Below are 164,503 nucleotides of genomic sequence, written 5' to 3' on the forward strand. Positions count from 1 at the left end.
GAACTTAATAATAAAACTAATTCATTAAATAAACCTGTACATACTAACAATCTAAATGTAAATGAATTGCAGTTGGTATCTATGCGTGAAGAAAATGATTCTGTAATTCTCTTGTTACGAAATGGATTTACAAAAGACGAAGAAGAAAAAAAGACTATTTTCTTTGTGGCCTGTGAATTCAACTTTTCTAGAGGTACTCTAATAATAAAAATGAGAGAGTACTTTAGGAAAAACAGTAAAATATCCCGAAGAGAAATCTTACAACAAGTCATCGCTTTTATAAAAAATTTGGAACGTGAAATTGAAATAGAAGTTAAATCCGAAAAATACATAAAATCAAAACTATATGATATATTTACACAAGAATCAGATTCAGCAGAAGCAATTATTTCGAAACATTTGCCAATGAAAGTCCTCGACCTAGAGGCAAAGATAAATGAGTTTATTGAAAATGAACTTAAGCTTGCTGATCCACTTTTTTTAGATGCCAATTTTAAAACTATTAAATACTTATACTATCAGAATATCGCTAGAACTATCGATCCAAAATTATTTAAACACAGATACATTTTTGCATTTTCTTTTTATGACGGTACAACAACAAAATCGATTACAAGAGATGCCAAAAGAAATCATATTTATGGAAAGGATCTATACTGGGGTCTTAAATCAATTGTTCATAAAGAGACAAAAGTCGATGAATTATCAATATACTACAAAATTAATAGCCAAAATTTAAAACTGCCTCCCGTCGGAACAAATTTTTTGGGTCTAGAAGTAACTCTAAGAGAATGTACTGGGAGTTTTTTAGTTGATTTTTATAATCCTAATCGCCGTGATTCAGAAAGGAGAAAAAAAAGTGAATTTATTATACTCGAGCTTGAAAAGTATTTATGAAGATAATACTCAATTTAATTATTTCTATCCTATTGACCCATTTTACAATTTATTAAGAGATTTTCTATTAGAAAATATTAAATCTGCTAATTTCACAATCGATTCACAAAATTTATCTTATAAATATCATTTAGACTCAATGAAAGTTCTTGAAATATTTTTAGCTCTTTCTGAATACGGAATATTAAATAAAGAATACTTTTTTACATGTGATGAATGTGAAACATCCATAATTGAAGAAGATTTAGATAATATTTTCGAGTGTGTTGTATGCAAATCAAAAGTATTTAACTTGTCAAGACCAAATGGTTTTGAAATATTCAATAACATTAGATATGTATTTTCCATTACCGAAGATATTATTTGTGAGTTGAATAAAGATTTAAAAACGCTACCCTCCTCTTCATCTAAGGTTTGCGAAGAGGAGGATATAAAACCAACTAACTTAAATTCTGTATTARATAATACTGATAAAAGTTTAGTAAATATCAATAATGAAAAAGAGATTATAGAAGAATTGAAGAAAGGTATGCTTATTTCATGAAAAATAAAGATAATAAGATATTTTTTTCTTTAATACTAATATTATTAATTATATTTATTAAATTTACTCATAGTTTTGTAAATTATTTAGTTTCAATAAATCCAGACGCTTCACAAACTGAAGTATTGAGTAAATTTATTCCACCTTTATTAGGTGCATTTTTTTCGGGAATTGTTGCCATAATTATATTTTATCTAACAAAGCTAAAAGAAGAATATAAACAAAAAGCACATTCAAAAATGCTAGTAGAGATAATTGAAGAAGATATTAATTCAAATTTAGAATCAATATCTTCTTTAGTTCAAATTATTAAGAACAAATCAGCCGAAGATATTGTTAACTTACAAGAGAACTCCACAGAAGCAGAGAAATTTTTAGTTATTACCTCAAATTTATCTAGCGAAATTATTGATAAAATATTAGGTCAACTCAATAAAGAAGACTATTTAATAATTGCAACAAAAATAAAGAAGTTTAAATCATTGATAAAATCCTTCGAAATGTTAAATGTAGAAATAAAAGATAAAGAAAATAAAAAAATTGTTATAGAACGATTAAAAATATTAAATGAATATTTCGAAACTAATAAATTTATTGATCGTTCGAAACCAAAATTTTTGATTTTAAACAAGAACTTTTTTTATGAGGGTGTCATTATTGTAGTCCTTTATTCAATATTAAACCTTATCCTTTTTAACCTCTTCATTTAATTTCATATTACTTAGTTGAACTTATCGTCTTCGAAATACATAAAATAAAACCACGAAATTCCTGCTTCCATTAAGCAGGAATTTCTTTTATACTTAAAACGAACAAATGTTCCCATAAAGGAGTGATAAACTGATGGGCCATTATAGTCTTTTGGAAGATTATATACGTGAACTATACTGGAAATTTGGAATCTATCACCCTCACCAGCTTAACATTGAGACGCTATCTACAAAAATGGGACTTGTAGTTTACTACATCCCTCATAAACCGATGTATATTGCCGGAAATTTGTTTTTAGATAATCGTAATCCCGAGCAAGAACAATGGCAGTCGTTTGGCCATGAACTTTGCCACGCTCTTTGGCATATCGGGAATCAAAACCTGTTCCCTAAACTTTATCGGGATTATCAAGAATTTAAAGCAAATAACTTTGCTCAGCATGCTTGTATTCCTACTTTCATGCTCGACCGAATGGATACCGCGGCATGAAAAGAAAGCCATCTGGGTGCTACAGGAGGCGTTTCACGTTGAATATAAGTTCGCCAAGAAGAGACTGCGGCATTTCAACCTGAATCAGTTAAAAATGGAGGTACGAAAATGAAGTAGAAAGTGGTTGTCATGCAGAATTGCCCCACTGGACTTTTGCAATTAGTCACATCTGAAGTGTACTCCAATAGTGATTGGTCCATCAATTGATTTTGTTCGTGCTATGTTGATAGTAAGGAGTGATAGTCATGCATTGTAAAGAGCTGGTGAAGGGAAAAAAGTGGGTTTGTGTTGCGGATGGTCCTCGTAATCCGAGGACCGGTAAGCGAAAACAAATACCAAGGCGAGGCAAAACAAAAGCAGAAGCAATGAAAAAAGTTATCCAAGCGATTGAAGAAATTAATCATTCTATGGATTATCATGAAAAAGTTACTTTCAAGGATTTTTCCAAAGATTGGTATAATATATACCGTAACCGTGGACATAAAGAAAATACTAATGTCACCCGTGAATTTTCAATAAAAAAAATGAATTTATATTTTGGCTCAGTCCAATTAAAAAAAATCACTACTAAGATGTATCAAGCTTGCTTGATGATTTATTCAATGCAGGAAAATCTGATAGTACAATTAAGATAATCAATTCAACCGCTAATATGATATTTGATTACGCAAAGAAGAATAACCTCATAAAGGATTCCCCTACCGAGGCTTCGCAAATTCCCAAAAAGAAAATAACAGTTGAAGAAATTGAAAATATAACAGTTATAGATAAATTTCTAGAAACTGAAGAACTAAGAGAATTCTTAATGGCGACGGACAACTATGGTAATTTCGTATATACAGTTATTATTTACTTAATTACCTTCACAGGAATGCGTCCTGGAGAAGCTGTCGCTTTACATGAGAAAGATTTGTTATTCGCTGATAATACTATAAGAGTCACGAAAACTATGTATCGAAAAAACCGTAGAAAGAACGAGTATTTTTTGACTCCTCCTAAGACCTCCACCAGTATTAGGTTAATCAATGTCGATAATAAAATTATGGAAATGATCCAACAACTATTAGAATTCAAAAAAAAGAGTGGTTATGCACCTAGTGAATATATTTTCACAACAAGTGATGGCATACCATTAACCGTTGATTATCTTAGACAGGCAGTAAGAAGGATTGGAGAGAAGACAACAATCTCTAAAAGACTCTACACATATATTTTGCGTCATACACATATCAGCATGTTGGCAGAGGTTGGGGTAAGCTTACCAGAAATTATGAAAAGAGTTGGCCATAAAAACGCTGAAACCACGACACAAATTTATATGCACATTACGAAGAATATGCGAGTGCAACTGAATACGAAAATCAATGAAAAATATGGTGAATTAATGAGGAATGAGAGAAAATAAAAAGAAATGTTAGCAAAATGTGATGTTTTTCACTTTTGCTAACATTTTTTCTTTTAAAACCATTGATATATCAATGTTTCTAGTGATTATGAATGCATATACTCATCGTATGCATTCATATATTTCGCCTCTTTCGGTTTCAATTGCTTTATTTGGCGTAATCTTTTTCATTCTTTATCATAACGTGTATTTCGAATGATTTCACTTATTCTAGATGTTTTAATAGAAATGGTAATGCGAATTGCAAAAATGTTAGCAAATGTGAAACGAATCACTTATGCTAACATTTATATAATAAATTTCACTTAAAAACTACTGATTTCTCGCTTCCGTCATTTGTTTCCAAACAGAGCCTTTTGCTTCTTCGCCTTGCTCGATGCGGGCGATGGCCATATTTACTTGGAGCTTCACTTCAAATTCAGTATCTTCTTTCGCCTGATGAAGGGCAGGTAATGAATTTTCAGTTCCTGTCTCATATAAGAACATTGCCGCGCGCCAGCGTACGAGTTTATTTTTATCAGCTAAAGCATGTTGCATCGCTTTTTCAAATTGTTGGAACCCAAGATCGCTCATGCAATCTCCTGCTGTCCGTCTAACTGATGGACTTTTATCCTGTAACGCCTTTTCCATATAGGGAATGACTTCTTCGTTATCAATCATACCTAGATAAACGGTAGCCACTCGGCGAATTGACATTTGTTCATCTTCCAATGCTTTGGCCAGTAGTGGCAAGTCGTCGACTGATGGGTCTGCCATTTGATCAAGCAATTGGAATCGTTCTTCCCATGCATCTACTTTGAATTCTTCGAGACTTACTTTGCGACCACGAACAATCGTTTCATTTTTCGGGCTTTTCGCTGCTTCAACCAACATTCTCAGACGAGAATCTGGATAGGTAGCTTCGATTTCTTCTTTGATCTGTTCGGCAATTTCTTTTATCTCTCCGTAACGGACTCCGAAATCTGCCCATTTGCGCTGCAATATATAGTTTTCATCCTGATCTTGCATGCTTGCATTCATGGCTTCAACAAACCGAGGAGATAGTCCGATACGTTCTTCAGATGTTTGATCAAATACTTTCACTTGAAGAGGAATTCCTTTGATTTGTTGTACATGTACATAAACTTCCCCGAAGTGTTCGTCCACTTGTACTCCACTTGCAATGGCTTGGTCACTTTCGCCAAATACGTTTCGTACTTCAGCTAATATTTGTTCCCAGTCATTTTTAGCCAACCGTTCAATCGCTAAAAAATCCGCTACATGATAAATCCCTTTAACGCCAGGTATATTTAAAATGGAGACGATTTCCTGAGGTGCGTCTGACGTTTCATCTTTTTTATAATTAAAACTTTTTCCAAAAGGAAGTTCATGGTCCACAATTACTTTCATGGTATTCGGACTTGGTGTCGGTTCAATTGTAAGTATTTTCATGCAAAACGCCCCCTACTTGGATATTATCATGACCCAATAATTTCTTGCAGATAACCCCATCGCTCAATTAAGTGGTTATATTGCTCATTTAAAGCCTCGAGTTGACTCGTTGCTTTTTGCAATTTTTCGAAGTCTGCACCCGCAGATTCCACTTCTTTTTCGGCAACGATAATCGCCGCTTCTATTTTTTCGATATCTGATTCAATGGTTTCCCATTCTTTTTGTTCCTTGAATGACAATTTTTTCTTTTGTTCTTTCGGCTTTATAGGTTCGGTTTTTTCGATAACAACCGTATCTTCCACAATCACTTCAGGAGATTGAAGTAAAAAGTCAGAATAAATTTCCTGTACTTCTCGAGTATTCCCTTTGCCATCTAGTACCCATAATTTTTTCGCAATACGATCCAAGAAGAAACGATCATGCGAAATTGTGATGACAACACCTGGGAATTGTTCGATAAAATCTTCCAACACTGACAATGTTTGAATGTCCAGGTCATTTGTTGGCTCATCCAATAGCAAGACATTTGGTTGTTCCATAAGAAGTTTTAGCAAATGAAGTCTTTTGCGTTCTCCGCCAGACAATTTCCCAATTGGCGTTCCATGTACTTTTAGTGGGAACAAGAATCGTTCAAGCATTTGAGCAGCTGAATGTCTTACTCCATCCGATCCTTCAATATCATTTGAAGACTCTCGAACATATTCAATCATACGAGTGTTCGGATTCATTGGTGGGATGGTTTGCTCGAAATGAGCGATTTTGACCGTTTGCCCGATACTCAATTCACCACTGTCCGGCTCTATTTTTTCTGCCAGCATATTGATTAATGTACTTTTCCCGGCACCATTTGGTCCAACAATACCGATTCGATCTCCTGGCTGCAGTAAAAACGAAAAATCTTTGATGATTTGTTTTCCTGCATATGCTTTTGATAAATCAATGCCTTCAAGCACTTTTTTACCTAATCGCGTCGTTGCCAGTTTCATGTCTAGAGATGTATTGTCATTGTTACGGTCCATTTGGTCGTCCAATTGCTCAAAGCGCTGAATACGCGCTTTTTGTTTAGTTGTTCTCGCTTTGGCACCGCGTCGGATCCATTTCAGTTCGGAACGGAATCGGTTCTGCAATTTCAATTGAGAAGATGCTGCCATTTCTTCACGAATGGCCTTCGCTTCCAAATAATCTCCATAATTTCCACGGTGAGTGTACATGGTTTGGTCAGCAATTTCATAGATATGAGTAGATACGCCATCAAGGAAATATCTATCATGGGTTACGAATATAATAGCACTGGACAAACGTGCCAAGCTTTCCTGTAACCATTCTGATGATTGAACATCCAAATGGTTGGTAGGCTCGTCCAATAATATTAAATCTGCAGGTTCAATTAATACTTTAGCTAACGCTACACGTTTCAATTGTCCACCCGAAAGTTCATTTACTTTTCGGTCGAACATATCAATTCCAAGTTTCGATAATGCTGTTTTAGCGATTGCATTGATATCCCAAGCATTATATTGGTCCATGTCCTGCTGTATTTTCATGTAGGCGTCCTGATTTTCGACAGATGACGAATCTTCATTCAATTTTTCAAGAGCATCTTCGTACTTTCTATTAATCTGTAATACAGGTGCATCTCCACTGAACACCGCTTGTAAAACCGTTAAATCCTCTGCGAATTGAGGGTCCTGTTCTAAAAACGATATACGGTATTGGTTCGGATGGTCCATTGAGAGTTGATCTGCTTCTATCTGATTGGCAAGAATGGAAAGAAACGTTGATTTACCAGTTCCATTAACACCAATCAGTCCAGCACGTTCACCAGCGTATATTGTAAAATCGATGTTTTCAAATAACGTTTTTTCTCCAACCGTTTTTGTTAAGTTTGATACGATTAAATGGCTCATTTTTCTTCACTCGTTTCTATTTTCAGTTGGTCGATAAATGCCAACATAAATTCATGACGCTGCAACGCTAATTTTTTTCCTGTTTCGGTTACCATTAAATCTTTCAGTAAAAGCAATTTCTCGTAAAAATGTGTGACGGATGCTGTTTCTTTATTGCGGTATTCCGATTCGGACATGTTCATTCTTGCCGTTTCAGACCAATCGTACAACTTTCTATCCTTAGCTCCGCCATATGCAAACGTTCTGGCGATTCCCACCGCACCGATTGCATCCAGACGATCTGCATCACGGACAATCTTGGCTTCAATTGTTTTGGCTTCTTTTTCGTGTCCACCACTGAAGGAAACAGATTCAATAATCTCAACTATTTGTTGTCGATCACTCAATGGCAAGTCTAGTTCGTCCAAAATGGCATTTTCTTTCGCCTTGCCTTCTATGCCACTATATTTAACATCACTAACATCATGAAGAAGTACAGCTAGTTCTATTAAATCTGTACGAACGGTCCCTTCTTCCTGACTGATGATTCGGGCGTTTTTTCTCACACGTTCAATATGTTGAAAATCATGACTTGCGTCAAATTGATTGTATATATCTTTTACTAGTCGTTCACATTTTTCAATCGCATTCAATTTGATCTTCCTTCCTTAACAGACAATACTTCACTATTAGTATCATTGCATAAATCAAGCTCAAACCGCAACACACTGAATCGACAGAAAATTGACTAGTTTCGACAATTCATGTATAGTATATCCATCCATTCACGGAATATTTTGTAACCTGTGGTTGTGGAAATTGACATTTCACTCGAATAGTATGAGGAGGAACGTTCATGCACCAAGGCAAGGTAAAATGGTTCAACAATGAAAAAGGTTACGGATTTATTGAATACAATGATGGTGAAGATGTGTTCGTCCATTTTACTGGAATCCAAGGTGATGGGTTCCGAACGTTAGATGAAGGTCAAGTTGTCTCCTTCGAAATTATCGATGGCAACCGAGGTCCACAAGCCGCAAACGTCTTTTTGATTACATAATAAAGTCGACCCACCAATCAGATGATTGGTGGGTTTTATATGGTAGACTATTTGGTTTTTACTTTATTGAGTTCTTGCCCTAGAAACTGCAATTGGTCACCAACGGTACAGCTATTTATACAAAAACGGTGAGCCAATGTTTTTCCACCGTTTATCTTGAGTTCTCTTTTAATGAAGCAACCATCGCAATAAGTCTCAAGCAAATCGTCAATTTCACTGATTACTGTTAGTTTGTTCAAAATTGCTTCATCCTTTCATAGAAGTCACACACTTCTTAATTTTACACTCTATTCACTAAGAAAGTGCTACTTTATCTTACACCCTCATTGCTTTTGCTTGCAACTGACATTATAATAGTCAAGTTGGAAATCAACATGCTTTTTCGCGGTTCGTAACCTTCTCGCGTTATCAAAACTTCAGGAGGATATCTATGTTTAATGAAGTACTTGGATTAGGATTTGCAATAGTCAATATGATATTCGTGTTAATCATGTATAAATTTTTTGGAAGAACGGGATTATTTGTCTGGGTTGGATTCGCCACTGTTTTGGCAAACATACAAGTAACAAAGCTTATTGAAATTTTTGGCTTAACCGCAACTCTCGGCAATGCCGTTTATGGAAGCATTTTTTTAGTCACTGACATTTTGAATGAAAAATACGGCAAGAAAGAAGCCAAAAAAGCAGTATGGTTAGGTTTCACTTCTTTATTAATGATGACTGCCATTATGCAATTCGTGATCCAGTTCCAGCCAGCCCCTGATGATATTGCACAGGAATCCCTATCGACTATTTTCGGATTGATTCCGCGTATTGCACTTGGAAGTATGATTGCCTATCTTGTCAGTCAATACACCGATGTTCTGATTTTCAGTTTCATACGCAAACTGTTTCCATCTGACGGTGCATTCTGGATTCGCAATAATGGATCGACTATGCTCAGTCAATTACTGGATACACTAATTTTTACATCTATTGCTTTTTTGGGTGTTTACTCAGCAGAAGTTTGGTTAAGTGTATTTATTTCAACTTATGTCTTGAAGTTCTTAGTGTCTATACTCGGAACGCCATTTGGTTACATGGCCAAACGAATGACACCGCTGGATGAAAAATAAGGAGTTGTTTTCATGCTTGAAGTGTATATTGATGGAGCAAGTGCAGGAAACCCAGGTCCGAGCGGTATTGGTATTTTCATCAAAGGCGAAGGACATCAACTTCGCTTTTCAGAATATATAGGGATTTATGATAATCATACGACAGAATTCATTGCCTTATTACGAGGTCTTGAAGAAGCACAGAAGCTGTCAAAAGAATTGATATCCGTCAGATCAGATTCACAGATTGTTGTTGCTGCCGTTGAAAAACGATACGCTAAAAACCCAGTGTATAAGGAATTGCTCGATAAGGCCCTTGAAATTGCCGATACTTTTGATTTCTTCTTTATTAAATGGGTGCCGGACAGCTCCAATCTAACTGCGGATCAATTAGCACGAAAAGCCATTATCAAACAAAAGGACTCATAAGCGTATTACACTTTTGAGTCCTTTTGTCTTTTTCTATTTATGTTATGTGTTTTACGTGAGCAGTACAGTAAAAGCTTCCTAAATATTATCCCTTCAGCCAAATTGCAGTGCATCTAATCATTAATTTTGCACAAAAAAACAGATTCTCCGAAGAGAATCTGTTTATAGGTTATTCTTAAAATTAAGCTTTGTTTACGTTAGTAGCTTGTAGGCCACGTTGTCCTTGCTCGATTTCAAAAGTAACTTCTTGACCTTCGTCAAGAGATTTGAAACCTTCGCTTTGGATAGCGCTGAAATGTACGAATACATCGTCTCCGCCGTCACGTTCGATGAATCCAAAACCTTTTTCTGAGTTAAACCATTTTACTTTACCTTGTTCCATGTGTGTTTCCTCCTCGTGTACTAAGTACACATTGTGTTACTATCCTTGCTCAAATCGTGGAGATAAAATCTCTTACAAGTCTTACTCTTATCCGAACAAAAATAATCCTCTATAAATGTAACATGAAACCCGGGTTAATGCAAATGAAAAGTTCATGTATTTTCCTAAAAATCAGTTTTTTATTAAGAATTATTTTCCATCAAATTTGCTCAATAGAGCTCCGATAGCCCCGCTGTATCCATTGTCACTCAAAAACACTGGTGTCCTGTTTTTCCGTCTTGTATAGCTACCAATAACCTTTTGAAGAGGGTCATTTTCTGCCAGAGTTGATCCAATATATACAATATGTTCCACATTTTCAGCATCAGCACATTGAATACTTAAAGTTGAAATGACTTCACCAACCAGGCCTTGAACTGTCGCTAGAATATCTTCTCTTGAACGTTCAAGGAGCGGCCTTAATCCTGCATCACCAAAATTGCTTGCAGTCAAACCTCCATCAATAGGCGTTTTATTGCCATAATAGATATCACTTACCAACATGTCGACTTCAGCACGACTTCCAGTGGCTGATAGCTCAACAATTTGTTTGAACTCATTAACGCCAGTCATTAATGCTGACATTCCAAGTAATGTTCCCCCACCAATTCCAGTCCCGGCAATTCGTACATGAGCATCTCCTTTAAGAGAATGAATGGATGTACCCGTTCCGATATTGGTGACGACAGCTTCTTCGAAATTTTGACCGTCCTTTTTCAACTGATATTTGACACCAGCAACTGTTGCATCAAATTCCACTAGATAATGTAGATTTTCGTGGGATTTCAAAAAAGTCTTTAATTGTTCAGCACGGCCACCTGTAAGCCCGATTTGAATATCATCTTTAAAAGTAGTAATCCAATTACTTACCTTTTGCAAATCTGCGGAAGGAAAGTGCATCAAATTCAACTGTTGGTCTTCTTCAAAGTAAGCGATTTTGGTTAAAGTACCACCGACATCTATTCCAATTGCTTGTACCATATCTATTCTCCTTTAAACACACGAAAAAGCGTCGCTTTCGGGCGACGCTCAAAGTTGTTATGTGCGATTGCTCTCTGCCACTTGTTTTACACGTTCTACGAATTCGACAATCACTTTGTCATTGCCAAATAACAAGAATAGTTTAATGAACCATTTTAACGGATTATTTGTAGTTGAATAAACAAATTTCGTTTTAGAATCAGGTAATGCTTCGACTTCATATTTCGCAGTAATCTCAAATAATTCCGCAAGCGTAAATGCTACTTTCATATGTTTGTGAGTTGGAGTGTTTTCGTATTCGGTAACGTGCACATCATAGGCTTCTACACGATTGCCTTCACGGTATTCTTGGCGATAAACACTGCCCACGACTTCTTTCGTTTCAGTGACGGGCGTATTGCTGACTACTTTCGGCATGATTTGTTGCATCTTTTCCAAGTCGCCGTCCAAATACTTCCACACATCTTCAATTGGTGCATCAATAACAATTGATTTCGTCCATCGTTTCAAGTGGACACTTCCTCTCAAACTTCATACATATAGTTTAGAGAAAACTCCACATTTAGACAACCTCTTATTTTCGATACACATGTATTTTGTACGCACTCCATTGTTCTTCCAACTCTCTCATGTGAACGGTTTTCCATGGGTTGAAAAATACTTGTCCATTTTTATTGAAGAAGTAGTTTTGATCGATATGGAAACTTGCATGAATGATTTGATTTTTGTCATCTTTCCACACGAGGATATCATGTTGGAAAATGGCATCCATGGACAAAGGCACTTCTTTATAACCAAGTTGTGTCAGGCCATTAATAAATGTGGTCGGGTGAACCCATTCCTTAATAATCCAGTCTAACGTACAACCCTCCTGAATCGATGCCGCAGCAAATAAAGTGGATGACAAACAATTGGCTCCATGTTCGTTTGGATACGTGTTGACATATGTACTTGTGACACTTTCCGTAGGTACATACGGATCAAATATTCCTGGAGTATCGTAATCAAAGGCAATGCGATTCAGTAAATCCGATTTTAACGATTTCGGCAATTGGTTCCATACTTCTTTCTGAATAGCTGTGTATTGTCGATCATTCGAAACAAATTCGTATGGTGCCAACAGCGATTTGGCAGGCTCTCTCAAAATCCCTTCGAAATAACGGGCTTCAAATACCAGTCCTCTTCCAACCTGTTGCTGAATTTTCAATATCGCTGTCTTTACCTTTTGGTCCAAAGAAGGAAAGACACGATGTGGCAAGACAACTACAGTAGTAATGTCTTTCGACAATGTCCAATACGTGTAGCAGCTGGCATATGAAACCGCAGTATATGTCGGATGCTTCATAAATTCTTCTTTTGAAAAAAGTAAACAATTCTTGCCAAACTCTTTCAATAAATGTTGATCTTGCTCTCTGAGAAAGAACACATCTTTTTCTGGGACGAATGCCTCTTCCCATTTTTCCAATTTCCCTTGACTCAAATTAATACGCTTACTCAAAAAAACCACCAACCTCTATAGATTCCTACTTATACTAACAATACTTCATGACGTTCCTGTAACATTCACTTTACAATCAAGTCCTTCGGAACCGCCTTACTGTCTTTTACAAGCAAACCTTTGTCCAAAATCATTTGAATCGCCAGTTCTTTTTGAGTTTCCCCAAATTGCAGGATGATTCGATCACTTTTTAGTTGAACGATATGACCTTCCCCAAATTTCTTATGGACAATCTTAAGACCAACTGTCATTTCTCGTATTTCACGAATGGTATTCGGATTCTCGGGGTCTACCTGTTTCGTCACAGCTTCGCTTTGTTTCGCATTTTTCAGCAGGATGCTTCTCACTTCACTAATAAATCGCGATTCAACCTTTTCTTTCCCATCCTTCTCTGCATACGTCAACAATTCCAGATGTTGACGTGCTCTCGTCATCCCCACGTAAAATAAGCGTCTCGCTTCCTCAAGCTTTTCGGTGTCCCGTTGGTCTTCGTCAGATGGAATCGTTCCATTATGACAATCAATCATGTACACATGATCGAATTCCAACCCTTTTGCACTGTGAAAAGTGGATAACGTGACGGCATTTGGATCTTTGATCTTTTTTGCTTTTTGCGTAAGCTCATCCAATTCTTTTAATCGCTTGGCAAATGCCTCCATCGTCGTGAATGGCTCAGCGATTTGTTCGAGTGTACGGATCATGTCGAGCAGCACTTCAATACGAAATCCAAATTTCTCTGCACGGTTTTGTAAAACTTGTTCATAACCGAGTTTTTCTCTTATTAAACGAATGACGCTTTTCGGACGCGATTCTTTCATTTGCTCATAGATCGTTGCATAACTCTGCAATGATTTAATTTGATAATCCTTTAACGGGACGTGTCTAGAAAGAAGCTGAAAGACATTTCCTGCTTCTTCAATGCGCTCAAATTTACGAATTTGGTCGTTTGATAAATACAGATTGAATTTCCGTGCAATTTTCAAGAAAATATCTTTTCGTTCTAAATTAAAACTTAATCGCATGAAATTCAATATATCGTCAACTACCCAATGAGAAAAAAATCGTTGATCGACATCTTTCATATAAAACGGAATGCCTCTTCGTTCCAACTCGCTTATATAAAGAATGGCACTTGCATTATTCCGGAAAAGAATGGCTGCACTGCCCGTTTCTTTTAAATCAAGCAGTCCATATATGACATATCTCATTTGAGCTTGATCGTCATGCAGTCGTTTCAATTCAATATCTAAAACAGGGCTGTTTTTTGTAAACATTTCTTTCTTGTACCTGATAGTGTTTCTTTTGATGAATTGATTGGCAACCGTGACGATATTGGCAGATGAACGGTAGTTTTGTTCCATCTTCAATATTTTGGCGTCCGGATACGTCTCTTTAAAGTTAAGTAAGTAAGAAGGGTCTGCAGCTCGCCACGAATAAATCGTTTGATCATCATCTGCCACGACACATAAATTCCGATGCCCTTCAACAAGCTTTTCAACAATTGCATGTTGAACTCTCGAAGTATCTTGGCTTTCATCCGTTAACACGTAATCATACAATTTCGAGAAACTTTCCATGATGTGTCTGTCTGTAGACAAAGCTTCGTAAGCAATTACGAGCAAATCATCAAAATCCAGCCAAAGATGAGAAGGATTTTGTGTTTTAATCGCTTCATATTGAATCGCAATTTTCACGGCTTCCGGATTTGGAAGTGCTTCGTCTTTCCAGCGTGCTTCTGGAATCATTTTGTTTTTGATGAAACTGATAAACTGAATCATCTCTTGCAACTGATCGTCAGTACAATCTTCTTTTAGCGCTTGTTTATATAAATCCTTCAGAATTTGTGATTTCATCGGTGCATTATTGGTAGGAGTTCCTTCTATTAATGTAAAAGAAATCCCTTGGCTCTTTAAAAAGCGTGATGTAATCGAAAAAGCCAAGCTATGAATGGTTGAAAAAGCGACTTGATTTAATGAAGGAAAAAACTGTTCAAAGCGTGATTTCATATCTTGGGCAGAAGCTCGACTGAATGTTATGGCTTTAATACGTCGGGGTTCTACACCATTCTCTTCAATTAAATATCCTATGCGCATTATCAACGTCGTTGTCTTACCGGAACCTGGACATGCCAATAACAGAAGTGGTCCCTCTGTTTGGCAAACTGCTTTTTGTTGTACTTTATTTAAATGAACATTATGACTGATCGCTTGTCTTTCAAAAAACGTAGGCATACGTAGACTCCTTTACAAGAAAAAAATCGCTATCTTTTTATAGATAACGATTTTACATATTTTCGAGTATAACAGAACGTTTATTCTATGGCGAACGTTCATCACGCCAATTTAAACAGGTAATAAAAGGATTTACGCTTGAATCGCTTCAAGTGTTTCTCCTGTTTCCAGATAACTTTTCAAATTGCTTATTATTGCCGGCCATCCGTTGTTAGCCCCCAAAAAAGTATCTGATGCCTCGACTATATCACTTTCCGCTAAATTCGAGTGAATGAGCGTAAGTTTCACTGTATCATACATCTCTTTTAGTGAAAATGTAACGACTGAGGTCTCATTACGTAAAGTAGGATCTTCAGGAGCTGACCACGTATACGACAGCTTTTCATAGGGGATGACTTCCACAAGTTCACCTGTTACATCCAGTTTTTCTGCTCTAAAAAAAGAAACATTCTCTCCCGATTTCCAAGATGATTGGAGTTTACTACCAAAGAAATAGCGCTCGGTATCTTCACTGTTTGTTAGTGCTTGCCAAAGTCTTTCCGGGTTGGTTCGGATATACGTGGTATAAACAAAAGTTTGGTTTGACAATTCTTTCACTCCCATTAAGTATGCTATAGTAATTTCAAATGATTTTATCAATATTATACTTCAAGAGAAGGTGAAAAGATGTCCCGTTTCAATCATGGCGTTCTGTTATTTAATGGGCAAGCTGGACAGAACTCTGAAGAAGAAGCTTTATCACTTGTCGTTCCGGTTATTGCGACCCATTGTCACAAACTGACCATTGTACAGACATTATCTCCTGAAGAGTTTAAACAAGCATGCATGGACGCATCGTATGCGGATGTTTTATTTTTAATGGGTGGAGATGGAACGCTGCATACAGCTGTTCAAGTATTAGAAAAGATTGAAAATCTCCCTATCATCGGTTTACTTCCTGGTGGTACTTGCAATGATTTTGCACGTACATTAGACATCCCGCCTTTTCTTAAAGAAGCAGCTGAAGCAATTGTTACCGGAGCCATTCAAGATGTAGATTTAGCACAAATAAATGATGGCTTATTTATGAATTTCGCTGGAATTGGATTAATTGCCGACGCTTCCGAGAACATTAATCCCGATCTCAAAGAAAAGTACGGTAAGCTAAGCTATTTCATGAGTGCTTTACAAACGTTTAGTCAAAGTGAACCGTTTTCTATTCATTTGGAGATTGATGGCACTACGTATAATGAAGAAGCTGTCATGTTACTCGTTATGAATGGAAAATCCATCGGAACCCATCGCTTCCCTCTCGACATCATTAATCCCAGTGATGGACAATTGGATGTGGTGCTCATACAATCGTCAACTATGGCAGCCATACGTGAATGGTTTTCGTTAAATCAACCAGATATAATGCCGGATGATTTGAAGAATGTGACCCATTATACCGGTAAACATATTGTGATTCGTACCGATGAACCGAAAAAAGTGGATACAGACGGAGAGATTTATTTAGAAACGCCTGTTGAAATAACAGTAAAGCCAAAATCCGTTCGATTTTTGGTGCCGAATAAGAACAATTAAAAAAGCAGCTGCCTTTTGGCAACTGCTTTTCGTTTTTGTTTTTTAGTTTACATAATATTATTATCTTATTATTTGTTGGCGATGTGAACTTTTAACAGTTTTCCTTTGATTGTCGTGTTTCTCATTTGCTTCAATACGAGCGGTCCCTTACCATTCAATATTTCCACATAAGAAACATTATCCTGAATGGTAATGATACCGATATCTTGTGCAGTCATTCCATCAAGTTTTGCAATGGTCCCAACAAAGTCCACAGCACGAATTTTCTTTTTCTTCCCGCCGTTAAAATACAATTTCGTAATATCTTCATTTAATTGTTCTTTCTTATCCACTTTGATCTCAGGTTGTTCATTCATTTTTTGTTTAAATGCAGCTTTCGCTCTAACTACTTGTTCTTTTGAAGGAGCATCTTTCATCGGGATGTCAAAACCAATATACTTTTCAACCGATGCAAGGAATCGATCTTCGTAAGGTGTAACAAGTGTAATTGCTTTTCCGACTTCGCCTGCTCTACCTGTTCGACCAGTACGATGAACGTAGCTTTCATTTTCCAAAGGCATATCGTAATTGATGACATGCGTAATACGGTCAATATCAATTCCTCGAGCAGCAACATCAGTAGCGATTAAATAGCGGAAATCTCCACGTTTGAAGTCATTCATTACTTCGAAACGCTCATTTTGTTCCATCCCGCCATGAATTTTATCGACTGTATAGCCTTCATCATCCAGTAAGTCCACCAACTGATCGACGTTATCTTTCGTACGGCAAAAAATGATACAGCTATCTGGATTTTCAACCATCGTTATATCTTTCAGCAACGCAAATTTCTCTGCTTCTTTTACGATATATACAGAGTGCTCTATTTGTTGGTTTACACTTTCTGTTTTTTCAATTTCGATGTCCACCGGATTGTCCATATATTTATGGCATAGTTTTTCCACGTCTTTTGGAAGTGTTGCCGAGAACAACATCGTTAATCGTTTTTTTGGCAAGTGACTGATTATGGACTCGACCAATTCAATAAAGCCCATGCTCAACATTTCGTCCGCTTCGTCAATGACAAGAATTTCAACTTTGCTTAGATCCAGTGTATGGCGCTCAATGTGATCCATAACTCGACCTGGGGTTCCCACAACAACATGCGATTTTTGTTTTAACTCAGTGCGTTGAAAAGCGAATGGCTGTTTCCCATAAATCGCTGTAGCTTTAATACGCTTAAAACGACCAAAACTCATGATATCTTGCGAAACTTGCATAGCTAATTCGCGTGTAGGGGTTAATACTAAAGCTTGTGGTTTGTTTTCATCCCAGTCCACCATCTCACAAATCGGAATACCGAACGCAGCTGTTTTACCACTTCCTGTTTGAGATTTAACTGAAACATCCCGCTTTGATAGTGCTGTAGGTATCACTTTTGATTGCACTTCTGTTGGAGATGTAAATCCCAGTCCTTCGAGTGCGCGAATTATGTCGTCTGAAATACCAAAATCTTTAAATTGTGTGTTTGTCATTAAAATCTCCCTTTATTTAAGAGTTGTCCACTCTTCTTTGTATCTTAAGTATACCAATGAATCGGGTGTGATAGATTAAAACAGAAAACTATGTTATAATAGATACATAATAACTTCATAATACGACAAATTTTCATAAGAATCTTTCGACTTGTTTCGAGTAGTTTGTATTCGACATGACATCAGTGTTATAGAAATGGGGAATTCAGATGACGTTCCAAAAACATGAAAAAGAAGTATCCGAATTTGTACAAGCACGAAGAATTCGTGAAAAAATCACATTCGTTCGTCGTGATGTAGAGGTTGAAGGAGCTATTTTCAAAATCCTTGAAAATTCTTGCATCGTTGAAATTTCTCAAGAAGACGCAAAAAAAATTGGTGCCGCATCAACTTTAACCGTAGTATCACATAAAAATTATAAAGTATTCTCATAAAACAAAAAACGAAGAGCAAATTGCTCTTCGTTTTTTTGTTGATTATTTTTATTTTAGCTAAGTCAATTTATTGTCTACTGGATAAGCCGAAATCCAGTCACTATAACTGCCTACATATAATTTCACTTTTGGATATCCCGCTTCTTTAAGCATTGCATATAGAGGAGCTGCAGTTACTCCACTCCCGCAATACACAGTGATTTCTTCATCTTGCTTAACAACCGCTTCTACTTCAGATAAAACATCGACTGCTTCTTTAAAACGACCATCTTCTTTCAACAGTTCCCAGTCCAAATTTCTCGCAGTCGGAATATGACCTGCTACTGAATCAATCGGCTCATGAATGCCTGCATATCTTTCTGCTGATCGGGCATCCAGAAGAACACCATTTGAAGTTTCCGATACTACTTTTACTTGCTCGCGAGTCGAAAGAATGTCTTCATTCCACTGAAGGATTAATGTCGAAGCCGGGTATGACGATGTTTCAGTTGACACTTCTAAACCCAGTTCAACCAATTCTTCATAGCCTTCCTTCACCAATGTTACTTGTGGGAAACCTGCGAAACAAAACATCCAGTAAGCTCGAGGTGCAAATGGCATTCCGCCTTGGTCATAAATCACGACATGGTCTGTATACTGTAAACCAATGGATTCAAATAGATGTTTCAACTTTTCTTTGTCAGGCAGTGGATGACGTCCATTTGTCTTATTCATATCTGATAAATCTTTTTCTAGATCGAGATAGATGGCACCAGCTATATGACCCTTATCATATAGCTTTTTGCCAGCATTAGGATCTTGTAGTGAAAAGCGAGTATCAATCCACCTCACATTAGATTCTTTCAGTTCTTTTGCAGACTTCCAAACTTTACCCATCAGCTCATTCCCCTTCAGATAAATTCTTGTACACAGCTTTCCACTCTTCAAGGCGGCTACCTTCTTGCATTGCCGCTCTTTCAGAGTCAAGTTGTTGCAGTGACTCACGGAGTAAATGTTGTCTTAATCCTTCTGCTTCCAAATCAATTACACCTCTAGCCCAATCTCTCATGCGGACATTTTGAGTATTTAAATATTTCTCAGCTTCCGGTTTTGTTGCATCCTGCAATGCATCTCTTAGCTTTTCTTTTTCATTTTTCTCGAAGAACGATTTATTGTTTTTATAATGTGACTTCACATGTGAATAATTAGTTGAATCTTCGAAAGGTCCTTCAAAATCAAGCAGTTTTGCTTCCGCTATTTCATACGGCATAAACGAAAAACTGTTGTTGCTTTCTTTCAGTTCATGCATTTCATCTTTTTGTCGTTGTTGCAGTGCTCTGCCGATCCATTGATTTAAACGGAAATTCGTCACACGCATTTCCTGCTCAAAATCAAAACTTAACATGGCAAGTGTTTCTTTTAGGGCAAAATCAAGTGCTTCTGCTGATGATTTGTTCGAAAAAACAGACGGGTTATACGATTCTTTAAAGAAGTCAGGGTATCTGTAATAGACTCTTTGCAATACATAGTAAAGCAGTTCGTCCAGTTCCTGATAGGAATTTTTTGTGATTACTCCTGCAGCTGAACTCGTAAAACGTTGACGGATTTTTTGTTCCAACAGACGTAGTTCCTGCAACCGTTCTTCTTTTCTGGATAGATTGACTTCAGTTTGTTCAATCAAGGAAGCCAATCGGGCAACTGTTTTCTCCGTTTCTTCAGCGAGTGCTTGAACAGCCATCGCTTTTAAATCTTCGGACAAAAATTGTTGGAAAGATTGTTCGAAAACTTCCATTCCTGAATTCAATTGAACCGACTCTTCTTTTTCTGTTAGCGCTTGAAGGCTCGAAACTCCATATACTCGTGGGTAGCGTATACCGAATCGTTGCAATTCATTCGTCACATAATTTTTGACATCATTTGCTTCTTCTTCGTTTGCAGCCAGGTCAATGGCGTTCACGATAAAGAACATTTTATCCAATTCAAATGCATCTTTCACACGACCAAGCTGAATCAAAAATTCTCTATCAGCTCGGGCAAATGCGTGATTATAATACGTAATGAAAAGAATAGCGTCTGCATTACGGATGTATTCAAATGCCACGCCTGTGTGTCGTGCATTAATAGAGTCTGCTCCTGGCGTATCCACCAGAGTGACCCCCATTCTCGTTAACTGACAATCATAGTAGAAATCAATGGTATCGACAAAACAGCTCTTGTTTTCCTGGGCAACAAACGCTTCGAATTCATCTCTATTTACGCGCAAAGTTTCACCAAGTTGTTCTTTGAACGTAGAATACCCTTCTTTAAAAGCACGAATGAATGCTTTGTGTACTTGCAAGCCTTCGTTTTCTAAAGTCATATTTTCTATATCGTTCGCCTTTTTGTACGCTTCATCTAAAGAAACGACATTGATTCCGATGGCATGGAATGAAGAAGCAACATCTTCAAAAAATTGATCTTTCGTTTTCAGCTTTACATCAGCCGTTTCGTGCGGATGATGTTCAGTGACGGGACGAATCTTATTTATTGCGGCAGTTGTTGGATTTGGGGAAACTGGCAACACATTTGCCCCCATTAAAGCATTTGAGAACGACGATTTGCCAGCACTGAAAGCCCCAAATAAGGCAATGGTAAAGTCCTGTTTCTCAAGACGCTGAGATTTAGTTTGCAAATACTGTGCAACTTCAGAGAAGCCTTGGATATGTTCAATCTGTTTGGCAATGTATTTCGCACGTGACAGTGTATCATTCACTGCAATACCTGCAGTTTCCGGTCTGTCAGACGTATGTTCCATATCATTATCTTCCGTGTCTTTTTCGACAATCATGGAAGAATCGAAAGGTACCATTTGTTGTTCAGCCAACTCATGATTTTTCACCCATTTTTTCACCAACTCAGCAGAGTTACTATTCGTATTTCTTGAAGGGTTGTCCCATTCTTTTGTGAAACCTTCATGCTGTTTATGCAATTGTTCCAGCGTTTCAATCGCCAATAATTTTTCTTGATAGGCACGAGATTTAGAATCAGCTTGACCAAAATCATCTTCCGGTAAGTCCTCTATAACTTTTGCGTGCACGTTTTTCCAGCCATCAGTTTGTTGGATGAACCATTTTTTCGTCGCATCTGTGACTCGGTTAGCAAAATTCAATACAGAATCAGCGGTAACCAGAGACCCTTTTTGAATTTGTTCATCAATAATTTGTATAGGTGGATGGAATTCCATCTGATCAATTGCCAGTGATTGTTCATCACTCAGTAACCCCACATCTTTTAAAGACTGTTTCATTAATGAACGCATATGTCCGGCAATTTGAGATTGTATGACCGTATCGAATTCTTTTTCGACAAGCTGTCCACGAGTGTTTCTCTCTTCTTCCGTTTTCTTCCCACTAAAGAATAGGCCAACCTTAAAGTTTTCTTGTTTTGCTTCCAAATACGACTTTAATTTGTCTCGTAACTCGTATGGCATCATGGTGGCATTATCCAGTAAATTTTTTCGATTGGCTTCAAAGTTATCTGACCACGCTTTAGAACTAAGTAATTTTGCTTGGTTTTGATAGTGTGCGGCCGTCTTTCTGATTTCTTCTTTATCTTCCCATTCATCCTCAGATAGTACGTTGGCGAAAGTTGACTGGCACTCTTCAATTTCATCCGTTAAATATTCAAGATGTTCATCGTGTAATTTGATTAATGTATTGGTCGACGACTTCACTAATTGGTCTTGCCAATTATTCATGCTGTACATCACGATTTCCCGAACTTCGTTAAAGTCGTTATAAGGATGATTGGCATCTTTTAAAGAAGTGAAAAAGATATCTTTTGGTACTACGCCCCATGCCTTGAAGGAGTCGTGTACAGACTCTTTAAATTGCGTAAACGTCAACTCATTTTCACGGTGTTTATCAATCTGGTTTACAATCAAATAGAGATTGTCGTTATATTTCATAAGTTGTTTTGTAAACCCAAAGTTCAACTCTGATTGGACGTGGTTATAGTCCATCATATAGAAAACGATATCTGCCAAGTGTAACGATGATTCTGTCGACATACGGTGTGCATCGTCAGTAGAATCAACTCCTGGTGTATCCATGACCGTTATTCCTTCAGGTAGGACCGAAGATTCATGTCCAATTTCAATTTGCGAAACTGCATGTCCATCCTTACAAAATTCTTTTACCGTCTCAAAATCATAATCTCCCGTAAATTTAACTGGTTGTTGATCTTGCATGTACACAATGGCAAAATCGTTTGTTGCTTTATGTATTTTAACGATATTCGCGCTTGTTGGTATGGGACTGGATGGAAGGAGTTGTTCTCCCGTCAAGGCGTTGATCATACTCGACTTGCCCGCAGAAAAGTGACCTGCAAAACCAATCGTAAATTCCCGGTTCATTAATTTTTGTGAGAACAGATTCGTTTTGTTCATTCGTTCCACATCGTCTACTTCTTTAAATAATGTATAGGCTCTAGCCGTTTCTTGTAATAGGTGATTAATTTGATCTTCAAATGAATGCATTCTTGGTTGTACTCCTTTATCAAAAACTATGTCTATCATATCATGTTTAAAACTGTCGCATCTTGTAGAAATGTAAGTTGTTGCGAATTTATGGAGAAGACTTCTATGATACATGAAAGTCCAGGAACACGAAAAGACCGGTAACGGAATATCCGCACCGGTCTTTCTTCTGTTCATTTACTCTTTCACTGTTATTACTGGAAACTTCACGTTCATTAAAACATTGATAGCAAACAGGATGACGCTGATTACGACTAGCGTAGCGCCTATTGAAATAAATGTTACTGCCTGCTCTGCTCCGCTGAGTAAGAGCGTAGACAGTCCAACCATCATTAATAGCAGGCCGATGTTAGATGCCCAAAAATGAACTTTGGCAAGCGTATGATTTCCCGCTTTTGGAAATAAATAATAAATGAGTCCCGCTAGTGCAAATGAAGCCCAACCTAATAAGTCGAGGTGAACATGGACGCCTTTGAGCGTATAATCATGCCCCATGGACATATACATGCCCAGTATTACGCCAATGGTAAAATAAACGACCGAAACCTTGATAAATTTAATTCCCACGCCTCATTCTCTCCTTTCAAAGTTAAAACATTAAAACTCCTTTATATAATGTATTTTTGAAAGTATAAGAGTATTCATTAACGAACTATTAATCACATTTACAGGTTCTGATCAATAAGATATAAATCGATAATAATCTAAGAATTCTTACATTCTATAATCTTAATCAAAAGGTTGCTCTAATTCATACTTCAATGGTATGTTTTTAAGCGGATTACATTTTAAGGAGGCTTTTTATGAAGATTTTTATGAACAAAAAAAGATTATCACTATATATCGGGTTGGCTTCGATGGTATTTTTGACTGCATGTGGAAACGATGAGGCAAAAGAATCATCCAAATCAACTACAGCTTGGGATACAATCCAAGAAGAAGGTTCAATAACTGTTGCAACTTCCGGTACACTTTTCCCAACTTCTTACCGGGACGAACAATCGGATGAATTGACTGGGTTTGAAGTGGAAGTAGTACGTGAACTCGCAAAACGCTTGGAGCTGGATATAGAGTTCAAAGAACTTGGATTTGATGAAATGCTTACAAGTGTCAAAACTGGGCAAGTTGATTTAGCTGCCAATGACATTGAAATCAGTGAAGACAGACTTGAAAATTTCATCTTCTCCACTCCGATTAAATATTCATATGGCACAGCAGTAGTTCGCAAGGATGATTTATCAGGCATTAAATCTCTGGAAGATTTAAAAGGTAAAAAAGCGGCTGGGGCATCTACATCAGTTTATATGGAAATGGCCCGTCAATATGGTGCTGAAGAAGTTACGTATGATAATGTACCGAACGAAGTTTACTTACGTGACGTATCCATTGGGCGAACAGACGTTATTTTAAATGATTATTATCTTCAAACACTTGCTGTAGCTGCATTTCCTGAATTGAACATCACCATTCATCCGGATATCAAATACAGTCCATCCAAGATTGGTCTTGTCATCAACAAAGAAAATTCAGAGCTCGAAGACAACGTCAATCGAGTGTTGAAAGAAATGCTTGAAGATGGAACCATCAGTGAAATTTCAGCAAAATTCTTTAATGGTGCAGATGTTTCCAAAGAAGTTAATATTGATTAATTGAGCCAGGGGGATTAACGGATGAATGAAATTGAATGGGGACTTTTATTTGATCCTCAGTTAGCTCTTGATTCTTTCCCCTACGTTCTTAGTGGCATTTGGCTTACGCTTCTCATCGCAATTGTCAGTATGGTAGTCGGACTGATTATCGGATTTTTCATTGCTCTGGCAAGAACATCAAATCTCCTGTTCTTACAATGGCCAGCGAGATTGTACATTTCATTTATGAGAGGCGTTCCAATCCTGGTCATACTGTTCTTGTTATACTTTGGGTTTCCAGTCATCGGAGTTGAATTTACGGCGATGCAGGCTGCGCTGATTGGCTTCAGTTTGAATAGCGCGGCATACATGGCTGAAATTCTTAGATCTTCACTATCTTCCGTTGATATTGGACAATGGGAATCTTCCAAAGCTCTTGGACTTACTTATTGGCAGTCCATGAGAAGAATTATTCTCCCACAATCCGTAAGAATCGCCGTACCTCCACTATCCAATGTATTAATGGATTTAATCAAAGCCTCTTCATTAGCAGCAATGATTACGGTGCCAGAAATGTTTCAAAAAGCACGAACTATTGGGGCAAGGGAATATGATTTATTAACCCTACTCATCCTTGTAGCTCTTATGTACTGGGCAATTTGTTCAGTCATGACTGTTCTACAGAACTATTTGGAAAAACGTTATGCGAAATATCTTTGAATTCGATATACCGTTCTTGAATCCAAAGTAATGAATAAGTATTTTCAAACGAATAAGGAGCGAAAACATAAACTGTTTTGGCTCCTTTTCAATTGAGACAACTATCAGGGATTTACGTTCTTTCCTCTAGGTTTCTATTTCTAAGACAACGCAACGTTTTCTGAATATTATTGAAATTAATTTCTCGAGATGCAATGAAAAAACCTTCCCAACGTCATCAGGAAGGCTTTTTAGACAATTTTTATGGCTTTTATTTCTCCAAAACTTGGTTAATGATTATATGTGGTTTGCTGTTATTCAAGTTTTTATATATACAGCTGTTCGGTTTTTCACTTAAGGTTTCTGCGAACGCAATCGCCAATTCCGTTTCACCAATAACATGGACTTCTTTCCAGCCTCGTTCTTTCTTCAATTTTTTAACATTTGCTGCCATCCCTTTATAAAATCTGTGCAAATTTTCTTTTAGTCGGGACTCGATAAAATCAACTTTACTGCCCCCAATTTTATGAGGTCCAGTTGGATCCATATCTTTATCCTGACCCCAATATTCAAGTTTCGGGTCGAAAATATATACCATATCTTCTTTAACAAATCCCATCGAAGTATCCAAAACACGGACTTCACCAAAACTCGGCAAAATTATTCCTGCTTCTGGATAAGCTTTGTACATATATTCAAATTGTTCAACCACAGGACGATCTTCCCAATGGAAACCTGATTTTACTGGCACTTGAACATAATGTACGGACCACAATGGTGGATTTTCCGAGGCAAATATAACAGCCCCTTTGTGCAAATCATCTTTGTTTTGTTCAATTTCATCCATCACTTTTTTCTTGGTTTCCTTAAAGTACTTAAGTTCAGTATCTTTTTCAGAAGCATTTAGACTCTTATCAATGTCTTTTAAGCCATTTTTCAAATGTATTTTCCATGCTCCATTTAATTGGTCAGGATCACCTGGATTTGTATTCAAATAAACACTCAATACATTACGATCACCGCTACGATGGTCCTTTAAAGTCTGGATTTCTTTACTCAATCCCATAAATGATTATACCTCCTTGATATTCTCTACGCTTGTAGGATGCCCCGAGAGCCCTGAAATTAATAGTACTTCCTGCTATTCATTTTTCTTACCGCTTTTTACATGATTCATTAAATAAGCTACAAACGTGTCATCTCTTACTAACCATGCCGAATGATTTCTTTTTAAGTGATTTTCTACTTCATCAAAGCTTGTAAATTTCTGGTCTAATATATGGTTATTATGATCAATTTTCCATTCTTGATCACTGATTGCATGAATAAAGAATGTTTCTTCCATAATATTTTTATAAAGAGATCCGAATGATGATTTTTTCAGGTTATATCGATTTCGCTGTGCATCTTCACGAATTGGTTCCAACTGAAACGTATCTGTCACAAACAGCTTGAATGCTGAATCAGTTAATGAACTACCGGATGCTTTGGCGTGTCCACCACCACCATATCTTCCCGCTACTTCTGATACATCTACATGGTCATGCACTGTTCGAAACCCCAATCTCTTTCCACCCATATTTAAAATCACGATATAATCGAGATGTGGATATACTTTGCCCAAGTCATTTCCGAGTTCTGAATGATATGATTCTGCGTATACAATACCAACCAAATGCTCTCCAACCTGCGCTTGTACTATTTCTTTTTTCTTGCGTCTTATATAGCGTTCGATCTTATTTTCTTCCATGTCCAGTAGTTTCTTTTCAAAATCGTCAAAATCGAAATGATCGATAATTCTAAGCCGTTCAATCATCTTTTCTTCGAATTCTTCTATTGAAATTAAATAAAAGAGCGCATTCAATCGTTGCGCTTCAAAGTTTTCATTTTTCTCCCATTCCCATGTATCATACTGTCTGACAAGCTCAACAAACTCTGAAATTGCTTCCCTGCTCTCTAATAATTGTTGAGACACAAGGTAATGATGAAATAAAGAAGTTGCAGAAGTTAATTTTCCTTGTTCATCTTCAACCAGAACATGTCCCCACTCATAATCATTGAAGTGAAGTGATGTTTTATGATGATCGATAAGTTGGACATTTCCAGTAGTTTGATAAAAATCATTCAGCAATTTTTCATTTTCTTTATTTACAGCCAGGTCAGTTATGAATAATAGCGTGTTTTTGTCATCATTCTCCAAAAACCAACCTACTTCTCGATCCAGACTTGAAACCGAATTATATCTGACCTTCACCTGCTTGCCAAAAGCAAGTTTCGCGAGAATCCCACACCCAACTCCATCTAAATCGTTGTGCGACAAAAGTTTATACAATTGATTCACCTCAACAGATAGTATGGATAAAAATGTTGAAAATTATTGATAACTTTTTTGTTCATATTAACAAACATGACTAATTAATAGGTAGGATGATTAAGACGTGATGACTTATCGTTTTATTCTTGGTGTGCATTTAATTCAAAATTGATACCCAAAATCAATTAAGGCAAAAAAATACCAAAGAGAAGGTAATCTTCTCTTTGGTATCTTTCTCATAGAACTCTACTTATTACTGTTACCTTTAACGTTCAGATATAGTTTACCTTTTGCCGTCTGGCGTGTTTCGTTATTGAAGCTATCGACTGCTTTTACTTCGATAACCGCACCATTAGCTACTGTACCTTTTGGAACCGTATAATAGCCAACATAATGGCCGTTCGCTTGCTCTGTCATTGGCAATTCTGTAGCGTTTTGAAGTTGTCCGCCCATATTTGTTAGTGGCATATGGATTACAAAAGTTGATCTTAATCCAGGTTCACTATCAAATTCGATTTTGACAGTCTTGCCAGTTTTAAGATTGAGATCTTGGTCTGGTTTTAAGTTTGTAATGACAGGAGAAGCATATTTTGCATGTACTGTCACTGTTTTCGACATGCTGTTGTTTGCTTTATCTCTTGCTACAACAGTAATTTCATTTGCACCAGTATCCAAAAGTATACGTTTTGAATATTTTCCGTTTACGACTGCTGCAATTTGACCGTTTACTTTCACCCAATCAAGGTTGGCATCTTCGACACTACCTTCTACTGTAACCGATTCACGATTTGTTTTATCTCCGTTTTTCGGGCTGTCGATTGTTAGATTTGGTTTCACTGTGTCCAAGATAACAGATACCGGAGCAGATTCGCCCGTTACTTTACCATCAAGAGATGAAGTCGCTGTAAATACATTCAATCCTTCTGTCAATTCAGTTTGAATGGCAAATTTACCATCATTTCCTACTACTACAGAACCTGCAACTCCACCATTATTTTTCAGTTGAATTGTTGTTGTAGGTGATGCACTACCTTCAATAGTAATAGCTGACTTATTCGTTGCTAAATCAGAAGTTGGCGAAGTAATGACTGGTGCACTTACTTCATAACTTACACGAGCACGGATCATATAGTTTCCTTCCTCTGCTGGGGAAGCTGTCCATGTACCTGAAACAGATTGGTAACTTCTTTCCGCGTTTGTTCCATCTTCATCAGCAGCAAGTCCTGGTGTGTTTGGATTCGCAACTGTTTGTCTGTAAACCATGTAGAAATCACCATTTACAACGATGTTATGTTCAGATAAGTCTACTATCGTCCATTGACCGTTGCGTAATGCTGTTGCATTAATTGATTCTGTGAGTTTTTTACCTGGTGATCCATCAGGACCAGTAGCATCCCAAACTTCCACTGCAAATGCTGTTCCACCTGGTACTGGCCACTCAGTGTCCCAGAAACGGAATACGCCATCAGTAACAATGCCATTTTCTTTCCCTTCAGGAAGAGACATTTTCACTGCCCAAGCATTACCCGCTGCATTGAATGCGTGTGCATTTTCAGCTGTTCCATCATCATAACCAATTTCACCACCTGGATATGTGTAGAACGGTTCAAGTGCAAGACTTAAATCAAGTGCGTTTGCACCGATTGTTACGGATGCTTCTTTACTATGGTAGCCGCGTGCAATTACCTTAAGTGTATAATTTCCTTCGTAAGCTGTGATGCTGTAGTTTCCTGATGCATCTGTTTCAACAGGAGTGATATTGGCATCTTCAACAAGTAGAAGTGTTGCGCCTTCGATTCCTTCTCCTGTCGATTCGTCAGTAATTGTTCCGCTTACAGTGTTTTGTGCAATTTCATCCAAAGTGAAATCCGCTTGCGCTGTTGCGTCAGCTTCGATTGTCACCGTCTGTTGATTTGTGTGGTATCCATAAGCTTCCGCTTTCATTGTGAATGTACCAGGAACATGCGTCATTGAATATGTGCCATCTGCAGGATTTGTATATACTGAACGTCCTGATTCAAGCACACTGACTTGTGCACCAATAGGCAATAAAGTCGGATGAATCGGTGCCTCCGATACTGGCAATTCTTCTTTTACAGGCATTGAAGGTCTGATTTTTGTTGGATCAATCGCTTCTTTCATTGCTTCTTTATCTTCAACTTTGATTAAGTCTAGACCAATGTTGCCTTTATTTTCTTTTGAAACATTCTCAGTTTGGGCAATATCGGTTAATGCAACATCATCGATATACCAACCGTCTCTCACAACACTGCTATCAGAGAACGCGTGGAATGCCAAGTAAACACGTTGACCACTATACGCTGACAAGTCTACTTCCCCATCTAACCATGCTCCTGATTCTCCTTGGAACATTTTTAATTGTGTCCACTCTTGTCTATCTGTTGAAACAAACACATGACCGTAATCCCATGCTCTTCCAGATGAACCTTGTTCAAAACTATGCCAGTGTTTGAACTGCAGATACGAATTACCTTCTGGCAGATCAACTGGAGGGAGAACAAGTGTTGCGTTCATGTTACTGTCATACTTACCTTCTAAATTTGTTGCATATACTTTTTCACCAGACGCGGCATTTCCAGGTCCAGACGTTGGAACTCCCCACTCCCAGCTGTTCATTTCACCGAATGAACTCCAGCCAATTGCAGCAGTTTCAAAATCTTGGAAGTAACCAACAGTAATACCCGGTTTCACTTCAACCAAATATTCTTCACTATTGACAACGTTGTTTCCGAAATCATTGATGATCCATTTATAAGTGAATGATCCCCCTGTTACTGAAGTTCCAGGAATCGTAACAGCGTATTCACCAGCTTTGTAGTCACCAGAAATTCGTGAAGTCGCCATAGTTTGCCATTCATTGTTTCCATCCAAATAACTTAATTCAACTGATGAAACGCTGATGTTATCTGTTACTGTAACAGCCAAATCCAGATCCATACCTTCATACGTTTCTATAGGAGAACTATGTTCAAAGACTGGTGCTTCATCATCTTCACCTTGTTTCGTAACTTGTCCACCAATTTTTCCAATACCGTTCATGATTGAAGACACTGCTTCATACGCATCAACTAAACCATATCCATACCCGTGATTCGGTGTTTGTGGATATTGTGAGTCAGTTAATGGGATTGCTGTTTCAAGTAAAATTTGTTCCATTTCTTCAACGGTTAAGTTAGCGTTTACTTGGCGCAACATTGCCGCGACCCCGGATATAGCTGGTCCAGCCATTGATGTTCCATTCCAGCCCCCTTGGTACCCCCCACCTGGTACAGAAGATCGGATATTTACTCCTGGAGCCGAGATATCTGGTTTGATTTCAGCATAAGGAGAAGGTCCTCGCAAAGAGAAATTACCTACTATGTTGTTAATATCAGTTGCACCTGTTGCAAATGATTCAGGATAGTTTGCAGGTGATGCAACAGAACCCGGACCACCTGGATTTGTTGGCGTTGTGTTTCCTGCTGAAAATTCAGGGAAAATTTCTGCTGCACGCCAGTTGTTGACTACATCACGATACCATTCGTCAAGACCTGGACCACCACCCCAAGAGTTGTTTACAACATCTGGAGCCATATCAACACGGGCATTTCCTTCAGAATCTGTTGGTGCTAAAATCCATTGTGCAGCTTCTAATAAATCCGCATCTGTACCACCATTTGCAGTAAAAGCTTTTACAGAAATGAATTTAGCACCAGGAGCTACTCCAACCTGGTTGGAACCGTTTGTTTCACTACCTACCATTGTTCCAGTCACGTGAGTACCATGACCATGATCATCATAAGGTGTAGCTCGTCCAGCTGTAGCGTCAAACCAGTTAAAGTCATGATCTGTTTGACCTGTTGAAGAATTATAACCACGGTATTTTTCTTTTAATGCTGGATGATCCCACTGAACACCTGTATCGATGCTCGCTACTACAGTACCTGCTCCATCAATACCCATCGCCCAAACGTCGGGAGCTTTAACTCTCGCAACATTCCATTCAACATTGGCAATTTCAGATTTAGGTGACACAGCATTTTTTGTTTTTGTTGTGAAAAGTTGACGCGTTTCATTTGGAAGCACTTTTTCAACTTCTGCAAATGATGCTACCTTTTCTGCAACTTCTTTCGTTGCTGTTACAGCCATCCCATTTACAATATAATACGAATGGATATCTTCAACATTGCCTTTAGCAGCTTCTTGTTCAAGATAATGTTTTACATTTTGCTGCTCTTGAAGGGAAGTCCCTTTTAGCTCAGACACTAATGCAGAACGCTGGACCATTAATGATTTTTTAGAAGATAATTTCGCTTTTTGAGAACTTTTCCTAGCCTCTTCCACCACTTTTTTCGTATCCGCTTTTTCTTTGAATTTTATTAAGAAGGTAACTTTCTCATCTTCTTTAAAATCCGACAGCAAACGTTTACTCACTTTTTCGATTGTATTCACGTTCGAATTATTAAGTGACTGGTGCAGTTTACTAGTTGTTTCGGCACTCGCGACTCCAGGTGCGATTAGAGACAAGGTCATGAGTATAGAAACAGCAATGTTGAAAGACTTTTTAGAACTATTTTTCTTCGTCATCTTCTTTCCTCCCTTTTAATCTTCCTTTCTTGCCTTTCGTAAAGCGGATTGCATTTTACATTCCCTCAAAAATGACCAAATAAAAACACCCATGGCCCCCTTTCCCTAATCATTTAGGCAAACAGTATCAGTGGTGTCGATCGTGAAGCTCTAGTTGTTAATCAAACTATAAAAGAAAGAAAGCCGTTTTTTTGTCATAATTTGTCGCTAAAATTCATCGTTTTCAGAATTGATATTTAGTACCTATTTAAAATTAGGTATAATGATACAAAACATGATTTAATACGAGATCAATAAAATTCTATTTCCCCATGCTAGGATTGAGTTTTGATGTATAGATATTATTTCCCAATCTCGACTCTATGTATAAAAAACCTATAAAATAAGTAATATAGACTAATTGCTTGCATAATTGGGAAATTTGTATGTTCTTATGAGTTTTCATTACACGAGACTTTTGCGCTATATAAAACCCTTTGAATTTCCATTTTACAGTTAAATAAATGGCTAAATTTTCAAGTTTATCCTACTGCTTTAACAAATTTTTGAATTTCTTATTAAAGGTAAACTACTCCCCCTTCAAAACTATATTTTTATAAAACTTTCATTTTCATCTATGTCAAAATAACCATATTAACAATAATTGGAAATTTATTTATTTTAAAAATTATGCTAGCATACTCGTCTAAAACAAAAAAAGTAATATAAATAGTCACCTTGTCAAACTCTCATCTCATATTAACTAGTAACGATATTGGTGGAAAGTCGGGGTTGGTTGCAACTGATTATCCCACTTTTATCTCTATAATTCCCTTATCAAAGCCAACAAAAAAAGAAGCTCATGTTGCCTGAGCTTCTTTCTTTTGTTGACCTCTATATATGCAATCCAAAATCTCTGCTTCATAAACATCTATGTTCGGCATCCCGAGATCTTTTGCTTTTTGTAATACCGCTTGCTTATCATATGGTACCCGTACAAGTTGAACACTGACACTTTTTCCAACATGCTCGATAATTCCGTATGAAGCTTCAGGAATCTCCAAAGGGTTTCCTACACTACCTACGTTGACCAAGATTCCTTTTCCGTCGATTGGTTTAATACACGCGTAATGAATATCCCCGTAAATATAATAATCCGGCGTTCGTTCTCCGCATATATTCATCGTGACTTCACTATTTTCAAACAATGTTTCTTGCTTCTCCAACGGTTGAAACGGCGAAATTCGTTCGTGTACGGATCGGGGTGAAGCATGGACACATCGAATGAACTTTTTCCCAAGCATGATTTCATAACTGAACGGTAATTGTTTTAAAAAGTTTTTATTGTCTTCACTCAAATAGCTTTGCTGCCACTGTATGGATTGGCTATCTGATTCATTCAAAATAAATTCATCCCAATTCCCGCGAATGACCACATCACAATGTTCTTTAACAAATTCAATTGCTTCTGCTGGTTCTGGACCTTTACCGACAAGATCGCCAATGCAGACAATTTCATCAATATTGCGGAGTTGGATATCCTCAAAAACCGCTTCCAGGGCAGGCATATTTCCATGAATATCTGAAATAATTGCGATTCTCATCATGTGCGTCCCCCCAATAACAATCCTCCGATATTATGAATTCAATTTATATAAACGAGAATACTTTTCTTCCAAATACTCAGCAAGATATGTTGCGTTCAACCCTTCACCTGTAGCTTCTGTTAGAATTTCCAAGGGCTTTTTCATACTGCCGTGATGGTGTACTTTATCTGTCAGCCAGTTTTTCACTGGTTCCAAATCACCATTAGCACATAATTCATCGAAGTTAGGCAAATCTTTCAACATCGCTGCTTTTAATTGAGATGCATACATATAGCCGAGTGCGTAAGACGGGAAATAACCGAAGGCCCCTCCGGCCCAGTGCACATCCTGCAAAATTCCTTCTCCATCATTGGAAGGTTTAACCCCCAAATACTCTTCATATTTATCGTTCCAGATTTGAGGCAGATCTTCTACTTTCATGTCTCCATTGAAGAGACCTTTTTCAATTTCATAGCGAATCATGATATGCAATGGATATGTTAACTCATCCGCTTCAATTCGAATAAGCGAAGATTTTGATTCATTGATTGCTGCCAGGAAATCTTCAACTGCAATATGACCAAACTGTTCCGGAGCGTAGGACTGAAGTGTTTCATAATTATGCTCCCAGAACTTTTCATTACGCCCGACAAAATTCTCGTAAAACAAGGATTGGGATTCATGAATACCCATAGATGTGCCACTTGCTAATGGGAGACCTTCGAGTTCCTCTGAGAAATTTTGTTCATATAGTGCATGGCCACATTCATGAATCGTTCCAAATACCGCTGAACGGAAATCATTCTCATCATATTTTGTTGTAATGCGGACATCTCCACGGTTCAAACCAGTAGCAAAAGGATGGACCGTTTCATCCAAGCGTCCCGCTTCGAAATCATAACCTAGCTGCTTTAAAATATCCAAGCTGAATTGTTTTTGTTTATCTTTCGGGAACGTCTTGAATAAGAAATCAGTTTTTGGTTGATTTTGAGAATCTGCAATCTTTTTCGCCAATGGCACGATTCGGTTTCTTAATTCGCCAAATACTTCATCCAATATGTCAGTTGTCATTCCTGGTTCATATTCATCAAGGAGCGTATTGTAAGGATTGTTATCCTTTACACCCCAATAAGTAACGAATCTTTTTGTAGTTTCTACGATTTCTTTTAAATACGGATAGAACATCTTAAAGTCCGATTTGTCTTTTGCTTCTTCCCATGCGGATTCAGATTTCGAGGTCAAAATTACAAATGCTTTGTATTCATCAGCAGGAATTTTTTTGTTCATATCATATTCTTTTTTTACTTTTTTGTACGTTTGTTTTGTAATTGGATCCAGTGATTCTAAATTATTTTCAAGTTCTTCAAGCATACCAGCCAGTTCATCAGATGTTTGCATTGCAAATAATTCTGAAGACAATGTCCCTATCACTTCGGAACGTTGATTGACTCCTTTTTTCGGAGCACCAGTACGTAAATCCCAATACATCAGACCAATTGCTTCGTTGTAGGCCTGCATTTTTTTAACATAGTCTATAAATCTCTCTGTCGTTTCCATATATATCCCCCTTAACAATTCAAACACCTCTCTCATTTTACCATAATGACTGAAAAGTTCTTCAATTCTATACAAAAAACAAGACCATTTATCAGGGATAAGTGGTCTTGTTTTTTAAAGTATTATTTCAGAACTCGAATCTTCAACTAAAGCACCCGTTAGTTGAAGATGGATTCTATTATCCTACCTTTTATCTAGATGTTTTAGTTTTCTCTCTACTCTAATAACCATAATCATGATTAAGCCATGCTGCCACCTGCGCCATGGCGTCCAGGTGGAATTTGGGTCGTATGGGTTCACCTTATTGACCATCCAGAGGGTACCATCGTTCTTGCTGATAAGTACAGCTGGAGTAGGGCCGTAGTCGGAAGCCCTATACGAAGCCATGAAAAAATAACAAATGCCAAGACGTTGCCTTGGCATTTGTTTGCTTCTGTTATTTTATCGGTTCAAGACCGATTGAGCGTAAGTAGTCTTCTAATCCTTTATTGCCGTGTTTTTCTTTTGGTTTTTTATTTTTTGGAGCATCAGGTCCTACTCGTAAGAAGTTCTTTTCAATGAAGCGAACATCTTTTTCGTCAACAATACCGTCTTGATTTAAGTCTTCTTTCTTATGATCCTTTCCGTAAAAAGCAACCACTTGGATGACATCAGAAATATCAATCATTTTATCGCCATTCACATCTCCCGCAGCAGCTGTAGGCTGCTTACCCGCAGCGAATAAATACTGTCCAATATCCTCGCCCCAAGTCGTTTTTGTACCTAAATTCACTTTTTGAATGCTCTTTAAATGTCCAGGAGCATCTACAACGATATCGTATGGTTCTTTTGATAACGGAATATTTTTCACACTAAAATATCCTTGTGCTTGGTCAACTGTTCCTGGATATTTCACTCCGTTAGAATCCTGCGCGTATACTTTTGCTCCAACCTTAGTTAAATCTTTAGTCCATTGACCGCTGAATCCTTCAAGGCGCAAATATGAATCTACATAGGAATGCTTCGGTATAATTTTATAGCTGTCAATTTGGTTGAACAGAGTCATTTTTGTTGGTTCAGACTCTCCAAACTTCGTGTAGCTGAAGTCTTTCGTATTTTCTTCTCCGTCCATTGTATCTGCAAGAATATAGAAATGATCGTCTACTAGCTTAAACGTTACATCAAGGAACGGGCTGTCCCCGCTAAATCCTTGGAATCCATTTCCGTTTATATGAGCTCCTACGTTAACGCTCTTTTTAGACCAGGTATAAACTGGGTGCTCCTTTACGACTGGTTGGTCTATGGTTACAGTTAAGCCTTTATCTTGAGCATATTGTTGGAACTCTTTATTCACTTTTACATCTAAAAATTCAAAATTCTTATAAAAACCAAGATCGTACGTACCTGACATAAGTTTCTCAACATTGTTCAAACTTAAAGTCATTGTTAACGTATCGTTTTTATACACTTTTTCTTTATCGTAAGTTGGCACTACATAAGGCGTACCGTCCTTTACAAAGGCATAAGGATAGAAATCATTTAATAAATGGGCGTTTGTAGCCTTATCCATTGGGAATAAAACAACGGTTGCCGGCCCATTCTCAATGTCTTCTTTCTCAATACCAAATTTCACGTCTCCGTTTGCTTCAACAGGAAAATCTCCATCCGGTAAGAATTTCTGATTAAAATAATACCAAAGGGTGTTCGAAGACTGTGTCATGCCAAGTGGTGCTAATAGATTTGTACCTTCATCATATAGATTTGCATGAACCCAAAATGCGTTATGAGCTTCACCGTTAAGTGTTTCTTGTGTAAAATCTGAATCTTTTAACTCGTACACCTTACCTGGAGCTTTATCTTTAAAGGTAAGCTTAGGTAATGTATTGTCAATAACAAATATTTGCTCTTTCTCGTAAGTTTTACCGTCTGCATCTACTGCTCTAAACTTCAGTGTATATTGACCTTCTGCTAATACTGATTGTGGTAGGTTACTATCCGTTATCTCATCTTTCGGATCTCCAATAAACGGATAGTAAGAAGCGCCATATTGTATAAATAAATCTTGGTCTATCGGTGCTGTTTCAGCATCGATAGGTGTTCGACTTGTGCTTCCTAGTGCACGACCGTCTTTGTCATAGATAATCGCTCGAACATTTTTCATCGGGCTATTTACTTTGAATTTCAAAAATCTCATAGGACCCGCCATAAATGGATGTGCAGGAGTCCATAACACGTTGCTGAGGGCTGGACTATCCGTTTCAATACTTTCAATACCTTTATCAACTGCACGAACAGCGAACGGAACACGATAGCTTTCTTGTGGATTTGCATGATTGACAATATTCACATAACCTTCGTATCTGCCCGTTTTTGCTGTTCCTGGTACACGAATCGTCGCTGTTAAATCAGCCGATTGTCCCGGTTCAACAGTAATCGACTGAGCAGATGTTGTCATTTCTACCTTATTGGACACTGCGTCAAGAACCCCACTTTTAGCCTTCGAATATTCATAACTGATATCAAAAGCTTTTTGCCCGGTTCCGTTATTTTTAATAACAATTTTTCGACTGTCTTCATTCGTATCGTTTTCTTTTTTATAAATCGTACCATAAGCAATTGAACCTGTTTCTTCGTCAATCGTGACAAGGCTGCCGTTTTCATCTTTATTTTGAGTCTTGTCCATAACTTTAACAGATACGTCTGCATGAACGGCTTCTTTTACATCGACTAATCCTGCTCCTATTTCATATACAGAATAATCGCTAGATAATTTATCTGATGTATTCATTAACGCCGCTTTCACATCAAACGGAGTGTAGTCTGGATGTTCTTGTAAAATAAGAGCAGCCATACCAGCTACATGAGGCGATGCCATCGATGTTCCAGAAATACGTGCGTATGCTGACGAATAATCGATTCCGTCTTCTGGACTATGAACGTATTCCGGATAAGTGGAATAGACAGATACACCAGGTGCTACTACATCAGGTTTGATGTCATAGTTCTTCGTAGCAGGTCCTCTTGAGCTGAAGCCCGCTAGATGATTTCCTTCTGTCACAACTGAACCAATATTACTAAAAGTGATGGAAGAAGATCCTGCTGCTGCTTTTAAACGCTCTCCATCCGCCTTCGTTAAACGAAAAGCAGGGATGAAATTGGTATCATTAGCCAGATACTGGTCGATTTCGCCATCGACATTGTTATACACAATCACAGCGACTGCTCCTGCTTTTTTAGCATTGACTACCTTATCGACAAATGTGTACGAACCACGCTGAATTAATGCAACTTTTCCTGTTAAGTCAATTGGTTGACCATTTGCATCTTTAAAATCGTTCTCCCCACCTAAACCAACATGGACGATCGGATATGATTGGTTTACTAACGTTTCTAACTTATCATGAAAACCTTTACCTAACAGCTTCATGTTGTTGAACGTTTCATTGCCAACAGTTGCCGATGCTGTAGGAATGCCCACTGGGAAGTCGCTTGCTCCAACTGTAATAGCAAACGCGGCTGTTCCTGGAGAACCAAGCGTTTTCTCACCCGGCCCTGAGTTACCTGCTGCTACCGTACATGTCACACCAGCAAGTGTAGCATTATTAATAGCAATGGATTCTGGCATTAACGGATCGTTTACGGGAGCACCCAATGACAAGTTAATAACGTCCATTCCATCTTGTACAGCTTTATCGATACCTGCAATAATATCGGTAGACCATCCGCTACCCCATGGACCTAACACGCGGTAACTATATAAATCAACATCAGGCGCTACACCTAAAGACGGAAAATCAACACTATTTTCCCCTTGACCTGCAATCGTACCTGATACGTGAGTACCGTGTGACGTATAATATGAACCATTAGGATCAGTCGGCTTTCCTGCATTTACCCAATCTTGATACGTCGTTTCGGTTGGATCAGCATCATTATCGACAAAATCCCATCCCTTTACAGTTGCCGGATCAATAGTCGTTGAATCTTCTCCATCTTTTTTACGATATCCTTTATATGCGTCCGCTAAATCTGGATGCTTATAATCAATACCTGTATCAATGACGCCAACTTTAATTCCTGCACCCTTAACGTCTTCTCCATGCAAATCTTCAATACCTGGAAGAGGAATATAATTCTCTTTCAACGTATTGGTAGAAGTATTTTGCGCAGACACACTGAGCTTCTCTGATAACGATGTCGTTGTGGTCGATTTTCCATTACTAGCTGTCAAATCATTCGTATTGGAAACTTCTGGTCCGACTGGATCAATTTTCACAACGCGATCTGCAAAAATTTGGCTTACTAAGCCAGACTCTAATAGTTTTTCCACATCTGTTCCTGGGAGTGTCATCGCTACTCCGTTAAACGCGTGCTGGTATTCTCTAGTAATCTTAATTTCTGGTTGTGAAGCAGGAGTAGACGGAGTGATGTCACTACTTTCTGCTTTTTGTTCCACCAATCTTTGAACAGAATCTTTAAACTTTTTATGAGAATCTTTAACCTTTTTAGCAGCGTCTGTCAACGAAATCTCGTTTCCAGCTATTTGCTGCTGAATGACTGCTACTTTTGCTGGAGCTTGTTTAAATTGTACAATAACGCGAACTTGCTCAGAGCTGTTGACGTTGATTTGTGGTGAAATTCCCACTTCACTCTCGGTGCTAATTTTGTTCATTGTTTCTAGCTGCTCAGGGGTTAAATGATATGTCCCTGATTGAGCTTTACTTGGATTGATTCCTTGAATAGTGCTTTGGCTTTGGCTCGGGCTAAAACCTAAAACATTATAAGGAACGACAGAAGTCATTAATAATGTAGCCATGGTTGTCTTTGCAAGAATATTTGAAAACCTATTTTTCTCCAATTTTCTTCTCCCCCTTATTAGTAACGTAACGTTTAAAAATTTCTAATATTTAAACATTAAAATAATTCTACTAGATTTGATTAGTTTTATGTATTGGGGGAATTCCGCATTTTTTATTCCATTATTAACGACATAAAACGACAAACTTACTTATTTTCATGTGAGAAGTATATCAATAATGTAAGAAAATGTAAGGAATTTGCAGAAAAATAATGGAAAAATAAATGTAGACTATCATATTATTAAGTCGAACGGTTAATAATAAAAATAGCTCAATGAAGCAGCAGCTCAATTATTTAATGGAAGTTACCATCTATATGAAAATGAGAATGGTGAACCTTTATTCTCAACTATCGATAGCATTTTCACCTCTTTAGATAGTGATAACACTGGAATCGTAATCACAGTTTTATCTATGAAGTCTTTAGAATAGTTTATTGGAGGTAAAGGTCAGGACATTGGTAATCGCTCACGTATGAAAAGATAAGATTATAATAATGGCCGATAGTAGTTTATCTAACACAAATGAACACGGAGTATTTAACTTTGATGACATTACTAATAAAATTACGCTTTTTAAAAAATCTTTTGTACTTGGACACTCAGGAGCAAGAGGGTACGATGATCCTAAAGGTTATGTCGACTTTCAACAGTTTACAGATTACTATTTGAAAATTAATAATGAAGTTCTACAAAACTGTAGTGGAGAGTTGATATTAAAAGGATTGGGAGATTCGTGGCTCAATAGTTTTAAGAATCTTGGTACTGAGGCTTAAGAACACCTATTTTGTTTCCTGTTATGTAAGTTGGAGGAAGACCAACCTGGTTTAATGTTCCCGAAGATTTATTCCTACGACTCTAAAACAAAAGAAATTTCATTTTCAAACAAAACTTCGGTAATTGGAGATACACCGGCCCTTAATATTATTAAGCCCTATTTGCTAAATAAGGATATTAATAATATGGAGTTTGATAAATTAGTTGATTACTTAAAGAAAGGATTTAATGATGTAGCTATGAATGTAAATACCGTTGGAGGACCAATTGATGTTTATATTTTAAGTGCTAATTCCTATGAATCTCATTGGAAGAATCTCAAACTAAAAATTAATCAATAGTTGTTCTCCGCTGTGGTATAGGGTACCCCCTTGGAACAAAGCACTTCCCCTGCATCGCTAGTTTAAGTGTAACATTTCACAATGGATGGCCGAAATCTACTTGATGGACGTAAAAATAGACCATCTAAATGATGGTCTTGTTTAACTAAACACCCGTTAGTTGAAGAAGAGTAAATTCTTTGTTGACCTAAACCCACCCAATATTAACAGTATCATCATGAAAGAATTCAATTACATATTTCTGAGTTGGGCAATAAATATATAAATCACTTCCTAACCAGACTATCTCCTCAACATTCCTTAATAATCCTTTAGTTAAATTAGTTTTTACACATGGATGACTATCGTATCCCCAAAAGATATATATGGGAGTTGAAGTATCAAATCCTTTAGAAATTAAAAGTGAAGGAACGATTTTAATTTCTTGGTCATTTATTTCAACTCGGTTAACACTACCATTTCCCCAGTCAATTCTGTTCCAAAAAGCAATTGGAAAATTCCCACAGAAATCTTCTACAATTAAATTACTTTTATTAGAATCTAGAATTTCAAATACTTCCGTTTCGCCGAACACTTCTAGAAGCAGAACCTTTACTTCATTCTCTTTTCGAATTCCTTCTTGGATAATTTCTTTTTGTTTCCTTGCCTCTAGAATCTCATTTAATCTCTTCTGTCTTTCTTCTTTGTTCACTCTAATGTTCAACTCCTTCACTATTTATTTTTATTGAACTAACCTGCTGCGTTAGTTCAATAAGAAAGAGCTGCATAAGTAGCCCGAGGATCTTTAACTAAAGCAACCGTTAGTTGAAGAAGGTTATTTAATATTATCAATATTAAAGTGGAACCAACTTTATCCTACTATTTTAGGCGATGAGCATAACCCTTCAAACACTACATTGTTTTCTTCGTATGTCAAAGGACCAACTACATTGATTTCATTTCCAAGATGCGCTGCTAACTGAAGTACATAAAATACTGCCTTTCCAGGTCTGGTTGGCAATCTTTTCATGTTTTAGGCTATGGTTTACTGTAGACGTTGAATCAACCAATAAAATGCTATAACAAAAATAAGGCAAGACGCTGAGATCATCATTTTACGATACCATGGGAACCTGCGCAGCCAAATCAAGAGAGGCAGTAATAGACACAATACCATGAACTGCCCCGTTTCCACGCCTAAATTAAATGAAAGGAGTGTGCCAATCAAATTGCTCTTTGGAAGTCCCGTTTCGGCCAAAGCCCCGGCGAAGCCCATGCCGTGAATCAGGCCAAATAAGGCTGTCAAAAGCCACCGCCATTTTGCCTTTTGAACAAACATATTTTCCACTGCCACATAACAGATCGTCAGGGCAATCAAGGCTTCGACCCAATGCGAACTGACCTGAATACGGTCGGTGGCCACCAAAAATAGTGTTATGCTGTGGCCGATAGTAAAAGCAGTAACAATTTTCAACGCATCCTTAAAGCGAGATGCGATTAATACTAAGGATAACAAAAACAGCAAATGATCGAACCCGGTCAAAATGTGTTCGATTCCAAGGACAAAGTATTTCCATAGGACGGATTCACTTTCAGGCTGAGCAATGGTGATCTGAACATCTTTTTTTTTGGTATCAAGAATATTCTGATAGAAATATTCCCCTGAATGGACCAAAAGTACATTCGTATGTAGAGGCGTATCTTCAAACATCAGATTGTAATGAAGATTAAATTGTTCGATCGCTTCATCGGCGGTTAACCTTAATTTAAAAATTACGCCGATAGTGGAAGCCTTTTCTGCCAACTCCATCGAAAGCATTTCCATCGTTAAGGGCTTCGAATCCACATCTATACGAAGATCTTTATGTAATACCGATTCGATTCTTTCTTTCTGCGAGGATAGTTCCTCGTTCTCCAGATGTTTATCCTTGTTGGTATCAAATTGTTCCAGCATGTCTATTTGATCAAGAAAAAGTTCATATTCAATCGTTTTCCCTTTAATGTTTAAAATCGAGTAACCCCTACTTTTGTCGGTATGGGCAAATGAAGTGCTGGGATTCGCACAAAACATTAAGGTGACTATGAACAAGGACAGGAATGCACGTATTTTCAAAGCGAGACCTCTTTTCATCAAAGTTTAAATCTAATCCCTTGGAGCGAATCGTAATTGTGTCAATAAATATTGAGCATCTAAATATAGAGCGTCCCGCAGCAAATATTTTGCCGCGGGACCTCTTTTCATCAAAGTTTGAATCTAATCCCTTGTGCGAATCGTAATTGTGTCAATGAATATTGAGCGTCCCGCTGCACATGCTGCTGTGATTTCCTCCCATACAAAATTCACTGCCCCTGTTGTTCCGTCATTGTATATGGCCTCAACCTTTGCAGGTAGTGCGGGTATTTCGCCTATGTTCGTATCCACGGTAACCGGTTTGAAGTCTACGATGTCTTCGGTATTACAGTTCCTGTTTCAAGGACGCTAATCTCCGCAGCCGGAAGCACCGGCGCTAAAATTTTCATTTCCGACAAACCGACATTTGGTCCGCTTCCACCGGATACCTGGAATTTGACCCATGTCACCGTCTTGTCAGGGAAAGTTACAGAATAAGCGCTCCCGTCATTCGGGATTCCTGAAACCGTCACAGTGCTTCCGTCGCTAAAGGTAAGCGTTCCGCCGGGCGCCCAGTCAGCTAAATAGGGCCGATCATAGAAGGTAATCTTGCTGATCGTTTGATTCGTCGTCCAATTCACCTGGATCCATGGATTCTGTTCTCCCTTGGACGCCCATTCGCCCGATTGCCCTATGATGCCATCGAACACTTTGTCGGGAGAACGAGCGGCATCGTAATACGATGAAGCGGTAACTGCGGCGGTCCACGCTGGGATCTTATTAACAGTTACTCTAATGCTTGTTGTTAAAGGCACGTTATTGGGATTTGCCACCCCATTTGGCAAAGTTACAGTTCCATTTACAGTGAGGGTCTGCGCCGTCGTGGCAGTGGGATCATAGTTTGAAGCATCTACATTCCATGTCACATTGGCATTATCCACCCTGCCTGCATCGGTATCCAAGGATACTTTCTTTGGCAATCCAAGGGCGTCCGCTGTCTTCGCCGTTCCGATTGCCACCTCTGTTATGTCAGCAGGTACTGTGATGCTGTTCAATTTTTTTTCTTGAATCTCTATCAATTCAAACCAGCGAAAAACCCAAAAACCTGCATTTACATTCAGCCTTATTTTATGTGAGCCTTCACTCAGTCTGACCGTTTCGGATTTGATGACATAGTTGGTCGGACCCCCAGTTGAGATTGAGGTTCTCGTTTGAGGTACTCCATCTACCAGGAATTCAACCTCTCCCGTATACCCCGCGTTTGATGCCACCTTGTAATTTAATTGATAGAATCCCGATTTTGCCACATCTACGTTATATTCCATCCAGTCGCCTATTTCCATAGCACCCACTCGCCATGCGGGTCCGCCATCATTAATCCGTTGATTTCTAAGTACAGCACCCTGTTTCGAATTGTAGTTTGCACTTTCTATCCTTCCTGGCACCAATGCTGAACCAGGCAATACATCTAAAATATTTACATTAAAGCTGGCTGTCTTTCCACCTAGAGTCACAGCCAGTTGCACTTTTCCTATACGAAAGGACTTAAAGCCGGTAATATTATCAACCGTTACGTTTTCCACTTTTGTTGTTCCATCGCTGTAAGTGCCATTCACAACCAGCCCGTCTATATTAAGCCCATCTCCCCGCAGGTAATTCAACTTTGTTGGCAGTTTAGTTATTTCGATGCTTTGCAACTTAACGTTAGAAGTCTCGTTGGCAATTGCCATGATCTGATCTGTAGACAATGCTTGATTGTAAACCCTTACTGCATCAATACGTCCATTAAAGCTATGTTGGCCTCTACTGTCTGCACCGATATACGTTCCCGTTGTTGGCGTAGAAGGAGCTGTTGTATTATTGGTTACCTGTGTGCTCTTGCCATTGATATAAAGCTCCCAGGTGCCGTTTCTTCTTGCCGCCGTGATATTGGTCCATTGGCCCGCCGTCAAAGCAGTCTGCGATCCAAGGATCGTCTGCCCGTTGATCGCAATGGACACCTTATCGCCTTGGTCATGATCCAGCACGATGGAATATCCATTGGTAAGGCCATCTCCATTGGACAATATTTGTTGAGATCCTGAGGTTGCACCATTCCACTTCACCCAGGCTGTTAGCGTTAGATTGTTCTTTTTATTGGATACAAGATCTGTACTTGCATAATTACCGTCTGCACCGTTAAGGCTGAGTGAAGCGGAACCTTCCATTTTATCCGTCTTATCATAGGCAGCACTTCCATGCAAAGTTGCATTAAACCCATTCTTGATACTGTCGTTGCCATTGTCGTTAAATCCCCACATCCTTTTGGGATCGTTAGTATCCATAATTTGGAGTTTATCTATGTTCACACCCGCTGCGTTGCTATCGCTTTTTATGACGATCTTGTTATTTGGACCCGTATTCAACTCAACAGGTACCACCAATTCGTTATACGAACTCATGCTTCCGGTAGTCGGAAAGCTGAGCGTCTGTACTTTGGCTCCATTTACATATATTCCCTTGGTAACATTGGCAGCATCGGTAGCATACCTGATTTTCAATATTTTGTTGCCGCCAGAAGCTCCTCCGTCAACCTTGAGCGACTCGATATATGCTTTTCCATCGTTCATTTTCACGTACTTGCCGCCGGACGGATTTATGTCGTCGCCAGCGGTTGCATACGCGAATACACTATCCTCGGCTTCATACATGCCGGTTGTATTCGGGTGCAGACTCACAGTACCTTCCCATATGGTTTTTTGTGCATTTACATCCCTTCCCTTTATATGTAACTTGTCTTTATATACATCAACAATCATAGCTTGATTATTTAAAACGGCACCGTCTCTTACTGCAGTGAATCCATTGGTGTACATGTTGCCTTCTATCTTAGTATCGTCGTGAAGATGTCCTGTTGTTAAAATAACCTGTGGATATTTTTCAAGGATATCTCTGAACTTCTGTTCCTGTACCAAATTTTCATTATAATTATCCGAAGAATATGACTTGGATACAGTCTGGTGAATAGGATTATGCGTGAACACAAAAATCGGCTTGTCCGGAACAGCATTTTCAGCAAGCTTGCTTTCAAACCAGGCTAACTGTTCGTCGGACATATACGCGTAATTGGTCGGTTTCTTATCAAACCCTAAAAATATGAAGTCATAGTCTTGTATTTCCCGGTGGTAATACACCTTCTCTTCTGGTATTCCTGCCTTTTGTATAAATCTGTTCTTCGCTACATTAAAATCCGGCTGCCAATCGTATTCATGATTTCCCATTGCATAATATACCGGCGGATGATCTTTTACAGAATCGATAGCATTTCTTATGGCGTCATATTCACCGCTATCCCCGAGATTGGTTATATCCCCGGCTAAAACTATTGCACTTACATTATTATTTTTAGCATCCGTTACAGCTTTAGCCGTTTTACCCGTATCGCTATGCGTGTCCGACATTGACATGAAGCTGAAGATAGGATCTTCCGTAGTGTTTTCTGCCCCTGCTGCAGAGCCTTCTGCCGCAGTACTGCCTACTACACCCATCAGGGCCACATTCACCAGCATGAGTGATAGAATTGGCTTTTTTAGCCTTTTAAGAAATAGCATAATTAAACCTCCTGTTATTCTTTGTAATACTCAATATGAAATGGCCGTTTGTCGTCTTGCTTAGCCCGTTAAGGGGTCCCTTAGTGGGGTTGAAAATCAGGATTTTATATTACTTGATCACTTAGCTGGAAAAATTCGCGTTTTGAAGGCGGCGTCGAATCTTGTTGTCCCTCCCTCGTCGTAAAGTTTTTGAGCTAACTTCGCAAGCATTGATCCTATACAACTCTTGCTACAAGATTTCCACTCCCTCCAGAATCAAATTTGCTTAACTGCTTAATAGTAAGTGATAAATTTTAATAGAGTGTATATCCAACGTAAAGGTTTTGTAATGTTCCGCCAACGACAACGGACAATGCGCCAAGCGGCTGGGTCAATCAAGATGTCACTGTAACCTTAAGCGCGAGTGATAACGAATCGGGTGTAGCCAATACCTACTACACGGTAGACGATAGCACTGAGCAAACGGGAACGACCGTCGTATTGTCAGAAGAAGGAGTTCACAAGCTTGTATATTGGAGCGTAGACAAAGCAGGCAACGTAGAACAAGCGCATACGGTATCCGTTAGTATTGATAAGAAAGCTCCGTCGATCGCGGTGACCGTACCTCACCCTGCAACGGGATACCGGCTCATATTTCATATGTAATGTGAGAGTTAAAGGATTTTAGTACGAAACAATATTTGAAAGGAAATCGCGCTACTCCCCTTCAATGCTAACTTCCAAAAAATTAAATAAAAAAACTGTAGACAAACTCAAAAAATGCGAGTTTGTCTACAGTCTGAGCTTATTTATCAGGATGGACTTTACTTTATACCCATGATATTTCTACTGGGAGTATATGTGTAAAATCTGTACTCAATTGCTTTTCATCATCATTCAATAACAAGTGGATGGATCCATGATCGGCAGATGTCCGTATCAAACGGCCAATTCCTTGTTGAAGGCGTAACAACATAAACGGCAATTCGACTTCTGCAAAAGGATCATTAGAAAATTTTCGTTTCGCATCGAACAAAGGATCATGCGGAGGGAAAGGTAAATCAAATATAATCACACGTGTTAAAGCTTCTGCAGGCAAATCAAGCCCTTCCCATAAATGGTATGAACATAATGTAGAGATATGTCCTGCTTGGAAATCACGCACAATGGATGATAATTCACGTTCTCCTTCAAAAACCATACCAACTCTTTCTTCCACTGAAAGGGAATTTTCAAAATTCACCATATCACTCTTCGACTTGAACAATAATAAAGTGGGCTCTTTAGATTGTAAGAGTAGTTCTCGTGCTTTCTTTGCTTTCGTTTCACTATCGACAGAATGACCAAATATCTGCATTACTTGGTCGTAATCAAATGGAGATGGAACACTAAACGAATGGTACTGATCGATACCTAAAGCATCTGAAATATAGGTGAAGTCTTTATTAACCGATAAAGTGGCTGAAGAGAAAACAACAGGCAATTTATTTGTGAATAATTTTTCATTTAAAATATCTGTTACGAGACGTGGCATGATGACTAATGTCTCAATACCATCTTTTTCTTCCAACCAATCGACCGCATCTCCATTTTGAACAAATAATTGGAGTGAAAACACATATTGTTCTAAGTATTCCTCAACCATACGAAGATCATATTCATCAATCGTATAAAGCTCTGATTCAAATACAAATTCTTCTAAAATTTGTTCTACTAATTTCACAAGCTGTTGGCCAAGCTGAAGAACGCGATCTGTTTTATCTATATGGAGACGTTCTCCTTCTTCACCATGTGCATGAGTCAGCAATTCTTTGAAGAAATCATCATGTAAGTCCTGCAATCTTTCTAGCAATTGCAATGTCTTTTCACGTACGCCATCCTGTGCGACACGGTCAATCAATGACACAAGCGTTTGGCTCTGTACTTCATAAGTCAATGCACGTTGAGCAGCGAATTCCAATAAATGACCTTCATCCAGTACAATCATCGAAACGTCAGGAAGTAAAGGCATCTGTCCTTCACGTACACGCGATTCTTTTGTCCAAATGTGTTCCATTAAAAAATCATGCGAACAAATGATCAAATCTCCAGCTTCACGGTAATTTTGTCGATGAATCGTTTGACCGCAACGGTTGCGGATATCACAAACGGCACATTGCTGAATCGGATGATAATTTACTTTTTGCCAATCCTCGTCACTGACATCCGGAAAAGCACTGCGCTCTCCGTATGGGTAAACCGATTGGAGCGACTGATGACCGTACACAAAATCAGGAATTCCATCTTCAATTTGTTCCAGGAATTCTTCATCATTCGTTTTTTGTTCGTGCTCAAGTCTCTTTAAACATAAATATTGGTCACGTGACTTTGCTAGACGGACATCAATGTTCCATCCTAGTGAATCTTGTAATTTTTGAATATCTCCTTCTTTTTTAACGAGCTGATCAATTAACGTCTCATCAGCACACGAAATCAAAGCAGGTTTTCCTGTGTATCGCGCATAGGAAATTGCCGGAAGTAAATAAGCAATCGTCTTCCCTGTTCCTACGCCAGCTTCGGCAAACAAAACATTTTTATTTTTCAAAGATTTTTCAATCTGATAGGCCATATAAATCTGCTCATCACGACATTCGAATCCTTTTTCAGGCAGTTCATCATAAAGAACGTCACCCATCCAATCACCTAGTGATTCAAAAAAAGAGCGGTCTTTCGTTAGTGCAAATGGTAATGTTTGTTTCATAGTGATCCCCTTTCAAACGATAAGAAAACGGATAGGTTGACCTATCCGTTTTGGGTGCTATTCACGAGGTGATTTTTTACCCCAATATTGATAATAGTTTGTTTCGATAAATCCATTAAATAATTTGCGTTTCTTAGTCGCTTTACGCCCGTATAACGTTTCGAAGTCTGCCATTGATGACAACATATAAACAGACCATGTAGGGTAACTATCCATTATACGCCCCATATCATGAATCATGTCTTCAATCGTTTCTTTTTCCCCGATACGCTCACCATAAGGTGGATTTCCAATCATAACACCGTCCAAAGACGAAGTTGTGAAATCTCTTAATTGACGCTGTTTAAAATGAATTAAATCGGCAAAGCCAGCTTCAATTGCATTGTTTTTTGCAACATCAATCATTCGCGCATCTATATCAGAACCTGTGATATCTAATGGCTGATCATAGTTCGCTAACTCTTCAGCTTCCAAGCGAACATCTTCCCATATTTTTTTTGACATCCATGGCCAGTCTTCACTAATAAAGCTACGGTTATACCCTGGAGCTAAGTTTTGACCAATCATCGCTGCCTCAATAGGAATTGTCCCAGACCCACAGAATGGATCAACAAACGGGCGATTAGGATTCCATTTTGAAACATAGACCAGTGCAGCAGCCAATGTTTCTTTTAATGGAGCTTCCCCTTGATCTAAGCGATACCCTCGTTTATGTAAACCGACACCACTTGTATCAATGCTTAATTTTACTTGGTCTTTAAGTATACTAACTTCAATCTTAAATGTTGCACCGGACTCATCCAAAAAACCAATTCGTTTATGAGCCAATTTTAAACGTTCCACAATTGCCTTCTTAACAATTGCCTGACAATCGGGCACACTGAATAATTTCGATTTAACAGATTTCCCTTGAACAGGAAAGGCTGCATCTACCGGTAAATATTTTTCCCAAGGAATCGCTTTTGTTTGTTCAAATAATTGATCAAATGTGGTGGCTCTAAAGTCACCAGCTATTATTTTGACACGGTCCGCTACTCGTAGCCACATGTTGGCACGGGCAATGGCATGCTCGTCCCCTTCAAAATATATTTTTCCGTTTTCAGTCTGGGTTTCATACCCCAATTTTTTTACTTCATCTGCCACAATGGATTCTAACCCCATTGCTGATGTTGCTACTAATCGATGAGTCGTCATCATCTCATCCTTTCTTTTAACGATCATTGTTTCATTTATTTGCTTATTTATTAATAAAAGCTCTCCGAATTAGTGGAGAGCTTGTGTAGTCAAGTATACCCATTAGAAAACCCAATAAGCCATGTTTTGTTATCACGTACTCAAGCGGCTGATGCCTCGTACAAGTGAGTAGTAATCATCTATCTACAGACATCGTCTGTCCCTCAATTCGTTCAATTCCTGCATGAGAGTGCCCCTACCATAATTTGGGTTTCTCGCTCGTGGGGTTTACCTCGTTCCACCTGAAACGTTTCCGAATCAGCTCCGTCACTGTGGCACTTTCAGAGAACATAAACCATATCCGAAGACTTAGGTGTTGTTCCCGCCGTCAGCTGTAACACTGCCTTAGCTTATTTTTTGGCTAAGCACGAACACTACGGTCATCTCAGAACCGTGCGAGCATGGACTTTCCTCTACAACGTCAAGCGTTGCAGCGATTACCTGGATTATCTAAATGGTTTCTTCATTATACTTGATTTTCATTTAATAAACAATCCATCCTTGGAATGTTGAATTATTCGTACAACTTACTGCCGAATACATGTTTTTCTAGATTCGAAAGTCTCTTTAAAATATCAAAGTTGGTTGTTCCTGTTGAAGGTGCAGCAACTTGACGTCTCGGAGCTTCATCCAATTCGTCTCTCAATCGTCTATTTTCAGCTTTTAGTGTTTCAATTGTTTGCATAAAAGTATTGTAATCTTGAATGACTTCGTCCAAGAACTGATCTACTTCATCTTGGTGATAGCCGCGTAATCCAGTTTTAAATTCTTTTTCCAAAATGACTTCTGACGTCAATTTCATATCCATAATACATCGTCCTTCCATTGTTCATGCATGGATTTATTATAGCATAAAGAACGTTTTGTCGTTCATTTCCTCGCTCATTTTCTGTCGAAACCTGCGCTTGCCCGGGAAATAGTTTGTTTCCTTTTTATTCGTTCCAAACGCTTTTTACATTCATGTGTTCTTCTCTCTTTTTGTTGTTCTTTTAAAATCGGAGTTTTTTGTATGAGAATCAATGCTTCTTCAACATGAAGTTTGGCAAGATCAAAATCTTTTTTCACGTGTTCCGCTATTTTCGCCAGCTCTTCATACGTTTTTATTTTCCAACCATCTTGTACGTATCCGAGTGCTTTTTCAAATACTTCGTAAGCAAGGTCGTATTGCTTCGTGCGTTTATATTCATAGCCTAAATAGTAAAACGCCATAGCAGCTTCATCAGTACTATATTGGGTTGTAATTTGCTCAAAAACACTTTGCCCTTTTTCAAAGTCTTTCAGATCCGAAAACCATTTTCCAATGTTCGTTGATGAGATACTAGAATCGATGTATTGCTCTTGCAAAATCAATTTTGTCGTGTGAATAAACAATGTAAGTAGAGAAAGAATATCCCATTCATTATGATGCAACACTTTTAACAGTGTTTGTGGATTCCCGCTTTTTACAGCATCCATATAAATAATCGGAGCCAGATGTCCTGGAATATCCCCAACTCGTTTAAATCCAAGTTTATCTTCTTCAATTTTTGTTAGTTTGAATTGATCCAGTTCATTCCGCCAAACTCTTCTAGACCCATGAAGTAAATCGATATGGGTAGGATCTGACAGTTTAGGTAGATGCTCTCGGTTCATTGTCCATCGTGTTTGCAATTGGGGCCAATCAAAACTTTTGCCATTATACGTTATGACGGTCTGGCCAGCTTTCCACAAGCCTGATTCGTACAACATTGCCGCTTCATGGCTCGGATCCGCTAAAACATGTTGCGTCATCTCAAAATGATCTTTATTCCATATTAACTGCCCGATTAAGAATATGTAGGTACCTGTTCCTTTTAGACCTGTTGTTTCCGTATCAAAAAAAACAACATGCTGTCCATCTGTTGATATGGGGTGAACACCTTGAAAAGAATTCCACAATGCGAAAGCATCGAAAACTTCTTTTAATTGAAAATCACCGTGACAATATGTCCGTTCATAAACTATCTTTTTTTCAAAAACGATACCAAAATCATTTTCGATGATTTTCAGACCTGCCCCTTCCCACTCTTCCGTATACTTCGGTTTTTCTGGAATGACGAAAGGAGCCAGCGATTGAGATTTCGCTGGCTTTTTCTTAATCAGTTTCTTCATTTGTAAGAGATTTTTTTCAAATGACATACGGATCACCAGTTGATTCTAATTGTAAATAAGCTAGAAGTTTCAACACTTCATCTTTCATTCCAACACTTGCTTCCTGGGGTCCGATGCATGCGGGACACCCTTGATCACACGGGCACGCCTCGACATGCTGTTCGACGTGTCCGAGTAATTCGGGCCAAACATCAAATACGCGTTCACTGATGCCAATCCCTCCTGGGTAGCTATCATAAACGAAAAATGTAGGGAGTTCAGCATGAATCGATTTCACTTGTGGTACAACATGAATATCGCGACGATCACAATGGACGAACAACGGGATGAACGATGCGATGGAAGTCGCTGCACCTGTCATGGCATCTGTGAGCATTGCATCCGTCCAGCCCGATGGTCGATTGAAACTTAACCAACTCGATGAGGTATGCAATTCTTCCGGAGGAAGCTGGATTGGACCTGACCCGATATTGTCATGTGTATCAAACCGAATTTTTTTGAATATGGTCGCCATCGCTAAAATCGATACATCCCCATAAAACACAGAGCCCTGTTTAAACGTTTTTTCTTTGTCTTCACTCATCACTTTTAATTCAACTGCAAGATTTGCATCTGTAAAGTAGTCTACATCCACTTCTCTTACAAAGGCTTTCTTTTCTTCCCAGTCCAGCTTTTCCACTTGGAACTGAATGCCCTGATGCAAATAAATCGCTTCTTCATGCAATAATGTCATCGCACTGTAACGATCCATTTCACCAATAACTTTAGTTGCAGCAGGGATGGTTTGGTCAATAATGACGACATTTTCCTGAGACGCAGAACGTAAACTGATTTCATGTGCAGGAAAACGATCACTCATCCAATGCCATTTGTCAGAGGTTCGAACCAATATTCCTTCTTCTTCCAAATAGGCAAGTAACTCTTGTATTTCAAATTCCCCGTACTGTTCAGTCGTTTTGAAAGGCAATTCAAAAGAAGCACACTTTAAATGATCCATCAATATAACTAAATTGTCTGGATGAATGCGGGCTTCTTCTGGAGATTGACCGAGTAAGAATGAAGGGTGATTCACAATATATTGATCAAGTGCAGTTGATTGCGCAACATATATTATCAAGGCCTCATCCTGTCTACGTCCTGCACGGCCAGCCTGTTGCCAAGCACTTGCAATATTCCCAGGGTAACCGGTCATAATGCAGGCTTGCAGTTGACCAATATCCACACCCAGTTCCAATGCGTTTGTACTGACTACAGTCTGGATTGTTCCATCTCGCAAACCTTTTTCAATTTGTCGCCGTTCAGAAGGTAAATACCCTCCTCGGTAGCCACGAATGGATTCATCATTTATTTTTTTCTTGGATAATTCTTTTAAGTACGTGACAAGCATCTCAACACGTACCCTGCTTTTCGCAAATACGATGGTTTGAATCCCTTCCCTGTATAGGCGTTTAGCTAGATCTCGAACTTCGAGAATAGCGCTGCGTCTGACACCAAAGGTTGGGTGAACGATTGGCGGATTATAAAAAATGAAATTTTTCTTACCCGACGGTGCACCGTTTTCATCGATCAGTGTATGAGTTTCGTTAGTTAATGATTCGGCCAGTTCTTTCGGGTTTGCAATTGTTGCCGAAGTACAAATAAAAACCGGATTACTTCCATAATATTGACAGATGCGTTTTAATCGACGCAAAACATGTGCCACGTGACTTCCAAACACGCCTTTGTATGTATGCAGCTCATCGACCACTATATACTTCAAATTTTCGAACAATGAAACCCATTTCGTATGATGAGGTAATATACCCGAATGGAGCATATCAGGATTGGTCAAAACAATATGACCAGCCTTTCTTACTTTTGTGCGAATTGCCGGTGAAGTGTCGCCATCATAGGTGTAACTCAAAATATCTTGATTCATTTGTTCAATCAATAAATTCAAGTCGGATTTTTGGTCTTGAGCGAGCGCTTTCGTGGGAAATAAATAAAGTGCCCTTGAAGAACTGTCTTCGACGATTGATTGAAGGACAGGCAAATGATAGCAAAGGGATTTCCCCGACGCAGTGGGTGTGATGGCTGTAAAGGATTGACCCATACGCGCTATATCATATGCAATTCTCTGATGGCTATAGAGTTGTGTTATGCCCCGTTCTTTCAGTGCCTGCTGGATGGACGGATGTAAATCTTCGGGGAAATCAGACAAGAATGCCTCTCTTTTCTCAATCGTATGCCAATGAACAATTCGTTCTCGCATGACCGGGTCTTGCTTCCATTCACTTAATATGTCATTAATTGATTGTTTCCTGATCAAGCTTTTCACCTTCTTGCTCTATGGCATGTATAAAAGTTTGCAACGTGTAACAAGTTGATTGTATAGACTGCGCAAACCTCTTTTTTCCAGTCTCTTTATAAAATGATTGAACGACATATTGATTGAAAGCTTCAATTGCCGCATCTATTTGTTGGATACGCATATACTTCGGACGGTGATGGTTAATCCAAGAGTTGGCATTTGCTCTCCATTCAATTAGGAAAGCATGCCAATAATCGGCATGGGGCTTCACTTGTGAAAAAAAATCAGGAGATGCCTCCCTATCACGCATCTCTTGATGACGTATTAAACAGTGTTGACTTTCTTCCAAAATTAATTTAGTCTGTTCGTTTAACTTCATGTTCTCAGCCCCTTTGTTACTGTTTATAGTAACAAAAAAAAGTGGTTTTAACCACTTTTTTGCGAACAGATATTCCATTCTATCATTTGTTCCGTTTCTTTTAATGCTTTTCCCACTTGATGCCCTTTATCGATGACAGTTTGCGTTTGTGTAGATCTTTCCTGTATAAATCGTGCTTCCAAGATATGTTCAAGTAATGACAATTGTTCAATCAATTCTTCTATACGTTTCATGCTGCATCCCTCCAGTTGTTAGTGAAGTTCTCCATAACATAATGAAATCCTTTGCCAACGACAAAACTAGAAGGAAAAAGCTAATACTTACAACAATTCGACACACAAACTATGAAACCTTAAAGCGCGAATCACGTCTAGTAGGGTGTGGTTATGATAAACTGATATGCGAGGTGACGAGCATGGCATTTAACTACCCGAATGGTAAGATTTATACGCCAACAAAAAATAATTCGGAAAAACGTGCAAAGAAGGATTATACCTTCAGTAACCGGGGAAAAACCTTAGAGGATGAGATTAATGAAACAAATGACTTTTATATGCAAAAAGGTACGGCAGTCATTCATAAAAAACCTGTACCTATCCAAGTAGTAAAAGTAGAATATCCTTCCCGAAGTGCAGCTGTCATAAGAGAAGCCTATTACCGGACTGCTTCGACAACAGACTTTAATGGCGTATGGCAAGGCATTCATGTGGATTTTGAAGCGAAAGAAACGAAAAATAAAACTTCCTTCCCTTTAAAGAATATCCATGCTCATCAGATTGACCACATGCGACTGGTAACGGAACAGAAAGGTCTTACCTTTTTAATTGTTCGTTTTTCATCCATCAATCGATATTTCGTTTTACCTTATCGTCCCCTTCAAGATGCATGGGATGAAATGTGTAAAGGTGGTCGCAAATCAATTCCGTTCGAATTTTTCGAACAACATGCCTTTGAAATAGTCCCAGGAGCTTATCCTCCAATTGACTATTTGCGGGGAGTAACAAAGATGCTTTCAGAGGAATCTGTGAAGCCGTGAAAGTGAGGAGACGTTCGTGAGCGAAAAAGCTAACTCTCGTGGACAACGAAGAAAAGAATTAGAAAAACAAAAGAAATCGAAAAAAAGAAGTACAAAAGGTTGGTTTAAACGTATTATTATGGCCTGTCTCATTATTGGATTGGCAGGACTGTTATTCGGTGGAGGACTCTTTGTTTATTACGCAAGCTCTGCACCAGAATTAGATGAAGAATCATTAAAGGACCCAATTTCATCTGAGTTTTATGATGTAAATGGCGATGTCTTTGCAACAATTGGATCCGAAAACCGAGATTATGTGAATTACGAAGATATCCCGAAAGAAATGGAAGCAGCCATATTGGCTACTGAAGACGCTCGTTTCTATAAACATAACGGAATTGATTTTTACCGCCTTGGTGGCGCAATTCTTGCTAACATTACAAGTGGCTTTGGTTCTCAAGGTGCTAGTACTTTAACACAACAAGTGATAAAAAATTCATTTTTACAAAATGAAAAAACGTTAAAACGTAAAGCTCAAGAAGCTTATCTTGCTTATCAACTTGAAAGAAAGTATGAAAAAGAAGAAATTTTTGAGATGTACTTCAACAAAGTCTTAATGTCAGGAAATATTTATGGATTTGGGACTGCAGCTGAAAGCTTTTTCGGAAAAGAATTAAAAGACTTGGAGCTTCACGAAATGGCGATGTTGGCCGGAATGCCTCAAAGTCCGAACAACTACAATCCTTTCAAACATCCCGAAGCCGCAGAAAAACGTCGAAATATCGTTTTGCGCCTGATGGAACAGCATGGGAAAATTACAAAAGCTGAAATGGAAGAAGCACAAGCAATTCCAATTACTGAAGGTTTACTAGCTGAAGAAAATCGCAAACCTTCGAATTCTACCAAGTATCTTGCATTTTTGGATATTGTATTAAATGAACTGGCAGCTAAAAGCCCAGATGATTCTTTGGCTGATGGATTGAAAGTCTATACGACGCTTGATCCACAAGCTCAAGGTTCAGTAGAAGCGGCTTTTTCAGGAGATAACTTCCCGACTCAAGAAATGCAGGCAGGAATGACCGTATTGGATACGAAAACAGGTGCCATTGTTGCAGTAGGTGGCGGTCGTGATTATGGCCCAAGCTTCGAATTTAACTACGCACAAGATGTTTCAAAACGTGGTATTGGTTCAACCGTTAAACCGATCCTGGATTATGGTCCTGCCATCGAATATTTGAATTGGTCTACTGGTCACACCCTGGTTGATGAAAAAATGAATTATTCAAATTCAGATCAACAAATTTACAATTTCGATAATGAATATCTGGGAGCTATGACAGCGCGTGAAGCATTGTATCGTTCTCGAAATATACCAGCTGTTAAAGCCTTCAAAGAAGTCGAAAGTGCTGACCGCAAAGAATTTGCCAATAATTTAGGCATTACTGGTGACTATCTCGATTATGAATCTGCTGCGATTGGAGCAACTACCGGAATCAACACGATTAAGTTGGCAGCGTCATATGCAGCTTTCGGGAATGACGGCATGTACTCAGACCCTTACTCTATTAGTGAAATTGTTTATCGTGATGGAGAAACGAAGAAAACATTTAAACCTAAATCAAAACCAGCCATGAAAGATTCAACTGCTTTTATGGTGACCGATATGCTTCGAGATGTAGTTAGTGAGCGCAGAGGCGCATCTGGTAAAGCAGCAATCATTCCAGGCTTGGATGTTGCAGGTAAAACTGGAACCACCAACTATACATCCAAAGAATTTAATGATTATAATTTGCCTGAAGGCTCAGCTCCGGATATTTGGTTTGCTGGTTATACGACAAATTATTCAATCGCCGTTTGGACTGGTTATAAAGAACGTAAACAAGCAATCAATACAGCCGATTCAACTGAACGCACTTTCGCCCAAAGATTATTTAAAGATGTTATGACAAATATATCTGCAGACAAAGATACACCACGCTTTAAACGACCAAATTCAGTTGTAGAAGCAACTGTTGAAGTGGGTACTTCCCCTCTTCGTCTTGCAAGTGAATTTACACCGGACAACTTGAAACGAACAGAATTATTTGTTCGTGGAACTGAACCAACTAAAGTTTCCGAGGAATATGAACAAATTGAAGTGGATGCACCATCAAATTTCAAAGCTGAATACAGTGAAGGCGATCAATCAGCTACGTTATCCTGGAAGCACAAAGCACCAAAACGTGATAAAGACAAAGTGGATGTAGCATTTGAAGTTTCGTTTGCAGTGGATGGAGGCACTCCTTCCGTTCTACAAACCACTAGCCAGGAAGGCTTGATTGTCACTGGCATTACTCCAGGCAGTACCTATACATTTACTGTAGTGGCAATAGCAGAAGGAGTACGAAGCGAACCAGCTAGTACAACACTTGAAATTGATGCCGTTGAAGTACCTGAACCGGAAATTCCTGGTGAAGGTGAAGGGAATGGCAATGGTAACGGTAACGGGAACGGAAACGGAAATGGTAACGGCGGGTCAGATGGCGATGGTACGACACCTCCACCTGATGACGGGACGACACCACCTGTCGATGGGACAACGCCTCCTCCTGAAGGTGAAACTCCCCCACCGCCAGAAGATGGTGGCGGTGATGGATCAACTGAAGGTGCCGCAAACAGTACAGAAAATAAGACTGATGCGAGAACCGCCTCAATATCGAATTCTGATTCCTATATACGTCCATAATATAAAAAAAGAAGCAGATCCTTTTTAAGGATCTGCTTCTTTTTAGTTGGATTTTATGCGCAATCGAGCAATTTTCTTGATTGTTTCATCGAATAACTCATTTAACTGAATAGAAGCTACATAGCGATTCGAATTCGTAATGATAAATATATATCGTTCTTTCCCGTTTAGAGGAAAGATTTCGTAGTCTTGAATCTCATCAGGCTTAAAACTTGTTGATTCTGATACTTGAACCAGTAAATCTTCATATAGCTTAATGCCTAAAAGCATCTGCTCATGAACACCCTTATTTTTCAGTTTAAAAGCATCTTGTATCATTTCTTTTAAAGTCGACCATTGACTTAGAATGCCGCTAAGATGTTCTTTTTGTGCATGTTTGGCATCAAATCGAATCAAATTTCTACCAATCCTTTGTTTAGCCGTTTTTTCCCTTCACGACACAAGGACAACAGTGGACAAACTGGACATTGGGGATTTTGTGCTTTGCAATGATAACGACCGAAGAAAATAAGTTGGTGATGTGTTCTTGACCACTTGTCCATAGGCGTCTTTTTCATGATTGTTTCTTCAACTTGCAGAACTGAATCTTTCCAGCGACAGAGACCCAGACGTTTTGTCACTCGCTCCACATGTGTATCCACTGCCAATGCAGGGATATCAAACGCAACTGAAACGACAACATTTGCTGTTTTACGACCCACTCCAGGAAGTGTGGTTAACAAATCACGATTTGCAGGAACTTCACCATCAAATTGTTCAAGCAGCATTCGACACAAAGCTTGTATGTTTTTTGCTTTGTTACGAAACAATCCAATTGAACGTATATCATCCTGTAGTTCTTCCAGTGGCACACTTAAATAATCTTCCGGGGTTTGATACTTTGCGAATAAAGCCGGGGTCACTTTATTTACGAGTACATCCGTACATTGTGCAGAAAGCAATGTGGCGATTGTCAGCTCAAATGGATTGGCGTGAACGAGCTCACAATGAGCATCAGGGAACATTCTATCCATTTCTGATAAACAATACTCCCATTGACCTTTTGTCAGCATATTTTCACTTCCCTACTCTCGCTCTTCTAACCAATTATAGAATGGTACTTTATTTGATTTTTGCGGTTGCGTTGGTGGCGATGTTCTTTCCGGAACTGTGCGGAATTGACTTGCTTGTTTTTCAACATCCTGCATAGTTTTGACATTTTTCTTTTTCCACTCAAACAAAATGCGATCGATGTAGCGTAAGCTCATTTTTTGTGCAAGTACAGCTTCTTTCAAAGCTGCTCGAATCAATTCGGGTGATTGCTGATCTTGATCCATCCACATTGCAATAGTTTCACTTTCCATAGGGGAAAGGAAACGCCCGAATTCTTGTTCGAACAATCGAAAAATCTCGCCTTCTTGTTCTTTTTGAGTCATTACTTTCTGTGACGTTCTTTCTTCCAGAACTGTGTCAATCAACCGATTCCATAATGAGTGAAACGAAAAGGCTTCAATCAATACTCCTTTATCATCATATCTTTGTTGTATCGATAAATACCCTTTTTGGAACAATCTTTGCATATGTCGACTTACTTGTTCCGATGTAAAATGGGAACGTTCCACTAAATCATCTGGCGTGGGAAAATGATTTCCCTTATCGATAAACGCCACCATATGAAGAATTAAAAAGGCTTCATCATCCTGGATATCACACTTTTTGTAATGTTGAAAAAAGAGCTGGGAAATGGTTACATTTCCCTGCTCTGTCCACATACGGAGCCGATCTGGCTGTTGCTGTTGCATACCCGAACTCTCCTTTGTACTTATATTATTGAGTAAAAAACTCATGTTACGAATTTTAGCTGTTTTCTTTACTTTCCATCATGTCTAGTTCCGAAGCCCAGCTCGCACCTCCGCTTCAGGTACTCATTCGAAAACAGGTTTTCGATTCGTACCTTCCACCGTCGGAGTCGAGCTTGCGTGGGCTTCTGCACTTTTCTTGTTTATGGATATAAACGGTTTAATAAGCGTGGGAACGGAATAGCTTCACGAACGTGTTCTGCTCCACTGATCCATGCTACTGTTCGTTCTAATCCTAGTCCGAATCCTGAATGTGGCACGGAGCCTTGTTTACGCAGTTCTAAGTACCATGCATATGCTTTTTCATCCAGTTCGTGTTCTGCAAGACGTTGTTTCAATAAATCGTAATCGTGAATACGTTCTGAACCACCGATGATTTCGCCATAGCCTTCAGGTGCAATTAAGTCCGCACATAAAACGACATCATCACGTTCTGGGTGTGGCTGCATATAGAATGGTTTAATACCAATCGGATAATGCGTGATGAATACAGGCTTGTCATAATGTTCAGCAATTGCAGTTTCATGTGGTGCGCCAAAATCATCACCCCATTGAATATCATCAAACCCTTTTTCATGTAAGAATGTGATGGCATCGTCATAAGAAATACGTGGGAAAGGAGCTTGAATATGTTCAAGTTTCGTTACGTCACGATCAAGACGCTCCAACTCCAACTTACAGTTTTTCAGGACTGATTGAACAACGTAAGAAACATATTGCTCTTGCACCACAAGATTTTCTTCAAATTCCGTGAAAGCCATTTCCGGCTCAATCATCCAGAATTCAATCAGATGGCGACGTGTTTTTGATTTTTCAGCGCGGAAAGTCGGACCGAATGAGAACACTTTTCCAAGTGCCATAGCAGCCGCTTCCATATAAAGTTGACCTGATTGAGAAAGATAAGCATCTTCATCAAAATATTTGGTCTGGAACAATTCAGAAGTTCCTTCAGGAGCAGATCCAGTTAAAATCGGCGGATCTACTTTTGCAAATCCATTTTCATTGAAAAATTCATAAGTTGCACGGATGACTTCATTACGGATTTTCATAATGGCATGTTGTTTACGTGAACGCAACCATAAATGACGGTTATCCATCAAAAATTCAGTTCCATGTTCTTTTGGTGTAATTGGGAAATCAACTGCTTCGTGAATGACTTCGATATCTTTCACTTGAAGTTCAAAGCCAAACGAAGAACGCTCATCTTTAATAACTTCTCCGACAATGTACATTGACGTTTCCTGTGTTAAAGATTTTGCTTTGATAAATAATTCTTCTGCTACATCTGCCTTAACAACAACGCCTTGTACGAAGCCAGAACCATCGCGTAGTTGCAAGAATGCAATTTTTCCACTTGAACGTTTATTGGCTAACCAAGCACCTAATTTTACTGTTTCGCCTAAGTGTTTTGGCATTTCGTGAATCATAATTTTTTTCATAAATTCCTCCAGAAATTACAGCAAACCTTCTTGCCATTTTGATCGTACAAATGTATCTATACGTGACACTGCTTCTTCAAGTAAGTCGAGTGAAGTTGCGTAGGATAATCGAATATTTGATGGGGCTCCAAAACCAGAACCCGGAATGACCGCTACATTTGCCTCAGTCAGTAGTGCTTCTACAAATGCGTCAACTGAATCATAACCTGTTTTTGATGCTGCTTCAGAAACATCTGGAAATAAATAGAATGCTCCTTGTGGTTTTAATACTTTGAAACCTGGAATAGCTACAAGTTGCGGGAATATAATTTCCAGACGTGATTCAAACGCAGAACGCATTTCTTCTACTGTGTCCTGAGGACCATTATACGCTTCGATTGCAGCGTATTGAGAAGTAGTGACAGGGTTTGATGTGGAATGGCTCGCTAAGTCTGTCATTGCTGTGATGATTTCCTTGTTGCCCGCTGCATAGCCTATACGCCATCCTGTCATGGAATGTGATTTAGACACACCATTGATAATAATCGTACGCTCTTTTGCATCGTCTGAAAGTTGAGCAATGGAAATATGTTTGGCATCTCCATAAACCAATTTTTCATAAATTTCGTCAGATATTATCCAGATGTTCGCTTCTTTACAAACTTCTGCAATTTCCTGCAATTCAGTTTTTGAGTAAAGCATCCCGGTTGGGTTACTTGGAGAATTCAAGATAACGGCACGAGTCTTGTCAGTGATTGCTTGTTTAATTTGTTGGGCAGTAATTTTGTATTGTTGTTCAGCTGTACCTTCAATATAAATAGGTACGCCTCCTGCAAGTTTCACTTGTTCTGGATAACTTACCCAATAAGGGATGGGAATGATTACTTCGTCATTTTCATTCAATAGTACTTGGAACAATGTATATAAAACATGTTTCGCACCAATACCGATCAAAATTTCAGACGGTTGATATGTGATTTGTTGATCACGCTGTAACTTGTTGATAATTGCTTTTTTTAATGCTGGCAAACCGCCTGCTGGTGTATATTTTGTATAACCATCATTCATCGACTTGAATGCCGCATCCAAAATGTTTTGAGGAGTATTATAATCGGGCTCGCCTGCGCCAAGACCAATCACATCAATACCTTGTTCTTTTAATTCCTTTGCTTTTGCTGTAATGGCAAGTGTTGTTGACGGTGTCAATGTTTGAACACGGTTAGCTAATATAGGTTTCATCATCGATTGTCCCCTTTTACATATTCAATATGCGTTTCCACCATTTTCCATTTTCAAATAATAAATAAACGTAATTAAGCTTGTCGTTTTCATTTAAAAATGTAATTTCCCATACTGCATGATTTTGTTCCCAGCCAAGTTTAGTATGTAGCACCTCTTTGACTTCAAATTCATCTTGTACGGTTTTAATGGCTTGTTTTTTCGAAATGCCATCTTTCATAAGCACTTCTTCAATTTTTAATTTTTGATTGGAGGAAGGAATAAAAACAGCTTTTTCTTCTCCGTTTTCATCGATTCCAAGTACAGTAATATATGTATTTGTACTACTGTACACCTGTGAATCCGTCACTTCTTTTAACATTTCCTCACTAATAGCCACTTGTTCAGCATCCTGTTTTGCGCTTCTGAAAGGTTGTCCTGCTTTCCAGATGACAAACAAGCTGATACAAAGACTTAATGAAAGAATAAATACACTGATAAAAATAAACCATTTTTTCATTTCTGCACCTTACGTTTTATAAATTGTGAAAACGGCTTTCTCATGATTATCTTTTTCAAGTGCCAGGCCAAACATTAAATTTCTTTGTTTCAAAGTGCGATTCAAGGCGTCCACAATTTTATACAAGTCTGATTGATAGTCAACCGTAACTGTTGATATTACTTCAATTCTGCTTTCCATTTTGTAACCCCTACTTTCTTCGCTCATACTTTCTCATTATACCAATTTTCAAGGTCCAAGACCATATCTTCTAGGGATACTTTCTTAACTGGGATATCTGGCAAAGCACGAATAAACTCTTTTCCATATGATTTCGACTCAATTCTGCGATCGAGGACAATAAATACGCCACGATCGGTTGATGAACGAATCAGACGGCCAAAGCCTTGACGGAATCTAAGAATCGCTTCAGGCAATGCCAGTGATGAAAAAGAATTGATTCCTTGTTTGGTCAGACGGTCAGCTTGTGTTTTGAATACAGGCTCATCCGGTGAAGAAAACGGCAACCGTACCAAGATGACTGCAGATAATGCATCTCCCGGTACATCGACACCTTCCCAAAAACTATTCGTACCAAACAATACGGACTTTCGGAACCTCTGGAATGATTTCAATAATTTCATGCGGCTACCCGATGTCATGCCTTGGGCGAATAACATATAATCTTCAAGCAATCCTGTATCTTGAATCAAATCGACTGTTTTTCGCAACATGTCCTGTGATGTGAAGAGCACAAAACATCGGCCTTCCGTAATCAGAACCGTTTGAATGACTGCATCGGCTACTGCTTCGATAAAATCAGATTGTGAGACATGCTGAATATCCGGCATATCATCGACAATGAATAAATTGGCTCCTTGGTAGAAATCTTTTGGCGCAGAGTAATTTTTTATGGACACCGTCTCTGGAAGCCCCAGTTGATTGACGATGAAACGATTATTTCCTGGGACAGATAACGTACCTGACGTCCAGACGATGCCAGCACTGCCTCTCCAATCATTAAATATTTCATTGACCGCCTGAGTACTGTCAATCGGTTTTTTATACACATGCAGGCTACCTGGAATGCTTCTGCGATCCATCTCCACCCATACTGAATGTTCTGCAGGAGAAGATAGGAAAATATTGACCCATTCACCTGTCTTGATTTTCATTTCGTTCAACCAATATTGCCATTCAGCAGCAACTAGTTTATCGGCATGTGTTGATTCAAGCTGACTTTTAGACATTCTCTCGAGTAAGTGTTGGGCAATTGTCACCCATCTTTGAAGGTATTGGTAAACTTCATCGAGCAATTCATAATCCAGATCTAAATCTTCGAACAAAATCGTTTGTTTCGAATGAGATTTTGTCGCAGTCTTACGGCGGACACTCTGAATAATGGATTGAATCGCTTCATCAAACTTGTCACTACACCTCATATAAATCCGATCAAGTTCATCGAACGAATAAATCACATCCACCCCATGTTTCTCCAAAACATTGGAGAAAGAAAAGGTTAATTGTTCCTGATCGCGGGTTCCAAGTTGACCAAATACATATTTCCACTGCGTGTATGAAAAGATTCTTTCATCACGTGTATTCGCAGCTTGTACAAATTGATGTGCTTCATCAATAATAAATCCACTGATTTCATTCTTGAGTAGTGGCTCCAGCCTATGCCGATCAGTAAAGAGCATGGCATGGTTGGTAATAAGAATATCTGCATGCTGACTTTGAAGCAATGCATATGAATGAAAATCATGGTCATTCACTTCCGTTGTCTTAACGGAAAATGCATTTTTCCGGACTTTGTCAAGGAAAAATTGACCGCCACTTGAAACGTTCAGTTCCCCAACATCACCTGTTGTAGTTCTTGTTAACCAAACTAACAGCTGGCAAATAGCAAACGTTTCATCATAAGATTCGTCTTTTGCACGCAGTAATTCCTCAAAGCGGTGCAAGTCGAGATAATGTCTAGCACCTTTCAAAATCGCAACTTGAACTCTATTTTTTACAATGGCTTCTAATTTCGGTATTTCAACGTCATATAGCTGCTCCATTAAGTGAGTAGTGTATGTGCTGATTAATACTTTTTTGTTTTGTTGTTTCGCATAGAAGTAACTTGGAATTAAATAACTTAACGTCTTTCCGAGTCCCGTCGATGCTTCAATGGCCAGTTCATTTTTTTCCTGAAAGGTTTGCCATATGGCATCCATCATCTGAAACTGTCCTTCGCGTTCTTTGAAGTCCTGTAACCCTTCTGAAAAATAGAGACGTTTCTGGTTCTTGGTTTCAGGATAGAAAATGGAAGATTCCATTGGACCTTGCATGAAATACTTCTGTCGAAGCGGAATGCCTTTATAAAAATCGTAATTTTCGGATTTGAGCATTTTTCGCTTTCTTTGAAGGGCTTCGAAAAATAAAGTAGAGATATCGAATTTCATCTGAAATGATCGTTTATGAATTAGTTCTAGTGTTTGAATCGGCAGTTTTTCTATTTCTTTCATACACTCTATAAATAATTCAGCGGTCGCATAGGCATCATCGTCTGCACGATGGGCATTTGTCAGTTGGATGCCCCGTTCTTGGGTAATATCCTGTAATTTATAACTGAAAGACGTCGGAAACAGTAAACGTGACAGTTCAACGGTATCCATTTTTTTGCCTTTCCATAAAGGGAGTCCCATACGCTTGAATTCGGCTTGTACAAAAGATAAATCAAAATTCGTATTATGCGCAACAAAGATACAATCTTCCAGCATGTCATAAATGTCTCCGGCCACATCTTCAAAAATCGGTGCATCTTTGACATCATCATCTGAAATATTGGTCAAGTCTTGTATGAATAAAGGGATTTTTTTACCTGGTTGAATGAAGGTTGAAAAAGTAGATTGGATTTGCCAATCTCGTACGAATACAACGGCAAATTGAATCATCCGATCCCCTTTTGCAGGCGAATGACCCGTCGTTTCAATATCTACAACGGCATAAGTAGGGCTTAACATAAAATATCAGCTCACAATTTAGACTTCTAACAAAAAAATTGTATCACAAAACATCTGTGGAAGTGTAACTGACACGATGTGATGAGGTCTATTTCAAAAAGGAGGTTATAGACAAATGGACAAATGGAAACATTTCACCGCCATTTTTATCCTGGCTTTTTCATTATCTGCTTGCAAAACGATTCACCCTATAAAAAGACACTATTCCAGCCTGGATTCCGGTTTGCTTTTGACTTCCCCTGTATAATTTACCTGAGCAAAAAACCTCCGATGTTGAAAATTTGGCAGGTTCCTTCATTTTACTCCGTTTGTTTTCATCATTTCTTATAAACAAAAAGGTTATTTGGAATTTTTATGGAATATATATTTATATCTATTATATTATTCTCATTCCGAATAACTTTTAAGATTATTTGAGAGGAAGTTGGCTTATAAAAAAAGAGAAAGAGAAAAAGAAAAGAATTATATACTCAGTCATATCATTAACAATGATATCAGTTATTTTTTATATGCTATATTTGAATAGCTGGAATCAAAAACAATATTTTTTGGATAATGTCCAATATCCATTAGTCGAATTACAAGGTATTTTGCAACAACAAGAAACAGAAGGTTGGAACAACCCTCAGATTGTTTCGAACCAATTAAATCTTATTCTTGATGATCTTTGGTATGGAACGGCTTCCCATACATTCCCCTCCAAAGGACTGAGTAAAGAAGAAATGGAAACCATCCAAAAGATTGCTTCTGCATTAAATCAATTACCGACAAATTCAAATTACCAATTAAGCACTTGGACAGAAGAAGATATAAAGAAAGCTCAATTTGTAAATCAAGCACTCATTAAAGCTGAACTGAAAATGGAGAATACAATTTCTGTAGACTGGGACTACTTCATGGCGCAATGTGAAATATTGCAACAAGAATTAATGTTTATAAATCAACCTTGAGCAGTCACCTTAAATGAATTACATCATAAAAAAGAGGAAAGAAGTGAGATCACTTCTTTCCTTTTTTTATTCTGTACATATTGAAATATAGCTTTTACTTACATTATTGTTGCTTCAGGTTCGTAGCTGATGATTTCACGAATTGAATTATTTTCACCCATGATAGCAACAGTTGGTTTATGGTCTTTTGCTTCATCGTTCATCACGTATGCATACGACAAAATAATGACAACGTCGCCTTTTTGAACAAGACGGGCAGCTGCTCCATTTACACAAATAACTCCACTACCTCTTTCGCCGGCAATGATATACGTTTCAAAACGTGCACCGTTATTGTTGTTTACGATATGCACTTTTTCATTTGGCAGCATACCGACTGCATCCAAAAGATTTTGATCGATAGTGATACTGCCTACATAATTTAAATCCGCTTCTGTCACGACAGCGCGGTGAATTTTTGAATTTAACATCATTCGTAACATAGATTATTCTCCTTTATTGTTCAAAATTAAATTATCGATTAGCCGTGCTTTTTCGAAAAAGACAGCTACCGCTAAAATAATCGAATTGTTATTTGATAAATTATTTGTCAGGTCGGGATAGCTTAACAGTTCCACATAATCAATATTCCCTGACGTGCCATTTTCGATGTGTTGTATGGTTACTAATTTAGCTTTCTCTGCATCCTGGTTCTTTTGATAATCTTCCAGTCCAATTTGTATCGCTTGTTGGATAAGTGGTGCTTCGACACGTTCTTTTTCACTTAAGAATACATTTCTTGAACTTTTAGCTAAACCGTCCTCTTCCCTAACTGTTGGGACTCTGCGAACTTCTAGAGGAAAATTATAATCTCTTACATACGTTTCAATGATTGCTAGTTGCTGAGCATCTTTTTGGCCGAAATATACTTTAGTCGGCTCAACCAGATGGAAAAGCTTTGTGACAACTTTCAAGACACCATCAAAATGTCCAGGTCTTGAAGCACCACAAAGAACATCAGCTTGAGCACCTGCACGGATTGTAATGCCGCCATCTTGCGGATACATTTCTTCCGCTTGCGGAAAGAACAACAAATCGACTCCTGCCTCAACGGCCATTTTCGTATCCCTTTCTAAATCTCGGGGATATCTATCCAAATCCTCATTCGGACCAAATTGTGCAGGATTGACAAAAATACTCATGACCACAAAGTCATTTTCTTCTCTTGCGTGTTTGACTAAAGACATATGTCCTTCATGCAAAAAGCCCATCGTTGGCACAAAGCCGATGCTTTTACCGGCTTGTTTCGCTGCTTTTACGTTTTCTTTTAGATCATTGATTAACTGAACTTGAATCATTGTTTTCCTCCGTATAACTGCTGGAATTCTTCATCTTTCATTGTGAATCGGTGTTCAACTGCTGGAAATTCACCTGATTTCACTTCATTAACATATTGTGTCAAGCCGTCTTCAATTTCTTTGCCTGCACTCGCATAAGCTTTAACAAACTTAGGCATATGATGGCTACCATAAGTCACGGTGTCATGGAATACTAGAACCTGACCATCCGTTTCTGCGCCAGCCCCAATGCCGATAACGGGAATCGTCAAAGATTCTGTGATTGATTTAGCGAGTTGGTAAGGAATACATTCCAGAACAACCATAATGGCACCTGCCGCTTCACACGCCTTGGCATCTTCAATTAGTTTTTGAGCAGCTTCCGCAGTTTTCCCTTGTACTTTATAGCCACCTGATACACTTGCAGATTGTGGAAGCAACCCAAGATGAGCCACTACGGGAATACCAGTACGTGACAATAAACGGATGACGTCGATAATTTCATCCGCACCTTCAATTTTCAGTGCTTGTGCATTTGTTGCCTGGAAAAGGCGAATGGCATTCGAAAGTGTAGTGTCCGTTGTCCCGTGGTAGGATCCAAATGGCATATCCACAACAAGGAAGGTATCTTTTGCACCTCGTCTTGTTGCTTTTCCATGATGAATCATATCTTCCATTGTGACAGGAATCGTCGAATCATATCCAAGCACAACCATGCCTAGGGAATCTCCCACAAGCAAAATTTCAACGCCTGCACTTTCTGCAATTTTTGCAGATGGATAGTCATAAGCAGTTAACATAATAATTTTATCGTTCTCTTTTTTCATGTTGATAAAATCGGTCGTCGTTTTCATTTCCTAGCTCCTCTCTTCGGAGAGAAAACCAAAATAAAAACCCTACTGACCAGAAATGGACAGAAGGGTTGCGTAGGATAAGTAATTGGTTTCCTCCGTCCCTGTCGATTAAGATCAAGGCAGAATTATTTAATTTATAAAGATCTTCTTGTATTCATCAGGTGCAGTTCTACAAAGATACTGCCCTTCGCTTTTACTATAACAGAAATAAATTGGACATTCCATCTTGATTTACTTTTATTAATTTTGTATTTCGATATCAGCAGAATAAATTCCGTGAATCTGACCATCGTCGGTTTTGACTTGTAAAACCCCATCATTTGTAATGCCGAGAGCCAAGCCTTCAATTTGCTGATTAATCATGCTCGCTTTTATTCGTTTACCGAGTGTGCACGAATAACTTTCCCATAGGATCTTCAATGGCTCAAAACCGTGCGTTATATATAAATCTGTATAAATTTCTAAATGATGCAAAATTCGTGCAATTAGTTGAGCACGATCGACTGGTTGTCCAGAAACCATTTGAATGGAAGTGGCGATCGATTGTATTTCTTCAGGGAAATCTGTTTCTAACTGGTTAACATTCACTCCGATTCCCAAAATGATGGCATGAACACGGTCCATGTCGGCCTGGAGCTCTGTCAATATTCCAGTACATTTCTTCCCATTTATTAATAAGTCATTCGGCCATTTAATCTCTGCGCGAACGTCTGCTATATCTTCTATAGCTCTAGTGACTGCTACTGCTGCAACCAACGTGAACTGCGGTGCTTTCGTAGGCGGTATTTCCGGTCGAATGATTACACTCATCCAAATGCCTTTTCCTTGCGTAGAAGTCCATGCTCGTGCCAAACGGCCTTTTCCTGCCGTTTGTTCTTCACAAACGACAATCGAGCCATCAGGTGCTCCCGATTGTGCAAGTCGATGGGCGATAGGCTGAGTCGAAGGGCAAGTTTCTTCATAATGAATTGACTGGCCAAACCGTTTGGATGTCAAATACTGATTAATTTTGGCGGCTTGCAAAGAGTCTGGAGAGGATGTCAATACATATCCTTTTTTCTTAATGGAATTAATCACAAATCCTTCTTCTTCAAGTTCCTTAATATGTTTCCAAATAGCTGTTCGAGATAATCCAAATTCATCTGCTAATTGTTGGCCCGAGACAGGCTGACCTTTTGCAGATAATAAACGTTTCTTAATTTCATATTTCACTGTTGGATTCATTCATTATCCATTCCTTTATTTTGGTAGCATCATTCACTACTTTTTTATGAAGCACAGCCATTTCAATCTCTGCCAATGCTTCTTTGAGCCAAGGACCACCACGCTTGTTAAACCAATCCATCAAATCTTTCCCTGAAATGACAAGATCCGCTTTTGATTGAATTGGTAAGGAACGTTTGAGTTTTATTATAGTATCGATTGGCATCGGTGGAATCTTATTTCTCAATACATGAACGAGGCTCTCTGCATTGATAAGAATATCTTCATTAAAAGAGTATAGATCATCTCTTGTAAACAAACGTTCAAATCGAATTTGAGTGGCTTTAACCAGTTGACCAATTTGTTGTTTCGATTCATTCGATAATTTAAAATTTCTGGTCAGTTCGGACACAGATGAGGTTTCCTGCAATAAACAAAGAAAGGACCAACATATCAAGCTGTTGCGAGGATTTCCTAGTTGCGCCCATTTTTCATGTTGGAATGGGAAATCTCCTGGCAGTTGATCGGACAATTTGCTGGTGAAGAGATAGCTCATTCCATTTTGTAAGTTCGAGCTAACCCACATTTTTTCAAGTTCAGCAGTCACTCGCTCAACCGATACATATGAAAGATTTACCGCGCAAAATTGGATGGCTTCCAACGATTTGTCGTCAATTGTAAAACCGAGCTGAGCACTGAAACGTACAGCTCTTAGCATACGTAAAGCATCTTCCTGAAAACGATCAGTAGGATTGCCGACAGTTCGAATGATTCGGTTTTCTAAATCAAGTCTTCCATCGAACAGATCGATAATCTGAAAACTTTCAGTCATGGCTAGTGCGTTCATTGTGAAGTCTCTACGCTTCAAATCTTCTTCGAGAGAAAGGACAAACTTTACATCCGTTGGTCTTCGGTGATCTGCATATTCCCCGTCGCTTCTAAATGTTGTGACTTCAATGGGAATATGACTTTCAAGAACTAGGACCGTTCCATGGGCAAGTCCGACATCGACCGTCCGTTTGAATATTTTTTTTACTTGTTCTGGTAAAGCGCTGGTAGCGATGTCGATATCATTGGCTTCTTTTTGACGCAAAAAATCGCGCACTGCTCCTCCGACAAATACGGCTTCATATCCATTTTCTTTCAGCTTTTTAATAATTGCTGTACCAGCTTGCCAATGTTCAGTTGTGAGCATATTGACGAACCACTTTCTCGTACAGTTCTTCGTATTGGTTCACGATGATAGAAGAATGGAATTTTCGAGTCACCGCTTCAATGGAAGCATTTCTCATGCGTTTATGTAAGTCATTATTCTTTAATATCTTCAAAGCATTACATGCCACTGCTTCAACATCGTTTAAAGGGACAATGTAGCCATTTTCTCCGTGGTCTATTACTTCTGGTATTCCGCCTACATCGGTGCCGATACAAGGTACACCACAGGCCATTGCTTCCAATAATACCAACCCGAACGCTTCCTTTTCCGACAGAAGTAATTTCAAATCACTTATAGAGTACAATTCAGACACATTATTCTGTTTTCCTAAAAACAGCACATCATTTTGTAATCCCAAGGAATCGACTTGTTTAATGATGTTATTCATTTCAGGCCCATCTCCGACAAGAAGTAATTTAGAAGGCATTTCTTTACGTATATAAGCAAAACTTGAAACAACATCTTCAACATGCTTCACCTTTCGGAAATTCGAAACATGAATGACTACCTTTTCATCCTCATGAATATTGAAATAAGACTTTACATTCGTTGATTTGGATGGAACATATTCGCGTTCATCAACAAAATTATAGATGGTTTCAATCGTCTGAGATGGTTGTATTAATTGATAAGTTTCTTCCTTCAATGAATTGGAAACTGCCGTTACCACATCTGATTTTTCAATTCCATAGCGGATGGCACCTGTAAGAGATGAATCGTAACCCAAGACACTAATATCTGTACCATGCAATGTTGTCACGATTCCCACATTTTGTGCGGCCATGTCTCGTGCCAGCACTGCACATACCGCATGTGGAATAGCATAATGCACATGAAGTATGTCCAAGTTTTCTTTTTGGACCACTTCAGCCATTTTACTCGCCAGGGCGATATCGTAAGGAGCATATTGAAAGACAGAATAACTGTTTACTTCCACTTGATGAAAGAAAATATTTGGAACCATGCGATTTAACCGAAAAGGCATGCTGGACGTAATGAAATGAATTTCATGACCACGCTCTGCAAGGAGCTTCCCCAGTTCAGTTGCGATTACTCCTGATCCCCCTACTGTTGGATAGCAGGTAATGCCAATTTTCAATTTCTTCATGAAACCACTTCCTTTCTTAAGAACGTCTTTCTTGTAGTAATCGCCAATCAATAAAGCCCTCTTTCAGACCTTTTAATAAAACTTCTGCAGTGCCCATATTGGTAGCCAAAGGAATTTGATACACATCACATAATCGAATCAACGCAGTCACATCAGGCTCATGAGGTTGGGCAGTCAACGGATCACGGAAGAATATAATCATATCCATTTCATTATTTGCAACCATGGCACCTATTTGCTGGTCGCCTCCAAGTGGACCCGACTGAAAACGAATTACGGCTAAACCTGTTTCATCGATAATCCGTTGTCCCGTGGTTCCTGTAGCGTAGAGTTCATGCTCATCCAAAATGTTACGATAAGCTGTCACAAACTGGATCAGATCATCTTTTTTACGGTCATGCGCAATTAAAGCTATTTTCATGAGTTCGCATCCTATCATTTATAAAATGTTTTCGAGTCCATACACAAGTTCTTTTAAATCCATTACCTGGTTTATAGAAAATGTCACGCCAGACATAAAAGATTGTCGATTGAAAGAATCATGTCGCAGTGTGAACAGCTGCCCATCTCCACCAAACATCACTTGTTGGTGAGCTACCAATCCAGGTAGTCGTACACTATGTATTGGTATTCCATCATAGGATGCACCTCTTGCACCTGGCAACGTTTCTTCTTCTAATGGATGTCCTTGTTTATGTGCTGGTCGTACTTCTGCAATCATTTGAGCTGTTTTATAAGCTGTACCAGATGGGGCATCTAGTTTTTGATCATGGTGCATTTCAATGATTTCAACATCCGGAAAATATGCAGCAGCCATGGTTGCGAATTTCATCATCAAAACGGCACCTATCGCAAAGTTAGGTGCAATAATGCAACCTAGTTCATTATCCTTTGCAATTTTCGTGCATAACTCTAGCTGGGCTTCGCTAAACCCAGTTGTGCCGATTACTGGTCTTACATCATTTTGCAAACACATCGTCGTGTGTTCAAAGACTTGATGGGGTGTAGTCAAGTCTAAGAAAACATCTGGTCTGATTGCTGAGATCAGACTATCTAGATTCAAAAATACGGGTACATCATAGCCTGCAGGAAATTCTGGAGACTCACTTAATAGATCGCCTATTTCTTTATGATCAAGTACTGCTACTAATTCCATATTCTCATTATTCATGATAGTATGTACAGCTTCTTGTCCCATTTTTCCTCGTGGTCCACCTATAGCAACTCGAATCATTATTCTTCCTCCTTTAACGTCCAACGATTTTTATCTCTTGAGTTAAATTTGTCCATTACACGGTCATGTGCTCGTTGCATATCAATGTTCTCAGAATTGGCAAAACAGATAAGAACGAACAGCAAATCGCCTAATTCTTCTTCCATGCTCTTTTTTGCTTCAGTCAATTTTTTCTTCTTTATACCATGCACATGTTGAACTTCCCTTGCCAATTCACCTAGTTCTTCAGTCATTCGTGCAAGCATTTCAAAGGGAGGGAAATAACCTTCTTTAAATTTCCCAATATAATCGTCGACTTCTTTTTGCAAAGTTTGAATAGTTTTCTCAGTCGTCATTCTTTTCACGCTCCTATCCTTATCCTAATAATAAGGAATGATGTTGTCAAAATACTAAAAATGAATGATAATAACGAAGGATTCTTTTTCAGAAAATGGGGTGTTTCAGTGTTGAAGGGCATTAAGTTTAAAAATATATTTTTCATTATGTTAGGTGCAGCAATATTCAGCTTTGGTTTTGTTCATTTTAACATTCAAAACGAGCTTGGTGAGGGTGGATTTAGTGGAATCACCTTAATATTATTTTTTGCATTCAAACTAGATCCAGCTTTAATGAATTTGATACTTAATATTCCCATGTTTATTCTGGGGTGGCGCCTTCTAGGGCAAAAAGTATTTGTATATACAATCATCGGGACTGTCTCCGTATCAATATTTTTGAAGATTTTTCAAATCTATGAAATCAATATACATATACAAGATGATTTGTTCCTTGCTGCCCTTTTCGCAGGAGTTTTTGTTGGCGTGGGCCTTGGTATCATTTTCAGATATGGCGGCACGACAGGAGGCGTGGATATCATTGCCAGACTGGCGCATAAATACTTTGGCTGGAGTATGGGAAAAACGATGTTCATGTTTGATGCAGCGGTCATTCTACTTTCCTGGTTAACATTCTTGGATTCACGTTCCATGATGTATACGTTAGTGGCGGTCTTTATTGGAGCGCGGGTGATTGATTTTGTGCAGGAAGGTGCCTATGCAGCACGTGGTGCATTTATTATTTCGGAATTCCAAAGTGAGATTGCAGATCGAATCGCAAACGATATGGAACGAGGCGTAACCGTATTAAGAGGTTTTGGACATTTTACTAAAGCTGACCGTGAAGTCTTGTATTGTGTGGTAGGTAAGAACGAAATTGTTCGCTTAAAAAGCATCATCACATCCATAGATCCCCATGCCTTTGTTTCAATGACTGAAGTACATGACGTTATGGGCGAAGGATTTACGTTGGATGAACAAAAACGTCCACTGGATTAAGCAAATGATATAAGTTAGTTGGATATAAAAAACTCACGTGGCATGTCAATCATGCACGTGAGTTTTTTTTGATTCTATTCGTCTCGGCTCATGCCTGTATAAATCAACACTAAACGTAACAACTCAAGAACCCCTACTGCAGCTGCAGCAACGTACGTCATGGCAGCGGCATTCAATACTTTACGTGCATGTTTTTCTTCTTCGTTACGGATGACTCCAAGAGTAACGATTTGAGTCATGGCACGGCTTGAAGCATTGAATTCTACTGGCAATGTAACAATTTGGAACAATAACCCCACGGCTAACAAAACAATTCCCAATAACAACATATTGGACATGCTTGCAAAAATCCCGATCATTACGAAAATCCATGATGCATTTGAAGAAAAGTTTGCTACAGGTACTAACATGTGGCGGAATTTCAAAAATGAATAAGCTTCTTTATGCTGAATCGCATGTCCAACTTCATGGGCAGCAATTGCAGTACCAGCGACTGAAGCTTCATGATAATTGTGCGAAGATAATGCGACAATTTTCGTCATAGGATTGTAGTGATCGCTCAAGTAACCGCGACTTTCAACCACTTTAACATCTTGTAAACCGTTTTGATCTAAAATTAAACGTGCTACCTGAGCACCAGTCATCCCCGATGTAGAACGTACTTTTGAGTATTTTTTATACGTACTCTTTACTTTATATTGCGCGTAAATTGGTAACAATAATAATACGGCAAAATATATCAAAAAACCCAAATGTATCATCTCCCTATTTTCTATCTACCACCTATTTTATCTGCCCTGCAATAAATGAGCAACTATTTAGGCTGCTGAAGTGGTGACGATTTAGTGACCTTAATCGCAAGTAATATACAAGCGATTGATAACCAGAATGTAAAATAGCCGATTGCCTGAACATGTTCGCTCAAGCTACGATAGATTGGCATTTGTCCAAAGACATAGTCAATAACATCATTATGTAACGTCCAGATCGATGCTATCAAAATATGTTTCCACGTGAATTTATAGTTAGGTATATATAGTACTGCTTGTACGGCCATCGCAAAATGACTCGCAATCAACATCCATCCGACCGCACCAATTGGACTCCCTTCAAATTGCGTCCAAATGTTCATTACTACTGCCCATAATCCATATTTTACAAGCGTAATCAAAGCGAGAGCTTCAATAAGCTTGAAATTTCGGTTAATCAGCCATCCAAATAGAGCAATTGAGAAAAATAAGCTGGCTGTGGGACTATCGGGCACGAAAATCAAGAAAATCGGATCCGTTATTGCAAGTTGCCACCCATACCAGTAATACCCATAAGCAGTTCCTAAAATATTTACGATGAGCAACAACCACATGAATGATTTATGAAATAATATGAATTTAATTTGAGTAAGTAAAGTATGCACTTCCTACGACTCCTTTATGTACAAAAAAAGAGCCAGTTTCCTGACTCTCTTTTTAAAATCAATTATGGTGTTAACTCATCAATGAATGTAGCTAACTCTTTTAATTCTTCATCAGTACCTTTGAACGAGCCAGCTGGCATTGTACCTTTACCATTTTTCGCGATTTCCATAATTTCTTCAGCCGTTTTATCAGTAGCTGCTAAAGATGGACCGATACCACCTTCAAATGCATTACCGTGACAGCCTATACAAGATGCTTCAGAGTAAATTTTATACCCTTCCGCTTCTGTGTCGAATTGTGCTTCTTCACGAATTTCACCTTGAGCTTTTGCTGCTTCCCAGTCATGGTTGACCACTGATTCCCAAGTAAGGTAAATCATTGATGCCAATGCAAGTAGCATAAATGCCGTTGGTAAAGGTCGTTTAAATGGACGACGTTCTGGACCTTTGTCCAAGAATGGTGCAAGCATTAGTGCACCAAACGCAAGTCCTGGAATAACGATTGCTCCGATAACATTATATGGACCAGAAGCAAATTCATATTTTAACAATTGATATAAGAACAAGAAATACCAGTCCGGTAGTGGAATGTAACCTGTATCTGTTGGATCCGCTTGGCGTTCAAGTGGTGATGGATGTGCAACAGTCAAGATTAAATAACCAATTAAGAAAACGGAACCAACCAACCATTCTTTCAATAAAAAGTTTGGCCAGAAAGCTTCTGTTTTACCCGGATACTCGGAATAGTCTTTTGGAATATTCGGTTTGCGATTAGCAGGTACACGAGAATCCCCGACAAATTTCATCCCTTTTCCGCGATGCATATTGTCCCCTCCTTTTAGAAATCATCAAAGACGCTGTTTTTTTACAACGGTCCTGAAATACCTTGTTTACGAATCATGATAAAGTGTGCTGCAAGCAACCCAAGCAAAGCAGCTGGTAAGAAGAATACATGAATCGCAAAGAATCGTGTTAGCGTTTGTGCACCGAGAATGTGTTCATCGCCGGCTAACAAGGTTTTAATAGCTCCTCCGATAAATGGCACGGATGCAGCAATTTCAATACCTACTTTCGTTGCAAACAACGCTTTCATGTCCCAAGGAAGTAGGTAACCCGTGAATCCTAAACCTAACATGACGCCTAAAATCAATACGCCAACAACCCAGTTAAGTTCACGAGGTTTTTTATAAGAACCTGTAAAGAATACACGTAATGTATGAAGGAAAATCATAACGATTACAAGTGAAGCTCCCCAGTGATGCATACCACGCACAATTTCACCGAATGCTACTTCGTTTTGTAAGTAGTAAACGGATTTCCATGCATTTTCAATATCTGGCGTATAGTACATTGTTAAAAACATACCCGAAAGAATTTGAATCACAGTGACGAAGAACGTTAAGCCCCCGAAACAATAAACGAATGCTGAAAAATGATGTGCAGGGTTAACGTGCTCTGGAACTTCATGATCTGCAATATCACGCCAAATAGGAGTAATATCCAGACGTTCATCCACCCAATCATAAATCTTATTTAGCACTGACGTCGTACCCCCTTACTTTAAACTAATGTATTTGGTCGTGTTTTACCGATTTGTAAAAGACCATCTTTCACACGTACTTCGAACTCATCCAACGGACCTAGAGGTGGTGTTTTTGGTACGTTCTTACCATTCTTCTCATATCGACCACCGTGACATGGACAGAAGAATTGATCCGGGTGATCCGGGCTACCTGCCCAGTTTACCGTACAACCTAAATGTTTACATACTGGAGATAGCGCGATAATTTTGTCGCCCTTTTTGTAAACCCATGCAGTGCTTGTGACTTCAGATGTATACCATGCATCTACTTGTTCAAATGAAAAGTCTACGCGTTCCGGCACATCAGTGATATCAGCCACTTTTTTATCAGTTGGTACAAAGTCTCCGCCTCCAGCTTTTTGCAATACTGGATCGATTGCAAAACGAACCATCGGCATTAACATACCTGCAGCCATAAACCCACCAACACCGGTTAGTGTGTAGTTTAGGAATTGACGTCTTGATACACGATTGTTACTCATCCTTTTCCCCCCTCTAACTTTAAAGGTCAGTCCAACGGACATACTTATACAAAAAATAGTAAAACTAGGACAGTTCTATGATAGCTCAATAAAAAACGGAGGTCAATATTCCATTCGTTGCGAACATCTACTTTGTGAACATTTCTTGAAGCTTATTGAACTGCTTATTCCCAGCGATTTGCAAATACCGGAATTATTTGTCTTAATTGATCTTCCAGAACGGATTGACGCAACTTCTGGTCCATGTGTTCAAGTGGTATAGAAGGCGTATAAATAACGTTTAATTCACTTACTTCATTTCCCCACGTCATATCGCATGAAACAAAAAACAAGTGCTTAAAGCCCGCTTCATTCAACGTTTCCGTCCATTCATTCCCTAATTGTTGCCTATTGGAGCGCTTCGTATACGATACCGGTGGCATTAACACCACTCGTCCTTTAAATTGATTTTCGATAAAAGCGGTAAGAGACATCAAAAATTCAGCGCTTGATGCATTTTGTTTCAGTTGGCTGGCTTGTCCATCGATTAGTAACAAAGGGACTACGGCTGTATCAACAAATTCTTTCTGTTCTAAAAATACATTTATATCTTTTGAGTTCCAGTACATATCTTCATTTCCTCTCAACAAAAAACTTCATCGAATATACGATGAAGTTAAGATTTGGATGATTCTTTCATCCCTTGTAGCAATTTAGACAATTCAAAAAATCGTTCTTTATCATTGGCGTCCAAAGCTTCATCAATTTGTTTCAATATATGTTCTTCTCTAAATGAATTCATGCTAACTTTGAGCACTTCTTCAGCTATAAGACGATCTTTGTCGTTAATATGCAGGTATTTCGGCATAAATGGATTTTCTTCTAAAACCGCCAAATACTCTGAACTTGGTGGTACATTTGGAAAATTCAACTGAATAAACATGTCTTCATTTGGATTTAAACGTAAGTCGTGAAATGATTTCTCGGCATCTGCAGTCATTAAATTTCCTTTGTAAAAGCGAAACGGCACGCCATTCGACTCTGTAACAGACATAACCATCGCTCTTGGGCAGTAATGTGCTTCTTCTACAAAATGTACTTTTTGGAGTAAATCATCATGACTTAACAAATAATTGAGGATCCATACGCATTCTCGTCGTTTCATTTGATATCGTTTCAAAAACCAACGCACAAATTCTTTCTTTTCCATCACAGAAACAGATGCGGTCATACTACTCCTCCTTTCACGACAATGATTCAATCAGGTCTTGCCATCTTTCTTCATGAGGTTGTAAAAGAACTAATTGTCTACCTATTTCTAGGGCTTCATCACGTTTTCCTTCTTCCAACAGAAAATAAACGTATTTTTCCATGAACAACGGGTCTTCCTTATGATCAGTATATGCCAAAGAATAAAAATCGTATGCACGTTCAAAATTTTCTTCTTTCGCATAGGCATCAGCTGCAAATGGGTATAACGCGGACCAATCATCTTGATTATTTGAAATAATCTCAATCAATTCAATGACATCCTGATCGCGTTCTTCTGCGTGTAAATATGACACTAGAGTCAATGTCGCTTCCATATATTCTGGGTCCAGTGCGATTGCCTGACGCAAATGCTGTTCAGCTTCTATCACTTTACCCAGTTTCAAGGCCATTTTGCCGGCAAATAAATACAATTCCTTATCATATTCATCTCGACTTAATCCTTCTAGAATTGCCTGGTATGCTTGTTCATGGTCTTCAAGCATGCTATAGGCTTGCGACAGGAGCAAGTGTGCAGAGAAATAGTCTGGGTCCAATGTCTTTACTTCGTTCAGTTTACGAACCGATAAATCATACTGCCCCGCTTGGAATGCGGCATATGCATAACCAAAAAGTAAATCTGGCGTAACATGGTTTGACAGTGATTCTTCGTAAAAAGGAATGGCATCTTCATATGCCGCTCCAGCACTGTAAACTTCCGCTAAACGTTCGGATAAACGTACCCCGGCAATTTCATCTGTTGTGGTTTTTAAGTTTTCATATAGTCGTGCAGCTTCGAGATACTTTCCTGTTTCAAGTAAAAGTTCCGCTTTGGCAAAAATCAATAAAGGTTCTCCCGGCAATAGTGCGAGTGCTTGGTTGATTTTTTGCTCTGCCGATTCGTAAAACCCTTGCATTTGATAATAATCGGCTAGACTCAGTAATGCTTGTGGATATTCTTCCTCATGCTCTTCAATGCTTGTCAGCAAAAGTAAGGCTTCATCTTCTTCGTCAATTTCCATGAGTATCTGTGCTCTATCAATCTTGATCTGCGCTTCATTTGGAAACAAAAACTGAAGGTGTTCCAGTATTTGTTCACCTTCTTTTAAATATCCAGCTTGAACTAGCATATTTGCAATCTCATATTGAGCATCTGGTTCCCCTGAAAGTTGCAATGTTTCGATTAAAGACTGTACGGTCTGCAAATCGCCCGCTTCAATCGCTTCAATAAATTGTTGACTTATTTCCATCTCCATCACCCGTTCTCTCTCTATTCATACCATATGCTACATCACGATTACCCCATTCACAAGAAAAAACTCCCCGCTAGCGGAGAGTTTCACAAGTTGACACATTTCGCAAATGATCAAAGAAGTTGGGGTACGATACGGAAATGCACGAAGCATGTTCAATTTCGATAGGTCCCGTCGAAATCACGGAAGCGACTGCGCCCATCATTCCGATGCGATGGTCTCCATAAGACTGTAGAACCCCTCCTGTAAGAGTAACAGGACCATTTATGACCATTCCGTCTTCGGTAGCCTCGATATCGGCACCTAATTTCTTTAACTCATCTACAACTGCTGTAATGCGGTCTGTTTCTTTTACTTTTAATTCCTCTGCATCTTTAATCACCGTCGTACCCTGAGCTTGGGTCGCCAGTAATGCAATGATTGGAATTTCATCAATCAAGCGGGGAATTAACTCTCCGCCGATTTCAATGCCTTTGAGCTGTGAAGATTGTATCGACAGACGTCCTATTGGCTCTTCATCCCCGCCGTTTTCCAGTTCAATATCCAACTTGGCTCCCATTTGTTGCAACACATCGAGAATACCGGTACGTGTTGGATTTAAACCGACATGTTCCAAGTTAATGCTGCTGTCTTTGGCAATTGCTCCTGCCACCAAAAAGAAAGCAGCTGAGGAGATATCTCCTGGCACTTCAATATGTGTTGCAGAAAGCTTTTGACCGCCCTGGAGTTGAATTACCCCATCCTGACAAGTGATGTCAGCACCAAATTGGCGCAACATACGCTCGGTATGGTCTCGTGAAACTTCTGATTCCCGTACTGTCGTTACACCATTCGCTTGAAGACCAGCAAGAAGGATGGCTGATTTTACTTGCGCGCTGGCAACAGGCATAGTGTAGTCTATTGCAGTCAAATCAGTGCCTTGTATTGCAAGTGGTGTGAACTGCCCACCACTTCTGCCGGAAATTTGTGCACCCATTTGCCTTAAAGGTTCTATTACACGCTTCATCGGTCTTTTAGCGATTGATTCATCACCTACAAGAACGCTGTGAACGTTGGATCCGGCTAATATTCCAAGCATTAAACGAGTAGTTGTCCCAGAATTTCCTGTGTCCAAAATTTCAGAAGGTTCTTTCCAACTTTCCATACCGTCGCTCGTAATCGTAACCTGATTGCCATTCACTTGAATATCGACACCTAATTTTTGAAAACAGGAAATCGTACTTAAACAATCATCTCCAAGCAAAAAACCATTAACCGTTGTTTTACCTTTTGCCATTGCCCCGAACATGATAGAGCGATGAGAAATTGATTTGTCTCCAGGAACTCTTATTGTTCCACGAAGGGCTACTTGTTCTGCTTGTAATTTTATGGAGTCCTTCAATCCATTCACATCCTTATATTCTTATTGGATAATAATTGCTCAGTTTAAAAAAGCTAATATCCCGCTTATGAAATATACGTTTCATAGATTGTTTCATTTGCAATACAACCGCCCGCTTTATTTCGGTCTTCGATTGTCTGAAAGCTGATGACCAAAATCCCAAAAACATCTTCCCGCGTTTCAACAATTCGCAAGTTTGTAATGCTGATCAGATGTTTTGCCAAAAGGCCTGTTATTTCAGAAATGACACCCGGATAATCAGGAACATCCACATACAGATCAAATACAGAATACATGGCGCCCTGTGAAGTAATCGGCAATTCATCTCTGACGTATTTGGCTCTCGAAAAGTAGTGCTCAATATTTGAAGGTTCCGCTTGCATAAGCAATGTTTTTACTGTGTCCATTTCTTTTTGCCATTTTGTCAATTGATTGACCAATTCGATTCGATTTTGAATGGTTATATCTCTCCACATCACAGGATTCGATGAAGCAATCCGTGTGATATCCCGAAAACCACCTGCTGCCAATTGGCGAGTGAAGGGAAATTCTTCATTCTCACTGGATAGTTGATGAACCAAGGACGCAGCGACCAAATGTGGAAAATGACTGACTACAGCGGTCATATGATCGTGTTCAGACGCAGAGACTCGGAGAATCTTCCCCTTTGTCGGTTGCAACACCTTTTCAAGGGTATGAATTTTTTCTTCATCTTCCTGTTCCAATGGAGTAAGCATGTAGTAGGCATTTTCAAATAAATGAGCCTTCGCTGCTTCAACACCGCTTTTGTGTGAACCGGCCATTGGGTGTCCGCCAATAAATGTAAGGCCAAGTTTTTTAAGTGATTTTGCTTTTTCCATGATGATTTTCTTTGTACTTCCGGTATCTGTAAGAATGACACCATTTTTTAGTTGCCAATGCTGTGCTTCGTTCATTAATTGAAGCGTGGCATTGACTGGAGTCGCAAATACAATGATATCTGCCATTCTGGCAGAATCTTTTATACTGAGTGCCATGTCATGAATGACACCTAATTTTTTGGCTTTACGAACGGTGGGTGAGTCCGAATCAAAGCCAATGACTTTCACTTCAGGATTCTTTTGAATGGCCAATGCCAATGACCCACCAATTAAACCCAGACCTACGATTAAAACATGCGTTGTCATGCAAATACCTCTACTTCTTTTAAAACATCCGTCAACGATTTTAAGAATGCATCATTTTGTTGAGTCGTACCTATTGTGATTCGGATATATCCCGGTGTTCCAAGTGCATTTCCACTACGGATAATAAATCCTTTTTTAAGGAGACCTTCAAATACTGTATCGGCGTCAGCTTTTACTTGAAGAAGTACAAAGTTTCCTTGAGTGGGATACATATGTAGGTCATGTTTTGCGGCATATTCATTAAATTGCTGTTTTCCTAATTCGTTTTTGATAATACATTCCTTAAGAAATGCCGTATCTTGAAGTGCCGTCAATGCAGCGCCTTGACTGATTACTGTATTGTTGAATGGTTCACGGACCGGATCCAGACGAGCAATCAGTTCCTTTTGTGCCACTGCATAACCGACTCGGAAACCTGCAAGTCCATATGCTTTCGAAAACGTTCGCAAAATAATGACATTGCCATGATCTTTTAATAGATCAACGGAGTCTTTGTATGAGGGGTCAGTTACGAATTCGTAATAGGCTTCGTCAACCACTATAAGCACTTCTTCAGGAACTTTTTGAATGAATTGTTCCATCTGCTGATGATTGATTAGCGTACCAGTCGGATTATTTGGAGAACACAACCAAACTATTGCTGTTTTTTCATCGATTTGGCGAGCCATTTCTTCCAGGTCATGAGCTCCGTCTTTCAATTGAACTTCACGAACCTCTGCACCCTCAATCACCGCATTATGTCGATATTGTGGGAAAGTAGGAATTGCCATGACAGTATTAACTCCTGGCTGAAGCAAAGCACGAGAAATCATCATGATAATTTCATCCGATCCATTTCCAAATAACAATTGTTCTTCTGCCACACCTACCGTTTCTGCCAATGCATGACGTAAACCACTTGCGTATCCATCTGGATAAATGGCATGATTTATCGCTTGGTTTTCCAGGAATTCACGGACTTTTGGAGATGTTCCAAAAGGGTTTTCATTCGAAGCGAGCTTCACGATATGATCTAAGCCATAGATCTTTTTCACTTCATCGATTGAACGTCCTGGTTGATATGGTTTCATCCCTGTTAATTGGTTTTTCCACTTCATCGTCATTCGCCTCTACCTTCTTACTTATTGTTTGTTATTAAATCAGGTCGTAATTTAACTGCATCGTTCATGTATACATGATGAATATCGCGTTGCGATTTTTCCGTATTGACGTGCATCAATATACGTATACACAATGGCATTGCGCCTGGTACATCCATTTCATGGGTACACATAACAGGTACGTATGTCCATTCAGGAATACTTCGGACAGCTTTTGCAGGAAATGCAGAAGCTATATCAGTTGTCGTTGAAACCACGACAGATGCAACATCCTCAGGACTGATATGGTTTTCTCTAGCCATTGTCAAAACAAGTTTCTCTGTCTCAATTAAAATATGAGATGTCGAATCTTCTGGAATGGTGGTCGCTCCTCGAATACCACGAATCATTTATGTACCTCCTTACTCCATTTTCGTAATTGTTCATGTGCCCGTACTACTTCTTCAACGGGGACAATTTTCATACATGGTTTTCCGATTTGTTCGAGTAGAACAAAATGAAGATCACCAAAAGAAGCCTTTTTATCACGTTTCATATAAGGAATGAGTTGATCGATTTCCTGCTTTAAAACAGGTTCAAATGAATACCCAAAAGCGTTCAAAGCATTAAAAAGCTTTTTGGCTGTTCCTTCTTTGAGCGACAGTAGTTTTTCACTTAACTGAAGTGAAATCACAAGTCCAATTGCAACGGATTCCCCGTGTGTTATATTTCCGTATCCAACTGACGCTTCAATTGCGTGTCCATAAGTATGTCCTAAATTCAGATATTTCCTTACGGATTGCTCAAACTCATCTGCTTTCACTATACCAGCCTTTACTTGAATGCCTTTAACCAAAAAAGATAACTTCTGTTCTTCTGATATATTTTCAAGAGATTGATAAGAAAGCAAATCTTCCAACCAATTCTTATCCGAGATTAGAGCATGTTTTATAACTTCAGCCATCCCTGATAATACTTGTTGAGTAGGCAAAGTGGCTAATGTCGAAATATCAAAAATGACTGCTTCAGGCTGATAAAACGAGCCGATCATATTTTTCCCTTGCGGATGATTGACTGCCGTTTTCCCTCCAACTGCACTATCATGAGCTAAAATAGTTGTCGGTAATTGTATAAAAGGAATCCCTCTCATGAATGTAGAGGCAACAAAACCTACTACATCACCGCATGCTCCACCGCCAAAAGCGAAAAGAATTGATTTTCTGGTACACCCTTTTTCGAGCAAAAACGACTGACAAGCCATAAAGGTCTCCATAGATTTACTGGATTCCCCTGCAGGCAACCGACATATATGAACGGATGTATCCAAAAACGATTTGAGAGGTTTCAGCAATTTGTCCAAATGCAGATTGGCAACTGCTTCGTCGACAAAGATTACAACATGATCTGCATGATTAATTTGCTTTTCATATAAAGCCAATGCAGGCTCGTATATGAATGAACCTACATGAACTTTGTATGATTTGCTTTCCGTGTCGATTGAAATAGTATGCATTCCTTAGAACTCCTTTGTATAGGCACGGTGCTGGTTGATTGAATTGAGAAGTTGTGGCATTTGATCACTATGGAATTGTTCCAAAATGGCATTGGCAATTTCCCACGCAACGACATGCTCTGCAACAACAGAAGCTGCAGGTACAGCACAACTATCTGAACGTTCTATACTAGCTTTAAATGGTTCTTTCGTAGATATATCGACACTTTGAAGAGGTTTATATAGAGTTGGAATGGGTTTCATTACACCTCGGACGACAATTGGCATTCCAGTGGACATGCCACCTTCTAGTCCTCCTAGTCGATTTGTTGTTCTGGTATATCCTTGTTCCTCATTCCAAACAATTTCGTCATGCACTTGACTGCCTGGTTTACGAGCCATTTCAAATCCTAATCCAACTTCAACACCTTTGAATGCATTAATGCTCATTACTGCCATTGCAAGTTTGGCATCGAGTTTACGGTCATAGTGAACATAGCTTCCTATTCCAGCTGGCATACCCTCCACAATTACTTCCACAACTCCACCGATAGAATCGCCGTTTTCTTTTGCTTCATCAATTGCTTTGACCATTAATTCTGAGGCCTGTGGGTCCAAGCAATAAACAGGATCCGCTTCAATGATTTCACGAATTTGCTTTACATCTAGACCTTCCCAAGCTGATGGATCTGCTTTGATGCCACCGATTTCGGTCACGTGCGAAACAATGTTGATCCCCAATTCCGAAAGTAACTGTTTTGCCACTGCACCAACAGCAACACGAACAGTCGTTTCTCGCGCGGAAGAACGTTCCAAAACGTTTCTTAAATCTGAATGACCATATTTCATGCCGCCGACTAAATCCGCATGCCCTGGTCGAGGACGCGTAATTTGTCGTTTGATATCTTCTGGGTTCAATCCTTCTTCCAATGGTTCAATTCCCATGACATGTGTCCAGTGCTTCCAATCGTCGTTTGTAACCACCAGCGCAACTGGTGAACCTAATGTCTTGCCGTGACGCACACCTGAAGTTATATCAACCGTATCGGTTTCAATTTGCATACGTCTGCCACGTCCATGACCACCTTGCCTTCTTTTTAAATCCTTATTGATCATTTCTGCTGTAATGGTTAATTGTGCGGGTAATCCTTCTATAATGGCGGTCAATTGTGGACCGTGAGATTCTCCAGCTGTTAAATAACGCATAACACTTTCCCCCTTCAACTCGCTAAAGTATTTTAAGTAACACTATAACACAAACCGATTTCATTTTCATCGTTCTTGAAAATATTAAAAAAAAGTCCGAAAATTCCTTCGGACGATTTTACTTACTATTTTCCATTATAGGCTATTTTAAACTTAACTGTTGTATATAGTCCATTTTCAATCGTTACCTTCACGCTCTTGTGGCTTGGAGGCTTGCCAGCTCACCCACGGAAAGGGAGCCGATTCCCTCTCTCGTTTATAGATCACCTTAAATTTATCGCACATTTCAAGAATGATCCTACAAGTATGAAAACAACTAGTTATGTATGCAAATATTGTTATCGTTCCATTATATCGCAAAGCTATATTTGCTTAAAATAAAAAGCAGTCAAATGAAAAATCATTTGACTGCTAAGTTAATTAGTTTACCCAGTTGTTAGCGTCTTTTGAATAAGAAACTAGTTCTTCTTCTTTGAAGAATAAACCGATTTCACGAACAGCGCTATCTGCAGAGTCAGAACCGTGAATGATGTTTTTGCCAACAGTTACTGCAAAATCGCCACGGATTGTTCCTGGAGCAGATTCTTTAGGGTTAGTAGCACCCACTAATAAACGAGAAGTAGCGATTACATTTTCGCCTTCCCAAACCATTGCGAAAACTGGTCCAGAAGTAATGAAGTCTACCAATTCACCGAAGAACGGACGCTCTTTGTGCTCGCCGTAGTGTTCGCCAGCAAGTTCAGGTGTGATTTGCATTAATTTTGCTCCAACTAATTGGAAGCCTTTGTTTTCGAAACGACCAACGATTTCACCAATTAGGTTACGTTGTACGCCATCAGGTTTTACCATTAAGAAAGTTCTTTCCATAATTAACACTCCTTCAATTGTATGTTAGAGATTTATCCCCAAAATAGTTATGGATACTTTATCCACCGTAAAAAATATTACCATTGTCTCTTCGTTTGTTCAACATATTAAAATTTACGTTTGCCCATATATAGTGCAATATCTCGTAATGATTTTTTTGCACGCGACGCTGGAAGTGCATCGATTTCTTTTAAAGCTTTCTGCAAATACTGGTTGCTGATTGCTTTGGACTTCTCAATTGCATCCGATTCCCGAATCTTTTTAACGAGTGCTAAACGCTCTGTTTCAGTCATATTTCCTGATAGAGCATGTTCAAGATCTGGTCTGAATTCCGGCAAATCTTTCAAGAACAAAATCGGTAAAGTTATATTACCTTGTATCAAATCAGATCCGGCAGGTTTGCCTAATTCTTTATCAGTAGACGTAATATCCAAAATATCATCAATTATTTGGAATGACATGCCGACATAATATCCAAACCGTTTCAGATGATTGACGGTTTTTTCATCGGCTCCCGAGACAACTGCGCCGAGCTGACAGCTTGAGGAAATCAACAACGCTGTTTTTCTTTTAATCCGTCTAAAATAATCCTGAAGACGTTGATCCAATTTGAATTTGTCTTCAATTTGAATGATTTCTCCTAGGCATATTTCAACCATTGTATAAGATAGGATTTGATGCGCTTTTGGATTCTGGATGTTCGTTATGTATTCAAGAGCACGGGCAAAAATAAAATCGCCGGTATACATGGCGACTCGATTATTCCACTGTGCTTTTACCGTTAATTGTCCACGTCTCATTTCGGAATCATCTATTACATCATCATGTACTAATGAGGCCATATGAATAAGCTCCAATGGTACGGCGACATGTTTAATTTGGTCAATTTGATAATTTCCAAACTTAGCTGCCAACAAAACAAAAACGGGCCGAATTCGCTTTCCGCCCGCATGCAATAAATGAAGAGAAGCTTCATTGAGTAAGTCTGAAGACGAATTCACCGCTATTTCCAATTCTTTTTCGATGAGATCTAAATCTGAACGCATATCAGAATAGAGCATCTTCAACTTCATCTTTTCCACAACAATTAACCTTCTCCCGCTATTTAAACTTTTTTAATGCCAATATGTCTCGCAGCTGCTCCGCCGCTATATGGCTTGTATTCAACTTGTTTGAATCCAGCATGTTCAAGCATTTTTGCAAGTGCCTTCATTCCTGGGAAATCTTTTGCCGATTCTTGTAACCAAGAATACTCTTTGTAGCTTTTGGCGAAAAACTTACCAAAGACAGGCATCACATATTTGAAATAAAAGCGAAACAGTTGTTTATAAACTGGCAACTCCGACTGCGAAGTTTCAAGACATACAAACATACCACCCGGTTTCAGGACGCGATGCATTTCTTTTAAAACCTGCATATAATCCGGTACATTTCGCAAACCAAATCCAATCGTAACATAGTCAAAAGTATGATCCGGATAAGGTAAATCCATCGCATTGCCATGAACAAGCTCAATCTGAGGATAATCTTTCACTTTTTCCATACCGACATTCAACATATTTTGACTGAAATCCAGTCCTATCGCCTTTCCAGAGGACCCTACAGCTTGACCCATTGAAATCGTCCAATCGGCTGTACCGCAGCAAACATCCAATGTGGTGCTTCCTGGTTCAACTTTCATTCGCGACATCGTATCTTCACGCCATTTTATATGTTGTTGAAAACTGATGACTGAATTCATCTTATCGTAATTCCCTGAAATTTTTTCAAATACTTCATGGACACGTTGCTCTTTTGTTTTGGTCATGCCTAGGTCACCTTTCTCTCATGACTGACACTTGTTCATTCAATCGGAGTTTGTACAAATCTAATAAGTATTTTCGGACAGGATGGCTTAATAGATGAGATTGTGAAATGTCTTCCATCATTTTGATTTTTTGATTTGAAAGTTCATGGTTCAGTAAGACGAGCCAGGAGTGTGAAAAATCAAATTCATCTTCGCTATCTGCTAACGACTCTTGAAAACGAGAACTTTTCCCTTGATTCACAAGATCCAACTCGTATTCTAATCGATAGATCATTAAGCCTCGACGAACAAATGATTGATATCCCACGTACTCAAAGTGTTCATGAAATTGGACAATAGATAAACTTTCAATGGTCTGAATGGTTTCCATCCATTGATCAAATGATTGCTTTACGTTGTCATAGACAGATGCCTTTTTCTCACTGATATCGATAATGCCATTGGATAATGAACGTATCAAATCGATATTGGAGAGTTTGGCTAACATTTGGTAATAGAGACCGCTATAGTAATCTCCGGCCAGCACAGTTAATTGCTGACTTTTGGACGAAGCATTTAATTCTTTAATCTGATCATGTGCCGCTAATGCACTATAAATGACTGCAACCGAAATAGCTGATTGTTCCTGCTCATCATTCCAATGCTCTCCATTCAAATATGGCAGAAGCAAAAAAAATAATCGGTCTTCGCGAAGATCCGGTTCGCCCGTATGGATACGAAGAGTCCGATGACGGACAGACATCAATATTTTCGACTTAAATTGTTCGATTGTTTGTTGAATGAATTGTTCGTTCATCGTACGTGCTCCATTTCGCTATATTGCCGGTGTCGTATTTTGTCATTATAGCACAGCAACGCTAGTCCTTCACGTAGACTGAACCTATTTTTTCGTTTCACTGTGAATCGTGCCATGAGTTGTTCGAATTTCTGCTTTCCCACGGATTTTCATTGCTGAAGTATGTTCAGTAAATTGTGCAATCATAACTTCACCACGATCCAGTTTTTCAGAGTGATGAAATTTTGTGTCTGTGCCTCTAGTAAGTCCAATTACGTGAACACCATCTTCCTCTGCGCGGATTACGATATATTCCGTTTGTGCCATTCAGCATCCTCCTCCATGAACTTTATTGTCTATTTATCATAGCATAACCTAACTTTGTAAGTTTACTTGCTTAATTCATTTGAATGAACGATAAAATCTCACTACGTTTAATATCGTCTTCTTCGTAGACCCCACGTGCAACTGCCGTTACGGTTTTAGCTCCAGGTTTTTTTATACCTCGCATAGTCATGCACATATGTTCAGCCTCGATCACTACATATACACCATAAGGATTTAGCATCTCCATAATCGAATCTGCAATCGTAGACGTAATACGTTCTTGTAATTGCGGACGTCTCGCTGTTGTCTCTACTGCTCTCGCCAATTTGCTTAAGCCTGTAACGACTCCATCTCTCGGAATATAGGCGATATGCGCTTTTCCGTAAAAAGGAACTAAGTGATGTTCACACATCGAATGAAACGGAATGTCTTTTACTAAAACCAGCTCTTCATGGTCTTCATGGAAAACGGTTTTAAAGTATTCTTTAGGGTCTTCCTGCAGCCCTGAAAACATTTCAGCATACATCTTTGCCACACGTTTTGGCGTTTCAAGTAGTCCTTCACGTTCTGGGTCTTCGCCTACTGCTTCCAGAATCATTTTCACTGCTTCTTCTATTTTTTGTAAATTCACTTTTGACATGATGGACGCCTCCTGAAATAATCACAACGCAAGCCAGATTGTTTTATGAGTTACTGCACTTTACTAATGCAGACGACACAAATCGAGCTTTAATCCTCAAAGAATAAAATGAAATTGAGGGATTTGTAATGAATATAAATAATTCTACTGAATCGTAGCATACCATCAAATGTTACGCAAAAACGCTTCATTCGTCTAGATTCTTTTTTAAAAAGAGAAAAGCTCTTATCTGGTGCGACACTGTAAACTAAAAAAAGCTTCCAAAATAAAAGGTGCTAGCGAAAATATATGTTAATTAAAAGTATCGTTTAACTAAACCAAATAAAAAAAGAACGACTTCTGTGAGAATTCACAAAAGCCGTTCTTATGTAGGTTCAGACACGTATTATTTTACCGCGTCCTTAAGCGCTTTACCTGGTTTGAAAGCAGGTACTTTGCTTGCAGCGATTTCGATTTCTTTACCTGTTTGTGGGTTACGACCCTTACGAGCAGCACGTTCACGAACTTCAAAGTTACCAAAACCAATTAGCTGGATTTTTTCACCCTTTGCAAGAGCATCTTGAATTGTATCAAATAACGCATCAACTGCTTTAGAAGCATCTTTTTTCGAAAGATCTGCAGCTTCAGCTACAGAGTTCACTAATTCTGTTTTATTCACACCATTCACCTCCTCTCAAAGGGGATGGAACCTCAATCATGTAAAAAGAGTATCATAACCAAAAAGCCTACGCAACAATATTTCCACCACAATTTCCAACTTCATGCAGAAAATGCCCTCACAACAAAAAAGAACGGGACTTTTCGCATAGTAAAATGCGATGCCCCGTTCTTTTTTATAAAATAAAGGTGACGCTTCCGCGATCGCCTTCGTTTACCATTCGTTCAATCGTCTCACGCATGCGTCTCTTCGCATGAGTTGGAACAGCTTCTGTTTTGAATTTCATGCTTTCCTTCAGCATTTCGTGAAGTGGTGTACCGAATAAAGATGTTTGCCATAAGGCATCACGGTTGTGCAGGTAGGCTTCTTTTAAATCTTTTAATAACTGTTGACTATGGAATTCCGAGCCAATCAATGGTGAGAACTCTGCATCCATATCTACACGGATAATGTGTAGTGAAGGTGCTTTTGCTTTCATCCGGACACCAAAGAAATTATTTTCTTTAATTAACTCTGGTGCTGAAGGCGTGAAATCTTCCATTGTCGGTAGAGTCACACCATAACCACTTTCTTTTGCCATTTCAATGGCTTCGTGGAACCTTAAATATGATTTTTTTGCATATGATGCTTCTTTTACGTATAAAAGCCAATCTTTTTTCGAGACAATCGGCTCTTCCAGGAAGTCCTGATATACCGATTGAAACGCATCATCTGTTAAATCGATTTGAATGGATGCTTTTCCTTTACCTGCATTCACTTCAATGACTTCAGCGTTTGCAACGTGAGGTTCTTCAGATAAAAATGTAGCCAGATCTTTCACATCTCTGATTTTAGCAACTTGTTGAGACCAAGAATCCAAAGAATTTTGAATCGATTGTTTAAGTGGATGATCATTTTCCAATACATCCATCCATTCCGGTTTCAACAGTTCAAATGTTGTCACTGGAAACTCATACAGCGCTTCTTTCAATACCCATTGAATCTCTTGGACTGTCATTTGATCCACAGCCGTCGCAATGACCGGCACGTTGTATTTGTCACATAATTCCTGGCGCAATGCATGAGTTTGATCATGAGCCGGGAATCGGGTATTCAGAACAACTACAAAAGGTTTTCCAATCTCTTTTAACTGACCGATAATTTCTTCTTCAACACCCTCGACTGCTGCTCTCGGAATGTCGTTAACCGAACCGTCTGTTGTCATTACAATCCCAATTGTAGAATGGTCACGGATAACTTTATCTGTGCCGATTCTTGCAGCTTCCTGGAACGGGATTGGTTCATGATGCCATGGGGTGTGAACGTACTTCGGACCGTTCTCATCTTCATGGCCTTTTACACCCTCAATAATATATCCTACACAATCCGCCAGGCGAATATGGAATCGGAATGCGTCGTCACCCACTTGAATGCTAGTACCATGAGCTGGCACAAATTTCGGTTCAGCTGTCATAATTACTGCACCAGGAGAGCTCTGAGGTAGTTCATCTTGTGCACGAATTCGGTCCACTTCATCCGTCATATTCGGAATTACTAAACTTTCCATTACCCGCTTTACAAAAGTAGATTTTCCTACTCGTACCGGTCCAACAACACCAATGTATACATCTCCATTTGTCCGTTCGGCTATTTGTTGATAAAGCTCTTCAGCCATATCGTTGCCCCCTTTCCTACGCACTTTATCGTATGCACAAAAAAAACGTTTCATGCATATGCACGAAACGTTTCTCTTTATTTCTTTAAATTCTAGTTCAATAAGGAGCATAGAAACAAGCGGACGAAGAGATCTAATCGCTATTTTTTGCAGACTTATTTAACTTCCTTTTGTAGAAATTCTGGTTCATTCTTTTCATTGACAGTGTATGGTAGTGAGTAAGCTGGCAAAACAGGGAATTTGTCTACCAAGAGATAACGAATATCTTCACCAGGTTTGACATCTGGTTTATCTTCTTGGAGGATGCGATTTAACTCAATCGAGTAATCGATATAAATAGACCCATCTCCCGTTGCAACTAATGGGAGATTTACGTTTGAATATGGACTGGGTACCGTTTGTTCCTCTTTGTAACCCATGATTTTGTAATCCAGTTTATATACATTTTCCGCGACTTGTTCCGCTATAGGCCCATACCCATTTGCGCCAAGTTTAATATTTAATTCTCTTATTTTTTCAGCAGAACGTAAATCAACCAATTTGACCGTTGGATTTTCTTCGACATCCATAATGACATATTGAAACAAACCACCATTTTCGTACGCATTTGGCGGAACTTCACTTAAATAAGCCGGAACAATCTTTTCGAAATCAATCGGATATTTAATGTATTGATCAACATCTTGATCCCTTGTTTTAATAGGCAATAAACCACCTGTAGTCTCTTGGAATTGTTCTACAGCGGCTTGTACTGAAGCCAATTGTTCTTCATTGGGTCTTTGATTTTCTACCCGTTCCGATTCGGGATACATACATCCCGACAACAATATTGCAATGAGGATTAATAGACTTAATTGTGATATTTTCTTCATGATTTTCTTACGAACCCCCTGTTGGACCGCTAAATACTATATATATCATACATAAGAATCCAATGATTAGAAGTACATATGAAACAAGTGCTAATAGAAATTTAATAACACGATTATTGATTTTATTTCGACTGACATAAATTAAGACCATAGAAATCATCATGAAGCCCATTGCAGCAAACGAAATCCACATTTTGTCTAGTGATGACATAAAATTAACCACCTTTCACTATCTCTCAACGAATAAGTATAACACGAAAAAACAAGAGGTACAGACGCTCTACCCCTTGTTTTGTGACGATTTATAGATACTCGAATAAATCTTCCATTTCATGTTTCTTTACGCGATCCATCAACTGATCAACTGCTGATTTTGGATCTACTTGTTCAAATAACACGGCATAAAGAGCACTGGTGATCGGCATGGGAACATCATGGAATTTCGACAACTGGTATGCGGCTTTTGTGGTGCGTACACCTTCGACAACCATGCCCATTTGCTCCAACACTTCATCCAGGTTCATCCCTTTACCTAGCATGCTGCCAGCCCGCCAATTTCGAGAATGAACGCTTGTACAGGTCACAATTAAGTCCCCAATGCCTGTTAAGCCTGAGAACGTTAAGGGATTGGCACCCATTTTTGTTCCTAAGCGGGCAATTTCAGCAAGTCCTCTTGTTATTAGAGCAGCCTTGGCATTATCACCGTATCCCAATCCATCAGTTATTCCTGCAGCCAATGCAATGATATTTTTCAATGCACCGCCCATTTCTACTCCAATGACATCAGAATTGGTATATACGCGGAAGTATCCATGCATAAACAAATCCTGGACTTTTTCAGCATATTGAATATTTTCGCACGCTGCTGTCACGGTAGTCGGGTGTTTCAAAACTACTTCTTCGGCATGACTCGGACCCGATAGAACTACAATTTCTTCTATCAAGTGAGCGGGCAATTCTTCCCTCATCACTTCAGAAATACGTTTTAATGAGTCTGGTTCAATACCTTTTGACACGTGAACAAAAAGAATAGGTTCCTGTATCCACTCTTTGATATTGCGGCATACTTCACGAATGCCTTTCGTCGGAACAGCCATGACCACTATTTTCCCATGTCTGGCTGCTTCTTCTAGGGATGAAGTAGCTATCAACGAATCTGGTAATACGGTTCCAGGAAGATACTTTTCATTTGTATGTTGCTGATTGATTTCGTTTGCCTGATTTTGACGGTGCGACCATAGCAAACAATCATGACCGTTTTCTGCAAGAACAATACTTAACGCTGTCCCCCAGCTTCCGGCACCTAAAACGACTACTTTTTCCATGTTAGCAACTCTCCTACTGAAACAAATTACGTTCTAGCGCGTGTAATAAGACGAATTGGTGTCCCTTCAAAATCGAAAGATTCACGAATTCTATTTTCAAGGAAGCGTTCATATGAGAAATGCATGATTTCTGGCTCGTTCACAAACACGACAAATGTCGGTGGCTTGATCGCAACTTGTGTAGCGTAATAAATACGCAGACGACGGCCTTTGTCTGTCGGTGCAGGGTTACGCGCAACTGAATCCTCAATTACTTCGTTCAAGACACTAGAAGTAACACGCATCGCATGGTTTTCACTGACACGGTTGATAATTGGTAAAATTGAATGCACACGCTGATTAGTTTTTGCGGATACGAAAATGATTGGTGCATAATCGAGGAATAAGAAATGTTCACGAATCATTTTTGTTGTTTTGTTCATCGTTTTCTCATCTTTTTCAACAGCATCCCATTTATTTACGACGATAATGACTGCTTTACCCGCTTCGTGTGCGTAGCCGGCAATTTTTTTATCTTGTTCCTGAATACCTTCTTCAGCGTTTAATACGACTAAAACAACGTCGGAACGTTCAATTGCACGAAGAGCACGAAGCACACTGTATTTCTCAGTCGTTTCGTAAACTTTCCCTTTTTTACGCATACCAGCTGTATCGATGATGACATATGGCTGGTCTTCATATTCATATTGAGTATCGATTGCGTCGCGTGTAGTACCTGCGATTTCGCTTACGATGACTCGTTCATCCCCAAGGAAGCTGTTCACTAAAGAAGACTTCCCTACATTCGGACGACCGATGAGTGAGAATTTGATGACATTCTCTGGATATTCTTCTTCATCCTGTTCAGGGAAGTTTTTTGCCACTTCATCGAGTAGATCCCCTAATCCAAGACCATGGGAACCAGAGATCGGGAATGGTTCACCGAATCCAAGTGAATAGAAATCATAAATCATGGACCGCATGTCTGGATTATCTATTTTATTGATTGCCAGCACGACTGGTTTTTTTGTTTTATACAATATTTTCGCCACTTGTTCATCAGCAGCAGTTACACCTTCACGACCATTGGTAAGGAAGATGATGACATCTGCTTCCTGGATCGCGATTTCTGCTTGCTGACGGATCTGTTCCAAAAATGGCTCGTCCCCAATTTCGATACCGCCTGTATCGATTATATTGAATTCATGAGTCAGCCAATCTGCCGAGCTGTATAAACGATCGCGTGTGATTCCTGGGATATCCTCTACGATTGATATACGTTCCCCTACAATCCTGTTAAAGATTGTGGACTTTCCGACATTCGGCCGGCCTACGATAGCTACTACCGGTTTAGACATATATAATTCATCCTTCCAACTTCTTCTCTAAAGTATTATACATGAGAAAAACACAGGTTGCACCCCAATGGTGAAAGCAAGTCTATTTCGTTTACTGATTTCCGAACTATTTCAAGAAAATATCAGTGCACGTAAAGTGTAAAACGCCATGATAGCTCGACTTCATGGAATGTTGAAAAGTCCAAGTTAGTCGGACTTCGACGTTTCATGGTGAAAAACATTGTTTGAACGGCAATGGATGCAGTATTCCAATTTTTTGCTTTTGTACATTTAATATATCCAACAAAAATAAAAGAGATGCAGACAGTGGAGAATGTCTGCATCTCTTTATTATTTCCGATTGGCATATGTATGAGTATCTATTCCTCGGAGAGTGAGATAGTGATATAAATCACCTGAGATGATTAAAGGAGATTGTTGTAACTCCTGAATAGATTCAGCCCCAAGAGAAACCATCAACATCGTTAAATCTTCATTCATTTGCTTAATTTCTTGAATGGTTGCTTCTTCCCCATCCTCAACCAACTTCTTTAATAAGACGCCGGCAAGGCCAACCGAAGAAGCTCCCAGTGCTAAACACTTCACGACATCGAGAGCGTGCTGGACACCTCCCGATGCAATCACGGGTAGCATTGAGGACGTTACTGAAGAGGTTTCTATCAAAGCAGCAGCAGTAGGAATACCCCATTCATTGAAATAGGACAATTTCCTTTGTCTACGCTCATTTTCAATTGCCGCAAAGTTCGTTCCGCCAAATCCACCTACATCAATCGCAGCTACATTAATTTCCTGAAGTTTAATCGCCGTTTCCCTTGAAATGCCAAAACCAGTTTCTTTAACAATTACCGGCACTGCCAATTCATTTACAATTGATTCAATCCTGGATAAAGCTCCTTTGAAATCTCGATCTCCTTCAGGCATTGTCAATTCCTGGATAACATTCAAATGAATCTGTATTGCATTGGCCTCCAACATATCGACTGCTCGTTTTGCTTGGTCCACGGTAGCCTCACTACCCAAATTGGCAAGTATCACACCATTCGGATTCTCTTTTCTCACAGTCGAGTATGTAGCTATTTCTTCGGGATTTTTAAGAGCCGCCATTTGAGATCCAACGGCCATGGGAATATTCATTTCTTTGGAGATACGGGATAGTTGGCTATTTAATTCAGCCGTTTTGGCTCCTCCGCCACCGGTCATTGCATTAATAAAAAAAGGCGAACCAAAAACAAGTTCGCCCAGTTGAGTCTGCAATGACACACTGCCCCAATTACTGTCAGGCAGTGCTTGATGAACAAAACGAACATCATCTAACCATGTCTCTCTTGATTGTCCTGTAGACAACGCATGCTTTATATGGTCCAATTTTCGTTCAGCTCTAGTCATAAGATTACTCCGTTATTTAAAGTTTTTTAGTTTATCACCAATAACATCACTGATCGAGAATCCTTTTGCTTCTTCAGGCATTTCATAATCAGTGCCTGAATAACCATCTTCCTTCTCCAACAAATCTTTAATGCTTAGTGACAATCGTTTATCTTGTTTGTTTACGTCCAATACTTTCACTTGCACTTCTTGGCCCTCTTTTAATACTTCATGAGGAGTACCGATATGGGAATGGGAAATTTGAGAAATATGAACCAATCCTTCAATTCCTGGGAATACTTCAACAAAAGCACCATATGAAACTAGTCGTTTTACAGACCCTGTATGAACAGACCCTCTTGGCGCCTTATCTTCGATGCCTTCCCATGGTCCAGGAAGTGTATCTTTAATGGATAAAGAAATGCGCTCACTGTCCCGGTCAACAGAAAGAACTTTGACTTTTACTTCCTGGCCTTCCTGGATGACGTCAGAAACTTGCTCAACATGTTCATGGGACAATTGTGAAATATGAACAAGTCCATCGACACCACCAAGATCAACAAACGCTCCAAAAGCAGCAATTCTTTGAACGGTACCAGTTAGCTCATCACCTGGATGAATATGATCGAGTACACTTTTTTTATTCGATTGTTTTTGTTCTTCCACCACTGCACGATGGGATAAAATCAAACGATTTTTTTCTTTTTCCATTTCAACGATCTTGAATGTCAGCACTTTGCCTTTGTAATCGTCAAATGATTCCACAAAGTGATCTTCGACCAGTGAAGCGGGAACAAATCCACGTAATCCAAGATCAACAACTAGTCCACCTTTTACTACGTCTTTTACTTCAGCTTCGATAATTTCCCCACTGACGAATTTTTGTTCCAAAGAATCCCAAGCTTCAGCAGCATCAACTTTACGTTTTGATAACACAAAATTGTCATCTTCTACTTTTGTAATAATTAGTTGCAATTCATCTCCAATTGAAACGACGTCAGAAGCTTTTTCAATGTGCAAGCTTGACAGTTCACTAATCGGGATTATTCCATCAAACGGTGCACCCTCAATTGTGACAGTTACTGCCTTTTCTTCAACTTGGGCAACCGTACCTTTCACAAAACTTCCTTCACGGAAATCCTGGTTTTCCTGCAAGTTCATTTCCTCAGACATATAGCATCCTCCTTCACAACGTTCCAATCTTTATTTTATGCGAATTCTTTAATAAAAACAAAAATTTTCACTTTTTCATAACAAAAATTACATTTATTATACTTTGTTTTCATCCAATAATTTTTGGATACGTTCCATGATGACTGTTGTTACTTCATCTGCAGAAGCTTTTTGATCGCGATAAGGTTGCATGATGATGGGTTCACCGTAAACAACTTTCAAACGTTTAAATGGCTTGTAAGGACCAATGATGGCACAAGGAACTACGTCCGCCTCACCTTTCAGAGCAAAAAAACCGGCACCAGAAAATCCTTTCCCAAGCTCACCATTTTTACTGCGTGTGCCCTCCGGGAATATTCCCATCACGTCCCCGCCTTTTAAAATAGCTAAAGCCCTTCTTAATGCTTCACGGTCACTCAAACCTCGTTTGACAGGAAAAGCGTTCACTTTTGGCAATAATGGTTTCAGGATGGGCATGTTAAATAACTCTTCTTTTGCCATGAAATGTACAGGTCGAGGCGACGTAATACCGACAACAGGCGGATCAAGAGCGTCAATATGATTGGTACATATAAGAATCCCGCCCGTTTTAGGGAAATGTTCCAACCCTTTTATATCAAAACGATAAACCGGATTTAAAGCCGTCCACACAAGTGATTTAGCAAATTTGTATAAGTTCACTTAGCTCATCCTCTCTTTAGCTAACTGAATGATCTGTTGTGCAGCTTCCTGAATGTTTAGATGTGTTGTATCCAAATAAATAGCATCTACTGCCTGTACAAGTGGAGAAGCTTCACGTTCGCTATCGAATTTGTCGCGTGCTGCAATTTCTTCTTTCAACTGGTCGACATTTGATTTAATTCCACGTTGCTCATTATCCAATTGACGTCTTTTTGCCCGTTCATCGACAGAAGCAGACATGAAGATTTTCAATTCAGCATCAACGAGTACATGAGTACCAATATCTCGTCCGTCCATCACAACGCCACCATTTTCAGCCATTTTCTGTTGGCGTTTGACCATTTCTTCTCTCAATGCTGCGTGTGCCGCAACAGCAGAAACCAAAGAAGTCACAACATTTGATCGGATCGCGTCCGAAACGTCTTCGCCATCCAGATAGACAAGTTGTCCATTATTTGACGGTTTCAAATCAATTTCAGTACCAAGAAGGAATCGTGTTAATTCTTCTTCACTTTCTAAATCTATGTGATGCTCAATTGCTTTATACGTGATTGCTCGATACATGGCCCCTGTATCAATATATGTATAACCAAGTTCTTCAGCTGCCAATTTTGCAATTGTACTTTTCCCCGCAGCTGCTGGTCCATCAATCGCAATTTGAATATTGTTTTTCATGAAATCCACTCCTAAACTTTCTCTCACATATTGTACCACAGGGATAAAAAAAAAAGCCCACGAGAGTGAGCTTTGTTGCTTGTATATTAAAAATCTGCGAAAGGAGATTTCTAATCAAGCTATCGCGAGGGATTTCACATAATGATTAATATAATATCTCGGATTTTAACACTTCATGTGTCTCCGTATCAATCAATATGCGGAATGTGTGACTTCGTGTATCTGTGTCTTTTAGAAGGATTAATTCATAGCAAAGTCTTTGTTGAAGTGATTCGTTTTCCGTATAGGCCAGTCGTTCTTTTTCAATTGTCACCTGTTCAGTGAAGTAATCATCCCATTTTATCGGAATTTGTTTTTGGTCCGGCAACGTTTCCTTTTGAATATATTCCATCGTGTTCACACCAAGGATTTCACCATCATCTTTCGCCAATTTCAGTTGAATGGCATCAGCATAAATCCTAGCTTTATTTGTTGGGTTCAACCTTACAAAAACAACATGCCAAACGAGATGATTTTCACGTGTTTCCACGAGTTCTACATCATCAAATCCAAATGACTTAACAGCTCTCTCAGCTTTTTCTTTGATTTGTTCTGGAGGAATGCGATCTTTTCCAATTGGACGTTCAATTAACACAGATAGTAAATGTCCACCTTTTTTGGTGTAATCCGTGTAACCAGTTCGAATCCCTTCGTTAAATTGAATATGATAGAAAGGATATGGAGCTCCTTTTTTACTCGACGTGGTCACTAATTTTGCGTTTTTAAACTTCGGAAACATTTCTTTCATCGTTTTTTCAACATATTGCTTTGTTACTGGTTTATCCACAATAGACTTTAACTCTTTTTTCTTAAGGTCGTCTGATTCACTTGCAGTTAAAGGGAAGTCACTTTCGGAATAACCTTTTACCGTACTGGATAAAGCTGTGAATTTTTTTGAAGGCTTCTCTGCTTTGACGTCTTTTTGCCACTTTTGGAAAGATTGTTGACTTGCTAACAATTCCGTTGAGGCATTTTGCCATTCGTAGGAAAACTCATCCAAATTTTTCGCTACATTATTTGTCACTTTTAACCATTGCTCTTCAGGTACTTTATCCTGACTTCTTAGTTTTGCATAATCACCGAGGCGCCCGAGGTAATTCATCCATTCATTTGAAAAATCCCGATCGAGTGGTAGAGAAGCAATGTCGTCTTTTATTTCGGAAGATAGTCTCCAGATATCTTCAAGTGGTTCTGCTTGTGCGGCTTTGTCATTGAAGACGGTTGCACTTTGAATAGATTTTTGCAGCTCACTCATTTTTTCTGAAGCATCCGTCATTCGACTTGTATATTGATTCCGAAGGTTATTTTGCAAATCTTGTTCGTTTTGTTTGGAGTTATATAAAAATACACCCATAACAATCAAGGCAAGAGCTAATATACTTGATAAAATCTTCATGACTTTCCTCCTCACTCACAGAATATATGTTTTCCTATTGTTTTGATTTGCGGACGAGACCAAATCCAATCACTTGTTGCAGTGTCTGGATTGAAGTAATAAAGTGCATTTTCAGTAGGATCCCAACCATTCAATGCATCTAGTACAGCTTCTTTAGCGCGTGCATTTGGAGTCAACCATATTTGACCATCAGCAACTGCGGTAAATGCCCTAGGCTGAAAGATTACCCCACTTACAGTATTCGGAAACTTGGGATCTTCCACACGATTTAAAATTACTGCTGCAACAGCAACTTGCCCCTCGTATGGTTCTCCACGTGATTCACCATAAACAGCATTGGCCATAAGCTGTAAATCTTGTTCAGAATATTTAGCTGGTAATTGTACCTGCTCAGGTTGTTTAGCTCCTTTATTCGTCCCTTTCTTAACCTGTTGTTCTAAAGGAATATTGCCGTAGTGAGTAAATTGATTTCCTTTATTTATTTGATCTTTTACATACTTTTTATGATAGGTGGACTCTTTTGCTAGCCTCGATTTGGTTTTTTGCCCTGCCACACCGTCAACTGGCAAGCCATACTTTTCCTGAAAATTACGTAGTGCCCAGTAAGTACCGTAGCCGAATTTACCGTCTATCTTATTTTTGTAGAAACCGATATATTGTAATCGTGCTTGCAATTCTAATACATCATCTCCGTAAGCACCCATTTCAATCACTTGATCCGAAAAGGCTTCTGATTCCTGGGGTGCGCTGACCGATAATGTCAGCATACATAAAGTGATAAACCAAATTAACCATTTGTTTTTTCGCATACTCATTCTCCTTTTTCTTAGAATGAGGAATCGTGCGTTTTTTATACAAAAAAAAACCAATTTATTAAAATTGGTTTCACAAACTTTCACTAATATCTTCTTGTTTATTAAAATGTTGAACCGTTAATAAATGCGCTTTTTTTACTTTTGCTAAACATAACCACCATAAAAACAACATGAACGGAATCATGAAATACATGGAAATCGATTCAATTGATAGTATCCCGTTATAGACCATATGCAAGCTCAAAGGTGCAAGCAAAGCGATAAACAAAAGAGGCTTGGAAGATTCACTTAAAGCAAATTTTGCACGTCCCAGATAATATCCCATTACCACTCCAAAAATAGCATGACTTGAAACCGGCAATAACGCGCGCAAAAAAGCGGTATCCAATCCGAAAGTAAATATGTAAAGAATATTTTCAACCGTAGCAAAACCAAGTGATACACTAGCACCATATAAAATCCCGTCATACGGGTCATCAAATTCAACGTGCTGGTATATGGCCATAACCAATACGAGCCACTTAAAAAACTCCTCTAATAAACTGGTGAATAATACGTTACGTGTAAACATTGATTGAAAAATATGTTCAACTTCAAACACATGTTGTATGAAGAGAATAGGAAACGTTAAAATAGCACCATAGATAAATGTATGAAACAATGTTCTAGAAGGCTCTGATGAAATTTGGTTACGCAAATAAAAATAACTGAATAACGCAAGCCCTGGAGCGATTGCGACAGATAATAATAGTATCAAGTTGCTCTCGCCTCCCTTTTATTGGTTTAATTATATCATTCTTATGTCAGTTGTTGGATGGATGGAGGTAGTAAGAAATGAAAAAAATAGTTGTTATTCATACTGGTGGAACGATTTCTATGCATGTTCAAGATGAATCTGGGGCGGTAGTTCCTGGCGATTCCAATCCGTTAACTGCTGAAATCGATAAATTGAAGGAATATGCCGATATTCATGAAATTGAAGCATTTAATTACCCATCACCACATATGACCCCGACAGAAATGTTAAAACTGAAACAAATTATTGATCTGCAATCGACAGAAAATCATGTAGATGGCTTCGTCATTACACATGGGACAGATACTCTGGAAGAAACAGCTTATTTTCTGGATCTCACTGTAAAAAGCAATATCCCTATTATCTTGACAGGTGCCATGCGTTCTTCAAATGAAATTGGTGCAGATGGCGTTTATAATCTGTTATCAGCAGTACGGGTAGCGATTACTGCAGACGCAATTGGCAAAGGAGTTCTGGTTGTTATGAATGATGAAATCCATACAGCCCAGAACGTAACAAAAACATCAACAAGTAATGTATCAACTTTCCAAAGTCCTCAATATGGACCAATCGGACTCATTTCAAAAACGACTATTCATTTTCACCATACACCTAACTCCCGTGAATCATTTGAAGTGGATGACGTTTCACCAAAAGTAGCATTACTTAAAATCTATGCTGGGATGGATGCAGACTTGCTGATGCATGTTGCAAATTCGGGCTATAGCGGAGTTGTTTTGGAAGGATTGGGGCAAGGAAACGTTCCGCCTGCCATTATGCCCGCTATTAAACAACTAATTCTGCAAAAGATTCCCGTTGTTTTGGTTTCCAGATGTTACAACGGCATTGCGCAGCCCGTTTATGGTTATGTAGGTGGAGGGAAAATGCTAGAAGAAATGGGCGTGTTATTTGCACATGGACTCAGTGGTCAGAAAGCACGAATTAAACTGTTGATAGCCCTATCTGATGCTCGATGCTCACAATCCCTTCGCACCATTTTTGAATATTAATTTTCCTTTAGAACACTTTTGATTCTACATAAGAAAAAGCTGCTGACCACTCAGCAGCTTCTTTTTGATTTTATCGCATCCGCAATTAACTCACCGTGAAAGCGACCATTTTCAATGAAAATTTCATTTGCATTATTTCCTGCCGCTAAAACACCAGCAATATACAAGTTTTCAATATTGGACTCCATCGTCAATTCATTTAACAATGGTCTGCCGGAAGCTTCGTCAATATGCACACCCATTTGGCGCAGGAAGTCATGATCCGGATGATACCCAATCATAGCAAAAACGAAATTATTTTTAAGGGTGATGACTTGATCTGGTTTGCGTATCCGTACTTCTTCTTGTCCAATTTCTTCAACGTGTGAATCAAATAGCATGGTGATTTCACCACTGCGAACCAAGCCATCAAATTCAGGCAGTATCCACGGTTTCACGCTACTTGAATAAGTACTACCCCTATATACGACAGTTACTCTGGCCCCTGCTTTATTTAACTCTAAAGCTGCATCAATACTCGAATTTTTACCCCCTATAACCACTACATCGGTATCAAAATAAGGATGACCTTCCTTGAAGTAATGGCTTACTTTCGGTAACTCTTCTCCTGGTATACCAAGAAAATTCGGGTGGTCATAATATCCGGTTGCAATCACTACATGTTCTGTTTTATAGGTAGATTTTGTTGTATATACTTCAAACATATTTTTGATTTTCTCAACGCGTTGAACCGTTTCGAATTTGCGAACGTGTAATTTTTTCATTTTTACCACTTCGCGGTAATAAACAAGTGCCTGATTTCGTTTTGGTTTACGTCCTTCAATAATGAACGGTACATCCCCGATTGACAGTTTTTCACTTGTACTAAAAAAAGTTTGATGAGTAGGGTACTTATAAATCGCTTCCACGACATTCCCTTTTTCAATTATGACGGGTGAAAGCCCGATATTTTGTAATGAAATTGCAGCTGCGAGACCACAAGGACCCCCACCTACAATGATTGCATCTACTTTCTCCATTATTTTACACTTCCTCTATATAAAAATCTCCTATCTAATGATTGGAGAACTAACAGTACAATACAACTAATTGACAACGTTTTTTCAATCCAATAATCCCATTCTCTCATGATCGGTCCGAGAATAATTTGATTCATTCAACAAGTTCCGCACTGATCGCTCATCAACATATAGAAATGCCTGCAAAATATCCTGTTGAATTTGTGAAACTCAATTTTCAGCATGCTGATTAAACGGTCTGGAAGATTCTTTTTTTAACAATTATTGTAAACGTCGTGTATGGGCTGCGAGAACATTTTAAAAATCTTTATTTTTAATGGTCAAGATGTGACATTCTGCAGGTGCACCCAATCTGAGAGGGATAAAAGTTGTACCGAAGCCATTACTGATTAAAGTAATTTCATCTCGACCTTTTATCAACTCACCTTTTTGGTAGTATCCCCATTTTCCTATTCGAATCTGTCCTCCATGAGTATGACCAGCCAATAACACGTCAGAAGTGTAACGGTCTTTTACTTTATTAAAGACAAATGGAGTGTGTGAAACAAAGACAATCGGGTCTTCTTCAGGTACATTGGCAAAACTTTTACTAATGTTCGCTCTTCCTGAAGATACATCCTCTATGCCAACAATCCAGATATGATGAGCATTTGTTTTTACACAGATTGCTTCATTTTCTAAAATTATTCCACCCACATTTTGAATATATTTTCGGATATGGTTTTCTCCCACTTCACGGTCATTATTACCCCAAACGTAATAAATAGGACCGATTTTAGCCAGTTGTTTAATATTGTCTTCAATTTGCTCTAAAGGTACACCACTTTCCGCCAGATCTCCACCTATAATTACTGCATGTATATCGGTTCCGACTTCCTCAACTAAATGATTCGTTATTTTCCTTCGATGAATATCGGAAATGAAAAACACGCGGAATGGGTGCTCATCCTTATAACTGGATATGTCAATTTGCTGGTGACGTATATTCGTCTCAAAAGCTTTTTTCACCATAATCAATGGTATACATAAAGTAAACCCTATAATTGTTGCCAAATAACGCATGTATTCACCTCTGAATCAAAATAAAAAGAGGAGGGTTTCCCCTTCCCCTTACTTGTTTGAAAGTTGTATTTCGATCAATCTTCTTCCATATGCAATACGCGGAATCCAGAACGGTCAAGTTCTTTCAAGAATTTTTGTACATTATCACGTTTCTCGATTTTCAACACGATACGTCTCAATAATTTGTCTGATTCATCAAATGTAACTAATGAAATCACAGATTCATGGAACTTTTGAATAATGTCTCCTACGCGAGCTATCTGTCCCTCTGTCTCTACAGACGAAAATGTTATGCGAACACCAGGACGATCCATTCCAAAAGCACTTCTGAATTGATCCATGATATCAAATCGAGTGACAAGACCTAAAAAGCGATTTTCTTCCACTACCGCTATAATTGGAAAGTCATTTAGTTGAAGTAGAGAATCTTCAAAAACGTCATCAATGGATAAATAGATATCCGATCTTGTCACAACGTCCATTAAAGACGTGCTTGCAAGAAAATCTGCTTTGTTTAAACCACTGTAATAAAATGCACGGTAAACAATATATCGATTTAAAATACCTTTATAAGAGCCATTTTCCAATACTGGCAATGCATCGATTTGATTTTTTTCCAATATGTCCAGTGCCGCTTGCACCGACTCTGATGTTTGAATTGAAATACATTTTTCCTTTGGAATCATTACACTTTTCGCAAACATACTGTCACCTCAATCTATCTTGATTATTAAACTATTCTACAAAACTCACTCTTATCCTCTTTATAAAACAAAAATTTATGGAAGAATCAATGTTTGCCCAGTTGAAATCGAGTCTGATGAAAGTCCATTTGCAGATTTGATTTTTTCGACGGCATCTGGTGAATTGTAATAATTCATGGCAATTCGGTAAAGTGTTTCACCTGGTTTAACGACATGTGTCTTGGAATCGGAAGATTGTTCTGTTTTAGATTGTTCTTCATCCTGTGTTTTGTCAGTTTCTTCTTCAACTTCTTCAGTTTCTGTTACTACTTCTTCTGGTGTTTCTTCTGTAGTTTGTTGTTCAGTTGTTGAAGATTCTTCCGAATTATCCTTTTCAGTGTTTTCTTCAGCTGACGCTTCTGACTCAGTGTTTTGAGAATCTTCTTCACTTGCTATATCTTCATCATTTTGTTCATATTTGACTTGGCTATCGTCAAGAACTGTTGTTTCATTCGCATTCGGCTCATAAAATGCAAAAACATAGATCAGAAATGAAACAGGTATCAGAATAAAGAATGAGAACAGGATGGGTAACAATAAAATGCGTTTTTCTTTCTTCTTTTTAGGAGCAACATTCGTTGAACGTCTGGAAGCACGTGTATTGGGTTTTTCATCACCATTTAATTGTATGGGTTTACGATGTTCTTCAATTTTATTTTGATAATCATCTTTATTCATAGCTGTAAACTCCTATTCTACTTTTCATCTTTATTTATTATGACGAAATTTGGAGAAAAAGTAAAATAAACCTCTAACAGTTTCGTTGGAACAATGCTGAAATTCTTTTTTCCCAAGCATTCAGTATTATTTTGGCTGCTGGTTGTTCCGATGAATTTACGATATTCTCTTTATTTAATCCGCACTTCGAACAACAATTTTCTGGTCTTTCCTTAAGTTGCTGTCCAAACACTTCAACGATCTGCTGTCGAATGCAAGAAGAATTCGTTAAAATGTCTTTCATCAAATAAATCTGCTGAATCTTTTGCTGTTTTAATTGATGCAAAATATCGATGGTCTCCTCGACTGATTTGCGTGGTAACCAATAGGTTAATATTCGTACATGCGTTTCAGATAACACGCCTATCTCAACTAATTGACTAGGATGTTGTCCGTTTTGCTGAAATTCTTTATACAACCTGACATGTGACTCATCGGGAAAATCGTTCGTTGCCACGAAAATCGAATAATCTTCATCATCTCGAGTAAAAAACATTGTGGCCAGTGAATCAAGGCCATCTCTTCCAGCACGCCCAACTTCCTGAGCGTAATTGGCAACCGAGGAAGGAAAATGATCATGAATGATTTGCCGCACATCATCTTTATGTACACCCATTCCAAAGGCATTTGTCGCACACACCCAATCAATTTCACCATTCAAAAACTGCTGTTGAATAAACATCCTGTCGACTTGTTCCATTCCTGCATGGTAGGAGGCAATACGTATGCCCTTCGCATTTAATTTCAGAGCATATTCGTCTGCTTTTCTGCGTGATTGCGTATACAGAATTCCCGGACCGGTAAAGCGCTCTATTTGTTCTGCGATAAGATCAAACTTATGCTCCTGGGAATCAACTTCAACCGCTTCATATCGGATATTTGGTCGATCGAGTGCTTGGATATGGATTGATGGCTGGCGCATATTCAATTGAGTGGTGATATCTTCAATAACCTTTGGTGTCGCTGTCGCAGTTAGCGCAAGGATTGGAGGGCGTCCGCTAAAAGTTAACCAATCACTCAATCGCAAATAGTCCGGTCTAAAGTCGAATCCCCATTGTGATATGCAATGAGCTTCATCTGCAACAACTAAAGAAATCTTCATAGTCATTAACTTAGCTTTCACTTGTTCTTGCATCATCATTTCTGGTGATAGAAAAATGAATTTATATGTTTCCATTCTCTGCAAAAGCGCATTTTTTTCAGGCGGAGTCAAAAATGAATTTACCGCAACGACTCGCCTCTCCCCCATTTTTTTCAGTTGTTCAACTTGATCCTGCATTAAAGATAGCAAGGGTGAAATAATGATGACGCTATGCGGTAAAAGATATCCCGGTAGCTGATAACAAAGTGATTTACCCATTCCTGTAGGTAAAATCGCAAGAACATCTTCTTTATTGATAATACTTTTTATGATTTCTTTTTGACCTTGCCTGAACGTACGATAACCAAATTTATCATATAGAACTTTCTCCAGATTTGAAGTCAATTCGATTCCCCTCCTATAGCCAAAAGCAGCCTTAGTTGAAAGTACGTATAACTTGGGAAACCGTCTTTTAGCGTCCGCAATTTTTTAGTTTCTTGTTCTTTGATTTTTTGAATGAGCTTTGGAACATCCTCGTTCGGAAAAAACATCTCCACTGATAGTAATGATCCATTCATCGCCATCTCTACAAAATGATCTTCTATTGTGCTTGTCTTTAGTTGGCGCATTGAACTAATCTCTTCAAATGAATAGCCTTTTTGGTACAAATCTGATGTTTTCTTAGTTGAGTCAGTTAATGGAGTTGGTGCTTTGATATCTTCAGTCATTCTCGTTAATAGACTCAAAGATGGTCTGATGGAAATTTCATCAAGTATAATATGTAAACTTTCTTGCAGACGGATTTGAAGATCCATTTCATCTTCCTTCAAAGCGCGGGAAAGCTGTTGCCATGTCACTCCACTTACCTCATATCCAGTCAAACGATGACTGAGAATTACTAAATGAAGTTCGGATAACTTGTCCGACTGGCACACACTGAGCAGTTCTTCATAATATTTTGAAATGAACTCATTCGACTTGTAAGTAAAGTCATGCAAAAAATGACGAACCCATTGTTGAATCTTTTCATCTTTTTGTATGGGTGTGAACGTCCATTTTTTTGCGTTAACATGCGATAGTGTTTGAGTAACTAACGATAAACGTTGAAAGAAAATGCGTTCATTTCCTCTATATAACCAGCCATTCAACTGCAATGGTGGCATTTCTTTCAACTTTTCTTTTCCCAAGAGCGTTAGTTTGGGAATAGATTGCTCGTTGACAATCAGCAAGTTTGACTGAATCATTTGTAGCACATATTGTTCATATGTTGGTTTTGTGAGTTTTGGAAAAAGTGAAAAGTAATTGGTCAGTCCATAACTTTTAACATCTTGGATGGTTTGACCCGAACGTTTACCTCTAATTAGGTGAAACGGGGCTGAAATTGTACGTTCTTCATTTAATCGATTGACCATATGTAAGATGATTTGTTGGAATAGCACAAGACTTCCTCCAATTTAATATGTATTTAGGTTGAAAATTGAGGAAAACATGATTAGAATAAATACGAAAAGCTTTTTCAAGCGAACGGAGAAAAAGGAGAGGTTTTAACATGGCGAAGTATACTATTGTAGATAAAGATACTTGTATCGCTTGTGGCGCATGTGGCGCAGCTGCACCTGATATTTACGATTATGATGATGAAGGCATTGCCTTTGTTATTTTAGATGATAACATGGGAACAACTCAAGTTCCAGATGAACTCGAAGAAGATATGCAAGATGCATTTGAAGGCTGCCCTACGGATTCCATTAAAGTTGCAGAAGAATCATTTGACGGAGATGCATTAAAATACGAATAGGAAAAAGCTGCGAATTTCTTCGCAGCTTTTTTTTTCATTAATATAGCTTTATTAATATAATGTCGTTTATCGCACATTTGCGCTAGCCGTATGTTACGCATGTGCCAACAAGTATGAAAACCGCATACTTGTTAGTCTCACACTCCAAAAGTGCTGTGCCTGCGGTTACTCGGCACAGAGGAAACCTTGCTCCTGCGGTTACTCGTCGCAAAGAGTACGGTCAAACTTCCTTTGACCATACTCTTTATTGCAGCTTGCTGTGCGCAAATCAATATCTAGTATTCTTTAACATAGTCTAATAATGATTATTATTATGAAAATTGAGCTCGTTGTTTATCCAACCACGTTTTCATCGTCTTGAACAAAACAATGATAATGGCGGACAACAGCAACCCTTTAATTAAGTTGAATGGTAAAATTCCTAGCACAATCGTATCACGCAATGCAGAACCAGTAAGTGCTGGCATATTCAAGAAATAAGTGTACATCGGTAAAAATACCGCATAATTTAAAACGCTCATCCCGATTGCCATGGCAAGGATTCCCACAATCAGACCAATTGCCAAACCTTTCGTATTTGAAACTTTACGATAAATTGCATATACAGGAAGCATGAATAAAATGCTCGTTACAAAATTGGCAATTTCCCCAACAGGAACACCTGTTGGACTACCACTGAAAATCCAATATAGAACATTTTTAAATAGTGCTACTAAGATCCCAGCTACAGGTCCCATAGTAATTGCCGCAATAAGTGCTGGCACATCGCTGAAATCGACCTTTAAAAATGGTGGTAATGCAGGTAACGGAAAATTAAATAGCATTAAGACAAATGAAATACTACTTAACATGGCTACGGCAATCATGACACGCAGTTTGTTGTTCTTCATAAAAACTCTCTCCTTTTGCCGATCCACTCCACAAGAAGAAAAGTTCGTCCGTTTTGTCCCATCAAAAATCCCTTAAGCCGTTATCGCTTAAGGGAGTAGAAAGGCGCACTTAAATAGGCGTCTCGTCAAATGACAGAACGAAAAACGACCGCACCTTCACCTTCTCCCATCCAGACTATACTGTCGGCTTTGGAATCACACCAAATCCTGCCTTACGGCTCGCGGGCTTAAGAAAACGTACTTCTATTACCGCCGATCGGGAATTTCACCCTGCCCCGAAGATGAATCAATATTAACTTACATTGTTTACTATAAGAAAAAAAGAACCATTTGTAAACTACTTGAGCCTACGGATGGTTCTTTTTTATTAATAAATTTCTATCCAATTGTCAATTTGAAACATGTAAAACCTTATTCCCAAACATATTTATTCGCTCCAACAGGACTTGCGACGGGCTTACTGAAATCGAAACCATTCCAAGTTAATGGTGCGATATTTTCAAACTGAACGTCGTTCCCAAAACTCCCATTCGTCAATAGAATTCCTTCGATTAAATGAGAAGCTGCTTGAGGATCCATTTGTTCTAAGTTCAGTTCCTGTGTAAACCGGATACGATTTACCCCTTGCTCATTACTCACTTCAAAATTGATGCCTTCGGGAATTACACTCTGTAGATAATCACTCTGAGATGTTTTCATTTCATTCATCGCTTCTTGAATGTCCGAATGCATTTCGTTCATGTTCGGTACCAGAAATTGATTCCCGTGTTCATCTCTATACAGATAAAAACTCGTAAACGTGTTCCCACTTGTCAATGCTCGCGGTTTCATAGGACCAACTTGATCAAATTCAGCTTGACTTCCATCTTCATTTTGAAAAACAACTTGGTCGTAGCCATAAAACGTTTCTTGAATTAATTCGGTATACGCATTTATGGTTGCACTCGACAAATCGTAATCATGTGTAGATGGCAACTTGTGAATCAATTGATTCTGTTGTTCTTTAAATTCACCTTCGAATGGATGGAATTCAGCAAATCCAAGTGCGGATTCAACTAATTCACCAGCATATTGATTATACAAATCCAAACTCGTTGGCTCTGCATTTCCTAAATCATTCGCAATGGTCCGGCTCGGAATAAGTACCGTAAAGGGTACAACGATTCCATCATTCGACAACATGCCAATGTGAAAGACTGTATGTTCTTTTGCATCTACTGGGTAGACAGATGTGAGAACGGCACCTTGACGAGCAAATGTGGGAGACGTTTCCTCATCACTGGTTATGCCCGCACTATCGTTTGCAGATTCTTTACTATTTGAAAACATTTGATTCGATGTATCATCCGCGTTTTCTTCAAGTTTAGCGGAACTATCAGTAACAGCCATCTCTGACATGGTCTTATCCTCATTTTGCGGATTATTGAGAAAACTTGCTACAAGTATTGTCAAGGTTACCATCGCTGCAACTGCTACAGTTGATGGAATCCATTGTTTACGTTTTTTGTTTTTGCTATCGGCGGCCAATCTTGGATCTTGCTGCAAACGTTTCAATACTTCGTCTTTGGAGCGTGTATCATGTATTTGGGGCACTTGGCTAAGTAACTCGTCAATCTTTTGTTCACTCCATTTATTGTTGCTCACCGTGAACTTGCCTCCTATCCGAATGCCCTGATAAGCGATCCCTAAGTTTATGGATTGCCCGATGTTGTGTGGTCTTTACTTTCCCTTCCGTCCATCCGAGAACTTGTGCTGTTTCCGTAATGGATAGGTCTTGAAAGTATCGCATGACAATAACCATTTTTTGATCGCCAGTGCATTCATCTAATACGTCCAGCAATTGCTTCATATCATCATTCATTTCGACTAATTCATCAGGCAGAGCTTCATTGGATCTCAGCTCTTGTTTTTCCCAATCAAAAAAGTCAAAAGCATGACGCTTGCGTACAGACGACTTTCGAAAATGATCAATCGCAACGTTTTTGGCAATCGAAAATAACCAAGTCTTTTCGGAACTTTTCCCTTCGAATCGGCTGTATGCTTTTAATACTCTAACATATACTTCATGCATTAAGTCTTCGGCTGTCTGTCTATTTTTAACAATATACAGCAAGAACTGAAATACGTCTTGATGATATTGGTCATAAAGCCTGTGAAAAACGGAGTCATCCATGAACTCCCCCCGTTCATAAAATTAGTCGTTACAACAAATAAAAAGTTACATTTTTTTTATTGGTAATGTAAAGGTAAATTTGGTTCCAACATTTTCTTCACTCATTACTGAAATCACACCATCATGGGCTTCCACCATATTTTGGGCAATGGCGAGACCCAAACCAGTTCCACCTTTACCTCTTGTTCTCGATTTATCTGCTTTGTAAAAACGCTCAAACACATACGGCAGATCTTCAGCTGGTATTCCCGAACCTGTGTCTTCCACGCTAATTTTCACGAATGCATTGTGTTGTTCGACACATACCGTGACTTTTCCTTCATTCGGTGTATGACGGATAGCGTTATCAATCAGATTGGTCAAAACTTGTTCAATACGATCTTCATCCACTTCTGTAGTCAATTTCGAAGAGACGGCAGAATCGAATTTCAAATCTATATGTGATTCCTTCGCTACTTGTGCGAATTTTTGTGTAATTCTTTCGATGACTGGGGCAACAGCAACATTTTCTTTATACAGACGCATCCTACCTGATTCCATACGGGCTAAGTCCAATAAATCAGTAACGAGTCGTCCCATGCGTTGGGATTCTTCATAAATAATTTTTATCATTTCGTCTCGTTCTTCTTCAGATGATACGACATCATCTATAATGGCTTCGCTATACCCTTGCAACATCGCAATAGGGGTTCTGAGTTCATGAGACACATTCGCTATGAAGTCAGAGCGTAATCGATCCAGTCGATGTTGTTCAGTCATATCCCGCAATACAGCAACGGCTCCCCTAATTGAATCGCCACTGTACAATGGACTGATTGTAATGGCAAAATAGCTTCCTTCCATTTCGAGTTCTTCATTAATTTCTTCTTCCATATGAAGGACATGGTCAAGCATGTGATCCATTTCAACAGGTATCGGCTGACCATTATTCGTACCCATGCGGAAAAACCATTTTTGCAACAATTTTTCAGCTTGTGGATTGCTTAGTAAAATCGTATGATCACGATTAAACGTAATGACGGCATCTGTCATCGACGTCAATATACTGGATAGCTGTTCCTTCTCTTGATTGATCACTTCTAAATGATGCTTTAATTGTCTTCCCATCTGGTTAAATGCATTTGCCAATTGGCCAATTTCATCATTTTGAAGGGAAGGCAGTTTGGTATCAAAGTTTCCTTTCGATAATTCAAATGCGGCTTCACGCATTTTACGCAGTGGTGATGTGATCCGGGTAGAAAGGAAAAAAGCAAAGAAAGTCGTTAAGATAAATGCAATAAAAGCAGAGAGAAAGACGATATTCGTCGTTTCTTTTGTAGTTTTATGAATGACATCCAAGCTTTGATAAATGAATACGGCTCCATGAACTTCGTTTCCATCATTCAATGGAGAAGCCAATACGATAAAGGGTTCCATTTGACTTTTATTTTGGAGAGATGGCAGCATCATTTCTTTAATGATTGGTTGTGATGATTCGAAAACTTTTCCAAGCGTTTGATCTCTCATAATATATTTTTTTATTTCTTCCCCATTTTCCCCTTCGTGTAAGGCAAGAGATACTTCACGCGGTTCTTTAGCAATCAGTGCATTCGTTTCTGGGCCAAGGATGTCAGAAATAATAGAGAGAGATGCATCAACATTTTCATGATCATCTACAATACGGGCAATTGTACTCGCTTCCTGCCGTAAGGATGCTTCAGCTTGCTCGCTATGATAGTTCCCTAAAAATTCAAGCATTAAGACCGTAATGATAAACAATACAAACGAAACGAGAAGCAATATGGTTACCCATAGCTTCCCGACAACGCTGTTCCATATTCTATTCATTGACAACCTCGAATTTATAGCCTACTCCCCATACAGTTACAATCATTTTTGCGGCTTTTTCGGATACACGGTTCAATTTCTCACGTAATCGTTTCACATGGGTATCGACTGTACGCAAATCACCAAAGAAATCGTAATGCCAAACTTCTTTCAGCAATTGTTCACGGTCAAATACTTTATCCGGAGCTTTCGCTAAAAAGTAAAGTAGCTCATACTCCTTCGGTGTCAAGTTCACTTCTGTTCCATCCGCTGTGACGCGATGTGCATCGTGGTCAATCGTTAGATGCGGAAATACCACCAAATCTTTTGAAGAAGAGGTTGTTGAAATTGGTGAAATTGTCACGGAGCGTCTTAAGACGGCCTTCACACGAAGAACTACTTCACGCGGGCTAAATGGTTTGACTATGTAATCATCCGCTCCTAATTCAAATCCTTGAACGCGGTTTGCTTCTTCGCCTTTTGCAGTTAATAAAAGAATCGGTGTTGCTTTAAGTTCACGAAGTTCGGCAAGCACTTCCAAGCCGTCTTTCTCTGGCATCATCACATCCAATAGGATACAGTGATATTCTTTTTCAAGTGCCATTTCCAGTGCCATGGCTCCATTTTCAGCTTCGTCCACTTCATATCCTTCACGCTCTAAATACATTTTCAATAATCGACGAATGCGGTCTTCGTCATCTACAATTAAAACAGCAATATGTTCCGACATAGTGTTACCCCTTCCGTCCTGACTCTACCAATTATTGTACAATTACATGCTCTAAAATGAAAGAAAAGCCCTTCCCTCGGAAGGAAAAGGCTTGTCATTTTAAGCGTATGAGTGTAACCCGGCAATAATTAGGTTAACAGCAATTAAGTTAAACATAATAATAATGAAGCCTATGACAGCCAACCATGCAGATTTTTCGCCATGCCAGCCTCGTGATAATCGAAGATGCAGGAAGGCTGCATAGAATAGCCATGTGATGAGAGCCCAAACTTCCTTCGGATCCCAGCCCCAGAATCTTGACCAGGCTTCATGTGCCCAGATCATCGCAAATATCAGTGCGCCAAGCGTAAACACAGGGAATCCGATGGACACAGCACGATAACCGATTTCATCCATTAACTGCGAATTGGCCTTTTGGGCAAAAGGTTTCAGAACAGCTGAAATTGGTTTGCGAATGATAAGCCTGATTAATCCATAAAGGATAACCCCAAACAAAAATGACCAAGTAACCGTCGTTAATTTTTTCGCATTAACAAGTGGAGGCATTTCGGCAAATGGTGTCATAGTTCCAGGTGTCAAAGACTCATACTCATTCATTCCGAATAGAGGTGGTGCATTATACGTAATTTCTTTTTCTTTTTCTTCTTTATCTACATAGCTGAATTTTGCTTCGTAATCCATCACGCTAAATGTAGTGGTTGAAGCAACAAAGCCTAATGTTAAGACGAGTGTAAACATGACTGCTTCCAACCAAAAACTTTGTTTTGATCTCTTCGTAATGTCAACATTCTTCAGTAAGTAAATCAAACCAGCCACGGCACTGATTGCCAGAATGGCTTCACCGAGTGCAGCCGTAATAACATGGACTGTTAACCAATAGCTTTTCAACGCCGGAATCAAAGGATTAATGTCGCGCGGGAACATGCTTGCATATGCAATAATGATGATTGCAATCGGTAATGCGAACAGTCCGAGTGATGGTGTCCGGTAAATGAAAAAGATTAAAATAAACGCACCAACAACCATCATGCCAAAAGCGGTTGTAAACTCAAATAAGTTACTTACCGGAGCATGTCCAGCAGCTATCCAACGAGTGATGAAGTAAGCCAAGTTTGCGATGAATCCAACAATCGTTACAATAATCCCGATGCGCCCCCATCGCTTCTCAGAAGTTGATGCTTCTGACTTTGAGCCTTTCACTGCTCCACCGAAAAATAATGTTGCAATCAAATAACAAACAAATGCAACAAACAATAAATTCCCACTAATCGAGACGAGTGTCATGACGACTTCTCACCATCCTTTTTGAGCTCATGTGATTCAGAGTCCTGTTGATCCATGTATGGAGGCAGTTGTGCTGCTTCCGTTAGCTGATCCAACTCTTTTTTAATAGCAAACCAGTTTTTATTCGTATGGGCAGCGACAGCAACCTGTCCATCTTTCGTTTCATGAATCCATATTCTACGGTGATTGAAGTAAGATCCTTGCGCAACCCCGATCATGAAAATCAAGCCACCTAAAGCTAAAATCCATAATGTTTTATCTTTACGTATCGTGAGACCGGAAACATCACGCGTATCTACACTTTGGAATTCAAGTTTATATTCATTATCCCCAAGCGGCTCCACAGTTTGTTTTATCGCCACAAAACTGGTTTCCCCTTCAGGAGTTTCAGGTGTCTTCATTTCCACTAAAAATGCAGGGTTGTTCGGAATTGGAGACTTCGTTTGAGGCTCTCCCTTTTCAAATCCAGAAAAATCCGGATAATATCCTAACAATTTTACAGAAGACCCATTACCTAAATCATAAGAAGTTTCTGGATTCGTCAAATCGATGGAAAGATCACCTAAAGATTCGCCAGTCGCTTTATTTGATAAATTAAAATGCATTGTGCGAAGTTCATCCAAACGGAAGTCCATTTGATAAACAGAAAAACCTTCAAATTTCAAAGGATGATTCACCTGAATGGATTCTTTTTTCACTTCTTCAAGATTATCAGTTTGACCAGGTAATGCAGTTTCTGGTTTTTTATATAAAACTACATTTGTCTGATAGTTAGATGCAATCGTTCCGACACGCTCAATAGCATCCCCGAACACTTCGTCTGATTTTTCTTTATCGTAAGTTTCAAGAATAAATTCTTTACTTTCCAAGTAATAACCAGGTGCTTCCGGAATGGCCCGTGTTTCACCTTCGCGAATCCACATCGTTTCATCCACATAGAATCCTGGTAATGCCCGCAGCATAACCCCGAACAGGAAAATAATAAGACCAACATGATTAACATAAGGACCCCATCTTGAAAAGCGGCCTTTTTCTGCCAGTAACGCTCCGTCTTCTCGCTTCACATTATAACGGAGTTCTTTTAGCTTAGCTTCACTTTTTGTAAACGTTTCTTCTATGGAATTGATGCCACCAAGAGCAAAAAGACGTTGACGTTTCATAAAACTTTCATGTCTTTTCGTGCGTTGTTTTTTCAAAGAGTTGTATAAAGGAATAAAACGGTCCAAACTTGCAACGATAAGGGAAATTCCAAGCATCCCGATTAACGTCTGGAACCACCATGAGCCATATAAATCTGATAAGCCCAATTCGTAATAGATCTTCCCGAATGTTCCATACACTCTTTCATAATAAGCAGCTATATCCGCTTCTGTTGTAGCTGGAACGTAAAGTACTTGCGGTAGAATAGTTCCGATGGCAGCTGCCACCAAAATCATGATAATAATGGTTACTCCGATTTTAACACTTGAAAAGAAGTTCCATATCTTATCAATAATCGATTTGTTGTATGTTTGCGAACGGCGTGCAGAACCTTCGTAACGCATATCCGCTAATTTTAAATCTTTTGCTTCTTTTGTGAGGGGCCGACCACAGTTCCCACATAACACTGTTCCTTCTGGATTTTCATGCCCACAAGCACAAATGATGTTGTTCATATGATTGACTCCTTAATCGGGACGTATCTGCTCCATAAAATGAGCGATGTCCTGTTCTGTCATCTCTCCGCGTACGATCTTCTCAATTTTACCTTCAGGATTGATTAACAAAGTCGTTGGAAGCGGGTCAATGTTGTATGTTTCCATCACACTTTTCGTTTTATCAATAACAATCGGGAAATCTAGTCCATACTGGTCAGCAAACTGTTCTACTTCAAAATTAGACTGCGCGATGTTTACAGCCAATATTTGAACACCTTGTTCTTTAAATACTTCGTATTGACGATCCATTGCGGGCATTTCTTTTGCACACGGCTTACACCATGTACCCCAGAAATTCAGAAAGACCCCTTGTCCTTTATAATCTGACAAGCGATGCTCTTCCCCATTTAAATCCACCAAAGTGAAATCCGGTGCTTCGTCCCCAACGCCTAGAACATCCACCTTGTCTTTAGAAGCATTGTTGTAAATAGTGTAAATGATTGCTACTACCAGAACAGACAAAATCAATGTCCGTATCAAAAATCTTTTTTGTTTCGTCTGAGCCATTTTTATACCTCCCACATGACGAAATAATCATTTATCATTATAACAAAGAAAAGCGGTTGCTAAGACCGCACATTTGAAGGGTTTGTGAACGTTTTCAGGTATTCCGAAAACCTCTAAAATTGGAGAATAGAGTTAAGCAATTTCCAATACCTACTAATTATGAACCAATTTTTCCTGTTTCAGCCATAACACGCAGTAATTTCACTTCATGGGACGTCAACTCACGTGATTCACCTGCATTAAGACCATGAAGCGTCAAGAAAGCAAAGCGTTCACGCTTCAATTTTTGCACAGGGAAACCGATGGCATCGAACATGCGACGAACTTGACGGTTTTTACCTTCATGAATCGTGATTTCAATAATTGCCTTGCTTTGTTTTGGATCAGCCGATAATAATTTGACACGGGCTGGAGCTGTCTTTCCGTCTTCTAGTACAATTCCACGTTCTAGCGGGCGGAGTTGCTCTTTCACTGGAATTCCTTTAACTCGTGCAACATACGTTTTATCGATTTTGAATTTAGGATGAGTTAGCGTATATGATAAATCGCCATCATTCGTCATGATTAAAAGACCCGATGTCTCATAATCTAAACGCCCCACCGGAAATAGTCGTTCTGGTATGTGCGGAAATAAATCTGCAACCGTTTTACGTCCTTTGTCATCCGTCACTGCCGAAATAATTCCTCTTGGTTTATATAATAAATAATAAACCTTTTGCTCTTTTTCCAACTTCACGCCATCTACTTCAACTGTATCTGATGCAGATACTTTTGTTCCAAGTTCTTTGACAACTAGTCCATTCACTTTCACTTTTCCTTCTAAAATCAGTTGCTCGGATTTTCTTCGTGACGCAACCCCAGCATGTGCTAACATTTTTTGTAATCTTTCCATACTTTCACCTCATCGTCGATTCCTATACTCTTTAAAAATTATGTCACACTTTCGCTCAAAACAAAAGAAGACCGCTTATTTAATAAGCAGTCTTCGTCATTCATTCCGCTCAATATGTACTTTTTTTGTAAGTATGGTTTTCCCGTTTATTTGTACTTCCCATTTTGCCACTTTTTGAGACGCTTTCGCCCGATTCAAAACGACAAGATGCGAAACTTGTTCATCCTTGTGTTTTAGGATGTAGGCTGACTCGTCAGCTTTCATCACCAATCCACCTGGTAAATCATATGAGCCTTTTTCAATGACTTGAACTCTATCATATTGTGCAAAGACGTTCTCTGCAAGTTGCTTGTGCATTTGCCAATCATTCGATTGGTTCAATGTAACAACAATCACTTCTTCGTCTCCATCTTTGAAATACGTTGCAAGTGTTCTACCTGCTGTTTTCGTAAATCCTGTTTTCCCGGCAATCGCTTTCGTTTCCAAGCGAACGAGCTTATGCTTGTTATCCCAGTACTTCCCGTCTTGTTTGAAATGGGGTGCAGTTAAGATCGGTTTGAGTTCTTTATTTTCCATCGCGATTTTCAACATAAGAGCTGTGTCATAAGCGGTAGATAAGTGTTCCTCGTGGTGTAATCCTGATGGGTTTTCAAAGTGTGTATTTTTTAATCCCATAATTTTTGCTTTTTCATTCATCAATTTAACGAAGCCTTCAACTGATCCTCCTGCATGCTCTGCTAGAGCAACTGCTGCGTCGTTACCGGACCTCAGCATTAATCCATAAAGCAATACATCAACGGCTGTTTCTTCTCCATTTTTAAGATAAATGGATGAACCTTCTTGCGATGTGGCTACAGGTGAAATTTTGACCTTTTCTTTTAAATCTACTTCATCCGCCACGACAACCGCTGTCCACATTTTTGTTAAGCTGGCAATCGGCATTTTTTGGTCTTCACCGCTTCCTGCCAATAACCGTCCTGTCTTCGCATCAATTACTGCATAAGCAGATCCCTGCGCCTCAGATAATCGAGGGTACAACAGACTTACACCTACCAGGAGAATAACTAACACAATCAACCATTTATTTCGCAACCAGCAGCACCTTTCGCTTCTTATTCTTGTTGTTCCCCAAAAGCTTCCTGGAACTTTGTCATGAATAAATCTGTTTGGTCATCTTCTTCCGTCCCTTGTGTTTCCGGTAACGGCGGCAACTCATTCATATCATTTAATCCAAATACATTTAAAAACTCTTTCGTAGTGCCATACAGGATGGCACGCCCTGTGCCTTCAGCTCGACCGACTTCCTGAATCAGACCTTTAAGGCTTAACGTGTGTAATGGTCTTTCACTCTTCACGCCTCGTAAGTCTTCAATCTCGATTCGTGTAATCGGTTGTTTGTAGGCAACGATCGCCAACACTTCCAATGAAGCTTGTGAAAGAGGTTGATTCGTTGGGTTTTCAACGAGACGTTGAATGGTTTCTGCGTTTTGTTTTTTTGAAATCAGTTGATATGTACCGGCTAATTCTTTTAATTCAATTCCGCGATTTTTGGATTTTGTATAGTCATCCTGTAATTTCTCTAATGCTTCTTTTACCTCTATAGATGTTGCACCAGTTAAATTTTCAATCTGTTTACTTGATAACCCTTCGTCTCCTGTGACAAAAAGTAAACTTTCAATTTTACTCATCAATAGGCTCAAAAGATTCTTCCTCCCATCGATCATTTATTAGATTAACTGTCAGATCATCAAAATTCTGACGTTGCTCGACCATTACCATTTGTCTTTTCATAAGTTCCAGCAAAGATAAAAATGTGACAACCAGAGTTGGTTTGTCTTCTGATGGAAAAAGTTCTGAAAAAGAACAACTTCCGCCACGGGATTTCAAAGTCTTGAAGACACTTTTCATTTGGTCCTTGATGGATAGTTCCTGTCTAGTAATTTTGGTGGCAAGCGGGGCTTTCAATCGTTTCCTTCTCAGCATTTTCTGAAAAGCACCCAACATGTCATAGACATTCAAAGGATCATCAAATGCAGTTAATTGTTGAGTTGGTTGATAGTCGGTCAAGTCACTTGGTGCTCTTGTAAAGACTTGTGCTCGTTGTTCTTCTAATTGCTGCAGATTCTCAGCTGCTTCTTTATACTTCCGATACTCAATCAGACGATTCACCAATTCTTCCCTTGGGTCATTCATATCAAGGGCAAGTTCGTCATCATCCAATTCACCTTCGTGAATCGGAAGCAGCATTTTACTTTTGATTGCAAGCAGGGATGCGGCCATTACTAAATATTCACTTGCTTCATTCAATTCAAGCACTTGCATAGCACGAATATGTTCCATGTACTGTAGAGTTAAATCAGCCATTGGAATATCATATATATCAATTTCCAAACGATGGATTAAGTGCAATAATAAATCGAGAGGACCTTCAAAAGCGTCCAATTTTACTTCATAAGACATGTTAAGATCACCCGATCAAATAGATTCAAATTTTAGTATAGAGGAAGTGTGAGAAGAATGCATCCGTTGTTTCACCCACTTTTTGTGCAGTTTGTCATATATTTTAATGAGCACGAGGATTTTTTTGAATGCCACGAAGTGTTGGAAGAATACTGGAAAGAGATTGCACCGAAAGATAAAACACATCCGCTTACTGCTTGGATTTTGCTCTCGACAGGAATGTATCACTGGCGAAGGGGTAATTTCAATGGCGCGAAAAGATCACTGGTCAAATCATACGATCGTTTCCATCTGAATGGTACGAGTGCTTTTTATGAAGGCATTCACTTTTCAAGACTTATCGTGAATTTGGAGCAATCACTAGAATCCATTGAAAATAATACATCTTTTCAGCCATTTAAAATACAAGTCGATTCATCTGACTTATCATCAGCCATCCTACAACAACCAGCATTAGAAGCACTAACAGGTGATCAACTCATACACAAGCATATGCTCCGGGATCGTTCAGAAATACTTAATGCCCGTGAAGAAAAAAGAAGGAACAGACATTAAATGTCTGTTCCTTCTTGCTGGATGGTGCACTTATCTATGAATGGTTTTGTCGATTCAGCAGCCTTTATTTCTGTACACGGAAGGAAATTTTGCACTTTGGATACCATTTCTTTTCCAATCCCTTCACCTCTAAATGAAGGTGAAACAGTAATATGCTGAATCAAACACTCTGTATCTGTAGTTTCTATGCCAATCAAGCCCACAAAATCTTCCTCTTTTTTCCACATAAACAAATGCCAGTTCGGATTATTTTCATAGGTTTGAATGGTTTCTTGTAATTTTTTTAGATCTTTTTCTTGTGGCATAAACGACAGGAGACCCATCGCAATTTTTTCACAAATTTTTTTATATCGTACTAACATAATAAATCCCTCATTTTTGATTCCGCTTCAGCACAATGACTATCCTACATCATTTGCAATAAAACTTCAACTCGCAATCCATTATTTAACAGTTTATTGGTTCGGCGCAATAAATATCCAATAAAGAACTCCCCAAACAATACTTATTAATAGGATAAATAAATACAATTTGTTATTGTTTCTTTTCATGAGTGTGCACCAACCGTCTCATCTTGTAAAGAACAATCCAACTTTACGAGATCTTCATATGTTTCTCTCTTAATGACAATGCGATGATTGCCCTGCTCCACGAACACGACAGCGGGTCTAGGAAGCCTGTTATAATTGCTGGCCATCGAATATCCGTATGCCCCTGTGCAGAATACAGCGAGTATATCTCCCGCTTCTACTCTTGGTAAAGAAATGTCTTCGATCAGTTTATCGCCTGATTCACAACATTTACCGGCTACTGTGTAGGTTTTAGTGGCTTCAACTGTCATTTTGTTCGCAACAGCCGCATCATATTTTGCTTGATAAAGTGCAGGACGAATATTATCTGACATTCCGCCATCTACAGCCAAGTAATTTCTGACACCCGGTACTTCTTTTTGAGATCCAATCGAATATAAAGTAGTTCCTGCGTCACCTACTAGTGAACGGCCAGGTTCAATCCAAATCTCAGGCATTGGATACTTTGCTTCGCCGATCTCGGAGCGTATGGATTTAATCATATCTTCTACATAAATTGCGGGTTGAAGTGGTTTATCTTCATCTGTATAGCGGATGCCAAAACCGCCCCCTAAGTTTAAAACTGGGCAAACAAAGTCATAATTCTTTTTCCAGGAAAGCATTTTTCCAATTAGTTTTTTTGCTGCCAAGGAGAAAGCAACAGTATCAAAAATTTGTGAACCAATATGACAATGCATGCCTAGTAATTGAATAGATTCTTCATCTTTTACTGCATGGAACGCTTCATCTGCCTGGCCATTATTCAGATCAAAACCAAATTTCGAATCAGCTTGTCCTGTCGTGATATAGTCATGCGTATGCGCTTCAATACCTGGTGTCACACGTAATAAAATATTTACTTGTTTTTTAAGGATTTCTGTTAATCTCTTTAACTGTTCTATTTCATAAAAATTATCAACCACAATACATCCAATACCCGAGTTCAATGCAAAGACTAATTCATCATCACTCTTATTATTGCCATGAAAATGAATTCGTTCCACTGGAAAACCGGCATGAATGGCTGTATATAATTCGCCTCCAGACACAACGTCCAAAGATAGTCCTTCTTCAGCTGCTAGCTGATACATTGCAATACTTGAGAAAGCCTTACTCGCATAAGCTACTTGAGCTTCAACTTGCTCACGTTCAAATGTATGAATAAAAGCACGTGCCCGTTCTTTTATTAATGCTGTATCGTAAACAAATAAAGGTGTTCCATAGTTTTTTGCTAATGTCATCGCAGAAGTTCCACCAATTGTTAAGTGACCATGTTCATCCACGGACTGTGTTCCAAATAAATGCATCTTCATCTCTCCCAATGGTAAGTGGTTTTTCAATATAAGAACTTTACCATAGGGAAAGACTCCGATGCAATGAGTGGATTACGAACGTTTGCGCTTAGGCGAGTGAACAATGAATGGTCTGAGTGCGCCATTTGATGTAGGAAAGCGAATCAGAATGCGTGCCAATGCTTTAGGGAAAAATGGAACGAGCGGCCACAAATAAGGAACTCCCATCGGCTTAATTGATACCAGGTACATGAAAACGAATAGGATTCCAATGAAAAAGCCATTGGACCCAAACATGACGGTAGCAATAAGCATTACATTTCGGAATAACTTGGCGGCAACACTCAATTCATAAGAAGGTAATGCAAATGTTAAAATGGCTGATACCGCTGTATATAACACTACTTCAGGAATGAAAAGTCCGACATCGATTGCAATTTGACCAATAATAATGGCCGCTACTAAGCCCATTGCCGTGGAAAGAGGTGTAGGGGTATGAATGGCTGCTAGCCTCAAAAATTCAAGACCTAAATCAGCGATCACGATTTGAAGAAAAAGCGGGACCTCTCCATTCTCTTTTGGACCAATGTAGGAAAGAAACTCAGGGACTCGATCTGGTTCTACCACTAATAAATACCAGAAAGGCAAAAGTGTTAAACTCAGGAAAAATCCCGAGAAGCGAAGTATGCGGACAAACGTTCCTATCAAAGGAGCTTGTCGATATTCTTCTGCATGTTGCAAATGATGAAAAATCGTTGTAGGAACTAAAATTACGGATGGAGAGGTATCCACGATAATCGCAATATGACCTTCCAATAAATGAGCTGCACATGTATCAGCACGTTCTGTATAGCGGACAAATGGGACAGGATGGAACTTTTGCTTGAATATCCATTCTTCTAGCGACTTGTCTGTCATTGTCAACCCATCGTGATGGATTTTTTTCATACGTTTACGGATATAATCGATATGCTGTTCATTCGCTACACCTTTAATAAAAGCGATGACCGTATCCGTTTGACCACGCGTGGAAAGCTTTGTTAATTCGAAGCGAAGCGAGACATCCCGGATTCTTCTTCGAATTAATGCCGTATTTTGTAAAATGTTTTCCGTAAAGCCATCCCGAGATCCGCGAATGACTTTTTCATTATCAGGCTCATCGGGTTGTCTTCCTGGATAGGAACGAACATCGATTGTGAAAACATAACCACCAGATGTCACAATTCCAAGCTGTCCACTTAAAATTGCGGACAGCCAGGCATCTTTAGAGTCATAGATTGTGACTGAATGATATGGAAAATAGCTATTCATTGCTTCAATTTCATGAATCTCTAATTTATGTTTCACTTGAGATGTCGTGCTCTGTGTTAACGTCAAAATTTGTGTAAGTGTCGTAGAATCAATCAACCCATTCATATAGACAAATAATGATGGTATTGACCAAACGTGTGCGTTTTTGACACCAACATCGAAGCTTTCTCCTTTTCCAAACTTGGAATATACAAAGGATTCAGCATCCTTGATATTGGCAAAAAGTGACTTATCTATTGAGATCCATCCTTTAATGTCGCCTGTTTAGGCATCATCCAACTTTTCAGTTGCTTCAGTATTTTCTTTTCTAACCTGGACACTTGCACTTGTGAAATACCGAGTCTTTCCGCAATATCACTTTGCGTACAGTCCAAGTAGTAGCGTAAATAGATAATCATTTGTTCCCTTTTTCCGAGTTTCGATAAAATATCTCGCAATGGAATGTGATCAAACGAGCGCTCCGAACGTTCGTCTCTTAATTGATCCATCAGAGTCAATGCGTCCCCTTCACTTTCAAATAATTGTTCATGAAGAGAAGCTGGATCTCTTAATGCATCGGAAGCCAGAACCACTTCATCCATCGTCACATCAAGCGTTGTGGCAAGTTCTGACAAGGAGGGTTGGCGTTCATGTAGCCGAATAAATTCATCGGTTGCATGACGAATTTTAAAACTCAATTCCCGGATGGAACGACTTACTTTAACCATGCCGTCATCTCGCAGGAACCGTTGTATTTCCCCAATAATCATTGGAACAGCATAAGTGGAAAATTTAACTTCGTACGATAAATCGAATTTGTCGACAGATTTCATTAACCCTATACAACCGATTTGAAATAGATCCTCTAAATCCGCTCCCCGTGAAGCGAATCGTTGGACGATGGACCAGACAAGACGGGTATTTCCTTCTACCATGGTTTGTCTGGCAATTTTGTCTCCCTGTTGAGACAAAAAGATCAATTCACGCATTTTTTCTTGAGTCAACAACACGGGTTGTTGTCCGATAGGCGTCGTCATCGTTCACCTAAAACGAAGTTGGATTGTATGGGTAAAAATTCCTTCGTAAAGGTAATCGCAGTTCCTTTCTGAGGCTCTGACCATACCGACAAATGATCTGAGAAACTTTCCATAATAGTAAAGCCCATCCCGGAGCGTTCTCTCTCCGGTTTTGATGTATAAAGAGGTTCCATCGCTTGCTCGAGGTTTGGAATGCCTCTGCCTTCATCGCTGATGGTCATCGTGATTGATTGTCCATTTCTTTTGGCACGTATGGTTACGATGCCCTCCCCATCCTCTTCATATCCATGAATGATGGCGTTCGTCACTGCTTCAGAAACAATTGTTTTAAACTCAGCTAATTCATCAATGGTTGGGTCAAGAGATGCAATAAAGCTCGTCATCACCATACGTGCCAAACCTTCATTTTCACTAATGGCAATAAACGATAGCGTCATTTCATTGTCCATTTAAAATACCCCCTAACTGTGCGATTGTTTCTTCTTCTGTTGTTGGCCAAACATAGGAACCGAGACCAGAATATTGAAAGATTTTTTTCATCGTTTCAGAAGGATGTAAAATAACTGTTTGTCCATTAGTAGGGACAAAATCTCTCATTCTTCCTAAGATAAGTCCAATACCTGCACTATCCATAAAATGTAAGTCTTGCAAGTTCCATATAATGGCGCGAAGAGTTCCTCTATAAAGAGATTGTGAAATTTCGTCACGGATTGTTTGTGTGGCATGATGGTCAAGCTCGCCCTTTAAGCGAATAATAGCTATACCATCTTCGACAAATAAAAGTTGATGTTTCATCTAGTAACTCCTCCTTTCCGTGACTATTCGAGGTGAGCTACTCCAATTCCTTGTCGTTGACAAATAAAGGTTAAACCTCTTAATTCTCGACAGAAATTGCAACATTCTATTCATTAACAGTATGGAAAATCTTTCATACATTTAAACATCAGAGAAGAAAAAAGGTTTTACTTTTTTGTAGGCATTTACGTTTTGAGCTAAAAGACACTTCCTGTGCTTAGACATGATTTCGAAATGAAACACTGAAGCATAAGGTTTTCAGTTCGCTGTGGAACCCTCATTTGCTGCACTATAATCTAGAGAATAAAGAGGATGGGGTTGTGACTGTGTCACAACCCCATCCTCTTTTGTTAGATCATCTTGCGGCTTTTGTGCGTACTTAGCTCCCTTACAACCTTAGTGCTCTGCATTTTATGGTTTACTAAAGAATCGATGCTCTATTTAAGTAGATATTCCGTCGAAGATAGTTCTCTACATTCTTAACGTAAGAGAACACGATTCATTTTATAAGTGATACACACATTTTTCATGAAAATTAACTTTGCTTCAACTTTACTTTCATTTGTTCATATTTCCGCTTGTACTATCCCGCTTTAGTTAATGGTAACCCCCATCTTACTTGCATTCTTTTTTCCTTGTTTAAATCTGTTTGCCCATGTCTAATTACATAAATCAATGATGGAATCGTCCAATGTATAAAGTAGTTTTATGTTAAATCATTGAACTAACTTTATCCGTTAGTCTAGCAAGGAATATGTAGTACAATTCCAATGCCTTGCACTTACTTTACTTTTACCTTTCCACCCCTTCTTCTGCAATTCCTTTGCAATTAACATATTAAAAAAACCATGCCCTACTAAAGCTATCGATTTATGTTCATGTGCATAATCAATTAGCAGTTGGACAGCCATTCCTGCCCTGTCTTTCGCCTGACGGAAAGACTCGCATTCGTTAGAATATCCACTAAACCACAGTAATCTTAAAATCACTGCCCAGATATTTGGCTTTAATCTTACATTAAATAATTTAGTTGGAATTGAAGGTAACTCCGTTTCTCTAAATAAACAATCAGAAACTATTTTTACTTTTGTATTTAATAACCTTGCTGATTCAACTGACCTTTTTAAATTGCTGGATAAAACAATTTTTGCAGTAGTTACTTTTTCAAGCGTTTCCGACGGGTATAATGACTCTTCAAACACGCCGTTAAAGTCATATTTCCCCACCCATTCCTTAAACTCCATACAAGTCATTTTATCACTTTCAGTCAGTAGTGATCTTCCATGCCGAATCAATGAAATCTCCATATAAATCTCCTTGTATTAACAATGATTTTTGTCCTAATAACTTGTTATTTTCTATAAAAAGATTAACAATCCTTGTTTAACCAAGCCCGATGTACGTCTATTAAAGTACACGTTAGTTTAAAAATACCATAAAAAAAGCGATCTCCGGAGAGACCGCTTTGATGATTTAGATTATTGAGTGATGATTTCTTCGATTAATTTTGGTGCTTTGGTTGGTTCTTTTGAGAACTCAATATATTTGTACAATATCTCCATAACTTGTTCCACATTTTGAGTGTTAGCGTGGATTGTTGCAAGGGACTCGCCCTCTTTAACCGCGTCGCCAACTTTTTTGTGAAGAACGATGCCGACTGCCAAATCAATTTCAGATTCTTTTGTCGCACGTCCCGCTCCAAGAATCATAGCAGCTGTACCAATTTCGTCAGCTTCAATGAAAGAGATAAATCCGCTTTCTTTTGAAGGCACTTCAAACGTATATTGAGCTTGCGGCAACAATTCTGGTGAGTCTACAACAGCTGGATTTCCACCTTGACCTTCAATGAAATTTTTCAGGATTTCAATCGCAGATCCATTTTCAATCACTTCAAGAAGCATACCGCGTGCTTCTTCCAAATCTTTTGCTTTGCCACCGACAACGACCATTTGACTTCCTAGGACCATGCATAGTTCTGTTAAATCTTCAGGACCTTTGCCTCGAAGTGTATCAATCGCTTCTTTCACTTCTAGTGAATTACCAATTGCAAACCCTAAAGGTTGGCTCATATCAGAGATAATAGCCATTGTTTGGCGACCTACGTTGTTGCCGATCTGCACCATCGCTGTTGCTAGGGCACGTGCGTCTTCAACAGTTTTCATGAACGCGCCTTCGCCTGTTTTCACGTCAAGAACGATGGCATCTGCACCTGCTGCGATTTTCTTACTCATAATCGAGCTTGCGATTAACGGAATGCTGTTAACAGTTCCCGTAACATCACGAAGCGCATATAATTTTTTGTCTGCAGGAGTCAAATTACCACTTTGACCGATTACGGCAAGCTTCATTTCATTAACTTGTTTCGTAAATTGTTCAGTCGTCAATTCAACATGGAAGCCTTCAATTGCTTCCAGTTTGTCAATCGTACCACCTGTATGACCTAGGCCACGTCCACTCATTTTAGCAACTGGCACACCACATGCTGCCACTAAAGGTCCAAGCACTAATGTAGTTGTGTCACCCACGCCTCCAGTTGAATGCTTATCCACTTTAATACCTTCAATGCCAGACAAGTCAATCTGATCGCCTGACTCTACCATAGCAATTGTTAAATCTGCACGTTCGCGATCGTTCATGTCCTGGAAGTAAATAGCCATCATTAAAGCACTTACTTGATAATCGGGAATGCTTCCGTTTGTATATTGCTCAATGAAAAAACGAATTTCTTCAGTTGTTAATTCCGCGCCATCACGTTTTTTTTCAATTAAATCAACCATTCTCATGAATATTCACCTATCCTTCAGTTTAAGTGGGAAAGGAAACTGCGGCCAAATTTAGGCATAGAAACATTAAAGTTTTCCGCAATTGTCGCCCCTATATCGGCAAATGTTTCGCTTAGTGGAAGTTCTTTGCCTTCCGTAAAGCGAGGTGAATAAGCCAGCACCGGTACAAATTCACGTGTATGATCCGTACCTGGGAAGGTAGGGTCATTTCCGTGGTCCGCTGTGATAATTAGTAAATCGTCATTAGTCAAAGCATCCAACACTTCAGGCATACGTGCATCGAAAGCTTCCAATGCTTCTCCGTAACCAATTGGATCACGGCGGTGACCATACAATGCGTCAAAATCCACAAGATTCAAGAAACTGATACCATGGATATCTCTTTTCACGACTTCAGCCAACTTGTCCATTCCGTCCATATTATCTTTTGTACGCAATGACTCAGTTACACCTTCATTGTTGAAAATATCCGAGATTTTACCAATGGCAATCACATCATAATTTTCATCTTTTAATTCGTTCATCACTGTACGTTCAAACGGTTTCAACGCATAGTCATGACGATTCGTTGTACGCTTGAATTCACCAGGTTGTCCGATGAATGGACGTGCAATAACGCGTCCTACTAAAAACTCGGGTTCAAGTGTTAATTCGCGTGCAATTTCACAGATTTTATATAGTTCTTCTAAAGGGATAATTTCTTCGTGAGCAGCAATTTGCAATACTGGATCTGCAGACGTATAAACGATAATTGCACCTGTTTCCATATGCTCTTGTCCTAACTCGTCCAAGATTTCCGTACCACTTGCTGGTTTATTGCCAATGACTTTACGTCCTGTCTTTTCTTCCAAAGCATTGATTAATTCATCAGGAAATCCGTCTGGGTACACTTTAAACGGTTGATTAATGTTAAGCCCCATGATTTCCCAGTGACCTGTCATTGTATCTTTACCTACTGACGCTTCCTGCATTTTCCCATAATAAGATGAAGGAATCGTTACAGGCTGAATTCCTTGGAATGGACGAATATTGGAAAGTCCCATTTTTTCAAGGTTTGGCATGTTCAAGCCATTCATTTTTTCTGCAATATGTCCCAGTGTATCGGAACCTGTGTCTCCGAAAGATTGGGCATCTGGTGCTTCGCCAATTCCAACGGAGTCTAGAACAACTAAGTGAATGCGTTTAAATGATTTATGTGTCATACATATCCTCCTTCAACTTCTATTCATATCTTATCAAACGTTTGGAAAAAATACACGTCAGACTTCTGACGAATTAAGTCGAATTATGCACGCGGATGAAATTGTTTATACACATCTTTCAAACGGGTTTTACTGACATGCGTATAAATCTGAGTCGTTGAGATGTCTGCATGTCCTAGCATTTCCTGTACAGCGCGTAAATCTGCTCCATTTTCAATTAAATGTGTGGCAAATGAATGGCGCATCGTATGAGGCGTAATATCATTTTGAATGCCCGCTTGCATAGCGTATTCTTTCATAAGCTTCCAGACACCTTGTCTGGTCAAACCTTTTCCTCGTTGGTTAACAAAAATAACTTCGGTGCGATGTGTTGGTTTAATCAGTTTTGGACGACCTTCTTTTAAATATTGTTCACATGCTGCCAGTGCTGTTCGTCCAAGAGGAATGATTCTCTCTTTTCCGCCTTTACCGAAGCATCGAACAAATCCCATCGTTAAATGTAAATCTTCCATATTTAATGTAATACATTCACTTATCCGCATTCCCGTCCCGTAAAGAATCTCGAGCAATGCACGATCCCGTAGCCCTTGAGGTTTCCCCAAGTTGGGTGCCGCAATCAATTCCTCTACTTCTTCAATTGACAATATTTTCGGAAGTGTACGATCCATTTGTGGCATTTCCAAGTGGACCGAGGGATCTGAACCGGATACTTTTTCCCGCAGTAAAAACTGATGGAATGACCGGATTGACGAAATATGACGGGCTAATGTTCGCGAAGATTTACCACTCGTCTTTAACGCTTGCAAGTGAGAAAGAATATGAATTCGCTCTACGTCATTCAAAGTGGATAAATTCTGTACTTTAGAAAGGTCCTTAATATATGCAAGTAAATCTCGTTCGTACGAAGTTAAAGTATTGGTTGATAATTGTCTTTCTACACGTAGAAAATGAAGATAATCTGCGACTGCATCTTGCATTTCTTTCATAATGATACCTCCCTGTAAAAACACTTTTATGTATATATATGGTCAATATATTTTTATTAATGAGAACGTAAAAAAGGATAGCAATTCTGCCATCCTTTTGTTTTACAGTATAACATGTCTGTGTCGAGCTAGAAGCGATGTTTTCCGCTTTTCTGTTACTCAGACTCTTCTTTTTCATCGTTGGTATCGTGGCAGCGCCAACAAATACCATGGAACGTCAACCTGTGGTCTTTAATACGGAAATTCCATCTTTTTTCAACAATGGCTTCCACATCTTCCAGCAAGTCCTCCTGGATTTCATCTACGGCTCCACATTCAATACATACGAGATGGTGATGGAAGTGTGCTGCACCTTCCTGACGCAAGTCGTATCTTGAAACGCCGTCTCCAAAGTTAATTTTATCGACAACTTTTAATTCGGTAAGAAGTTCAAGTGTTCGATATACTGTTGCAAGTCCAATATCAGGTGCTTTATTTTTAACGAGAAGATATACATCTTCTGCGCTCAGATGATCTTCTTCATTTTCAAGAAGCACTCTAACTGTCGCTTCACGCTGTGGCGTCAGTTTATAGCTCGCACCATGAAGCTGCTTTTTTATCCGGTCAATACGGCTCTCCATGTGACGCCCCCCCAAACTTCCTTCATTATACCAAATTGGTCTTTCCCATTACAAGATAGAGAAAGTTAACCAAATGATAATAATTATAATCTAAAATTGATTATAAACCATGAATATAAGGAAGGACAAACAATTCAAGTCCAATTAATACAATATAGATTAAACTTAGTACGCCGATACCTTTAAAACTGCGGCCTTGTTTGAATTGATTATACGATGGTGGTGGGACAAGTAAAAATCCAATCAGTAGTAATAAAGAACAATAAATTAACTGGAATGGGAACCACCATAATGCATAAGCCCAAAATTCTGTTTCCTGTGCAATTAAAAAACCTGAGCAAATTCCCCAAAAAACAGCTCTCATTGTACCTATTAATAGAATGGTATATTTCAGGATTAAATGAGTAGCAAAAAGAAGGAATAATAAAATCGTAACGAGTTGTGGGAGAATTGAATCAAAACCACTTGGTATGTTTTCATTTAAAAGTCTTGGGTCTATCCAATGTATGACTCTTTCAACTTGATCAAAAGGCATTTTTGAATACAGCCATAACCCACCTAAATAACCGATGACTAGCAATCCTAGTAAATAAAATATTGGGAAAGAGCGAGTCAACATCCGCCACCTACCTTTCATAGAGTAGCTTATGCGTGTCCCACTATCAATCATTCATCGATTTTGTAAATATTCCTTAGCCCAAAGAACACTATATGCTGTTTTTGCATCAAAGATTTGGCCAGACTTCATCATTCCTTCTGCTTCTTCTAAGGTTGCCTCGATTATTTCAACAAACTCATCTTCATCCAGTGATGCCGCGTTTTCAATTTTTGACAATCCTTCTGCCACATATAGGTGAATAACTTCGTCTGCAAAGCCCGGAGAAGTTGCGAACGATTGAATGTGTGTCAATTTCTCACAACCGTACCCTGTTTCTTCTTCCAGTTCTCTTCTTGCCGTTACTTCCGGCTCTTCTCCTGGCTCTAGTTTCCCTGCAGGCGTCTCAATCAGAGAACGTTCGAGCGCTTTTCGATATTGCTCGACAAAGACAATTTTACCCTCGTCTGTAATCGGTACAATGGCAACCGCTCCAGGGTGTTTAACCAATTCACGCTTCGAAGTCATACCATTTGGCAATGTTACTTCATCCACTCGAAGAGAAATAACTTTCCCTTCATAAATCGGTGTTGACGATATAGATTTCTCTTCATATTTTTTCATATTTTTCGCCCTTTCTGTTTGTCTATTTTCAAAGACAATTGTACCATGTATGAAATGAGGAGGCTGACTGATGAATAAACGCGAACTTGGACAAAGTGGAATAATGGTATCGGAAATCGGACTGGGTTGTATGTCTCTTCCGACAAATCAACGTGAAGCCCAACTAATAGTGGATGCAGCCATTGAACATGGAATTACATACTTTGATACAGCGGATTTATATGATAAAGGTAAAAATGAAGATGTTGTTGGACACGCTCTGAAAGGTAAACGACAAGACATCATTTTGGCTTCGAAGGTGGGTAACAAGTGGAATGAAGATGCTTCAGGTTGGTCGTGGGATTCATCAAAGTCATATATCACGTCTCAAATTAAAGAAAGTCTACAAAGGCTTCAAACCGATTATTTAGATCTATATCAATTACACGGAGGCACGATGGTAGATGATTTAGAAGAAGCAGTCGATGCTTTTGAATCTTTAAAAAAAGAAGGTTTAATTCGAGCATACGGCATTTCATCCATACGCCCGAATGTCATTCACCGTTTCCTACGTAACGGTAAAGCAAGCTCTGTCATGATGCAATACAGCATGTTAGACCGCAGACCCGAAGAATGGTTTGACATGATTGCATCACATAGTGCTTCTGTTGTCACCCGGGGTTCTCTCGCAAAAGGTCTGCTTACGCCAGATGCATTGAAACGTGCCGAAAAATCGGATGGATACGGAGAATACAAAAAAGAAGCTTTAATAGAAACACTTTCACAACTCACTCAAACCACTCAATATCTTCATAGTGCGGCCTTGGCATTTGTTCTTCAATACGACCAAGTGTCCGCTATCTTAGCAGGAGCAAGCTCAGCAAATCAATTAGAGGAAACGATGCAAGCATATCATCAACCTACGACCCCTGAGCAACTAGCACACTTGAAGGAATACTTAAGAGCAGATATTTACAAAGACCATCGCCTTTAAAAGTCGTTATAATTCTAAATCTCGCCTTTATAGATTGAAACCTACCTATTTGTTAAAACGTATACATATGGATTCAAGGAGGCGATATGAATGACTAAGTTTATTGATGACTTTGCCGGTGCACTATATGATATCTTCAATTTTGCGTTAAGGAGTATATGTTATTTTATCGCAGGCATGATTATCGTTGGCGTCCCTCTTTACTTAATTGCAATGATTTTTGATATTTTTAATTAAATAGTTCGCTGATGATGGCAAAACAAAAAGGACTTCAAAAATTCGAAGTCCTTTTTTCTTAAAATTTATTACCCTTCATTCCATACTCATCTAGAAGTTCAGCAAAGGATTTGTTTTTCTCTTTTTGTTTACGATCAAATTCAGCTTGCGCCAGGCGTTCTTCTTCCTGTTGACGCTCTGTATCCTGTAACTGCTTTTTAGCTAACTTCAGTTTTTCAAGCACATCCCCTTGCAGTTGATCAGACAATGTGTTGCCTGACGATTGTTCAGATCGCTCAGGTTGTCTGCGTTGTTGCTGTTGTTGTTTCTTTTTTGCCATCTTTTTTCACCTTCTACCTATGCTCTTTTCACAATTGTAGCGACACCTTGTCCGCCACCAATACATAAAGTTGCTAACCCTGTCTTCGCATCTTGTCTAGCCATTTCATGAAGCAGAGATACGAAAATACGTGCACCACTCGCGCCGATTGGATGTCCTAGAGCGATTGCACCACCATTAACATTCAGCTTGTCATGATCAAATGCAAGCTCGCGATCTACAGCAATTGATTGTGCTGCAAAAGCTTCATTTGCTTCCACTAAGTCAATATCCGCCATTGATAGGCCTGATTTTTCAAAAACATTTTTCACTGCTTTAACAGGGCCAATTCCCATAACGGATGGATCAACACCCGCTGATGCATTCGCTACAATCGTTGCTAATGGTGTTAAACCTAACTCATCTGCTTTTTCTTTAGACATGACGATAACCGCTGCTGCTCCGTCGTTAATACCGGAAGCATTCCCAGCAGTGACACTGCCTTCTTTTTTAAACGCTGGTCGCAATTTACCTAACTTCTCTGCTGAAGTCCCACGTTTTGGATATTCGTCCGTATCAAATACGATTGGGTCTCCTTTGCGTTGTGGAATTTCGACAGCAACGATTTCTTCTTTAAATTTCCCACCGTCTATCGCCTGAACCGCACGTTCCTGTGAACGAGCTGAGAATTCATCTTGTTGTTCACGTGTAATTTCGTAACGGTCACATAAATTTTCTGCTGTTATGCCCATATGATAATCATTGAAAGCACACCATAAGCCGTCAGAAATCATGCTATCCACCACTTTTTGGTCGCCCATTCGGAAACCTTCACGCGCATTTTTCAACAAATACGGGGCTTGGCTCATGTTTTCCATTCCACCTGCCACAACAATGTCCGCATCTCCTGCGATAATAGCCTGTGTTGCCAAATGAATCGCTTTCAATCCTGATCCACACACTTTATTAATTGTCATGGAAGGAATTGTTTCATGAAGACCTGCAAGAATCGAGGCTTGTCTAGCAGGGTTCTGTCCCAACCCAGCTTGCAAAACATTCCCCATGATGACTTCACTCACTTGATTTGGTTCTATACCCGCTTTTTCTAATGCTTCTTTTATGACAATCGCACCTAACTTTGTAGCCGGCACGTCTTTTAATGATCCTTGGAATGAACCTATTGCTGTACGGACAGCACTTACTACAACTACTTCTCTTGTTGACATTGAAAATCCCCCTAATCCCCTAAGAAAATATATTTGCTAGCACCCCTATCTCATCATTACAATAGAATGAAGGAGGGATGATATGTTTAGTTTACCAAACAATGTGACAATTATCGAGGTCGGTCCAAGAGATGGTCTTCAGAATGAGAAAAATGAGGTTTCAACCGAAAATAAGCTTGCATTTATTCAAGCATTACAAACAGCTGGAATAGAAGAAATGGAAATCACTTCGTTTGTATCTCCAAAATGGGTCCCACAAATGGCCGATGCAACCGAGATTGTACAAGGGGTTCACAAGCAAGGACGTCAAATCGTGCTAACACCCAACTCTAAAGGAGTGGAACGTGCACTTTCTGCAGGAGCAAAAAATGTAGCAGTTTTTGTAGGTGTCAGTAATACATTCAATTTAAAGAACATAAATAAAACAACGGAGCAAAGCATGCAGGAACTAAAACCTGTTATCATCGATTTAAAACAACAAGGAATTTTTGTTCGGGCATGTATCTCTACGGCTTTTTATTGTCCGTATGAAGGGAAAATCGACATTAATGAAACGCTGGCTTTATGCAAAGAGTTCGCAAGCTGGGGTATTGACGAACTTAGTGTTGCCGATACAATCGGCATGGCGAATCCACAGGAAAGTTATGAATTATTCACTTTACTGATTCGCGAAATTCCACAAATTTTGATGAATGCGCATTTCCACGACACACGAAAAATGGGCTTAGCAAATATTTATGCGGCTCTTCTTGCAGGTGTAACACGATTCGATACATCAGCTGGTGGACTGGGCGGTTGTCCTTTTGCGCCCGGGGCAACAGGAAATGTAGCAACTGAAGATGTCGTGAATATGTTACATACAATGGGAGTAAACACAGGAATTGATCTGAATAAATTATGTAAAGCGGTTTCTATTATAGCTCCTCACGTTTCGAGACCGATAGATACGGGCATGTTTAGATTATACGAATTAAATCAAGCATAGGAGGATTTCCCATGAAGCGTCGCATTCTTTGGATCACCAGTATTCTCTCGAGTATTATGACCGCAGGAGCGGCGATTTTTGGTTTTGTGTTTACAAACCGACTCATGTATCTGAAGAAAAAAGATGATGCGTTTATTTTAAATCGTGAAATTACTGCGAAAAGATTCGATGAGGCTTGGTTCAATATAGTACGAAAAACGGAGAAATGGATTGACAGCCCTAATGGATACCCGGTTAAAGCAATTTTCCTGGAACCTTTGGACACAAATAACTTCGTCGTCATTTGTCACGGTGTCACAGAAAACAAAATAAATTCAGTAAAATATGCCCGTCTCTTTGAACGGCTGGGTTTTAATTCAGTTGTATATGATCATCGTAGGCATGGTGATTCTGGGGGGAAAACAACGAGTTTCGGTCACTATGAAAAAATGGATTTACAGGCAATAGTCAACGCAGTTAAAAACTATGCCGGTGAAGATGCAATCATTGGGATTCATGGGGAGTCGATGGGCGCCGCTACAACCATTCTGTATGCTGGAACTTTGGAAGATCAAGCTCATTTTTATATATCTGATTGTGCGTTTTCAGATTTTACCGATCAACTGCTGTACTTAATGAAAAAAGAAACACCACTTCGTTCAAGTCTTGCAATAAAATTGGCGGATGTCTTTTTACGGGTACGAGACGGATATTCCATGAAACTTGTATCACCTAGAGAAGCAGTATCTCATATCGAGAAACCGGTCTTATTCATTCATAGTTTACCTGACGATTTCATTTTGCCTGAAATGACTAAAGAACTGTATGAGTTGAAGCAAGGACCAAAACAATTAAAACTATTTGAAATTGGTCCCCATGCACAGTCATATAATCAAAATGCTGAGGAATATGAAAAAACAGTCGCAGAATTCCTTCACACCTATGATCTTTTACCAACATTATAAAAACATAAGTCGGATTACCTATCAGAACTAGATATAATAACCAATAAAAAATAGCACTCGCGGAGTGCTATTTTTTATTTTTGCATTTTATTCATTTGGTTCATCATTTGTTTCACTTGTTTTTCAGATGGTTTACGACCCATTTGAGCCATCATCATGCGAAGCATTTGTTCATTGATTGGTGGGTTCTCTTTTAAATACTTCATCATATATTGACGGGCGCCATAAAAACCGATTACAGCTCCACCTACTAACGCCACGATGATTAAAGTAATTGCTAACCATAATTGCATTGTTGTTTTCCCCCTTCTCGGTGTTTAACCTTACTTTCTATCTCCAAGAAGGATTATACAACAAAACCCTTCTCCTTACTAGGCGAAGTCCAGAATTTCTGTAAATGAATGAATGGATCCTACTTTGATTGGCTTAAGCCAGCCAAAGGATGCTTCTTCTTGCTGGAAAGCCATATAGCAATCACTAGAATCGGAAAACCCTGCAAATAAATCCAAATCAAGCATATGGGACCCCTTACACCACACATGTACACAATATGGTTCAAACTTCATTTGAATGGTGCCTTTTAATGGATGTTCAAGCAACAGTTTATGCATAGCCTGTTCGTTATGCGAAAACAAACGACTAAGTTTTCTCTCCAAACTTTGCTTGATGAATTCTTCATCTATTTTCTCGCACACATATGTCATCTCATTATGATCCTGGTTACTTTGCAAATTGTCTCTTCCCAGTATTTCCTGAAGCATTTTTTCCCGGCCTAAAACGAAAGGTTGGTATGCTTTTTTAATGTGAAAAATTTTATATGTGCGCATATGTTAAACCCCCACTTTTTTTATTAAGTATAAAGGGTGCACTTCGCTAAAGTTGTCGAACTGCGATTCTGCTTGGTCACTTTTATTGACGAAAAAAAACAAGTAGAGGCGAATGCACACTACTTGTTTTTTCATTATTTATTCAATAAAGATTTCACACGCGCTACTACGTTTTCTTTAGAGAAACCAAACTCTTTCATAACGATTTCTCCTGGTGCACTTGCACCAAAACGATCGATTCCTAATACACTGCCTTCGTCACCTGTGTAACGTTCCCAGCCAAATGATACGCCCATTTCGATAGCCAAACGTTTTTTGACCGTTTTCGGCAAGACACTATTTTTATATTCGGCATCTTGCTGTTCAAAGCGATCCCATGACGGCATCGAAATAACTGCTACATCAATTCCTTCTTCTGCTAACAGTTGTTGTGCATCCACAGCAAGTGAAACTTCAGAACCCGTTGCTAAGAGCAATGCGTCTGCCAGTTCTTTGTTTGCAGGAGAAACAACATAAGCTCCTTTTGCAACACCTTCAGCTGCTCGAGCAGCAGAGTGTTCTAGAACCGGTAAGTTTTGTCTAGATAAAATCAACGCTGTTGGCACTGATTTAGATGAAACAGCTAATTTCCAAGCTTCTGCCGATTCGTTGGCATCTGCCGGACGAATGACGGACAAGTTTGGCATAGCACGCAATGATGCCAATTGTTCAACCGGCTCATGCGTTGGACCATCTTCTCCAACTGCAATACTGTCATGTGTAAATACATAAGTAACAGGAAGTCCCATTAATGCTGATAAACGTACAGCTGGTCGTACATAATCGCTGAATACGAAGAATGTACCGCCAAATACGTGTAAACCACCATGTAGGGCCATACCGTTCAAGGCAGCACCCATCGCAAATTCACGAACACCGAACCAAATGTTACGGCCTTCGTACGAGTCGCTTGAGAAATCACCCGCACCTTTGATTGTCGTCTTATTTGAACCAGCTAAATCCGCACTTCCTCCGAAGAATGAAGGGACAGTTTTTGCGATTGCATTCAAAACGTCACCAGAAGATGAACGAGTTGCATGAGAAGTACCAACTTCATAAACTGGAATTTCTGAATCGTAATTTTCAGGAAGATCCCCTTTAATTGCAAGCTCCAACTGTTGTGCAAGCTCTGGATATTCTGATTTATAAGATGCAAATTGTTCGTTCCAAGAAGCTTCATTTGCTCCGCCAAGTTTTTCAGCTGACTCTTTAAAAGCAGCATAAACTTCTTCCGGTACATGGAAGTCTTGCTCGAAAGTCCATTTGTAGCTTTCTTTTGTAAGCAGTGCCTCATCTTTACCTAATGGCGCGCCGTGAACATCTGATTTACCAGATTTGTTTGGAGAGCCAAAACCAATGACTGTTTTCACTTCAATAAGAGTTGGTTGTCCTTTATGGTTTTTAGCCGTTTCAATAGCATTTGAAAGATCTTCTAGTGAATTCCCATCCGCTACATGCAAATAGTTCCAACCATAAGACTCAAAGCGTTTCTGAATTTTTTCAGAGAAAGATTTATTCAAATCCCCGTCCAACGAGATATCATTACTGTCGTACAATACAATTAGTTTATCCAATTGCAAGTGTCCTGCTAGTGAAATGGCTTCCGCAGCAACACCTTCCATTAAGTCCCCATCACCACATAAAGCATAAGTGTAATGATCTACAACTTCATGGTTCGGTTTATTGTAAACCGCAGCTAAATGGCGCTCAGCCATTGCCATACCAACTGACATAGCTATCCCTTGTCCAAGTGGTCCTGTTGTAGCTTCAACTCCAGCAGTATGACCGTATTCAGGATGTCCTGGTGTTTTAGAATTCCATTGTCGGAAGTTTTTAAGCTCTTCCATTGGTAAATCATAACCACCTAAGTGCAATAAGCTATAAAGCAACATGGAACCATGGCCCGCAGATAATACAAAACGGTCACGATTAAACCAGTTAGGATTTTCCGGATTATGACGTAAATGTTTCGTCCAAAGAGTATAAGCCATAGGGGCTGCACCCATTGGTAAACCTGGATGACCTGAATTTGCTTTTTCAATCGCATCGATTGATAACGTGCGGATAGTACTGATGGCTAAATGATCTACGTGTTGAGACATACTTGACATCCTTTCTGATACAGAAGTTTTCTTCATTCCTTAGTGTAGTCAACTTTTGATAAACTGACAACGGTTAGCAAATGTTGATTTAATTCAGAAATTTCTTTTCTTTTAACGCTTTCACTTTATCTGGTGTAACATCATTGCCTTCTGGATCAACCACTTTAACATTTTCAATGGTACTTCTCATGGATGAACGAAACGTTTCAAGATATTCTTTTCGTAAGGACGTTTGTTCTTTCGCTTCTTCTATAGTAAGACCCACAGACTTGGATTTTTTGGACAATTCATTAATTCGTGAAATTTTATCAGGAGATAACATTCAAAACACACCTTTCTTCTAATAACCTTATTAAAAGGTATGCAAAAAAGACTTGGAGCGCAAGTATTTAGCCTCCAAGTCTTTCTTTATACTCAATATATCTTCGATGAACTGTGGCTTTGCTCACAGGAAAACCGAAACCTCTCAGTGTCGAAGCAATTTCTTCATAGGTCAGTCCGTTATTTCGCAATTTCACAATTTCTTCGATAGGAATATCTTTTCGTTCTCTTCCTTCTGGATTCCCTTGATCTCTGAGATTATTTTCAGGCTTGAAACCGTGTTCTACTGCCCTTCTCATCCCTCTACGAATTTTCGCATTATGCAATTTTCGTTGGTATTCTTCTACCAGCGCTAAAATTTCCAACATCATCGTATCCATTTCATTCAATCGGATTGAACCGCCATCGTTTAAAGAAATAACTTGAACCTCTAATTTTTTTAGCATATGTAAAATAGCCATTCGTGAATTACCTCGTCCCAACCTTGTCTCATCCTGAATTAAAACGGTTGAAATTGAATGTTGTTTTACATAATCCAGTAAATCAAGCAATCCTTCTCGTTCTACAGAGTAACCACTATGTTGATCAATGAATACGTCCCAGACAAAATAATTCTGTTCAAGAGCGAACTGGCGTAATTCTTCTTCTTGGCGGGACAGCGACGTCTCCTGAGCCTCTTTTTCCGTACTGACACGGCAATATAATACAACGGAATTAGAATTATCCATCACTCTGTGTCTCCCGCATATTCCACTCCATGATCTGGTGCGTATTGTTGTAGAGAGTCTGGAATAATTAAAGAATCACCTGAATGAATCATTTGTGAATTTAGGTTGTTTGCTACCATCACTTCAGAAATCCAATCCTGTTTTGGTGTATTACCACGATATTTTTCAGATAGCGTCCAGAGTGTATCTCCATCTTTTATGTAGATTTCATTGTAAGATTCCTCATGGTTAACATTAAAGTGCACAAAAAATAGTGTGCAACCCAAAGTTACTGCTATTAATAAAGAAATAAATTGATTGTTTTTTATCCAATTCATGTTGTTTCCTCCTCGAACCGAATGTTTGTTCGGAATATATGCTCTCACTATAAACCGAACACTTGTTTCTTGTCAACAATAATTAGAACCTATGTTTGCATTTTTATAGTCGGATTGTTATAATACTCTTAGATGAAAGAGACAACCATTTAGGTGAAGAGGTGAACTAGTTGAAAAAAGTTTCGAAACGACAAGAAGATATATTAGCTTTTATAAAAGATGAAGTTCGAAAAAAAGGGTATCCACCTTCCGTACGTGAAATCGGCGAAGCGGTTGGACTTGCTTCTAGCTCGACAGTTCATGGTCACTTAGCTCGATTGGAAAGCAAAGGATTAATAAGACGCGACCCTACAAAGCCACGTGCTATTGAAATTTTAGAGCTTGATAACGTCACAGAAATACGACCAAACGTTGTTAATGTGCCTTTAATCGGTAAAGTTACTGCAGGATTGCCTATTACTGCCATTGAAAATATTGAAGAGTTCTTCCCTCTTCCTGAGACTTTCGGAACTTCAGAAGACAATCTCTTCATGCTGGAAATTATGGGAGATAGTATGATAGAAGCCGGAATTTTAAATGGTGACTATGTTGTCGTGAAACAGCAGCAAACTGCAAATAATGGTGATATCGTTGTTGCCATGACTGAAGATGATGAAGCTACTGTTAAACGGTTCTTTAAAGAAAAATCATATTTCCGCCTTCAACCTGAAAACTCATCAATGGAGCCAATAATCGTTGAACAAGTTTCGATACTTGGTAAAGTCGTTGGGGTTTATCGTCAAATCCATTAAATTATTAATAAAAGGCTGATCCATTTGTCTAATGCATAGACTTTGGATTAGCCTTTTTTGTGAAGTTATATCAATTGTATGTAAATCTTAGTTGAATTATCACTCTTAAAATAATCTTGTAGACTTATGGTGTCTATGCTATACTAGTAAATGAGCCGATATCACGCCGACTGACATTTTCATCTTCAGTCGGCCTTTTTGTGCACTTTTTTTGTGTTAAACTAAATTTCCGAAATTTTAATAGTTTACTTTAACCCTTTATCCTTTAAATACTGTGTATTTCTTCTTGCTTTAAAACGAACATCATTGTTCTTCCACCAGGCCCACATAGATGCTGCAAAAGTAATGAAAGCCGTAATCTCCGTATCACTGATGGGCAATGGACTATTGCCTTTTATGACCAAATATTGATTGAGCCAAGCTAATAAAAGAACTACTGTCCGAACGATCATCATTTTATCAAACGGAGCGTGATTATTTGTTTCGCTCACAAGTAAACCTCCTTATTATTTTGGTGTTAGCTCATCATATGACAATAAGTTGGGAGCTAGTATTAATTCCCTTATTTTTTTGAAATAAAAATGGGTATTTCTTTTGATTCCACTAAAAAAATTCATAAAAAGACGAAAAACGCCCCCTATTTATGGAGGCGTTTTTCGTCTTTTGTTTAATTATGTTGTCGCTTTATCAGCTTTTTTTATTTGTTTACTTCTTAACTGACCACATGCAGCATCAATATCTGCACCTTGTTCATGTCGTACTCCACAGTTAATTCCTTTTTTCTTTAGTGCATCGTAAAACGCACTGATAGCTTCTGGCGTACTTTGTTGATATTGTCCGTGCTCATCAACCGGGTTATAAGGAATTAAATTGACATATGAAAGGTGACGCTTGTTTTCAAGCAATTTGGCTAGTTTCACCGCTTCTTCCACATGATCGTTTACATCGCGTAACAGGATATATTCAAATGTAATTCGTCGGTTTGTTTTTTCTAAATAGTAATCAATCGCATCCATTAATTTTTCAATTGGATAAGCTTTATTGATTTTCATGATTCGTGTTCGCAATTCATTTGTCGGTGCATGAATTGAAATTGCGAGGTTAACCTGCAAACCTTCGTCAGCGTAGTCATAAATTTTAGGAACAATACCACTTGTTGATACGGTGATATGACGCGCACCAATCGCAAGTCCTTTTTGTGAGTTTACTACATTTAGGAAACTCATCAAATTTGAATAGTTATCAAAAGGTTCGCCAATTCCCATTACAACAATATGGCTCACTCTCTCGTCTTTTTTCACTGTATCCAAATGTTGCTGAACTTTCATGATTTGCTCCACAATTTCTCCTGAAGATAAATCACGACTCTTTTTCAGTAAACCACTTGCACAAAAACTACATCCGATGTTACATCCAACTTGCGTCGTCACACAGACTGATAAGCCATACTTGAATCTCATCAGAACAGTTTCAATTAAATTTCCATCTTTCATTTTAAACAGGAATTTAATGGTACCGTCTGCTGATTCCTGCTTAACGCTTTGTTCTAGTGTATAAAGAACGAAGTTTTCTTCCAGTAAATGAATACATTCTTTACTGATGTTTGCCATTTGTGAAAACTCAGTAATACGCTTTATATATAACCAATCCCAAATTTGCTCTGCTCGGTATTTTTTTTGTCCGTTATCTAAAAGCCATGCTGTCAGCTGTTCCAATGTCAATCCAAAAATAGATGTTTTCATTTGATATCCTCTTTTCATAAAACAAAATCAGTACTCATTCTACTAGAAACAAGCGAACATAACAACTGATTGAATTTTCAATGATACTTTCTTTCATTATGAACTTAAACACATTCTTTATTCTCGAATGACTTTTATCCACTTTATTAACAAAACCCTACTGAATAATAAGTAGGGTTTTGTCAATGCTTATTTTATATGTGCTTTAATCCACCAGTCGATATGATTTAGATCAAATTGAAGGATAACGCTTATAGGACTTATGTGAAGTACTTCTTTTCGCGCTATAAGATCGATTGGGTAATTTACTGAATCGAAATAAGCCATCAAACTTTTGACACCTTTGACTTTTCGCATTTAATCACCTCCCACTAAACCCTCCTTTATCAACAAAAGAGGGCTTAGTGAAAGTTACTAAATGATTTAATCATATTATTTAATACCCGAACTCTGAACATTTAATCCTATTTTTAATGCTTTCCTTGTGAAAAGGCTAGGTCATTAACACCTAAAAAGAAGTAATGTCCATTAAGAATAAAACCTTCTATACAGAGCAAATTAGATTCTAGGAGGTGAACATCCATGAGTAAAAACAACAAAAAAACATTGAATGAAAGAACGCATAACCCCTTTGGAACCTACAAAACTCCCAACAATCAGAAAGAAGAATTTGCTGTTACAGAATTTGATTCTCACCCTAAAAATATTGTTAACAACAAAAACAAGAATCAACAAACCAAMAAGAAAAATAAATAATACGATTTAAAGGTGAGACCTATATGGTATCTCAACCCAATTTATGTTGTATCCCAAATATGCAAAATTATTGCATATCTTTCAAGTACTTTTTTCCGTAAAAAAAAAACGTTGGAAGTCTTAAAGACTCCAACGTTTTTTCTTAGTACATTTTCAAATATTGTTCGCGCTCCCATGGGTGTACGGATGTACGGAACATATCCCATTCAATTTCTTTTGAATCCACGAAGTTAGCGTAGATGTGCTCGCCTAAAGCTTCACGTATCGTACTATTTTTTTCAAGTTCTTCTAAAGCTAGATGTAAATTAGCAGGAAGATCCTCTACACCATTTGCAAGACGTTCTTCTTTATTCATTACATAAATGTTGCGATCAACTGCTTTTGGTGGAGTTAGTTTGTTTTTCACTCCATCAAGACCAGCTTTTAATATTACTGCCATTGCTAAGTAAGGGTTAGCAGCTGGATCCACTGAACGCACTTCTACGCGTGTACTTACTCCGCGTGAAGATGGGATACGGATTAGTGGGCTACGGTTTTGTGCAGACCATGCAACGTAACATGGAGCTTCGTATCCAGGTACTAGACGTTTGTAAGAATTTACTGTCGGATTAGTAATCGCTGTAAATCCTTGAACGTGTTTCAGAATACCTGCCATGAATTGATAAGCTGTTTCACTTAACTTCAGGTCACCCGTCTCGTCAAAGAACGCATTCTCTTTACCTTTGAATAATGAAACGTTCATATGCATCCCTGATCCATTCACACCAAACAATGGTTTAGGCATGAATGTCGCATGCAATCCGTGTTTACGGGCAATTGTTTTAACAACTAATTTAAACGTTTGAATATTATCACATGCAGTTACAGCATCTGCATATTTAAAGTCAATTTCATGTTGACCTGGAGCTACTTCGTGATGGGAAGCTTCGATTTCAAAGCCCATTTCTTCTAATTCTAGAACGATATCACGTCGGCAGTTCTCCCCTAAATCCATTGGAGCTAAGTCAAAATAGCCACCAGCGTCATTTAGTTCAAGCGTAGGCTCACCGTGTTCATCTAATTTGAATAAGAAAAATTCTGGCTCTGGCCCTAAATTGAAATCTGTAAAGCCTAACTCTTCCATTTCTTTTAATACACGTTTTAAGTTACTGCGGGGATCTCCTGGGAATGGTGACCCATCAGCTTTATTTACGTCACAGATCAATCTTGCAACTTTCCCTTTACCAGTAATCCACGGGAAGACTACCCATGTGTTCAAATCTGGCACTAAATACATATCAGACTCTTCAATTCGTACGAAACCTTCGATTGAAGAACCATCAAACATCATTTTATTGTCGAGAGCTTTCTCAAGCTGGCTTACAGGTATCTCAACATTTTTAATCGTCCCAAGAATATCAGTAAATTGTAAACGGATAAAATTAACCTCTTGCTCTTTAACAAACTTATGAATGTCGCCTTTTGTGTACTTGCTCACTTCTTGTCACTCTCCCAATTATTATTTATATATTTATAATGCTCGTTTAATGGTAAAAACGAGATAAATCCCCTTGTCTTAAAGAAGCCTTCTGATATCTTCCTGCCTGTTGCATTTCCATACGTAAGATATTACGTAATTCAGCATCCGTTAATTGAGCTTTCGCTTCCTGGATAATTGGTTGGTTTTTCATTTCAAACAATTTCTTTATTCCAGCCATATTGATTCCTTGCTCAAGAAAATCTTTGATTTCAAGTAGAGTGTCGACATCAATCAATGAAAACATTCGTCGATTACCTTCAGTACGGGCAGGATGTATCAAATCATGATCCTCATAATAGCGAATTTGCCGTGCAGTCAACTCTGTCAGCTGCATGACGATGCTAATTGGTAATAATGGCATTGACCTTCTTAATTGCTGACTCACAAAGCTCACCTCCACTTTCACAAGTCTTATCATAATATATGTGAGGTTTCCTGTCAAGTGCATGTCATATTATCTAACATGAAAAAAATCCTCCAAAATAGGAGGACGATTTTATTTTTCAAGATCTTCTGATTGCAATTGTTGTACCGCTGACAGAATCGCGAATTTCACATGTTCATATGTTAATCCACCTTGGATATATGCTGTATAGGGAGGTCTGATGGGACCGTCTGCTGTTAATTCGATACTTGAGCCTTGAATAAAAGTACCAGCAGCCATAATGACATCATCTTCATATCCTGGCATATATGCGGGCTCGGGTGCGAAATGTGCATTAATTGGAGAATTGGCTTGAATAGCTTTGCAAAAACGTATCATTTGTTCAGCCGTTTTAAAAGATACGGACTGGATGAGGTCCGTGCGTTTTTCCATGTAATTAGGAGACGTATCCATGCCGATGTTTTCAAGCATCGCTGAAGTAAAGATGGCACCTTTGACCGCTTGTGCAACAACATGTGGTGCCAAGAAAAATCCTTGATACATATCAGCTAATGTATTCAAGGATGCGCCCGCCTCTCCTCCTATACCCGGAGAAGTCATGCGGTAAGCACACATATCTACATATTTTTTTCTACCAGCTATATATCCTCCGATTTTCGCAAGTCCACCACCTGGATTTTTAATAAGGGACCCTGCCATCAAATCGACTCCAACGTTAGTCGGTTCAAGCTCTTCTACAAATTCCCCATAACAGTTATCGACAAAAATAATAGCTTGCGGTTTTAAGGCCCGAATTTTTTTTGTCATCACTTCAATTTGTTCAATGGTAAACGACGGGCGGTTTGCATACCCTTTTGAACGTTGAATTGCTATGACTTTCGTTTTCTCAGATATGGCCAGTTCCACTTTAGTCCAATCGATTTGTCCGTCTTCTTGTAAATCGACATGTTGATAGGAGATATTAAAGTCCTTTAATGACCCCGTGTCCTTTTCTCCCCCATCTACAATTGATTGCAATGTATCATATGGCTTACCTGTTATATATAATAGTTCGTCACCAGGACGGAGCACGCCAAATAAACTGATTGTTATAGCATGTGTTCCGGAAATAATCTGTGCTCTGACGAGTGCTGCCTCGCTCCCGAATACTTCAGCATAAACTCTTTCCAGATTGTCTCTTCCTTCATCATCGTAGCCATACCCAGTCGAAGGATGTAAATGAAAATCGCTGACTTGATTATTGCGAAATGCAGTGATAACTTTCTCCTGATTGAAAAAAGCGATATGATCCGCCGCTTCTTGTTGAGCAGAAACGAGTTGTTCCATTTGCTTGGCTTCATTTAATAATTTTGGTGTCAAAATTGTTCGAAATGTCATGATATATGCCTCAATTCTTCTATTTTCCTTTTTCATCTTATCAGTCCCACTACTATCGTCAACTAATTATATTGATAGCTGGCTGAAAAGTATTGTAATTGACTGAAAATCTGCTACAATTTAATCCGTTCTATTGAATTCTGGAGGAATGTGAAGTGGCTTGGGAAGTATTAAGTATTATTGGAACAATTGCGTTCGCGGTTTCTGGTGCAATTGTTGCCATGGAAGAAGAATATGATTTATTCGGGGTGTATTTACTTGGAATTGTAACAGCCTTTGGTGGTGGAGCAATTCGAAATTTACTTATAGGTGTACCGGTATCTGCACTTTGGGAGCAGGAAATGATGTTCCAAATTGCCCTTATTGCAATTACCGCAGTCTTCTTATTCCCACAAAACTTATTGAAACATTGGAATCGTTGGGGAAATTTCTTCGATGCAATCGGCTTGTCTGCTTTTGCCATTCAAGGTGCCTTGTTCGCTGTTCAGCTCGGATTGCCTCTTAATGCAACGGTAGTGGCTGCAGTCCTGACTGGTTCGGGTGGTGGTATTGTCCGTGATGTCCTAGCGAAACGAAAACCTTTAATCTTGCGAAATGAAGTATATGCAGTATGGGCAGCGATTACTGGATTAGTTATTGGGGTGGGACTAGCCGCAAGCGACGTATCACTTTATGTATTGTTCATGATTACAACAGCTTTACGTGTTGTTTCATATATGAATAAATGGCGCCTGCCATTTCGTTCTTTACAACAAACCGAAAAAACAGCTTAACTCATTATTCGAGTTAAGCTGTTTTTTTATAGTTCTACTTCACCTTTCCAATCCAGCATGCCACCAGAAAGGTTTGTTACGTCAAAGCCTTGTGATTCCAAGAACTGACAAGCTTGTCCACTGCGTCCACCAGAGCGACATACCATGACATATTCTTTCGTTTTATCTAATTCTTGGTGTTTATATTCAACTAACCCCAATGGTAAATGCTGCGCACCAGGAATCATACCGTTAGCAACTTCATCAGCTTCACGTACATCTATCATATGAACTGTTTCCCCTGCATCAAGTCTTGCTTGTAACTCTTCAGGTTGAATCGTTTTCATGTTTGTTCCTCCAATCAATTAAATACAACCCTTATGATATATCCTAGAGGGTATACAATCAAACAATTGATTATGCTTCGTCAGTGGAAATAGAAATTGCTTTCGCCGGTACAAACGTAGAAATAGCGTGTTTATAAATCATTTGCTGCTTTCCTTCTGATTCCAGCAACACTGTGAAATTATCATAAGATTTAATAAGTCCTTTTAGTTGGTAACCGTTTAATAAAAAGACCGTCACAAATATATTATTTTTTCTTACTTGATTTAAAAATGTATCTTGCATATTGATCGATTTCATTGTTTGGTTCCTCCAATTTCAACTCACGTATGGGTTGTAAATTTATTATCACTGATAGTATTCGCTATTAATGATGGGATTCCTGCATATTGCGATTAATTATCGGAAGAATTTCCGATAAAGTAATCTCTGGTTCAATCCAAACGACAGGCAGCTTATTGCGGAAATAAGTTAATTGTCTCTTTGCATATCGGCGTGAATTTTGCTTAATTTGTTCGATGGCTTCTGCCAATGATATTTCTTCTCTGAAATAAGAGAATATTTCTTTATAACCAATAGCCTGTACTGACTGAGTATCCCTAATATCATTATCCCATAGAAGCTTCGCTTCCTGGACCAAACCTCGTTCGATCATGCGGTCGACACGCAAATTAATGCGCTCATAGAGAATTTCCCTTTCAACATCAAGTCCGAGAATCACATGTCGATACATGGGTTCATGTCCCTGGTTTTGTGGTTCGGCAGATTTAGTTGTATCCGAATGCTCTGCGATTTCTAACGCCCTTACCACTCTGCGTGTATTATTAGGATGAATCTCCGCGGCACTTCGAGGGTCTACTTGTTTAAGTTTCTCATGCATCGCAAGGGGACCCAGTTCTGCAAGTTGTTCATAATATTTGTTGCGGACGGTCTCATCGACCCGCTCCTCAGTAAAGTGAAAATTATATAAAACAGATTGTACATAAAGCCCGGTACCGCCAACTAGAATAGGCAATTTTCCTTTTGCTCTAATTTCTGCGATTTTTGCTCGTACTATTTTTTGGTATTCTGCTACCGAGAAAGATTCTTCTGGCTGTTTTATATCCAGTAAATGGTGAGGAATCCCTTCCATTTCGTCTGATGTGATTTTGGCTGTACCGATATCAAGTCCTTTATAAACTTGCATGGAATCACCATTAATTACTTCACCGTCCAGCAATTTAGCAAGCTTAATTGATAGGGCTGTTTTACCGGATGCGGTAGGTCCAACTATGGCTAACACTTCTAATTCATTCATTTTTTCTCCATCCAATTAATAATCAATTCAAATGTCTCTTCTTTATTAATCTCGTTTAGTAATTCGTGTCTTTTTCCTTCAATTAAAACAACCGTAATATCAGTAAGTCCTGCTTTCTTATATTTTTCAGCAACTCCCCAAAGTTGATTACCATTTTGACTTACGGGATCCAACGCACCAGATATCATCAAAATTGGGAGTTGTTTTGGAATTTCATCCATCTCTTTCATTTCATGTATCTTATTTATGCCTGTGATTAAATCAACAAAGAATTGGTTACTTGCTACAAATCCACAATAAGGATCATCAATATACTTTTGGACTTCATCAGAATCTGTCGATAACCAATCAAATTCTGTTTTAGCATCTGTAACACCTTTATTGAATTTTCCGAACGACAACTTGTTCAATAATGGATTCTCAATTTGAGTTCCTTTTACTCGAGCAAATCCCTTGGCGATTAATTTCCCAACTTTTCCAGAGAATCCAGCAGGACCTCCTGTACCAGATAAAACGATTTTTGAAATGGAGTGACCATATTTTTGTATATAGCGTCTGCCAATGAATGAGCCCATGCTGTGAGCAAAAAGAATGGGGCTTTCACAAGTAAAATCTTTTCTAACATCCTGTAAAACTTCCCGGACATCTTCCGTCACTCGATCAAAGCCGTCCTTTTCTGCAAAGAATCCCTTTTGATTATTTTTTTGTCCAGTGAAACCATGTCCCCGATGGTCATGCCCAGACACGACATATCCTTTGGTAGCCAAAAATTGTGCAAACTCTTCATATCGTCCGATATGCTCCGCCATGCCATGCAATATATGGACATGACCAATTGGTGGGTTCTCGGGTTTATAGACAACTGTATAGACTTCATGTCCATCTGACATCTTTACATAATGGATGCTTTTCGTCATTATGCATGCTCCTCTCGGAATGATGTTGCTGCATTCAGTTGATTTTTTAAAACAAAAAGATAATATTCCATTTGATTTTCCGTGTAGCCAAGTTGTGCTTTCATCATTTGACACACTTGTTTTTTATACGAATAAACTTCTTCAATGTTGAAATATAAATCTCCCGTTCTACGCACAAAAAAATCTGACGGTGTACAAGTCATTTCGAATTGTATTCCATACGCAAGTCTAGCAGCTAGTGGCAGTGGCAAATCAAAGGCATTTCCCTGTAGAACGCTCGCGTAGGCAAATAAATGATCGACATTTGTTCCATAAAAAGATGCCAGTTGGAGAGCCTCGTCATACGTTAAGCCATACCGTTGACCTTCCAGAGCTTTCATTTCAACAAAAGATGAAAAACGATTTGATCCACCTACATCTCCCCCTGATAATGGAAGATTTTTTGTTATGGAGGCACCATAAGAAAAAGTGGATTTTTTAATTACACGATCGACAACCATCTCCGCCATTTTGCGATATCCTGTCAGTTTGCCACCTGCAATCGTAATCAGACCGCTTGACGATTCCCAAATTTCATCTTTGCGGGAAATTTCGGATGGATTTTTTCCTTCTTCAAAAATAAGTGGCCTTACACCGGCCCATGTCGACTCAACTTGTCTCGGAGTTAACCTTATACTTGGAAACATAGATGTAATGGCTTCTAATATGTAAGTCACATCTTTACTGGTTGCAACAGGATTCTTCGGGTCATTTTCGTAAAATGTGTCCGTGGTTCCGACATAGGTTTTGCCATTACGGGGTATCGCAAATATCATGCGCCCATCATGTGTATCAAAATAAACCGCTTGCTTTAACGGGAAATCCGTTTGATCCACTACAACATGTATACCCTTTGTCATTCGAAGCTGTTTGCCATTTTCAATTGAATCTTTGGCACGGACTTGATCTACCCAAGGACCGGTTGCATTGACCATCTGAGTGGCATGAATCGTCGCTAGTTCTCCGGAAAGTTGATCTACTACTTCTACGCCGACAATTCGTCCTTGTTCATAAATGAAGGACTCGGCTTTCACATAGTTTACGCAAACGGCTCCTTTTTCAGCCGCTTTTTTTATGACTTCAATTGTCAAACGCGCATCATCAGTACGATACTCCACATAGTATCCCGCACCACGAAGTCCTGATGTTTTCAACAGGGGTTCTTTCTTCACTGTTTCTTCTGATGTTAACATTTTACGGCGTTCGTCCCGTTTGACTCCCGCCAAGAAATCATAAACGCGAAGTCCGGCTGAAGTCGAAAGCGGTCCAAATGTTCCGCCTTTATGAAACGGTAATAGCATCCACTCTGGTTCTGTTACATGAACTGCATTTTCATATACGATTTCACGCTCTTTCCCCACTTCCGCCACCATCTGAACTTCGAATTGCTTCAGATAACGAAGTCCTCCGTGAACAAGTTTGGTGGATCGACTGGACGTACCGGCAGCGAAGTCCTGCATTTCAACTAAAGCTACTGACAGACCTCGAGTGACGGCGTCAAGTGCAATTCCGGCACCCGTAATTCCTCCACCGATGACGAGTAAATCGAATTGAAACGTATTTAAAGTCTTGATTTGTTTTGGACGTCCAATTGCTGAAAACATGACGATCTCCCCTTATTTAAACAGTCGAGTTGCTTCCACTGCTTTTTGCCAACCACCGTAAAGTTCCTGTCGCTTCGTTTCTTCCAGTTGAGGTGTATATGTTTTTTTGCTGCTGCGCATTTTTTCGATTTCTTTTAGATCCGACCAAAAACCAGTAGCTAATCCTGCCAAGTAAGCAGCACCAAGAGCTGTTGATTCGTTTAATTTTGCTAATTCAACATCAAGCTGAAGCATATCACTCTGAAACTGCATCAAAAATTCATTATTAACTGCGCCACCGTCTACACGTAACGTTTCTACTTTCATGCCCGCATCCTGTTCCATAGCATCAAGAACATCTTTTGTCTGGTAGGCAAGAGATTCGATTGTAGCGCGAATGAAATGTTCTTTTGAAGTACCTCGAGTTAATCCGAAAATTGCACCTCGGGCATCTGAATCCCAGTAGGGTGTACCGAGTCCAACAAAAGCCGGCACAACGTATACCCCGTCCGTTGAATCCACTTTTTTAGCATAAGATTCACTGTCAGCAGCATTTTTCACCATTCGAAGCCCATCACGCAACCATTGAATGGCAGATCCTGCAACAAACACACTTCCTTCCAATGCATACGTAACTCGACCTTCCACTCCCCATGCGATTGTTGTCAACAAACCATTATCCGATGTAACGGCGGTTTCACCAGTATTTAATAACATAAAACAGCCCGTACCGTAAGTGTTTTTCGCCATCCCTTTGTCAAAGCAGCATTGACCAAAAAGTGCTGCCTGTTGATCTCCAGCAACTCCGGCTATTGGCACCGCAGCTCCATAGAAAACAGCTGGATCAGTTTTTGTATACACTTCAGAAGAGGATGCAACTTTTGGAAGCATAGTTAATGGAATGTTTAATTTCTCGCAAATTTCTTCATCCCATTTTAAGTCATGGATATTAAATAATAATGTCCGTGACGCATTTGAGTAATCGGTCGTATGTACTTTCTCACCTGACAACTTCCAAATCAACCACGTATCAATCGTTCCAAATAACAAATCCCCTTGATCTGCTAAATCTTTAGCACCATCAACATTTTCCAAGATCCATTTAACTTTTGTCCCTGAAAAATAGGGATCTAAACGTAGGCCAGTTTTTTGCTGAAACCACGTTTCCAAATCTTCCTCTTTCAGTTCGTCCACAATTTTTTGTGTTTGCCGGGATTGCCAAACAATGGCATTATAAATCGGTCGACCGGTCTTTTTGTTCCACACAACGGTCGTTTCGCGTTGATTCGTAATACCAATACCATCAATCTCTGTCTGTTGAATACCACTCTCAGTCAATACTGCGGCAATTACCGATAGGACTGAACCCCAGATTTCATTTGCGTTATGTTCGACCCAGCCCGGCTTTGGAAAATACTGCTGAAATTCTTTTTGTGCCGTATGTACAATTTCACCTTTTTGATTAAATAGGATTGCTCTTGAACTCGTTGTTCCCTGGTCAATCGCCATTATATACTCGCCCATACTTAATCCTCCTTGAAAGATCATTCCTGACAACTAATGCATCGTGCCATTTTTTAAGAAATTATTTCCTTTAATTATACTGTTTTTCCTAAATGAATGTACATGAAACACGCCTTGCGTTTTATCGTGAAATTTAGTTAATAAGTTTTTCTTTATGATATGAATTTTCCTGCACTATCAAGCTTTCTAATATATATTCACACTATTCTGTAGTTGCTTTATTGAACGTTGTCGCATATAGTTGTTCTAAGGAAACTTTTTTTCGATTAGGAAATAATTATTTTTATATAAAAATATGACGCATATAGATATTTAATTATCAGGAGGGATTAGAAATGACAACAGCTATTGCCGTAAGCGATTTATTTGTATCATACAACGGAAACGAAGCGTTAAGAAATGTCAGTTTTACAGTCGAAGAAGGAAAATTGGTTGGTATCATAGGACCCAATGGAGCAGGGAAATCCACCCTGCTGAAAGTTCTATTGAATCTCATTAAAAAAGATACAGGTAAAGTTGAAATACTCGGAAAATCGATAAAGGAAATGAAGACGAAAGTTGCTTATGTTCCTCAACGCAGCAATATTGACTGGGATTTCCCTATTACCGTTATGGACACAGTCCTAATTGGCACCTATCCAAACTTAGGAATTTTCAAGCGTCCTAAAAAAGAACAAAAAGCTTGGGCTTTAGAATGTTTAAAGAAAGTTGGCATGGCCGATTATGGCAATCGCCAAATTGGTGAGCTTTCAGGCGGACAGCAACAAAGAGTATTTCTTGCACGTGCATTGGCACAAAAACCTGAAATGTATTTTCTGGATGAACCATTCGTAGGTGTTGATGTAACGAGTGAAGAAAAAATCATTTCCATTTTGAAAGAACTTCGCGATAGCGGAAAAACAGTCGTTGTTGTTCACCATGATTTGAGCAAAGCAAGCGATTATTTCAATGAATTGATTTTGCTTAATAAAGAATTGATTGAGCACGGCATTGTCGAGAAAGTATTCCAACCTACCGTACTGAACAAAGCTTACACCAATCACTTCTCTCCAATTGTGGGCACGGAGGTGACATCATGATGAATTTTATTGATGCTGTAATTCAATATGAATTTTTACAAAAGGCATTGCTCACGTCGATAATGGTCGGAATTATTTGCGGGGTTATTGGATGCTTTATTATTTTACGGGGCATGGCCTTAATGGGTGATGCAATTTCTCACGCAGTCCTTCCAGGTGTGGCATTGTCATACATGTTAGGAATTAACTTTTTCATCGGTGCTGTCTTTACAGGAATTCTGACTGCCATCGGCATCGGATTTATCAGCCAAAACAGTCGAATTAAAAATGACGTATCAATTGGTATTATGTTTACTGCTGCATTTGCCTCTGGGATTATTCTCATTACGCTTATGAAAAGCAGTACTGATTTGTACCATATCCTATTCGGGAATGTACTGGCCGTTAGACCGACAGAAATGATGTCAACATTGGTGATTGGGATCTTTGTTCTAATCAGTATCTTTGTCTTTTATAAAGAACTTCTTGTCAGTTCATTTGATCCAACGATGGCAGCAGCATATGGACTTCCTACAAAAGCCATTCATTACTTTTTAATGGCGCTACTGACTTTGGTGACAGTCGCTTCTTTACAAACCGTAGGAATTATTCTAGTGGTGGCAATGCTCATCACTCCGGCCTCGACAGCTTATTTGTTAACCGATCGACTGTGGGTCATGATTTATCTATCAGCTGGAATCGGAATATTATCATCCATACTCGGCTTATATTTCAGCTACACATATAATTTGGCTTCAGGTGCAACAATTGTACTTGCGGCAACTGTATTATTCATTCTCGCCTTTTTATTTTCGCCGAAGCAAGGATTGGTCTGGAGATCACTAAAAAGTGCGCGAAAACGAGAAATGCATTCTCAATCTTAATTATTTCTGGAGGATAAACATGAAAAAAACACTATATTTATTAAGCACGATGAGTATTCTATTGCTGCTACTACTTTCAGGTTGTACAAAAGAAAATGGCAATGAAACAGATGACAATGGGAAAATTCAAGTCGTCGCTACCTATTCGATCATTTACGATATCGTTAAAAATGTTGGCGGCGATCGAGTCGAAGTTCATACACTAGCACCCGTTGGTTCAAATCCGCATGAGTACGATCCATTGCCAAAAGATGTGCAATTGACTACTGATGCAGATGTTGTCTTTTACAATGGTTTAAATCTTGAAGGAGGAAACTCTTGGTTTGAGAAACTCCTCCTCACGGCAGGAAAGTCCGAAAAAGATGCACCGGTTTTCCGATTAAGTGAAGGTGTTGAACCTAAACATCTAACGACTAAAGGCAAAGAATCAGAAGAAGATCCTCATGCATGGCTGGACATCCGTAACGGCATTATATATGCTGAAAACGCCAAAAATGCATTAGTGAAAGTCGATCCAGATCATGCGGCTGAATACGAAAAAAATGCGGAAGCCTATATTGCTGAATTGAAGAAGTTACATGAAGAAGCAGTTGCCCGTTACAACGAAATTCCTCAAGAAAAAAGAATTTTAATTACTAGTGAAGGTGCTTTTAAATATTTTTCAGAGGCATATGGATTTGAAGCGGCTTATATTTGGGAAATTAATTCAGAAAACCAGGGCTCCCCTGAACAAGTAAGTAAAGTCGTTGATTATATCCGCTCTAAAGAAGATCCAGTACTTTTCGTAGAAACGAGCATCGATCCACGTAGTATGGAATCCGTATCTGCTGAAACTGGTGTACCTATTTACGGAAAAGTTTTCACCGACTCCATCGGCAAGCCCGGTGAAGATGGTGACACATATATCAAGATGATGGAATGGAATATTGATACAATCTTCAAAGGCTTGACTGAAAAATAATGGGGTCGCTTCGACGTTGATTTATCGTTTACCCTACCGATTGCGATTTGACGTGGTATACTTGTAGCTGTCGTGAAGGGTAAAGATACAATAATATTTTCCCAAACGTGCATGTCTTTTACAGACAATCGAATCGAGAAGGTGAAATCAATGATTGAAATAAAAACATCAACATTAAGTGATGGAGAATTAAATCGTGGCGTTTTTGCTACGCGTGATATTAAAAAAGGTGAACTGATTCACGAAGCACCAGTTTTACCCTACCCAAATGAAGAGCATGAGCATGTAGAAAAGACGTTGCTTGCGGACTATGCATTTGAATATGGCATAAACCATACTGCATTAGTGCTCGGTTATGGCATGCTATTCAATCATTCGTATCAACCGAATGCTGTGTATGACATTAACTTTGATAATCACACTTTTGATTTCTTCGCTTACAAAGATATTAAAGCTGGAGAAGAAGTTTTGATTAACTATAATGGTGAAGTCGATAATGAAGATCCATTGTGGTTTAACAAAGAAAACCCAACAACTGACTAGTTTTCTAGTCAAGTGTTGGGTTTTTTTATGATGTTCGATATGATTTCAATGTTGTTTTAATTGATGCATATGTGCCGATTGCTGCAGCACTATAGAAAAACCCCATGAATATTCCAGCAGAAAGGTTATCGGGATGACTGATGAAAATCGAAATGAATAAACCAATCAAGGTTGCACACGTAGGGATATATTTTGAAGGTACGTGAACAAGGAATTTGAGGATGAGGAGCAATATTATAATTACAGGGATAGCCCATAGTGCATCCCAAACATTTGTATGTATGATTGGAAACTCAGTCATTGAATAGTCTCCTTTAGCAAATTACTTTTTACAAAGCATTACCGTGAGGGACACTTGTTATACATTGATTTTTTCGAGGCGATTATTCACATATAGGTGAACTTGTATTCGGTTCTTCCTTTTTGAGCAAAAATCATCTAATTTCCTTAGCTGATGTGTCTCTTTCAGATTTCTTCATTTTTATTAATGAAAACAATTCTCTAAAAAAGATATAATATCCAAGCAACATTAAAGATATCATTGAATATGCAATCGTAGGGTACTCATTAAATATATAATTTCGTTGACCAATGATA

167 protein-coding genes, 1 other RNA gene, 2 pseudogenes and 1 riboswitch are annotated in these 164,503 nt (G+C 38.9%); of the genes and pseudogenes, 35 read left to right on the top strand and 135 right to left on the bottom strand.

What is annotated here, in order from left to right; translation table 11 throughout:
- From AC1DSK_RS08280 to AC1DSK_RS08305, 6 genes are all read left to right on the top strand, one after another.
- A partial coding sequence (locus AC1DSK_RS08280) for a basic helix-loop-helix domain-containing protein (protein WP_477598164.1) occupies nucleotides 1-897 on the top strand: 897 nt, incomplete at its 5' end.
- A complete protein-coding gene (locus AC1DSK_RS08285; protein ID WP_477598166.1) occupies nucleotides 860-1,441 on the top strand; it encodes a hypothetical protein in 582 nt (193 codons plus the stop codon). The genes AC1DSK_RS08280 and AC1DSK_RS08285, both read left to right, overlap by 38 nt.
- The gene (locus AC1DSK_RS08290; protein ID WP_477548736.1) at nucleotides 1,438-2,151 is read left to right on the top strand and encodes a hypothetical protein; all 714 of its coding nucleotides are present in this window, start codon (nucleotides 1,438-1,440) and stop codon (nucleotides 2,149-2,151) included. Before AC1DSK_RS08285 ends, AC1DSK_RS08290 begins: the two co-directional genes overlap by 4 nt.
- Nucleotides 2,152-2,284: 133 nt before the next feature.
- Nucleotides 2,285-2,641, top strand: coding sequence for an ImmA/IrrE family metallo-endopeptidase (locus AC1DSK_RS08295; RefSeq protein WP_477548737.1), 357 nt, complete (start codon nucleotides 2,285-2,287; stop codon nucleotides 2,639-2,641).
- A gap of 245 nt (nucleotides 2,642-2,886) precedes the next feature.
- Entirely contained in the window at nucleotides 2,887-3,276 is a 390-nt protein-coding gene (locus AC1DSK_RS08300) for a tyrosine-type recombinase/integrase (protein WP_477548738.1), read from the top strand.
- Nucleotides 3,225-4,046 (top strand): tyrosine-type recombinase/integrase, encoded by an 822-nt coding sequence (locus tag AC1DSK_RS08305; protein ID WP_477548739.1) that lies wholly within the window; start codon nucleotides 3,225-3,227, stop codon nucleotides 4,044-4,046. Before AC1DSK_RS08300 ends, AC1DSK_RS08305 begins: the two co-directional genes overlap by 52 nt.
- A 312-nt stretch (nucleotides 4,047-4,358) precedes the next feature.
- Here AC1DSK_RS08305 and AC1DSK_RS08310 read toward each other — a convergent pair whose 3' ends face one another.
- Genes AC1DSK_RS08310 through AC1DSK_RS08320 form a run of 3 tightly spaced genes read right to left on the bottom strand, consistent with a single transcriptional unit; the run spans nucleotide 4,359 to nucleotide 8,016 of the window.
- Nucleotides 4,359-5,477, bottom strand: a complete 1,119-nt coding sequence (locus AC1DSK_RS08310) for a virulence factor (RefSeq protein WP_477548740.1) — start codon at nucleotides 5,475-5,477, stop codon at nucleotides 4,359-4,361.
- Nucleotides 5,478-5,503: 26 nt separating this feature from the next.
- Nucleotides 5,504-7,384: an ABC-F family ATP-binding cassette domain-containing protein gene (locus AC1DSK_RS08315; protein WP_477548741.1), complete on the bottom strand. Its 1,881-nt coding sequence runs from the start codon at nucleotides 7,382-7,384 to the stop codon at nucleotides 5,504-5,506.
- A complete protein-coding gene (locus AC1DSK_RS08320) occupies nucleotides 7,381-8,016 on the bottom strand; it encodes an HD domain-containing protein (protein ID WP_477548742.1) in 636 nt (211 codons plus the stop codon). The genes AC1DSK_RS08315 and AC1DSK_RS08320 overlap by 4 nt, the downstream gene beginning before the upstream one ends.
- Nucleotides 8,017-8,219: 203 nt before the next feature.
- Between AC1DSK_RS08320 and AC1DSK_RS08325 the strand changes: the two genes are divergently transcribed.
- Nucleotides 8,220-8,423, top strand: a complete 204-nt coding sequence (locus AC1DSK_RS08325; RefSeq protein WP_269924950.1) for a cold-shock protein — start codon at nucleotides 8,220-8,222, stop codon at nucleotides 8,421-8,423.
- A 47-nt stretch (nucleotides 8,424-8,470) separates the two neighbouring features.
- Here AC1DSK_RS08325 and AC1DSK_RS08330 read toward each other — a convergent pair whose 3' ends face one another.
- Nucleotides 8,471-8,662 carry a zinc-finger domain-containing protein gene (locus tag AC1DSK_RS08330; protein WP_036659365.1) on the bottom strand — a complete coding sequence of 64 codons (192 nt, stop codon included), beginning with the start codon at nucleotides 8,660-8,662 and terminating at the stop codon, nucleotides 8,471-8,473.
- 191 nt (nucleotides 8,663-8,853) lie between these two features.
- On the opposite strand from AC1DSK_RS08330, the gene AC1DSK_RS08335 reads away from it, so the two are divergent.
- Both AC1DSK_RS08335 and AC1DSK_RS08340 read left to right on the top strand, forming a co-directional pair.
- Nucleotides 8,854-9,537 (top strand): queuosine precursor transporter, encoded by a 684-nt coding sequence (locus AC1DSK_RS08335; protein WP_477532540.1) that lies wholly within the window; start codon nucleotides 8,854-8,856, stop codon nucleotides 9,535-9,537.
- Nucleotides 9,538-9,549: 12 nt separating this feature from the next.
- Entirely contained in the window at nucleotides 9,550-9,945 is a 396-nt protein-coding gene (locus AC1DSK_RS08340) for a reverse transcriptase-like protein (RefSeq protein ID WP_477548743.1), read from the top strand.
- Between the two features lie 181 nt (nucleotides 9,946-10,126).
- Here the strand turns inward: AC1DSK_RS08340 and AC1DSK_RS08345 are convergent, their stop codons facing one another.
- The 6 genes from AC1DSK_RS08345 to AC1DSK_RS08370 form a co-directional block, all read right to left on the bottom strand.
- Nucleotides 10,127-10,327, bottom strand: a complete 201-nt coding sequence (locus AC1DSK_RS08345; RefSeq protein WP_016427350.1) for a cold-shock protein — start codon at nucleotides 10,325-10,327, stop codon at nucleotides 10,127-10,129.
- Nucleotides 10,328-10,516: 189 nt separating this feature from the next.
- Nucleotides 10,517-11,347 carry a type II pantothenate kinase gene (gene coaW / locus AC1DSK_RS08350; protein ID WP_477598168.1) on the bottom strand — a complete coding sequence of 277 codons (831 nt, stop codon included), beginning with the start codon at nucleotides 11,345-11,347 and terminating at the stop codon, nucleotides 10,517-10,519.
- 57 nt (nucleotides 11,348-11,404) lie between these two features.
- A complete protein-coding gene (locus tag AC1DSK_RS08355; RefSeq protein WP_477547904.1) occupies nucleotides 11,405-11,857 on the bottom strand; it encodes an SRPBCC family protein in 453 nt (150 codons plus the stop codon).
- A gap of 64 nt (nucleotides 11,858-11,921) precedes the next feature.
- Entirely contained in the window at nucleotides 11,922-12,845 is a 924-nt protein-coding gene (locus AC1DSK_RS08360) for a hypothetical protein (protein WP_477547905.1), read from the bottom strand.
- Nucleotides 12,846-12,910: 65 nt separating this feature from the next.
- Nucleotides 12,911-15,076 carry an ATP-dependent helicase gene (locus tag AC1DSK_RS08365; protein ID WP_477547906.1) on the bottom strand — a complete coding sequence of 722 codons (2,166 nt, stop codon included), beginning with the start codon at nucleotides 15,074-15,076 and terminating at the stop codon, nucleotides 12,911-12,913.
- A gap of 132 nt (nucleotides 15,077-15,208) precedes the next feature.
- Nucleotides 15,209-15,664, bottom strand: a complete 456-nt coding sequence (locus AC1DSK_RS08370; protein ID WP_477547907.1) for an SRPBCC family protein — start codon at nucleotides 15,662-15,664, stop codon at nucleotides 15,209-15,211.
- A gap of 78 nt (nucleotides 15,665-15,742) precedes the next feature.
- On the opposite strand from AC1DSK_RS08370, the gene AC1DSK_RS08375 reads away from it, so the two are divergent.
- Nucleotides 15,743-16,642 carry a diacylglycerol/lipid kinase family protein gene (locus tag AC1DSK_RS08375; RefSeq protein WP_477547908.1) on the top strand — a complete coding sequence of 300 codons (900 nt, stop codon included), beginning with the start codon at nucleotides 15,743-15,745 and terminating at the stop codon, nucleotides 16,640-16,642.
- 68 nt (nucleotides 16,643-16,710) lie between these two features.
- On the opposite strand, the gene AC1DSK_RS08380 is transcribed toward AC1DSK_RS08375, so the two are convergent.
- On the bottom strand, nucleotides 16,711-18,156 hold the full coding sequence (locus AC1DSK_RS08380; protein ID WP_477547909.1) for a DEAD/DEAH box helicase: 1,446 nt from the start codon (nucleotides 18,154-18,156) through the stop codon (nucleotides 16,711-16,713).
- A 209-nt stretch (nucleotides 18,157-18,365) separates the two neighbouring features.
- Between AC1DSK_RS08380 and AC1DSK_RS08385 the strand changes: the two genes are divergently transcribed.
- A complete protein-coding gene (locus tag AC1DSK_RS08385) occupies nucleotides 18,366-18,590 on the top strand; it encodes a DUF2187 family protein (RefSeq protein WP_016427358.1) in 225 nt (74 codons plus the stop codon).
- A gap of 57 nt (nucleotides 18,591-18,647) precedes the next feature.
- Here the strand turns inward: AC1DSK_RS08385 and AC1DSK_RS08390 are convergent, their stop codons facing one another.
- The 3 genes from AC1DSK_RS08390 to AC1DSK_RS08400 form a co-directional block, all read right to left on the bottom strand.
- The gene (locus tag AC1DSK_RS08390) at nucleotides 18,648-19,466 is read right to left on the bottom strand and encodes a sulfurtransferase (RefSeq protein ID WP_477547910.1); all 819 of its coding nucleotides are present in this window, start codon (nucleotides 19,464-19,466) and stop codon (nucleotides 18,648-18,650) included.
- 4 nt (nucleotides 19,467-19,470) lie between these two features.
- Nucleotides 19,471-23,085 (bottom strand): dynamin family protein, encoded by a 3,615-nt coding sequence (locus AC1DSK_RS08395; RefSeq protein WP_477547911.1) that lies wholly within the window; start codon nucleotides 23,083-23,085, stop codon nucleotides 19,471-19,473.
- A 177-nt stretch (nucleotides 23,086-23,262) separates the two neighbouring features.
- Nucleotides 23,263-23,652 (bottom strand): cytochrome-c oxidase, encoded by a 390-nt coding sequence (locus tag AC1DSK_RS08400; RefSeq protein WP_477547912.1) that lies wholly within the window; start codon nucleotides 23,650-23,652, stop codon nucleotides 23,263-23,265.
- 236 nt (nucleotides 23,653-23,888) lie between these two features.
- Between AC1DSK_RS08400 and AC1DSK_RS08405 the strand changes: the two genes are divergently transcribed.
- Nucleotides 23,889-24,734 carry a transporter substrate-binding domain-containing protein gene (locus tag AC1DSK_RS08405; protein WP_477547913.1) on the top strand — a complete coding sequence of 282 codons (846 nt, stop codon included), beginning with the start codon at nucleotides 23,889-23,891 and terminating at the stop codon, nucleotides 24,732-24,734.
- A 21-nt stretch (nucleotides 24,735-24,755) separates the two neighbouring features.
- Nucleotides 24,756-25,433, top strand: a complete 678-nt coding sequence (locus tag AC1DSK_RS08410) for an amino acid ABC transporter permease (protein ID WP_477547914.1) — start codon at nucleotides 24,756-24,758, stop codon at nucleotides 25,431-25,433.
- A gap of 250 nt (nucleotides 25,434-25,683) precedes the next feature.
- Here the strand turns inward: AC1DSK_RS08410 and AC1DSK_RS08415 are convergent, their stop codons facing one another.
- From AC1DSK_RS08415 to AC1DSK_RS08440, 6 genes are all read right to left on the bottom strand, one after another.
- Nucleotides 25,684-26,478, bottom strand: a complete 795-nt coding sequence (locus AC1DSK_RS08415; RefSeq protein WP_477547915.1) for a VLRF1 family aeRF1-type release factor — start codon at nucleotides 26,476-26,478, stop codon at nucleotides 25,684-25,686.
- A gap of 75 nt (nucleotides 26,479-26,553) precedes the next feature.
- Complete coding sequence (locus AC1DSK_RS08420) at nucleotides 26,554-27,744, bottom strand: DHH family phosphoesterase (protein WP_477547916.1); 1,191 nt, start codon at nucleotides 27,742-27,744, stop codon at nucleotides 26,554-26,556.
- A 228-nt stretch (nucleotides 27,745-27,972) separates the two neighbouring features.
- Nucleotides 27,973-32,313, bottom strand: a complete 4,341-nt coding sequence (locus tag AC1DSK_RS08425; RefSeq protein ID WP_477547917.1) for a S8 family serine peptidase — start codon at nucleotides 32,311-32,313, stop codon at nucleotides 27,973-27,975.
- Between the two features lie 839 nt (nucleotides 32,314-33,152).
- A complete protein-coding gene (locus AC1DSK_RS08430; RefSeq protein WP_477547918.1) occupies nucleotides 33,153-33,899 on the bottom strand; it encodes a metallophosphoesterase family protein in 747 nt (248 codons plus the stop codon).
- A 30-nt stretch (nucleotides 33,900-33,929) separates the two neighbouring features.
- On the bottom strand, nucleotides 33,930-35,435 hold the full coding sequence (locus AC1DSK_RS08435; RefSeq protein WP_477547919.1) for a carboxypeptidase M32: 1,506 nt from the start codon (nucleotides 35,433-35,435) through the stop codon (nucleotides 33,930-33,932).
- 436 nt (nucleotides 35,436-35,871) lie between these two features.
- A complete protein-coding gene (locus AC1DSK_RS08440) occupies nucleotides 35,872-40,272 on the bottom strand; it encodes a S8 family serine peptidase (protein ID WP_477547920.1) in 4,401 nt (1,466 codons plus the stop codon).
- A 497-nt stretch (nucleotides 40,273-40,769) separates the two neighbouring features.
- On the opposite strand from AC1DSK_RS08440, the gene AC1DSK_RS08445 reads away from it, so the two are divergent.
- Entirely contained in the window at nucleotides 40,770-41,048 is a 279-nt protein-coding gene (locus AC1DSK_RS08445; RefSeq protein ID WP_477547921.1) for a hypothetical protein, read from the top strand.
- Nucleotides 41,049-41,234: 186 nt separating this feature from the next.
- Entirely contained in the window at nucleotides 41,235-41,390 is a 156-nt protein-coding gene (locus AC1DSK_RS08450) for a hypothetical protein (protein ID WP_477598170.1), read from the top strand.
- A 187-nt stretch (nucleotides 41,391-41,577) separates the two neighbouring features.
- Here AC1DSK_RS08450 and AC1DSK_RS08455 read toward each other — a convergent pair whose 3' ends face one another.
- From AC1DSK_RS08455 to AC1DSK_RS08470, 4 genes are all read right to left on the bottom strand, one after another.
- Nucleotides 41,578-42,081, bottom strand: coding sequence for a CDI toxin immunity protein (locus AC1DSK_RS08455; RefSeq protein ID WP_477547923.1), 504 nt, complete (start codon nucleotides 42,079-42,081; stop codon nucleotides 41,578-41,580).
- A 333-nt stretch (nucleotides 42,082-42,414) separates the two neighbouring features.
- Nucleotides 42,415-43,482 carry a HupE/UreJ family protein gene (locus AC1DSK_RS08460; RefSeq protein ID WP_477547925.1) on the bottom strand — a complete coding sequence of 356 codons (1,068 nt, stop codon included), beginning with the start codon at nucleotides 43,480-43,482 and terminating at the stop codon, nucleotides 42,415-42,417.
- 141 nt (nucleotides 43,483-43,623) lie between these two features.
- Complete coding sequence (locus AC1DSK_RS08465; RefSeq protein ID WP_477547926.1) at nucleotides 43,624-43,791, bottom strand: Ig-like domain-containing protein; 168 nt, start codon at nucleotides 43,789-43,791, stop codon at nucleotides 43,624-43,626.
- A 17-nt stretch (nucleotides 43,792-43,808) separates the two neighbouring features.
- On the bottom strand, nucleotides 43,809-47,069 hold the full coding sequence (locus AC1DSK_RS08470) for a DUF7402 domain-containing protein (RefSeq protein WP_477547927.1): 3,261 nt from the start codon (nucleotides 47,067-47,069) through the stop codon (nucleotides 43,809-43,811).
- Between the two features lie 387 nt (nucleotides 47,070-47,456).
- Between AC1DSK_RS08470 and AC1DSK_RS08475 the strand changes: the two are divergent.
- Nucleotides 47,457-47,714 (top strand): annotated as a pseudogene (locus tag AC1DSK_RS08475) (OmpL47-type beta-barrel domain-containing protein); the annotation flags it as partial.
- Nucleotides 47,715-47,877: 163 nt separating this feature from the next.
- Here the strand turns inward: AC1DSK_RS08475 and AC1DSK_RS08480 are convergent.
- The 8 genes from AC1DSK_RS08480 to AC1DSK_RS08515 all read right to left on the bottom strand — a co-directional run bounded on the left by AC1DSK_RS08480 (nucleotide 47,878) and on the right by AC1DSK_RS08515 (nucleotide 56,053).
- Nucleotides 47,878-49,788 carry an ATP-dependent DNA helicase gene (locus AC1DSK_RS08480; protein WP_477547928.1) on the bottom strand — a complete coding sequence of 637 codons (1,911 nt, stop codon included), beginning with the start codon at nucleotides 49,786-49,788 and terminating at the stop codon, nucleotides 47,878-47,880.
- 57 nt (nucleotides 49,789-49,845) lie between these two features.
- Nucleotides 49,846-50,982 carry a THUMP domain-containing class I SAM-dependent RNA methyltransferase gene (locus AC1DSK_RS08485; protein ID WP_477548016.1) on the bottom strand — a complete coding sequence of 379 codons (1,137 nt, stop codon included), beginning with the start codon at nucleotides 50,980-50,982 and terminating at the stop codon, nucleotides 49,846-49,848.
- Between the two features lie 110 nt (nucleotides 50,983-51,092).
- An RNA gene (gene rnpB, locus AC1DSK_RS08490) (RNase P RNA component class B) lies at nucleotides 51,093-51,470 on the bottom strand.
- Nucleotides 51,471-51,535: 65 nt separating this feature from the next.
- Nucleotides 51,536-51,829, bottom strand: a complete 294-nt coding sequence (gene gpsB, locus AC1DSK_RS08495) for a cell division regulator GpsB (protein ID WP_477547929.1) — start codon at nucleotides 51,827-51,829, stop codon at nucleotides 51,536-51,538.
- A gap of 74 nt (nucleotides 51,830-51,903) precedes the next feature.
- Nucleotides 51,904-53,178 (bottom strand): ribonuclease H-like domain-containing protein, encoded by a 1,275-nt coding sequence (locus AC1DSK_RS08500; protein ID WP_477598173.1) that lies wholly within the window; start codon nucleotides 53,176-53,178, stop codon nucleotides 51,904-51,906.
- Nucleotides 53,168-55,402, bottom strand: a complete 2,235-nt coding sequence (locus tag AC1DSK_RS08505; RefSeq protein ID WP_477548017.1) for a DEAD/DEAH box helicase — start codon at nucleotides 55,400-55,402, stop codon at nucleotides 53,168-53,170. The genes AC1DSK_RS08500 and AC1DSK_RS08505 overlap by 11 nt, the downstream gene beginning before the upstream one ends.
- Before the next feature lie 34 nt (nucleotides 55,403-55,436).
- The gene (locus AC1DSK_RS08510; RefSeq protein ID WP_477547931.1) at nucleotides 55,437-55,820 is read right to left on the bottom strand and encodes a DUF1798 family protein; all 384 of its coding nucleotides are present in this window, start codon (nucleotides 55,818-55,820) and stop codon (nucleotides 55,437-55,439) included.
- 47 nt (nucleotides 55,821-55,867) lie between these two features.
- Nucleotides 55,868-56,053, bottom strand: coding sequence for a hypothetical protein (locus tag AC1DSK_RS08515; protein ID WP_477547932.1), 186 nt, complete (start codon nucleotides 56,051-56,053; stop codon nucleotides 55,868-55,870).
- Between the two features lie 182 nt (nucleotides 56,054-56,235).
- Here AC1DSK_RS08515 and recU point away from each other — a divergent pair, with 182 nt between their 5' ends.
- Nucleotides 56,236-56,856, top strand: coding sequence for a Holliday junction resolvase RecU (gene recU, locus AC1DSK_RS08520; RefSeq protein WP_477547933.1), 621 nt, complete (start codon nucleotides 56,236-56,238; stop codon nucleotides 56,854-56,856).
- 16 nt (nucleotides 56,857-56,872) lie between these two features.
- Nucleotides 56,873-59,560, top strand: a complete 2,688-nt coding sequence (locus tag AC1DSK_RS08525; RefSeq protein ID WP_477547934.1) for a PBP1A family penicillin-binding protein — start codon at nucleotides 56,873-56,875, stop codon at nucleotides 59,558-59,560.
- Between the two features lie 42 nt (nucleotides 59,561-59,602).
- Here AC1DSK_RS08525 and AC1DSK_RS08530 read toward each other — a convergent pair whose 3' ends face one another.
- The 8 genes from AC1DSK_RS08530 to dinG all read right to left on the bottom strand — a co-directional run bounded on the left by AC1DSK_RS08530 (nucleotide 59,603) and on the right by dinG (nucleotide 67,541).
- Nucleotides 59,603-59,956, bottom strand: a complete 354-nt coding sequence (locus AC1DSK_RS08530; RefSeq protein ID WP_477547935.1) for a YpoC family protein — start codon at nucleotides 59,954-59,956, stop codon at nucleotides 59,603-59,605.
- Complete coding sequence (nth, locus tag AC1DSK_RS08535) at nucleotides 59,953-60,612, bottom strand: endonuclease III (RefSeq protein WP_477547936.1); 660 nt, start codon at nucleotides 60,610-60,612, stop codon at nucleotides 59,953-59,955. Before nth ends, AC1DSK_RS08530 begins: the two co-directional genes overlap by 4 nt.
- A 12-nt stretch (nucleotides 60,613-60,624) precedes the next feature.
- Nucleotides 60,625-61,341 carry a DnaD domain-containing protein gene (locus AC1DSK_RS08540; protein WP_342541699.1) on the bottom strand — a complete coding sequence of 239 codons (717 nt, stop codon included), beginning with the start codon at nucleotides 61,339-61,341 and terminating at the stop codon, nucleotides 60,625-60,627.
- A 200-nt stretch (nucleotides 61,342-61,541) separates the two neighbouring features.
- A complete protein-coding gene (gene asnS / locus AC1DSK_RS08545; protein WP_477547937.1) occupies nucleotides 61,542-62,837 on the bottom strand; it encodes an asparagine--tRNA ligase in 1,296 nt (431 codons plus the stop codon).
- Nucleotides 62,838-62,852: 15 nt separating this feature from the next.
- On the bottom strand, nucleotides 62,853-64,055 hold the full coding sequence (locus AC1DSK_RS08550; RefSeq protein WP_477548018.1) for a pyridoxal phosphate-dependent aminotransferase: 1,203 nt from the start codon (nucleotides 64,053-64,055) through the stop codon (nucleotides 62,853-62,855).
- Between the two features lie 16 nt (nucleotides 64,056-64,071).
- Nucleotides 64,072-64,554: a cell wall elongation regulator TseB-like domain-containing protein gene (locus AC1DSK_RS08555; protein ID WP_477547938.1), complete on the bottom strand. Its 483-nt coding sequence runs from the start codon at nucleotides 64,552-64,554 to the stop codon at nucleotides 64,072-64,074.
- 9 nt (nucleotides 64,555-64,563) lie between these two features.
- Nucleotides 64,564-64,734, bottom strand: coding sequence for a YpmA family protein (locus AC1DSK_RS08560; protein ID WP_016427387.1), 171 nt, complete (start codon nucleotides 64,732-64,734; stop codon nucleotides 64,564-64,566).
- A gap of 23 nt (nucleotides 64,735-64,757) precedes the next feature.
- Nucleotides 64,758-67,541: an ATP-dependent DNA helicase DinG gene (dinG, locus tag AC1DSK_RS08565; protein ID WP_477547939.1), complete on the bottom strand. Its 2,784-nt coding sequence runs from the start codon at nucleotides 67,539-67,541 to the stop codon at nucleotides 64,758-64,760.
- Between the two features lie 115 nt (nucleotides 67,542-67,656).
- Between dinG and AC1DSK_RS08570 the strand changes: the two genes are divergently transcribed.
- Nucleotides 67,657-67,788: a hypothetical protein gene (locus tag AC1DSK_RS08570; RefSeq protein WP_477547940.1), complete on the top strand. Its 132-nt coding sequence runs from the start codon at nucleotides 67,657-67,659 to the stop codon at nucleotides 67,786-67,788.
- Between the two features lie 262 nt (nucleotides 67,789-68,050).
- The gene (locus AC1DSK_RS08575; RefSeq protein WP_477598176.1) at nucleotides 68,051-68,491 is read left to right on the top strand and encodes a hypothetical protein; all 441 of its coding nucleotides are present in this window, start codon (nucleotides 68,051-68,053) and stop codon (nucleotides 68,489-68,491) included.
- 98 nt (nucleotides 68,492-68,589) lie between these two features.
- Here the strand turns inward: AC1DSK_RS08575 and panD are convergent, their stop codons facing one another.
- From panD to AC1DSK_RS08620, 9 genes are all read right to left on the bottom strand, one after another.
- Nucleotides 68,590-68,973, bottom strand: coding sequence for an aspartate 1-decarboxylase (gene panD, locus AC1DSK_RS08580; RefSeq protein WP_477547942.1), 384 nt, complete (start codon nucleotides 68,971-68,973; stop codon nucleotides 68,590-68,592).
- A 3-nt stretch (nucleotides 68,974-68,976) separates the two neighbouring features.
- A complete protein-coding gene (panC, locus tag AC1DSK_RS08585) occupies nucleotides 68,977-69,828 on the bottom strand; it encodes a pantoate--beta-alanine ligase (RefSeq protein ID WP_477547943.1) in 852 nt (283 codons plus the stop codon).
- Nucleotides 69,825-70,661, bottom strand: coding sequence for a 3-methyl-2-oxobutanoate hydroxymethyltransferase (gene panB, locus AC1DSK_RS08590; protein ID WP_477547944.1), 837 nt, complete (start codon nucleotides 70,659-70,661; stop codon nucleotides 69,825-69,827). Before panB ends, panC begins: the two co-directional genes overlap by 4 nt.
- Nucleotides 70,662-70,901: 240 nt before the next feature.
- The gene (locus tag AC1DSK_RS08595) at nucleotides 70,902-71,885 is read right to left on the bottom strand and encodes a biotin--[acetyl-CoA-carboxylase] ligase (protein ID WP_477547945.1); all 984 of its coding nucleotides are present in this window, start codon (nucleotides 71,883-71,885) and stop codon (nucleotides 70,902-70,904) included.
- Nucleotides 71,863-73,059 (bottom strand): CCA tRNA nucleotidyltransferase, encoded by a 1,197-nt coding sequence (locus AC1DSK_RS08600; protein ID WP_477547946.1) that lies wholly within the window; start codon nucleotides 73,057-73,059, stop codon nucleotides 71,863-71,865. Before AC1DSK_RS08600 ends, AC1DSK_RS08595 begins: the two co-directional genes overlap by 23 nt.
- Nucleotides 73,046-74,188 carry an N-acetyl-alpha-D-glucosaminyl L-malate synthase BshA gene (gene bshA, locus AC1DSK_RS08605; RefSeq protein WP_477547947.1) on the bottom strand — a complete coding sequence of 381 codons (1,143 nt, stop codon included), beginning with the start codon at nucleotides 74,186-74,188 and terminating at the stop codon, nucleotides 73,046-73,048. The genes AC1DSK_RS08600 and bshA overlap by 14 nt, the downstream gene beginning before the upstream one ends.
- A gap of 16 nt (nucleotides 74,189-74,204) precedes the next feature.
- Nucleotides 74,205-74,609 (bottom strand): methylglyoxal synthase, encoded by a 405-nt coding sequence (gene mgsA, locus AC1DSK_RS08610; protein WP_477547948.1) that lies wholly within the window; start codon nucleotides 74,607-74,609, stop codon nucleotides 74,205-74,207.
- An 18-nt stretch (nucleotides 74,610-74,627) separates the two neighbouring features.
- A complete protein-coding gene (dapB, locus tag AC1DSK_RS08615) occupies nucleotides 74,628-75,425 on the bottom strand; it encodes a 4-hydroxy-tetrahydrodipicolinate reductase (RefSeq protein ID WP_477548019.1) in 798 nt (265 codons plus the stop codon).
- A complete protein-coding gene (locus tag AC1DSK_RS08620; protein WP_477547949.1) occupies nucleotides 75,422-75,757 on the bottom strand; it encodes a nucleotide pyrophosphohydrolase in 336 nt (111 codons plus the stop codon). The genes dapB and AC1DSK_RS08620 overlap by 4 nt, the downstream gene beginning before the upstream one ends.
- Before the next feature lie 108 nt (nucleotides 75,758-75,865).
- Here AC1DSK_RS08620 and AC1DSK_RS08625 point away from each other — a divergent pair, with 108 nt between their 5' ends.
- On the top strand, nucleotides 75,866-76,735 hold the full coding sequence (locus AC1DSK_RS08625; protein WP_477548020.1) for a YitT family protein: 870 nt from the start codon (nucleotides 75,866-75,868) through the stop codon (nucleotides 76,733-76,735).
- 74 nt (nucleotides 76,736-76,809) lie between these two features.
- Here the strand turns inward: AC1DSK_RS08625 and AC1DSK_RS08630 are convergent, their stop codons facing one another.
- From AC1DSK_RS08630 to prsW, 33 genes are all read right to left on the bottom strand, one after another.
- On the bottom strand, nucleotides 76,810-77,496 hold the full coding sequence (locus AC1DSK_RS08630) for a zinc metallopeptidase (RefSeq protein ID WP_036659379.1): 687 nt from the start codon (nucleotides 77,494-77,496) through the stop codon (nucleotides 76,810-76,812).
- Between the two features lie 53 nt (nucleotides 77,497-77,549).
- Complete coding sequence (gene lhaT / locus AC1DSK_RS08635) at nucleotides 77,550-78,149, bottom strand: lipoprotein heptaprenylglyceryl N-acetyltransferase LhaT (protein ID WP_477547950.1); 600 nt, start codon at nucleotides 78,147-78,149, stop codon at nucleotides 77,550-77,552.
- Between the two features lie 62 nt (nucleotides 78,150-78,211).
- A complete protein-coding gene (locus AC1DSK_RS08640) occupies nucleotides 78,212-78,973 on the bottom strand; it encodes a c-type cytochrome (RefSeq protein ID WP_477598178.1) in 762 nt (253 codons plus the stop codon).
- 41 nt (nucleotides 78,974-79,014) lie between these two features.
- Nucleotides 79,015-79,689, bottom strand: coding sequence for a menaquinol-cytochrome c reductase cytochrome b subunit (gene qcrB, locus AC1DSK_RS08645; RefSeq protein WP_016427404.1), 675 nt, complete (start codon nucleotides 79,687-79,689; stop codon nucleotides 79,015-79,017).
- A 20-nt stretch (nucleotides 79,690-79,709) separates the two neighbouring features.
- Nucleotides 79,710-80,213 carry a QcrA and Rieske domain-containing protein gene (locus AC1DSK_RS08650; protein ID WP_016427405.1) on the bottom strand — a complete coding sequence of 168 codons (504 nt, stop codon included), beginning with the start codon at nucleotides 80,211-80,213 and terminating at the stop codon, nucleotides 79,710-79,712.
- Nucleotides 80,214-80,377: 164 nt separating this feature from the next.
- Nucleotides 80,378-80,821: a YpiF family protein gene (locus AC1DSK_RS08655; protein ID WP_477547952.1), complete on the bottom strand. Its 444-nt coding sequence runs from the start codon at nucleotides 80,819-80,821 to the stop codon at nucleotides 80,378-80,380.
- Between the two features lie 47 nt (nucleotides 80,822-80,868).
- On the bottom strand, nucleotides 80,869-81,423 hold the full coding sequence (locus AC1DSK_RS08660; RefSeq protein ID WP_016427407.1) for a ReoY family proteolytic degradation factor: 555 nt from the start codon (nucleotides 81,421-81,423) through the stop codon (nucleotides 80,869-80,871).
- Between the two features lie 13 nt (nucleotides 81,424-81,436).
- Nucleotides 81,437-82,696, bottom strand: a complete 1,260-nt coding sequence (locus tag AC1DSK_RS08665; protein WP_477547953.1) for a tetratricopeptide repeat protein — start codon at nucleotides 82,694-82,696, stop codon at nucleotides 81,437-81,439.
- Nucleotides 82,697-82,766: 70 nt separating this feature from the next.
- Complete coding sequence (gene aroA / locus AC1DSK_RS08670) at nucleotides 82,767-84,074, bottom strand: 3-phosphoshikimate 1-carboxyvinyltransferase (RefSeq protein ID WP_477547954.1); 1,308 nt, start codon at nucleotides 84,072-84,074, stop codon at nucleotides 82,767-82,769.
- A 65-nt stretch (nucleotides 84,075-84,139) separates the two neighbouring features.
- On the bottom strand, nucleotides 84,140-85,240 hold the full coding sequence (locus AC1DSK_RS08675; RefSeq protein WP_477547955.1) for a prephenate dehydrogenase: 1,101 nt from the start codon (nucleotides 85,238-85,240) through the stop codon (nucleotides 84,140-84,142).
- A complete protein-coding gene (gene hisC, locus AC1DSK_RS08680) occupies nucleotides 85,237-86,337 on the bottom strand; it encodes a histidinol-phosphate transaminase (protein ID WP_477547956.1) in 1,101 nt (366 codons plus the stop codon). Before hisC ends, AC1DSK_RS08675 begins: the two co-directional genes overlap by 4 nt.
- A gap of 20 nt (nucleotides 86,338-86,357) precedes the next feature.
- Nucleotides 86,358-86,729 carry a chorismate mutase gene (gene aroH / locus AC1DSK_RS08685; RefSeq protein ID WP_477547957.1) on the bottom strand — a complete coding sequence of 124 codons (372 nt, stop codon included), beginning with the start codon at nucleotides 86,727-86,729 and terminating at the stop codon, nucleotides 86,358-86,360.
- Nucleotides 86,726-87,832 carry a 3-dehydroquinate synthase gene (gene aroB / locus AC1DSK_RS08690; protein ID WP_477547958.1) on the bottom strand — a complete coding sequence of 369 codons (1,107 nt, stop codon included), beginning with the start codon at nucleotides 87,830-87,832 and terminating at the stop codon, nucleotides 86,726-86,728. Before aroB ends, aroH begins: the two co-directional genes overlap by 4 nt.
- Nucleotides 87,833-87,835: 3 nt before the next feature.
- Nucleotides 87,836-89,017, bottom strand: a complete 1,182-nt coding sequence (gene aroC / locus AC1DSK_RS08695; RefSeq protein WP_016427414.1) for a chorismate synthase — start codon at nucleotides 89,015-89,017, stop codon at nucleotides 87,836-87,838.
- A gap of 420 nt (nucleotides 89,018-89,437) precedes the next feature.
- A complete protein-coding gene (ndk, locus tag AC1DSK_RS08700) occupies nucleotides 89,438-89,884 on the bottom strand; it encodes a nucleoside-diphosphate kinase (protein ID WP_016427415.1) in 447 nt (148 codons plus the stop codon).
- 107 nt (nucleotides 89,885-89,991) lie between these two features.
- The gene (gene hepT, locus AC1DSK_RS08705; RefSeq protein ID WP_477547959.1) at nucleotides 89,992-90,966 is read right to left on the bottom strand and encodes a heptaprenyl diphosphate synthase component II; all 975 of its coding nucleotides are present in this window, start codon (nucleotides 90,964-90,966) and stop codon (nucleotides 89,992-89,994) included.
- A 23-nt stretch (nucleotides 90,967-90,989) separates the two neighbouring features.
- Nucleotides 90,990-91,691 (bottom strand): demethylmenaquinone methyltransferase, encoded by a 702-nt coding sequence (locus AC1DSK_RS08710; protein WP_016427417.1) that lies wholly within the window; start codon nucleotides 91,689-91,691, stop codon nucleotides 90,990-90,992.
- A gap of 7 nt (nucleotides 91,692-91,698) precedes the next feature.
- Nucleotides 91,699-92,487 carry a heptaprenyl diphosphate synthase component 1 gene (locus AC1DSK_RS08715; RefSeq protein WP_477547960.1) on the bottom strand — a complete coding sequence of 263 codons (789 nt, stop codon included), beginning with the start codon at nucleotides 92,485-92,487 and terminating at the stop codon, nucleotides 91,699-91,701.
- Nucleotides 92,488-92,571: 84 nt separating this feature from the next.
- A complete protein-coding gene (gene mtrB, locus AC1DSK_RS08720) occupies nucleotides 92,572-92,793 on the bottom strand; it encodes a trp RNA-binding attenuation protein MtrB (protein WP_016427419.1) in 222 nt (73 codons plus the stop codon).
- Nucleotides 92,794-92,863: 70 nt separating this feature from the next.
- On the bottom strand, nucleotides 92,864-93,433 hold the full coding sequence (gene folE, locus AC1DSK_RS08725; protein ID WP_016427420.1) for a GTP cyclohydrolase I FolE: 570 nt from the start codon (nucleotides 93,431-93,433) through the stop codon (nucleotides 92,864-92,866).
- Between the two features lie 385 nt (nucleotides 93,434-93,818).
- The gene (locus AC1DSK_RS08730) at nucleotides 93,819-94,091 is read right to left on the bottom strand and encodes an HU family DNA-binding protein (protein ID WP_016427421.1); all 273 of its coding nucleotides are present in this window, start codon (nucleotides 94,089-94,091) and stop codon (nucleotides 93,819-93,821) included.
- 175 nt (nucleotides 94,092-94,266) lie between these two features.
- Nucleotides 94,267-95,745: a stage IV sporulation protein A gene (spoIVA, locus tag AC1DSK_RS08735; RefSeq protein ID WP_477547961.1), complete on the bottom strand. Its 1,479-nt coding sequence runs from the start codon at nucleotides 95,743-95,745 to the stop codon at nucleotides 94,267-94,269.
- A gap of 155 nt (nucleotides 95,746-95,900) precedes the next feature.
- A complete protein-coding gene (locus tag AC1DSK_RS08740; protein WP_477547962.1) occupies nucleotides 95,901-96,617 on the bottom strand; it encodes a hypothetical protein in 717 nt (238 codons plus the stop codon).
- Between the two features lie 7 nt (nucleotides 96,618-96,624).
- Nucleotides 96,625-96,828: a DUF2768 domain-containing protein gene (locus tag AC1DSK_RS08745; protein ID WP_477547963.1), complete on the bottom strand. Its 204-nt coding sequence runs from the start codon at nucleotides 96,826-96,828 to the stop codon at nucleotides 96,625-96,627.
- Between the two features lie 91 nt (nucleotides 96,829-96,919).
- Complete coding sequence (locus tag AC1DSK_RS08750) at nucleotides 96,920-97,942, bottom strand: NAD(P)H-dependent glycerol-3-phosphate dehydrogenase (RefSeq protein ID WP_477547964.1); 1,023 nt, start codon at nucleotides 97,940-97,942, stop codon at nucleotides 96,920-96,922.
- A 26-nt stretch (nucleotides 97,943-97,968) separates the two neighbouring features.
- Nucleotides 97,969-99,279 (bottom strand): ribosome biogenesis GTPase Der, encoded by a 1,311-nt coding sequence (gene der / locus AC1DSK_RS08755; protein ID WP_342541716.1) that lies wholly within the window; start codon nucleotides 99,277-99,279, stop codon nucleotides 97,969-97,971.
- 330 nt (nucleotides 99,280-99,609) lie between these two features.
- On the bottom strand, nucleotides 99,610-100,665 hold the full coding sequence (gene fni / locus AC1DSK_RS08760) for a type 2 isopentenyl-diphosphate Delta-isomerase (protein WP_477547965.1): 1,056 nt from the start codon (nucleotides 100,663-100,665) through the stop codon (nucleotides 99,610-99,612).
- Between the two features lie 12 nt (nucleotides 100,666-100,677).
- Complete coding sequence (gene rpsA / locus AC1DSK_RS08765; RefSeq protein WP_477547966.1) at nucleotides 100,678-101,817, bottom strand: 30S ribosomal protein S1; 1,140 nt, start codon at nucleotides 101,815-101,817, stop codon at nucleotides 100,678-100,680.
- Between the two features lie 96 nt (nucleotides 101,818-101,913).
- Nucleotides 101,914-102,498 (bottom strand): lysophospholipid acyltransferase family protein, encoded by a 585-nt coding sequence (locus AC1DSK_RS08770; RefSeq protein WP_477547967.1) that lies wholly within the window; start codon nucleotides 102,496-102,498, stop codon nucleotides 101,914-101,916.
- Nucleotides 102,499-103,173 (bottom strand): (d)CMP kinase, encoded by a 675-nt coding sequence (gene cmk / locus AC1DSK_RS08775; protein ID WP_477547968.1) that lies wholly within the window; start codon nucleotides 103,171-103,173, stop codon nucleotides 102,499-102,501. It lies immediately after the preceding gene.
- Nucleotides 103,174-103,318: 145 nt separating this feature from the next.
- The gene (locus tag AC1DSK_RS08780; protein WP_477547969.1) at nucleotides 103,319-104,608 is read right to left on the bottom strand and encodes a PepSY1/2 domain-containing protein; all 1,290 of its coding nucleotides are present in this window, start codon (nucleotides 104,606-104,608) and stop codon (nucleotides 103,319-103,321) included.
- Between the two features lie 11 nt (nucleotides 104,609-104,619).
- On the bottom strand, nucleotides 104,620-105,417 hold the full coding sequence (gene sleB / locus AC1DSK_RS08785; RefSeq protein ID WP_477547970.1) for a spore cortex-lytic enzyme: 798 nt from the start codon (nucleotides 105,415-105,417) through the stop codon (nucleotides 104,620-104,622).
- A 76-nt stretch (nucleotides 105,418-105,493) separates the two neighbouring features.
- Complete coding sequence (prsW, locus tag AC1DSK_RS08790) at nucleotides 105,494-106,180, bottom strand: glutamic-type intramembrane protease PrsW (RefSeq protein WP_477547971.1); 687 nt, start codon at nucleotides 106,178-106,180, stop codon at nucleotides 105,494-105,496.
- A gap of 77 nt (nucleotides 106,181-106,257) precedes the next feature.
- On the opposite strand from prsW, the gene AC1DSK_RS08795 reads away from it, so the two are divergent.
- A complete protein-coding gene (locus tag AC1DSK_RS08795) occupies nucleotides 106,258-107,229 on the top strand; it encodes an asparaginase (protein ID WP_477547972.1) in 972 nt (323 codons plus the stop codon).
- 50 nt (nucleotides 107,230-107,279) lie between these two features.
- Here the strand turns inward: AC1DSK_RS08795 and AC1DSK_RS08800 are convergent, their stop codons facing one another.
- From AC1DSK_RS08800 to AC1DSK_RS08825, 6 genes are all read right to left on the bottom strand, one after another.
- Nucleotides 107,280-108,248: a YpdA family putative bacillithiol disulfide reductase gene (locus AC1DSK_RS08800; protein WP_477547973.1), complete on the bottom strand. Its 969-nt coding sequence runs from the start codon at nucleotides 108,246-108,248 to the stop codon at nucleotides 107,280-107,282.
- 297 nt (nucleotides 108,249-108,545) lie between these two features.
- On the bottom strand, nucleotides 108,546-109,310 hold the full coding sequence (locus tag AC1DSK_RS08805) for a metallophosphoesterase (RefSeq protein ID WP_477547974.1): 765 nt from the start codon (nucleotides 109,308-109,310) through the stop codon (nucleotides 108,546-108,548).
- A gap of 74 nt (nucleotides 109,311-109,384) precedes the next feature.
- Nucleotides 109,385-110,014: a CBS domain-containing protein gene (locus tag AC1DSK_RS08810; RefSeq protein WP_477547975.1), complete on the bottom strand. Its 630-nt coding sequence runs from the start codon at nucleotides 110,012-110,014 to the stop codon at nucleotides 109,385-109,387.
- Nucleotides 110,015-110,089: 75 nt separating this feature from the next.
- On the bottom strand, nucleotides 110,090-110,731 hold the full coding sequence (locus tag AC1DSK_RS08815; protein WP_477547976.1) for a LysM peptidoglycan-binding domain-containing protein: 642 nt from the start codon (nucleotides 110,729-110,731) through the stop codon (nucleotides 110,090-110,092).
- Between the two features lie 73 nt (nucleotides 110,732-110,804).
- Complete coding sequence (locus AC1DSK_RS08820) at nucleotides 110,805-112,256, bottom strand: RecQ family ATP-dependent DNA helicase (RefSeq protein WP_477547977.1); 1,452 nt, start codon at nucleotides 112,254-112,256, stop codon at nucleotides 110,805-110,807.
- Complete coding sequence (locus AC1DSK_RS08825; protein WP_477547978.1) at nucleotides 112,253-113,290, bottom strand: YpbB family protein; 1,038 nt, start codon at nucleotides 113,288-113,290, stop codon at nucleotides 112,253-112,255. The genes AC1DSK_RS08820 and AC1DSK_RS08825 overlap by 4 nt, the downstream gene beginning before the upstream one ends.
- Before the next feature lie 110 nt (nucleotides 113,291-113,400).
- On the opposite strand from AC1DSK_RS08825, the gene AC1DSK_RS08830 reads away from it, so the two are divergent.
- Nucleotides 113,401-113,649 carry a ferredoxin gene (locus AC1DSK_RS08830; protein ID WP_016427441.1) on the top strand — a complete coding sequence of 83 codons (249 nt, stop codon included), beginning with the start codon at nucleotides 113,401-113,403 and terminating at the stop codon, nucleotides 113,647-113,649.
- Between the two features lie 311 nt (nucleotides 113,650-113,960).
- On the opposite strand, the gene AC1DSK_RS08835 is transcribed toward AC1DSK_RS08830, so the two are convergent.
- From AC1DSK_RS08835 to AC1DSK_RS08890, 12 genes are all read right to left on the bottom strand, one after another.
- Nucleotides 113,961-114,539 (bottom strand): ECF transporter S component, encoded by a 579-nt coding sequence (locus AC1DSK_RS08835; RefSeq protein ID WP_016427442.1) that lies wholly within the window; start codon nucleotides 114,537-114,539, stop codon nucleotides 113,961-113,963.
- A gap of 154 nt (nucleotides 114,540-114,693) precedes the next feature.
- A riboswitch (FMN riboswitch) is annotated at nucleotides 114,694-114,826 on the bottom strand.
- Nucleotides 114,827-114,950: 124 nt separating this feature from the next.
- A complete protein-coding gene (locus tag AC1DSK_RS08840; RefSeq protein ID WP_477547979.1) occupies nucleotides 114,951-116,183 on the bottom strand; it encodes a hypothetical protein in 1,233 nt (410 codons plus the stop codon).
- Entirely contained in the window at nucleotides 116,170-116,712 is a 543-nt protein-coding gene (gene sigX, locus AC1DSK_RS08845) for an RNA polymerase sigma factor SigX (RefSeq protein ID WP_477547980.1), read from the bottom strand. The genes AC1DSK_RS08840 and sigX overlap by 14 nt, the downstream gene beginning before the upstream one ends.
- A gap of 45 nt (nucleotides 116,713-116,757) precedes the next feature.
- Entirely contained in the window at nucleotides 116,758-118,539 is a 1,782-nt protein-coding gene (locus AC1DSK_RS08850) for an ATP-binding protein (protein ID WP_477547981.1), read from the bottom strand.
- Nucleotides 118,532-119,248, bottom strand: a complete 717-nt coding sequence (locus AC1DSK_RS08855; RefSeq protein WP_477547982.1) for a response regulator transcription factor — start codon at nucleotides 119,246-119,248, stop codon at nucleotides 118,532-118,534. The genes AC1DSK_RS08850 and AC1DSK_RS08855 overlap by 8 nt, the downstream gene beginning before the upstream one ends.
- Before the next feature lie 99 nt (nucleotides 119,249-119,347).
- Entirely contained in the window at nucleotides 119,348-120,532 is a 1,185-nt protein-coding gene (gene ccsB / locus AC1DSK_RS08860) for a c-type cytochrome biogenesis protein CcsB (RefSeq protein ID WP_477547983.1), read from the bottom strand.
- Complete coding sequence (gene resB, locus AC1DSK_RS08865) at nucleotides 120,529-122,187, bottom strand: cytochrome c biogenesis protein ResB (protein WP_477547984.1); 1,659 nt, start codon at nucleotides 122,185-122,187, stop codon at nucleotides 120,529-120,531. The genes ccsB and resB overlap by 4 nt, the downstream gene beginning before the upstream one ends.
- 12 nt (nucleotides 122,188-122,199) lie before the next feature.
- Nucleotides 122,200-122,736, bottom strand: coding sequence for a thiol-disulfide oxidoreductase ResA (gene resA, locus AC1DSK_RS08870; protein WP_477547985.1), 537 nt, complete (start codon nucleotides 122,734-122,736; stop codon nucleotides 122,200-122,202).
- Between the two features lie 157 nt (nucleotides 122,737-122,893).
- Nucleotides 122,894-123,628 (bottom strand): pseudouridine synthase, encoded by a 735-nt coding sequence (locus AC1DSK_RS08875; protein WP_477547986.1) that lies wholly within the window; start codon nucleotides 123,626-123,628, stop codon nucleotides 122,894-122,896.
- Nucleotides 123,629-123,724: 96 nt separating this feature from the next.
- Complete coding sequence (locus AC1DSK_RS08880; protein WP_477547987.1) at nucleotides 123,725-124,720, bottom strand: D-alanyl-D-alanine carboxypeptidase family protein; 996 nt, start codon at nucleotides 124,718-124,720, stop codon at nucleotides 123,725-123,727.
- Between the two features lie 20 nt (nucleotides 124,721-124,740).
- The gene (gene scpB / locus AC1DSK_RS08885) at nucleotides 124,741-125,316 is read right to left on the bottom strand and encodes an SMC-Scp complex subunit ScpB (protein WP_477547988.1); all 576 of its coding nucleotides are present in this window, start codon (nucleotides 125,314-125,316) and stop codon (nucleotides 124,741-124,743) included.
- Nucleotides 125,309-126,088 carry a segregation/condensation protein A gene (locus AC1DSK_RS08890; RefSeq protein WP_016427453.1) on the bottom strand — a complete coding sequence of 260 codons (780 nt, stop codon included), beginning with the start codon at nucleotides 126,086-126,088 and terminating at the stop codon, nucleotides 125,309-125,311. The genes scpB and AC1DSK_RS08890 overlap by 8 nt, the downstream gene beginning before the upstream one ends.
- A gap of 57 nt (nucleotides 126,089-126,145) precedes the next feature.
- Between AC1DSK_RS08890 and AC1DSK_RS08895 the strand changes: the two genes are divergently transcribed.
- Nucleotides 126,146-126,643, top strand: a complete 498-nt coding sequence (locus AC1DSK_RS08895; RefSeq protein ID WP_477598181.1) for a DUF309 domain-containing protein — start codon at nucleotides 126,146-126,148, stop codon at nucleotides 126,641-126,643.
- Here AC1DSK_RS08895 and AC1DSK_RS08900 read toward each other — a convergent pair.
- The 14 genes and pseudogenes from AC1DSK_RS08900 to AC1DSK_RS08965 all read right to left on the bottom strand — a co-directional run bounded on the left by AC1DSK_RS08900 (nucleotide 126,640) and on the right by AC1DSK_RS08965 (nucleotide 138,436).
- Complete coding sequence (locus tag AC1DSK_RS08900; RefSeq protein ID WP_016427455.1) at nucleotides 126,640-127,005, bottom strand: GNAT family N-acetyltransferase; 366 nt, start codon at nucleotides 127,003-127,005, stop codon at nucleotides 126,640-126,642. The genes AC1DSK_RS08895 and AC1DSK_RS08900 overlap by 4 nt on opposite strands.
- Nucleotides 127,006-127,190: 185 nt before the next feature.
- Nucleotides 127,191-128,519 (bottom strand): diaminopimelate decarboxylase, encoded by a 1,329-nt coding sequence (lysA, locus tag AC1DSK_RS08905; protein WP_477547990.1) that lies wholly within the window; start codon nucleotides 128,517-128,519, stop codon nucleotides 127,191-127,193.
- Between the two features lie 78 nt (nucleotides 128,520-128,597).
- Nucleotides 128,598-130,052: a spore germination protein gene (locus AC1DSK_RS08910; RefSeq protein WP_477548021.1), complete on the bottom strand. Its 1,455-nt coding sequence runs from the start codon at nucleotides 130,050-130,052 to the stop codon at nucleotides 128,598-128,600.
- On the bottom strand, nucleotides 130,049-130,831 hold the full coding sequence (locus tag AC1DSK_RS08915; protein WP_016427458.1) for a SigF/SigG family RNA polymerase sporulation sigma factor: 783 nt from the start codon (nucleotides 130,829-130,831) through the stop codon (nucleotides 130,049-130,051). The genes AC1DSK_RS08910 and AC1DSK_RS08915 overlap by 4 nt, the downstream gene beginning before the upstream one ends.
- Nucleotides 130,828-131,280 (bottom strand): anti-sigma F factor, encoded by a 453-nt coding sequence (spoIIAB, locus tag AC1DSK_RS08920; protein ID WP_016427459.1) that lies wholly within the window; start codon nucleotides 131,278-131,280, stop codon nucleotides 130,828-130,830. Before spoIIAB ends, AC1DSK_RS08915 begins: the two co-directional genes overlap by 4 nt.
- Complete coding sequence (locus AC1DSK_RS08925) at nucleotides 131,270-131,626, bottom strand: STAS domain-containing protein (RefSeq protein WP_016427460.1); 357 nt, start codon at nucleotides 131,624-131,626, stop codon at nucleotides 131,270-131,272. Before AC1DSK_RS08925 ends, spoIIAB begins: the two co-directional genes overlap by 11 nt.
- 586 nt (nucleotides 131,627-132,212) lie before the next feature.
- A pseudogene (locus AC1DSK_RS08930) lies at nucleotides 132,213-132,302 on the bottom strand (phosphoglycerate mutase family protein); the annotation flags it as partial.
- A gap of 61 nt (nucleotides 132,303-132,363) precedes the next feature.
- On the bottom strand, nucleotides 132,364-132,933 hold the full coding sequence (locus AC1DSK_RS08935) for a histidine phosphatase family protein (protein ID WP_477547991.1): 570 nt from the start codon (nucleotides 132,931-132,933) through the stop codon (nucleotides 132,364-132,366).
- 171 nt (nucleotides 132,934-133,104) lie between these two features.
- On the bottom strand, nucleotides 133,105-134,409 hold the full coding sequence (locus AC1DSK_RS08940; RefSeq protein WP_477547992.1) for a pyrimidine-nucleoside phosphorylase: 1,305 nt from the start codon (nucleotides 134,407-134,409) through the stop codon (nucleotides 133,105-133,107).
- 17 nt (nucleotides 134,410-134,426) lie between these two features.
- Nucleotides 134,427-135,611 (bottom strand): phosphopentomutase, encoded by a 1,185-nt coding sequence (deoB, locus tag AC1DSK_RS08945; RefSeq protein ID WP_477547993.1) that lies wholly within the window; start codon nucleotides 135,609-135,611, stop codon nucleotides 134,427-134,429.
- 83 nt (nucleotides 135,612-135,694) lie between these two features.
- Nucleotides 135,695-136,597 carry a site-specific tyrosine recombinase XerD gene (xerD, locus tag AC1DSK_RS08950; protein WP_477547994.1) on the bottom strand — a complete coding sequence of 301 codons (903 nt, stop codon included), beginning with the start codon at nucleotides 136,595-136,597 and terminating at the stop codon, nucleotides 135,695-135,697.
- A gap of 155 nt (nucleotides 136,598-136,752) precedes the next feature.
- Nucleotides 136,753-137,217: a ferric iron uptake transcriptional regulator gene (fur, locus tag AC1DSK_RS08955; RefSeq protein WP_477547995.1), complete on the bottom strand. Its 465-nt coding sequence runs from the start codon at nucleotides 137,215-137,217 to the stop codon at nucleotides 136,753-136,755.
- Between the two features lie 100 nt (nucleotides 137,218-137,317).
- Nucleotides 137,318-137,836 (bottom strand): hypothetical protein, encoded by a 519-nt coding sequence (locus tag AC1DSK_RS08960; protein WP_477598183.1) that lies wholly within the window; start codon nucleotides 137,834-137,836, stop codon nucleotides 137,318-137,320.
- Between the two features lie 51 nt (nucleotides 137,837-137,887).
- Nucleotides 137,888-138,436 (bottom strand): NUDIX domain-containing protein, encoded by a 549-nt coding sequence (locus AC1DSK_RS08965; protein WP_477547997.1) that lies wholly within the window; start codon nucleotides 138,434-138,436, stop codon nucleotides 137,888-137,890.
- Nucleotides 138,437-138,506: 70 nt separating this feature from the next.
- Here AC1DSK_RS08965 and AC1DSK_RS08970 point away from each other — a divergent pair, with 70 nt between their 5' ends.
- Nucleotides 138,507-139,409, top strand: a complete 903-nt coding sequence (locus tag AC1DSK_RS08970; RefSeq protein WP_477547998.1) for an aldo/keto reductase — start codon at nucleotides 138,507-138,509, stop codon at nucleotides 139,407-139,409.
- Between the two features lie 90 nt (nucleotides 139,410-139,499).
- Nucleotides 139,500-139,646 (top strand): hypothetical protein, encoded by a 147-nt coding sequence (locus tag AC1DSK_RS08975; RefSeq protein ID WP_477547999.1) that lies wholly within the window; start codon nucleotides 139,500-139,502, stop codon nucleotides 139,644-139,646.
- Nucleotides 139,647-139,704: 58 nt separating this feature from the next.
- Here AC1DSK_RS08975 and AC1DSK_RS08980 read toward each other — a convergent pair whose 3' ends face one another.
- Nucleotides 139,705-139,965 (bottom strand): YqkE family protein, encoded by a 261-nt coding sequence (locus AC1DSK_RS08980; RefSeq protein ID WP_016427470.1) that lies wholly within the window; start codon nucleotides 139,963-139,965, stop codon nucleotides 139,705-139,707.
- A gap of 17 nt (nucleotides 139,966-139,982) precedes the next feature.
- Nucleotides 139,983-141,170, bottom strand: a complete 1,188-nt coding sequence (locus AC1DSK_RS08985) for an acetyl-CoA C-acetyltransferase (RefSeq protein WP_477548000.1) — start codon at nucleotides 141,168-141,170, stop codon at nucleotides 139,983-139,985.
- 82 nt (nucleotides 141,171-141,252) lie between these two features.
- On the opposite strand from AC1DSK_RS08985, the gene AC1DSK_RS08990 reads away from it, so the two are divergent.
- A complete protein-coding gene (locus tag AC1DSK_RS08990; protein WP_477548001.1) occupies nucleotides 141,253-142,155 on the top strand; it encodes a hydroxymethylglutaryl-CoA lyase in 903 nt (300 codons plus the stop codon).
- 11 nt (nucleotides 142,156-142,166) lie between these two features.
- Nucleotides 142,167-143,099: an alpha/beta hydrolase gene (locus tag AC1DSK_RS08995; RefSeq protein WP_477548002.1), complete on the top strand. Its 933-nt coding sequence runs from the start codon at nucleotides 142,167-142,169 to the stop codon at nucleotides 143,097-143,099.
- Between the two features lie 74 nt (nucleotides 143,100-143,173).
- Here the strand turns inward: AC1DSK_RS08995 and AC1DSK_RS09000 are convergent, their stop codons facing one another.
- The 6 genes from AC1DSK_RS09000 to yneA form a co-directional block, all read right to left on the bottom strand.
- Nucleotides 143,174-143,392, bottom strand: coding sequence for a YneF family protein (locus AC1DSK_RS09000; RefSeq protein WP_016427474.1), 219 nt, complete (start codon nucleotides 143,390-143,392; stop codon nucleotides 143,174-143,176).
- A gap of 78 nt (nucleotides 143,393-143,470) precedes the next feature.
- Nucleotides 143,471-143,926 carry a sporulation inhibitor of replication protein SirA gene (gene sirA / locus AC1DSK_RS09005; RefSeq protein ID WP_477548003.1) on the bottom strand — a complete coding sequence of 152 codons (456 nt, stop codon included), beginning with the start codon at nucleotides 143,924-143,926 and terminating at the stop codon, nucleotides 143,471-143,473.
- Between the two features lie 134 nt (nucleotides 143,927-144,060).
- The gene (tkt, locus tag AC1DSK_RS09010; RefSeq protein WP_477548004.1) at nucleotides 144,061-146,067 is read right to left on the bottom strand and encodes a transketolase; all 2,007 of its coding nucleotides are present in this window, start codon (nucleotides 146,065-146,067) and stop codon (nucleotides 144,061-144,063) included.
- An 88-nt stretch (nucleotides 146,068-146,155) separates the two neighbouring features.
- Entirely contained in the window at nucleotides 146,156-146,389 is a 234-nt protein-coding gene (locus AC1DSK_RS09015) for a DUF896 domain-containing protein (protein ID WP_269924832.1), read from the bottom strand.
- A 67-nt stretch (nucleotides 146,390-146,456) separates the two neighbouring features.
- Entirely contained in the window at nucleotides 146,457-147,116 is a 660-nt protein-coding gene (locus AC1DSK_RS09020) for a YneB family resolvase-like protein (protein ID WP_477548005.1), read from the bottom strand.
- Entirely contained in the window at nucleotides 147,116-147,433 is a 318-nt protein-coding gene (gene yneA / locus AC1DSK_RS09025) for a cell division suppressor protein YneA (RefSeq protein WP_477548006.1), read from the bottom strand. Before yneA ends, AC1DSK_RS09020 begins: the two co-directional genes overlap by 1 nt.
- A gap of 170 nt (nucleotides 147,434-147,603) precedes the next feature.
- On the opposite strand from yneA, the gene lexA reads away from it, so the two are divergent.
- The gene (lexA, locus tag AC1DSK_RS09030) at nucleotides 147,604-148,224 is read left to right on the top strand and encodes a transcriptional repressor LexA (protein WP_016427480.1); all 621 of its coding nucleotides are present in this window, start codon (nucleotides 147,604-147,606) and stop codon (nucleotides 148,222-148,224) included.
- 245 nt (nucleotides 148,225-148,469) lie between these two features.
- Here lexA and AC1DSK_RS09035 read toward each other — a convergent pair whose 3' ends face one another.
- From AC1DSK_RS09035 to AC1DSK_RS09045, 3 genes are all read right to left on the bottom strand, one after another.
- The gene (locus tag AC1DSK_RS09035) at nucleotides 148,470-148,715 is read right to left on the bottom strand and encodes a phage holin (protein ID WP_016427481.1); all 246 of its coding nucleotides are present in this window, start codon (nucleotides 148,713-148,715) and stop codon (nucleotides 148,470-148,472) included.
- 180 nt (nucleotides 148,716-148,895) lie between these two features.
- A complete protein-coding gene (gene rlmN, locus AC1DSK_RS09040) occupies nucleotides 148,896-149,966 on the bottom strand; it encodes a dual-specificity RNA methyltransferase RlmN (protein ID WP_016427482.1) in 1,071 nt (356 codons plus the stop codon).
- A gap of 189 nt (nucleotides 149,967-150,155) precedes the next feature.
- The gene (locus AC1DSK_RS09045; RefSeq protein ID WP_477548007.1) at nucleotides 150,156-150,323 is read right to left on the bottom strand and encodes a hypothetical protein; all 168 of its coding nucleotides are present in this window, start codon (nucleotides 150,321-150,323) and stop codon (nucleotides 150,156-150,158) included.
- A 225-nt stretch (nucleotides 150,324-150,548) separates the two neighbouring features.
- Between AC1DSK_RS09045 and AC1DSK_RS09050 the strand changes: the two genes are divergently transcribed.
- Nucleotides 150,549-150,722 (top strand): hypothetical protein, encoded by a 174-nt coding sequence (locus AC1DSK_RS09050; RefSeq protein ID WP_477598186.1) that lies wholly within the window; start codon nucleotides 150,549-150,551, stop codon nucleotides 150,720-150,722.
- Between the two features lie 142 nt (nucleotides 150,723-150,864).
- Here AC1DSK_RS09050 and glnA read toward each other — a convergent pair whose 3' ends face one another.
- The 3 genes from glnA to AC1DSK_RS09065 form a co-directional block, all read right to left on the bottom strand.
- Entirely contained in the window at nucleotides 150,865-152,199 is a 1,335-nt protein-coding gene (gene glnA / locus AC1DSK_RS09055; RefSeq protein ID WP_016427485.1) for a type I glutamate--ammonia ligase, read from the bottom strand.
- Nucleotides 152,200-152,245: 46 nt separating this feature from the next.
- Nucleotides 152,246-152,626 carry a MerR family transcriptional regulator gene (locus tag AC1DSK_RS09060; protein ID WP_016427486.1) on the bottom strand — a complete coding sequence of 127 codons (381 nt, stop codon included), beginning with the start codon at nucleotides 152,624-152,626 and terminating at the stop codon, nucleotides 152,246-152,248.
- 111 nt (nucleotides 152,627-152,737) lie between these two features.
- Nucleotides 152,738-154,003, bottom strand: a complete 1,266-nt coding sequence (locus AC1DSK_RS09065; RefSeq protein ID WP_477548008.1) for a methionine gamma-lyase family protein — start codon at nucleotides 154,001-154,003, stop codon at nucleotides 152,738-152,740.
- A 155-nt stretch (nucleotides 154,004-154,158) separates the two neighbouring features.
- On the opposite strand from AC1DSK_RS09065, the gene AC1DSK_RS09070 reads away from it, so the two are divergent.
- Nucleotides 154,159-154,776 carry a trimeric intracellular cation channel family protein gene (locus AC1DSK_RS09070; protein WP_477548009.1) on the top strand — a complete coding sequence of 206 codons (618 nt, stop codon included), beginning with the start codon at nucleotides 154,159-154,161 and terminating at the stop codon, nucleotides 154,774-154,776.
- 26 nt (nucleotides 154,777-154,802) lie between these two features.
- On the opposite strand, the gene AC1DSK_RS09075 is transcribed toward AC1DSK_RS09070, so the two are convergent.
- From AC1DSK_RS09075 to glpK, 6 genes are all read right to left on the bottom strand, one after another.
- Nucleotides 154,803-155,102 (bottom strand): rhodanese-like domain-containing protein, encoded by a 300-nt coding sequence (locus AC1DSK_RS09075; protein WP_477548010.1) that lies wholly within the window; start codon nucleotides 155,100-155,102, stop codon nucleotides 154,803-154,805.
- Between the two features lie 70 nt (nucleotides 155,103-155,172).
- Nucleotides 155,173-155,400 carry an RNA chaperone Hfq gene (hfq, locus tag AC1DSK_RS09080; RefSeq protein WP_477548011.1) on the bottom strand — a complete coding sequence of 76 codons (228 nt, stop codon included), beginning with the start codon at nucleotides 155,398-155,400 and terminating at the stop codon, nucleotides 155,173-155,175.
- A 67-nt stretch (nucleotides 155,401-155,467) separates the two neighbouring features.
- Nucleotides 155,468-156,397 (bottom strand): tRNA (adenosine(37)-N6)-dimethylallyltransferase MiaA, encoded by a 930-nt coding sequence (gene miaA / locus AC1DSK_RS09085; RefSeq protein WP_477548012.1) that lies wholly within the window; start codon nucleotides 156,395-156,397, stop codon nucleotides 155,468-155,470.
- A complete protein-coding gene (locus tag AC1DSK_RS09090) occupies nucleotides 156,394-157,314 on the bottom strand; it encodes a lysophospholipase (RefSeq protein WP_477548013.1) in 921 nt (306 codons plus the stop codon). The genes miaA and AC1DSK_RS09090 overlap by 4 nt, the downstream gene beginning before the upstream one ends.
- The gene (locus AC1DSK_RS09095) at nucleotides 157,314-158,957 is read right to left on the bottom strand and encodes a glycerol-3-phosphate dehydrogenase/oxidase (protein ID WP_477548014.1); all 1,644 of its coding nucleotides are present in this window, start codon (nucleotides 158,955-158,957) and stop codon (nucleotides 157,314-157,316) included. Before AC1DSK_RS09095 ends, AC1DSK_RS09090 begins: the two co-directional genes overlap by 1 nt.
- 12 nt (nucleotides 158,958-158,969) lie before the next feature.
- Nucleotides 158,970-160,460, bottom strand: coding sequence for a glycerol kinase GlpK (glpK, locus tag AC1DSK_RS09100; RefSeq protein WP_477548015.1), 1,491 nt, complete (start codon nucleotides 160,458-160,460; stop codon nucleotides 158,970-158,972).
- A 335-nt stretch (nucleotides 160,461-160,795) separates the two neighbouring features.
- On the opposite strand from glpK, the gene AC1DSK_RS09105 reads away from it, so the two are divergent.
- The 4 genes from AC1DSK_RS09105 (at nucleotide 160,796) to AC1DSK_RS09120 (ending at nucleotide 163,906) form a co-directional block, all read left to right on the top strand.
- The gene (locus AC1DSK_RS09105) at nucleotides 160,796-161,539 is read left to right on the top strand and encodes a metal ABC transporter ATP-binding protein (RefSeq protein WP_477598188.1); all 744 of its coding nucleotides are present in this window, start codon (nucleotides 160,796-160,798) and stop codon (nucleotides 161,537-161,539) included.
- Nucleotides 161,539-162,402, top strand: coding sequence for a metal ABC transporter permease (locus tag AC1DSK_RS09110; protein WP_477548693.1), 864 nt, complete (start codon nucleotides 161,539-161,541; stop codon nucleotides 162,400-162,402). The genes AC1DSK_RS09105 and AC1DSK_RS09110 overlap by 1 nt, the downstream gene beginning before the upstream one ends.
- 19 nt (nucleotides 162,403-162,421) lie before the next feature.
- Nucleotides 162,422-163,363: a metal ABC transporter substrate-binding protein gene (locus AC1DSK_RS09115; RefSeq protein WP_477548676.1), complete on the top strand. Its 942-nt coding sequence runs from the start codon at nucleotides 162,422-162,424 to the stop codon at nucleotides 163,361-163,363.
- A 150-nt stretch (nucleotides 163,364-163,513) separates the two neighbouring features.
- Nucleotides 163,514-163,906 (top strand): SET domain-containing protein, encoded by a 393-nt coding sequence (locus AC1DSK_RS09120; RefSeq protein WP_016427498.1) that lies wholly within the window; start codon nucleotides 163,514-163,516, stop codon nucleotides 163,904-163,906.
- A gap of 25 nt (nucleotides 163,907-163,931) precedes the next feature.
- Here the strand turns inward: AC1DSK_RS09120 and AC1DSK_RS09125 are convergent, their stop codons facing one another.
- Nucleotides 163,932-164,207, bottom strand: coding sequence for a hypothetical protein (locus tag AC1DSK_RS09125; RefSeq protein ID WP_477548677.1), 276 nt, complete (start codon nucleotides 164,205-164,207; stop codon nucleotides 163,932-163,934).
- Nucleotides 164,208-164,503 lie beyond the last annotated feature (296 nt).

This window comes from Paenisporosarcina sp. P4_B8 (genome assembly GCF_056402175.1).

Bases quoted from the DNA above. Each gene is read 5' to 3' on its own strand.
- AC1DSK_RS08290 (WP_477548736.1), top strand. From the start codon at position 1,438: ATGAAAAATAAAGATAATAAGATATTTTTTTCTTTAATACTAATATTA.
- AC1DSK_RS08295 (WP_477548737.1), top strand. From the start codon at position 2,285: ATGGGCCATTATAGTCTTTTGGAAGATTATATACGTGAACTATACTGG.
- AC1DSK_RS08300 (WP_477548738.1), top strand. From the start codon at position 2,887: ATGCATTGTAAAGAGCTGGTGAAGGGAAAAAAGTGGGTTTGTGTTGCG.
- AC1DSK_RS08310 (WP_477548740.1), bottom strand. From the start codon at position 5,477: ATGAAAATACTTACAATTGAACCGACACCAAGTCCGAATACCATGAAA.
- AC1DSK_RS08315 (WP_477548741.1), bottom strand. From the start codon at position 7,384: ATGAGCCATTTAATCGTATCAAACTTAACAAAAACGGTTGGAGAAAAA.
- AC1DSK_RS08325 (WP_269924950.1), top strand. From the start codon at position 8,220: ATGCACCAAGGCAAGGTAAAATGGTTCAACAATGAAAAAGGTTACGGA.
- AC1DSK_RS08335 (WP_477532540.1), top strand. From the start codon at position 8,854: ATGTTTAATGAAGTACTTGGATTAGGATTTGCAATAGTCAATATGATA.
- AC1DSK_RS08340 (WP_477548743.1), top strand. From the start codon at position 9,550: ATGCTTGAAGTGTATATTGATGGAGCAAGTGCAGGAAACCCAGGTCCG.
- AC1DSK_RS08345 (WP_016427350.1), bottom strand. From the start codon at position 10,327: ATGGAACAAGGTAAAGTAAAATGGTTTAACTCAGAAAAAGGTTTTGGA.
- coaW (WP_477598168.1), bottom strand. From the start codon at position 11,347: ATGGTACAAGCAATTGGAATAGATGTCGGTGGTACTTTAACCAAAATC.
- AC1DSK_RS08365 (WP_477547906.1), bottom strand. From the start codon at position 15,076: ATGCCTACGTTTTTTGAAAGACAAGCGATCAGTCATAATGTTCATTTA.
- AC1DSK_RS08375 (WP_477547908.1), top strand. From the start codon at position 15,743: ATGTCCCGTTTCAATCATGGCGTTCTGTTATTTAATGGGCAAGCTGGA.
- AC1DSK_RS08380 (WP_477547909.1), bottom strand. From the start codon at position 18,156: ATGACAAACACACAATTTAAAGATTTTGGTATTTCAGACGACATAATT.
- AC1DSK_RS08385 (WP_016427358.1), top strand. From the start codon at position 18,366: ATGACGTTCCAAAAACATGAAAAAGAAGTATCCGAATTTGTACAAGCA.
- AC1DSK_RS08390 (WP_477547910.1), bottom strand. From the start codon at position 19,466: ATGGGTAAAGTTTGGAAGTCTGCAAAAGAACTGAAAGAATCTAATGTG.
- AC1DSK_RS08395 (WP_477547911.1), bottom strand. From the start codon at position 23,085: ATGCATTCATTTGAAGATCAAATTAATCACCTATTACAAGAAACGGCT.
- AC1DSK_RS08405 (WP_477547913.1), top strand. From the start codon at position 23,889: ATGAAGATTTTTATGAACAAAAAAAGATTATCACTATATATCGGGTTG.
- AC1DSK_RS08410 (WP_477547914.1), top strand. From the start codon at position 24,756: ATGAATGAAATTGAATGGGGACTTTTATTTGATCCTCAGTTAGCTCTT.
- AC1DSK_RS08415 (WP_477547915.1), bottom strand. From the start codon at position 26,478: ATGGGATTGAGTAAAGAAATCCAGACTTTAAAGGACCATCGTAGCGGT.
- AC1DSK_RS08425 (WP_477547917.1), bottom strand. From the start codon at position 32,313: ATGACGAAGAAAAATAGTTCTAAAAAGTCTTTCAACATTGCTGTTTCT.
- AC1DSK_RS08430 (WP_477547918.1), bottom strand. From the start codon at position 33,899: ATGATGAGAATCGCAATTATTTCAGATATTCATGGAAATATGCCTGCC.
- AC1DSK_RS08435 (WP_477547919.1), bottom strand. From the start codon at position 35,435: ATGGAAACGACAGAGAGATTTATAGACTATGTTAAAAAAATGCAGGCC.
- AC1DSK_RS08445 (WP_477547921.1), top strand. From the start codon at position 40,770: ATGGCCGATAGTAGTTTATCTAACACAAATGAACACGGAGTATTTAAC.
- AC1DSK_RS08450 (WP_477598170.1), top strand. From the start codon at position 41,235: ATGGAGTTTGATAAATTAGTTGATTACTTAAAGAAAGGATTTAATGAT.
- AC1DSK_RS08470 (WP_477547927.1), bottom strand. From the start codon at position 47,069: ATGCTATTTCTTAAAAGGCTAAAAAAGCCAATTCTATCACTCATGCTG.
- AC1DSK_RS08480 (WP_477547928.1), bottom strand. From the start codon at position 49,788: ATGAAACAAACATTACCATTTGCACTAACGAAAGACCGCTCTTTTTTT.
- AC1DSK_RS08485 (WP_477548016.1), bottom strand. From the start codon at position 50,982: ATGACGACTCATCGATTAGTAGCAACATCAGCAATGGGGTTAGAATCC.
- gpsB (WP_477547929.1), bottom strand. From the start codon at position 51,829: ATGGATATGAAATTGACGTCAGAAGTCATTTTGGAAAAAGAATTTAAA.
- AC1DSK_RS08500 (WP_477598173.1), bottom strand. From the start codon at position 53,178: ATGTCATTTGAAAAAAATCTCTTACAAATGAAGAAACTGATTAAGAAA.
- AC1DSK_RS08505 (WP_477548017.1), bottom strand. From the start codon at position 55,402: ATGCGAGAACGAATTGTTCATTGGCATACGATTGAGAAAAGAGAGGCA.
- AC1DSK_RS08510 (WP_477547931.1), bottom strand. From the start codon at position 55,820: ATGAAGTTAAACGAACAGACTAAATTAATTTTGGAAGAAAGTCAACAC.
- AC1DSK_RS08515 (WP_477547932.1), bottom strand. From the start codon at position 56,053: ATGAAACGTATAGAAGAATTGATTGAACAATTGTCATTACTTGAACAT.
- recU (WP_477547933.1), top strand. From the start codon at position 56,236: ATGGCATTTAACTACCCGAATGGTAAGATTTATACGCCAACAAAAAAT.
- nth (WP_477547936.1), bottom strand. From the start codon at position 60,612: ATGCTGACAAAAGGTCAATGGGAGTATTGTTTATCAGAAATGGATAGA.
- AC1DSK_RS08540 (WP_342541699.1), bottom strand. From the start codon at position 61,341: ATGCAACAGCAACAGCCAGATCGGCTCCGTATGTGGACAGAGCAGGGA.
- asnS (WP_477547937.1), bottom strand. From the start codon at position 62,837: ATGAAAAAAATTATGATTCACGAAATGCCAAAACACTTAGGCGAAACA.
- AC1DSK_RS08550 (WP_477548018.1), bottom strand. From the start codon at position 64,055: ATGAAACCTATATTAGCTAACCGTGTTCAAACATTGACACCGTCAACA.
- AC1DSK_RS08555 (WP_477547938.1), bottom strand. From the start codon at position 64,554: ATGAAAAAATGGTTTATTTTTATCAGTGTATTTATTCTTTCATTAAGT.
- AC1DSK_RS08560 (WP_016427387.1), bottom strand. From the start codon at position 64,734: ATGGAAAGCAGAATTGAAGTAATATCAACAGTTACGGTTGACTATCAA.
- dinG (WP_477547939.1), bottom strand. From the start codon at position 67,541: ATGTTAAGCCCTACTTATGCCGTTGTAGATATTGAAACGACGGGTCAT.
- AC1DSK_RS08570 (WP_477547940.1), top strand. From the start codon at position 67,657: ATGGACAAATGGAAACATTTCACCGCCATTTTTATCCTGGCTTTTTCA.
- AC1DSK_RS08575 (WP_477598176.1), top strand. From the start codon at position 68,051: ATGCTATATTTGAATAGCTGGAATCAAAAACAATATTTTTTGGATAAT.
- panD (WP_477547942.1), bottom strand. From the start codon at position 68,973: ATGTTACGAATGATGTTAAATTCAAAAATTCACCGCGCTGTCGTGACA.
- panC (WP_477547943.1), bottom strand. From the start codon at position 69,828: ATGATTCAAGTTCAGTTAATCAATGATCTAAAAGAAAACGTAAAAGCA.
- panB (WP_477547944.1), bottom strand. From the start codon at position 70,661: ATGAAAACGACGACCGATTTTATCAACATGAAAAAAGAGAACGATAAA.
- AC1DSK_RS08595 (WP_477547945.1), bottom strand. From the start codon at position 71,885: ATGAATCCAACAGTGAAATATGAAATTAAGAAACGTTTATTATCTGCA.
- AC1DSK_RS08600 (WP_477547946.1), bottom strand. From the start codon at position 73,059: ATGCTCACAACTGAACATTGGCAAGCTGGTACAGCAATTATTAAAAAG.
- bshA (WP_477547947.1), bottom strand. From the start codon at position 74,188: ATGAAGAAATTGAAAATTGGCATTACCTGCTATCCAACAGTAGGGGGA.
- mgsA (WP_477547948.1), bottom strand. From the start codon at position 74,609: ATGAAAATAGCTTTAATTGCGCATGACCGTAAAAAAGATGATCTGATC.
- AC1DSK_RS08620 (WP_477547949.1), bottom strand. From the start codon at position 75,757: ATGACGACTGAGAAAACTATTCAAACTTTGCAAAAAGAAGTCGACGAT.
- AC1DSK_RS08630 (WP_036659379.1), bottom strand. From the start codon at position 77,496: ATGATACATTTGGGTTTTTTGATATATTTTGCCGTATTATTATTGTTA.
- AC1DSK_RS08640 (WP_477598178.1), bottom strand. From the start codon at position 78,973: ATGCATCGCGGAAAAGGGATGAAATTTGTCGGGGATTCTCGTGTACCT.
- AC1DSK_RS08650 (WP_016427405.1), bottom strand. From the start codon at position 80,213: ATGAGTAACAATCGTGTATCAAGACGTCAATTCCTAAACTACACACTA.
- AC1DSK_RS08655 (WP_477547952.1), bottom strand. From the start codon at position 80,821: ATGTACTGGAACTCAAAAGATATAAATGTATTTTTAGAACAGAAAGAA.
- AC1DSK_RS08660 (WP_016427407.1), bottom strand. From the start codon at position 81,423: ATGACCGCATCTGTTTCTGTGATGGAAAAGAAAGAATTTGTGCGTTGG.
- AC1DSK_RS08665 (WP_477547953.1), bottom strand. From the start codon at position 82,696: ATGGAGATGGAAATAAGTCAACAATTTATTGAAGCGATTGAAGCGGGC.
- AC1DSK_RS08675 (WP_477547955.1), bottom strand. From the start codon at position 85,240: ATGACAACGCATGTTTTAATCGTAGGTCTGGGTTTAATTGGTGGGTCA.
- hisC (WP_477547956.1), bottom strand. From the start codon at position 86,337: ATGAAGTGGAAAAACCAATTAACAGGGATGAAACCATATCAACCAGGA.
- aroH (WP_477547957.1), bottom strand. From the start codon at position 86,729: ATGATTCGTGGTATTCGAGGAGCGACCACCATTCCAGAAGATTCGACA.
- aroB (WP_477547958.1), bottom strand. From the start codon at position 87,832: ATGCATACTATTTCAATCGACACGGAAAGCAAATCATACAAAGTTCAT.
- aroC (WP_016427414.1), bottom strand. From the start codon at position 89,017: ATGCGTTATTTAACAGCTGGAGAATCTCACGGTCCACAATTGACCGCC.
- ndk (WP_016427415.1), bottom strand. From the start codon at position 89,884: ATGGAAAGAACTTTCTTAATGGTAAAACCTGATGGCGTACAACGTAAC.
- AC1DSK_RS08710 (WP_016427417.1), bottom strand. From the start codon at position 91,691: ATGACCAAAACAAAAGAGCAACGTGTCCATGAAGTATTTGAAAAAATT.
- AC1DSK_RS08715 (WP_477547960.1), bottom strand. From the start codon at position 92,487: ATGAACGAACAATTCATTCAACAAACAATCGAACAATTTAAGTCGAAA.
- mtrB (WP_016427419.1), bottom strand. From the start codon at position 92,793: ATGGCACAAACGGAATATATCGTAATCCGCGCAGAGGAAGATGGTGTT.
- folE (WP_016427420.1), bottom strand. From the start codon at position 93,433: ATGTCAAAAGTGAATTTACAAAAAATAGAAGAAGCAGTGAAAATGATT.
- spoIVA (WP_477547961.1), bottom strand. From the start codon at position 95,745: ATGGCTGAAGAGCTTTATCAACAAATAGCCGAACGGACAAATGGAGAT.
- AC1DSK_RS08740 (WP_477547962.1), bottom strand. From the start codon at position 96,617: ATGAAGAAAATATCACAATTAAGTCTATTAATCCTCATTGCAATATTG.
- AC1DSK_RS08745 (WP_477547963.1), bottom strand. From the start codon at position 96,828: ATGTCATCACTAGACAAAATGTGGATTTCGTTTGCTGCAATGGGCTTC.
- AC1DSK_RS08750 (WP_477547964.1), bottom strand. From the start codon at position 97,942: ATGGAAAAAGTAGTCGTTTTAGGTGCCGGAAGCTGGGGGACAGCGTTA.
- der (WP_342541716.1), bottom strand. From the start codon at position 99,279: ATGTCTAAACCGGTAGTAGCTATCGTAGGCCGGCCGAATGTCGGAAAG.
- fni (WP_477547965.1), bottom strand. From the start codon at position 100,665: ATGACTAGAGCTGAACGAAAATTGGACCATATAAAGCATGCGTTGTCT.
- rpsA (WP_477547966.1), bottom strand. From the start codon at position 101,817: ATGTCTGAGGAAATGAACTTGCAGGAAAACCAGGATTTCCGTGAAGGA.
- cmk (WP_477547968.1), bottom strand. From the start codon at position 103,173: ATGAAAAACAATATTCAAATTGCGATTGATGGACCAGCAGCTGCGGGG.
- AC1DSK_RS08780 (WP_477547969.1), bottom strand. From the start codon at position 104,608: ATGAAGATTTTATCAAGTATATTAGCTCTTGCCTTGATTGTTATGGGT.
- sleB (WP_477547970.1), bottom strand. From the start codon at position 105,417: ATGCGAAAAAACAAATGGTTAATTTGGTTTATCACTTTATGTATGCTG.
- AC1DSK_RS08795 (WP_477547972.1), top strand. From the start codon at position 106,258: ATGAAAAAAATAGTTGTTATTCATACTGGTGGAACGATTTCTATGCAT.
- AC1DSK_RS08800 (WP_477547973.1), bottom strand. From the start codon at position 108,248: ATGGAGAAAGTAGATGCAATCATTGTAGGTGGGGGTCCTTGTGGTCTC.
- AC1DSK_RS08805 (WP_477547974.1), bottom strand. From the start codon at position 109,310: ATGCGTTATTTGGCAACAATTATAGGGTTTACTTTATGTATACCATTG.
- AC1DSK_RS08810 (WP_477547975.1), bottom strand. From the start codon at position 110,014: ATGTTTGCGAAAAGTGTAATGATTCCAAAGGAAAAATGTATTTCAATT.
- AC1DSK_RS08815 (WP_477547976.1), bottom strand. From the start codon at position 110,731: ATGAATAAAGATGATTATCAAAATAAAATTGAAGAACATCGTAAACCC.
- AC1DSK_RS08830 (WP_016427441.1), top strand. From the start codon at position 113,401: ATGGCGAAGTATACTATTGTAGATAAAGATACTTGTATCGCTTGTGGC.
- AC1DSK_RS08835 (WP_016427442.1), bottom strand. From the start codon at position 114,539: ATGAAGAACAACAAACTGCGTGTCATGATTGCCGTAGCCATGTTAAGT.
- sigX (WP_477547980.1), bottom strand. From the start codon at position 116,712: ATGGATGACTCCGTTTTTCACAGGCTTTATGACCAATATCATCAAGAC.
- AC1DSK_RS08850 (WP_477547981.1), bottom strand. From the start codon at position 118,539: ATGAATAGAATATGGAACAGCGTTGTCGGGAAGCTATGGGTAACCATA.
- AC1DSK_RS08855 (WP_477547982.1), bottom strand. From the start codon at position 119,248: ATGTCGGAACATATTGCTGTTTTAATTGTAGATGACGAAGACCGCATT.
- ccsB (WP_477547983.1), bottom strand. From the start codon at position 120,532: ATGACACTCGTCTCGATTAGTGGGAATTTATTGTTTGTTGCATTTGTT.
- resB (WP_477547984.1), bottom strand. From the start codon at position 122,187: ATGAACAACATCATTTGTGCTTGTGGGCATGAAAATCCAGAAGGAACA.
- resA (WP_477547985.1), bottom strand. From the start codon at position 122,736: ATGGCTCAGACGAAACAAAAAAGATTTTTGATACGGACATTGATTTTG.
- AC1DSK_RS08875 (WP_477547986.1), bottom strand. From the start codon at position 123,628: ATGGAAAGATTACAAAAAATGTTAGCACATGCTGGGGTTGCGTCACGA.
- scpB (WP_477547988.1), bottom strand. From the start codon at position 125,316: ATGAGTAAAATTGAAAGTTTACTTTTTGTCACAGGAGACGAAGGGTTA.
- AC1DSK_RS08890 (WP_016427453.1), bottom strand. From the start codon at position 126,088: ATGTCTTATGAAGTAAAATTGGACGCTTTTGAAGGTCCTCTCGATTTA.
- AC1DSK_RS08895 (WP_477598181.1), top strand. From the start codon at position 126,146: ATGCATCCGTTGTTTCACCCACTTTTTGTGCAGTTTGTCATATATTTT.
- AC1DSK_RS08900 (WP_016427455.1), bottom strand. From the start codon at position 127,005: ATGTTAGTACGATATAAAAAAATTTGTGAAAAAATTGCGATGGGTCTC.
- lysA (WP_477547990.1), bottom strand. From the start codon at position 128,519: ATGCATTTATTTGGAACACAGTCCGTGGATGAACATGGTCACTTAACA.
- AC1DSK_RS08915 (WP_016427458.1), bottom strand. From the start codon at position 130,831: ATGACGACGCCTATCGGACAACAACCCGTGTTGTTGACTCAAGAAAAA.
- spoIIAB (WP_016427459.1), bottom strand. From the start codon at position 131,280: ATGGACAATGAAATGACGCTATCGTTTATTGCCATTAGTGAAAATGAA.
- AC1DSK_RS08925 (WP_016427460.1), bottom strand. From the start codon at position 131,626: ATGAAACATCAACTTTTATTTGTCGAAGATGGTATAGCTATTATTCGC.
- AC1DSK_RS08935 (WP_477547991.1), bottom strand. From the start codon at position 132,933: ATGGAGATTTCATTGATTCGGCATGGAAGATCACTACTGACTGAAAGT.
- AC1DSK_RS08940 (WP_477547992.1), bottom strand. From the start codon at position 134,409: ATGAGAATGGTTGATTTAATTGAAAAAAAACGTGATGGCGCGGAATTA.
- deoB (WP_477547993.1), bottom strand. From the start codon at position 135,611: ATGACACATAAATCATTTAAACGCATTCACTTAGTTGTTCTAGACTCC.
- xerD (WP_477547994.1), bottom strand. From the start codon at position 136,597: ATGAAAGAAATGCAAGATGCAGTCGCAGATTATCTTCATTTTCTACGT.
- fur (WP_477547995.1), bottom strand. From the start codon at position 137,217: ATGGAGAGCCGTATTGACCGGATAAAAAAGCAGCTTCATGGTGCGAGC.
- AC1DSK_RS08960 (WP_477598183.1), bottom strand. From the start codon at position 137,836: ATGTTGACTCGCTCTTTCCCAATATTTTATTTACTAGGATTGCTAGTC.
- AC1DSK_RS08965 (WP_477547997.1), bottom strand. From the start codon at position 138,436: ATGAAAAAATATGAAGAGAAATCTATATCGTCAACACCGATTTATGAA.
- AC1DSK_RS08970 (WP_477547998.1), top strand. From the start codon at position 138,507: ATGAATAAACGCGAACTTGGACAAAGTGGAATAATGGTATCGGAAATC.
- AC1DSK_RS08975 (WP_477547999.1), top strand. From the start codon at position 139,500: ATGACTAAGTTTATTGATGACTTTGCCGGTGCACTATATGATATCTTC.
- AC1DSK_RS08980 (WP_016427470.1), bottom strand. From the start codon at position 139,965: ATGGCAAAAAAGAAACAACAACAGCAACAACGCAGACAACCTGAGCGA.
- AC1DSK_RS08985 (WP_477548000.1), bottom strand. From the start codon at position 141,170: ATGTCAACAAGAGAAGTAGTTGTAGTAAGTGCTGTCCGTACAGCAATA.
- AC1DSK_RS08990 (WP_477548001.1), top strand. From the start codon at position 141,253: ATGTTTAGTTTACCAAACAATGTGACAATTATCGAGGTCGGTCCAAGA.
- AC1DSK_RS08995 (WP_477548002.1), top strand. From the start codon at position 142,167: ATGAAGCGTCGCATTCTTTGGATCACCAGTATTCTCTCGAGTATTATG.
- AC1DSK_RS09000 (WP_016427474.1), bottom strand. From the start codon at position 143,392: ATGCAATTATGGTTAGCAATTACTTTAATCATCGTGGCGTTAGTAGGT.
- sirA (WP_477548003.1), bottom strand. From the start codon at position 143,926: ATGCGCACATATAAAATTTTTCACATTAAAAAAGCATACCAACCTTTC.
- tkt (WP_477548004.1), bottom strand. From the start codon at position 146,067: ATGTCTCAACACGTAGATCATTTAGCCATCAGTACTATCCGCACGTTA.
- AC1DSK_RS09015 (WP_269924832.1), bottom strand. From the start codon at position 146,389: ATGTTATCTCCTGATAAAATTTCACGAATTAATGAATTGTCCAAAAAA.
- AC1DSK_RS09020 (WP_477548005.1), bottom strand. From the start codon at position 147,116: ATGGATAATTCTAATTCCGTTGTATTATATTGCCGTGTCAGTACGGAA.
- yneA (WP_477548006.1), bottom strand. From the start codon at position 147,433: ATGAATTGGATAAAAAACAATCAATTTATTTCTTTATTAATAGCAGTA.
- rlmN (WP_016427482.1), bottom strand. From the start codon at position 149,966: ATGAAAACATCTATTTTTGGATTGACATTGGAACAGCTGACAGCATGG.
- AC1DSK_RS09045 (WP_477548007.1), bottom strand. From the start codon at position 150,323: ATGCGAAAAGTCAAAGGTGTCAAAAGTTTGATGGCTTATTTCGATTCA.
- AC1DSK_RS09065 (WP_477548008.1), bottom strand. From the start codon at position 154,003: ATGACATTTCGAACAATTTTGACACCAAAATTATTAAATGAAGCCAAG.
- AC1DSK_RS09075 (WP_477548010.1), bottom strand. From the start codon at position 155,102: ATGAAAACGATTCAACCTGAAGAGTTACAAGCAAGACTTGATGCAGGG.
- hfq (WP_477548011.1), bottom strand. From the start codon at position 155,400: ATGAAATCGATCAATATGCAAGATACATTTTTAAATCAAGTAAGAAAA.
- miaA (WP_477548012.1), bottom strand. From the start codon at position 156,397: ATGAATGAATTAGAAGTGTTAGCCATAGTTGGACCTACCGCATCCGGT.
- AC1DSK_RS09090 (WP_477548013.1), bottom strand. From the start codon at position 157,314: ATGACGAAAAGCATCCATTATGTAAAGATGTCAGATGGACATGAAGTC.
- AC1DSK_RS09095 (WP_477548014.1), bottom strand. From the start codon at position 158,957: ATGTTTTCAGCAATTGGACGTCCAAAACAAATCAAGACTTTAAATACG.
- glpK (WP_477548015.1), bottom strand. From the start codon at position 160,460: ATGGGCGAGTATATAATGGCGATTGACCAGGGAACAACGAGTTCAAGA.
- AC1DSK_RS09105 (WP_477598188.1), top strand. From the start codon at position 160,796: ATGACAACAGCTATTGCCGTAAGCGATTTATTTGTATCATACAACGGA.
- AC1DSK_RS09110 (WP_477548693.1), top strand. From the start codon at position 161,539: ATGAATTTTATTGATGCTGTAATTCAATATGAATTTTTACAAAAGGCA.
- AC1DSK_RS09115 (WP_477548676.1), top strand. From the start codon at position 162,422: ATGAAAAAAACACTATATTTATTAAGCACGATGAGTATTCTATTGCTG.
- AC1DSK_RS09120 (WP_016427498.1), top strand. From the start codon at position 163,514: ATGATTGAAATAAAAACATCAACATTAAGTGATGGAGAATTAAATCGT.
- AC1DSK_RS09125 (WP_477548677.1), bottom strand. From the start codon at position 164,207: ATGACTGAGTTTCCAATCATACATACAAATGTTTGGGATGCACTATGG.